General features: G+C 54.0%; 199 protein-coding genes, 6 tRNA genes, 3 pseudogenes and 1 riboswitch (2 of these 209 cut by a window edge). Of the genes and pseudogenes, 123 read left to right on the top strand and 85 right to left on the bottom strand.

Features of this window, described 5'->3' with window-relative positions:
* Positions 1–601, bottom strand: partial view of a small ribosomal subunit biogenesis GTPase RsgA gene (gene rsgA, locus J9880_RS09860; RefSeq protein ID WP_232770389.1) — the 5' portion only. The gene continues 437 nt to the left of window position 1, outside the view; the window shows 601 of its 1,038 coding nt (coding positions 1–601); its start codon is at positions 599–601; the stop codon falls past the left edge of the window.
* Positions 602–727: 126 nt separating this feature from the next.
* Here rsgA and orn point away from each other — a divergent pair, with 126 nt between their 5' ends.
* The 4 genes from orn to J9880_RS09880 all read left to right on the top strand — a co-directional run bounded on the left by orn (position 728) and on the right by J9880_RS09880 (position 1,826).
* Entirely contained in the window at positions 728–1,273 is a 546-nt protein-coding gene (orn, locus tag J9880_RS09865; protein WP_095923708.1) for an oligoribonuclease, read from the top strand.
* Between the two features lie 213 nt (positions 1,274–1,486).
* Positions 1,487–1,562: transfer RNA gene (locus tag J9880_RS09870), tRNA-Gly, on the top strand.
* Positions 1,563–1,619: 57 nt separating this feature from the next.
* Positions 1,620–1,695: transfer RNA gene (locus tag J9880_RS09875), tRNA-Gly, on the top strand.
* A gap of 55 nt (positions 1,696–1,750) precedes the next feature.
* Positions 1,751–1,826, top strand: a tRNA-Gly gene (locus tag J9880_RS09880).
* 314 nt (positions 1,827–2,140) lie between these two features.
* Here the strand turns inward: J9880_RS09880 and queG are convergent.
* Positions 2,141–3,295 (bottom strand): tRNA epoxyqueuosine(34) reductase QueG, encoded by a 1,155-nt coding sequence (queG, locus tag J9880_RS09885; protein ID WP_119823434.1) that lies wholly within the window; start codon positions 3,293–3,295, stop codon positions 2,141–2,143.
* Between queG and nnr the strand changes: the two genes are divergently transcribed.
* The 15 genes from nnr (at position 3,294) to J9880_RS09960 (ending at position 21,747) form a co-directional block, all read left to right on the top strand.
* Entirely contained in the window at positions 3,294–4,808 is a 1,515-nt protein-coding gene (gene nnr / locus J9880_RS09890; RefSeq protein WP_232770390.1) for a bifunctional ADP-dependent NAD(P)H-hydrate dehydratase/NAD(P)H-hydrate epimerase, read from the top strand. The two genes, queG and nnr, sit on opposite strands and share 2 nt — an antisense overlap.
* A gap of 10 nt (positions 4,809–4,818) precedes the next feature.
* Positions 4,819–5,286, top strand: coding sequence for a tRNA (adenosine(37)-N6)-threonylcarbamoyltransferase complex ATPase subunit type 1 TsaE (gene tsaE, locus J9880_RS09895; protein WP_119823430.1), 468 nt, complete (start codon positions 4,819–4,821; stop codon positions 5,284–5,286).
* A 7-nt stretch (positions 5,287–5,293) separates the two neighbouring features.
* A complete protein-coding gene (amiB, locus tag J9880_RS09900) occupies positions 5,294–7,060 on the top strand; it encodes an N-acetylmuramoyl-L-alanine amidase AmiB (protein ID WP_232770391.1) in 1,767 nt (588 codons plus the stop codon).
* A 34-nt stretch (positions 7,061–7,094) separates the two neighbouring features.
* Positions 7,095–8,996, top strand: coding sequence for a DNA mismatch repair endonuclease MutL (gene mutL / locus J9880_RS09905; RefSeq protein WP_119823425.1), 1,902 nt, complete (start codon positions 7,095–7,097; stop codon positions 8,994–8,996).
* Positions 8,989–9,930, top strand: coding sequence for a tRNA (adenosine(37)-N6)-dimethylallyltransferase MiaA (gene miaA / locus J9880_RS09910; protein WP_095923702.1), 942 nt, complete (start codon positions 8,989–8,991; stop codon positions 9,928–9,930). Before mutL ends, miaA begins: the two co-directional genes overlap by 8 nt.
* Before the next feature lie 114 nt (positions 9,931–10,044).
* Positions 10,045–10,353, top strand: a complete 309-nt coding sequence (hfq, locus tag J9880_RS09915; RefSeq protein WP_095923701.1) for an RNA chaperone Hfq — start codon at positions 10,045–10,047, stop codon at positions 10,351–10,353.
* Positions 10,354–10,451: 98 nt separating this feature from the next.
* Positions 10,452–11,756, top strand: a complete 1,305-nt coding sequence (gene hflX / locus J9880_RS09920; protein ID WP_095923700.1) for a ribosome rescue GTPase HflX — start codon at positions 10,452–10,454, stop codon at positions 11,754–11,756.
* Positions 11,757–11,789: 33 nt separating this feature from the next.
* Entirely contained in the window at positions 11,790–13,088 is a 1,299-nt protein-coding gene (hflK, locus tag J9880_RS09925; protein WP_095923699.1) for an FtsH protease activity modulator HflK, read from the top strand.
* A gap of 2 nt (positions 13,089–13,090) precedes the next feature.
* Positions 13,091–14,089 carry a protease modulator HflC gene (gene hflC, locus J9880_RS09930; protein WP_095923698.1) on the top strand — a complete coding sequence of 333 codons (999 nt, stop codon included), beginning with the start codon at positions 13,091–13,093 and terminating at the stop codon, positions 14,087–14,089.
* Between the two features lie 94 nt (positions 14,090–14,183).
* Positions 14,184–14,384, top strand: coding sequence for a DUF2065 domain-containing protein (locus tag J9880_RS09935; RefSeq protein ID WP_095923697.1), 201 nt, complete (start codon positions 14,184–14,186; stop codon positions 14,382–14,384).
* Between the two features lie 144 nt (positions 14,385–14,528).
* Positions 14,529–15,827 carry an adenylosuccinate synthase gene (locus tag J9880_RS09940; protein ID WP_095923696.1) on the top strand — a complete coding sequence of 433 codons (1,299 nt, stop codon included), beginning with the start codon at positions 14,529–14,531 and terminating at the stop codon, positions 15,825–15,827.
* 228 nt (positions 15,828–16,055) lie between these two features.
* The gene (nsrR, locus tag J9880_RS09945) at positions 16,056–16,481 is read left to right on the top strand and encodes a nitric oxide-sensing transcriptional repressor NsrR (protein WP_095923695.1); all 426 of its coding nucleotides are present in this window, start codon (positions 16,056–16,058) and stop codon (positions 16,479–16,481) included.
* A gap of 41 nt (positions 16,482–16,522) precedes the next feature.
* Positions 16,523–19,021 (top strand): ribonuclease R, encoded by a 2,499-nt coding sequence (gene rnr, locus J9880_RS09950; RefSeq protein WP_095923694.1) that lies wholly within the window; start codon positions 16,523–16,525, stop codon positions 19,019–19,021.
* 214 nt (positions 19,022–19,235) lie between these two features.
* Complete coding sequence (gene rlmB / locus J9880_RS09955) at positions 19,236–19,979, top strand: 23S rRNA (guanosine(2251)-2'-O)-methyltransferase RlmB (RefSeq protein ID WP_095923693.1); 744 nt, start codon at positions 19,236–19,238, stop codon at positions 19,977–19,979.
* A gap of 136 nt (positions 19,980–20,115) precedes the next feature.
* The gene (locus J9880_RS09960) at positions 20,116–21,747 is read left to right on the top strand and encodes an isovaleryl-CoA dehydrogenase (protein ID WP_119823421.1); all 1,632 of its coding nucleotides are present in this window, start codon (positions 20,116–20,118) and stop codon (positions 21,745–21,747) included.
* Between the two features lie 10 nt (positions 21,748–21,757).
* On the opposite strand, the gene bsmA is transcribed toward J9880_RS09960, so the two are convergent.
* Both bsmA and J9880_RS09970 read right to left on the bottom strand, forming a co-directional pair.
* Positions 21,758–22,069, bottom strand: a complete 312-nt coding sequence (bsmA, locus tag J9880_RS09965) for a biofilm peroxide resistance protein BsmA (RefSeq protein WP_095923691.1) — start codon at positions 22,067–22,069, stop codon at positions 21,758–21,760.
* A 95-nt stretch (positions 22,070–22,164) separates the two neighbouring features.
* On the bottom strand, positions 22,165–24,114 hold the full coding sequence (locus tag J9880_RS09970; RefSeq protein WP_232770392.1) for a methyl-accepting chemotaxis protein: 1,950 nt from the start codon (positions 24,112–24,114) through the stop codon (positions 22,165–22,167).
* A 279-nt stretch (positions 24,115–24,393) separates the two neighbouring features.
* On the opposite strand from J9880_RS09970, the gene yjfP reads away from it, so the two are divergent.
* The 5 genes from yjfP (at position 24,394) to rplI (ending at position 26,733) form a co-directional block, all read left to right on the top strand.
* Positions 24,394–25,143 (top strand): esterase, encoded by a 750-nt coding sequence (gene yjfP, locus J9880_RS09975; protein WP_232770393.1) that lies wholly within the window; start codon positions 24,394–24,396, stop codon positions 25,141–25,143.
* Positions 25,144–25,293: 150 nt separating this feature from the next.
* Positions 25,294–25,686: a 30S ribosomal protein S6 gene (gene rpsF, locus J9880_RS09980; RefSeq protein ID WP_013573776.1), complete on the top strand. Its 393-nt coding sequence runs from the start codon at positions 25,294–25,296 to the stop codon at positions 25,684–25,686.
* A 5-nt stretch (positions 25,687–25,691) separates the two neighbouring features.
* Positions 25,692–26,009 (top strand): primosomal replication protein N, encoded by a 318-nt coding sequence (gene priB, locus J9880_RS09985; protein ID WP_095923688.1) that lies wholly within the window; start codon positions 25,692–25,694, stop codon positions 26,007–26,009.
* 4 nt (positions 26,010–26,013) lie between these two features.
* Positions 26,014–26,241: a 30S ribosomal protein S18 gene (gene rpsR / locus J9880_RS09990; RefSeq protein WP_002210155.1), complete on the top strand. Its 228-nt coding sequence runs from the start codon at positions 26,014–26,016 to the stop codon at positions 26,239–26,241.
* A gap of 39 nt (positions 26,242–26,280) precedes the next feature.
* Positions 26,281–26,733, top strand: a complete 453-nt coding sequence (rplI, locus tag J9880_RS09995; RefSeq protein WP_013573778.1) for a 50S ribosomal protein L9 — start codon at positions 26,281–26,283, stop codon at positions 26,731–26,733.
* Positions 26,734–26,833: 100 nt separating this feature from the next.
* Here rplI and J9880_RS10000 read toward each other — a convergent pair whose 3' ends face one another.
* The gene (locus J9880_RS10000) at positions 26,834–27,544 is read right to left on the bottom strand and encodes a LysM-like peptidoglycan-binding domain-containing protein (protein WP_232770394.1); all 711 of its coding nucleotides are present in this window, start codon (positions 27,542–27,544) and stop codon (positions 26,834–26,836) included.
* Between the two features lie 254 nt (positions 27,545–27,798).
* On the opposite strand from J9880_RS10000, the gene fklB reads away from it, so the two are divergent.
* Positions 27,799–28,419: an FKBP-type peptidyl-prolyl cis-trans isomerase gene (fklB, locus tag J9880_RS10005; RefSeq protein WP_095923686.1), complete on the top strand. Its 621-nt coding sequence runs from the start codon at positions 27,799–27,801 to the stop codon at positions 28,417–28,419.
* Positions 28,420–28,484: 65 nt separating this feature from the next.
* On the opposite strand, the gene J9880_RS10010 is transcribed toward fklB, so the two are convergent.
* Positions 28,485–30,434 carry a bifunctional 2',3'-cyclic-nucleotide 2'-phosphodiesterase/3'-nucleotidase gene (locus J9880_RS10010; protein WP_232770395.1) on the bottom strand — a complete coding sequence of 650 codons (1,950 nt, stop codon included), beginning with the start codon at positions 30,432–30,434 and terminating at the stop codon, positions 28,485–28,487.
* A gap of 199 nt (positions 30,435–30,633) precedes the next feature.
* On the opposite strand from J9880_RS10010, the gene cysQ reads away from it, so the two are divergent.
* The gene (cysQ, locus tag J9880_RS10015) at positions 30,634–31,380 is read left to right on the top strand and encodes a 3'(2'),5'-bisphosphate nucleotidase CysQ (RefSeq protein ID WP_095923684.1); all 747 of its coding nucleotides are present in this window, start codon (positions 30,634–30,636) and stop codon (positions 31,378–31,380) included.
* Positions 31,381–31,416: 36 nt separating this feature from the next.
* Here the strand turns inward: cysQ and J9880_RS10020 are convergent, their stop codons facing one another.
* Complete coding sequence (locus tag J9880_RS10020; protein WP_095923683.1) at positions 31,417–31,974, bottom strand: YtfJ family protein; 558 nt, start codon at positions 31,972–31,974, stop codon at positions 31,417–31,419.
* 308 nt (positions 31,975–32,282) lie between these two features.
* Between J9880_RS10020 and J9880_RS10025 the strand changes: the two genes are divergently transcribed.
* Positions 32,283–32,489: a DUF1107 domain-containing protein gene (locus J9880_RS10025; protein WP_013573785.1), complete on the top strand. Its 207-nt coding sequence runs from the start codon at positions 32,283–32,285 to the stop codon at positions 32,487–32,489.
* A gap of 111 nt (positions 32,490–32,600) precedes the next feature.
* On the opposite strand, the gene J9880_RS10030 is transcribed toward J9880_RS10025, so the two are convergent.
* Positions 32,601–33,950, bottom strand: a complete 1,350-nt coding sequence (locus J9880_RS10030) for a hemolysin family protein (RefSeq protein ID WP_232770396.1) — start codon at positions 33,948–33,950, stop codon at positions 32,601–32,603.
* 230 nt (positions 33,951–34,180) lie between these two features.
* Positions 34,181–34,819, bottom strand: a complete 639-nt coding sequence (gene msrA, locus J9880_RS10035; RefSeq protein ID WP_165497996.1) for a peptide-methionine (S)-S-oxide reductase MsrA — start codon at positions 34,817–34,819, stop codon at positions 34,181–34,183.
* 269 nt (positions 34,820–35,088) lie between these two features.
* Here msrA and tamA point away from each other — a divergent pair, with 269 nt between their 5' ends.
* Genes tamA through J9880_RS10050 form a run of 3 tightly spaced genes read left to right on the top strand, consistent with a single transcriptional unit; the run spans position 35,089 to position 41,022 of the window.
* The gene (gene tamA / locus J9880_RS10040) at positions 35,089–36,825 is read left to right on the top strand and encodes an autotransporter assembly complex protein TamA (RefSeq protein WP_133823355.1); all 1,737 of its coding nucleotides are present in this window, start codon (positions 35,089–35,091) and stop codon (positions 36,823–36,825) included.
* The gene (gene tamB, locus J9880_RS10045; protein ID WP_095923680.1) at positions 36,822–40,637 is read left to right on the top strand and encodes an autotransporter assembly complex protein TamB; all 3,816 of its coding nucleotides are present in this window, start codon (positions 36,822–36,824) and stop codon (positions 40,635–40,637) included. Before tamA ends, tamB begins: the two co-directional genes overlap by 4 nt.
* A gap of 31 nt (positions 40,638–40,668) precedes the next feature.
* A complete protein-coding gene (locus J9880_RS10050; protein ID WP_095923679.1) occupies positions 40,669–41,022 on the top strand; it encodes a gamma-glutamylcyclotransferase family protein in 354 nt (117 codons plus the stop codon).
* Positions 41,023–41,123: 101 nt separating this feature from the next.
* Here the strand turns inward: J9880_RS10050 and ppa are convergent, their stop codons facing one another.
* Positions 41,124–41,654, bottom strand: a complete 531-nt coding sequence (gene ppa / locus J9880_RS10055) for an inorganic diphosphatase (protein WP_095923678.1) — start codon at positions 41,652–41,654, stop codon at positions 41,124–41,126.
* A gap of 316 nt (positions 41,655–41,970) precedes the next feature.
* On the opposite strand from ppa, the gene J9880_RS10060 reads away from it, so the two are divergent.
* Positions 41,971–43,542, top strand: coding sequence for a methyl-accepting chemotaxis protein (locus tag J9880_RS10060; RefSeq protein WP_232770397.1), 1,572 nt, complete (start codon positions 41,971–41,973; stop codon positions 43,540–43,542).
* A gap of 64 nt (positions 43,543–43,606) precedes the next feature.
* Here the strand turns inward: J9880_RS10060 and fbp are convergent, their stop codons facing one another.
* Complete coding sequence (gene fbp / locus J9880_RS10065; protein WP_013573794.1) at positions 43,607–44,611, bottom strand: class 1 fructose-bisphosphatase; 1,005 nt, start codon at positions 44,609–44,611, stop codon at positions 43,607–43,609.
* Between the two features lie 167 nt (positions 44,612–44,778).
* Between fbp and mpl the strand changes: the two genes are divergently transcribed.
* Positions 44,779–46,164: a UDP-N-acetylmuramate:L-alanyl-gamma-D-glutamyl-meso-diaminopimelate ligase gene (mpl, locus tag J9880_RS10070; RefSeq protein WP_131694438.1), complete on the top strand. Its 1,386-nt coding sequence runs from the start codon at positions 44,779–44,781 to the stop codon at positions 46,162–46,164.
* Positions 46,165–46,470: 306 nt separating this feature from the next.
* Here mpl and yhcN (J9880_RS10075) read toward each other — a convergent pair whose 3' ends face one another.
* From yhcN (J9880_RS10075) to argR, 3 genes are all read right to left on the bottom strand, one after another.
* Positions 46,471–46,734: a peroxide/acid stress response protein YhcN gene (yhcN, locus tag J9880_RS10075; RefSeq protein WP_095923675.1), complete on the bottom strand. Its 264-nt coding sequence runs from the start codon at positions 46,732–46,734 to the stop codon at positions 46,471–46,473.
* Positions 46,735–46,935: 201 nt separating this feature from the next.
* Positions 46,936–47,199: a peroxide/acid stress response protein YhcN gene (gene yhcN, locus J9880_RS10080; RefSeq protein WP_095923674.1), complete on the bottom strand. Its 264-nt coding sequence runs from the start codon at positions 47,197–47,199 to the stop codon at positions 46,936–46,938.
* Between the two features lie 441 nt (positions 47,200–47,640).
* Complete coding sequence (gene argR, locus J9880_RS10085; protein ID WP_095923673.1) at positions 47,641–48,111, bottom strand: transcriptional regulator ArgR; 471 nt, start codon at positions 48,109–48,111, stop codon at positions 47,641–47,643.
* A 468-nt stretch (positions 48,112–48,579) separates the two neighbouring features.
* Here argR and mdh point away from each other — a divergent pair, with 468 nt between their 5' ends.
* Positions 48,580–49,518: a malate dehydrogenase gene (gene mdh / locus J9880_RS10090; RefSeq protein WP_095923672.1), complete on the top strand. Its 939-nt coding sequence runs from the start codon at positions 48,580–48,582 to the stop codon at positions 49,516–49,518.
* A gap of 45 nt (positions 49,519–49,563) precedes the next feature.
* On the opposite strand, the gene J9880_RS10095 is transcribed toward mdh, so the two are convergent.
* The gene (locus tag J9880_RS10095; RefSeq protein ID WP_095923671.1) at positions 49,564–49,836 is read right to left on the bottom strand and encodes a helix-turn-helix domain-containing protein; all 273 of its coding nucleotides are present in this window, start codon (positions 49,834–49,836) and stop codon (positions 49,564–49,566) included.
* Positions 49,837–50,490: 654 nt separating this feature from the next.
* On the opposite strand from J9880_RS10095, the gene J9880_RS10100 reads away from it, so the two are divergent.
* Positions 50,491–50,850: a DNA-binding protein gene (locus tag J9880_RS10100; RefSeq protein WP_095923670.1), complete on the top strand. Its 360-nt coding sequence runs from the start codon at positions 50,491–50,493 to the stop codon at positions 50,848–50,850.
* 51 nt (positions 50,851–50,901) lie between these two features.
* On the opposite strand, the gene ispB is transcribed toward J9880_RS10100, so the two are convergent.
* Positions 50,902–51,873: an octaprenyl diphosphate synthase gene (gene ispB, locus J9880_RS10105; protein ID WP_095923669.1), complete on the bottom strand. Its 972-nt coding sequence runs from the start codon at positions 51,871–51,873 to the stop codon at positions 50,902–50,904.
* Positions 51,874–52,132: 259 nt separating this feature from the next.
* On the opposite strand from ispB, the gene rplU reads away from it, so the two are divergent.
* From rplU to cgtA, 4 genes are all read left to right on the top strand, one after another.
* Positions 52,133–52,444 carry a 50S ribosomal protein L21 gene (gene rplU, locus J9880_RS10110; protein ID WP_013573804.1) on the top strand — a complete coding sequence of 104 codons (312 nt, stop codon included), beginning with the start codon at positions 52,133–52,135 and terminating at the stop codon, positions 52,442–52,444.
* Positions 52,445–52,462: 18 nt separating this feature from the next.
* Positions 52,463–52,720 (top strand): 50S ribosomal protein L27, encoded by a 258-nt coding sequence (gene rpmA / locus J9880_RS10115; protein ID WP_013573805.1) that lies wholly within the window; start codon positions 52,463–52,465, stop codon positions 52,718–52,720.
* 85 nt (positions 52,721–52,805) lie between these two features.
* A complete protein-coding gene (locus J9880_RS10120; protein ID WP_232770398.1) occupies positions 52,806–53,762 on the top strand; it encodes a DMT family transporter in 957 nt (318 codons plus the stop codon).
* Between the two features lie 33 nt (positions 53,763–53,795).
* A complete protein-coding gene (gene cgtA / locus J9880_RS10125) occupies positions 53,796–54,968 on the top strand; it encodes an Obg family GTPase CgtA (RefSeq protein ID WP_095923667.1) in 1,173 nt (390 codons plus the stop codon).
* 72 nt (positions 54,969–55,040) lie between these two features.
* Here the strand turns inward: cgtA and pmrB are convergent, their stop codons facing one another.
* Genes pmrB through dacB form a run of 3 tightly spaced genes read right to left on the bottom strand, consistent with a single transcriptional unit; the run spans position 55,041 to position 58,245 of the window.
* A complete protein-coding gene (gene pmrB / locus J9880_RS10130; RefSeq protein WP_095923666.1) occupies positions 55,041–56,132 on the bottom strand; it encodes a two-component system sensor histidine kinase PmrB in 1,092 nt (363 codons plus the stop codon).
* A complete protein-coding gene (gene pmrA / locus J9880_RS10135; protein ID WP_232770399.1) occupies positions 56,129–56,791 on the bottom strand; it encodes a two-component system response regulator PmrA in 663 nt (220 codons plus the stop codon). Before pmrA ends, pmrB begins: the two co-directional genes overlap by 4 nt.
* A gap of 20 nt (positions 56,792–56,811) precedes the next feature.
* A complete protein-coding gene (dacB, locus tag J9880_RS10140) occupies positions 56,812–58,245 on the bottom strand; it encodes a serine-type D-Ala-D-Ala carboxypeptidase (protein ID WP_095923664.1) in 1,434 nt (477 codons plus the stop codon).
* Positions 58,246–58,526: 281 nt separating this feature from the next.
* Between dacB and greA the strand changes: the two genes are divergently transcribed.
* A complete protein-coding gene (greA, locus tag J9880_RS10145; RefSeq protein ID WP_095923663.1) occupies positions 58,527–59,003 on the top strand; it encodes a transcription elongation factor GreA in 477 nt (158 codons plus the stop codon).
* Positions 59,004–59,183: 180 nt separating this feature from the next.
* On the opposite strand, the gene yhbY is transcribed toward greA, so the two are convergent.
* A complete protein-coding gene (gene yhbY / locus J9880_RS10150) occupies positions 59,184–59,480 on the bottom strand; it encodes a ribosome assembly RNA-binding protein YhbY (protein ID WP_095923662.1) in 297 nt (98 codons plus the stop codon).
* Positions 59,481–59,662: 182 nt separating this feature from the next.
* On the opposite strand from yhbY, the gene rlmE reads away from it, so the two are divergent.
* The 17 genes from rlmE (at position 59,663) to J9880_RS10230 (ending at position 77,757) form a co-directional block, all read left to right on the top strand.
* Complete coding sequence (rlmE, locus tag J9880_RS10155) at positions 59,663–60,292, top strand: 23S rRNA (uridine(2552)-2'-O)-methyltransferase RlmE (protein WP_095923661.1); 630 nt, start codon at positions 59,663–59,665, stop codon at positions 60,290–60,292.
* Between the two features lie 56 nt (positions 60,293–60,348).
* On the top strand, positions 60,349–62,292 hold the full coding sequence (gene ftsH, locus J9880_RS10160) for an ATP-dependent zinc metalloprotease FtsH (protein ID WP_095923660.1): 1,944 nt from the start codon (positions 60,349–60,351) through the stop codon (positions 62,290–62,292).
* A 125-nt stretch (positions 62,293–62,417) separates the two neighbouring features.
* Positions 62,418–63,257, top strand: a complete 840-nt coding sequence (gene folP, locus J9880_RS10165) for a dihydropteroate synthase (RefSeq protein WP_232770460.1) — start codon at positions 62,418–62,420, stop codon at positions 63,255–63,257.
* Positions 63,258–63,259: 2 nt separating this feature from the next.
* Positions 63,260–64,600, top strand: coding sequence for a phosphoglucosamine mutase (gene glmM, locus J9880_RS10170; RefSeq protein ID WP_095923658.1), 1,341 nt, complete (start codon positions 63,260–63,262; stop codon positions 64,598–64,600).
* A 235-nt stretch (positions 64,601–64,835) separates the two neighbouring features.
* Positions 64,836–65,171, top strand: a complete 336-nt coding sequence (secG, locus tag J9880_RS10175) for a preprotein translocase subunit SecG (RefSeq protein WP_095923657.1) — start codon at positions 64,836–64,838, stop codon at positions 65,169–65,171.
* 84 nt (positions 65,172–65,255) lie between these two features.
* Positions 65,256–65,342, top strand: a tRNA-Leu gene (locus tag J9880_RS10180).
* 59 nt (positions 65,343–65,401) lie between these two features.
* Positions 65,402–65,478: transfer RNA gene (locus J9880_RS10185), tRNA-Met, on the top strand.
* Between the two features lie 228 nt (positions 65,479–65,706).
* The gene (gene rimP, locus J9880_RS10190; protein ID WP_147243271.1) at positions 65,707–66,159 is read left to right on the top strand and encodes a ribosome maturation factor RimP; all 453 of its coding nucleotides are present in this window, start codon (positions 65,707–65,709) and stop codon (positions 66,157–66,159) included.
* A gap of 23 nt (positions 66,160–66,182) precedes the next feature.
* Positions 66,183–67,691 carry a transcription termination factor NusA gene (nusA, locus tag J9880_RS10195; RefSeq protein ID WP_119823399.1) on the top strand — a complete coding sequence of 503 codons (1,509 nt, stop codon included), beginning with the start codon at positions 66,183–66,185 and terminating at the stop codon, positions 67,689–67,691.
* A 24-nt stretch (positions 67,692–67,715) separates the two neighbouring features.
* Positions 67,716–70,409 carry a translation initiation factor IF-2 gene (infB, locus tag J9880_RS10200; RefSeq protein WP_095923655.1) on the top strand — a complete coding sequence of 898 codons (2,694 nt, stop codon included), beginning with the start codon at positions 67,716–67,718 and terminating at the stop codon, positions 70,407–70,409.
* Positions 70,410–70,488: 79 nt separating this feature from the next.
* On the top strand, positions 70,489–70,902 hold the full coding sequence (gene rbfA, locus J9880_RS10205; RefSeq protein WP_095923654.1) for a 30S ribosome-binding factor RbfA: 414 nt from the start codon (positions 70,489–70,491) through the stop codon (positions 70,900–70,902).
* Positions 70,902–71,846 (top strand): tRNA pseudouridine(55) synthase TruB, encoded by a 945-nt coding sequence (gene truB / locus J9880_RS10210; protein ID WP_232770400.1) that lies wholly within the window; start codon positions 70,902–70,904, stop codon positions 71,844–71,846. The genes rbfA and truB overlap by 1 nt, the downstream gene beginning before the upstream one ends.
* 122 nt (positions 71,847–71,968) lie before the next feature.
* Entirely contained in the window at positions 71,969–72,238 is a 270-nt protein-coding gene (rpsO, locus tag J9880_RS10215) for a 30S ribosomal protein S15 (protein WP_014333706.1), read from the top strand.
* A gap of 273 nt (positions 72,239–72,511) precedes the next feature.
* Positions 72,512–74,635, top strand: coding sequence for a polyribonucleotide nucleotidyltransferase (gene pnp / locus J9880_RS10220; RefSeq protein WP_095923652.1), 2,124 nt, complete (start codon positions 72,512–72,514; stop codon positions 74,633–74,635).
* Positions 74,636–74,764: 129 nt separating this feature from the next.
* A complete protein-coding gene (gene nlpI / locus J9880_RS10225; protein ID WP_232770401.1) occupies positions 74,765–75,649 on the top strand; it encodes a lipoprotein NlpI in 885 nt (294 codons plus the stop codon).
* Positions 75,650–75,770: 121 nt separating this feature from the next.
* Positions 75,771–75,845, top strand: a complete 75-nt coding sequence (gene yrbN, locus J9880_RS25190; RefSeq protein WP_223499600.1) for a protein YrbN — start codon at positions 75,771–75,773, stop codon at positions 75,843–75,845.
* Entirely contained in the window at positions 75,835–77,757 is a 1,923-nt protein-coding gene (locus tag J9880_RS10230; RefSeq protein WP_095923651.1) for a DEAD/DEAH family ATP-dependent RNA helicase, read from the top strand. Before yrbN ends, J9880_RS10230 begins: the two co-directional genes overlap by 11 nt.
* Before the next feature lie 85 nt (positions 77,758–77,842).
* On the opposite strand, the gene J9880_RS10235 is transcribed toward J9880_RS10230, so the two are convergent.
* Positions 77,843–78,868, bottom strand: coding sequence for a luciferase-like monooxygenase (locus J9880_RS10235; protein ID WP_095923650.1), 1,026 nt, complete (start codon positions 78,866–78,868; stop codon positions 77,843–77,845).
* Positions 78,869–79,112: 244 nt separating this feature from the next.
* Between J9880_RS10235 and J9880_RS10240 the strand changes: the two genes are divergently transcribed.
* Genes J9880_RS10240 through J9880_RS10250 form a run of 3 tightly spaced genes read left to right on the top strand, consistent with a single transcriptional unit; the run spans position 79,113 to position 82,416 of the window.
* Positions 79,113–80,087 (top strand): HlyD family secretion protein, encoded by a 975-nt coding sequence (locus J9880_RS10240; RefSeq protein ID WP_232770402.1) that lies wholly within the window; start codon positions 79,113–79,115, stop codon positions 80,085–80,087.
* Positions 80,072–81,256: an ABC transporter permease gene (locus tag J9880_RS10245; RefSeq protein ID WP_195818098.1), complete on the top strand. Its 1,185-nt coding sequence runs from the start codon at positions 80,072–80,074 to the stop codon at positions 81,254–81,256. The genes J9880_RS10240 and J9880_RS10245 overlap by 16 nt, the downstream gene beginning before the upstream one ends.
* Positions 81,253–82,416, top strand: coding sequence for an ABC transporter permease (locus tag J9880_RS10250; RefSeq protein ID WP_095923649.1), 1,164 nt, complete (start codon positions 81,253–81,255; stop codon positions 82,414–82,416). Before J9880_RS10245 ends, J9880_RS10250 begins: the two co-directional genes overlap by 4 nt.
* Before the next feature lie 54 nt (positions 82,417–82,470).
* Here J9880_RS10250 and J9880_RS10255 read toward each other — a convergent pair whose 3' ends face one another.
* Both J9880_RS10255 and ubiU read right to left on the bottom strand, forming a co-directional pair.
* On the bottom strand, positions 82,471–83,349 hold the full coding sequence (locus J9880_RS10255; RefSeq protein WP_195818021.1) for a U32 family peptidase: 879 nt from the start codon (positions 83,347–83,349) through the stop codon (positions 82,471–82,473).
* Positions 83,350–83,362: 13 nt separating this feature from the next.
* On the bottom strand, positions 83,363–84,358 hold the full coding sequence (ubiU, locus tag J9880_RS10260; RefSeq protein ID WP_119823392.1) for a ubiquinone anaerobic biosynthesis protein UbiU: 996 nt from the start codon (positions 84,356–84,358) through the stop codon (positions 83,363–83,365).
* 315 nt (positions 84,359–84,673) lie between these two features.
* Between ubiU and ubiT the strand changes: the two genes are divergently transcribed.
* Positions 84,674–85,195, top strand: coding sequence for a ubiquinone anaerobic biosynthesis accessory factor UbiT (gene ubiT / locus J9880_RS10265; protein WP_095923646.1), 522 nt, complete (start codon positions 84,674–84,676; stop codon positions 85,193–85,195).
* On the top strand, positions 85,189–85,692 hold the full coding sequence (locus J9880_RS10270; RefSeq protein ID WP_195818022.1) for a GNAT family N-acetyltransferase: 504 nt from the start codon (positions 85,189–85,191) through the stop codon (positions 85,690–85,692). The genes ubiT and J9880_RS10270 overlap by 7 nt, the downstream gene beginning before the upstream one ends.
* A 40-nt stretch (positions 85,693–85,732) precedes the next feature.
* On the opposite strand, the gene J9880_RS10275 is transcribed toward J9880_RS10270, so the two are convergent.
* Entirely contained in the window at positions 85,733–86,035 is a 303-nt protein-coding gene (locus J9880_RS10275) for a GIY-YIG nuclease family protein (RefSeq protein WP_095923644.1), read from the bottom strand.
* A gap of 115 nt (positions 86,036–86,150) precedes the next feature.
* On the opposite strand from J9880_RS10275, the gene J9880_RS10280 reads away from it, so the two are divergent.
* A complete protein-coding gene (locus J9880_RS10280; protein ID WP_095923643.1) occupies positions 86,151–86,591 on the top strand; it encodes a YhbP family protein in 441 nt (146 codons plus the stop codon).
* A 28-nt stretch (positions 86,592–86,619) separates the two neighbouring features.
* On the opposite strand, the gene J9880_RS10285 is transcribed toward J9880_RS10280, so the two are convergent.
* Entirely contained in the window at positions 86,620–87,138 is a 519-nt protein-coding gene (locus tag J9880_RS10285; protein ID WP_232770403.1) for a type 1 glutamine amidotransferase domain-containing protein, read from the bottom strand.
* A gap of 186 nt (positions 87,139–87,324) precedes the next feature.
* On the opposite strand from J9880_RS10285, the gene J9880_RS10290 reads away from it, so the two are divergent.
* Complete coding sequence (locus J9880_RS10290) at positions 87,325–87,966, top strand: Rossmann-fold NAD(P)-binding domain-containing protein (protein WP_095923641.1); 642 nt, start codon at positions 87,325–87,327, stop codon at positions 87,964–87,966.
* A 75-nt stretch (positions 87,967–88,041) separates the two neighbouring features.
* Here J9880_RS10290 and J9880_RS10295 read toward each other — a convergent pair whose 3' ends face one another.
* The 16 genes from J9880_RS10295 to treR form a co-directional block, all read right to left on the bottom strand.
* Positions 88,042–88,680, bottom strand: a complete 639-nt coding sequence (locus J9880_RS10295; protein ID WP_095923640.1) for a DapH/DapD/GlmU-related protein — start codon at positions 88,678–88,680, stop codon at positions 88,042–88,044.
* 8 nt (positions 88,681–88,688) lie between these two features.
* Entirely contained in the window at positions 88,689–89,264 is a 576-nt protein-coding gene (gene phnN, locus J9880_RS10300; RefSeq protein WP_232770404.1) for a ribose 1,5-bisphosphokinase, read from the bottom strand.
* A gap of 383 nt (positions 89,265–89,647) precedes the next feature.
* Complete coding sequence (gene phnM, locus J9880_RS10305) at positions 89,648–90,784, bottom strand: alpha-D-ribose 1-methylphosphonate 5-triphosphate diphosphatase (protein WP_232770405.1); 1,137 nt, start codon at positions 90,782–90,784, stop codon at positions 89,648–89,650.
* Positions 90,781–91,488 (bottom strand): phosphonate C-P lyase system protein PhnL, encoded by a 708-nt coding sequence (phnL, locus tag J9880_RS10310; RefSeq protein WP_232770406.1) that lies wholly within the window; start codon positions 91,486–91,488, stop codon positions 90,781–90,783. The genes phnM and phnL overlap by 4 nt, the downstream gene beginning before the upstream one ends.
* 25 nt (positions 91,489–91,513) lie before the next feature.
* Complete coding sequence (phnK, locus tag J9880_RS10315; protein WP_232770407.1) at positions 91,514–92,305, bottom strand: phosphonate C-P lyase system protein PhnK; 792 nt, start codon at positions 92,303–92,305, stop codon at positions 91,514–91,516.
* Positions 92,305–93,180, bottom strand: a complete 876-nt coding sequence (locus tag J9880_RS10320; protein ID WP_232770408.1) for an alpha-D-ribose 1-methylphosphonate 5-phosphate C-P-lyase PhnJ — start codon at positions 93,178–93,180, stop codon at positions 92,305–92,307. The genes phnK and J9880_RS10320 overlap by 1 nt, the downstream gene beginning before the upstream one ends.
* Positions 93,170–94,252: a carbon-phosphorus lyase complex subunit PhnI gene (locus J9880_RS10325; RefSeq protein ID WP_232770409.1), complete on the bottom strand. Its 1,083-nt coding sequence runs from the start codon at positions 94,250–94,252 to the stop codon at positions 93,170–93,172. Before J9880_RS10325 ends, J9880_RS10320 begins: the two co-directional genes overlap by 11 nt.
* Entirely contained in the window at positions 94,252–94,833 is a 582-nt protein-coding gene (gene phnH, locus J9880_RS10330) for a phosphonate C-P lyase system protein PhnH (protein ID WP_095923633.1), read from the bottom strand. The genes J9880_RS10325 and phnH overlap by 1 nt, the downstream gene beginning before the upstream one ends.
* 3 nt (positions 94,834–94,836) lie before the next feature.
* Positions 94,837–95,280 (bottom strand): phosphonate C-P lyase system protein PhnG, encoded by a 444-nt coding sequence (gene phnG, locus J9880_RS10335; RefSeq protein WP_095923632.1) that lies wholly within the window; start codon positions 95,278–95,280, stop codon positions 94,837–94,839.
* On the bottom strand, positions 95,281–96,006 hold the full coding sequence (gene phnF / locus J9880_RS10340; protein WP_119823376.1) for a phosphonate metabolism transcriptional regulator PhnF: 726 nt from the start codon (positions 96,004–96,006) through the stop codon (positions 95,281–95,283). It abuts the gene before it with no gap.
* A 229-nt stretch (positions 96,007–96,235) separates the two neighbouring features.
* Positions 96,236–97,351 carry a glycosyltransferase family 9 protein gene (locus J9880_RS10345; RefSeq protein ID WP_119823374.1) on the bottom strand — a complete coding sequence of 372 codons (1,116 nt, stop codon included), beginning with the start codon at positions 97,349–97,351 and terminating at the stop codon, positions 96,236–96,238.
* A 129-nt stretch (positions 97,352–97,480) separates the two neighbouring features.
* On the bottom strand, positions 97,481–97,945 hold the full coding sequence (gene nrdG, locus J9880_RS10350) for an anaerobic ribonucleoside-triphosphate reductase-activating protein (RefSeq protein ID WP_232770410.1): 465 nt from the start codon (positions 97,943–97,945) through the stop codon (positions 97,481–97,483).
* Positions 97,946–97,949: 4 nt separating this feature from the next.
* Entirely contained in the window at positions 97,950–100,088 is a 2,139-nt protein-coding gene (gene nrdD / locus J9880_RS10355) for an anaerobic ribonucleoside-triphosphate reductase (protein WP_133823380.1), read from the bottom strand.
* Positions 100,089–100,431: 343 nt separating this feature from the next.
* On the bottom strand, positions 100,432–102,075 hold the full coding sequence (gene treC / locus J9880_RS10360; RefSeq protein ID WP_232770411.1) for an alpha,alpha-phosphotrehalase: 1,644 nt from the start codon (positions 102,073–102,075) through the stop codon (positions 100,432–100,434).
* 22 nt (positions 102,076–102,097) lie between these two features.
* Positions 102,098–103,516, bottom strand: a complete 1,419-nt coding sequence (gene treB / locus J9880_RS10365; RefSeq protein ID WP_232770412.1) for a PTS trehalose transporter subunit IIBC — start codon at positions 103,514–103,516, stop codon at positions 102,098–102,100.
* 151 nt (positions 103,517–103,667) lie between these two features.
* Positions 103,668–104,624 carry a trehalose operon repressor TreR gene (treR, locus tag J9880_RS10370; RefSeq protein WP_232770413.1) on the bottom strand — a complete coding sequence of 319 codons (957 nt, stop codon included), beginning with the start codon at positions 104,622–104,624 and terminating at the stop codon, positions 103,668–103,670.
* A gap of 343 nt (positions 104,625–104,967) precedes the next feature.
* Here treR and mgtA point away from each other — a divergent pair, with 343 nt between their 5' ends.
* Together mgtA and J9880_RS10380 are read left to right on the top strand one after the other, a co-directional pair.
* Positions 104,968–107,670, top strand: coding sequence for a magnesium-translocating P-type ATPase (mgtA, locus tag J9880_RS10375; RefSeq protein WP_232770414.1), 2,703 nt, complete (start codon positions 104,968–104,970; stop codon positions 107,668–107,670).
* Positions 107,671–107,802: 132 nt separating this feature from the next.
* Positions 107,803–110,199: a beta-N-acetylhexosaminidase gene (locus J9880_RS10380; RefSeq protein WP_232770415.1), complete on the top strand. Its 2,397-nt coding sequence runs from the start codon at positions 107,803–107,805 to the stop codon at positions 110,197–110,199.
* A 42-nt stretch (positions 110,200–110,241) separates the two neighbouring features.
* Here the strand turns inward: J9880_RS10380 and sstT are convergent, their stop codons facing one another.
* From sstT to J9880_RS10405, 5 genes are all read right to left on the bottom strand, one after another.
* Positions 110,242–111,453 (bottom strand): serine/threonine transporter SstT, encoded by a 1,212-nt coding sequence (sstT, locus tag J9880_RS10385; protein ID WP_095923622.1) that lies wholly within the window; start codon positions 111,451–111,453, stop codon positions 110,242–110,244.
* 135 nt (positions 111,454–111,588) lie between these two features.
* Positions 111,589–112,557 (bottom strand): TerC family protein, encoded by a 969-nt coding sequence (locus J9880_RS10390; protein WP_095925224.1) that lies wholly within the window; start codon positions 112,555–112,557, stop codon positions 111,589–111,591.
* Positions 112,558–112,858: 301 nt separating this feature from the next.
* Positions 112,859–113,605, bottom strand: coding sequence for a glutamine amidotransferase (locus J9880_RS10395; RefSeq protein ID WP_195818037.1), 747 nt, complete (start codon positions 113,603–113,605; stop codon positions 112,859–112,861).
* A gap of 23 nt (positions 113,606–113,628) precedes the next feature.
* The gene (locus J9880_RS10400) at positions 113,629–114,618 is read right to left on the bottom strand and encodes a Gfo/Idh/MocA family protein (protein WP_119823354.1); all 990 of its coding nucleotides are present in this window, start codon (positions 114,616–114,618) and stop codon (positions 113,629–113,631) included.
* A 22-nt stretch (positions 114,619–114,640) separates the two neighbouring features.
* Positions 114,641–115,147: a M48 metallopeptidase family protein gene (locus tag J9880_RS10405; RefSeq protein WP_013573860.1), complete on the bottom strand. Its 507-nt coding sequence runs from the start codon at positions 115,145–115,147 to the stop codon at positions 114,641–114,643.
* A gap of 170 nt (positions 115,148–115,317) precedes the next feature.
* On the opposite strand from J9880_RS10405, the gene rlmG reads away from it, so the two are divergent.
* The gene (gene rlmG, locus J9880_RS10410; RefSeq protein ID WP_095923619.1) at positions 115,318–116,469 is read left to right on the top strand and encodes a 23S rRNA (guanine(1835)-N(2))-methyltransferase RlmG; all 1,152 of its coding nucleotides are present in this window, start codon (positions 115,318–115,320) and stop codon (positions 116,467–116,469) included.
* Between the two features lie 72 nt (positions 116,470–116,541).
* On the opposite strand, the gene J9880_RS10415 is transcribed toward rlmG, so the two are convergent.
* Positions 116,542–118,578: an NADPH-dependent 2,4-dienoyl-CoA reductase gene (locus tag J9880_RS10415; RefSeq protein WP_269812099.1), complete on the bottom strand. Its 2,037-nt coding sequence runs from the start codon at positions 118,576–118,578 to the stop codon at positions 116,542–116,544.
* A gap of 396 nt (positions 118,579–118,974) precedes the next feature.
* Between J9880_RS10415 and J9880_RS10420 the strand changes: the two genes are divergently transcribed.
* On the top strand, positions 118,975–119,841 hold the full coding sequence (locus J9880_RS10420) for a crotonase/enoyl-CoA hydratase family protein (RefSeq protein ID WP_095923617.1): 867 nt from the start codon (positions 118,975–118,977) through the stop codon (positions 119,839–119,841).
* A gap of 29 nt (positions 119,842–119,870) precedes the next feature.
* Here J9880_RS10420 and pdeR read toward each other — a convergent pair whose 3' ends face one another.
* The 4 genes from pdeR to malT all read right to left on the bottom strand — a co-directional run bounded on the left by pdeR (position 119,871) and on the right by malT (position 128,110).
* Positions 119,871–121,889: a cyclic di-GMP phosphodiesterase gene (pdeR, locus tag J9880_RS10425; protein ID WP_095923616.1), complete on the bottom strand. Its 2,019-nt coding sequence runs from the start codon at positions 121,887–121,889 to the stop codon at positions 119,871–119,873.
* 281 nt (positions 121,890–122,170) lie between these two features.
* Positions 122,171–124,468, bottom strand: coding sequence for a beta-glucosidase BglX (bglX, locus tag J9880_RS10430; protein ID WP_131693293.1), 2,298 nt, complete (start codon positions 124,466–124,468; stop codon positions 122,171–122,173).
* Positions 124,469–124,847: 379 nt separating this feature from the next.
* Positions 124,848–125,132 carry a YjcB family protein gene (locus tag J9880_RS10435; RefSeq protein ID WP_095923614.1) on the bottom strand — a complete coding sequence of 95 codons (285 nt, stop codon included), beginning with the start codon at positions 125,130–125,132 and terminating at the stop codon, positions 124,848–124,850.
* Between the two features lie 251 nt (positions 125,133–125,383).
* Positions 125,384–128,110 carry an HTH-type transcriptional regulator MalT gene (gene malT, locus J9880_RS10440; RefSeq protein ID WP_232770416.1) on the bottom strand — a complete coding sequence of 909 codons (2,727 nt, stop codon included), beginning with the start codon at positions 128,108–128,110 and terminating at the stop codon, positions 125,384–125,386.
* Between the two features lie 322 nt (positions 128,111–128,432).
* Here malT and malP point away from each other — a divergent pair, with 322 nt between their 5' ends.
* From malP to J9880_RS10460, 4 genes are all read left to right on the top strand, one after another.
* Entirely contained in the window at positions 128,433–130,835 is a 2,403-nt protein-coding gene (gene malP, locus J9880_RS10445) for a maltodextrin phosphorylase (protein ID WP_232770417.1), read from the top strand.
* Positions 130,836–130,844: 9 nt separating this feature from the next.
* Positions 130,845–132,932 (top strand): 4-alpha-glucanotransferase, encoded by a 2,088-nt coding sequence (gene malQ, locus J9880_RS10450; RefSeq protein WP_232770418.1) that lies wholly within the window; start codon positions 130,845–130,847, stop codon positions 132,930–132,932.
* Between the two features lie 200 nt (positions 132,933–133,132).
* Complete coding sequence (locus tag J9880_RS10455) at positions 133,133–133,474, top strand: helix-turn-helix domain-containing protein (RefSeq protein ID WP_095923610.1); 342 nt, start codon at positions 133,133–133,135, stop codon at positions 133,472–133,474.
* A 45-nt stretch (positions 133,475–133,519) separates the two neighbouring features.
* Positions 133,520–134,056 (top strand): HipA domain-containing protein, encoded by a 537-nt coding sequence (locus tag J9880_RS10460; protein ID WP_232770419.1) that lies wholly within the window; start codon positions 133,520–133,522, stop codon positions 134,054–134,056.
* 121 nt (positions 134,057–134,177) lie between these two features.
* Here the strand turns inward: J9880_RS10460 and malG are convergent, their stop codons facing one another.
* The 3 genes from malG to malE form a co-directional block, all read right to left on the bottom strand.
* A complete protein-coding gene (gene malG, locus J9880_RS10465) occupies positions 134,178–135,068 on the bottom strand; it encodes a maltose ABC transporter permease MalG (protein ID WP_095923608.1) in 891 nt (296 codons plus the stop codon).
* A 13-nt stretch (positions 135,069–135,081) separates the two neighbouring features.
* On the bottom strand, positions 135,082–136,641 hold the full coding sequence (malF, locus tag J9880_RS10470) for a maltose ABC transporter permease MalF (protein WP_119823333.1): 1,560 nt from the start codon (positions 136,639–136,641) through the stop codon (positions 135,082–135,084).
* Positions 136,642–136,712: 71 nt separating this feature from the next.
* Positions 136,713–137,912: a maltose/maltodextrin ABC transporter substrate-binding protein MalE gene (gene malE, locus J9880_RS10475; protein ID WP_232770420.1), complete on the bottom strand. Its 1,200-nt coding sequence runs from the start codon at positions 137,910–137,912 to the stop codon at positions 136,713–136,715.
* Positions 137,913–138,290: 378 nt separating this feature from the next.
* Here malE and malK point away from each other — a divergent pair, with 378 nt between their 5' ends.
* From malK to malM, 3 genes are all read left to right on the top strand, one after another.
* Positions 138,291–139,400 (top strand): maltose/maltodextrin ABC transporter ATP-binding protein MalK, encoded by a 1,110-nt coding sequence (malK, locus tag J9880_RS10480; protein WP_095923605.1) that lies wholly within the window; start codon positions 138,291–138,293, stop codon positions 139,398–139,400.
* A gap of 26 nt (positions 139,401–139,426) precedes the next feature.
* The gene (locus J9880_RS10485) at positions 139,427–140,725 is read left to right on the top strand and encodes a maltoporin (RefSeq protein ID WP_162928584.1); all 1,299 of its coding nucleotides are present in this window, start codon (positions 139,427–139,429) and stop codon (positions 140,723–140,725) included.
* Between the two features lie 230 nt (positions 140,726–140,955).
* Positions 140,956–141,852 (top strand): maltose operon protein MalM, encoded by an 897-nt coding sequence (malM, locus tag J9880_RS10490; RefSeq protein ID WP_095923603.1) that lies wholly within the window; start codon positions 140,956–140,958, stop codon positions 141,850–141,852.
* A 183-nt stretch (positions 141,853–142,035) separates the two neighbouring features.
* On the opposite strand, the gene J9880_RS10495 is transcribed toward malM, so the two are convergent.
* Positions 142,036–142,293, bottom strand: coding sequence for a helix-turn-helix domain-containing protein (locus tag J9880_RS10495; RefSeq protein ID WP_119823331.1), 258 nt, complete (start codon positions 142,291–142,293; stop codon positions 142,036–142,038).
* 533 nt (positions 142,294–142,826) lie between these two features.
* On the opposite strand from J9880_RS10495, the pseudogene J9880_RS10500 reads away from it, so the two are divergent.
* The 5 genes and pseudogenes from J9880_RS10500 to gdhA all read left to right on the top strand — a co-directional run.
* Positions 142,827–143,024 (top strand): annotated as a pseudogene (locus J9880_RS10500) (AraC family ligand binding domain-containing protein); the annotation flags it as partial.
* 197 nt (positions 143,025–143,221) lie between these two features.
* Positions 143,222–144,061: an AraC family transcriptional regulator gene (locus J9880_RS10505; RefSeq protein ID WP_133823331.1), complete on the top strand. Its 840-nt coding sequence runs from the start codon at positions 143,222–143,224 to the stop codon at positions 144,059–144,061.
* A 51-nt stretch (positions 144,062–144,112) separates the two neighbouring features.
* Positions 144,113–144,550: a DUF2000 domain-containing protein gene (locus J9880_RS10510; RefSeq protein WP_119823325.1), complete on the top strand. Its 438-nt coding sequence runs from the start codon at positions 144,113–144,115 to the stop codon at positions 144,548–144,550.
* Positions 144,551–144,646: 96 nt separating this feature from the next.
* Positions 144,647–145,132 carry a methylated-DNA--[protein]-cysteine S-methyltransferase gene (locus J9880_RS10515; protein ID WP_095923599.1) on the top strand — a complete coding sequence of 162 codons (486 nt, stop codon included), beginning with the start codon at positions 144,647–144,649 and terminating at the stop codon, positions 145,130–145,132.
* 113 nt (positions 145,133–145,245) lie between these two features.
* Positions 145,246–146,589: an NADP-specific glutamate dehydrogenase gene (gene gdhA, locus J9880_RS10520; protein WP_095923598.1), complete on the top strand. Its 1,344-nt coding sequence runs from the start codon at positions 145,246–145,248 to the stop codon at positions 146,587–146,589.
* 67 nt (positions 146,590–146,656) lie between these two features.
* Here gdhA and J9880_RS10525 read toward each other — a convergent pair whose 3' ends face one another.
* Complete coding sequence (locus J9880_RS10525) at positions 146,657–148,927, bottom strand: TonB-dependent siderophore receptor (protein ID WP_095925221.1); 2,271 nt, start codon at positions 148,925–148,927, stop codon at positions 146,657–146,659.
* A 231-nt stretch (positions 148,928–149,158) separates the two neighbouring features.
* On the opposite strand from J9880_RS10525, the gene fes reads away from it, so the two are divergent.
* Positions 149,159–150,499 carry an enterochelin esterase gene (fes, locus tag J9880_RS10530; RefSeq protein ID WP_232770462.1) on the top strand — a complete coding sequence of 447 codons (1,341 nt, stop codon included), beginning with the start codon at positions 149,159–149,161 and terminating at the stop codon, positions 150,497–150,499.
* Here the strand turns inward: fes and J9880_RS10535 are convergent.
* The 4 genes from J9880_RS10535 to fepB are packed head-to-tail and all read right to left on the bottom strand — an operon-like array spanning position 150,473 to position 154,267.
* Entirely contained in the window at positions 150,473–151,270 is a 798-nt protein-coding gene (locus J9880_RS10535) for an ATP-binding cassette domain-containing protein (RefSeq protein ID WP_095923579.1), read from the bottom strand. The genes fes and J9880_RS10535 overlap by 27 nt on opposite strands.
* Complete coding sequence (gene fepG / locus J9880_RS10540; RefSeq protein WP_131693284.1) at positions 151,267–152,295, bottom strand: iron-enterobactin ABC transporter permease; 1,029 nt, start codon at positions 152,293–152,295, stop codon at positions 151,267–151,269. The genes J9880_RS10535 and fepG overlap by 4 nt, the downstream gene beginning before the upstream one ends.
* A 2-nt stretch (positions 152,296–152,297) precedes the next feature.
* The gene (gene fepD / locus J9880_RS10545; protein WP_232770421.1) at positions 152,298–153,299 is read right to left on the bottom strand and encodes a Fe(3+)-siderophore ABC transporter permease; all 1,002 of its coding nucleotides are present in this window, start codon (positions 153,297–153,299) and stop codon (positions 152,298–152,300) included.
* Complete coding sequence (gene fepB / locus J9880_RS10550) at positions 153,299–154,267, bottom strand: Fe2+-enterobactin ABC transporter substrate-binding protein (protein WP_095923576.1); 969 nt, start codon at positions 154,265–154,267, stop codon at positions 153,299–153,301. Before fepB ends, fepD begins: the two co-directional genes overlap by 1 nt.
* 305 nt (positions 154,268–154,572) lie before the next feature.
* Here fepB and J9880_RS10555 point away from each other — a divergent pair, with 305 nt between their 5' ends.
* Positions 154,573–154,872 (top strand): hypothetical protein, encoded by a 300-nt coding sequence (locus J9880_RS10555; protein WP_119823464.1) that lies wholly within the window; start codon positions 154,573–154,575, stop codon positions 154,870–154,872.
* A gap of 296 nt (positions 154,873–155,168) precedes the next feature.
* Here the strand turns inward: J9880_RS10555 and J9880_RS10560 are convergent, their stop codons facing one another.
* Together J9880_RS10560 and J9880_RS10565 are read right to left on the bottom strand one after the other, a co-directional pair.
* Positions 155,169–155,963: an HNH endonuclease signature motif containing protein gene (locus J9880_RS10560; protein ID WP_232770422.1), complete on the bottom strand. Its 795-nt coding sequence runs from the start codon at positions 155,961–155,963 to the stop codon at positions 155,169–155,171.
* Positions 155,960–156,342 (bottom strand): annotated as a pseudogene (locus J9880_RS10565) (tyrosine-type recombinase/integrase); the annotation flags it as partial. The gene J9880_RS10560 and the pseudogene J9880_RS10565, both read right to left, overlap by 4 nt.
* 339 nt (positions 156,343–156,681) lie before the next feature.
* Here J9880_RS10565 and tssD point away from each other — a divergent pair.
* The 3 genes from tssD to J9880_RS10580 are packed head-to-tail and all read left to right on the top strand — an operon-like array spanning position 156,682 to position 158,065.
* On the top strand, positions 156,682–157,188 hold the full coding sequence (gene tssD, locus J9880_RS10570; protein ID WP_232770423.1) for a type VI secretion system tube protein TssD: 507 nt from the start codon (positions 156,682–156,684) through the stop codon (positions 157,186–157,188).
* Positions 157,185–157,541 (top strand): tlde1 domain-containing protein, encoded by a 357-nt coding sequence (locus J9880_RS10575; protein ID WP_232770424.1) that lies wholly within the window; start codon positions 157,185–157,187, stop codon positions 157,539–157,541. The genes tssD and J9880_RS10575 overlap by 4 nt, the downstream gene beginning before the upstream one ends.
* An 11-nt stretch (positions 157,542–157,552) precedes the next feature.
* Positions 157,553–158,065 (top strand): hypothetical protein, encoded by a 513-nt coding sequence (locus J9880_RS10580; protein ID WP_232770425.1) that lies wholly within the window; start codon positions 157,553–157,555, stop codon positions 158,063–158,065.
* A gap of 80 nt (positions 158,066–158,145) precedes the next feature.
* Here the strand turns inward: J9880_RS10580 and J9880_RS10585 are convergent.
* Positions 158,146–158,222, bottom strand: a tRNA-Ile gene (locus J9880_RS10585).
* Positions 158,223–158,365: 143 nt separating this feature from the next.
* Between J9880_RS10585 and mug the strand changes: the two genes are divergently transcribed.
* The 4 genes from mug (at position 158,366) to J9880_RS10605 (ending at position 160,822) form a co-directional block, all read left to right on the top strand.
* Positions 158,366–158,869: a G/U mismatch-specific DNA glycosylase gene (mug, locus tag J9880_RS10590; RefSeq protein WP_095923573.1), complete on the top strand. Its 504-nt coding sequence runs from the start codon at positions 158,366–158,368 to the stop codon at positions 158,867–158,869.
* A gap of 277 nt (positions 158,870–159,146) precedes the next feature.
* Complete coding sequence (locus J9880_RS10595; protein ID WP_095923572.1) at positions 159,147–159,638, top strand: hypothetical protein; 492 nt, start codon at positions 159,147–159,149, stop codon at positions 159,636–159,638.
* Between the two features lie 80 nt (positions 159,639–159,718).
* Positions 159,719–160,321, top strand: coding sequence for a protein rhiA (locus tag J9880_RS10600; RefSeq protein WP_095923571.1), 603 nt, complete (start codon positions 159,719–159,721; stop codon positions 160,319–160,321).
* Between the two features lie 30 nt (positions 160,322–160,351).
* The gene (locus J9880_RS10605) at positions 160,352–160,822 is read left to right on the top strand and encodes a hypothetical protein (RefSeq protein WP_232770426.1); all 471 of its coding nucleotides are present in this window, start codon (positions 160,352–160,354) and stop codon (positions 160,820–160,822) included.
* A gap of 102 nt (positions 160,823–160,924) precedes the next feature.
* Here the strand turns inward: J9880_RS10605 and rpoD are convergent, their stop codons facing one another.
* From rpoD to rpsU, 3 genes are all read right to left on the bottom strand, one after another.
* Positions 160,925–162,763, bottom strand: coding sequence for an RNA polymerase sigma factor RpoD (rpoD, locus tag J9880_RS10610; protein WP_095923569.1), 1,839 nt, complete (start codon positions 162,761–162,763; stop codon positions 160,925–160,927).
* A 247-nt stretch (positions 162,764–163,010) separates the two neighbouring features.
* Entirely contained in the window at positions 163,011–164,759 is a 1,749-nt protein-coding gene (dnaG, locus tag J9880_RS10615; RefSeq protein WP_232770427.1) for a DNA primase, read from the bottom strand.
* Positions 164,760–164,894: 135 nt separating this feature from the next.
* Positions 164,895–165,110, bottom strand: coding sequence for a 30S ribosomal protein S21 (rpsU, locus tag J9880_RS10620; protein ID WP_001144069.1), 216 nt, complete (start codon positions 165,108–165,110; stop codon positions 164,895–164,897).
* Positions 165,111–165,426: 316 nt separating this feature from the next.
* Between rpsU and tsaD the strand changes: the two genes are divergently transcribed.
* Positions 165,427–166,440 carry a tRNA (adenosine(37)-N6)-threonylcarbamoyltransferase complex transferase subunit TsaD gene (gene tsaD, locus J9880_RS10625; protein WP_095923567.1) on the top strand — a complete coding sequence of 338 codons (1,014 nt, stop codon included), beginning with the start codon at positions 165,427–165,429 and terminating at the stop codon, positions 166,438–166,440.
* 202 nt (positions 166,441–166,642) lie between these two features.
* Here the strand turns inward: tsaD and plsY are convergent, their stop codons facing one another.
* Positions 166,643–167,272 carry a glycerol-3-phosphate 1-O-acyltransferase PlsY gene (gene plsY, locus J9880_RS10630; protein ID WP_112152105.1) on the bottom strand — a complete coding sequence of 210 codons (630 nt, stop codon included), beginning with the start codon at positions 167,270–167,272 and terminating at the stop codon, positions 166,643–166,645.
* A 107-nt stretch (positions 167,273–167,379) separates the two neighbouring features.
* On the opposite strand from plsY, the gene folB reads away from it, so the two are divergent.
* Positions 167,380–167,736 carry a bifunctional dihydroneopterin aldolase/7,8-dihydroneopterin epimerase gene (gene folB / locus J9880_RS10635; protein ID WP_095923565.1) on the top strand — a complete coding sequence of 119 codons (357 nt, stop codon included), beginning with the start codon at positions 167,380–167,382 and terminating at the stop codon, positions 167,734–167,736.
* A gap of 187 nt (positions 167,737–167,923) precedes the next feature.
* Entirely contained in the window at positions 167,924–168,748 is an 825-nt protein-coding gene (gene bacA, locus J9880_RS10640; RefSeq protein WP_119823462.1) for an undecaprenyl-diphosphate phosphatase, read from the top strand.
* A 79-nt stretch (positions 168,749–168,827) separates the two neighbouring features.
* Here bacA and J9880_RS10645 read toward each other — a convergent pair whose 3' ends face one another.
* Both J9880_RS10645 and J9880_RS10650 read right to left on the bottom strand, forming a co-directional pair.
* Positions 168,828–170,063: a multifunctional CCA addition/repair protein gene (locus tag J9880_RS10645; protein ID WP_131693276.1), complete on the bottom strand. Its 1,236-nt coding sequence runs from the start codon at positions 170,061–170,063 to the stop codon at positions 168,828–168,830.
* A gap of 129 nt (positions 170,064–170,192) precedes the next feature.
* The gene (locus J9880_RS10650) at positions 170,193–170,813 is read right to left on the bottom strand and encodes a TIGR04211 family SH3 domain-containing protein (RefSeq protein WP_095923563.1); all 621 of its coding nucleotides are present in this window, start codon (positions 170,811–170,813) and stop codon (positions 170,193–170,195) included.
* A 279-nt stretch (positions 170,814–171,092) separates the two neighbouring features.
* Between J9880_RS10650 and J9880_RS10655 the strand changes: the two genes are divergently transcribed.
* The 4 genes from J9880_RS10655 to yjeH all read left to right on the top strand — a co-directional run bounded on the left by J9880_RS10655 (position 171,093) and on the right by yjeH (position 178,164).
* Positions 171,093–172,400 carry a CYTH and CHAD domain-containing protein gene (locus tag J9880_RS10655; RefSeq protein WP_119823292.1) on the top strand — a complete coding sequence of 436 codons (1,308 nt, stop codon included), beginning with the start codon at positions 171,093–171,095 and terminating at the stop codon, positions 172,398–172,400.
* 57 nt (positions 172,401–172,457) lie between these two features.
* Positions 172,458–175,295, top strand: coding sequence for a bifunctional [glutamate--ammonia ligase]-adenylyl-L-tyrosine phosphorylase/[glutamate--ammonia-ligase] adenylyltransferase (gene glnE, locus J9880_RS10660; protein WP_232770428.1), 2,838 nt, complete (start codon positions 172,458–172,460; stop codon positions 175,293–175,295).
* 87 nt (positions 175,296–175,382) lie between these two features.
* Positions 175,383–176,810: a bifunctional D-glycero-beta-D-manno-heptose-7-phosphate kinase/D-glycero-beta-D-manno-heptose 1-phosphate adenylyltransferase HldE gene (hldE, locus tag J9880_RS10665; protein ID WP_095925217.1), complete on the top strand. Its 1,428-nt coding sequence runs from the start codon at positions 175,383–175,385 to the stop codon at positions 176,808–176,810.
* A 103-nt stretch (positions 176,811–176,913) separates the two neighbouring features.
* A complete protein-coding gene (gene yjeH / locus J9880_RS10670; RefSeq protein ID WP_232770429.1) occupies positions 176,914–178,164 on the top strand; it encodes an L-methionine/branched-chain amino acid transporter in 1,251 nt (416 codons plus the stop codon).
* A 77-nt stretch (positions 178,165–178,241) separates the two neighbouring features.
* Here the strand turns inward: yjeH and ubiK are convergent, their stop codons facing one another.
* Positions 178,242–178,514: a ubiquinone biosynthesis accessory factor UbiK gene (gene ubiK, locus J9880_RS10675; RefSeq protein WP_119823288.1), complete on the bottom strand. Its 273-nt coding sequence runs from the start codon at positions 178,512–178,514 to the stop codon at positions 178,242–178,244.
* Positions 178,515–178,646: 132 nt separating this feature from the next.
* A riboswitch (FMN riboswitch) is annotated at positions 178,647–178,822 on the top strand.
* A gap of 133 nt (positions 178,823–178,955) precedes the next feature.
* Between ubiK and ribB the strand changes: the two genes are divergently transcribed.
* On the top strand, positions 178,956–179,609 hold the full coding sequence (gene ribB, locus J9880_RS10680; protein ID WP_119823286.1) for a 3,4-dihydroxy-2-butanone-4-phosphate synthase: 654 nt from the start codon (positions 178,956–178,958) through the stop codon (positions 179,607–179,609).
* Positions 179,610–179,856: 247 nt separating this feature from the next.
* Positions 179,857–180,645 (top strand): 4,5-DOPA-extradiol-dioxygenase, encoded by a 789-nt coding sequence (ygiD, locus tag J9880_RS10685; protein ID WP_232770464.1) that lies wholly within the window; start codon positions 179,857–179,859, stop codon positions 180,643–180,645.
* 51 nt (positions 180,646–180,696) lie between these two features.
* Here ygiD and J9880_RS10690 read toward each other — a convergent pair whose 3' ends face one another.
* The 3 genes from J9880_RS10690 to tolC form a co-directional block, all read right to left on the bottom strand.
* On the bottom strand, positions 180,697–181,857 hold the full coding sequence (locus tag J9880_RS10690) for a glutathionylspermidine synthase family protein (protein WP_119823282.1): 1,161 nt from the start codon (positions 181,855–181,857) through the stop codon (positions 180,697–180,699).
* Between the two features lie 9 nt (positions 181,858–181,866).
* Positions 181,867–182,538 (bottom strand): DUF1190 family protein, encoded by a 672-nt coding sequence (locus tag J9880_RS10695; RefSeq protein ID WP_095923555.1) that lies wholly within the window; start codon positions 182,536–182,538, stop codon positions 181,867–181,869.
* Between the two features lie 184 nt (positions 182,539–182,722).
* Positions 182,723–184,210: an outer membrane channel protein TolC gene (gene tolC / locus J9880_RS10700; protein ID WP_131693271.1), complete on the bottom strand. Its 1,488-nt coding sequence runs from the start codon at positions 184,208–184,210 to the stop codon at positions 182,723–182,725.
* 230 nt (positions 184,211–184,440) lie between these two features.
* Here tolC and nudF point away from each other — a divergent pair, with 230 nt between their 5' ends.
* From nudF to parE, 5 genes are all read left to right on the top strand, one after another.
* Entirely contained in the window at positions 184,441–185,073 is a 633-nt protein-coding gene (gene nudF / locus J9880_RS10705) for an ADP-ribose diphosphatase (RefSeq protein ID WP_095923553.1), read from the top strand.
* Positions 185,073–185,498, top strand: a complete 426-nt coding sequence (locus J9880_RS10710; protein ID WP_095923552.1) for a DUF1249 family protein — start codon at positions 185,073–185,075, stop codon at positions 185,496–185,498. Before nudF ends, J9880_RS10710 begins: the two co-directional genes overlap by 1 nt.
* 27 nt (positions 185,499–185,525) lie before the next feature.
* Positions 185,526–186,356 (top strand): 3',5'-cyclic-AMP phosphodiesterase, encoded by an 831-nt coding sequence (gene cpdA, locus J9880_RS10715; protein WP_095923551.1) that lies wholly within the window; start codon positions 185,526–185,528, stop codon positions 186,354–186,356.
* Positions 186,353–186,934, top strand: coding sequence for an esterase YqiA (gene yqiA / locus J9880_RS10720; RefSeq protein ID WP_095923550.1), 582 nt, complete (start codon positions 186,353–186,355; stop codon positions 186,932–186,934). Before cpdA ends, yqiA begins: the two co-directional genes overlap by 4 nt.
* Positions 186,935–187,050: 116 nt before the next feature.
* A complete protein-coding gene (gene parE, locus J9880_RS10725; protein ID WP_095923549.1) occupies positions 187,051–188,946 on the top strand; it encodes a DNA topoisomerase IV subunit B in 1,896 nt (631 codons plus the stop codon).
* An 81-nt stretch (positions 188,947–189,027) separates the two neighbouring features.
* On the opposite strand, the gene J9880_RS10730 is transcribed toward parE, so the two are convergent.
* The gene (locus tag J9880_RS10730; protein WP_095923548.1) at positions 189,028–189,333 is read right to left on the bottom strand and encodes a putative quinol monooxygenase; all 306 of its coding nucleotides are present in this window, start codon (positions 189,331–189,333) and stop codon (positions 189,028–189,030) included.
* Positions 189,334–189,363: 30 nt separating this feature from the next.
* The gene (locus J9880_RS10735) at positions 189,364–189,951 is read right to left on the bottom strand and encodes an NAD(P)H-dependent oxidoreductase (RefSeq protein ID WP_232770430.1); all 588 of its coding nucleotides are present in this window, start codon (positions 189,949–189,951) and stop codon (positions 189,364–189,366) included.
* Between the two features lie 332 nt (positions 189,952–190,283).
* Here J9880_RS10735 and parC point away from each other — a divergent pair, with 332 nt between their 5' ends.
* The 3 genes from parC to ftsP all read left to right on the top strand — a co-directional run bounded on the left by parC (position 190,284) and on the right by ftsP (position 195,003).
* Positions 190,284–192,557: a DNA topoisomerase IV subunit A gene (gene parC, locus J9880_RS10740; protein WP_119823276.1), complete on the top strand. Its 2,274-nt coding sequence runs from the start codon at positions 190,284–190,286 to the stop codon at positions 192,555–192,557.
* A gap of 217 nt (positions 192,558–192,774) precedes the next feature.
* Positions 192,775–193,512, top strand: a complete 738-nt coding sequence (locus tag J9880_RS10745) for a 1-acylglycerol-3-phosphate O-acyltransferase (RefSeq protein WP_095923545.1) — start codon at positions 192,775–192,777, stop codon at positions 193,510–193,512.
* A 75-nt stretch (positions 193,513–193,587) separates the two neighbouring features.
* A complete protein-coding gene (gene ftsP, locus J9880_RS10750) occupies positions 193,588–195,003 on the top strand; it encodes a cell division protein FtsP (protein WP_095923544.1) in 1,416 nt (471 codons plus the stop codon).
* A 67-nt stretch (positions 195,004–195,070) separates the two neighbouring features.
* On the opposite strand, the gene dkgA is transcribed toward ftsP, so the two are convergent.
* Together dkgA and ahr are read right to left on the bottom strand one after the other, a co-directional pair.
* Entirely contained in the window at positions 195,071–195,895 is an 825-nt protein-coding gene (gene dkgA / locus J9880_RS10755) for a 2,5-didehydrogluconate reductase DkgA (RefSeq protein ID WP_232770431.1), read from the bottom strand.
* Positions 195,896–196,022: 127 nt separating this feature from the next.
* Complete coding sequence (gene ahr / locus J9880_RS10760; RefSeq protein WP_131693267.1) at positions 196,023–197,063, bottom strand: NADPH-dependent aldehyde reductase Ahr; 1,041 nt, start codon at positions 197,061–197,063, stop codon at positions 196,023–196,025.
* Positions 197,064–197,366: 303 nt separating this feature from the next.
* Between ahr and J9880_RS10765 the strand changes: the two genes are divergently transcribed.
* On the top strand, positions 197,367–198,302 hold the full coding sequence (locus J9880_RS10765) for an AraC family transcriptional regulator (RefSeq protein WP_095923541.1): 936 nt from the start codon (positions 197,367–197,369) through the stop codon (positions 198,300–198,302).
* A gap of 9 nt (positions 198,303–198,311) precedes the next feature.
* Here J9880_RS10765 and J9880_RS10770 read toward each other — a convergent pair whose 3' ends face one another.
* The 5 genes from J9880_RS10770 to J9880_RS10790 all read right to left on the bottom strand — a co-directional run bounded on the left by J9880_RS10770 (position 198,312) and on the right by J9880_RS10790 (position 203,408).
* Positions 198,312–198,971, bottom strand: coding sequence for a DedA family protein (locus tag J9880_RS10770; protein WP_119823274.1), 660 nt, complete (start codon positions 198,969–198,971; stop codon positions 198,312–198,314).
* A gap of 212 nt (positions 198,972–199,183) precedes the next feature.
* Positions 199,184–200,377, bottom strand: coding sequence for a cystathionine beta-lyase (gene metC / locus J9880_RS10775; protein WP_119823272.1), 1,194 nt, complete (start codon positions 200,375–200,377; stop codon positions 199,184–199,186).
* 179 nt (positions 200,378–200,556) lie between these two features.
* Positions 200,557–201,849, bottom strand: a complete 1,293-nt coding sequence (locus J9880_RS10780; RefSeq protein WP_232769305.1) for a TRAP transporter large permease — start codon at positions 201,847–201,849, stop codon at positions 200,557–200,559.
* 12 nt (positions 201,850–201,861) lie between these two features.
* Positions 201,862–202,374 (bottom strand): TRAP transporter small permease, encoded by a 513-nt coding sequence (locus J9880_RS10785; RefSeq protein WP_095923537.1) that lies wholly within the window; start codon positions 202,372–202,374, stop codon positions 201,862–201,864.
* Between the two features lie 56 nt (positions 202,375–202,430).
* Positions 202,431–203,408: a TRAP transporter substrate-binding protein gene (locus tag J9880_RS10790; protein WP_095923536.1), complete on the bottom strand. Its 978-nt coding sequence runs from the start codon at positions 203,406–203,408 to the stop codon at positions 202,431–202,433.
* Between the two features lie 525 nt (positions 203,409–203,933).
* Between J9880_RS10790 and exbB the strand changes: the two genes are divergently transcribed.
* The gene (exbB, locus tag J9880_RS10795) at positions 203,934–204,863 is read left to right on the top strand and encodes a tol-pal system-associated acyl-CoA thioesterase (protein WP_229921253.1); all 930 of its coding nucleotides are present in this window, start codon (positions 203,934–203,936) and stop codon (positions 204,861–204,863) included.
* Between the two features lie 9 nt (positions 204,864–204,872).
* Positions 204,873–205,307, top strand: coding sequence for a TonB system transport protein ExbD (gene exbD / locus J9880_RS10800; protein ID WP_232769306.1), 435 nt, complete (start codon positions 204,873–204,875; stop codon positions 205,305–205,307).
* Between the two features lie 71 nt (positions 205,308–205,378).
* On the opposite strand, the gene garD is transcribed toward exbD, so the two are convergent.
* Positions 205,379–206,950 carry a galactarate dehydratase gene (garD, locus tag J9880_RS10805; protein WP_095923533.1) on the bottom strand — a complete coding sequence of 524 codons (1,572 nt, stop codon included), beginning with the start codon at positions 206,948–206,950 and terminating at the stop codon, positions 205,379–205,381.
* 550 nt (positions 206,951–207,500) lie between these two features.
* On the opposite strand from garD, the gene J9880_RS10810 reads away from it, so the two are divergent.
* From J9880_RS10810 to J9880_RS10830, 5 genes and pseudogenes are all read left to right on the top strand, one after another.
* On the top strand, positions 207,501–208,847 hold the full coding sequence (locus J9880_RS10810) for an MFS transporter (RefSeq protein WP_095923532.1): 1,347 nt from the start codon (positions 207,501–207,503) through the stop codon (positions 208,845–208,847).
* 63 nt (positions 208,848–208,910) lie between these two features.
* On the top strand, positions 208,911–209,681 hold the full coding sequence (gene garL, locus J9880_RS10815; protein WP_095923531.1) for a 2-dehydro-3-deoxyglucarate aldolase: 771 nt from the start codon (positions 208,911–208,913) through the stop codon (positions 209,679–209,681).
* Positions 209,682–209,705: 24 nt separating this feature from the next.
* Positions 209,706–210,602: pseudogene (garR, locus tag J9880_RS10820) on the top strand (2-hydroxy-3-oxopropionate reductase); the annotation flags it as partial.
* 120 nt (positions 210,603–210,722) lie between these two features.
* Entirely contained in the window at positions 210,723–211,862 is a 1,140-nt protein-coding gene (locus J9880_RS10825; RefSeq protein WP_095923529.1) for a glycerate kinase, read from the top strand.
* Positions 211,863–211,978: 116 nt separating this feature from the next.
* Positions 211,979–213,286: an amino acid deaminase gene (locus J9880_RS10830; protein ID WP_232769308.1), complete on the top strand. Its 1,308-nt coding sequence runs from the start codon at positions 211,979–211,981 to the stop codon at positions 213,284–213,286.
* A 60-nt stretch (positions 213,287–213,346) separates the two neighbouring features.
* Here the strand turns inward: J9880_RS10830 and barA are convergent, their stop codons facing one another.
* Entirely contained in the window at positions 213,347–216,097 is a 2,751-nt protein-coding gene (gene barA, locus J9880_RS10835; RefSeq protein ID WP_232769309.1) for a two-component sensor histidine kinase BarA, read from the bottom strand.
* Between the two features lie 63 nt (positions 216,098–216,160).
* On the opposite strand from barA, the gene rlmD reads away from it, so the two are divergent.
* The 6 genes from rlmD to queE all read left to right on the top strand — a co-directional run bounded on the left by rlmD (position 216,161) and on the right by queE (position 224,856).
* Entirely contained in the window at positions 216,161–217,531 is a 1,371-nt protein-coding gene (gene rlmD, locus J9880_RS10840; protein ID WP_232769310.1) for a 23S rRNA (uracil(1939)-C(5))-methyltransferase RlmD, read from the top strand.
* 9 nt (positions 217,532–217,540) lie between these two features.
* Positions 217,541–219,778, top strand: coding sequence for a GTP diphosphokinase (gene relA, locus J9880_RS10845; RefSeq protein ID WP_015695888.1), 2,238 nt, complete (start codon positions 217,541–217,543; stop codon positions 219,776–219,778).
* Between the two features lie 78 nt (positions 219,779–219,856).
* Positions 219,857–220,660 (top strand): nucleoside triphosphate pyrophosphohydrolase, encoded by an 804-nt coding sequence (gene mazG / locus J9880_RS10850; protein WP_232769311.1) that lies wholly within the window; start codon positions 219,857–219,859, stop codon positions 220,658–220,660.
* Between the two features lie 349 nt (positions 220,661–221,009).
* On the top strand, positions 221,010–222,647 hold the full coding sequence (pyrG, locus tag J9880_RS10855; RefSeq protein ID WP_013573994.1) for a glutamine hydrolyzing CTP synthase: 1,638 nt from the start codon (positions 221,010–221,012) through the stop codon (positions 222,645–222,647).
* A 75-nt stretch (positions 222,648–222,722) separates the two neighbouring features.
* The gene (gene eno / locus J9880_RS10860) at positions 222,723–224,018 is read left to right on the top strand and encodes a phosphopyruvate hydratase (RefSeq protein ID WP_095923525.1); all 1,296 of its coding nucleotides are present in this window, start codon (positions 222,723–222,725) and stop codon (positions 224,016–224,018) included.
* Positions 224,019–224,184: 166 nt separating this feature from the next.
* The gene (queE, locus tag J9880_RS10865; RefSeq protein ID WP_232770465.1) at positions 224,185–224,856 is read left to right on the top strand and encodes a 7-carboxy-7-deazaguanine synthase QueE; all 672 of its coding nucleotides are present in this window, start codon (positions 224,185–224,187) and stop codon (positions 224,854–224,856) included.
* 130 nt (positions 224,857–224,986) lie between these two features.
* Here queE and queD read toward each other — a convergent pair whose 3' ends face one another.
* Entirely contained in the window at positions 224,987–225,346 is a 360-nt protein-coding gene (queD, locus tag J9880_RS10870) for a 6-carboxytetrahydropterin synthase QueD (RefSeq protein WP_013574001.1), read from the bottom strand.
* A 168-nt stretch (positions 225,347–225,514) separates the two neighbouring features.
* Here queD and J9880_RS10875 point away from each other — a divergent pair, with 168 nt between their 5' ends.
* The 4 genes from J9880_RS10875 to J9880_RS10890 form a co-directional block, all read left to right on the top strand.
* Entirely contained in the window at positions 225,515–226,474 is a 960-nt protein-coding gene (locus J9880_RS10875) for an alpha/beta hydrolase-fold protein (RefSeq protein WP_232769312.1), read from the top strand.
* A gap of 346 nt (positions 226,475–226,820) precedes the next feature.
* Entirely contained in the window at positions 226,821–228,623 is a 1,803-nt protein-coding gene (gene cysJ, locus J9880_RS10880; RefSeq protein ID WP_095923522.1) for an NADPH-dependent assimilatory sulfite reductase flavoprotein subunit, read from the top strand.
* A gap of 145 nt (positions 228,624–228,768) precedes the next feature.
* Positions 228,769–230,505, top strand: coding sequence for an assimilatory sulfite reductase (NADPH) hemoprotein subunit (gene cysI, locus J9880_RS10885; RefSeq protein ID WP_095925216.1), 1,737 nt, complete (start codon positions 228,769–228,771; stop codon positions 230,503–230,505).
* 24 nt (positions 230,506–230,529) lie between these two features.
* Positions 230,530–230,686 carry the 5' end (the start) of a phosphoadenylyl-sulfate reductase gene (locus J9880_RS10890; RefSeq protein ID WP_013574005.1) on the top strand. It continues 581 nt past the right edge of the window, so 157 of the gene's 738 nt are visible here — the first part of the coding sequence; its start codon is at positions 230,530–230,532; its stop codon lies off the right edge, out of view.

Here is a 230,686-nt window from a genome sequence, read left to right on the forward strand (position 1 = left end):
GCGCCGTTTCAAACGCTGGCATACCTTCACCGGTCTGGCTGGAGACTTCCAGCACGCGGTAATTGATATTGCGGTAAATATCCATCATGCCCTGAACGAATTTACGGCCTTCGTCATCAAGCAGATCGATTTTGTTGAGCACGATCAGCGGCTCAACTTCAACGGTTTCACACGCCACCAGATAACGGTCGATAATATTGAGCGACAGTTCCGGCAGAATGGCGGAAACAATGACAATCTGGTCAATGTTTGCCGCGATGGGTTTCACGCCATCATAGAAATCAGGGCGGGTGAGCACGGACGTGCGCTCGTGAACCGCCTCGACGATGCCTTTCACACTGGTATTTTCACCGGCGCGCCAGACGACGCGGTCTCCGGTGACCAGGGAACGGATGGTACGGCGGATATTGCAACGGTGCTGGCTGCCGTCGGCCGCTTCAACGTCCGCATGCATCCCGAAACGGCTGATGACGACGCCGTCCTGCGGTTCGCCATGCAGAGAATCGTCCAGCTCTTTCCGTTTGTCGGTCTGTGTCAGACGACGCTGGTGGTTAGTCTGAACGCGACGTTGTTGCCCTTTAGACAGTTTTGACTTAGTCACTGCGCCTCACTTAACTGGCTTTAATCGCTCGGTGCGACCAAAACGACTATGATACCAGCTATTTTATAGTAATTGCCCGAATGACGGAGAACTCCGTCAACTCTCTACTTTGTAACAGGACACATCATGGCTGCAAATGACTCGAACTTAATTTGGATCGACCTGGAAATGACCGGTCTGGATCCTGAACGTGACCGTATTATTGAGATTGCGACACTGGTGACCGATGCGCATCTGAACATTCTGGCCGAAGGGCCGGTGATGGCGGTACATCAGTCTGATGCACAACTGGCGCTGATGGATGACTGGAATGTGCGCACGCACACCGGCAGCGGTCTGGTGGATCGCGTCAAGGCCAGCCCGTTTGATGACAATGCCGCCCAGCAAAAAACCATCGAGTTCCTGCGCGAGTGGGTGCCCGCCGGTAAATCACCGATTTGCGGCAACAGCGTCGGGCAGGACAGGCGTTTCCTGTTTAAGTACATGCCGGAGCTGGAAACCTATTTCCACTACCGTTATCTGGACGTCAGCACACTGAAAGAACTGGCGCGTCGCTGGAAACCGGAAGTGCTGGCCGGGTTTAAAAAGCAAAATACCCATCAGGCACTGGATGATATCCGTGAATCGGTCGCCGAATTAGCCTATTACCGCGAACATTTCATTCAGCTTTAAGCTTTTTAAAGCTTTCATAAAATACCTGAAATCTTTTTTATTACGCCGCGGAACATGAAATCACTGTGTTTCGCTGATTAATTCACCGCTTTGATGGTTTAATCGGCACTTGAACGAAAAATTCATTTTTTTGCTTTCAGGGGCTTGCGGCAAAAAGGATTTCTCGTATAATGCGCACCCCGTACCGATGAAGAATTTCGTTGAGTGCGCAGAGCGGGAATAGCTCAGTTGGTAGAGCACGACCTTGCCAAGGTCGGGGTCGCGAGTTCGAGTCTCGTTTCCCGCTCCAAATTTTTAAGTGGTTAGATTTAAAGATTTAAGACGTAAAAATGCAGTGCCATGCGACGCGGGAATAGCTCAGTTGGTAGAGCACGACCTTGCCAAGGTCGGGGTCGCGAGTTCGAGTCTCGTTTCCCGCTCCAAAATGTAAAGTCTGTACATTTTTATGACGGTACAGCAAATGCCAGACCTCTCAATGCGGGAATAGCTCAGTTGGTAGAGCACGACCTTGCCAAGGTCGGGGTCGCGAGTTCGAGTCTCGTTTCCCGCTCCAATTTTCTTCTTCAGTTCAAAACCCTTTCTTTATGCTTTCAGCATGCATATTTCGTGCGTGAATGCGCTAATCGTTACACGATTTGTAGTAACTTTTTAAACAGACTTATCCACAGCTTTCGTTGTTTTTTTACACTGTCTGTTTTTTGCGCTGCCCATATTGCCAAATTTTAACTTATTGATTTCAATAAAAATGAATTTATAACGAAACGTTATGACGATCACTTGCTCTTTTTTTTGCAATTGATTGCCAAAGCATTTTTATTTTTATGCACAGAAAATATCGCCTGACTGATCACAGTCTTTTAGGAAAGGTTATGCATCCCTTGGCAAACCTTTTTCCACCGCCCGGATCAGCCGTTTCTGCTGAGAAGTTTGCACTTCCACACGATGTTCCTGCCTTCTTTCGACCTGCTGCGCGATTGCCCAACTGATATGTTCATCCAGCAGCGCATTTTCCCCTTCGCGTGACTGTAAGGCATTCAGCACGTCTTCGGCGTAAGGTGCGTTGCCAAGCGCCACCGCGATATTGCGCAACCAGCGCAGATGTCCGATACGTCGGATGGGCGAACCTTCCGTGATGCGTAAAAACTTTTCTTCCGTCCAGCCGAATAAGGCAATCAGTTCCGGCGCATGCAGCGCGGCGCGCGGGCTAAAATCTTCTTCATCCGTCAGTTGCGAATACCGGTTCCAGGGGCAGATCAGCTGACAGTCGTCACAGCCGTAGATGCGGTTGCCCATCAGCGGGCGGAATTCTTCGGGTATTGCGCCTTCCAGTTCGATGGTCAGATAAGAAATGCAGCGCCGGGCATCGACGGTATAAGGCGCGACAATGGCACCGGTCGGGCATGTGGTGATGCAGGCAACACATTTGCCGCATTTCTCTTCCTGCGGCTGATCGACGGGCAGGGGCAAATCAATCAGCAGCTCGCCGAGAAAGAACCACGAACCGGATTCACGGTTAAGAATAAGTGAGTGTTTACCAACCCAGCCGAGACCGGCTTTTGCCGCCAGCGGGCGTTCCATCACCGGTGCGGAATCCACAAACGGGCGGAACGTCACGGTCTGGTCCGCATGCTCCGTGCAATGCGCCTGGATCATATCGCCCAGTTTTTTCAGGCGCTGGCGCAGCACTTTATGATAGTCGCGTCCGAGGGCATAACGGCTGACATACCCGAGTTGAGGGTTGTTCAGGGTTTTGGCAAACGCGGCTTTGGCGGGCAAATAGTTCATGCGCACGCTGATCACCCGTAAGGTGCCGGGCAGAAGTTCATGCGGGCGGGCACGTAACATGCCGTGGCGCGCCATCCAGTCCATCTCGCCATGATATTGTTTATCAAGCCAGTCCTGGAGTTTGGGCTCTTCAACAGATAAGTCTGTATCGCAGATGCCAACCTGCTGGAAGCCTAGCGATTGGCCCCATTGCTTGATATGTTGAGCCAGTTGAACGAGATCGAGAGGGAGTGTCATGACGAACCAACGTGAAAAACGAAACGAGGTGAGTTTACCACATTCCGTGTTTTCTGCTGACTGGCTGCGACAGGCTGAACGTCAGGCGGCGCAGGAAACAGGGATTTCTCTGTTTACCCTGATGCAACGTGCGGCGAAGGCCGCCTTTTTACTGACTCAGCGCCAGTTTCCGCACGCGCGCCACTGGCTGATTCTGTGCGGCCACGGCAATAACGGTGGCGACGGGTTTGAGGTGGCAAGGTTAGCGAAAATCGCCGGTATCCGCGTGACGCTGCTGGCCGTGGAAGGCAGTAAGCCGCTGCCGGAAGAAGCGCAATCTGCGCGGCGGAGCTGGCTCACTAGCGGCGGCACGATCAATTCAGCGGATTCAGTATGGCCGCCGGACGCTGACCTGATTATCGACGGTTTGCTCGGCACCGGCTTGTCTTCTGCACCGCGCGCCCCTTACGACCGGCTGATTGACGCCATCAATTCGGCATCTTTACCGGTGATTTCTCTGGATATCCCTTCGGGGCTGGATGCAGAAACCGGTCAGAATGCCGGACAGGCGGTACATGCCACACAGACGATCAGTTTTATCGCCCTGAAACCCGGCCTGCTGACCGGGCAGGCGCGGGATTTTACCGGTGAATTACACTGCGATGCGCTGGGGCTGGAAAGCTGGCTGGGCGGACATATTGCGCTGTTACAGCGGCTGGACGCGACACTGTTAGGCACATGGCTGCACCCGCGCCGTCCCTGCTCACATAAAGGTGAACAGGGTCGTTTGCTGGTGGTCGGCGGCGATACCGGCTTTGCCGGGGCGATCCGCATGGCCTCGGAATCTGCGCTGCGTACCGGTGCCGGATTAGTGCGAGTACTTACTCACATTGAACATGCCGGTCCGTTACTGACCGCCAGACCTGAGCTGATGGTGCAGGAACTGACTGCCCAATCGCTTGATGAAGGGCTGGAATGGGCGGATGTGTTAGTTATCGGCCCCGGTTTAGGCCAGAAGGAATGGGGTAAACAGGCGGTCGATCGCGCTGCAAAATGGGATAAACCGGCCTTATGGGACGCTGATGCGCTTAACCTGCTGGCAATCAATCCCGGGAAACGGCAAAATCGCGTACTGACGCCACATCCGGGAGAAGCCGCCCGTTTACTTGGTTGCAGCGTGAAGGATATTGAGAGTGACCGCTTACTTTCAGCCAGGAAACTCACCGAACGTTACGGCGGCGTGGTGGTACTGAAAGGCGCGGGCAGTCTGATTGCCAGCGAAAGTGGCAAGATGGCCATTGCCGATGTCGGTAATGCCGGTATGGCATCCGGCGGGATGGGCGACGTGCTTTCTGGTATTATCGGCGGATTGCTGGCTCAAAAACTTGATGTATATGATGCGGCCTGCGCGGGCTCAGTAGTCCATGGCGCTGCCGCGGACGAAATCGCCCTCCGGCAGGGAACGCGCGGTATGCTGGCGACTGATCTTTTAGCGGTGATTGCCCCGTTAGTTAATCCAGACCTGAAGAAATAGATATCACTGAATGAATCAACTTAATATCTCTTTACCCGACGAAGCGGCAACGCTGCAATTAGGTGCTTCTCTGGCGAAAGCCTGCGAAGGCTCAGCGGTTATCCATCTCTATGGCGATCTGGGAGCCGGTAAAACAACCTTTAGCCGGGGATTTCTTCAGGCATTAGGTCATCAGGGCAATGTGAAAAGCCCGACCTACACGCTGGTGGAGCCGTATCAGCTGGAAAAGATTGCCGTCTATCATTTTGATTTATATCGCCTTGCTGATCCGGAAGAACTGGAATTTATGGGGATCCGCGATTATTTCGCACAGGACGCCATCTGTCTGGTGGAATGGCCGCAGCAGGGGGCAGGCGTATTGCCGGAACCGGATATTGAACTGACGCTGGATTATACCCCGACCGGACGCACCGCGACGCTGGTGGCGGTGTCTGAATCTGGCTTAAATTTGCTGCATCGTGTTCAACAGCAAGGATGATCACGCGATGAACTCACGTTTCACCACTCTCTTTACCTCAGCGGCGATACTGTTATCGACGCTGATGTTGTTTGCCGTGCTGGTCTCGCCGGTGTCTGCGGCGGGTATGAAAAACATCAACGTCTCAAACGGCCAGACGCAGTCGACGGTCACGATTACCTTTGATGGCTCGCCGGATTACTCGTTTTTCCCGCTGCATAATCCTGAACGCGTGGTGATGGATATCCGCCAGGACGGCGTGATGAAAGGACTGCCGCTGAATTTTAACGGTCAGAATCTGGTGACGCGTGTGCGGGCCAGTACACCGCCTAATGCGCAGAGTCAGCGTCTGGTGTTTGAACTGAATCAGAAAGTCAGAACCAACGCCACCAAACAAAAAGACGGCAGCCAGTACACGGTGGTGCTGACCATGAATGCGTCGGCACCGGCACGTCAGAGCGCCCCGGTGTCTGCCGCGACCCGCACCCCGTCGCCAAATGCGACCCGAACCGTCACGCCTGCCGCGAAATCAAACCCGTTCACCAATGACCAGACCAAAGTGGTTTCCACGACGGTGTCAGCGGATAACTCGCGCTCCTCAACCGTCTCGGTCAGTGACAGCAAAATCATTGTCGCCATTGATGCCGGACACGGCGGTCAGGATCCGGGCGCTATCGGCGGCGGCGGTCTGAAAGAAAAAAATGTCACCATTGCCATCGCCCGTAAATTACAGGCGATTCTGGATGCTGACCCGATGTTTAAACCGGTGCTGACCCGCGACGGCGATTACTTTATTTCGGTAATGGGCCGCTCGGACGTGGCGCGTAAGAAAAACGCCAACGTGCTGGTTTCCATTCACGCGGATGCTGCGCCAAGCCGCAGTGCCCGTGGTGCGTCGGTGTGGGTGTTGTCGAATCGCCGTGCGAACAGCGAAATGGGTAACTGGCTGGAGCAACACGAAAAGCAATCTGAACTGCTTGGCGGCGCAGGCGATGTGCTGGCAAATACCGCGTCGGATCCGTACCTGAGTCAGGCGGTGCTGGATTTGCAGTTCGGCCATTCGCAGCGCGTCGGTTATGACGTGGCGACCCGCGTGCTGCGTGAACTTCGCAGCGTAGGCTCTTTACACAAAGCGAAACCGGAGCACGCCAGTTTAGGCGTATTACGCTCACCGGATATTCCTTCCCTGCTGGTGGAAACCGGCTTTATCAGTAACTCAACCGAGGAGCGACTGCTGGGCAGCAGCGCGTACCAGGATAAAATTGCGCGAGCCATCCATATCGGCCTGCGTAATTATTTCCAGTCGCATCCGTTACAAAACGGCCCAAAGGTCGAAAACCGTCCGCTGCTGGCCTCATCAGCAGCGGCGGCAGAAAGTAGCGCATCGGGTAGTTCTTCGGTGAACCAGCCCGGCCCGATTGAAGCGACCGCCGCGTCAGCCGGGGCCACGCAAATCCATAAAGTGACGCGTGGCGAAACCCTGACCGGGATCGCGGCCAGTTATGGCACGACGACCGGCGCATTGCGTGACCTCAATAAACTGAAAAAAGATGGCGTCTGGGTAGGCCAGCGATTGAAAGTGCCTGCGGGCAGCCGCACATCTTCAACCGTGTCGGCTTCGTCTTCCACGGCAAGAGCGGCGAAGAAAGCGGCGAAACATACCGTGAAGCGCGGCGATACACTGTCGGCGATCGCCAGCAAATACGGTGTCAGCATGAATGACATCAAAACTGCCAATCACATGAAGTCTGGCGAGGTACAGCTCGGCCAAACCTTAACTATTCCACAGTCATAAAGGCGGTCACTGACCGTCTGCCACAGGAGCCGCTATGCCGATCAAGGTACTGCCGCCGCAACTTGCTAACCAGATAGCAGCGGGCGAAGTTGTCGAAAGACCGGCTTCCGTGGTGAAGGAACTGGTGGAAAACAGCCTTGATGCGGGCGCAACGCGCATTGATATTGATATCGATCGCGGCGGTGCCAAGCTTATCCGTATTCGCGATAATGGTTGTGGCATTGGCAAAGACGATCTGGCACTGGCACTGGCGCGACATGCGACCAGCAAAATCACCTGTCTTGATGATCTGGAAGCTATCCTCAGCCTCGGTTTTCGTGGTGAAGCGCTGGCGAGTATCAGTTCCGTCTCGCGTCTGATCCTGACCTCGCGCACCGCAGAACAGAATGAAGCCTGGCAGGCGTACGCCGAAGGGCGCGACATGGCGGTGACGGTCAAACCGGCGGCGCACCCGCAAGGCTCGACCGTGGAAGTGCTGGATTTGTTCTACAACACGCCCGCCCGCCGCAAATTCATGCGCACCGAAAAAACCGAATTCACCCATATCGACGAAGTCGTCCGGCGGATTGCGCTGGCGCGCTTTGACGTGTCCGTCAATCTCAGCCACAACGGCAAGCTTATCCGCCAGTATCGTGCGGTGAAAGACCCGTCGCAGTCTTCCCGCCGTCTGGCCAGTATTTGCAGCCCGACGTTTGTCGAGCACGCGCTGGAAGTGGAATGGAGTCACGGCGATCTGGGCATCCGTGGCTGGGTGGCCGATCCGGCAGGTTCGCGCAGCCTGACGGATATGCAGTATTGCTATGTGAACAACCGCATGATGAAAGATCGCCTGATTAATCATGCGATCCGCCAGGCGTATCAGGATCAGCTCAAAGACGATCAGCAGCCCGCGTATGTGCTGTATCTGGATGTCGATCCGCATCAGGTGGATGTCAATGTGCATCCGGCCAAACACGAAGTGCGTTTCCATCAGTCGCGGCTGGTGCATGATTTTATTTACCAGGCGGTGATGTCGGTATTGCAGCAGGCGGGCGCGCCCGTTCTGGATGAGCCACAGCTTCAGGAAGATACGCCGCGCTGGCAGCAGGAAAACCGGCAGGCTGCGGGCGGAAATCATTTCTCGCAACCGGCAGAAAGAAAAGCACCGCCATCCCGCGAAAACGTGTTTCCGGAAACCGCACGGGCCAGTCAGCCGCGTGAGCCTGCTTTTCGCAGCAACGAACCGGCGTACAATCCTTCTGAAAGCAAGGCGTATGGCCGTTTACTGCAATCTGCGCCGGAGTCATTTTCCTTGCAGGAACCGGCGCCCGCCGTGGCACAGCCCGCTAAGCCTGCCGTTTCTGTGGCCCGTACACTGACTGAACCGGCGCTGGAATCCCACAGCCAAAGTTTTGGCCGGGTACTGACGGTGTGTTCAGCGGAATATGCGTTGCTTGAGCGTGGCAAACAGCTGGTGTTGTTGTCATTGCCGGTGGCCGACCGCTGGCTGAAATGGGCGCAACTGACGCCGCCGGAAGACGGGTTGCGGCCGCAGCCGTTGCTCATTCCGCTGAAACTGACAATGAATAAAGAAGAGATCGCCGTCCTGACGCGCCATCAGGCGTTATTGCAGCATTTTGGTTTAGAAATGCTCAGCGAGTCACAGCGTGTGACGGTTCGCGCGGTACCTTTACCATTACGCCAACAAAATTTACAAAAGTTGATACCTGATCTGTTAGGTTACCTTGCTGTTCAGCAGGAGGTGACTTCTGATGCGGTAGCTATGTGGTTTGCCCGCCACTGCGGCTGCGAGCACGAGGTCTGGACGATTTCACAAGCCATACAATTACTCACGGATGTTGAGCGTCTTTGCCCGCACTTGGTGAAATCGCCCCCGTCCGGACTTCTGCAACCTCTTGATTTACAGCCCGCGCTGGCGGCTTTTAAGCATGACTGACTCTGAAAAAAACGCGCTTCCCCCGGCGATCTTTATTATGGGGCCGACCGCATCCGGCAAAACGGCACTGGCGATGTCGCTGATGAAGCACCTGCCTGTGGAGCTGATCAGCGTCGATTCCGCCCTGATCTATCGCGGGATGGATATCGGTACAGCGAAACCGACAGCAGAAGAACTGGCTGACGCCCCGCACCGGTTGATCGATATTCTTGACCCGACGGTGGCGTATTCGGCCGCAGACTTCCGGAAAGATGCTTTACGCGAAATGGCGGAAATAACCTCGCGCAATAAGATCCCGTTATTGGTAGGGGGGACTATGCTTTATTTCAAGGCATTGCTCGAAGGTCTTTCACCGTTACCTCCGGCAGATCCCGCAGTGCGCGAACGTATCGAAAAGCAGGCTGCAGAGCAGGGTTGGGAGGCGTTACACGATCAGTTGCGCGATATCGATCCGGTCTCGGCTATGCGAATTCATCCGAATGATCCACAGAGACTGTCCAGAGCACTGGAAGTTTTTTTTATTTCGGGTAAAACTTTAACGGAACTGACTAAAATTTCGGGTGAAACATTACCCTATCGCGTATATCAGTTTGCGATTGCGCCGACCCGCCGTGAATTATTACATACGCGGATCGAGGAACGTTTTAGTCAGATGTTGTCCAATGGTTTTGAAGACGAAGTCAGAACGCTGATAGCTCGCGGCGATTTGCACACGGATTTGCCTTCCATTCGTTGTGTGGGTTATCGCCAGATGTGGTCATATTTATCTGGTGAATTCGATTACGATGAAATGGTTTATCGTGGTGTTTGCGCGACACGACAGCTGGCCAAACGTCAGATGACCTGGTTGCGGGGTTGGGAGGGTGTCGAATGGCTCGATTCTGAGAAGCCAGAAGAGGCCTTAAACCGTGTAATTCAGGTTGTTAGTGCATAGGTTGGGTGATTGTGTACAATTGATGAGTACTCAGCGCGCAAATTTTTTATGTGATTTATTTTCGAGCCGATAGGCTCAAAGTTACAAACAACAAACTAATAAGGAAAAGATAGAATGGCTAAGGGGCAATCTTTGCAAGATCCGTTCCTGAACGCATTGCGTCGTGAACGTGTTCCGGTTTCTATTTACTTGGTGAATGGTATTAAGCTGCAAGGCCAGATTGAGTCTTTTGACCAGTTTGTCATTCTGTTAAAAAATACGGTTAGCCAGATGGTGTATAAACACGCTATCTCCACCGTAGTGCCTTCCCGCCCGGTGTCTCACCATAGCAATAATCCAGGTACGGGCAGCACCAACAATTATCACCATGGTAGCACTCCGTCTGCGCAACAGCCGCAGCAGGAAAACGATGACGCTGAATAAAGCGCAGCGTTGGTCAACCACGAAGGGGTTCATAAGTATTCCGATTATGCTTATGCACCCCCGGCTGGCGAATTTTTCCCAAATGAGAGGTCGCAAGCTTGTTTGACCGTTATGAAGCCGGTGAGCAGGCCGTACTGGTTCATATCTATTTCTCGCAAGACAAAGACACGGAAGACCTGAGCGAATTTGAATCGCTGGTATCTTCTGCAGGTGTAGAGGCGTTGCAAGTCGTCACCGGGAGCCGCAAGGCACCGCACCCAAAATACTTTGTCGGTGAAGGAAAGGCCCAAGAAATCGCAGATGCCGTCAAAGCAACGGGCGCCTCTGTCATCCTGTTTGATCACGCCTTGTCTCCCGGCCAGGAAAGAAACCTGGAAGCCTTATGCGAATGTCGCGTTGTCGACCGCACCGGATTGATATTAGATATTTTTGCCCAGCGGGCCCGAACACACGAAGGTAAGTTACAAGTAGAACTGGCGCAATTACGCCACATTGCTACCCGACTGGTTCGCGGCTGGACACACCTTGAGCGACAGGGCGGCGGCATTGGCGCGCGTGGCCCGGGTGAAACCCAGCTCGAAACTGACCGCCGTTTGTTGCGGGACAGAATCACCTTGATCCTCAGCCGTCTTGAAAAAGTGGCTAAGCAGCGTGAACAGGGGCGTCGTTCACGCGTTCGTGCGGATATTCCGACGGTGTCTTTGGTGGGGTATACCAACGCCGGGAAATCCACACTCTTTAACCGTATTACTCAGGCCGATGTTTATGTGGCCAATCAGTTGTTTGCTACGCTGGATCCTACGCTGCGCCGTATTATGGTGGCAGATGTCGGGGAGACGGTTTTGGCGGACACCGTAGGGTTTATTCGTCACCTGCCCCATGATTTGGTTGCGGCCTTTAAAGCAACGTTGCAGGAAACCCGACAGGCATCTCTGTTACTCCATGTGATTGATGCAGCGGACATCCGTGTTCAGGAAAATATTGACGCGGTGAATACGGTGCTGGCAGAGATCGAAGCAGATGAAATTCCTGCGCTGTTAGTGATGAACAAAATAGATATGCTGGACGATTTTGTCCCGCGTATCGACCGCAACGAGGAGAATTTGCCGGTCAGGGTTTGGCTTTCCGCCGTGACAGGTGAAGGTATTCCGTTGCTTTTCCAGGCATTAACGGAGCGACTCTCTGGCGAAATCGCGCAGCATGAATTGTGCTTACCGCCGGAAGCAGGCCGACTTCGTAGCCGTTTTTACCAGCTTCAGGCCATTGAAAAAGAATGGATTGAAGAGGATGGCAGTATTGGTCTGATGGTGCGAATGCCCATCGTTGACTGGCGTCGCCTCTGCAAACAAGAGCAGGAACTGGAAAGCTATGTCCGCAACCAGAGCCTGACTGATTTAGCCTGAAGAACACCAATCATAGAATAATGGAGCTATAACATGGCGTGGAATCAGCCCGGTAATAACGGACAGGACCGCGACCCCTGGGGCAGCAGCAATAATAATAGCGGCAACTCTGGTGGAAATTCTGGTGGGAATAACGACAACAAAGGCGGCCGCAATCAGGGGCCACCTGATCTGGATGATATCTTCCGTAAGCTCAGCAAAAAACTGGGGGGCTTCGGTGGAAAAGGTTCAGGCAACAACAATAACAGCAACAATGGCGCGCCAGCGGGTTCCGGTCATGGAATGAGTGGCGGCCGGATTGTCGGCATCGCAGTCGCTGCGGTGGTGGTGATCTGGGCAGCTACTGGTTTCTATACCATTAAAGAAGCCGAGCGTGGCGTTGTGACCCGTTTTGGTAAGTTCAGCCATCTGGTTGAGCCGGGCCTGAACTGGAAACCGACCTTCATCGATGATGTGCGCGCAGTGAACGTAGAATCGGTACGTGAACTGGCTGCGTCTGGCGTGATGCTGACCTCTGATGAAAACGTCGTGCGCGTTGAAATGAACGTGCAGTACCGCGTGACGGATCCTGAAGCTTATCTGTTCAGCGTCGCTAATCCTGACGACAGCCTGAGCCAGGCAACGGACAGCGCCTTGCGTGGCGTTATCGGCAAATACACGATGGACAAAATCCTGACTGAAGGCCGTACCACCGTGCGTAGCGATACCCAACGTGTACTGGAAGAAACCATTCGTCCGTACAAAATGGGTATCACCATTCAGGACGTCAACTTCCAGACCGCGCGTCCGCCGGAAGAAGTGAAAGCATCCTTCGATAACGCCATCGCCGCCCGTGAAAGAGAGCAACAATCTATTCGTGAAGCAGAAGCTTATGCGAACCAGATCCAGCCTCTGGCAAACGGTGAAGCCCAGCGTTTACTGGAAGATGCAAAAGCCTATAAAGACCGTACCGTTCTGGAAGCACAGGGTGAAGTGGCCCGTTTCTCCAAACTGTTGCCTGAATATAAAGCCGCGCCGGAAATTACCCGCGAGCGTCTGTATATCGAAACAATGGAAAAAGTCCTCAGCCATACCCGTAAGGTGCTGGTGAGTGACAAAGGCAATAACCTGATGGTTCTGCCGCTGGATCAAATGCTGCGCGGAAATAACGCCGCAGCCAACGACACCAGCAAGAATGATGACACAGGTTTACTGCCTTCCGTTCCGGGGTTGACCAGCAGTAACAGCAAAAGCAGTGCCGATAACAGCAGTTCCCGTTCGTCTGGCAGTGTCATGGACCAACGCCGTGCCAATGCACAGCGTGACGATACACTTCGTGTAGGGAGAGAATAACAATGCGTAAGTCATTTTTACTTATCGTCGTTGTGGTGCTGGTGGCGCTTTATGCTTCACTGTTTGTGGTTCAGGAAGGTCAGCGCGGTATCGTGCTGCGTTTCGGTAAAGTCCTGCGTGACGGCGATAACAAACCGCTGATCTATGCGCCGGGTCTGCATTTTAAAGTTCCATTCGTGGAATCCATTAAAATGCTCGATGCGCGTATCCAGACCATGGACAACCAGGCTGACCGCTTTGTAACCAGCGAGAAGAAAGACTTAATCGTCGATTCTTACCTGAAATGGCGTATCAGTGATTTCAGTCGCTACTACCTGGCAACGGGCGGTGGTGATGTGTCTCAGGCAGAAATTCTGCTGAAACGTAAATTCAGTGACCGTCTGCGTTCTGAAATTGGTCGTCTGGATGTGAAAGACATCGTGACCGATTCCCGTGGCCGCCTGACCCTGGACGTGCGTGATGCGCTGAACACCGGCAGCACAGGCGATGAGCCTGAAGCGACCACCGAAGCCGATGATGCGATTGCCTCAGCAGCCAAACGTGTTGAGCAGGAAACCAAAGGCAAACAGCCTGCGGTGAACCCGAACAGCATGGCAGCACTGGGTATCGAAGTGGTGGATGTGCGTCTCAAACAAATCAACTTGCCGGAAGAAGTGTCCAGCGCCATTTACGATCGTATGCGCGCTGAGCGTAATGCGGTGGCATTGCGTCACATCTCTCAGGGTAAAGAAGAAGCGACTAAGATTCAGGCAGCTGCGGATTACGAAAGAACCCGTACAGTGGCTGAAGCTGAGCGTACTGCCCGTATCACCCGGGGTGAAGGGGATGCCGAAGCGGCGAAACTGTTTGCTGATGCGTTCAGCCAGGATCCGGACTTCTATGCCTTCATCCGTAGCCTGCGTGCTTACGAGGCCAGCTTCAAGAGCGGTAACGACGTCATGGTGTTAAGCCCTGACAGCGATTTCTTCCGCTTCATGAAGTCACCTGAAAAAAATAAATAATTGCTTCTGCAATTTCCAAAAGGCCCTGAGGGGCCTTTTGTCTTTTCTGAAATCCTTCTCTTTTTTGGAAGGGATGCAATGAGACTGACTTACCATGAATTCGACAATCTGGCTGGCGCTGGCATTAGTTTTGGTGCTTGAAGGCCTGGGACCGATGCTTTATCCAAAAACCTGGAGAAAAATGATCCTCTCGCTGGCGAATCTTCCGGACACGGTTTTACGCCGTTTTGGCGGGGGTCTTGTGGTCGCCGGCTTCGTAATTTACTACATGTTGCGTAGTCGTCTGGGTGGGTGAGGTTTTGTTACATCCTGCGTGTCACGTCTCGCTGCGACCCGTAGCACGCAATTAAAATTTTTCCCGCAAACGTGTGCTAAAAGTGCTGGAAAGCACAGAATGAGATGTTAGAATCCTTTTTTAAGCAACCTGGTGATTCTTGAGATGGGTAAGAACGTCGTCGTACTCGGCACTCAATGGGGTGATGAAGGGAAAGGCAAGGTCGTAGACCTGCTTACTGAACGGGCTAAATATGTTGTGCGCTATCAGGGCGGTCACAACGCCGGTCACACTCTGGTTATCAACGGTGAAAAAACCGTTCTTCATTTAATTCCGTCTGGCATTTTGCGTGAAAACGTGACCAGCATCATCGGCAACGGTGTTGTTCTGGCTCCTGACGCCTTAATGAAAGAAATGGGCGAACTTGAAGCTCGTGGCATCCCTGTACGCGAACGTCTGTTACTGTCTGAAGCTTGCCCGCTGATCCTGCCTTATCATGTCGCGCTCGACATGGCGCGCGAAAAAGCGCGTGGCGATAAAGCGATTGGCACCACCGGTCGCGGCATTGGCCCGGCTTATGAAGATAAAGTTGCCCGTCGCGGTCTGCGCGTAGGTGATCTCTTCAACAAAGAAACTTTCGCTATCAAGCTGAAAGAAATCATCGAATACCACAACTTCCAGCTGGTTAACTACTACAAAGTAGACGCCGTTGATTACCAGAAAACCCTGGATGATGTCATGGCGATTGCCGACATTCTGACGGGCATGGTCGTTGATGTGTCTGAACTGCTGGATGGCGCGCGTAAGCGTGGCGATCTGATCATGTTCGAAGGCGCACAAGGTACGCTTCTGGACATCGACCACGGGACTTATCCGTACGTCACGTCTTCCAACACCACGGCTGGCGGCGTCGCTACCGGTTCGGGTATTGGTCCACGTTATGTCGATTACGTTTTGGGCATCGTCAAAGCCTACTCCACCCGTGTGGGTGCAGGTCCGTTCCCGACTGAACTGTTTGATGAAACTGGCGAGTTCCTGCGTAAGCAAGGTAACGAGTTTGGCGCGACCACCGGTCGTAGCCGTCGTTGCGGCTGGCTGGACATCGTGGCTGTTCGTCGTTCTGTGCAGATCAACTCCCTGTCTGGTTTCTGTCTGACCAAACTGGACGTGCTGGACGGTCTGAAAGAAGTGAAGCTGTGTATCGGTTACCGTATGCCTGATGGCCGCGAAATGACCACCACGCCGCTGGCAGCAGAAGGCTGGGAAGGTATCGAGCCAATCTACGAAATCATGCCAGGCTGGACCGAAACCACCTTTGGCGTGAAAGAAGTTGATAAATTGCCGCAGGCTGCGCTGAACTACATCAAGCGTATCGAAGAACTGACTGAAGTGCCGGTGGATATCATTTCAACAGGCCCGGATCGTAGCGAAACGATGATCCTGCGCGACCCGTTTGACGCCTGAAAGCCTGAGCTGATTGCGTAAAAACGTCATAACCGGGCAAAACTGCCCGGTTTATTTTTTTCTGAATCCCTTCACTTGTGTACTTTCCAGAAACCATCCACTATCTAAATGATTAGCTGCAAAGTTCGCGGCTGGTTTATCATCAAAGTGTCATAATAAACAATCATCTTCACCCTGTTGTCATTGCTGACGTGGAAAGACCGGGTAAATAGCTACCCAGAGGTATGTGTGCAGTTAACGAGTTTTACTGATTATGGTTTGAGAGCATTGATTTATATGGCGTCGTTGCCTGAAGATCAGATGACCAACATTTCGCAGGTCACCGACGTGTACGGTGTATCGCGCAACCACATGGTGAAAATCATTAATCAGTTGAGCCGTGCTGGCCTGGTGACTGCCGTTCGCGGAAAGAACGGGGGAATAAAACTGGGTAAGCCCGCGGAAACCATTCGCATTGGCGATGTGGTGCGCGAGCTGGAACCGCTTTCGCTGGTCAATTGCGCCAGCGACTTTTGTCATATCACGCCCGCATGCCGGCTAAAACAAGTCCTGCACACTGCTGTAGAACATTTTCTTGATGAGCTGAATCAGTACACTGTGGCCGATATGGTCAAAGATAACTCAACGCTCTACAAATTATTGCTTGTTGAATGAAAGACTTTCAACAAACTGCTGATGACAACGGAGGAACCGCTATGTCACAAGATCCATTCCTGGAACGAGAAGCAGAAAAATACGAATCACCTATTCCCAGCCGTGAATTCATTCTGGAACACCTCGCGAAACGTGAAACACCTGCCAGCCGAGAAGAAATCGGTAACGAACTGAACCTGTCCGGTGAAGAAGCACTGGAAGCGCTGCGCCGCCGTCTGCGCGCCATGGAACGCGACGGTCAGTTAGTGTTCACCCGCCGCCAGTGTTATGCGCTGCCGGAGCGTCTGGACTTACTGAAAGGCACGGTTATCGGCCATCGTGATGGCTACGGTTTCCTGCGCCTCGAAGGCGTCAAGAAAGACGATGTGTATCTTTCTGCTGAACAAATGAAAATGTGCATCCACGGTGACGTGGTACTGGCACAGCCGGTCGGTACCGACCGCAAAGGCCGCCGCGAAGCGCGCATTGTGCGTGTGCTGGTGCCGAAAACCAGCCAGATTGTTGGCCGTTACTTCACCGATGCCGGCGCCGGTTTTGTGGTGCCGGACGACAGCCGTCTGAGCTTTGACATCCTGATCCCCTCCGACGCCATTAACGGCGCGCGCATGGGCTATATGGTTGTCGTTGAACTGACCCAGCGCCCGACCCGCCGCACCAAAGCGGTCGGTAAAATCGTTGAAGTGCTCGGCGATAAAATGGGCACCAGCATGGCGGTAGATATCGCCCTGCGTACCCATGAAATCCCGCACGTCTGGCCGCCACAGGTGCTGAAGCAGGTCGAAGACCTGAGCGAGCAGGTGCCGGAAGAAGCGAAAAAAGGCCGTGTCGATTTACGCAGCCTGCCGCTGGTCACCATTGACGGTGAAGACGCCCGCGACTTCGATGACGCCGTGTATTGCGAGAAAAAACGCGGCGGTGGCTGGCGCCTGTGGGTGGCGATTGCCGACGTCAGTTATTACGTCCGTCACGGCACCGCGCTGGATGACGAAGCACGAAGCCGTGCAACGTCAGTTTACTTCCCGTCGCAGGTTGTCCCGATGCTGCCGGAAGTGCTGTCGAATGGTCTGTGTTCCCTGAACCCGCAGGTAGACCGCCTGTGTATGGTCTGTGAGATGACTATCTCTGCGCAGGGCAAGCTGACCAGCTCTAAATTCTACGAAGCCGTGATGAGCTCTCACGCGCGTCTGACGTACAACAAAGTCTGGCGCATCATCGAAGGCGATCCGGAACTGCGCGAGCAGTATTCCCCGCTGGTGAAGCATTTGCTTGAACTGCACACCATGTACAAAATGCTGGATCAGGCGCGTGCCGAACGTGGCGGTATCGCGTTCGAAACCGAAGAAGCGAAATTCATCTTCAACGCTGAACGCCGTATCGAACGTGTCGAACCGACGGTGCGTAACGATGCCCACAAACTGATTGAAGAGTGCATGATCCTGGCGAACATCGCGGCGGCACGTTTTGTTGAGAAACATAACGAACCGGCGCTGTTCCGCGTGCATGACCGTCCAAGCGATGACCACATCTCTGCGCTGAAAAGCGTGCTGGGTGAACTGGGTCTGGTGATGGGCGGCGGCATGAAGCCTGAGCCAAAAGATTATGCGCAGATCATGGATGAACTGGCCGATCGTCCTGACCGCGAAATGCTGCAAACGATGTTGCTGCGTTCGATGAAACAGGCGATTTACGATCCGGAAAACCGCGGCCACTTTGGTCTGGCGTTACCGTCGTACGGTCACTTCACTTCGCCAATCCGTCGTTATCCGGATCTGGCGCTGCACCGTGCGATCAAGTATCTGCTGGCGAAAGAGCACGGCACGCTGAAAGATCGCTGGACGCCAACCGGCGGCTGGCACAGTGATTACGAAGACATGTTGCAGCTCGGCGAGCATTGTTCGATGGCAGAACGCCGTGCGGATGAAGCCACCCGTAACGTCGCTGACTGGCTGAAGTGTGACTTCATGCAGGATCACGTGGGCGAAGTCTTTACCGGCATTATCGCCAGTGTTACCGGCTTTGGCTTCTTCGTGCGTCTCAACGATTTGTTCATCGACGGGCTGGTGCATGTGTCCTCGCTCGACAATGATTATTACCGTTACGACAATATCGGCCAGCGTCTGGTCGGTGAGTCCTCCGGTGCGGTGTACCGCCTGGGCGATACGGTAGAAATTCGTGTTGAAGCCGTGCACATGGACGAACGTAAAATCGATTTCGCGCTGGTGTCCAGCACCCGCAAAGCGCGTGGTGAAGGCAAAACCGCACGCGACCGCGCCAAAAAAGGTGGCGAGCGTTCCATGCGTTCAACGGCACCGGCCAACGCGGGTCGCCGTCGTACCGGTAAGAAAAACGTGAACTTCGAGCCGGACAGTGCCTTCCGCAAAGACGACGCGAAACCGGCTAAGCCGAAGAAAGAAAAAGCGGCTGGCGCAGTGGGTAAGGACGGCAAGCCGAAGAAAGCCAAAAAGCCTTCTGATAAAACAGCCAAAATTGCTGCGGCCACCAAAGCCAAACGTGCGAAGAAAAAGTCAGCCGAAAGCTAAGCCAGACGGGCTGGTATTCTACCCGAAAGCATTCAGGTTGCAGGAAGGCGGCAAACGAAGGAATCCCGATGAGCTTACTCAGGTAAGTGATTCGGGTGACTGAACGTAGCCAACGCATCTGCAGCGTGAATGATGAAGGGTATGATAGAATCGCCCGCAATCCCTGTTAAATTGCGGACAGCTTGCTGTACGCAAGTCTATTTTAAAGAGCATCATGAGCGAAATTATCTACGGTATTCATTCCGTTAAAGCCTTACTCGACAACGATCCGCAACGCTTTCTGGAAGTCTTCATCCTGAAAGGCCGCGACGATAAACGCCTGAAACCGCTGATCGACGAGCTGGAAGCCAGTGGTATCGTGATTCAGGTGGCGAGCCGCCAGTGGCTGGATGATAAATCCGAAGGCGCTGTGCATCAGGGCATTATTGCGCGTGTGCGTGAAGGCCGTCAGTATCAGGAAAATGATCTGCCTGCGCTGCTGGAAAGCCTTGATTGTCCTTTCCTGCTGGTGCTGGATGGCGTAACGGATCCGCATAATCTGGGTGCTTGTCTGCGTACAGCGGATGCCGCCGGTGTTCACGCGGTGATCGTGCCGCGCGACCGTTCTGCGAAACTGAACGCGACAGCGAAAAAAGTCGCCAGTGGCGCCGCTGAAAACGTGCCGTTGATCAACGTGACCAACCTGGCGCGTACCCTGCGCGTGTTGCAGGAACACAATGTCTGGATCGTCGGTACGGCGGGTGAAGCCGATCATGACCTGTTCCAGAGCAAAATGACCGGCCCGATGGCGCTGGTGATGGGCGCAGAAGGCGAAGGTATGCGCCGTCTGACCCGCGAACATTGCGACGAACTGATCAGCATTCCGATGGCGGGCAGCGTGTCTTCCCTGAACGTGTCCGTGGCAACCGGCGTTTGCCTGTTCGAAGCCGTACGCCAGCGTGGTCTGAAGAAAAGCTGATTTCGGCTTTCTCCGCTGCGGATTAAACGGGAGCCTTATGGCTCCCGTTTGCATTTCTGCCTTTGTGATCTGTCCGCCTGTTAATTCCCCGATTTTTACCATACTTACGCCATATCCTTCTGACAGGGAGCAGGCGATGGACTGGGAAACACACCGGGTTTTCAATCAACCCAAGCCACTGAGTAACAGCAATTTATTCCTCTCCGACACACCGCTACGCGAAGCGGTTTCCCGTCAGCAGGCGGGCTGGGATGCGGACGTGCTGGCGTCACTGGGCCAGCAATTAGGTTCTGCGGAGTCGCTGGAGCTTGGGCGGCTGGCGAATACCAATCCGCCCGATCTGCTGCGTTACGACACCACCGGTGAACGCCTCGATGACGTGCGCTTTCATCCTGCGTGGCATCTGCTGATGCAGGGGCTGATCGCCAACCGGGTGCATAATTTGCCCTGGCAGGAAGATGCACGCATCGGTTCGGCAGTGGCGCGTGCGGCGCGATTTATTCTTCACGGTCAGGTTGAAGCCGGCACGTTATGCCCGGTGACCATGACATTCGGCGCGATCCCGCTGCTGCAAAAGTACCTGCCGCCGGAATTCAGTGACTGGATGAAACCGCTGTTATCCGATCGTTATGATCCGCATCTGCAATCCGGCGACCAGAAGAAAGGCGTGCTGATCGGCATGGGCATGACGGAAAAGCAGGGCGGCTCGGATGTGCTGAGCAACACCACGCGGGCGACAGCGCAGGAAGGGCGCGGCAGCGGAAAACCTTATCATCTGATCGGCCATAAATGGTTTTTTTCCGTGCCGCAAAGTGACGCCCATCTGGTGCTGGCGCAGGCCGACGGCGGGCTGTCCTGTTTCTTTATGCCACGGGTATTACCCGACGGCACGCGCAATGCAATCCGCATCGAGCGTCTGAAAGACAAACTGGGTAACCGCTCGAACGCCAGCAGTGAAGTGGAGTTTCAGAATGCTACCGGCTGGTTGCTGGGTGAAGAAGGTGAGGGCATCCGGCACATCCTGAAAATGGGCGGCCACACGCGGTTTGACTGCGCGCTGGGCAGCCACGCCATGATGCGCCGGGCGTTGTCCGTGGCGCTGTACCACGCGTTCCAGCGGCAGGTGTTTGGCAAGCCGTTAATCGAACAGCCGATGATGCGCCAGACCCTCAGCCGGATGGCGTTACATCTTGAAGGGCAGACGATGCTGCTGATGCGTCTGGCTGCCGCGTCAGGCGCACAGGATAATCCGGCGGAAAACTTGCTGTGCCGTCTGCTGACGCCTGCCGCCAAGTTTGAAGTGTGCCGTCAGGGAATGCCGTTTGTGGCAGAAGCGATGGAAGTGCTGGGCGGTATGGGCTACTGCGAAGACAGCGAGTTACCGCGCCTGTACCGTGAAATGCCGGTCAACAGCATCTGGGAAGGATCGGGGAACGTGATGTGTCTTGATGTCCTGCGGACGCTGAAAAAGCTGCCTGCCAGTGCGGACATGGTACAGCAGATTTTGCATCAGGCGCGCGGGCAAAACCGGGTATTTGACCGGGCATCGCGCCAGTTTTTACAGCGGCTGCGTTCGCCGGAAGAAGCGCAGGGGAGATGGCTGACAGGTCAGATGTTCAACCTGCTGACAGCCACGCAAATGCTGGAATTTGCCTCGCCGCCGGTGGCGGACGCATGGTGCCGGATGGTGCTCGATCCGCGCGGAGAAACATTGCTGCCGGAACGGCTGTGCCAACTGTTAATCAACCGCGCTATCGGCGCGGAATAATCCAGGGCGGTCAGCGGTACAGCGTCGCCTGAGAGTACCAGCGACCCGGCACGATGGTTTCGCTGTTAAACATAATCACATAGTAACGGGCACCTGCGGCATCGGCTTTACGCTGAATTTCTGCTTCGGCATCCATCGGACTGCCAATGACATCAGCGGTGACGCTGCCGGTTTTGGTCAGGGTGGAGGTCTGTGCGCGGGTAATTTCCTGTGCTTTTTCTGTCGGTGCGGGGGGCGCAACCGGAGTGGTTTGCATCAGATTACTGCAACCGCTCAGTGATGCCAGCAACAGCAACAGCGCGGGGATTCGGAGGGATTTCATCGTGATATCCGGTAAAAGGGCGTTACCCTGAGTGTAGCCCTTTCACCGGTCTGCTGGCGAGTCTGCGCGGCGTTTATTGCCGCGCGAACCGCATTCTATCGTTCGGAAATTTTAAACACGCTGACCAGTTGCGAGAGATGGCGGCCCTGTTCGCTGAGCGCCGCTGCGGTTTGCTGCGAATTCTCCACCAGCGTGGCGTTCTCCTGCGTTGCCTTGCCGATCTGCATGATGGCGATATTCACCTGCGAGATACCGGAAGACTGCTCGTGCGACGCCACATCGATATCGCTCATCAGCACTTTGACCTGACGGATCCCCTGAAGGATGTCGCTCATGTTGGCCTGCGTTTTGGCCGCGCTCTGATGGCCGTCTTCGACTTTACTCAGGGAGTCGGCAACCAGCGTTTCAATCTCTTTCACCGCGTTGGAACTGCGTTGTGCCAGCGCCCGGACTTCCGAGGCGACGACGGCAAAGCCGCGACCGTGTTCACCCGCTCTGGCGGCTTCCACGGCCGCGTTCAGCGCCAGAATATTGGTCTGGAAGGCGATGCCTTCAATCACCGTCGTGATATCGGCGATACGCGTTGAGGCGTGCTTAATGGCCTCCATGCTCTCCACCGACTGATTTACCGCATCCGCGCCGACGGTGGCGGCTTTATCGGTCTGTTGCACCAGCTGAGTGGCCTGCGTGGCGTTGTCCGCCGTGTTCTGCACAGTCGCGGTGATCTGTTCCATGCTGGCCGAGGTTTCTTCCAGGCTGCTGGCCTGCGTACCGATTTGCTGATTGATCTGCTCGCTGTCGTGCGCCAGCCCCTGAGTATTCATCATGATTTCAGACGACACCTGCCGTACCTCACCCACGATTTTTTCCAGCCCGTGACCGATGCCGTCAATCGCATGCATCAGTGCGCCGATTTCATCCACACGCTGCGTTTCAGCCCGCGCGCGCAAATCGCCGCTGGCATACTGCTGGGCGATGCTCACCACGTCGCTCAGCGGACGGCTGACCAGTTTGCGCGTCAGCCAGATAAACAGTGCAGCGAAACAGGCCAGCGCCAGCAGGCTCACCATCAGGAAGTGGTTACGCGTGCTGTTGACCTGTTCCATCAGGCTGTCTTTGTCGGTGCTGCCGACCACCACCCAGTGCCATGCCGGTACGCTGGCGTACACCATAAATTGCTGATGCTGGCTGGTGACGTCTGTGTATTCGCGCTGGCCTTTGGGCTGTGACATGACCTGTTGTAACTCACCATCAGGCCACGCGGGTGTTTTGCCTTCATCGCTGGAATGGACCAGATATTTGCCCAGATCTTTGCCCGGTGCACTGTTCAGCACAAAGAAATAGCCTTGCTCACCAATCCGTTTTGAGAGAATTTTCTGGCGCATGTCGGCGTATTCTCTGGTGATATCCACCCCCACGAAGATAATGCCGATCACGCTGCCCTGTGCATCGCGCACCGGCTGATATTTGGTGATGTATTTCTTGCCGAACAAGGTCGCCAGTCCATTGAAGGATTGTCCGGCCATAATCTGTGCGTAAGCCGGGCTGGAATTGTCGAGCAGGGTGCCGATGGCGCGGGTGCCGTCCTGTTTTTTCAGAGAGGTGGTCACGCGGATGAAGTCATCACCACGACGGGCGAATATCGTGGAAATCGCTCCGGTGCGGGCCAGAAAATCATCGGGAATTTTGCTGTCGAGATTCAGCGGCGTGCCGCCCGCTTTAATCACCGGCGCAGACTGATCGCCGACACTCACCGGGTTGCTGGTATCAAGTTCAAAATCCGACGGCAGGAAATGGCTGAACAGGCGCGTATAGCTGTCCACTTCCGCATTCAGGCTGGCGTTGTACATTTCTATCATGTCCACCACGCCGGTCACCTGTTCGGAAATGGCGTTCACCGCCAGTTCATTGACCTGCTTTCCGGCGGAGTGCGTCAGTGACAAAGTGAAAATAATAAAGAGTGAGCCGACGAGCAGTGAGGCGATGCTGGCCAGTTTTGCGCCAATGCTCCAGCTGCGAAATGCGCGTTTTGATGCCGTTTTCATGGTTTTTTTCCGTTAGCTTCTGATAGCGCACTAACGGCGAAAAACGGCAAAGGATTAATGATCAAATGTAATCATTTATTTCAATAAAAATTGATCTGAATCAATGCAATAAAAGCGAATGTGTGAATTTGAATTAAGGTCAATCTGACCAAAACAGCCTGCCGGACATAACAGGTTATAAATCATACGAAAAAGGTTGTAGTCGCCATTTTTCAGACCCGTAGAATGGCGTGACACACAGAAGCCGATATTTTTGCCAAACGCGCAGGGGAAGACACGATGGTTGAGATGTATGAAGAAGATATTGACGGGATCCAGATCATCCACGCCGTGCCCGCCGGACAGTATCAGCAGCAACTGCCGACCATTTTTTTCTATCACGGTTTTCTGTCTTCAAAAGAGATTTACTCCTATTTCGGTTACACGCTGGCGAAGGCGGGTTTTCGCGTGATCCTGCCCGATGCATTAATGCACGGTGCGCGCGCAGAGAAAGACGAAGCACGATGTCTGGCGAATTTCTGGGGCATTTTGCAAAACAATGTCGATGAACTGGCGCTGCTGAAAGACACCTTCGTCGGACGAGGTCTGGCGGATCCGCAGCGTTTAGGCGTGGGCGGTGTGTCCATGGGCGGCATGACCACCATGGCGGCGCTGGTCAAATTTCCGTGGGTGAAAGTGGCGGCAAACCTGATGGGGTCCGGCTATTTCGCGCGATTATCGCACCATCTTTTTCCCGCTTACAATGCCGGTGACATCGTATCGCGCGACGTGTTTGAGCGCGAAGTCGGCCCTTTACTCAGTCTGGATATCGGCGGCAAAGCAGCGTTAATCGCCGATGTTCCGTTGTTTGTCTGGCATGGCGAAGAAGATGATGTGGTGCCGTTTGCCGAAAGCCAGCGGTTGCGGCAGGAACTGGCGGAAAGCGGCGCAGATGCGAATCTGACCTTTATTTCAGAGCCGGGCGCGAAGCATAAAGTGTCGGTGCATGCGCTGGCAGAAGCCACGGCTTTCTTCGCAGCGACGCTGTAGAGAAATTAATCTGCCTTTCTCCTTGAGTTTCCCACAGGCTGTACATATAATTGCGCGTCATTTTTTCGACCGCACACAAACACGTTCCTTGCTTCCATGGGCCGCGGTTGACCCTGACAGGAGGCTGAATAATCCGTAAGGAGCAATTCGATGCGTCATTACGAAATCGTTTTTATGGTTCACCCTGACCAAAGCGAACAGGTTCCGGGCATGATCGAGCGTTACAGTGCAGTAATCACTAACGCAGCTGGTCAGATTCACCGTCTGGAAGACTGGGGCCGCCGTCAACTGGCTTACCCGATCAACAAACTGCACAAAGCTCACTACGTTCTGCTGAACGTTGAAGCTCCGCAGGAAGCGATCGATGAGCTGGAAACTAACTTCCGCTTCAACGACGCCGTTATCCGTAGCATGGTTATGCGTACTAAACACGCGGTAACTGAAGCATCTCCAATGGTTAAAGCTAAAGACGAGCGCCGTGATCGTCGCGAAGATTTTGCTGAAGCTAACGATGATGCTGAAGCTGGGGATTCTGAAGAGTAATTGCCGTGACGGCGAATCGTCTGGTGTTGTCGGGCACTGTGTGCAAGACCCCCATTCGTAAAGTCAGTCCTTCGGGCATTCCACACTGCCAATTTGTGCTAGAACACAAATCCTCGCAGCAGGAAGCCGGATTTAACCGACAAGCATGGTGCAGAATGCCCGTGGTTGTCAGTGGACAAGCGTCACAAGCATTAACTCACAGTTTAACGGTCGGCACGCAACTCACTGTTACCGGATTCATTAGCTGCCATCAAGGGCGCAATGGACTGAATAAAGTGGTGTTACATGCCGAGCAGATTGATTTGATAGATACTGGAGACTAGCCTAATGGCACGTTATTTCCGTCGTCGCAAGTTCTGCCGTTTCACCGCGGAAGGCGTTGTAGAGATTGATTACAAAGACATCGCTACACTGAAAAACTACATTACCGAAAGCGGTAAAATTGTCCCGAGCCGTATTACCGGTACTCGTGCAAAATACCAGCGCCAGCTCGCTCGTTGCATCAAGCGCGCTCGCTACCTTTCATTGTTGCCATACACTGATCGTCATCAGTAATCGGCCACTGTCTATTAACGACTTTGAGAGGATAAAGTAATGCAAGTTATTCTGCTTGATAAAGTAGCAAACCTGGGCAGCCTGGGTGATCAAGTTAACGTTAAAGCGGGCTACGCTCGTAACTTCCTGGTACCACAGGGCAAAGCTGTTCCTGCTACCAAGAAAAACGTTGAGTTCTTCGAAGCACGTCGTGCAGAACTGGAAGCCAAACTGGCTGACGTTCTGAACGCTGCTGAAGCTCGCGCAACTAAAATCAACGAACTGGGTTCAGTCACCATCGCGTCTAAATCAGGCGACGAAGGTAAACTGTTCGGCTCTATCGGTACTCGCGATATCGCTGATGCAGTCACTGCTGCTGGCGTTGAAGTTGCTAAAAGCGAAGTTCGTTTGCCGAATGGCGTTCTGCGTACCACTGGTGAACACGAAGTTGAGTTCCAGGTACACAGCGACGTATTCGCTAAACTGAACGTAGTTGTGGTTGCTGAAGCGTAATAACGCGGCAGTTAACCTGTGAAACGCCGGCCATGTGCCGGCGTTTTGCTTTTCTGCGTTTGGGAAAGCGGAAAGGTAAGGTATCGCCTGAAAATCGGGATCAGTTACTGCGCTGGAAACTGCCGTCCGGCTGACGGGTAAATGTCACCGTAACATTCTGATCCATCGTCACTTGCAGGGCCGTGACCACACCCTGCGCATCGCGTTGAATCTTCACTTCCTGCCCGGTCTTCAGAGTACTCAGCGGCTTGTCGTCGCCTTCCACCCGTGCCATTGAGAACACATCATTGACCGCCATATTATTATCGCGGAACAACTGCGCCAGCGTCTGACCCGATTGCACCTGATAACTGCGCCATGTGCCGCTGTTATCCGTAGTGGCTGGCTGAACCGGCTCAGGTTGCGCCATTTGGGTGGTCCGCCCCTGATCGTTACGCAAATCGGCCTGCATCGGGATGCTGGTCGGCTGTTGCGGTTGCGACGGCGCATAGGTGTTTTCCGGCGTGTACGGCCACAGTAACGCCAGCAGGATGACCAGTACCGCCAGGATCATACCGCGACGATGTGCATACGGCAGTGGCGACATCCAGTGGAAATCGTCGCTCATATGCCAGATTTTGCTCAACAGCGTTTTGCCGCGTGTTGCAGCAGATGTTCCGGTTTCCGTTTCCGCAGAAGTGATTTCACTTTCGCTTTCACTTTGCGGTGCTGTCGTGTCTCGCATCGGCCTTTTCATAATGGCAATCCAGGATCTCAACATGGGTTGATAAATACGGATGGCTTTCCTTCTCCTGGGCGGGATTCTGCCCATGACGACCTCTCTTGTTAACTGTCGTAATATCGACTGCTTTTGCTGCCTAGTATAGCTGTTTAACTGCTTGATGCGGAAAGGGACAAAGCACAAATATCACCCAAACGATGTGCTGAGTGGCGTCAAATGCGAAAAATTTCCGGAAAAGGGAAAGGAACTGCGCCTGCCGTCATGTTGCCTCACAGAGGATTTTACCCAAAAGGCTTGCGCTGCTATGCTGCGCGTTCGACATTTTTAAGAGCTAAGGAAATTTCATGACTACCCCTTCATTTGACAGCGTAGAAGCGCAGGCAAGTTACGGTATCGGCCTGCAGGTCGGTCAACAGTTGCAGGAATCAGGTTTGCAGGGCTTAGAGCCTGACGCACTGCTGGCAGGCTTACGTGACGCGCTGGAAGGGAATACACCAGCCGTTCCTGTTGATGTGGTTCACCGCGCACTGCGTGAAGTCCACGAACGTGCTGATGCTGTTCGTCGTGAACGTCAGGAAGCACTGGCAGTTCAGGGTCAGGAATTCCTGGCGGCAAATGCACAGCGCGAAGGCGTGAGCAGCACCGAGTCCGGTCTGCAATTCTCTGTTATCACTCAGGGCGAAGGCACCATCCCGGGCCGTCAGGATCGCGTACGCGTTCATTACACCGGTAAACTGATCGACGGCACCGTGTTCGACAGCTCCGTACAACGTGGCGAGCCGGCTGAATTCCCGGTGAACGGCGTGATTGCAGGCTGGATCGAAGCATTGACCCTGATGCCAGTCGGTTCTAAGTGGGAACTGTACATCCCTCATAACCTCGCTTACGGCGAGCGTGGCGCGGGTGCTTCCATCCCTCCATACAGCGCACTGGTCTTCGAAGTTGAGCTGCTGGAAATTCTGTAACTCTTTTCAGAATACAGAAATGAAAAGGGCGCATATGCGCCCTTTTTTTACGTCTGCAGAAAGGCTTACTTTTGTAAATCGACCTGATAAATCTCAAAGCCGATGGCATCCGCGCCTTTGGCCGTCAGCGGGTATTGCGCGTGTGACTGGATAAAGGCCGCTGCTTTTTCGCCGGGAGAGGTTTCAAAACGGATATCCAGCGGTTGCGGTGCGGTGATCTTCGCCAGCTTCCAGTTGTTATCCGCCGTCGGGGTGACTGCGCCCGCTTTTTTGGTTTCGGCGCTGATATACGCCGCAACCACCGAGCGGTTTTCATCCGGCGAGGCGAACGCGATATGCTTATCACCGGTACCGGCGAATTTACCGCCGTAAGCGCGATAGTTGTTCGTCGCGACCAGGAAAGTGGCTTTCAGGTCGATCGGTTTTCCGTTGTAAGTGAGGTGCTTAATGCGTTCCGCATCTTTGTTAATCAGCGCACATTCGCCATCAAATTTCGCCGGCTGGCTGACATCAATCTCATATTTCACGCCATCGATGACGTCAAAATTATAGGTGCGGAAACCGTCCCAGTTAATCAGCGACTGCGGTTTGCTGCTGTGAATGTCGATCTGATTGAACTGTCCGGCGGAGCATTCCAGCCAGTCTTTGACTTCCTGACCGGTGACTTTCATCACCACCAGCGTGTTCGGATACAGATACAAATCCGCCGCGTTACGGAAAGTCAGTTCGCCTTTTTCCACTTCCACGAAGCTGGCCGGATCGTTTTTACGCCCGCCGACTTTAAACGGTGCGGCAGCAGAAAGTACCGGCAGATCGGCTAAATCCGGGTCACCCTGAATGAAATGTTCGGTATAGGCTTTCTGGGCATTATTGACGATTTGCACTGTCGGGTCGTCCTGCACCAGCGCCAGATAACTGTACATATTGTCGGTGGATTTACCGATCGGCTTGCTGACAAATTCGCGTGTGGCGTCATGGGAAGGGGCGAGCACTTTCACCAGATCCTGATCTTCCGCCGCCAGCGATTTCTTCTGTTCTTTGTCATAAATTGGCCGCGCCTCGGCTTTGGCTGTTTCGACTTTCCAGTGGCCGCCGTCGTTATTGAGCACCATATCGACTACGCCCAGATGATCGCCCCACATGCCCGGCATCACGGCAGGAACGCCATTCAGCGTGCCTTGTTTGATGTCCGCGCCTTTGATGCTGGCGAATTCTTCACTCGGGAAAACGGCGTGCGCATGGCCGAACATAATGGCGTCGATACCTTTTACCTGGCTCAGGTAATAGACCGAGTTTTCTGCCATGGTTTTGTACGGATCGCCTGACAGGCCGGAGTGCGGGATCGCGACAATGATGTCGGCACCTTGTTTACGCATTTCCGGGATCCACTTTTTGGCGGTTTCGGTGATATCCGCCACGGTGACTTTGCCTTGCAGATTGGCCTTGTCCCAGACCATGATTTGCGGTGGCACAAAACCGATATAGCCGATGCGCAGATTATGGGTTTTGCCTTCGCGGTCTTTCACTGCGTTGTCGGTGATGAGGAACGGCGTGAACAGCGGTTTCCCGGTTTTATCATCAATCACGTTGGCGTTCACGTAAGGGAATTTCGCCCCGGCCAGTGCTTTTTTCAGGTAATCCAGACCGTAGTTAAATTCGTGGTTGCCCAGGTTACCGACCGCGTAATTGAGCGTGTTCATCGCCAGATACACCGGATGGACGTCGCCCTGTTTCAGGCCTTTTGCCGCCATGTAATCGCCCAGCGGACTGCCCTGAATAATGTCGCCGTTATCGACTAACACTGAGTTGGTGACTTCGTTACGCGCCGCGTGGATCAGGCTGGCGGTGCGCACCAGACCAAATTTATCGGTCGGCTTATCTTTGTAGTAATCGAAGTCCATCATGTTGCTGTGCAGATCCGTGGTTTCCATGATGCGCAGATCCACCTGTGACGCCTGAACGGATGCTGCCGTCAGGATCGCCAGCAGGGATAACGTCAGATGACGCTTATTCATTGCCTTGCCTCCAGAGAAAGGGATGATGCCCGGAAAAGAAAAACCGGATATATATCTCAAAATTTGCTGAGAATGTAATCAGTTGTCATAGATAAATGTGAGATGTAACAACTTTATGACCTGTTCACATTACGTGATGGCTATTCGCGGCAAAAAAAACTAGGCTTGAGAAATGAGAATCAAAGCGTTGAGGTAAAAGATGTTAGAGCAAATTTGTCAGTTAGCGCGCGATGCGGGTGATGCGATCATGGCGGTATACGACGGTGAACAGCCGCTCGACGCGCGCCACAAAAAAGATGACTCACCGGTCACGGCGGCAGATATTGCGGCACACAATGTGATTAAAGCCGGTCTGAAACAACTGGATCCGCACACGCCGATGCTGTCAGAAGAAGATCCGCAAAGCTGGAGCGAGCGTCAGAACTGGACGCGCTACTGGCTGGTTGATCCGCTGGATGGCACCAAAGAATTCCTCAAGCGTAACGGCGAATTCACGGTGAATATTGCGCTGATTGAAGACGGGGTTCCGGTGCTGGGCGTGGTATACGTGCCGGTGACGCAGGTGATGTACAGCGCAGCAGAAGGCAAGGCCTGGAAAGAAGAGCAGGGTGAGCGGCAGCAGATTGAAGTGAAAGAAGCGCATCCGCCGCTGGTGGTGGTCAGCCGTTCACATTTCAGCAATGATCCTGAATTGCAGGATTATCTGGCGCAACTGGGCGAGCATCAGACGGTGGCGATCGGTTCTTCGCTGAAATTCTGTCTGGTGGCAGAAGGTGCAGCGCAGCTTTATCCGCGCTTCGGGCCAACCAACATCTGGGATACCGGTGCCGGACATGCGGTCGCGCTGGCGGCCGGTGCGCAAGTGCACGACTGGAAAGGTCAGACGCTGACCTATACGCCGCGCGAATCGTTTCTGAATCCGGGCTTCAGGGTGTCGTTATTCTGACGCCAAACCCCGGCTCACCACCGGGGTTTCACTTTTCTACCCTTTGACCAGTTGATCCACCAGCGTAATGACCTGCTGAACTTCCTGCGGCGTCAGTTCCCCGTCTTTGGCGAATTTAATCACCCCGTTTTTATCCAGCACGACCACCGCCGAGCTTTCCGGTTGCAGCTCCCACGCTTTTTTCACCACGCCGTTGCTGTCGACAATCACCTGTGACCACGGGAATTCCCGTTTGCCGCTTTCGATGCTTTTACGCACAAACATCCCGGTGCCGATAATGGCATCGTCAGTATTAACGATGGTGGTGGTCTGATAACGATCATGCGGCAGGTTTGCCGCCCTGATGGCGGTGATCAGCGGTTCGTTCAACGCCTTTGCGCTGCTTCTGCCTGCCATATGCTGCACGATACGCACTTTTCCCGGCAGTTTCGCGCTGTTCCATTTGCTGTAACTGAAGGTATCGTTAACATCATTCAGCTCGCCTTTGTCATCCACGCCGACCGGGGCCAGACGCTGGCCGACGGTAAAATTGTGGGCTGAGGCAAATAGCGAAAATGTCATAAAAGTGATCACAAACAGACTTCTTAAAAGCATAGATTCTCCGGGGCGCTAAAGAACAGTCACGGCAATCATAGGACGGCGTAAGTGGTCTGTCCTGTTGGAATGTTAAAATTGTGTTGCTGGTTACAAAATTGCCACATAAAGCAGGGTTATACTGTGTTTCAATGTCAGGGTCTAAGACAATACTGAAAAGCAATGTAAAAGCAGTTAAATCCACTGGCAATACCTGAGTGCCCTGCTATGTTATAGGTCTCTTCACTGCAAACACTTTTCTGTCCCGGTATCTGTCGCCTTGCGACGTGGCCGTTACATGCAGTGATTTAACGGAGAACAATAGAAAAATGAGAATCTTCCAGCGTTACAACCCGATGAAAGTCGCAAAGTACGTTAAGACACTGTTTCGTGGACGTTTGTATATCAAAGACGTCGGCGCTTTTGAGTTTGACCAAGGCAAGATCCTGTTGCCAAAGGTTCGTGATAAGCGCCACTTTAGCGTAATGTCTGAAGTTAACCGTCAGGTTACGCATTTGCAGGCGGAAATGGGCTAAGTCCCCGCGTGTTGTCGCTGCACTTTTGCAGCGTGCGCAAAAAAAACGGCTCCCTGAAAGGAGCCGTTCGTGTTTCTGGCGTCCGGATGCCGGATGCCTGAAAAAAGCGTCTTATGCCTGCGCTTTCTTCTCGTCTTTAAGTTCCTGCGGCGTTTTTGGCAGCAGCGGCGCCACCGGCTGATCGACAATGCGTGTGACCAGCAACTGATCAATCTTGTAGCTGTCGATATCCACCACTTCGAATTTATAGCCGGAGAATTTAACGAAATCGGTGCGTTTCGGGATTTTACGCAGCATGAACATCATGAAGCCGCCGATGGTTTCATAGTTGCCGGACTGCGGGAATTCTTCGATATGCAGCACGCGCATCACGTCTTCGATTGGCGTACCGCCTTCAATCAGCCAGGAATGCTCGTCACGGGCAACAATCTGTTCTTCCATACCCTGACCGACCAGGTCGCCCATCAGCGTCGTCATCACGTCATTGAGCGTGATAATACCGACCACCAGCGCATATTCATTGAGGATAACGGCAAAGTCTTCGCCCGCCGCCTTGAAGCTTTCCAGCGCTTCCGAGAGCGTCAGGGTATCCGGCACAATCAGCGCATTGCGGATTTGTACGCCGCTGCTCAGCATTAAACTCTGATTACCCAGCACGCGGTTCAGTAAATCTTTGGAATCGACGTAACCGACCACCTGATCGATATGACCGTCACAGACCAGGAATTTGGAGTGCGGATGCGTGGCGATTTTCTCTTTGATGCTTTCTTCACTTTCGCGCAGGTCAAAGAAAATCACGCTTTCACGCGAGGTCATGGAAGAAGGAACCGTACGGGATTCCAGCTCAAACACGTTTTCAATCAGCTCATGTTCCTGCTTACGCAAAACACCCGCCAGTGCGCCGGCTTCAAACACGGCATAAATATCGTCGGAGGTAATGTCGTCATTACGTACCATCGGCAGTTTGAAAATGCGGAAAATCATGTTCGCCATGCCGTTGAAAAACCACACCATCGGGCGGCAAATCATCAGACAGAAACGCATCGGGTTGACTATACGGACGGCAACCGACTCAGGTGAAATCATACCGATGCGCTTCGGTGTCAGGTCAGCAAACAGAATGAACAGACTGGTGACCAGCACGAAGGAACAGATAAAGCTGACTTGATCCGCCAGTTCAGGGGACATAAAGCGGATGAAGAATGACTGGAAAGCCGGGGAGAATGCAGCATCGCCCACGATACCCCCGAGGATAGCCACGGCATTCAGGCCAATCTGTACCACGGTAAAGAACAGGCCAGGGGTTTCCTGTAATTTCATTACGCGGGAGGCATTGACGTTTCCTTCGTCTGCCAACTGTTTAAGTTTTATCTTGCGGGAAGCGGCCAGCGATATCTCAGACAGCGAGAAAAAGGCACTGATCGCGATTAATAAGAGAATCAGTAAAATACTGTTTAACATAATCTATCCGTTTAACACCGGGCTAAACCGGCAGGGAAAGGCACTCATTATTTTTGCTGCTTAAAAGAACTTCTTTTTAAGAAAGACATTAAAAAGCGGTTCAGAAGAAAAAAGCGTTAAGGATGAAAAAACAAAGATAATTGCCATAAATCGTTTTAAAGGGCCACATTTGTGACCCGCATAGTATAGCAGCAGCACTGAGACTGCCGCCAGCGCTTAAAAATTCCGCATTATTGCGGCGGCAGACAGACGCCAATGCCGCCTAAACCGCAGTAGCCTTCCGGGTTTTTAAACAGATATTGCTGATGTTCGTCTTCAGCATAATAGAAAGGCAGGGCTTCGGTGATTTCGGTGGTGATGGTGCGCGAATCGTTCGCCTCGTCCATCGCCTGCTGGAAACTCGCCAGACTGGCCAGCGCCTGATCCTGCTGTTCTGCACTCAGTACATACAGCGCGGAACGGTATTGCGTGCCGATATCGCCGCCCTGACGCATTCCCTGTGCCGGATCGTGGTTTTCCCAGAAAATCTGCAACAGTTTGGCGTAACTGATGACCGCCGGGTCAAAGACCACACGCACCACTTCGGCATGGCCGGTCTGGCCGGTACACACTTCGCGGTAAGTCGGGTTCGGTGTGAAACCGCCGCTGTAACCGGCTGCTGTGCTGTACACCCCTTCCTGCTGCCAGAACAGGCGCTCGACGCCCCAGAAGCAGCCCATCGCGAAAATCGCGACATCCATATTGTCAGGGACATATGTCATTGAGTGTTCATTCACTGCATGAAGGGTCGCCACCGGCATAGGGGTTGTACGGCCAGGTAACGCATCTGCCTGATTTACAGACTGCGTTTTATCGGAAAGTTGCACCACGGGAAACTCCAGCTGTTGCTTTAATAAACAAGGTTTGTAACAAAAGGTCTTTACGAATAACCGTCATCAACAGGTCAGTGTTAGTTGTATCTGATTGCGTCTTTGCACACAATACGAAGGACGTTGCTTCGTCGTTGAACATTTTCAGGGGATTAGCACTAAACTGCTTTCATCAGACTTTATAAAGATGAATCTGCCAAAGACGAGCAGATATTCTCCGGCGAGCATCGGATATTTTAACAGGACAGTAAAATTTAGCAGGAGTGCGTGTGCCACGATATCGTGAACTGGGTTTGTTATTTGTACTGCTGGCCCCCTCACTTTCCATGGCAGCGAAGGTGCGTTTGCAGCTGGAAGGCCTGGATGGCGATTTGGAAAGGAACGTCCGCGTTCGTTTATCATCAATTCAAAGCGACGAAGTCGGGGCGAACGGACGGTTCCGCGCCCGCGTCAGCGCCGCCATTGAGCAGGGTCTGCGGCCACTGGGCTACTATTCGCCGACCATCGATTTTGACTACCGTGAAACCCCGCCACCTGGGCGTCCGGTGCTGATTGCCAAAGTGACCCCCGGCACACCGGTGAAAATTGCCGGCACGAATGTGGTGATTGAAGGGCAGGCTGATAAAGATAATGAATTCGAACAGCTGAAAAAGCGGGATGTGCCAGCGGTCGGCACCATTTTAAACCACGGAACCTACGACAATTTCAAAAGCTCGCTGACCGGTATTGCGCTGCGTAAAGGCTACTTTGATGCCAACATGCGCAAAAGTCAGCTGGGCGTCATCGAAGACGAACACAAGGCGTTCTGGGATATTCAGTTCGAAAGCGGTGAGCGTTACCGCTTCGGAAGCGTGCATTATCAGGGATCACAGATCCGTGATGAGTATCTGCAAAATCTGGTGCCATTCCATCAGGGGGATTATTACACCTCCGCGCAACTGGCTGAGCTTAACCGCCGTCTGTCTGCCACCGGCTGGTTTAACTCGGTTGTCGTGTCTCCAGATTTTACTGATGCCAAAGCCACCAAAACCTTGCCGCTGAATGCGGTGGTGTCGCCGCGTACCGAAAATACCATCGAAACCGGTGTCGGCTATTCCACGGACATTGGCCCGCGCGTGACGGCCAACTGGAAAAAACCGTGGGTGAACGATCGTGGCCATAGCTTCGAAACCTCCACCACGCTTTCCGGCCCTGAGCAGTCATTAGATCTCAGTTATAAAATCCCGCTGCTGAAGTCTCCGCTGGAGCAATATTATCTGGTGCAGGGTGGCTTCAAACGTGAGGATCTCAACGATACCAATTCGGATTCCACCACGGTCAATCTGGCGCGTTACTGGGATCTGTCCAGCGGCTGGCAACATGCCGTCAACTTGCGCTGGAGCCTCGACCACTTTACGCAGGGTAGCGTGACGAACACCACCATGCTGATTTATCCGGGGGTCAGTCTTAACCGTACGCGCCAGCGCGGCGGCCTGATGCCGACGTGGGGCGATTCCCAACGCTATTCCCTGGACGTGTCCAATACCACCTGGGGTTCTGACGTCGATTTCGCCGTGGTGCAGGCGCAAAACGTCTGGATCCGTACGCTGGCGGATAAACACCGCTTTGTGTTTCGCGGTAATCTCGGCTGGATTGAAACCAATGATTTCGATCGGGTTCCGCCTTCCCTGCGTTTCTTCGCCGGTGGCGACCGCAGTATTCGCGGCTACAAATACAAATCCATTTCTCCCCGTGATGATGAAGGCAAGCTGACCGGCGCCTCCTATCTGGGAACCGGTTCGGTGGAATATCAGTACAACGTGACCGGAAAGTGGTGGGGCGCCGTGTTCGTCGATTCCGGCGAAGCGGTGAACGACATTACACAAAATGATTTCAAAACCGGCGCCGGTGTGGGTGTGCGCTGGGCTTCACCGATCGGCCCGGTGAAATTAGATGTTGCCGCCCCTGTCGGCGACAAAGATGAGCATGGATTGCAGTTTTACATCGGTTTAGGTCCGGAATTATGAGTTTATTTAAAAAGATCTGCCTGGGATTTCTGATCTTCCTGGTGCTGTTAATCAGTCTGGTGGCCTTTCTGATCGGCACACAAACCGGTCTGCACCTGATGATCAACGGCGCAAACCGTTTTGTGCCGGGGCTGAATATCGCCAGCACTGAAGGCGGATGGCGTGACCTGACGCTGAAGGGCGTGCATTACGACATGCCGGGTGTGGACGTGAAGGCCGGGGAATTCCATCTTTCCCTCGATTTCTCATGCCTGAAAAACAGCGCGCTGTGCGTTAACGCCTTGCGGGTGAAAGACGTCAATGTGGTGGTCAACACCAAAGAAATGACGCCCGCCGCCGCGCAACCGGAGCCAGAAAACAGCGAGCCGCTGACCAATCTCAGCACGCCATATCCGATTACCCTGCGTTTGCTGACGCTCGACAATATCAATATTACGCTCGATGACCGCGCGATTTCTCTGGCGTCATTCCGTACCGGCGCGCACTGGGAAGGCCGTGCGATCCAGCTGATGCCGACGCGTATTGGCGGATTGCTGATCGCCTTGCCGAAAACGCCGGTCAACCCGTTACCGGAGGTGGTGCAGGCCGCGCAGGATAAAGCCGTCGAGAAAGCCACGGGCAAACCGGCCGAACCGCCGGTGGTGGTGCCGGAAAAACCGCTGGGCGAAACTTTGCAGGAGTTGTTCGCCAAACCGCTGTTGCCTGACTTACCGGATTTCCGACTGCCGGTTGATCTCGATATTCAGCAAATCCTCGCGGAAAACCTGCGGCTCACCGGTGACACTGATGTACTGATCACCCGTTTCGAGCTGAAAGCCAGTACGCAAAATCAGGTGGTAAAGCTGGATAAATTAATGGTCCGCTCGCCGCAAGGCTCGGTGGACGGCATCGGGCAGGCGACGCTGAATCAGAACTGGCCGGTGGATATGACCATCAATACCGCCGTGAATATCGATCCGCTGAAAGGGGAAAAGATCAAACTGCGGGTTGCCGGCGGGCTGCGCGATAAGCTGGATGTCGGCCTGAATATTTCCGGCCCGGTCCGCGCTGAGCTGGCGCTGCAAACCCGGCTGGCGGAGGCCGGACTGCCACTCAATCTGAAACTCAGCAGCGATGCCCTGCAATGGCCGCTGACCGGCACGCCGCAATATCAGGTCAAAGGCTTCAAATTTAATGTCAGCGGTAAAGCGACAGATTACGCGCTGTCGCTGCGTTCAGAATTCAAAGGCGATCAGATCCCGCCGGCGACATTGACGCTCGACGGTAAAGGCAACGTAGAGCAGTTCAGGCTTACGCTGCTGCGTCTTGCGGCGCTGGAGGGCAATACCGATCTGACCGGCGTGGTGGACTGGAGTAAAGCCATCAGCTGGAACAGCGAGCTGAAGCTGACCGGCATTAACACCGCCAAACAGTATCCGGACTGGCCTGCGAAGTTGCAGGGCAAAATCACCACGCGCGGCAGTCTGTACGGCGGCACATGGCAGATGCAGATCCCGGAGCTGGATCTGACCGGTAACGTGAAGCAAAACGCCGTCAAAGCCCAAGGTAACGTGCGCGGAAACAGTTACGGGCAGTGGGATATTCCGCAACTTCATCTGGAACTGGGCCGCAATAATCTGGATGTGAAAGGCCAGCTCAGCGATACCTGGAATCTGGATGCCAAAGTGGATGCCCCGCATCTCGACGGTGCCCTGCCGGGGCTGGGTGGCGTGGCAAAAGGGATGCTGCAACTGCGCGGTGACCTGAAAGCGCCGAAACTGCTGGCGGATCTGACCGCCACCGGCCTGAAATGGCAGGCGCTGACGGTGCGTCGCGTGGATGTGAAAGGCGACGTCAGTTCAACGGATCAGATCCAGGGCAACCTGATGGTTCGTGTTCAGCAGCTCCGGCAGGACGCGCTGGATATCACTGATATTCATCTCGAGGCCAAAGGTAACGAGAAACATCATGAACTGACGCTGAAAGTGGACGGCAAACCGGTTTCGGGCCGTCTGGCGCTGAGTGGCAGTTTTGACCGTGCGACCGAAGAATGGAAAGGCAATATCAGCAATACGCTGTTCGATACCCCGGTCGGGCAGTGGCGTCTGAACCGCACGATCGCGCTGGATTACTTCAATAAAGAGCAACGGATCACCGTCGGTCCGCATTGCTGGCAGAACCCGAATGCAGATCTGTGCGTGCCGCGCACCATTGATGCCGGTGCCAGCGGGCAGGCGAGCGTGGTGCTTAACCGCTTCGATCTGGCGATGATCAAACCTTTCCTGACCGATGATACGCAACTGAGTGGCGTGTTCAGCGGGAAAGCCGATGTGAGCTGGAAAGCGGAAGGCGGATTGCCGCAGGCCAGCGTTTCACTGGTGGGCAAGGGCGTGAAAGTGCAGCAACTGGTGCAGGGCAGTCCGCTGCCGGTGGCGTTTGATACGCTGAATCTGAACGCCGGTCTGAACAATGGCCGTGCCAGCCTCGACTGGCTGATCAAGATCACTAACAACGGTCAGCTTGATGGCAATATCCAAATCGCGGATCCGCAGGGAAAACGTAATCTCAGCGGTAACGTGAATATTGCCCGTATTTCCATGGCCTTGCTGCAACCGGCGCTGATGGATGGCGAGAAAGCGTCCGGCATTCTGAACGCGAATCTGCGGGTAGGCGGCAATGCGCAGAAACCGCTGGTGTTCGGCAAACTGGCGCTGACCGGCGTGGATTTCGACGCGCAATTTATGCCGTTTGATATCACCGATGCCAATGTCAGCATCAATTTCAACGGCATGTCGTCGATCATGGAAGGGGTGATCAAAACCGCGCAGGGTCAGCTGGAACTGAACGGTAACGCCGACTGGAGCGAAATTAACGCATGGCGTGCGCGGATTGCGGCGCGGGGCAATAAGGTCCGGGTTTCGGTGCCGCCGATGGTGCGTCTGGACGTGTCACCGGATTTAGTGTTTGATGCCACGCCGCAACTGTTCTCGCTCAACGGTACCGTGGATATTCCGTGGGCGCGCATTACGGTGCAGGAATTGCCGGAAAGCGCGGTGGGTGTGTCGTCGGATGAAGTGATGCTCAACGACCAGCGTCAGCCGATCGCACCGGCTTCGGCTTCGATTCCGATCAACAGCAACCTGATGGTGAACATTGGTAAAGACGTTCGCCTGGATGCCTTTGGGCTGAAAGCGCGGCTGGAAGGGGCGTTGAAAGTGGCGCAGGACAGCCGCGGTCTGGGTCTGAACGGGCAAATTAACATTCCGTCCGGACGCTTCCATGCCTACGGACAGGATCTGATTGTGCGTAAAGGGCTGCTGTTGTTCTCCGGCCCTGCGGACCAGCCGTTGCTGAATCTGGAAGCGATCCGTAACCCGGAAGCGACAGAAAATGATGTGATTGCGGGTCTGAGAGTTACAGGTGAGGCAGATGCGCCTAAACTTGAAATATTCTCGGATCCGGCGATGTCGCAGCAGGAAGCCTTGTCCTACCTGCTTCGCGGGCAGGGACTGGACAATTCCGGCGGTGACAGCGGCGCGATGACCTCAGCTCTTATCGGGTTAGGGGTTGCGCAAAGTGGTAAACTTGTGGGTAAAATCGGCGAGGCATTCGGTGTCAGTAATCTGGCGCTGGATACTCAGGGTGTGGGAGACAGCTCTCAGGTCGTGGTCAGTGGCTATGTCTTGCCGGGTTTACAGGTGAAATATGGTGTCGGGATATTCGACTCACTGGCAACGCTCACCCTGCGCTATCGGTTAATGCCCAAGCTTTACCTGCAGGCGGTATCGGGCATCGATCAGGCATTGGATTTGCTCTATCAGTTTGAGTTTTAATTCATGTGACTTTTACTATACGAATATAAACATGCGAATAATTGTTTACGGTAGCTTACGACGCAAGCAAGGCAACAGTCATTGGATGACGAATGCTCAATGGTTGGGTGACCATGAGCTGGAAGGGTATGCCCTGTATAATCTGGGCCACTATCCTGCTGTTATTCCAGGGGAAGGCAAAGTCTATTGCGAAGTTTACCGCATTACTTCGTCAATACTGGCGGAGTTGGATGAGCTTAAAAGTAACACCAAGGATTACCGTCGTGAGCTGATTTCGACACCTTATGGCAGCGCCTGGATCTACCTCTACATTCGCTCACTGGATGGTGTGCCGAGAATTGAGGGTGGAGACTGGGTTAAGCGTAACGAAGCAGTAAGCGAGTAGTCTGAGCAAGGTCGTCTCTAAAAATCGTTGTCTGACAACGCGTTATACATAAAAAAACACCGCCATCTGGCGGTGTTTTTTTTATTCAAACGGCAGAAAACTTATTTGTTTTTAGCACGTTCGAAAGAGGTCACGATTTCAGCTTTAGCTGCAGCAGCATCAGCCCAACCGTCAACTTTTACCCATTTGCCTTTTTCCAGCGCTTTGTATTGCTCGAAGAAGTGAGTGATCTGGCCGCGCAGCAGTTCTGGCAGGTCGTTCACATCTTTGATGTGATCGTATTCTTTGCTCAGTTTGGTGTGCGGAACCGCAACCAGTTTGGCATCTTCACCGGCTTCGTCGGTCATTTTCAGCATACCGACAGGGCGGCAGCGGATCACAGAACCGGCTTGCAGCGGGTACGGTGTTGGCACCAGAACGTCAACCGGGTCGCCATCCAGAGACAGCGTGTGGTTGATGTAACCGTAGTTACACGGATAGAACATTGCAGTAGACATGAAACGGTCTACAAACAGTGCGCCGGTATCTTTATCCACTTCGTACTTGATTGGATCTGCGTTTGCAGGGATTTCGATAACGACATAGATATCTTCTGGCAGTTCTTTGCCCGCCGGCACGTTCAGTAAGCTCATTGTTGGTTTCCTTCATTGAACCAGGAATAGAGTGTCGGACATTATAGCCAACTCTCCCGCGATTTCCCGCCCTTTTCGTCGGATCCTGACCGGGCATTTTCCGGTACGACATGCTGTTGCACCGGCGCAAAGTCTTCCCTGCTGGCAGTAAAATTTACTTACCCCTGACTTTTCCGCGTAACTGCCTGTTTTTGCTTTTCTTATCAAGATATTCCGTCTTTTGCCGATAACAGTATTCAAACAAAAAATCAGGATAAACCTGATCCCTACCCACCCGAAGTATCTCCTTTTCACCTGAATGGCTGGATAACACCGTATGTTGAATAAGTTGAGCGTAAAAGCCGGTCTGATTGGCCTGCTGGTATTTATGACGTTGATTCTCTTGCTGGTTAGCGTGCTTGGCGCCAATGCCATCCGGCAAGGTGCGACGTCCCTGCAACAGATTAACCAGCTTCAGGGCGATGAGCTGGGGTCGCTGGCCGACAGCTACAGTTTCTCGCTGCGTACGCGCGTCGCCAGCGGTGTCGCTGTGCGTCAGCTGGAAATCGGCATGATGGACGATGCCAAAAATACCTCTGACCGTATCGCCGGTTACATCAGACAGGCCGATGCCGATCTGGCGAAATTCATCAGCATCAAGGACGACACACAGCAGGGCAGGGATTTGTCCGACGCGGTGAAGAAAACCTACGATGCCTATAAAGCCAATGGCCTGATGCCGTTGCTTGCTGCCCTTCAGGCACAAAGTGCAGACAATTATTACGATGTGCTGGAAAACAAAATCACGCCTTACAGCAACGCTTACGACAAAGCACTGGCGGATTTCCGTGCCTATGCGGTCGATAACACCAATAAGCGCATCGATCAGGCGCGCGCCAATGCACGTATCCAGCTGACCGTGATTGCCGTGGGTTTCCTCGTCGCGCTGATTATTGCCGTGCTGGCCTGGTTCGCCTTGCAGAAAATCATTATGCATCCGCTGACCTTCTCCATTGCGCAGCTGGAATATATCGCCAAAGGCGATCTGACGCATGACATCGACGATTCCCGCAATAACGAAATGGGGCGCCTGCTGAAAGCAATGAAGCAAATGCAGGATTCGCTGGCGCTGTCTGTCGGGCGTGTGCGTGATGCAGGTAACCAGATTGATGTCGGTTCCCGCGAACTGGCCGCCGGTAACGTGCATCTGGCGCAACGGACGGAAGAATCCGCCGCGTCGCTGGAAGAAACTGCCGCGAGTATGGAGCAACTGACGTCCACCGTTCGCATGAATGCGGCAAACTCCGAGCAGGCCAATCAGCTGGCGCAAAGCGTGTCAGTGATTGCTGACAAGGGCAGCGAAGTGGTGCATCGGGTCATGGATAAAATGCAGGGCATTACGGACAGTTCGAAACGCATTGGTGACATTATTACCGTTATTGATGGCATCGCTTTCCAGACCAATATTCTGGCGCTGAATGCGGCGGTCGAAGCAGCGCGTGCCGGTGAGCAGGGACGTGGCTTTGCGGTGGTCGCGGGCGAAGTGCGCAGCCTGGCGCAACGCAGTGCACAATCAGCCAAAGAAATTAAAGAACTGATCGTCGATTCAGAAGCCCGCGTGTCCGAAGGTTCGGATATGGTGAAATCGGCGGCGGACACCATGCTGGAGATCTCCGGCGAAGTGACGCGCGTGACCAGCCTGATGCGCGAGATTTCCATCGCGACGACCGAGCAGACGCACGGTATCGAACAGGTGAATGTGGCCATTACGCAGATGGATCAGGTGGCGCAGCAAAATGCCGCATTGGTTGAACAGGCTACGGCGGCCACGCGTTCTCTGGAAGAGCAGGCGCAACTACTGGCGGAAAGTATGGCGGTGTTTAAACTCAACCGCGCTGACTCGTTCTGAAAAGGTCTGTCTGAGCTGTAAAATATGAAAAAAGGTGGCTCAGAAAGCCACCTTTTTCATTTATTTACTCGTCAGGGAATTGAGCAATAAAGCGTTCTGCATCTTCAACCATTGAACTGTTGCCCACAAAGAATGGCGCACGTTCATGCAGTTTCTGCGGAATGATGTCCAGAATACGGTTTTTCCCGTCGCTGGCTTTACCGCCAGCCTGCTCGGCGAGGAACGCCATCGGGTTGCATTCATACAGCAGACGCAGTTTACCGTTCGGATGACTGGCGGTGCTTGGATAGATATAAATGCCGCCTTTCAGCAGGTTACGGTGGAAATCTGCCACCAGTGAACCGATGTAACGGGAAGTGTAAGGACGTTGCGTGGCTTCATCCTGCTCCTGGCAATACTTAATGTATTTTTTCACGCCCAGCGGGAATTTGATGTAGTTGCCTTCGTTGATCGAGTACATGTTGCCCTTTTTAGGGAAGCAGACTTTTTCGTGAGAAAGGCAGAAGACGCCAAGGGAAGGATCGTAGGTAAAGGCATGAACGCCAGCACCGGTGGTGTAAACCAGCATGGTCGACGAACCGTACACCACATAACCTGCAGCTACCTGGCGGTTCCCCGGTTGCAGGAAGTCTGCTTCAGTGACCGGCTGGCCCAGCGGCGTGGTACGGCGGTAAATCGAGAAAATTGTTCCGACGGAGACGTTAACGTCGATGTTTGACGAGCCATCCAGCGGATCCATCAAAATCACGTATTTTGCATTTTCCGCACGTTCACCTTCGAAAATGACAATCTCATCTTCTTCTTCTGACGCGATACCGGCAATTTCCCCACGCGCCTTCATGGCGGCTTTTAGTTTTTCATTCGCGTACAGATCGAGTTTCATCTGCACTTCACCCTGCACATTTTCTGCGCCACTGGTGCCCAGAATATCGACCAGACCCGCTTTGTTGATGTCGCGGTGAATGATTTTAGCGCCGAGTTTTATTGCTGAAAGCAACGCTGTCAGTTCACCGGTTGCATGTGGAAAATCTTGCTGCTTCTCAACAATAAATTCGCCTAACGTTTTCATGACACTTTCCCTGAATCGAGGATAGATAACGGTACGTTAATAAAAATTTCACAAGAGCGTGAGCAGTTTAGCCCAAATATATGGACGAATCATAGGCAAATCCATTTCTTCTGGAGGATTCTGAGCGGTAGAATAGCGGCTGACTTACAGGCATTAATGGAAAATATATGCGCATTCATATTCTTGGGATTTGCGGCACGTTTATGGGCGGGCTGGCGATGCTGGCACGTGCACAAGGGCATCAGGTAACCGGTTCGGACGACAACGTTTATCCACCGATGAGTACGCTGCTGGAAAATCAGGGGATCGACCTGATCCAGGGTTACGATCCTGCCCAGTTAGATCCTCCCCCCGATCTGGTGATCATCGGTAACGCGATGACGCGCGGTAATCCCTGCGTCGAAGCCGTGCTGGAACAGGGGATCCCTTATGTCTCCGGCCCGCAGTGGCTGCATGATCATGTTCTGCCAGAGCGCTGGGTGATCGCCGTTGCGGGTACGCACGGTAAAACCACCACCGCCGGCATGGTGACGTGGATCCTCGAAGCCTGTGGTTATGAACCGGGTTACGTCATTGGCGGCGTGCCGGGCAATTTCGAGGTTTCTGCACGTCTGGGTAACAGCCCGTTTATGGTGCTGGAAGCCGATGAGTACGACTGTGCCTTCTTTGACAAGCGATCCAAATTCGTTCATTACAGCCCGCGCACCCTGATCCTCAATAACCTTGAGTTTGATCACGCGGATATCTTTGATGATCTGAAAGCGATCCAGAAACAGTTCCACCATCTGGTGCGTCTGGTGCCGGGTAAAGGCAAGATCATTCTGCCTGAGCATGACACGCCACTGAAACAAGTGATGGCAATGGGATGCTGGAGCGAGCAGGAATTTGCGGGTGAGGCGGAAAATTGTGCGTGGGATGCGAAGAAACTGACGCCGGACGCCAGCTCGTTCGAGGTTTATCTGCACGGTGAAGTTGTCGGGCAGGTGAACTGGAATCTGGTCGGCGAACACAACATGCATAACGGGCTGATGGCGATTGCCGCGGCACGTCATGTTGGCGTGAAGCCGGAAGATGCCTGCAAAGCGCTGGGTGATTTCATCAATGCCCGTCGCCGTCTCGAACTGCGCGGCGTGGAAAATGGTGTCAGCGTCTATGACGATTTTGCCCATCACCCGACGGCGATTCTGGCGACGCTTTCAGCCTTACGCAGCAAAGTCGGCGGCACCGCACGTATTCTGGCCGTGCTCGAACCGCGCTCCAATACCATGAAAATGGGCATGAGCAAAAATGAACTGGCGCCTTCGCTGGGGCGCGCCGATGAAGTCTTCCTGTTACAGCCGCAACACATTCCGTGGCAGGTGGCGGAAGTGGCGGAACACTGCATCCAGCCCGCACACTGGAGTGCAGACGTCGATTCACTGGTGGATATGGTGATTAAAGCGTCCCTGCCGGGCGACCATATTCTGGTGATGAGCAATGGTGGCTTCGGCGGTATTCATGGAAAACTGCTGGCGGCACTGGCAGCGAAAGCCGACGCGGCACAACAGATTTAAAACAGCATGCCATGAATGAGGAGCACAGCGCAGGCTGTGCTTTTTTTTTTGCGTTTCTGGCGGGATGGGTGAAATCTCAGGCAAAAAAAAGCCCTCAAAAATTGAGGGCCAAAGGGTGTCGTCGGACAGGACGACGAGGGTATCGTTAGCAAGAGAGTACGGCAGTGGCAGTGTCTGCTCTCTTTCCAGCCTCAACAGCGCCATTTATTTTCGCTGTTTCGTTTCTTCAATCAGTGGCTGTTGAAACCCGGTAACGCTAATTCAATGAATACTCAAACAGTGGCCCGGTTACGGGACTCGGAAATCTTACTGATAGATTTCTGCGGTTGCGTGATAGGCACCGTCGTTATGGGCCTCGATCACGCGGAATGATTTTGCACCTTTAGCATCGGCTTTATCAGACAGTTGCTGGCGGATATCGGTTGGCGCACCGTCAACACCGCTGACGCTGATCACGCCCATTGGTTGCAGGTTTTCTGCCTGTTGATTAGTGATCAGGTTGGCCGCTGAGGCGCCAAAAGACACAGCAGACAGCAGGCTAAGGGCAGCAATAGTTGTAATGATTTTCATGATAATTTCCTGAATTCGCAGACTTTGGTGCATTTTTTCAGAGAGCAACGTCGGTTGAGATTTGGATTCATCAGGACTGTGATATCGGGGTTCAGGCGCGCGTAAAGCGGGCGGGAACGTGATGAGGCAGCGACAAATCCGTCTTATTGCGCAATGCGCGGACCCGAGTCATTCAGGCCCTTCGCTTCGTTTACCTGAGACTTATTGGTAAATTTCCGCAGTAGCGTGGTAGTTACCTTCTTCACGTACTTCGATCACGCGGAAGGCTTTGGCACCCTGTGCATCGGCTTTATCAGACAGTGCCTGACGGATATCAGAAGGGGCACCGGCAACGCCGCTGACGCTGATCATACCGCGTGGTTGCATATTTGCTGCTTGTTCCTGACTAACAGGTTGTGCTGCAAAAGCGCCAAATGACAGTGCAGAGAGAATGCTTAATGTTGCGATTGTAGTTTTAACGTTCATGATTTTGACCTCGTCGATTTTATTATGTTGGTAATGTCCGGTGCTTCACACCACGGAAATGAGTATACATCTAGTCACTCGAAATATTAATAGTTTGCTAATAGTTATTTGGGTGGTTATGTGTGTCCTATTTGTATTTTTAATAACTAAAAGGAATAAAAAATGGCTATTAAGTGTTCTTTTTGTGTTAATTTTTCGTAAAATCAATAGATTGAGTGAATTTGACTATTTGTGCTCATTTTTGCAGTGAATCACATCGTTGAAATATTTATGTGACGGGAATGCGCGTGTTGTGAAGATCGTTAACAGTGGATCTGACGTGTCTGACGGCATTGAGGGACATAAAAGAACGGAAGGGCGGAAGAGGAATGAGGCCAGAAACGTGATTCTTCTGACCTCAGGCACAGAATGAAAGCGTGAGGACGGGCAAAATAACTGAGATTACAGTTCCTGCTCAAACAAACTCAGGATCGCATCATGAAGTTGTTTGACGCTAAAGCCGCGTGCAGGCGTGGTGAAGATCGTATCGTCACCGGCGATGGTGCCGAGGATCCCTTCGGATTTCCCCAAAGAATCGAGCAAACGCGCGATCAGCTGTGCGGCACCCGGACTGGTTCTGATCACCACAACGGCGTCGTTATAATCAATATCCAGAACCAGATTTTTCAGCGGACTGGTTGTTGTCGGCACACCAATTTCAGCCGGCAGACAGTACACCATTTCCATTTTGGCATTACGGGTTCTTACGGCACCGAACTTGGTCAGCATCCGTGAGACTTTTGACTGATTGATATTTTCGAAACCGTCATCCTGAAGTGCGACAACAATTTCGCCCTGAGAACTGAATTTCTCTTCCTTCAACAGCGCCTTGAAGGCTTTGATCAAATCTTCCTGTTTAGCAGGATTACGCATTTTGCACCCTGGTCTCTGTATCGTTGTTGGGTTGATTATGCAGATAATTGCATTTTTATGCAACACGGGTCAACGACGCAGATCGCGAATTCTGCATCCAGCAAGGAATGTCAGCGTCATGCTTTACAGCAGCAGGTAATGAATATGCCAAAATTGTGCATTGCCTGTTACTTCGGGTGCGCAACGGGCGGTTTGGCTGATGATCTCGATTCAGCTCTCACATTAGAGCGAATTTAACCATTTATTAACCTGGTGGGTTTTGTGGTGCTACTTTTAATGGTGTAGCTTCCCGACAAAAAGCCATAAAAGACAGTAAAAAGGTGACGTTAGAGAGTTTATTTACTTTCTAAACGACCCACCTCAGATTCTCTGCAAGTGAGCGATTGTTTTTAACAGCATAAGTGATTAAGGTCACACTAAAAATAAATCCACGACACTTATAAGTTAATGATAAAAAAGGAGTATAGGATGAAAGTTGCAGTTCTAGGTGCTGCGGGCGGTATCGGTCAGGCCCTCGCACTTCTGCTCAAGACCCAGCTACCTTCCGGTTCCGAACTCTCATTATATGATATCGCGCCGGTTACTCCGGGTGTCGCCGTCGATCTCAGTCATATCCCGACTGCGGTCAACATTAAAGGGTTCTGTGGTGAGGATGCCACCCCGGCGCTGGAAGGCGCTGATATCGTCCTGATTTCCGCAGGTGTGGCGCGTAAGCCGGGAATGGATCGCTCCGATCTTTTTAACGTAAACGCCGGGATCGTCCGCAATCTGATCCAACAGGTTGCCACGACGTGTCCAAAAGCCTGCATTGGTGTGATCACCAACCCGGTCAATACCACCGTGGCGATCGCGGCTGAAGTCCTGAAGAACGCGGGCGTATACGATAAAAACAAACTGTTTGGCGTCACCACGCTGGACGCCATTCGCTCAAATACTTTTGTGGCTGAACTTAAGGGTAAACAACCCGAAGCGATCGACGTGCCGGTGATTGGCGGCCATTCCGGCGTGACCATTCTGCCTTTATTGTCTCAGATCCCCGATGTGTCATTCAGTGAAAGCGAAATCGCTGCGCTGACCAAACGTATTCAGAACGCCGGAACGGAAGTGGTGGAAGCCAAAGCCGGTGGCGGTTCTGCGACCCTGTCGATGGGTCAGGCTGCGGCGCGTTTCGGTTTATCGCTGGTACGTGCCATGCAAGGCGAAAGCAATGTTGTGGAATGTGCCTATGTGGAAGGTAAAGGCGAATATGCGCGATTCTTCGCCCAGCCCGTCCTGTTAGGTAAAAATGGTATCGCAGAGCTCATCGATATTGGCAAGCTCAGCGCCTTTGAACAGCAGTCACTGGATTCAATGCTGGATATCCTGCGTAAAGATATCGAGCTGGGTGAACAGTTTATTAATCACTGATTTTTGCAATAAAGCCGCCGGATACCTGGCGGCTTTTGCTTTCTGCTAATCGTGTTTTTCTCCTGGTACGCGGCAACGGCGCTCAATAATCTGAAACGTCTTCGGGTCATAGTAACGGCTTGGCCAGATAAGCGAAGGGTGTATGCCCAGCGCGCCTGCAATCAGGATTTCGCCTTTCGGCCATGGTCGTGATAGCGCATTAGAAAGTGTGGAAGAACTCAGCCCCGCAGAGCGTGATACCGCTGCAAGCGTGGTGCCTTTTTTTCTCAGTGCGGCAATGATGTCCGCCTGATGCCAGTCCTCAGTCCTTATCGTCATGATGTCATCCTTATCAAAATGGGTTTCACTCGTTCATTTTTAAAATATCGGTTATGAGATCTTTTTCTCCATTTATATATATTCCATCAATGTTTCCTAAAAATCTTCATTTGCCTTATTTAGAAAATACCTTCTTCTTATAATTAAGACAAACAAGTAAATTAATTTTGATTTTTGTGATTCATGACTATGTATCATTATTTTTTTGAACAAAATTAAAATGAACCCTTTAATGGCATGCTGTTTTTTCGATCAAATGCATTTCCTATATCAATGAGTTATCTTTCATTGTGTTATTTCGATAATGTTTAACGACGCTGTTTTTTCTGATTTAAAGTGGGAATGCATGTTTCTCTTTGTTTTATAAGAATTTTTAATTTAATCTGCTTTTGAAATTTTTATTTCTTTCTGAATAATGGTTTTTAATGAACTCATCAGCGTGTTGATAAACATTATTCATGGAAGCTTTTAAATACAGCTGTAGACTCATTCCTGAAAATTGAATATCTTCTTTCTGTTAATAGACGTTTCTCTAACTGGCTCGTGTTAATCTCCTTTTTAAATAAATACGCATTTATAGAAAGTAGCGGGATTAACGACATAGATTTATAACAACGATCTTTCTTATGGGTATGTAAGAAAACAAGGAATGTTATGAAAAAAGAGTGGTTTGCAGCAAAGGAATTAATTGGAAAGCAAGGTCTCCCGACGTCTACACAAGGTGTGCATGGAATGGCTCGCAGGTTATGCTGGATTAAACGTCGCAGAAGAGGTGTACAAGGGCGCGCGGTGGAATATCACATCGACAGTTTGCCTGGAAATACCGCGGCGACGTTGGCGATGAATGAACATTCCGCGGAGTATGTGTATACGTCTCATCAGGATCCGCTGGCGATCTGGATCGAAAGTTATAAGCAGTTGAAGGAACCTGAACGGGAAACGATGATCTCGTTTATTGTGCGGGAAGGGGTATCGGAAATACTGAACAGGTTACGTAAGCCTGACGAGACCTAGCTGATGAAACCCTGTCGTGCCTGCGAATATCTGCAAGCACGACAGGAAGCATCAGAAATCGCGTTTTACAGCCATATGCGCCAGACCTTCCAGCGCAGCGCGATAATCTGATTCCGGCAGCACCTGAAGCGCCTGTATGGCTTTATCGGCTTCTTGCTCAGCACGCTGGCGGGTATAGGTCAGAGACCCCCACTGATGCATGGCGGCAAGGACCGGTTCAAGTAAATGACGACCATTACCTTCTTCGATAGCTTTACGGATCATGGCAGATTGCTCAGCATCACCATGCTGCATCGCATGCAACAGGGGCAACGTCGGTTTCCCTTCATCAAGGTCATCGCCGGTGTTTTTGCCTAAGGTTTCACCATCCGCGTCATAATCGAGTAAGTCATCAATCAGCTGGAACGCGGTGCCCAGATAACGGCCGTAATCCTGCAACGCGGCGATCTGCTCACTGTTCCCGCCAGCCAGCATGGCAGAGGCTTGCGATGCGGCTTCAAACAAACGCGCGGTTTTGCTGTAGATCACCTGCAAATAGCTTTCTTCGGTAATGTCCGGGTCATTGCAGTTAATTAATTGCTGCACTTCCCCTTCGGCGATCACATTCACCGCTTTGGCCATGAGGGCCAGAACAGGCAGTGATTCCAGATCCGTCATCATCTGGAAGGCGCGGGTGTAGATAAAGTCACCAACCAGCACGCTGGCAGCGTTGCCAAATGCAGCATTCGCTGTGGCTTTCCCACGGCGCATATCTGATTCGTCAACCACATCATCATGAAGCAGCGTCGCGGTATGAATAAACTCAATCAGCGCGGCGACTTTTATGTGTTTATCGCCTTCATAGGATAGTGCTTTGGCGGCCAGTACTGCTATCATCGGGCGGATACGTTTGCCGCCGCCACTGATGATGTAATATCCCAGTTGATTGATGAGAGAAACCTCTGAATTCAACTGTTCAAGGATGGATGCGTTGACTGCAGCCATATCGTCCTGGGTAAGATCAATAATCTGTTCTAGGTTCATTGTGTTTTTTCAGCTGTTGTTCTCTTCACCGCAATGAGGTCTGGCTCACATTGGCACATGGCGCTAACTGTAAAGGGGATTGTACTTGAAAAACAGTGTAGATAAATGACAACGGAAGAACTGCGCTTTTTTTCTTCTTTTGTGGTCATTGTGCTCTTGTCTTATGCTGATTTTTTGCGTAGAATTCGCGCCCTATTGTGAATATTTATAGCGCCCTCTGGACTATACAAAGTTGAGTGCGCGGAAAGCGGAGTTTTATATGTACGCGGTTTTCCAAAGTGGTGGTAAACAACACCGTGTCAGCGAAGGACAGACTATTCGTCTGGAGAAGCTGGACGTTGCAACTGGCGAAGCTATCGAATTCGATCAGGTTCTGATGATTGCAAACGGTGAAGAAATCAATATCGGCCTGCCTTTAGTGGCTGGCGGTGTAATCAAAGCAGAAGTCGTTGCTCACGGTCGTGGCGAAAAGGTCAAAATCGTTAAGTTTCGTCGTCGTAAACACTATCGTAAGCAGCAGGGCCACCGTCAGTGGTTCACTGACGTTAAAATCACCGGCATCAGCGCTTAAGATTAGGAGAGCGGAACAATGGCACACAAAAAGGCTGGCGGCTCCACACGTAACGGTCGCGATTCAGAAGCTAAACGTCTGGGCGTAAAACGCTTTGGCGGCGAAGCAGTACTGGCAGGCAGCATCATCGTTCGTCAGCGCGGCACTAAATTCCACGCTGGTATCAACGTGGGTTGCGGCAAGGACCACACTCTGTTTGCTTTGGCTGACGGTAAAGTCAAGTTCGAAGTTAAAGGCCCGAAAAACCGTAAGTACATCAGCATCGAAGCTGAATAAGTTTTTCGCGTCTTAGTAAATAGATGTAAGCCCCGCAATTCGTTGCGGGGCTTTTTACATTCTGGTTAGCCCATTCTGGCGGGATATGGACACGAAATCGCAGGCACCCATCGGTATTCTGTTAGCACTGATCACTGCGATGAGTTGGGGGTCTTTACCCATTGCCATGAAGCAAGTGCTGGTGGTGATGGATCCCTTTACCGTGGTTTGGTATCGGTTTTCAATGGCTGCGGTGGTGCTGGGGTGTATTCTGGCTGCGAAACGCAGACTGCCACCTAAAGCGATTTTTAACCGTCCGCGCTGGCTGATCTTAGTGCTGATTGCGACCTGTGGATTGCTGGGGAATTTTGTCCTTTTCAGCTCTTCCCTGCAATTTCTCAGCCCGACGGCGTCGCAGGTCATCGGCCAGCTGTCTCCTGTCGGTATGATGGTGGCCAGCGTGATCATCCTGAAAGAAAGGATGCGGGTTACGCAGGTCATTGGCGCCAGTATGTTATTTTTCGGGCTGATATTATTTTTCAATACCAGCCTGATTGAGATATTTACCCGACTGACGGATTACACCCTGGGTGTGATTTTTGGTGTCGGGGCAGCAACGGTTTGGGTGATTTACGGCGTGGCGCAAAAGGTTCTGCTCCGCCAACTGGCTTCACCGCAAATCCTGTTTTTGCTGTACACTTTATGTTCTATCGCATTGCTCCCGCTGGCCAGCCCGGCGGTGCTTTCACAGCTCAGCGGCTGGCAGTTTGCCTGTCTGTTGTTTTGCGGCGCGAATACCTTAGTAGGATATGGCGCCTTAGCGGAAGCGATGGCGAGATGGCAGGCGGCTCAGGTCAGTGCTTTAGTGACACTAACCCCGCTGTTTACCCTGCTATTTTCAGATTTATTGGCACTTGCCTGGCCTGACTTTTTTGCTGCACCAGTGCTTAATTTCATTGGTTATCTTGGGGCATTTGTGGTGGTGGCGGGTGCAATGTTTTCCGCAATTGGCCATCGATGGTGGCCACGTCGGACAGAGCAAAACCTGGTAGCTAAACTTTAGCTGCCCGGCGAATGATTTACGGAGACGGTACAAATGAAGTTTGTTGATGAAGCCACGATTCTGGTTGTGGCCGGTGATGGCGGTAACGGGTGCGTCAGCTTCCGCCGCGAAAAATACATTCCACGTGGCGGTCCTGACGGCGGTGACGGTGGCGATGGCGGCGATGTTTACCTGCTTGCTGATGAAAACCTCAATACGCTGATCGATTTCCGCTTTGTGAAATCTTATCGTGCTGAGCGCGGTACTAACGGTCAGAGCAGCGACTGTACCGGTAAACGCGGTAAAGATATCACCATTAAAGTGCCTGTCGGAACGCGTGTTCTTGACCAGAGCACCGGCGAAGTTCTGGCCGATATGACCCAAAACGGTCAGATTAATATGGTGGCTAAAGGCGGTTTCCACGGGCTGGGTAACACCCGCTTCAAATCATCCGTGAACCGTTCACCACGCCAGAAAACCATGGGCACCAAAGGTGAAGAGCGCGATATCGCTCTTGAACTGATGTTGTTAGCCGATGTGGGTATGCTGGGTCTGCCGAATGCCGGTAAATCGACGTTTATCCGTTCTGTCTCTGCGGCAAAACCAAAAGTCGCGGATTATCCGTTTACCACACTGGTGCCAAGCCTGGGTGTGGTGCGTATGGATCACGAGCAGAGCTTTGTGGTTGCTGACATCCCGGGTCTGATCGAAGGGGCTTCTGAAGGCGCGGGCCTCGGTATCCGCTTCCTGAAACACCTTGAGCGCTGCCGCGTTCTGTTGCACCTGATTGATATTGCTCCGATCGATGAATCTGATCCGATCGAAAACGCCAAAGTGATCATCAACGAGTTGCAACAATACAACGCCAAGCTGGCCGAAAAGCCGCGCTGGTTAGTGTTCAACAAAGTTGATTTGATTGAGAAAGAAGAAGCGGAAACACGTGCTAAAGCGATCGCTGAAGCTCTGGGCTGGGAAGGTAATTATTATCTGATCTCCGCAGCTAACCGTGAAGGCGTTAATGCCCTGTGCTGGGACGTGATGAAATTCATCAACGAAAACCCTAAACACATGGCGATTGAAGAAGCGGCACCAGAGAAAGTTGAGTTCATGTGGGATGACTATCACCGTGAACAACTGGCTGAAGTGGAAGCTGAAGCTGATGACGACTGGGATGATGACTGGGACGAAGATGATGACGAAGGTGTCGAAATCATCTACGAACGTTAATCCCTGACATTCGCGTTCCATCGCTAAACAAAAGGCTGCCTCTGGCAGCCTTTTTGCTTTCTGTGACCCGCGTTAACGGGTGTCGGGGGAAAGTGTCAGTGAGCTTTGCAGCGCGACATCCGGCAGCCAGCATTGTGCGCTAAGCCCCGTGTGACCACTGCGGTTACGCAATGTCAGCGTACCACCATGCAGATGGGCAATCCGCACCACAATATTCAGGCCCAGACCGCTGCCACCATAACGCTGGTCGACACGCTTGAAAGCCTGCGTCAGTTCACTGGCTTTGGTTTCATCAATACCCGGGCCAGCGTCGTCAATCTGGATGAGAAAACCCTTTTCCTGCGGCGCAATCGACAGGGTGATGTCGCTGTTTTCCGGACCATAGCGGTAAGCATTTTCCACCAGATTGCGCACCATCAGCCTCAGCAGCACCGCATCGCCCTGAATTTCAGCCCGGGGCGGCAGGTGTATTTGCAAGTTCTGGCCGCGTTCACTGAGCATTTCACCCAGTTCTTCTTTGAGCGGTTCAATGACGTTATTGACCAGGTCAACCTGCTGATATTCGCCTTTAGCAAAATTCTGTCCGGCACGGGCGAGCATGAGCAATTGCTCGATGGTATGCATGAGCGAATCGATGCGGCCAATCAGCGTATCGCTGCCTTCCACGCCTTTTTGTTGCATGATTTCCAGATGCAGCCGGACGCCAGCCAGCGGCGTACGCAATTCATGCGCGGCATCGGCGGTAAACAACCGTTCCTGTTGAATGGTGCTGGAGAGGCGCGAAAAAAGCTGATTGAGGGCGTTGGTGACGGCGACGACTTCCCTGATTTCGCTGTTCAGCGGCAGAGGCGAAAGATTGTCGGCCGAGCGGGTTTCCAGTCGTTTTTGTAACTGATTGAGAGGACGAATAATCCAGCTGATTGCCCAGAACGATAACACCAGCGTGATGCTCATCATCAGCAAAGAAGGGGCGATCAGCGAAGCAATGGCTTCAGCAATTTCCTTTTCAACATGCGCGTTGCGGACTTTGGCCGACAGTGTGTCATTCACCAGCAGGTTAATTTGCTCCTGACTTTCATGCCACAGCCAGAAAATACTGGTCAGTTGCGTCACGAACAGGATCAGGGCCAGCATAACCAGCAGGCGGCGACGCATACTGGTCATACGGGCATTTCCAGACGATAGCCGATGCCACGCACCGTCCTGATCACTTCTTTACCCAGTTTCTTGCGCAAATTATGGACATGCACTTCAAGCGTGTTAGATCCTAAATCATCCTGCCAGGTGTAGAGATCTTGCTGCAGCAACTCGCGGTTGACGGTCTGCCCGGCGCGCATCATCAGGCGTGATAAAATGGCGAATTCTTTTGGCGTGACTTCTACCGGCGCGTCGTCGAGATAGGCTTGTTGCGAGGAAAGATTGATTTTCAGGTTGCCGACGGCGATCAGATTGTCACTTTGTCCCTGATAGCGGCGGATGAGTGCACGAACCCGTGCCTGCAATTCAGCCAACGCGAAAGGTTTAATCAGGTAGTCATCGGCACCCGCGTCCAGTCCATCAACCCGGTCTTCAAGCGCATCACGGGCGGTCAGGATCAGCACGGGCAGGGAAACAGCCTGACGTCGCCACTGACGCAGCAAGGTTGCGCCATCTTTATCTGGCAATCCTAAATCAAGGATCACCAGACTGTACTGGCTGGTTTGGATTAGGCTTTGCGCCTCGGCCGCCGTCGCTGCGCAGTCGCAGGCATAATTGTCACTGGTAAGTGCCAGCATTAATCCCTGCCGTAAAAGTTCATCATCTTCAACTATCAGCAGTTTCATCGTCTGGCACTTCTCCGTGTTTAATTATTTTGGTAGATATCCCTGTAAAGACGGCTTTCAAAGCGTACCAGCGGTGCCCGCCGTGTACGTTGATCTTCAGGGGGAACGGCATAGCCTGAGAGGAACTGAACAAAGGCCATACGCTGTCCGCTGGCTGTGGTGATAAAACCGGCAAGGTTATAGACACCTGACAGTGAGCCGGTTTTCGCCGACACTTTGCCGTCAACACCTGCCTCATGAAGACCGCCGCGATACTGCAGGGTGCCATCATGACCCGCCAGTGGCAGCATCGAGATAAAATCTAACTCTTTATCATGCTGGGCGATGTACTGAAGCACCTGCATCATGGTGGCAGGAGATAACAAGTCATGGCGTGAAAGACCGGAGCCATCAACCTGAATCGAGTTACCTAAATCCACGCCTGCTTTCTGACGCAAAATCTGACGCACAGCATCTGAACCGGCACGCCATGTTCCCGGCACGCCAAAACGCTGATGACCGATGGTCCGGAAGACGGTATCGGCGATCATGTTGTCCGATTTCTTCAACATCTGATGAAGCAAATCATGCAGGGGCGCTGACTGTGTTTGTGCGAGAACGGTACCGGCCGGCGTCTGCTGTGTCTGGCGTTTCAGCGTGCCATCAATCTGAATATCTGCCTGCAACAGCTCGTCTTTCAAAATCGCACCGGCATAACTGGCGCCGTCCTGAATGGCGAAGGCTAAGGGTAAAGGCTCGCTGCGCTGGGTCAGGCAACCGGTGAGCGTATAGCGGTTGAATTCCCCGGGAACGACGTCCAGTTCACAGTATTGTGCATCCGGAGAGCCTTTTGCCAGCGTGCGTACTTCACTGAACATGTGCACCGGATAGTAAGACGCGACGCGGATAAAAGCATTTTCATCCGGTTTTGGCGCGCTATACAGAGATACTGAGAAACAGTTACGGTCAACAATGGCGGCGGCTGGCGGGGCGCTGAAACACTGGGTGATGTCATTCCACGGCCAGCCGGGGGCTTTATCATGGCTGGCGAACACCGAGGTGTTAATCACCACATCCCCCGTGATTTCCTTCACACCCTGCTTTTTCAGCATGGCAACCATATTGCGAATATTCTGGCGTTTCAGCGTCGGATCACCGGAAAAACGCGCCACCAGATCCCCTTTGAGCACACCATCAGAAACGGAGCCCGGGGTTTCAAGGGTCGTCGTGAACCGGAAATCAGGCCCCAACTGTAACAGGGCTGCCAGAGCGGTCAGAATCTTCATCGTACTCGCCGGCAGCGCCATCTGGGTGCCGTGGTAATCGATCGCAGGCGCAGGCGCGCCAATTTTCTGTACCAGCACAGCCAGATTCGTGCCGTCTGGCAGATATTCTGTGTAATTTTCGATCTGAGCCGCATTTGTATTCAGAACAAACGCGCATGCTAATCCACTGACAATTCGTAAAAAACGCATTATTTTGAGTAAAGGCTCTGGGTAACGGCAGGATAATGTGGTGCCATACTACGATGCTACGAACCCAGGCGCAACGTGGCTGAAAGTAAACGATGATCCTCAAGGAACTCTACGTTAAAATACGAATCAAATTGCAAAATGATTCCTGGCCTGGTGGCAACCCCGGGTGAGGTTTTTTTTGTTTTTCGCCAGAGAGTCGGTCAGAAGAGCTGGCTTAATTTCTTACCTGATTCAATCAGGACGGTGTTTACCGAAAGGACCAAGTTAGAGGTAATAAATATATGAAACCGATTCCGATGACATTGCGTGGCGCAGAAAGATTACGTGAAGAGCTGGACCATTTGAAAAGCGTCCGTCGCCCGAAAATCATTGCTGATATCGCGACCGCACGTGAACACGGCGATTTAAAAGAGAATGCTGAATACCATGCTGCGCGTGAACAGCAGGGTTTTTGTGAAGGTCGTATCCAGGAAATCGAAGCCAAGCTGTCGAACGCTCAGGTGATCGATGTGACTAAAATGCCTGCCACTGGCCGGGTCATTTTTGGCGCCACTGTGACCGTGATGAATCTGGACACTGACGAAGAACAGACTTACCGCATCGTGGGCGATGACGAAGCAGATTTTAAGCAAAATCTGATTTCTGTGAATTCCCCGATTGCACGTGGTTTGATCGGGAAAGAGCAGGATGACGTCGTGGTGATCAAAACGCCTGGCGGCGATGTCGAGTTTGAAGTATTAAAAGTCGAATACCTCTAAAATCTGCATTAAAAAGGGCGAAACGTGATGTTTCGCCCTGTAATTCGCACATTCATGCAGTGAATCACTTCACAGTAAATTGAAAACTAAAGTAAAAAGGCCTGTTCAGACCTTTCCATGAACGTGATTTCGTGGCACCTTTCCGAAAATCTACAGCGCTTTTCGTTAAACCTTAACGCATTAACGCGGTAAGATAATTTTGCGGTCTTCGGTGGAAGGGCGATAAAGTACCAGCATATTGCCGATGACTTGCACATTACACGCCTTGGTTTCACGCACGATTGCGTCTACGATCAAGGTCTTCGTTTCGCGTTCTTCTGCCGCGACTTTAACTTTGATCAGTTCGTGATGTTGCAGCGCCTGTTCAATTTCGGCCAGCACACCTTCAGTCAGGCCGTTGTTACCCAGCATGACAACCGGTTTCAGTGGATGTGCCAGACCTTTCAGGTACTGTTTTTGTTTATTGTTAAGATTCATCGTCTTTTTTGCTTAAGTTGGGATTGAAAACGGGTCATTCTACCGCCATCTCATGTATATCACCAACCCGGACTGCTTCGGGAAGGGATTTATACTGACTTAGCCATAGACGTCATGACGCTAACACCTTGTTCCAAAGGCTCTAACTCAGGGTAGTTGGAAAACTATATGGTTACTAAATAATGTCAAATAAGAAGCGTTCTGCAAGTTCCAGTCGCTGGTTGCAGGAACACTTTAGCGATAAATATGTGCTACAGGCACAGAAAAAAGGTCTGCGTTCCCGCGCCTGGTTTAAACTTGATGAAATACAGCAAAGCGATAAGCTGTTTAAACCGGGTATGACAGTCGTCGATTTAGGTGCGGCGCCGGGCGGTTGGTCACAGTTCGTGGCAACGCAAATCGGTAACAAGGGACGGATTATCGCCTGTGACCTTTTGCCTATGGATCCCATCGTTGGAGTCGATTTCCTTCAGGGGGATTTTCGTGATGAATTAGTTCTCAAAGCGCTGCTTGATCGCGTGGGAGAAAACAAAGTTCAGGTGGTCATGTCCGATATGGCCCCGAATATGAGCGGTACTCCGGCAGTCGATATTCCAAAATCGATGTATCTGGTTGAATTAGCGCTGGATATGTGTCGGGATGTATTAGCACCAGGCGGAAGTTTCCTGGTGAAGGTGTTTCAGGGAGATGGCTTTGATGAATACCTGCGGGAAATTCGCTCCCTGTTTACGAAGGTGAAGATTCGTAAGCCAGACGCTTCCCGAGCACGTTCGCGAGAAGTGTACATCGTAGCGACAGGGCGGAAACTGTAGTTCCCTAACGCTGTTTGTTAACACAGTTGTAATATGAGGTTAATCCCTTGAGTGACATGGCGAAGAACCTGATCCTCTGGTTGGTCATCGCAGTTGTATTGATGTCTGTATTTCAGAGTTTTGGGCCCAGCGAATCTAACGGCAGTAAAGTCGATTACACGACGTTTACGACCGAAGTGGCCCAAGACCAGGTTCGTGAAGTACGTATCAATGGACGTGCGATTGACGTTATCAAAAAAGACAGCAGCAAATACACAACCTATATCCCAGTCAATGACCCTAAATTGCTGGATACGCTGCTGAGTAAAAACGTGAAAGTTGTTGGAGAACCGCCTGAACAGCAGAGTTTCCTGGCGACTATCTTCATTTCCTGGTTCCCGATGCTGCTTCTGATTGGCGTCTGGATATTCTTTATGCGACAAATGCAGGGCGGCGGTGGCAAAGGGGCAATGTCCTTTGGTAAAAGCAAAGCCCGCATGTTGACGGAAGACCAAATCAAAACCACGTTTGCTGACGTTGCCGGGTGTGACGAAGCGAAGGAAGAGGTGAGCGAACTGGTAGATTACCTGCGCGAACCAAGCCGTTTCCAGAAACTGGGCGGTAAAATTCCTAAAGGCGTTCTGATGGTGGGTCCTCCGGGTACCGGTAAAACCTTGCTGGCGAAAGCCATTGCAGGTGAAGCGAAAGTACCATTCTTTACGATTTCCGGTTCTGACTTCGTAGAAATGTTCGTCGGTGTGGGCGCATCCCGTGTGCGTGACATGTTCGAACAGGCGAAGAAAGCTGCTCCATGTATCATCTTCATCGATGAAATTGACGCCGTTGGCCGTCAGCGTGGTGCGGGTTTAGGTGGCGGTCACGATGAACGTGAACAGACACTGAACCAGATGTTGGTTGAGATGGATGGCTTCGAAGGTAACGAAGGTATCATTGTGATTGCTGCAACTAACCGTCCGGATGTTCTGGACCCTGCATTGCTGCGTCCGGGCCGTTTCGACCGTCAGGTTGTGGTGGGCTTGCCAGATGTCCGTGGCCGTGAACAGATCCTGAAAGTTCACATGCGTCGCGTTCCGCTGGCTACCGATGTTGATGCTTCCGTGATCGCCCGTGGTACACCTGGCTTCTCAGGTGCTGATCTGGCTAACCTGGTCAACGAAGCGGCATTGTTCTCCGCACGCGGTAACAAACGTGTGGTGTCGATGGTTGAGTTCGAAAAAGCCAAAGACAAAATCATGATGGGTGCTGAACGTCGCTCCATGGTGATGACCGAATCGCAGAAAGAATCTACCGCGTATCACGAAGCGGGCCACGCCATTATTGGCCGCCTGGTTCCTGAACACGACCCTGTGCACAAAGTGACGATTATTCCTCGTGGCCGTGCATTAGGTGTGACCTTCTTCCTGCCTGAAGGCGATGCGATCAGTGCCAGCCGTCAGAAACTCGAAAGCCAGATCTCTACCCTTTATGGTGGTCGTCTTGCAGAAGAAATCATCTACGGTGTGGAAAAAGTCTCTACCGGTGCCTCGAATGACATCAAAGTGGCGACATCGATTGCGCGTAACATGGTGACGCAGTGGGGCTTCTCAGAGAAGTTAGGTCCGTTGCTGTATGCGGAAGAAGAAGGCGAAGTCTTCCTCGGCCGTTCAGTGGCGAAAGCCAAGCATATGTCTGATGAAACTGCCCGCATCATCGATCAGGAAGTGAAATCTCTGGTTGAACGTAACTATATTCGTGCGCGTACGCTGCTGATGGAAAACATGGATATCCTTCATTCGATGAAAGATGCCCTGATGAAGTATGAAACCATCGATGCTCCGCAAATTGATGACCTGATGAACCGTACAGAAGTTCGTCCGCCAGCTGGCTGGGATGATGCTAACGGTAAAAACGGTAACGGCAATTCTAACGACGGCGGTGCGCCAAAAGCGCCAACGCCTGTTGACGAACCTCGTACGCCGAACCCTGGCAACACGATGTTTGAGCAATTCAGCGGCAAATAAGCGGCTGACTGGAAAATAACGCTGTTAACACTCAACCCCGGGCTTGCCCGGGGTTTTTTATGCGTGCATTCTTTGCGCCAGAAACCGATACAGCCATGATTGATTCATCAGAAGGGACATGATTGATGCACCTTACAGCCAGAGAATTCACGCTCGACCTTACTTTCCCCCAGGTTATGGGGATCCTGAATGTGACCCCCGATTCATTTTCCGACGGCGGGCGACATAACACCTTAGATCTGGCGCTCAGACATGCGCAGGCGATGGTCGATGCCGGGGCAACCATTCTCGATATTGGCGGTGAATCAACGCGCCCCGGAGCTGCAGAAGTCAGCGAAGATGAGGAACTGGCCCGCGTGGTGCCGGTCGTGGAAGCTATCGCGCGTCGTTTTGATGTCTGGATCTCCGTCGATACGTCGAAGGCCTCCGTGATCCGCGAAGCGGCAAACGCAGGCATGCATCTGATCAACGATATCCGCTCTTTGCAGGAGCCCGGCGCCTTGCAGGCCGCCGCAGAAACCGGCTTGCCTGTTTGTCTGATGCATATGCAAGGCGATCCTAAAACGATGCAGCAATCCCCGCACTACGACAACGTCGTTGCGCAGGTGGATCAGTATTTTGTTGAGCAAATTGCGCGTTGTGTGAATGCCGGCATTCCGAAAAACAAATTGCTGCTCGACCCGGGCTTCGGTTTCGGTAAAAATTTAGAACATAACTATCAGTTACTCGCCCGGTTGGCTGAGTTCCATCATTTCGGCTTGCCGCTTCTGGTGGGAATGTCGAGGAAATCGATGGTGGGACAACTTCTGCATGTCTCCCCCGAGAAGCGGGTAACCGGCAGCGTTGCCTGCGCGGTCATTGCAGCCATGCAAGGTGCTCAGATAGTCCGTGTACATGATGTTAAAGAAACCGGTGAAGCGATGCGTATCGTGGAAGCGACACTTTCTGCAAGGGATAAAAATTAATTATGAGCAACCGTAAATACTTTGGGACAGATGGCATCCGCGGAAAAGTAGGCGATACGCCGATTACGCCTGATTTTGTTCTCAAACTGGGCTGGGCTGCGGGCAAAGTGTTAGCGCGCCACGGCTCAGGTAAAGTGATCATCGGCAAAGATACGCGTATCTCCGGCTACATGCTGGAATCGGCGCTGGAAGCGGGTCTTGCGGCTGCGGGGCTGTCGGCCTCTTTCACCGGGCCAATGCCGACACCGGCGGTGGCGTATCTGACCCGCACTTTCCGTGCGGAAGCGGGCATTGTCATTTCTGCCTCGCATAACCCTTTCTATGATAACGGCATCAAATTCTTCACCATCGATGGCACAAAATTGCCCGATGAAGTGGAAGAGGCCATTGAAGCCGAACTGGAAAAACCCCTGACCTGCGTGGAATCTTCCGAGCTGGGCAAAGCCAGCCGCATCGTCGATGCCGCGGGTCGTTACATCGAATTCTGCAAAGGCACGTTCCCGAGCGAACTCAGCCTGAATGGTCTGAAAATTGTCGTGGATTGCGCCAACGGGGCAACTTATCACATTGCGCCAAGCGTGCTGCGTGAACTGGGTGCCAAAGTCATCACCATCGGCTGTGAGCCTGACGGGATGAACATCAATGAAGAATGCGGCGCAACGGATGTCCGCCAGTTGCAGCAACGCGTTCTGGCAGAAAAAGCCCACGTCGGGCTGGCATTTGACGGTGACGGCGATCGCCTGATCATGGTCGATCACGAAGGCAATAAAGTGGATGGCGACCAGATCCTCTACATCATTGCCCGTGAAGGACTCCGTCAGGGGCAGCTGAAAGGCGGTGCTGTCGGTACACTGATGAGTAACATGGGGCTTGAACTGGCTCTGAAACAGCTGGGCATTCCCTTTACCCGTGCGAAAGTGGGCGACCGCTACGTACTGGAAAAAATGCAGGAAAAAGGCTGGCGGATCGGCGCTGAAAACTCCGGGCATATCATCCTGCTGGATAAAACGACCACGGGTGACGGTATTGTTGCCGGTTTGCAAGTGCTTACCGCGATGGTGCGTAACCATATGAGTCTGCACGACCTGTGCAGCGGCATGAAGTTACTTCCGCAGATCCTGATCAACGTCCGTTTTGCGGGGGAACATGATCCTCTGGAAGCAGAAGAAGTGAAGCAGGTGACGGCTGAGGTTGAAAAACAGCTGGCCGGACGGGGCCGCGTATTGCTGCGTAAGTCTGGCACCGAACCTCTGCTGAGGGTCATGGTGGAAGGGGAAGATGCGGAACTGGTGGAAAAACTGGCTAACCGCATTGCTGACGCCGTAAAAGCAGTGAAAGCGTAAGCTGATAAAAAACGGTAAATTTTCGGTGTATGCCTGGCGACTGAACATCCCTGTCGCCGGATTTATCCAGATTTGCCGTTTTTTTCCGCAAACAAACCGTTTGATGAAAATTGCCCTTGCACGGCAATACGGCTTTGGTTAGTATTCACACCCGCTTCAGTGGGTCCTTTGATGACCTGCTAAATGGTGAGAAGCAATTGGCATGCGGTGAACCCGCGAGGATACAGGTACTACTATGTACGACGCTCTTCTGGTGATTTTCCTTATCGTAGCAATCGGGCTTGTCGCTCTGGTTATGCTGCAGCAAGGTAAAGGCGCTGATATGGGAGCCTCTTTCGGAGCAGGTGCTTCTGGCACATTGTTCGGTTCGAGTGGTTCCGGTAACTTCATGACCCGTATGACCGGCATTTTGGCAGCATTGTTCTTTATCATTAGTTTGATTCTCGGGAACATGAGCACCAATAAAGGCCAAAAAGGCAGTGAGTGGGAAAATCTGAGTCAGCCAGTGAAAACTGAGCAGACAACTGCACCGGCAGCTCCAGCAGCGCCTAACAGTGATGTTCCTCACTAAGCAGTAAACTTCTTTTAGAAAGAAGACCAGTTTTCAAACAATGGCTTATGCTCGGACAGTATAAGCGATTGCGAAAAAAAGAGTGCCGAGGTGGTGGAATTGGTAGACACGCTACCTTGAGGTGGTAGTGCCCGAATGGGCTTACGGGTTCAAGTCCCGTCCTCGGTACCAATCTTTATGATAATTTGCTTTTTAGCGATTATCGGCGTAGTATTTGCCACGTTTTCGGACGCGGGGTGGAGCAGCCTGGTAGCTCGTCGGGCTCATAACCCGAAGGTCGTCGGTTCAAATCCGGCCCCCGCAACCACTTTCCCTAAGTGTTTATTTCAAATAGACTTTCGGTCTTCCTGTGATGTTCTGCAGTTCCCATTTGAAAGCTTCGATTTGAAATAAATACTTCGCGAAAGTTGTACCGAAGCCGCTTTGCGGCGAATAGGGTCCAGTTGCATAAAGCCCCGATTTATCGGGGTTTTTTGTTATTTGGCAACAGAATCACTGGGCTATTTAGCCCTTTTTTTATGTCTTGGGGGTGGGCTTGTCCACATTAGAACAAAAATTAACAGAGCTGATTACAGCACCAGTCGAGGCACTTGGCTTTGAGCTGGTGGGCATCGAGTTCGTTCGGGCTCGCCAATCGACGTTGCGCATCTATATTGATAGTGACGCCGGGATCAATGTTGATGATTGTGCTGATGTCAGCCACCAGGTGAGCGCTGTACTGGACGTTGAAGATCCAGTCACCGTCGCCTACAACCTGGAAGTTTCCTCTCCAGGCCTTGACCGTCCTATGTTCACCGCTGAACATTATCAACGTTTTCTCGGCGACGAAGTCAGCATTGTCCTGCGTATGGCCGTGCAGAACCGTCGTAAATGGCAGGGCATTATCAAAGCTGTCGAAGGCGAGATGATCACGGTGACGGTGGAAGGGAAAGATGAAGTGTTCGCACTGAGCAACATCCAGAAAGCGAACCTGGTACCCCACTTTTAAAGAGTTTGGAAGAGGCAACTAGGATGAACAAAGAGATTCTGGCTGTTGTAGAAGCAGTTTCTAATGAAAAATCCCTCCCGCGCGAGAAGATTTTTGAAGCGCTGGAAATTGCATTATCAACGGCGACCAAGAAAAAATACGAGCAGGAAATCGAAGTCCGCGTCAGCATTGACCGCAAAACCGGTGACTTTGATACCTTCCGTCGTTGGGTGGCAGTCGACGAAGTGACTCAGCCAACCCGCGAGATCACCCTTGAAGCTGCGCAATACGAAGATCCGTCAATCGAACTCGGCGGATATATCGAAGACCAAATCGAATCGGTCACTTTCGACCGTATTACCACACAGACCGCTAAACAAGTTATCGTACAAAAAGTACGTGAAGCTGAGCGCGCGATGGTGGTCGATCAGTTCCGTGAGCAGCAAGGTGAAATCGTCACTGGCGTCGTTAAGAAAGTTAACCGCGACAGCATCGCACTGGATTTAGGCAGCAATGCTGAAGCCGTTATCCTGCGTGAAGACATGCTCCCTCGTGAAAACTTCCGCTCCGGCGACCGTATTCGTGGCGTGTTGTATGATGTTCGCCCTGAAGCACGTGGTGCTCAGCTGTTCGTCAGCCGTTCACGTAACGAGATGCTGATTGAACTGTTCCGCATTGAAGTGCCAGAAATCGGCGAAGAGCTGATCGAAATTAAAGCGGCAGCCCGTGATCCTGGCTCCCGTGCAAAAATTGCCGTGAAAACTAACGACAAACGTATCGACCCCGTCGGTGCTTGTGTCGGCATGCGTGGTGCACGCGTTCAGGCTGTTTCCAGTGAACTGGGCGGCGAACGTATCGATATCATCCTTTGGGATGACAACCCTGCGCAATTCGTTATCAACGCCATGGCCCCGGCAGATGTCGCGTCCATAGTGGTTGATGAAGACAAGTGCACCATGGATATCGCCGTTGAAGCCAGCAATCTGGCACAGGCGATTGGCCGTAATGGCCAGAACGTGCGTTTAGCCTCCCAACTGTTGAAACAGCATCGTGGTGATGACAAGTGGGAACTGAACGTGATGACAGCAGACGACCTGCAAGCCAAACATCAGGCTGAGGCACACGCTGCGATTGATACCTTCACCAAATATCTGGCCATCGATGAAGATTTCGCCACGGTTCTGGTTGAAGAAGGTTTCTCTACGCTTGAAGAACTGGCTTACGTGCCAGTCAACGAACTGCTTGAAATCGACGGCCTGGATGAAGACACCGTGGATGCGCTGCGCGAACGTGCGAAAGAAGCGCTGACCACACTGGCTTTAGCTCAGGAAGAAAGTCTCGGTGACAAAAAGCCTGCTGACGATCTGCTTAACCTGGCGGGTCTGGAACGCAGCATGGCATTTAAACTGGCTGCACAAGGGGTTTGTACGCTGGAAGATCTTGCCGAGCAGGGTGTCGACGATCTGGCTGATATTGAAGGTCTTACTGACGAGCAGGCTGGTGAACTTATCATGGCCGCGCGCAATATCTGCTGGTTTGGCGACAACGCGTAATAAACTGTAGCAGGAAGGAACAGCATGACAGATGTAACTGTAAAATCGCTGGCGGCAGAGATTCAGACTCCGGTAGATCGCCTGGTACAGCAATTTGCTGATGCAGGGATCTCAAAGTCCGAAGCTGACTCTGTGACCCAGCAAGAAAAAGAAACTTTATTGGCGCACCTGAATGGCGGAAATGCCGGTGCGACAAACAAACTGACGTTACAACGCAAAACGCGTAGTACACTGAATATTCCGAGCACCGGCGGGAAGAGTAAATCGGTGCAAATCGAGGTCCGCAAGAAACGCACTTATGTTAAACGTGATATGACCGAGGCAGAAGTTGCCCAGGCCGAAGCGGAAGAGCAGGCGAAGCGTGACGCGGAAGAACAGGCACAGCGTGCAGCAGCAGAGCAAGCCCAGCGCGAAGCTCAGGAAAAAGCCAAACGCGCCGCCGAAGAGCAAGCTAAACGTGAGGCCGCTGATAAAGCTAAGCGTGATGCAGCGGAAAAAGATAAAGTGACCAACCAAAATACCGATGAAGTAACTAAACCAGCTCAGGCAGAGAAAGCACGCCGTGAAGCTGAAGCCGCAGAGCTTAAACGCAAAACGGAAGAAGAAGCCCAGCGTAAGATCGAAGAAAACGCTAAACGCATCGCAGAAGAGGCCCGTAAAATGGCTGACTCGGGTGTCTGGACTGAAGCTACCGCACCAAGCGAATCAGAATCTGCTGACTATCATGTCACCACTTCTACCCATGCTCGTGCCGCTGAAGACGAAAATGACGCCAAAGTTGAAGGCGAACGTCGCAGCCGTACCCGCGGTGGTAAAGCAACCAAACAGAAAAAAGGCAACAAGCTGTCCGAATCTAAAGCGGATCGCGAAGAAGCCCGTGCTGTCGGCCGTAACGGCAAAGGCAAGCGCAAGCCAAGTACGCTGCAGCAGAGCTTTAACAAGCCTGTTGTTGCCGTAAACCGCGATGTTGTCGTGGGCGAAACCATTACTGTTGCTGAGCTGGCCAATAAAATGGCAGTGAAAGGTTCTCAGGTCATCAAAACCATGATGAAACTGGGCGCTATGGCAACCATCAACCAAGTGATTGATCAGGAAACTGCTCAGCTGGTTGCAGAAGAAATGGGCCACAAAGTTATCCTGCGTCGTGAGAACGAACTGGAAGAAGCGCTGATGAGCGATCGTGACACTGGTGCTTCCGCAGCCGCTGAGCCTCGTGCTCCGGTTGTGACCATCATGGGCCACGTTGACCACGGTAAAACCTCATTGCTCGACTACATTCGTTCAACGAAAGTGGCAGCAGGCGAGGCCGGTGGTATTACTCAGCACATCGGTGCTTACCACGTAGAAACCGAAAACGGCATGATCACCTTCCTGGATACACCAGGACACGCCGCGTTTACCTCTATGCGTGCTCGTGGTGCTCAGGCAACGGACATCGTCGTTCTGGTGGTTTCCGCCGATGACGGCGTGATGCCGCAAACTATCGAAGCGGTTCAGCATGCGAAAGCGGCTGGCGTGCCAATCGTTGTTGCGGTAAACAAAATCGATAAACCAGATGCTGATCCAGACCGCGTTCGTACCGAACTGTCTCAGTACGGCGTTATGCCGGAAGAGTGGGGCGGCGAATCTCAGTTCATCCATGTTTCTGCGAAAGTCGGTACCGGTATCGACGATCTGTTGCAGGCTATCTTGCTGCAGGCCGAAGTTCTGGAACTGAAAGCTGTTCGCACTGGCATGGCAAGCGGTGTTGTGATCGAATCCTTCCTGGATAAAGGTCGTGGCCCGGTTGCTACCGTACTGGTTCAGGAAGGTACGCTGAACAAAGGCGACATCATTCTTTGCGGCTTCGAATACGGCCGTGTCCGTGCGATGCGTGACGAAATGGGTCGTGATATTACGTCTGCGGGTCCTTCTATCCCTGTCGAAGTACTGGGTCTGTCCAGTGTACCGGCTGCGGGTGATGAAGTTACCGTTGTACGTGATGAGAAAAAAGCACGTGAAGTGGCTCTGTATCGTCAGGGTAAATTCCGTGAAGTTAAACTGGCTCGCCAGCAGAAATCTAAACTGGAAAACATGTTCGCGAACATGACCGAAGGTGAAGTTTCTGAACTGAACATCGTTCTGAAGTCAGACGTTCAGGGTTCTTGTGAAGCGATTTCCGATGCATTGCAAAGCCTGTCTACTGACGAAGTTAAAGTTAAGATCGTCGGTATGGGTGTCGGTGGTATCACCGAAACTGATGCGACACTGGCTGCGGCTTCCAACGCGATCATTCTGGGCTTCAACGTCCGTGCAGATGCGTCTGCCCGCCGTGTTGTAGAAAGCGAAAGCCTGGATCTGCGTTACTACTCCGTTATCTATAACCTGATTGACGAAGTCAAACAGGCGATGAGCGGTATGTTGGCGCCAGAATACAAACAGCAAATCATCGGCCTGGCTGAAGTTCGTGACGTGTTCAAGTCACCGAAATTCGGCGCTATTGCAGGTTGTATGGTCACTGAGGGTATGATCAAGCGTAACAACCCAATCCGTGTACTGCGTGAAAACGTGGTGATCTACGAAGGCGAACTGGAATCCCTGCGTCGCTTCAAAGATGACGTTGCTGAAGTTCGTAACGGCATGGAATGTGGTATCGGCGTTAAGAACTACAACGATGTGCGTACTGGTGATGTGATCGAAGTCTTCGAAATCATCGAGATCAAACGTACTATCGCTTAACGTTTGCGAAGTAGCTGATATCCAGATGGGGGGCCTTGCGCCCCCTTATTTGTCTGGAGCAAGTGAGGAGAAAAGCATCATGGCAAAAGAATTTAGCCGTACTCAGCGTGTCTCTCAGGAGATGCAAAAAGAAATCGCCATCATCTTACAGCGCGAAGTCAAAGACCCGCGCGTAGGCATGGCGACAGTGTCAGGCGTTGAAGTTTCACGTGATCTGGCTTACGCCAAAGTGTTCGTGACCTTCCTGGACGTGCTGACGACTGACAACCACGATCCTGATCGTGTTAAAAATGGCATCAAAGCCTTGCAGGACGCGTCAGGTTTCATCCGTACGTTGATCGGCAAAGCGATGCGTTTACGTGTCGTGCCAGAACTGACTTTCGCTTACGACAACTCTTTGGTTGAAGGTATGCGTATGTCCAATCTGGTGACCAACGTCGTGAAAAACGATGCTGAACGCCGTTCAGCTGCAGGCGATGACGAGGACGCATAATGAGTCGCCCACGTCGCCGCGGCCGTGATATACACGGCGTTCTGCTACTGGACAAATCTTTAGGCTTGTCTTCTAACGATGCCCTGCAAAAGGTTAAACGCCTGTATAACGCTAACCGCGCAGGACATACCGGTGCGCTCGATCCTTTAGCGACCGGCATGTTGCCGCTGTGCTTAGGCGAGGCGACCAAGTTTTCCCGGTTCCTGCTCGATTCTGACAAACGCTATCGCGTGATTGCCCGCATGGGACAACGCACAGATACGTCAGATGCTGAAGGTGCCATCATTTCCGAACGTGAAATGACCTTCTCTCAGCAGCAACTGGATGACGCACTCGACAGTTTCCGTGGGGAAACCCGGCAAATTCCTTCCATGTATTCAGCACTGAAATATGAAGGGAAGAAATTGTATGAGTATGCCCGTCAGGGTATCGAAGTGCCGCGTGAATCGCGCAGCATTACCGTGTATGAACTGAAATTCATACGCTGGGAAGGCTTTGAAGTTGAGCTGGAAATCCATTGCTCAAAAGGCACTTACATCCGCACGATTGTGGATGATCTGGGCGAGAAGCTGGGCTGTGGCGCACACGTCACCTATCTGCGTCGTTTGCAGGTGGCAACGTATCCTTCAGAGCGGATGGTCACCATGGAAAAACTCCATGAACTGATCGCTCAGGCAGAAGAGCAGGGTATTGAACCGCGCTTACTGCTGGATCCATTGTTGTTGCCGATGGACAGCGCATGTGAAGACTTCCCGGAAGTGAATCTGCTGCCTGTGGTCGCCGGCTATGTCAAACAGGGTCAACCTGTGCAGGCATCGGGCGCGCCAGTCAGCGGCATGGTTCGCATCACCGAAGGCGAAGAACGTAAGTTTATTGGTGTAGGCGAAATCGATGATGATGGCCGCATTGCGCCGCGTCGTTTAGTGGTCGAATACACGGATTAAGCGCTTTCTGCTCACCTTGCGATCATATATAGCAAAGGGTAGAATAGCGCAGCTTATGCATTGGGTTGCTGAATTAGAGATCGGCACCCGTTTAATTATCTATAATATTTTGGAGTAAGATTATGTCTCTAAGCGTTGAAGCTAAGGCTCAGATCGTTTCCGACTTCGGTCGCGGCACTAACGACAGTGGTTCTACCGAAGTTCAGGTTGCTCTGCTGACTGCTCAAATTAACCATCTGCAAGGTCACTTTGCAGAGCACAAAAAAGATCACCACAGCCGTCGTGGTCTGCTGCGTATGGTTTCTCAGCGTCGTAAACTGCTGGACTACCTGAAGCGTAAAGATGTAGCACGTTACACCAGCCTGATCGAACGTCTGGGTCTGCGTCGCTAATCAAGCGAGTTTCAGTGTAAAGGGGCCAATAGGCCCCTTTATTCTAGGAAGCAAAGCCAAATCAGGGTACTGTATGGCTGCTGTTTCTACTGTTATTCTAAGAACATGAACTTCCGTTACAGATGTTTTCGCGCGGCTAATGAGAGACTTTATTGCCACTTTGTCAGGTAAATAAGGATTGTCATTAGTCGCGAGAATGTAGTGAGAAGCTCGGATATTTATCGGTGTGAACTGCTGTCATAACAGCTGCGCACCATACAAAAGGATATTACATTGCTTAATCCGACTATTCGTAAATTCCAATACGGCCAGCACACCGTTACGCTGGAAACCGGCATGATGGCTCGTCAGGCAACTGCCGCTGTTATGGTTAGCATGGACGACACCGCGGTATTCGTTACCGTTGTTGGCCAGAAAAAAGCCAAACCAGGTCAGAGCTTCTTCCCGCTGACGGTTAACTATCAGGAGCGTACTTACGCTGCTGGTCGTATCCCGGGTAGCTTCTTCCGTCGCGAAGGCCGTCCAAGCGAAGGCGAAACCCTGACTTCACGTCTGATTGACCGTCCGATTCGTCCTCTGTTCCCGGACTCCTTCCTGAATGAAGTTCAGGTTATCGCGACTGTGGTTTCCCTGAACCCACAAGTTAACCCTGACATCGTTGCGATGATCGGTGCGTCTGCTGCCCTGAGCCTGTCTGGTATTCCATTCAACGGCCCAATCGGTGCTGCACGCGTTGGTTACATCAACGACCAGTACGTTCTGAACCCAACCGCAGATGAGCTGAAAACAAGCCGTCTGGACCTGGTTGTTGCCGGTACTCAGGGCGCGGTTCTGATGGTTGAATCTGAAGCTGAAGTGCTGAGCGAAGATCAGATGCTGGGCGCGGTCGTATTCGGCCACGAACAACAACAAATCGTTATCGACAACATCAACTCACTGGTTGCTGAAGCCGGTAAGCCAAAATGGGACTGGCAGCCAGAAGTGGTTAACGCTGAGCTGCATGCCCGCGTTGCTGCACTGTCTGAATCCCGTCTGGGTGATGCGTATCTGATCACCGAGAAACAAGAGCGTTACAACCAGATCAACGTGATCAAGGCTGACGTTGTTCAGGCTCTGCAAGCTGAAGACGAATCCCTGGACGCTGGCGAAATCTCTGACATTCTGGGCAGCATCGAGAAAAACGTCGTGCGTAGCCGTGTGCTGCGTGGCGAGCCGCGTATCGATGGCCGTGAAAAAGACATGATCCGTGGTCTGGACGTGCGTACTGGTGTTCTGCCACGTACCCATGGTTCTGCTCTGTTCACCCGTGGTGAAACTCAGGCGCTGGTAACTGCAACACTGGGTACTGCCCGTGATGCACAGAACCTGGATGAGCTGATGGGCGAGAAAACTGACAGCTTCCTGTTCCACTACAATTTCCCTCCATACTCTGTAGGTGAAACCGGGATGGTGGGTTCGCCAAAACGTCGTGAGATTGGCCATGGCCGTCTTGCTAAACGTGGCGTGCTGGCGATGATGCCAAAACCAGAAGACTTCCCGTACACCGTACGTGTGGTTTCTGAGATCACTGAATCTAACGGTTCATCTTCAATGGCTTCTGTTTGTGGCGCATCTCTGGCCCTGATGGATGCAGGCGTGCCGATTAAAGCCGCTGTTGCGGGTATCGCAATGGGTCTGGTTAAAGAAGGCGAAAGCTTTATCGTTCTGTCCGACATTCTGGGTGACGAAGATCACCTGGGCGACATGGACTTTAAAGTGGCCGGTAGCCGCGACGGTATCACCGCGCTGCAGATGGACATTAAAATCGAAGGTATCACCCGCGAAATCATGCAGGTGGCTCTGAACCAGGCTAAGGGTGCGCGTCTGCACATTCTGGGCGTGATGGAACAGGCTATCAGCACCCCACGTGGCGATATCTCTCAGTTTGCTCCACGCATCCACACCATCAAGATCAGCCCGGACAAAATCAAGGACGTGATCGGTAAAGGTGGTTCTGTGATCCGTGCGCTGACTGAAGAAACAGGCACCACCATCGAAATCGAAGATGACGGTACTGTGAAAATCGCAGCAACCGACGGCGAGAAAGCAAAATACGCTATCCGTCGTATCGAAGAGATCACTGCTGAAATCGAAGTTGGCCGTATCTATCAGGGTAAAGTGACCCGTATCGTAGACTTTGGCGCATTTGTTGCCATCGGCGGCGGTAAAGAAGGTCTGGTTCACATCTCTCAGATCGCTGACAAGCGTGTTGAGAAAGTGACTGATTACCTGCAGATGGGTCAGGAAGTGCCGGTTAAAGTTCTCGAAGTTGACCGTCAGGGTCGTGTGCGTCTGAGCATCAAAGAAGCTACCGCACCTTCTCAGGACGAAACAACTGAGCAACCTGCAGCAGAATAATCCGTAACAGAAGTTTTACAGCTCCTTTCCATCTGGAAGGGAGCTGTTCGTCTCACGGACGCAGGACGCGTTTGTGTTAAGCAAGCGGATGACAGGATGTTCATCCAATGTTTGTCTCCGGGAGTAGAAATGAAGCCTTTCTTGCGCTGGTGTTATGTTGCGACAGCACTTATGTTGGCAGGATGCAGCAACCATGATTGGCGTAAAAATGAAGTTCTGGCGATTCCGTTGCAGCCGACGTTGCAGCAGGAAGTCATCCTGGCACGCATGGAACAAATACTTGCCAGTCGGTCATTAACCGATGATGAGAGAGCACAGCTATTATATGAGCGCGGTGTGCTGTATGATAGTCTCGGGCTAAGAGCACTGGCGCGAAATGATTTTTCACAAGCGCTGTCTATTCGTCCTGATATGCCAGAAGTTTTTAACTACCTGGGGATTTACCTAACGCAGGCAGGCAATTTCGATGCTGCCTATGAAGCGTTTGATTCTGTACTAGAGCTTGATCCAACTTACAACTACGCGCGTTTGAACCGAGGTATCGCCCTGTATTACGGTGGCCGATTCTCGTTAGCGCAGGATGATCTGCAGGCGTTTTATCGAGACGATCCAAATGATCCCTTCCGTTCGTTATGGCTTTATCTTGCGGAGCGAGAAATCAATCCGAAGAATGCCGACGTAGCGCTGCAACAGCGTTATGACAAAGCGGACAAAGGGCAATGGGGATGGAATATCGTCGAATTCTACCTGGGCAAAATCAGCGAATCTACGCTGATGGAACGCCTCAAGGCAGAAGCAACGGATAACACTTCGCTCGCTGAGCATCTCAGTGAAACTGACTTCTATTTAGGTAAGCATTACCTAAGTCTGGGGGACAAGAACAGCGCTGCGGCACTGTTCAAACTGACGGTAGCTAACAACGTTCATAACTTTGTTGAGCACCGCTATGCATTGTTGGAATTGGCGCTTTTGGGCCATGAGCAAGACGACCTATCAGAATCGGACCAGCAATAGCTGACGACACCAATCAGCCTGATTAATCATGGTTTTTACCATTTTTAAGCGCCTTAACGGGCGAGGGTTGCTTTGTTCGTTTTATAATCTAATTTGAGCCGGTTCACACTTTTCAATGAAAATGACTGAAAATTTTCTCGACGAGTTATGTAGACTGGCTGCCATTATTAATGAGGCACGTGTACATGACTACTGAGCTTGAAACCTCTTTTGCTGACCTGGGGCTGTCTGCTCCGATCATTTCTGCCCTGACTGATTTGGGCTACGAAAAACCTTCACCAATCCAGGCTGAGTGTATTCCTCACCTGTTAAATGGCCGCGACGTTCTGGGTATGGCTCAGACTGGTTCCGGTAAAACAGCTGCATTCTCCTTACCGCTGCTGCACAACATTGATGCTTCACTGAAAGCACCACAAATTCTTGTTCTGGCACCGACCCGCGAACTGGCGGTTCAGGTTGCTGAAGCAATGACTGATTTCTCTAAACACATGCATGGCGTGAATGTGGTTGCCCTTTACGGCGGCCAGCGCTATGACGTCCAGTTGCGCGCACTGCGTCAGGGACCACAAGTTGTTGTGGGTACACCGGGCCGTCTGCTGGACCACCTGAAACGCGGCACCCTGAACCTCTCTAACCTGAGCGGTCTGGTGCTGGACGAAGCCGATGAAATGCTGCGTATGGGCTTCATCGAAGACGTCGAAACTATCATGGCGCAGATCCCGGCTGAACATCAGACCGCGTTGTTCTCTGCAACCATGCCAGAAGCTATCCGTCGCATTACCCGTCGCTTCATGAAAGAGCCTCAGGAAGTGCGCATCCAGTCAAGCGTGACAACCCGTCCTGACATCAGCCAGAGCTACTGGTCTGTGTACGGCCTGCGTAAAAACGAAGCGCTGGTACGTTTCCTGGAAGCAGAAGATTTTGATGCGGCGATTATCTTCGTTCGTACCAAAAACGCGACCCTGGAAGTGGCTGAAGCCCTGGAACGTAGCGGCTACAGCAGCGCTGCACTGAACGGTGACATGAACCAGGCGCTGCGTGAGCAGACTCTGGAACGTCTGAAAGATGGCCGTCTGGACATTCTGATCGCAACCGACGTGGCAGCACGTGGTCTTGACGTAGAACGTATCAGCCTGGTTGTTAACTACGACATTCCGATGGACTCAGAATCTTACGTTCACCGTATCGGTCGTACCGGTCGTGCTGGCCGTGCAGGTCGCGCATTACTGTTCGTTGAGAACCGTGAACGTCGTCTGCTGCGTAACATTGAACGCACCATGAAGCTGACCATTCCGGAAGTTGAAATCCCAACTGCAGAAGTTCTGGGCGAACGTCGTCTGGCTAAGTTTGCAGCGAAAGTTCAGCAACAACTGGAAAGCAGTGATCTGGATCAGTACCGTGCGCTGCTGGCGAAACTGCAACCTGCAGAAGAGCTGGATGTGGAAACACTGGCTGCGGCACTGCTGAAAATGGCACAGGGCGAACGTCCTCTGATCGTTGCAGCGGATCCGGTCTTCAAAAGCCGTCCACCACGTCGTGAATTTGAAGACCGTGGCGACCGCGGTGATCGTGGCGATCGTCGTGACCGTCCGGCTCGCAGCAATGACCGTCCTGCACGTGATGGCGACAGCCCTCGTCGTGAGCGTCGTGACGCTGGCGAAATGGAACTGTATCGCATCGAAGTGGGTCGTGATGATGGTGTTGAAGTTCGTCACATCGTTGGCGCTATCGCTAACGAAGGCGACATCAGCAGCCGTTACATCGGTAACATCAAGCTGTTCGGTACGCACTCTACTATCGAACTGCCGAAAGGTATGCCGGGCGAGATCCTGTCTCACTTCACCCGTACGCGTATCCTGAACAAACCGATGAACATGCAGCTGATCGGTGATGCGGTGCCACAAGCTCCACGTCGTGATCGTCCGGCCGGTGCTGGGGGTGAGCGTCGTGGTAACGGTGCTCCGCGTCCATTCAACGGTGAACGTCGTGAAGGTGGCCGTGGTAACGGTGCTCCACGTTCTTTCAGCGGTGATCGTCGTGAAGGTTCTTCAGCTGCTGGCGACCGTCGTCCGCCAAGCCGCGCACCACGTCGTACTTCTGACGCATAATCTGCATTCAGTTCGCTGAACGTCAGATAATAAAAAACCAGCCTTCACCGGCTGGTTTTTTTTCGTCCTGAATTCAGGAAAGCGATTAGCTGATGCGCTGTTCTTTGACCAGTTCACCCTGCAACTGCGAAACGATTTCAAAGGAATGCAGACGTGCCTGATGATCAAAAATCTGGCCGTTGATCATCAGTTCATCGGCTTCGGTTTCGCGCAGAATGTTTTGCAGACCCTGACGCACCGTCTCCTGATTACCGACCACCGACATGCGCAACGCATTATCCACACCAAAGCGTTCCTGAGCTGACCACAAGCTTTCGATGTTATCGACCGGTGCAGGCAGTTTGCCCGGCATTCCGCGACGCAGATTAATGAACTGCTGCTGGTTGGAGGTAAACATGCGGCGCGCTTCTTCATCTGTATCCGCGGCGATAGCATTGATACAGACCATCGCATGCGGTTTCTCAAGCTGTGCTGAAGGCTGGAATTTGCTGCGATAAATCGCCAGTGCCTGATAAAGCATGTCCGGCGCGAAGTGCGAGGCGAAGGCAAACGGCAACCCAAGCGCCGCCGCCAGCTGGGCGCTGTACAGGCTTGAACCCAGTAACCATATTGGCACATGTAAACCTTGTCCCGGCACCGCCTGAACGGCCTGCTGCGGCTGAACGTCGCCGAAATACAGCTGCAATTCCTGTACATCCTGCGGGAAATTATCGACCTCACCGGAAAGATGGCGGCGCAGTGCAATCATCGTACGCTGATCGGTGCCCGGCGCGCGGCCCAGCCCCAGATCCACACGGTTCGGATACAGCGTGGCGAGCGTGCCGAACTGTTCAGCAATCACCAGCGGTGAGTGGTTGGGCAGCATCACGCCGCCGGAACCGACGCGGATGGTTTTCGTGCCGCCCGCAATATAGCCCAGCAGCACGGAAGTGGCCGCGCTGGCAATGCCGGTCATGTTGTGATGCTCAGCCATCCAGTAACGTTGATAGCCCCATTTTTCCGCGTTCTGCGCCAGTTCCAGTGAACACTGGAAGGCGCGGGCAGGATCGGCACCTTGCGGAACGGGAGCCAGGTCGAGCACGGAAAGGGGAACGGTATTTTTATCAGACATAATCGCGGCTCACTCTTGATGGAGGTGAGGGGAGAAGCATTCACTCCGCTCATAATTAGAACGAGTATTACCCAATAATGCCGTATTGAATACGGCATTTGTGCCCTTACATGCCGTTTAAACATCCTAAAAACAGACTGAAATAACTTAAACTATCATTTCGGCCAATATGTTGTTTTGTGTTAAAAACTCTCTGTTCACCCCGTTATTATTGAATCTGGCGAACAAAAAGGATGTCGCACCGATGAGTAAACGAATTTTACTGACCCTGCTGCTGGTTGCAGTCGCGGTTTCTCTGGCGGTGCTGTTTCGTGCGCACAATCAGGATCTGTTGTTACAGGGCGAAGTTGACGCGCCGGAAGTGATTGTGGCGTCGAAAGCCAAAGGCCGTGTGATTGAACGCCATGTGGAGCGCGGCGACGATGTTAAAGCCGGACAGCTGTTGATCACCCTCGACAGCCCTGAGCTGATGGCGCAGTTACGCGCCGCCGAAGCTGCCCGCGATCAGGCAAAAGCTCAGCTTGATCTCTCCGTTAACGGCACCCGCGAAGAAAGTATCCGTAACCTGAAGGCGACGCTGGCGCAGTCTCAGGCGGAATACATCAATGCCCGTGACCTCTACAACCGTAACGCCAAAGTGGCCGCGAAAGGGTTTATTTCGGCTTCTGATTTAGAAGATTCCCGCCGTGCCCGTGACAGTGCCTATCAGCAGGTATTAGTCGCCAAAGCCAATCTGGACGAAGGCGTGAACGGCGACCGTGTCGAACAGCGCGAAAGCTATGCCGCGCAGTTGCGGCAGGCGGAAGAAGATCTGCTGGAAGTGAAAGCGCAAACCGATGATTTACAGGTCAAAGCGCCGGTTGATGGCGAGGTCGGGCCGATCCCGGTGGAAGTGGGCGAGCTGCAAAGCGCTTCCAGCCCGTTGCTGACGTTAGTCCGTCTGCCGGATGCCTATTTCGTGTTTAACCTGCGGGAAGATATTCTGGCAGGCGTGCGAAAGGGCGACAAAGTGCAGATGCGCGTTCCCGCGCTGAATAACCAGATGATTGAAGCTGAAGTGCGCTACATTGCGCCACTCGGTGATTACGCCACCAAACGTGCCACGCGCGCGACCGGTGACTTCGATTTGAAAACCTTTGAAGTGCGTCTGTATCCCGCGAAGCCTGTGGCCGGCCTGCGTCAGGGCATGAGCGCGTTGTGGCAATGGAAGGCGAAGTGAAGCCGGTTAAAGCGCCGCGCAGCGAAAGGATAAAAGCCGCATGGCGCTGTTTCAGTCGTGCTTTTACCCGCGAGACCCGACATGCTTTCCGCAAGCCGGTGATCCACTGGCTGTGCTGGATTTTTCCTTTGCTGTTGTTCGGCCTGATCAGCAGTAACTTCTCTGAAGGCACCTTGCTGGATTTGCCGGTCTCGGTGGTGGATAACGATCACAGTTCGCTGTCGAAAACGCTGACCCGCAAACTGGATGCCGGATCACACGCGCATGTGCAGGCTTTTGCGGGCGGATTACCGGAGGCGGAATACCGTCTGCGTACCGCGCAGGATTACGCCCTGTTGTATATTCCTGATGATTTTGAAGCGGACGTGCTGGCGGGAAAACAACCCAGCGCCGTGCTCTATTACAACGCCTTATTTTACGGTGCCGGCCTGTATTCCACTCAGGATTTCAGCGGGCTGATCACCGAACTTAACACCAGCTACCGTTCTATAATAGCGACGAAAATTGGCAAAACGCTGCCGTCGCTGGCCAGCGTCGACGTCTCTTACGGCAGCCTGTTCAATGCCAGCGGCAGTTACATTTATTATCAGCAATTTGCGGCGACCATCCATCTGCTGCAACTGTTCACCGTGACCTGCATGATTTACGTGATGGCGCGCAGTCAGGCGTTACTCAGTGCGCCGTCTTTCACCCTGGCGCTGCTCGGCAAACTCGCCCCCTACACTTTGTGTTTCACCACCTTACTGATGGTAGAAATCGCCATGCTGGTGGGCTTTTTCGATGCGCGTGTCAGCGGTAATCCGTTGTATATGCTGGTGATTGGTTTCTTCTATGTCATCGCCGCGCAAAGTCTCGGTTTGCTGCTGTTCACTTTCACCAAAACCACCATCACGGCATACACCATGATGGGGATTTTCGTCAGTATCGCGCTGACGTTTTCCGGCATGGCGATCCCGGTCTTGTCGATGCCGCTGCCTGCGCGGATTATTTCGGGTATCGAACCGCTGAGTTACGCGCTGGCCGCCATGTTTGACGTCTTCCTGCGCGAAGTCTCGGTGCGCGGCATACTGATGGTGTGCTGCATACTGCTGATCTATCCGTTACTGACCAGCCTGCTGGTGCGCAAGCGCCTGTATATGCGGATGAAACAACAGGAGCCAGGCCAATGACCGGTCGCGAGTGGTGTAAAACCTGGTGGAAAACGTTCAGTAAAGTGCTGACCGGATTGCTCGATAAGCCGATGTGGATGATGCTGCTGCTTTCGCTGTGCGTGATGAGTCTGGTGTATGCCAACCGCACGGTGTGGGATTTGCCGGTGGCCGTGATCGACCAGGATCACAGCACGGCCAGCCGTATGCTGGCGCGCCAGCTCGATGCGGGATCGAAAATCGCCACGGTGGCTTACGACAATCTGGCTGAGGCGGAACACGATCTGGCGCTGCGGAAATTGTTCGCGGTGATTATTATGCCGGTCGATCTGGAGAAGAAGATCCTCGCCGGGCAAAACATCGTGATCCCGGTGTATGGCGATGCCACCAACCGGCTGGCGAACGGTCAGATCCAGCAGGACGTGCTGTCGGCGTATCAGTCGATCCTCACGCAGTACAACACCGATCTGCTGCTCAGCAACGGTTTCAGCGAGCGACAGGCCAGCGTGGTGCTTTCACCGATCCTCGGCCAGTCTCTTGATGTGTTTAACCCCGGCATCAGCTTTGCGGCGATTATTTTCCCCGGCTTGCTGGTGATGTTATTGCAGCACTCCTTGCTGATCGCCAGCGTACGCGTCAGCATTGTGCTCAACAGCGGCCCGTCTGGGAAACCGGCGATCCCGGCGTTTCTGGGCGGCATTTCGGCGCTAATCCCGGTCTGGCTGTTTCTGTCGATCGTGTTATTTGTGCTGTGGCCTTGGGTGCTGGGCTACCGGCAGACCGCCAGTATTCCGGAGATCCTGCTGCTGACCTTCCCGTTCCTGCTGGCGGTGCTGGGGCTTGGAAAGCTGGTGACAGAATGTCTGCGCAGCGTGGAGCTGATCTACCTGACGCTGGCGTTTCTGACCACGCCGGTGTTCTACATTTCCGGCACCATCTGGCCGTTACAGGCGATGCCTGCGTGGGTCAGGGCGATCTCTTCGATGCTGCCTTCAACGTGGGCGACCAAGGCGATTGCTGGCGTGAATCAGATGGGATTGCCGTTCAAAGACGTCGGCGGCGACATTCTGATGCTGCTGATCCTTTGTGGCTTTTACACCTTTATTGGCATTGCGGTGGGCATGCTGCGCGATGGCGTCCGGTTGCGGGCGATGTTCAGGCCGAAACCTCCGCACGCATAAAAAAAGGGAGATGACCGCCAGGCCATCTCCCTTTTTCATGTTGTCAGCGTGCGCTTACTGACGTAATTCCAGCCCGGCCACACGCTGCCAGTAGCCGTTACAGTCGGCTTTATCGGTGAGGGTGAGAGGCTGTAACCCGCGCTCGTTGTTGCGGAAGGCTTCCAGTGTGGCGAGCGTGTCCGGGGTTTCCGGCGACAGACGCACGATATCCACCAGTCCCTGCATCGACGTCAGTTCATTGCCGAGGTTATAGCAATAACCGCTCTGGGTCTGAATGCCGTTAAGCACAAACACCTGCTGATTTTCCTGTGACAGCATTTTCCGGCCCTGCGGATAATGGATGCAGCAGGTTTCGCATTCATCCTTCGCCCGGTTTTCAGAACGTGCGGTAAAACAGCGCGCCGAATAGGCCAGCGGCAGATGCCCGTATGACAATACTTCCACTTCAAACTTATCGCGGATGCCCAGATCCTGACACTGGTTCAGCAGATTCACCAGCCAGTCGCGGGAAAGCTCGACCGGCATACACCAGCGCACCATGCCTTGTTTATGCAGCAATTTCAGCGTGACCGCGTTATAGCAGTTCAGCGCATGGCCGACGACAAACGGCAGGTTACGTTCCGCCGCCATGTTTACCGCGCCGAAATCATTGGCTTCCAGCAAAAACTCGCCGTTTTCCACATAACGTTTCAGTTCGTTGAGTTCGGACGGTGCCTGCAACAATGCCAGCGTGGAAATGACCACCTGCTTGCCGGTCGCGGCCAGCTGGCGGGCGATCTCCAGCCAGTCATTCACCTTCATCTCACGGCGTTTGCTGCACACATTTTCGCCGAGATAAATCACATCCGCGCTGCTGGCGGCGGCGGCCTGATAAAAGTCTTCAACCTGCGCTTTCGGCCAGTAATACAGGATGGCACCCAAAGAATATTTCATCATCGTCTCTTTATTACTGCCACTTGCGGTGATAAGCACCGAGCGTCGTTTGTGTGCCCTCAGACATGGCACCCAGCGTCTTCATCCAGGCTTCATCGGTTTTGAAGTGCTGCGGATCGGCCATACAGCGGTCAATCGCCGCACGCCAGACGCGCGCCACCTGGCTGACATAGGCCGGGCTGCGCTGACGCCCTTCAATTTTCACCGAGGCAATATTGGCGGCAAACAGCTCCGGTAATAATTCCAGCGTATTCAGGCTGGTCGGCTCTTCCAGCGCATGATATTTCGCGCCATCCACCAGATAACGGCCTTTACACAGCGTCGGATAACCGGCGTTTTCGCCTTCGTCATAACGGTCGATCAGCACATCATTCAGGCGTGATTCCATGCCCTGCGCGGTTTGCTGCCAGCGCACGAACCGTGCCGGTGAACAGGCACCGACGGTATTCGGTGATTCGCCGGTCAGATAGGACGACAGATAACAGCGACCTTCGGCCATAATGCACAGGCTGCCGAAGGCGAACACTTCCAGCGGCACCACGGTGGTACGGGAAAGCTGACGCACCTGATGCATGGAAAGCACGCGCGGCAACACCACGCGGGCGACATCAAAGTTACGTTTATAGAAACGGATCGCCTCATCGTTAGTGGCAGACGCCTGCACCGACACATGGCGCTCAACGTGGGGATATTTATTCGCGGCATAATCAAGCATCGCCAGATCCGCCAGAATCAGGGCATCTGCGCCGAGCTGCGCGGCCATATCAATGGCGCGTTCCCAGCGCTGATAACCGTCGGGGTGCGCAAACGTATTAATGGCGATATGCAGTTTGCGGCGGTGACGGTGGACGTAACTGGCGGCTTCCTGCAGCTTTTTCTCCGTGAAATTCAGACCGGCGAAATGGCGGGCGTTGGTGTCATCTTTCAGACCGATATAAACCGCATCCGCGCCATTGTCGATCGCCGCTTTCAGCGCAGGTAAATTCCCTGCCGGGCAAAGTAGCTCCATTCTCGTTCCTTACTGCAACCGGCCAGCCAGAGCTGAAGGGTTGGGGGTGATGAAAAGCCAGTTGCCGACGTCATTCATTCATCAGTCAGGGCTTTGATTGGCGAACTATTTTAGAGAAGCTATGGATGCAATATTTTGATTTGAGGCAGTTTCTGCGGCGTTGAAAGGCATACCATTGTCGGGGAGGTTGTACGTGGCGTTTTTCTGTTGCAGTATTTATTGATGTAGACCGCTGAACAATACCGACGTTATGGCAAAATAGGCCGTATAACTGCCTTAAAACTTGCCGAAAAGTTACCGAAAGGAGTAGTGCCAGTGTTGCAAAAACTACGTGCACGTATGGTCCGTCAGGGGCCATCCCTGTTGAGTGTGCCCTTGAAATTCACGCCGTTTGCGTTGCAGCGACAGGTTTTGCAACAGGTGCTGAGCTGGCAGCTTCGTCAGGCGCTGGCGGATGGTGAACTGGATTTCCTCGAGGACCGCTGGTTAAAAATTGAGGTCAGCGATCTGAATCTGAGCTGGCTGATGTCAGTGGAAGAAGGCAAGCTGGTGATCGCCGAACAGGGCGACGCCGATGTCAGTTTCAGCGGCACGGCGAATGATCTGATCCTGATCGCCGCCCGTAAAGAAGACCCGGATACGCTGTTCTTCCAGCGCCGTCTGCACATTGAAGGCGACACTGAGCTGGGTCTGTATGTGAAAAACCTGATGGATTCTATCGATCTCGATACCATGCCGCTGTTGTTGAAAAACGGTCTGCTGCGTCTGGCCGATTTCGTCGAAGCGGGACTGCAAGAGGACCGCGAGCCGCAAGCTCCGGTAGCTGAGCCATGTTAATCCGTACTGAAATTCCGGTCGATGCCGCGGGCATAGACCGCCTGTTGCGTGCCTCATTCCCCACCGGCGCAGAAGCCGATCTGGTGCAGGAATTACGCGAAGATGGCCTGCTGACGCTGGGCGTGGTTGCCACGGATGATGAAGGCGGCGTGGTCGGTTATGTGGCGTTTTGTCCGGTGGACATTCAGGGCGAAGACCGCAACTGGGTGGCGCTGGCGCCGCTGGCGGTGGAACAATCCCTGCGCGGTCAGGGGCTGGGCGAAAAACTGGTGTATGAAGGGTTAGATTCCCTGAATGAATTCGGTTACGCCGCTGTCGTGGTGCTTGGCGACCCTGCGTATTACAACCGTTTCGGTTTCAAACCTGCTGCCGTTCACGGCCTGCGCTGCCGCTGGATCGGCACCGAAGCCGCTTTCCAGCTGTTTACCCTGTCGGACGATGCACTGACTGACGCCAGCGGTGAAGTGGTCTTTCCGTCAGCGTTCAATCGTTTCTGAATCTTTTCAGAGACAGCAAAGGCCGGATCCCCGGCCTTTTTCATTTTCCGTCTTCCGTCAATCCCAGATAGTTTTCCAGACATGCCGGTGCGTTGCGGACCAGCAATTCTTTCTGCGCCTTACTCAGCTTTTTAACTTTCAGCTCCAGTCTGGACGCCAGCGAACGGTCACCGGCCTGGCAATGGAACGCCAGCTGCAATTCCCCTTTTCCGCGCAATGCCTTCGCGCCTTTTCCGCACTGATGCTGGCCGAGACGCCGTGTTACGTCGGTGGTGATGCCGGTATAAAGCATACCGGTCGGGGTTCTCAGCATATATAAAAACCAGTGAGCGGTGGCGGACATAAGCGCGGGTACCGGAAAGAAAAGGTTATGTAAGTTTACCCGAAAGGCACAACAGAGTGAGGCAAAACATTGGCATACAGCGTTAAACTGTCAGAAATGACAATAAGGACCGGCGATGAATAACCCTGATGACCTGAAACATATCCTGACGTTTCTAAAAAAAAATCATGTGCTGGCGCTGTGTGCCGCCGCTGACGGTGAGATGTGGAGCGCCAATTGTTTTTACGTCACCGACGCAGACCGCATGACGCTGTATTTCATGACCGAGCTGAAAACCCTGCACGGCACGCTGATGTCCCGCTCACCACAGATTGTCGGCACCATTGCGCCGCACCCGAAAACCATCGCGCTGATCAAAGGCATTCAGTACCGCGGTGAAGCCACCGTGCTGGCGGGGGAAGAAGAACGTCATGCCCGCCATCTGTACTGCAAACATTTTCCGGTCGCCATCGCCATGAAAGCACCGGTCTGGGCGCTGAAACTCCGTCACATCAAAATGACCGATAACGCGCTGGGATTTGGCAAGAAACTGCTGTGGGATCGGGAAGGGGAATAGCCCCTCTGCGCGGAGAGGGGCGTCGGGACTACGCGGCCAGAATCCTCAGGGATTCACGGTTAAACGCAGGCAGATCATCCGGTGTGCGGCTGGTGACCAGCGTATCCTGATCGACCACCACTTCTTTATCGTAAAACTCGGCACCGGCATTTTTCACATCCACCACCACCGGTTTCACCGTGGTGAGTTTACGGCCGCGCACGACATCGGCGTTAATCAGTAACTGCGGGCCGTGGCAGATGGCAAATATAGGTTTGCCGCTTTCGGCGAACGCCCGGGTGAATGCGACAAAACGGTCGTCGCCGCGCAGGGTATCCGGCGAATGTCCGCCCGGCAGCAACAGGGCGTCAAAGTCTGACACTTTCACTTCATCGATCGATTTATCAATGGTGACGGACGCTTTGCCCTGTTTCCCTTTGACGACGTTACCCGCTTTGTTCTCGATAGTGACGATCTGATGCCCCGCCTTGCGGTAAGCCTCGGCGGGCGAGGTGAATTCTGCATCTTCAAATTCATCAGTGACGAGTACCGCTATTTTCTTGCTCATGGTTCCTCCTGCTGAGAATGTGTTTTTCATCATGCACTCTTAAGCCTAGGACTCCGCCGTGGTCAGATCAAACTGGATTCGTCCGAGTTCGGGCAGGTAACAGGAACTGTCTTATAGCGTGATATTCACATTCGGGTAACACTTCAATTCTCTGCGATTGTGTGCCGTTATTTAAAAGGAAGTGATATGGCAAAAGTTCTTCTGCTGGGCGGAAGTGGTCTGATTGGGCGCGAGCTTTTACGCCTGTTACAGCTTGATCCGCGGGTCAGCCGCATTGTGGCACCGAGCCGCCATCCGCTGCCGCCGGGCAATAAATTAATCAACCCGCTGGGCAATAATCTGACGTCGCTGGTGGTGGCGCTGGATGAACCTGTCGATTTGCTGTTCTGCTGTCTGGGTACCACGCGTAAACAGGCGGGCAGTGCGCAGGCCTTCCGGGCGGTGGATTACGATCTGGTGGTCGACTGCGCCAAGGCCGCGCGGGAGCTGGGTGCGCGCCATTGTCTGGCGGTCAGTGCGCACGGCGCGGATGCACGCTCGCGTTTTCTGTATAACCGTACCAAAGGCGAAATGGAACTGGCGCTGATGCAGCAGGGATGGCCGTTGCTGACGCTGGTCCGTCCCTCATTGCTGGTGGGCAAACGTCATCCGCCGCGCCTGCTCGAGCAACTCAGCGCGCCGTTATTTAAAATGCTGCCGGGTAAATGGAAAGCCATCGATTCAGACATTGTGGCGAAAGCCTTGCAGGAGCAGGCATTTAACGCCGGTCTGGGCGGCATTACCGTGCTGGAATCCGATCAGATTGCGGCCAGTATCGAAGATCTTTAATTCGCGGGATCCGCTCAGCCGGATCCGTGTGATAAGGTATCAGGCAAAAAACGCGAATTTTCTGCCTGTCGGTCCTCACAAATACTTTTCCGCAAACACGGCCAGATCCCTGAAGTCCGGCATCCTTTCTTTCAGCGTGTCATGATCCCAGTCCCACCACTGACTTTTCTCGATCCGGGCGATCATCGTGTCGTCAAAGCGCATGCCGATCTTTTTGGCGGCGACACCGGCGACGATGGCATACGGCTCGACGTCTTTGGTCACCACCGCTGAGGTGCCGATCACTGCGCCATTGCCGACGCTGACGCCGGGCATCAGCACCGCGTTATGGCCAATCCACACATCATTTCCCACCGTGACGTGATGCTCACGCCGCCAGTTGAAGAAATCCTGATCGTCCTCCCCCAGTCCGTAGGCTGAACTGCGATAAGTAAAATGGTGCTGCGCCACACGCTGATAAGTCGGATGATTGCCGGGATTGATCCGCACATACGTGGCGATCGATACAAATTTGCCGATCGTGGCATAGAAGATCTGATTGTTTCCGGCGGTGTAAGAATAATCGCCGATCTGCGTCTCTTCGATGATCGCGTTATCGGCAATATGCACGTACTGTCCGAGTTGCGAGCGGTTCAGTTCCACCTGCTGACCGATTTTAGCCCGTGCATAATCCTGATCATCTGCCGGTGAAAACGGAGAAATAATGTCGCTCATAATATCCTTCATGATGAAGTAACGGGATAAATGTAGGCATTCACCGGCAGCGAAAGGATCGCCAGTAAATGCTGTAACGTTTCCTGCAATGCGCCGTCGTTGTTCAGCAGATGACAGCCGGCAGGCAGCGCACTGGCATATTCTCTGGCGCGCTGAAGACGGCCGGCAACCTGCGCCGCGTCTTCGCGTCCGCGCCGCGTCAGACGTTCCACCAGCACGGTTTCAGACACCAGCAGACATACCGGCACCAGCCGCTGACCATAACGCTGACGGGCTTTTTCCAGATGCGCCCGCGAGCCGTTGATCACCACGTGACAGCCCAGTTGCATCCAGTGGTCGATTTCAATGCCGACGCCGTACCGGCACTGGTGCGCATACCAGTCCAGCGCGAACAATCCCTGCCGGTGACGCTGAATAAATTCGGCTTCGCTCAGGGCAATATGATTTTCAGAACCGGCATCGGCAGGGCGGGTGATATAACGATGCGCCACCGCGACATTGGCCGGTAAATGCTGGCGCAGGGCGTCGAGCAGACTGTCCTTTCCCGATCCCGAAGCGCCCATCAGATAAAGTAAACGACTCATTTTATCTCCTTACTGAGTAAGAATCCGGCCTGCTCCCACCCCTTGGGGTATTAATGGCACCTGAGTGATTTGCTAAACCCCCCTCCCAGCCTCCCCCTTCGCAGGGGGAGGAGCAGAAACTCAGGCACGGTTGCTGAGTAAGAATCCGGCCAGCTCCCTCCACTGCGAAGGGGAGGGCTGGAGTGGGGTATTAATGGCACCTGAGTGATTTGCTAAACCCCCTCCCGGCCTCCCCCTTCGCAGGGGGAGGAGCAGAAACTCACGCACGGTTGCTGAGCCAGAATCCGGCCAGCTCCCTCCCCTGCGAAGGGGAGGGTTGGGGTGGGGTATTAATGGCATCTGAGTGGTTTGCAACCCCCTCCCGGCGCAAAACTCTCCTCCCTTCAGAACACCTGAATGCCCTGACGCCAGACGTTTTGCACGTAGTGATGTTCGCCATGCGCCCGTGCCAGCACCAGATCCGCGCGTTTTCCTTCGGCAATTTCTCCGCGATCCTGCAACCCGAGCGCGTTAGCCGGATTGCGCGTCACCAGCTTCACCGCCTGCGGCAAACTGAACGCATTGCTCTCATCGGTGGCAATGCGGAACACCGCGTCGAGCAGGCTGGCGGGGTAATAATCGGAAGAGAGAATATCCAGCAGCCCCAGAGACGCCAGATGGTGCGCCGCGACGTTGCCGGAATGCGAGCCGCCGCGCACGATATTGGGAGCGCCCATTAGCACCTGCAAACCGTTGGCGTGAGAGGCGCGCGCGGCTTCTTCCGTTGTCGGGAATTCGGCGATCACGCTGCCGAGCGCCAGGGATTCTTCGACGTGCGCGGCGGTGGCATCGTCGTGGCTGGCCAGCGAAATAGTGCGCTCACGGCAGCGGGCGGCAATTGCTTCACGGTTTGGCTGTGCCCAGCGGCGCGACAGGGCGATCTGCTCTTCCTGATAGTCGTCCATCTGTTCGTCGTTGAGGTTGTACTTGCCCTGATAATATTCGCGGTACTTCTGCGGCGTGGCGAACTGGCGCTGACCCGGCGAGTGATCCATCAGCGACACCAGGGATAAAACCGGCGTATCCATCAGCTTCTCAAACAGCGGCAACGTGGTCTCATGCGGCAGCTCGCAGCGCAGATGCAGACGGTGCTCGGCGCGGTTCAGCCCGGCGTTCTGGCTGTTCACAATCGCGTCGATCATCTTTTGCAGATTTTCCAGACGATGGCCGCCGTCGCGCACGTCACCGACCGCCACGGCGTCCAGCACCGTGGTGATGCCGCTGGCGACCATCAGCGCATCGTGGCTGCTCATGGCGGAATGTGCAGGCCAGTCCACTTTCGGGCGGGGGGTGAAAAATTTATCCAGATTGTCGGTGTGCAGCTCGATTAAACCCGGCAGTAACCAGCCGCCCTGCGCATCCAGCGCCTGTGGCAACTGACTGCGGCTGTCAGCGAAGGCGCTGATCACGCCGTTTTTCATCTCCAGCGACCCTTCAACCACCTGATCGTCGAGCACCAGTTTTACGTTATTAATGATCATGCGGACATCTCCGGCGCGGTTTCATGGCTCATTTCATACAAACGATCGGCAACGCGTTCGCGGACATCTTCATCATGAAAAATCCCGACCACCGCCGCACCGCGCGCTTTGGCCTGTTCAATCAGCGTCACCACCGCCGCGCGATTGGTGGCATCCAGCGAGGCGGTCGGCTCATCGAGCAACAGCACCGGGTAATCCACCACAAAGCCTCGTGCGATATTCACGCGCTGCTGTTCGCCGCCGGAGAACGTCGACGGGGCAAGATGCCACAGACGTTCCGGCACGTTCAGATGGCGCAGCAGGGCGCTGGCGCGGGCTTCGCTCTGCGCTTTATCCACGCCCAGTTCCAGCAGCGGCTGCATCACCAGATTCAGGGCGCTGATACGCGGGATCACCCGCAGAAACTGGCTGACCCAGCCGACCGTATGTCGGCGCACCGCCAGAATCTCACGCGCTTCGGCGCTGACCATATCGATCTGCTGTCCCTGATGTTCCACCCAGATCTTGCCGCTGTCCGGCAGATAATTGCCGTAGAGAGAGCGCAATAACGTGGATTTCCCGCTGCCGGAATGGCCGTGCAACACCACGCATTCCCCGGCACTGACTGTCAGACTGGCGTTGCTGAACACCGGCAATCTGGCGCTGTTCTGGTTATGCAGGACAAAGGTTTTACTGAGATTTTCGACCCTGAGCTTCGTCGTCATTTTGGTCACTCATTGTGTAAAAGGGTTAGGAAAGGACAGAGGAGACTAAAAGCTGCGTATACGGATGATGGGGATCGTCGAGCACGCGGTCGGTTAATCCACTTTCCACCACCTGACCTTGTTTCATCACCAGCAAACGGTGCGCCAGCAGGCGGGCGACGCCCAGATCATGGGTGACAATCACCACCGCCAGCTGCATTTCCACCACCAGTGTGCGCAGTAAATCCAGCAGACGCGCCTGCACGGACACGTCCAGCCCGCCGGTCGGTTCATCCATAAACACCAGCCGCGGATGCGTCACCAGATTGCGGGCGATTTGCAGACGTTGCTGCATCCCGCCGGAAAACGTAGTCGGCAGGTCATCAATGCGGGAAACCGGAATTTCGACATCTTCCAGCCACTGACCGGCTTTTTTGCGGATATCGCCGTAATGACGTTCACCGACCGCCATCAGACGCTCGCCGATATTGCCCCCGGCCGAAACCTGGCGGCGTAAACCGTCCATCGGATGCTGATGCACCACGCCCCAGTCGGTGCGCAGCAAACGGCGGCGGTCACTTTCGGCCATCTCATACAACGACTGCGCGGGTGTCTGACCGTTGTTGTAAATCACATTGCCAAGCTGCGGTGCGAGACGGGCGGAAATTGACTGCAACAGCGTGGTTTTGCCCGAGCCGGATTCGCCGACAATACCCAGCACTTCGCCGGGATACAGACTGAACGACACATCGCTGAAGCCTTTGCCCGGCGCATAAAGATGGGTCAGGTTATTCACCGACAGCAGGGGTTCAGCGGCCAGATTTAACGGAGTGTTCATCAGCGGTTACCCTCGTTGGAAGCCTGTTGCTCAAGCTGCTGAGCGCAAAAATCGGTGTCGGAGCACACGAACATGCGGTTGCCCTGATCGTCGAGCACCACTTCATCGAGATAGCTGTGGTGTGAACCGCAGAGCGCGCAGGGTTCATCCCATTGCTGGACGGTGAAAGGATGATCGTCGAAATCCAGACTTTCGACTTTGGTGAACGGCGGCAGGGCGTAAATACGTTTTTCACGTCCGGCACCGAACAGCTGTAACGCGGGCATCATGTTCATTTTCAGGTTATCAAATTTCGGGATCGGCGACGGATCCATCACGTAGCGGTCATTCACTTTCACCGGATAGGCGTAAGTGGTGGCGATATGCCCGAAGCGCGCGATGTCTTCATACAGTTTCACCTGCATCACGCCGTACTCTTCCAGCGCGTGCATTTTGCGGGTTTCCGTTTCACGCGGTTCAATAAAGCGCAGCGGCTCAGGGATCGGCACCTGAAAAATCAGGATCTGATCTTCCTGCAACGGCGTTTCCGGAATGCGGTGGCGGGTCTGGATCAGGCTGGCTTCCACGGTTTTGCCGGTGGTTTTCACGCCGGCGACGCTCTGGAAGAATTTGCGGATCGACACGGCGTTGGTGGTGTCATCCGCACCCTGATCAATCACTTTCAGCACGTCGTTTTCGCCAATCACGCTGGCGGTCAGCTGGATCCCGCCGGTGCCCCAGCCGTAAGGCATCGGCATCTCGCGACCGGCGAACGGCACCTGATAACCGGGGATCGCCACCGCTTTGAGGATCGCACGGCGGATCATGCGTTTGGTCTGCTCGTCGAGATAACCGTGGTTGTAACCGGTGATCGTGTGGGCGGCATTATTGTTCATGGGCGGGATCCTGTTGTTTCGCGGCGCGCAGGCGTTTTAATAACTCCAGTTCGGCCTGAAAATCGACGTAATGCGGCAGCTTGAGGTGCGAGACAAAACCGGCGGCTTCGACGTTATCGGCGTGGGACAAGACGAATTCTTCATCCTGCGCCGGGCTGCTGATTTGTTCGTGGTATTCGCGGGTTTGCAGGGCGCGGTCAACCAGTGACATCGACATCGCCTTGCGCTCGGCGCGGCCAAACACCAGCCCGTAGCCCCGGGTGAAATGCGGTGGCTTGTCTTCCGGCGCGATAAAACCGTTCACCATTTCGCATTCGGTCAGCAGGATCTCGCCGATATCAATCGCAAAACCCAGTTCTTCCGGCACGATTTCCACGGTCAGCCAGCCGGTACGGATTTCACCGGCAAACGGATGGGTACGGCCATATCCGCGCTGGGTGGAATAACTCAGTGACAGCAGAAAACCTTCGTCGCCGCGCACCAGTTGTTGCAGACGCGCCGCGCGTGACGCCGGATACACCGGGGGCGTGCGGGTGATATCTTCCGGCTCACTGCCGTCGTCTTCCTCCTGCACCGCCAGTTGTTGTTGCGTCAGCAAATCAAACACATGGCCGCACTCTTCGGGCTGTGGCTCATCGGCCACCGGTGTGAAGGGCGCTTCGCCTTCCGCCAGCAGGGCAAAATCCAGCAGGCGGTGGGTGTAATCGTAGGTCGGGCCGAGTACCTGACCGCCGGGTAAATCTTTATAAATGGCGGAAATACGGCGTTCCAGACGCATCGACCGGGTGTTCAGCGGTTCGCTGGTCGCCAGACGCGGCAGGGTGGTGCGGTAAGCGCGCAGCAGGAAAATGGCTTCCACCAGATCACCGCCGGATTGCTTAATCGCCAGCGCCGCCAGTTCGCGGTCGTAAATTCCGCCTTCACTCATGACGCGATCTACCGCCAGACCCAGTTGCTGTTCGATCTGGTCACAGCCCAGTTCACTGACCCCGGTGTCGCCACGACGCTCGTGCGCCAGCAACTGATGAGCGGCGGCAATCGCCTTCTCACCTCCTTTCACGGCGACGTACATCAGCACACCTCCACGCGCGTGGTGCGCGGCACGGCAATCAGGTCTTCGCCGCAGGTGAACATAAAGTCCAGACCCAGCGGGAAACGGTGAGGGCGGTTGAGCAGATAATCGCGGACACAATCAGGCAACTGCGGGGAAATCATGCGGCTGCTTTCAATGCCCGGCCCGCGCAGACGCAGCGGTGTGCCGCCGGTCAGGCTTTCCAGCTGAACAATCACGCTGGTCGCCAGTTCCGGTGACATCTCATCGCCGCACGGGAAAGCCAGCAGGGTGGCGCTGTCGAGCGCCGGATCGGCCAGCGCAAAACTGACAGAGGACGGATCATCGGTGAGCAGCGCGCCGGTATGAAAGCGCAGGTTCTTACGCAGAATTTCATCGTTAAGCGATGCGCTCAGCCACAGCGGCGTGTCCTGATCGATAAGTGTCAGCAGCACGCAGGCGCTGGCGGAACCTAAGGCACCAAAACCGGGCATGGCAGGCAACGGCACGCTGACACCCGGCTCACTTAACGCCTTGAGAATACGACGGAAACTGTACTGTGCATCGGCAACCGGATGTTGAAAACTGGCAACTAGTGACATGCGTTATTCTCCGCGAACCAGGGTAAAGAAATCGACGCGGCTGGAAGCCACTTCACGGGCGCGTTGCTGGCGGCGTTCCTGTTGCAGCGCGGCCAGCGGGGCAATCACGCGTTTGTGCAGCAATTCGTCCATGCCCTGCATTTGCAGCAGCGCATCAATCACTGCACACAGTTCGGCGTGCGGTTTATGACGCCCGCTGACGTAGCTGTAGCCGTAGACGCCGCCGTCTAACTGAATGACGGCGCGGGTGACGGTCATATCGCCCATCACAAAACGTTTGCCGGTAGCGCCCATGCGGCCCTGAAGCTGAGTCAGTCCGGTTTCAGGGGCACGAATACGTTCGAATTGCGGTGATAAATTCAGCGGCTGCCAGTGCGCAAGCAGTTCATCGGGGCGGCTGTGAGCCAGCACCGACATCCAGCGCTGGCGGGTTTGCAGGTGATCCATTCAGTGCTCCATGGTCAGTTCGATCATGTCGGCGCGCGTCAGGCTGACGGAATATTCCGCCACCGCATCGCTGCCTTCACAGATGTTCAGGGTGCGGACACACAGCAGCGGTGCCTGCGGGACGATTTCGAGTAATTTGCTTTCTTTCGCCAGCGCGCGGCGGGCATTGATACGGGTGGTACGGCGGCTGAGCTTTTGCTTAATTTCCTCACGGATAAAATCGTGCAAGGAGCCGCTGTGGAAATTTTGCAGCGCAGGCCACCAGTCGAGATCCGGCAGGTAGTGATCAATCACGCAGACCGGCACGCCGTTGACGCGGCGCAGCGTGCGCAGGTGGATCACCGTATCGCCCTCCTGACGTGACAGCGCCGCGGCAACGTGATCGGTGGCCGGACGCAGTACCGCCAGCAGACGTTCGCTGGTCGGGTGACTGCCCTGATCCAGCAGGTTCTGGCTGAAACGTGCCTGCGAATGCAGCGGATAATCATAAGGCCGCATCAGCACCAGCGTGCCAATGCCCTGACGGCGTTGCAGCCAGCCGCGATCCACCAGTTCATCCACTGCACGGCGCAGCGTATGGCGGTTCACCTGAAAACGTTCGGCAAGCTGTTGTTCCGGCGGCAGATAATCGCCGCAGCGGTAACCGTTACGCAGCTCCTGTTCCAGTTCAGCAGCGATTTGCTGATATACCGTTGTATGACTGGTCGGATGTCTAGATAAGTTCATCACAATGAATACCTCGCACGGGATAAACGGGCAATGGCAGGGGAAAGTTGAAAACGTTCTGAAAGGGTCATGATGCAAACCTCAGTGTGGCGTTGGCATCATCTTGGCCGTGCTAAGTGACAATTGGGTGAAGGTCTGGTTGCAGGAAAATGAAGAGTTGGAAGGGAGTCAACGGTGTGGGCATTTTGAGGGTGAAAATCATAAATGCCCGATACAATTTACAGCGTGTTTAATGCGCAGATAATTCGTTTTTTTCTGAAAGTGATGACAAAATATTTTTGAATATAATTTCTGCTGGAATAAATTCGAGAGGTTTGGGAAAGGTTCTGTCAAACGCTAATTCGCTATAATCGGAAGCATAAATGACGTTATGCAGATGTGGATCTTGTTGAGGTTCACAACCGTTTTCTTTACGCGTAACAAATAAACTAACGGTTTTTATTTCCAGCGAAGTTGCGATATGCAAAGTCCCTGTGTCTGGCGTGATAAGGATATCAATCGCATTCAAGGTATGCGCTAAGCCTTGCAGTGTAGTTTTCCCAATGTGATTAACCACCTTGTGACTTGTCTCCTCCGTAAGGCCTTTGACAAAGGTATCACCCAATGGCTTTTCAGAAGGCGCTCCAAATAAATGAAACTCACACAATGGGGAATGGAGTGAGAGCATCTCTGTCAGTTGTTGCAGTGTTGTTTCTGGCAGATAACGATTAGGTTTTGATGCACCAAGCTGATAGCCGATGATCAATGGAGATGTACTGTCTTTCATGATTTTTGGCACTTCGGCAGGAAAAAACATTTTTTTCCCCTGGGTGTCACAACCCAACTTACTGATCAGTGCAAGATGATTGAGTACCGGTGGCGTACATGGATCTAAAACAAAATGATCGCATACATTGAAAAGTTTTTTTATATCATTATTAAAGTAGTGTTTGATAATGAAATTAGATCTGGAAAAAACAGAAAGTATTAAATCATAAGGTGTGCGGGAATGAAATATTACGGAAATCTCTGGTTTGAATTTTCTGATTTCAGGTAACGCTTTAAGGACATCTGTAAGCGTGCTATCCATATAAACGACCTTATTTATAAAGTTGTTCTCCCCAATAATGCCTTTATTTTTATGGCTGATAACAGCAAGTATCTCAGCGTGGGGGTATTTTTCCTTTAAAGCGCGGATAGCAGGCGTGCAAAATAAAAAATCACCCAATAATTTGTTTGAGATGATCATTATTCTTTTAAAGTTTTGATGTTCAAAAGAGAGGTTGTTGCTGTTTTTTTTAGTGAAGTGACGGTATTTTCTTAGCACGAAAGAAATAAACTTCATCCGAAGATCTGAATAAGACATTTTCAACCTCTTTTATATTATGGGGTTATCTTATCCCAGCGTAAAAGGATATTCAAATGTCAGATGTCAATATCTGGATTAAAAATTTGCAGTGATGCGATGTATCACTGCTATCTCATCCTCAGATCTCTATCTTAAATAATGAATCACCTGATTGCCGCTGCCGCGCCAGATAAGCGACGGGTCTTTCAGTTCCTGCACGAATTTCCCGTCGACCAGCACATTAATCAGCGCCACCACGTCCTGCTGTTCCGCCGTCAGTTCGCCCAGTGTATAACCGGTCCACATCCACACATCTTTGCCCGGACATTCCGCCTGTACGCGTAACAACAGCTGGCGCACCGCCGACAGATTTTGCGGATGCAGGGGATCGCCGCCGGACAGCGTCAGACCCTGACGCGGGATCACGGTATTTTGCAGATCGGCGATGATGCGGTCTTCGTCTGCCTGCGTAAATGGCTTGCCGGAATCCAGCCGCCAGGTGCTTTTGTTATAGCAGCCGCGGCATTCGTGGACGCAGCCGGAAACGAACAGTACGCAGCGTGTTCCCGGCCCGTTCACCACATCAATCGGGTAATACTGATGGAAGTTCAAAGCATTAACCCAGCTGGCCGTTACCCAGATGCTTAATCCGGCGTTTCACTTCTTCCTGCTTACCGGCATTAAACGGACGGGCATCCGGGCTGCCGAGATAACCGCACACGCGGCGGGTGACCGACACGCGGGAAGGTTCGTGATTGCCGCATTTCGGGCAGGTGAAACCTTTGCTGGTACACTCGAATTCGCCGGTATAACCGCAATCGTAGCACTCATCGATCGGCGTGTTGGTGCCGTAATAAGGCACACGGCTGTAGCTGTAATCCCACACATCTTCCAGCGCTTTCAGGTTGTGTTGCAGGTTCGGGTATTCGCCGTAACAGATGAAACCGCCATTGCTCAGCGGCGGATATGGCGCTTCGAAATCGAGTTTTTCATACGGATTGACCTTCTTCTCGACGTCCAGATGGAAGCTGTTGGTGTAATACCCTTTGTCGGTGACACCGGCCACCAGGCCGAATTCGGCTTTATCCAGACGGCAGAAACGGTCGCACAGGTTTTCGCTGGGTGTGCTGTACAGACTGAAGCCGTAGCCGGTTTCGTCTTTCCAGCTGTCGGTGGCGGCTTTCAGACGGGCAACAATCGCCTCGGCTTTTTCGCGCAACTGGCTGGCGTCGAACACGTGGGTCTGGTCGCCGAACAGCGCGTTGATGGTTTCATGCACGCCAATGTAACCCAGTGAAATCGAGGCGCGGCCATTTTTGAAGATGCCGGAAATATCGTCGTCGGCTTTCAGACGAACGCCGCAGGCACCTTCCATGTACAGGATCGGTGCGACGCGGGCCTTGATGCCTTCGAGGCGCGCAATTCGGGTCATCAGGGCTTTCTTCGCCAGCAATAAACGTTCGTCGAGCAGTGCCCAGAACGCCGCTTCATCGCGTTTCGCTTCCAGCGCGATGCGCGGCAGGTTCAGGCTGATCACGCCGATATTGTTGCGGCCTTCGTGGATCATCTCGCCGTTTTCTTCGTAAACGCCCAGGAAACTGCGGCAGCCCATCGGCGTTTTGAAGGAACCGGTGACTTTCACCACCTGATCGTAATTGAGAATGTCCGGGTACATGCGTTTGCTGGCGCATTCCAGTGCCAGTTGCTTGATGTCGTAATTGGCGTCACCGGCTTTATGATTCAGGCCGTCGCGGATGGCGAACACCAGTTTCGGGAACACCGCGGTTTTGCGGTTTTTGCCCAGTCCGGCAATGCGGTTACGCAGGATTGACTGCTGGATCAGACGGGATTCCCATGACGTGCCCAGACCGAAACCAAAGGTGACAAACGGCGTCTGGCCGTTGGCGGTGTGCAGCGTATTAACCTCATATTCCAGCGACTGGAAGGCGTCATAACACTCTTTTTCGGTACGGCTGTGAGCAAAGCCATCCGCATCTGCAATCTGCCACTCTTCGGCAGTCTGGCGATGTTTATTGAAGCTGGCGGTGACGAACGGCGCCAGTACTTCGTCGATGCGGTTAATGGTCGTGCCGCCGTAAATATGGCTGGCGACCTGCGCGATAATCTGCGCGGTGACGGCCGTTGCGGTGGAAATAGACTTTGGCGTGTCAATTTCCGCATTACCCATTTTGAAACCGTGATTCAACATGCCTTTAAGGTCGATCAGCATGCAGTTAAACATCGGGAAGAACGGGGAGTAATCAAGGTCATGATAATGGATTTCGCCACGCTCATGCGCCAGCACGACATCACGCGGTAAAATATGCTGTTTGGCGTAATGCTTGGCGACAATACCCGCCAGAAGGTCACGCTGGGTCGGGATCACTTTGCTGTCTTTGTTGGCATTCTCGTTGAGCAGCGCCATATTGCTTTGTTCAACCAGACCGCGGATTTCCTGATTCAGACGGCCACGCATTTCACGTTTCACATCGCGGTCATGGCGGTATTCGATATATGCGCGTGCCAGCTTTTTATGCGGACCTGCCATCAGCTGATTTTCGACCGCATCTTGAATATCGTGGATATCTACACGAGCCTGGTCTTGCAGACTTTCCGCCACCACGCGGGCAACCTGAGCGCAATAATCCACGCTGTCGATACCGGCAGCCGCCGCCGCGCGTTGCACGGCTTGTTTAATCAGAACTTCATCGAAAGGGACCTGACAACCATCCCGCTTAATCACGATGGGCTGCATTGTAGTGGATTTTGCGGGTAGGGTTTCCAGTCTGTCTGCCTTCACAATGACACTCCTTTTGGGCGGATCCCGCGCCGCACAAGGCTTACAGGCCGGTTGTGTAGCTGTTGCGGTAAACCGCTATATATTGGGTTGGGTGTGTACTATACACACTATATGTAGCATTCACGCGAGTGATAATTCTCGTTTTATTGACCTGAAACAAAGAATTTTTTTGGCGGAAGAATTGATGACCAAATGTAAATTCTGGCCTGAATTTTGCCTGTTGTTTTATAAGGGGATGCATAAAAAATAAACGGGTCAGCCACTGATGTGACCGACCCGACAGAAGGGAAAATTCAGATTATCCGGCGAGTTGCCACAGACATTCGTACGGACGCAGCGTGCCGGAAAGTGCCGGTGTCGCATAATTACTCAGCACCGTGCTGCCGGGGAATTCCGGCAAGGTGAACGCCTGATCCTGTGCGCTCAGGTTTGCCATCACCCGCAAGGTTTTTCCTGCCGCGTGACGGGTATAACTCCACAAGTGCAGATGTTCCGGCAGCAAATCCTGATAATCACCACCGGTCAGTACCGGCAATGTTTTGCGCAGGCGGATCAGTTGCTGATACAGATAAAACACCGAGTCTTTATCGGCCAGCGCCTGTTCGGTATTGATGTCTCTGGCATTGTGGCTGACGGAAATCCACGGCGTGCCGCGGGTGAATCCGGCCTGTTCCCCGGCGTCCCACTGCATCGGCGTACGCGCGTTGTCCCGCGATTTCTTCGCCAGAATGCGCAGCAGTTCTGCGGTGTCGCGGCCATCCGTTTTCAGTTCGGCAAACATGTTCAGGCTTTCCACATCGCGGTATTGCTCGAGATGTCTGAAGCCAGGATTGGTCATGCCGATTTCCTCGCCCTGATAAATGTACGGCGTGCCCTGCAGACCGTGCAGCACCATCGCCAGCATTTTAGCCGACGTGGTGCGCAGTGCGCCTTCATCACCAAAACGCGACACGATGCGCGGCTGATCGTGATTACACCAGAACAGCGCGTTCCAGGCGTGACCGTGCATGCCCTGCTGCCAGTCGCGGAAAATCTGCTTAAGCTGGATAAAATCCGGTGGCGCGTCAGTCCATTTTTCGCCGTTCGGATAATCCACTTTCAGGTGATGAAAGTTAAAGGTCATCGACAGTTCGCTGCCGTCGTTGGCGGCGTAACGGCGGCAGTGCTCCAGTTGGGTGGAAGACATTTCGCCGACGGTCATCAGCCCGAGGGGTTTGAACACGTCGCGGCTGAATTCCTGCAGGAACTCATGAATGCGCGGGCCGTCGGTGTAAAAACGGCGGCCATCCCCGGCGTCGTCAGACGGGAAATCCTGCTGCTTGGACACCAGATTGATCACGTCCAGACGCAGCCCGTCGACGCCTTTGTCCGCCCAGAACTGGCAGACTTTTTTCAGCGCCTCGCGCACCGGCGGGTATTCCCAGTTGAGATCGGCCTGCTCGGTGGCGAACAGATGCAGATAATACTGACCGCTGGTTTCATGCCACTGCCAGGCGCCGCCACCGAATTTTGAACGCCAGTTATTCGGCGGCCCGCCTCCGTCCGCGCCGTCACGCCAGATATAAAACGGACGGAACGGACTGCCCGGATCCTGCGACTGGCGGAACCATTCGTGATGCGTGGAAGAGTGATTAAACACCATGTCCATCACGATGCGGATCCCGCGCTGATGCGCCTCTGCGGTCAGCCGTTCGAAATCTTCCAGCGTGCCGTAAGCCGGGTCAATCTCGCAGTAATCCGCCACGTCGTAGCCATTATCAATCTGCGGCGACAGGTACATCGGCGTCAGCCACAGGGCATCGACGCCCAGCGTTTTCAGGTAATCCAGACGCTGCGTGATGCCGTTGATATCCCCGGTGCCGCTGCCCGTAGTGTCCTGAAAACTCTTTGGGTAAATCTGGTAAATCACGCCGTTTTTCCACCACGGCAATTCGCTGTTCATTCCATTTTCCTTCTTAAATTTCTTACACCACTGCCAGTTCGCCACGGCGGGCTTTGCGCTGATAAACCAGCACGGTCAGGATAATTGGCACCACAATCGCCACCAGCATGGCCAGTGCGTAGATGCTCCAGAACTGCGGTTTGATGGACAGAATGCCCGGTAATCCGCCGACGCCGATGCCGTTAGCCGTGACGTGGAACAGGCCGCAAATCAGGCCGGCAAACGCCGAGCCGATCATCGCGCACAGCATCGGGAAGCGGTATTTCAGGTTGATGCCGTACATCGCCGGTTCCGTTACGCCGAGGAAGGCTGAGATGGCGGCGGGCACGGAAATCTCACGTTCGTTGTGTTTACGGCTGACGATAATCACGCCGACGACCGCGGCTGCCTGCGCGATGTTTGAGAGGGCGATCAGCGGCCAGACCGGCGTTCCGCCAGTGCTTTGCACCATCTGCATATCGATGGCGAGCGTCGTCTGATGCACGCCGGTAATGACCAGCGGCGCATAGAGGAAACCAAACAATGCGGCACCGATCGGCGCGAGGCTGCCGGTCATGATGAATTTCACTGCGAAAGCCACGCCGTCGCCAATCATGCGGCCAAACGGCCCGATCAGCGTATGCGCCAGGAAGACGGCAATCAGCAGTGAGCTGACCGGCACAATCACCAGATACAGGTAATTGGGCACGATGCGTTTGAGGCCATTTTCAATCATCGCCAGCGCCATCCCGGCAAGTACGGAAGGAATGACCTGCGCCTGATAACCGACTTTTTCGATGGTGAACCAGCCGAAATTCCACACTTCGGGAATTTGCTGACCGAGGTTGTAGGAATTCATCAGCTGTGGCGACACCAGCGTGATACCCAGCACGATGCCGAGGATTTCGGTGCCGCCCATTTTTCTGACCGTTGACCAGCAGACCGCCACCGGCAGGAACATAAACACCGCTTCGCCGAGCAGCCACAGGAAGTCGTAAATCGACTGCCACAGCGGATGCATCTGCGCCAGCGTCTGGCCGTCGCCCATCGGGATTTCACCGATGACGTTGCGGAAACCGAGAATTAAACCGCCGCTGATCAGCGCCGGGAGCAGCGGGAAGAAGATTTCCGCAAAGTGCGAAATGCTGCGTTCAAACCAGCTCATATTCTGGCGGGCGGCGATTTTTGCCTGCTCTTTTCCCGCCTGGTTTTTACCGGTGCTGGCGAGCAAAACTTTATAGTAATCGTCCACTTCCGGCCCGATCACTACCTGAAATTGCCCGGCATTGGTGAAGCAGCCTTTGACCATTGGCAGGGCTTCGAGACCTTTCGGATCGGCTTTAGACGGATCATTGAGGACGAAACGAAGACGCGTAATGCAGTGAGTCACCATCGCGATATTGTCGCTGCCGCCGACAAGGGCGATCAGCTGATCAACATCCTGTTGCTTAACTTTGCTCATGGGAAGTGGCCTGTGATGTAGCGTGAGTGTGTAGGGTACGGTTTAAGCATAGCGAAGGCGGCGGGAACTTGTCCGGGAACGTTCCCGGTTTTGCCGGGACGATCACAAAGTTTCTGCTTTTAAGAAAGGTACAGGGCAGAAAGGCAGGGGATCAGAAAGCCAGCTTTCCGGGGATAATCAGCTGTTGCACGGGCGCAGAACCGCTGAGCTGCGTCAGCAATTGTCGGGCTGCCGCTTCGCCGCCTGCGCCATAACCGAGTTCCACCGAGTACGATTCCGGGAACAGGAAATGCAGCAGCGGGTTATTGCCGATACCGCAGACCTGAATGTCGCGGATTTGCTGCTGTTGCAGGTATTTCTGTGCGCCGATAGCAATGGTATCCGAGGCGCAAATCACCGCCTGAATGTCGTTTTCCAGCAAGCGCGGGATCAGGTCAAAACCGCTCTGATAGGTCAGTTCGCCAAGCGCGATGTGCGGCGTCAGCCCCTGCGCCTGACACAACGCCTGATAAGCTTCACTGCGTCGCTGACCGGTGGTGGTGTCCCGTGGCGAAACGCCGATAAAACCGATGCGGCGGATATCCTGCGCCAGCAACTTGTTCATCAGCAGTTGTACCGCACCGGCATCGTCATAACACACCGAAGACAACCCCGGCATATCGCGCGCCAGCATCACCAGTTTGTCCTGCCACGGCGTCAGCATTTGCGCCGATAAACCGGTAAAACCAAACAACACCACGCCGTCGATATTGCGCTGCTTCAGCACCTGTAAATGCTCTTTAACGCGTTCGGCGCTGAACTGGCTTTCCAGCACAATCGGGTCGTAACCCTGCTGATAAAACAGCGGCAGCATGGCGCGCACCGCCTGATTTTCTGACGGAGAATCCAGGCGCGACACAATGATCGCCACAATTTTATCGCTGAAGCCACGCATCGCCCGCGCGGATTTCGACGGGCTGAAATGTTGCTGTTCAATCACCTGTAACACCCGTTCGCGGGTTTGCGGGCTGACGTTGCCTTCGTTATTTAAAACGCGGGAAACCGTGGATTTTCCGACACCGCTCAGGCGGGCAATATCATTAATGGTCAGGCGATTTTGTAGGGTCATGTTTTCAGGTGAATGAGGGTCAGGTTTAAATTTGGTTGTAGTTAACCGGCGTATACTGCGCTCGCCGGAGATGCTGTGTGCGTCGTCCGTGCCGTTACCCTAACGGATTTTTATACCCGATGCGTATGAATTTCCCAACCGTTCCTTACCGGAGGTGAAAACCCATGGAACCCGACCCCAACTCTGTAGGTCCGTTGTGATCCGGTAAGCACCCGCATTTTTGCTGCTGCTTGCCGTGACGTTACCTGGTAAGCAGTGGCGATCGTCTTTTTCGTTCGCCCTGTTTTTATAACCCTTTTGCCATGCTCACGGCGGCTTTGCCGTGGGCGCAACAAAGGTGCGAATGATGTTCAAAAATTTCACTTCCCGGCTGCTCACTGCGCTCAGCCGTAACTTACCGCGTCGTTTAGTCCGCCGCGACCCGATGCTTGAAAACGTGCCAGCCCGTGCTGCGCAGGCGATCCCTGCCGCGATGTCGGCGCATTGTCAGGCCTGTGCCCGTGCCACGGAAGACCAGCTGTATCTGCAATTTGCCAGCCATCCTGAAGGGCTGACGGCGCACGAAGCCGACGCGATCCGCGAGGTGTCCGGCCTCAATCAGACCGGCGACCAGCAACCGGCACCGTGGTGGCTGCATTTATGGCACTGCTACCGCAATCCGTTCAACCTGCTGCTGACCGTGCTCGGGCTGGTGTCCTACGCCACCGACGATCTGACTGCCGCGCTGGTGATTGGCGCGATGGTGCTGATCTCCACGTTTATGCATTTTATTCAGGAAGCGCGCTCCAACAAAGCGGCGGATGCGCTGAAAGCCATGGTCAGCAATACCGCCACGGTGCTGCGCAGTGACGCTCAAACCGGGCGCAGCGAAACGGTGGAAATCCCGATCAGCCAGCTGGTGCCGGGTGATCTGATCAAACTGTCGGCGGGCGATATGATCCCGGCGGATCTGCGCATTCTGTCTGCCAAAGATCTGTTCATCAGCCAGGCGGCGCTGACCGGTGAATCCCTGCCGGTGGAAAAACATGCCTGCGAGAAAAAACCGGTGGCGGCGGATCCGCTTGAACTGACCACGCTGTGCTTTATGGGCACCAACGTGGTGAGCGGCACGGCGATCGCCATGGTGATTGCCACCGGCGGCAAAACCTGGTTCGGCCAGCTCGCCGAACGTGTGGTTCAGGAAGATACCCAGCCGAATGCCTTCCAGGCCGGGATCAGCAAAGTCAGCTGGCTGCTGATCCGCTTTATGATGGTGATGACGCCGGTCGTGCTGGTGATCAACGGCTACACCAAAGGCGACTGGTGGGAAGCGGCGCTGTTCGCGCTCTCCGTGGCGGTCGGGCTGACACCGGAAATGCTGCCGATGATTGTCACCTCGACGCTGGCGAAAGGCGCGGTCAAACTGTCCCGCCAGAAAGTGATCGTTAAACGTCTGGACGCCATCCAGAACTTCGGCGCGATGGACATCCTCTGCACCGATAAAACCGGCACGCTGACGCAGGATAAAATCGTGCTCGAGCGTCACACCGACGTGCTCGGTGAAACCAGCGACGATGTGCTGCATCTGGCGTGGCTGAACAGCCATTACCAGACCGGCCTGAAAAATCTGCTGGATGTCGCGGTGCTGGAATGCGGTGATGCCAGCAAGGCGCATCACTCGCTGAAAGTCGATGAAATTCCGTTCGATTTCGACCGCCGCCGTATGTCTGTGGTGGTGGCCGAAAATGATCAAAACCATCGTCTGATCTGCAAAGGCGCGCTGGAAGAAATGCTGTCGATTTGTACGCTGGTGCAGCTCAACGGTGAGATTGTGCCGCTGACCGATGTGTTGCTGGCGCGTATCCGCCGCATTACCGACGATCTCAATCAGCAGGGGCTGCGCGTGGTGGCAGTGGCGCATAAAGTGATGCCATCGCGCACGCAGGGTTATGGCGTGACCGATGAATCCAGCCTGATCCTTGCCGGTTACATCGCGTTTCTCGATCCGCCAAAAGAGAGCACTGCACCGGCGCTGGACGCGCTGCAACGCAAGGGTGTGACGGTGAAAATCCTCACCGGCGATAATCCGCTGGTGGCGCGCAAAGTTTGCAAAGATGTGGGATTACAGGCCGATAACGTGCTGATCGGCAGCGATATTGATGCCATGGATGACAGTCAGTTGCTGCGGGTCGCCCGCGACACCACGGTGTTCGCCAAACTCACGCCGATGCACAAAGAACGCATTGTGCGCGTGTTGCGTGGCGAAGGGCATGTGGTCGGGTTTATGGGCGACGGCATTAACGACGCCCCGGCGCTGCGTGCGGCAGACATTGGCATTTCGGTGGATTCGGCGGTGGATATCGCCAAAGAAGCGGCGGATATCATTCTGCTGGAAAAAAGCCTGATGGTGCTGGAGCAGGGCGTGACAGAAGGGCGCAGAACCTTCGCCAACATGCTGAAATACATCAAAATGACCGCCAGTTCTAACTTCGGTAACGTGTTCAGCGTGCTGGTCGCCAGCGCCTTCCTGCCGTTCCTGCCGATGTTGCCGCTGCATCTGCTGATTCAGAACCTGATTTATGATGTGTCTCAGGTGGCGATCCCGTTTGATAACGTGGATGAAGAGCAACTGGCAAAACCGCAGCGCTGGAACGCGGGTGACATTGGCCGCTTTATGGTGTTCTTCGGGCCGATCAGTTCCGTGTTCGATATCATGACCTTTGGCCTGATGTGGTGGGTATTCCAGGCCAATACGGTGGAGGCGCAGACGCTGTTCCAGTCCGGCTGGTTCATTGAAGGATTGCTGTCGCAGACGCTGATCGTGCACATGATCCGCACCCGCAAAGTGCCGTTTATTCAGAGCCGCGCCTCCTGGCCGCTGTGCATCATGACGCTGCTGGTGGTGGTGACCGGCATCTCCCTGATTTACTCGCCCGTTGCCAGTTTCCTGCAATTGCAGCCGCTGCCGCTGAGCTACTTCCCGTGGCTGGTGGCGATCCTGGCCGGTTACATGGTGCTGACGCAGTGCGTGAAAGGCTGGTTCGTGCGCCGTTACGGCTGGCAATAAGGGTTTCGCATTAATCATAAAGGCGGTGATTGTTAACTCAGTCACCGCCTTTATTTTATCCAGCGACTATAGTTATTCCTTTAGATTCAGCGGGCTAAGATGGCGCGCTTTTTACTCTGAGGAATTTCGCCGATGTTAATGCCTTTCCGTCGTACCCTTCTGGCTTCATCCCTGTTTCTCACCTTTTCCGCCTTTGCCGCGCCAGCCGGGAATTTACCGCTGATGCCGTGGCCGCAGCAGGTGGATGTCACTTCGCCTGCCGGTAAATTTGTCCTCAGTGAGGCGCTACAGATCCAGGTGAAAGGCGATGCGCTGATGCCTGAGGTTAACCGCTGGCGCGAACGTCTGGCGCAGCAAACCGGCTGGTATCTGTTGCCGCAAAATAGCGAAACGGTCAGCGGTCAGGCGGCGATCACGATCATCATTCAGAAGAAAGTCGCGGCGCAGCCGATGCCGGACAGTGATGAAAGCTACCGGCTGGAGGTCACGCCGCAAGGCGCAACGCTGACTGCCAGCAGCCGTTTCGGCGCGATGCGCGGCATGGAAACGTTGTTACAGCTGGTGCAGAACGACGGCGAAAACACCTTTATCCCGCTGGTCAGCATTCACGATCAGCCGCGTTTCGCGTGGCGCGGCGTGCTGCTCGATTCTGCCCGCCATTTTCTGCCGTTGCCGGATATCAAACGTCAGCTCGATGGCATGGCGGCGGCGAAACTCAACGTGCTGCACTGGCATCTCAGCGACGATCAGGGCTGGCGTTTCGAATCGCAGAAGTATCCCAAACTGCAGCAACTGGCGAGCGACGGGCAGTTTTACACCGTGGCGCAGATGAAAGAGGTGGTGGCCTACGCCACGGCGCGGGGGATCCGCGTGGTGCCGGAAATCGATATGCCGGGCCATGCCTCCGCGATTGCGGTCGCCTATCCCGAACTGCTCAGCGCGCCGGGGCCCTACAAAATGGAACGATCCTGGGGCGTACACGAACCGACGCTGGATCCGACCAGTGAACAAGTCTATGCCTTTGCGGATGCCATCGTCGGCGAACTGACGCAGATCTTCCCTGATCCGTATCTGCACATCGGCGGGGACGAAGTGGACGCCACACAGTGGAAAACCTCGAAACCGATCCAGGCGTTCATGAAAGAAAAGGGCATCGCTGACACTCACGCTTTGCAGGCCTTTTTCAACACCCGTTTGCAGACGATCCTGCAACAACACCAGCGCAAGATGGTCGGCTGGGACGAAATTTTCCACCCGGATCTGCCGCATGACATCGTGATCCAGTCTTGGCAGGGGCCGGATTCACTGGGTGCCAGCGCGCAGAAGGGCTATCAGGGCATTCTCTCCACCGGTTTCTATCTCGATCAGCCGCACAGCGCGGCCTATCACTATCGCAATGAGATTTTGCCGCAGCCGCCGGGTGTGGATCAGAACGTGGCCGAAGGGGAAAAAGCGCAAAGCTGGACGTTCAACATGCCGCGCCTGAAAGGCAAACCGGTGGACGGCAGCTTTACGCTGATAGAGGGCAAAGATGGCTGGCGCGGGTTTATTGATTTCACGGGCAAAACGCGACGCGCAGTGCGCGATATCGTCTGGCACCACGACGGTCGCGTCAGTTTCGCGGTTGATACCTGGATGGGCGACACGCGGCCGGTGCTGAGCCTGAAAGACGGCCAATTCGCGGGTTATTTCATTATCGGCAATGCGCGTTATCCGGTGACCGGCAGCCCGCTCAGCGCGGTGCCGGACGGTCTGCCGCCGGTGGTGCCGGATGCGGCGGGAATGAAAAATATCCTCGGTGGCGAAGCGGCGCTGTGGCAGGAAAATATCACCTCGCAAATTCTGGATCTGAAACTCTGGCCGCGCGGTTTTGTCGTCGCGGAGCGGCTGTGGTCGGCGCAGGACGTGAAAGACACCGGCAATATGTATCAGCGGCTGGCGAAAATCGACGCCTGGTCGGTGGTATCGGCCGGGCTGCAACAGCATGTGGAAACGGCGCGGTTGATGACGCGGCTGGCTAACAGCACGGATATTGCGCCGCTGCTCAGCTTCTCGACGGCGCTGGAACCGGCACAGTATTACACCCGCCAGCACCTCAAATTCCAGGCCGGACATTACACCCAGTCCGAGCCGCTGAACCGTCTGGCCGATGCGTTACCGGCAGAAAGCAACGCCGTACGTGAGTTTGCTGCGCAGATGAATACGCTGGTACAGGATCCGAAAAATGCGCAGGCGGCGCAATCTGTGCGTGAGCAACTGGAAAGCTGGCAGCGTAGCGCGGAGCAGGTGAAACCGGTGCTGGCGCAAAACTATGTGCTGAAACCGTTGCAGCCGGTGGCGGAACAGCTTGGCGGGTTATCTGCGTTAGGGCTGACGTGGCTGGATAAACTGCAAAAAGGCGGATCCCTGACAGCGCAGGAACGCCGGCAGGCGCAGGCTCAGCTGGATGATGCGGCGGCGATCCATGACGAACTGGTGATCGCGATGGTGTACCCGCTGGAGGTGTTGCTGAACGGCGTGAAGCCGTAAGGCAATGCACCGGGCGGCAGGGGCTGCCCGGTGCAGGAAGGATCAGTGTTTCTGACAGGCTGCGGCGGTAAACAACACATCGGTGGAAGAGTTCAGCGCAGTTTCCGCTGAATCCTGCAAAATACCGATGATGAAGCCGACAGCCACCACCTGCATGGCGATGTCATTGGGAATGCCAAACAGGCTGCATGCCATCGGGATCAGCAGCAGCGAACCGCCCGCCACCCCTGACGCGCCACAGGCGCATACTGCCGCCATCACGCTCAGCAACAGCGCCGTCAGAATATCCACTTCAATACCCAGCGTCGTGACCGCCGCCAGCGTCAGCACCGTAATGGTGATCGCCGCGCCCGCCATATTGATGGTGGCACCCAGCGGGATCGACACGGAATAGGTGTCTTCATCCAGCCCCAGTTTGCGGCAAAGGTTCATGTTGACCGGAATATTGGCGGCAGAACTGCGGGTGAAGAAGGCGGTGACGCCACTTTCACGCAGGCAGGCAAAGACCAGTGGGTAAGGATTGCGACGGGTTTTCACCAGCACGATCAGCGGGTTAAATACCAGCGCCACCAGCAACATACACCCGATCAGCACGGCAAGCAGATGGGCGTAATCGTAGAGTGCGCCAAATCCGCTGGTGGCCAGTGTTTCGGCGACCAGACCGAAAATCCCCAGTGGCGCAAAGCGGATCACCACACGGACAATTTTGGTGACGGCCACCGAGACATCCGTGACCAGATTTTTCGTCGTATCAGCAGCCTGACGCAGCGCCAGCCCAAGGCCAATCGCCCAGGCCAGAATGCCGATATAATTCGCATCGATCAGGGCGCGGAACGGGTTAGACACAATACTCATAATCAGCCCTTTCAGCACCTCCGCAATGCCTCCCGGCGGCGTGATTTCGACGTTAGCAACTTTCAGATCCAGCGTCGAAGGGAACATAAAACTGACCACGACGGCTATCAGCGCCGCTGAAAACGTCCCGAAGAGATACAGAAACAGGATCGGGCCGAGCGCGGTTTTCCTGCCTTTGGGATGATTAGTAATGGAGGCGGTCACCAGCACTAACACCAGCAACGGCGCGACGGCTTTCAGCGCGCCGACAAACAGGCTGCCGAGCAGACCCGCTGTTTTTGCCACTTCCGGCGCCAGTGCCGCGAGGATGATACCGGCGATTAAGCCGACCAGAATTTGCATCACCAGACTGCTGTCGGTGAAGCGTTTTACAAATGACGGAGAGGATGGTGTTTGCATGATTTTCCCTTTTTTATACGTTATCACCGTTCGTGTCCTGAACGGCGAAGCAGGAGACTAGCAGAATCTAGCTCAAAAAATAACGGGCGCTTGTTAGCGCCCGCCTGATGACAGTATTTTGCGATCGATGCCCGCTTATTTTTTGGATTTTGCGAGGTCAGCCCGACGGTTCACCCAGGTGTTAATCAGCAAGGTGATGATCAGTATCGACGCGATCACGCCCAGCGATATTCCCACCGGAATGTGGAACACATCGAGCAGCAGCATCTTGATACCGATGAAAATCAGGATCACCGCCAGACCGTATTTCAGCATCGAGAAACGCTCTGCCACGCCCGCCAGCAGGAAGTACATCGCACGCAGGCCGAGGATCGCAAACAGGTTAGACGTCAGCACGATGAACGGGTCGGTGGTCACCGCGAAAATAGCCGGGATACTGTCGACCGCGAAAATCACGTCACTCAGTTCGACCATGATCAGCACCAGCAGCAGCGGTGTGGCGAACAGAATACCGTTACGGCGCACGAAGAATTTCTCGCCCTGCAATTCGTCGGTCATACGCATTTTACTGCGCAGCCAGCGGATCATCGGCTTTTCGCCCACTTCGCCGTCATCTTCTTTCGCCAGCGCCATCTTGATACCGGTGAACAGCAGGAACGCGCCGAACACATACAAAATCCAGCTGAATTGCCCCACCAGCCAGCTGCCGGCGAAAATCATACCGGTACGCAAGACGATGGCACCGAGCACGCCGTACACCAGTACGCGGCGTTGCAGGTTGGCCGGAATGGAGAAGTAACTGAACAGGATCAGCCAGACGAAGACGTTATCCACCGCCAGCGCTTTTTCCAGCAAATAGCCGGTCAGGAACATGGTGGCCTTGGCATCGGCCACTTCACGGCCAAACTCGCCGTTGAGATACCACCAGAAGCCGAAGTTGAACAGCAACGACAGGCCTATCCACACCAGCGACCACATCGCGGCACTTTTCATACTCATGGTTTGCGCGCCTTTTCGGCCCTGCAACAGCAGGTCGAACGCGAGCATAATTATCACTACCACGGCAAAGGAGCCCCACAACATCGGGTTGCCTACGGAGTTCATCATTGCGATATCCTCGAAAAAACATCAAAAAAAAACGGCCAGCGTCGGAAGACGTTAGCCGCTCATTTTTTGAGCTGTGAGCAAACCTCGCCTTCCGGCAAGGTCTCACTTACAAAGATAAGTATTCATCTTATGAATGCTTATCTTTGCCCCGGTAACCGGGTGGCTGAGACGGCGCTGCGTGAGCGCGGGTCCAGACACCGTAATGACGATTATCCGACGAAGAAGTTACTCCCCTTTGCAGTTCGCAAATTAATGCAAAATGTGTCCGGTGTCAAACATTCAGAAACATTTTAGCGCATTAACCCGCCAGTGCCTGACGTTTGCCGAGTGCGCCGACAAAGGCCAGCAGCAGGCCGCGGCTGAGCGGTGTTTCGCTAAGTTGCTGAGCCTGTTGTGCAAAATCCACCGTATCGTCTTCGGCGAGGGATCCCAGCCACGAGAGATAAGTTTTCATCACCGCCAGACTGAATTCGGGATGGAACTGCGTGCTGATGGCATTCGGGCCGTAGCGCAGGATCTGATGCGGATCGTGCACTGTTTTCGCCAGCACCGTCGCGGTCGCAGGCGGCGTAATGACGGTTTGCAGGTGGATCAGATTGGCCGCGAACTGCGCCGGAAGTTGTGACACCAGCGGATCCAGATGCCCGGCTGGCGTCAGCGTGACCTCGTGCGTACCCACTTCAATGCCCTGGGGATGGTAATCCACTTCGCCGCCCAGCGCATACGCCATCAGCTGATGACCGTAGCAGGCACCGAACATCGGTAATTCCTGCAACATGCTCAGCCGTACCCAGTCCGCCGCGTCTTCGCTCCACGCCAGATGCTCGGTGACCATGCTGCGCGAACCGGTAATGATCGCCCCGCAATAATTTTCCGGCGGCAACGGGCGCTCACCCGCCTGTAAATCCACAATCACCACCTGCTGCGCATCGATATCGCCCTGACGGATAAACATCTGCGGAAAGTTATCGTGCGCCCGACGGATAGGTTCCGGCGCGTGGCCGGTCTGTAAAATCAACAGCGGTTTCTGGCTGGGTGCAATCATCTGTTACTCCCGAATGGAATGAATCATGAGGGCTGCTGGTCTGCCGGGAACACCACGCCGGTCTGACGGCGGATTTCCGTCAGCACTTTGGCGGTGATGCGCGAGACTTCCAGCCCCGGGTGCGCGACAAACTGGCTGTCGACCAGAATCGCAAAAGTTTCTGCTTCGTACAGCATGGTGTTGATGTGCTGAGGCTGGGTCAGATCCAGCTTCTGGCTGCCGCGTGGCGTCAGGCTGAGCGTCTGGCATTCAGACAGTTTTTCCATCTGCAGGGTGCCGTCCTCGCCCTGAATTTCACTGGGCAGCAGGGAGTCGCTGATTTTGGAGTGGTTGATCACCACTTCGAAATCACCGGCATACGACAAAATCACCGTCCCCTGACCATCAACGCCGCTTTCCAGCAAGGTCGCGGTGGCTTTGACCGACTCCGGTTCGCCAAACAGCGAAATGGCGCTGGCCAGACAGTAATAGCCGATATCCATGATTGAGCCGTTGGAAAACGCCGGATTAAAGGTGTTCGGGTTTTCACCGGCCAGATAGCGCGGATAACGTGAGGAATACTGGCAGTAATTCAGAATGGCTTTGCGCAATTTACCGATGCGGTTCAGCGCGCCTTTCATGTGCAGGAAATTCGGCAGATACGCGGTTTTGAAGGCTTCGAACAGCACAACGTTGTTCTCTTTCGCACAGGCGATCAGGCTTTCGGCTTCACGCAGGTTGGAGACCAGCGGCTTTTCGCAAATCACATGTTTTTTATGACGGAGGAACAACAGCGACTGCGGATAATGCAGGGAATTCGGGCTGGCAATATATACCGCATCAATCAGATCGGAGGCGGCCATCTCTTCGAGGGAATCAAAGTAATGCTCAACCGGATAATCCTCGCCGAGCTTTTTCGCGCCATCCAGCGTGCGGGAATAAATCGCGGTCAGCTTCATCTTACCGCTCTCGTGTGCGGCATCAATAAAACGCTGGGTGATCCAGTTAGTGCCGACGACTGCGAAGCGAATCATGTGAAATCCCTATAGTGAATTATTATTGGTACAACTTACCGAATATTTCCAGATGCGTCAGGTACATGCGCGTGTCGAATTCTAACTGATGATAGTCAGGCGTCATATGACAGCACAGGCTGTAGAAGGCTTTGTTGTGTTCTTTTTCTTTCAGGTGCGCGAGTTCATGCACCACGATCATTTTCAGAAACGCTTCCGGCGCGCTTTTAAACACCGTCGCCACGCGGATTTCCGCTTTGGCTTTCAGCTTGCCGCCCTGAATGCGGGATATCGCGGTATGCAGCCCCAGCGCGTGTTTCATCACGTGGATTTTATTGTCGTACGCCACTTTGCTTAACGGCGATGAACTGCGTAAAAACTGGTTTTTCAGGTCGAGCGTATACTGATAGAGCGACTTGTCGGTGGTCAGTTCGTGCGGCTCGGGATAGCGCGTCAGCAAGACTTTACCTAAACGTTCCTGGTCGATTAACTGTCGCACCTGAGCCTGAAGCGACTCCGGATAGCCTTGCAGATAGGTCAATTCAGGCATAACTGTTTGCTTTGTCTCTTATTGCCGGGGAAAAGATGCTGTACCGGTCAGCGCCATTTTTGTCACGATCGCGCGGATCCGGCAGATAAACCCCTTTTTAACTGAAAAAACGTTTTACTGATAGACCAAATTAAGGGATAAACAGCGCAAATTGAATATGAGGAGGGCCAATGAGCCAATTTGAAACCGAAACCGGTGGTCAGTTATTGCAACTGCGTCTGGAACGTTATCCGCTGGAAGAAGCGGCAACACAGTTGCAGGCATGGGAAGCGGCCGATGAATATCTGCTGCAAAACCTGAACACTGAGGCGCTCAACGGCCGTCCGCTGCTTATTTTCAACGATGCCTTTGGCACGCTGGCCTGCGCATTGCAGCCGCACAATCCGACCAGCATCAATGACTCCTTTATGAGTCAGCTGGCGATGCGCCATAACCTGCGCCTTAACGGGTTTGACGAAGACAGCGTGGCGGCGCAAAGCAGCCTGGTGCCGTTGCCAATCAATCCGGGTCTGGTGATCATCAAAGTGCCAAAAACGCTGGCGCTGCTGGAACAACAACTGCTGGCGCTGCGTGAAGTGGTGACGCCGGACACCCAGATTATCGCCGGCGCAAAAGCCCGTGATATTCATACCTCTACGCTGCAATTGTTCGAGAAAATCCTCGGGCCGACCAAAACCAGTCTGGCATGGAAAAAAGCCCGTCTGATCCATTGTGAAGCCACTTTGCCTGCGCAAACCGCCGGGCCGGTGATTGCAGAATGGGCGCTGGATGACAGTGAATTCCGTATCTCCAACCACGCCAACGTGTTCTCACGCGGCGGTCTGGACATCGGCGCTCGCTTCTTTATGCAGCATCTGCCGGAAGGTATCGAAGGGCGTATGGCGGATCTGGGCTGCGGTAACGGCGTGATCGGCATGACCGCGCTGGCGCTGAACCCGGATGCGGAAATGCTGTTCGTCGATGAATCGTATATGGCGGTAGAGTCGAGCCGTCTAAACGTCGAAAACAATTTGCCGCAGGATCTCAGCCGCTGTCATTTTGACGTGAACAATATGCTGGCCGGTGTTGAGCGCGAAACGCTGCACGCCGTGCTGTGTAACCCGCCGTTCCATCAGGGCACGGTGATCAGCGATGACACCGCGTGGCGCATGTTCTGCGACGCCAAACGTTGCCTGCAAACCGGCGGCGAACTGCGCATCGTCGGCAACCGCCATCTGGATTACTACCAGAAATTGCGTCGCCTGTTCGGCAACTGCACCACCATCGCCACCAACCAGAAATTCGTGATCCTGCGTGCCGTGAAAACCGCTGCGCATCACTGATCGCTGAATCGCTGACATGAAAAAGCCGCTTATCGCGGCTTTTTTTTCGGCTGGGGTTTCTGATGCCGTTTTCTAAATCTTCAGCGCCAGCCGGGTGCCCTGGTCGATAGCACGACGCGCATCCAGTTCGACGGCCACGTCGGCGCCGCCGATCAGATGCACGTTTTTTCCGGCTTCCTGCAATGGCTGATACAGCGCACGCTGCGGTTCCTGTCCGGCGCAGATAATCACGTTATCCACTGCCAGACACACCGGTTCGCCGTTCATGATCAGATGCAGACCCGCGTCATCGATACGTTCGTAACTGACGCCGCTTTGCATTTTCACACCACGCTGCAACAGGCTGGCGCGGTGGATCCAGCCGGTGGTTTTCCCCAGCCCTGCGCCGACTTTGGTGGTTTTGCGTTGCAGCAGCACGATGTCCCGTGCGGCGGGTTCAGGCTGTGGCCCGGTGGGCGCCAGACCGCCGCGATGCGTCAGGCTCTGGTCAATCCCCCATTCCTGACTGAAAGCCTGCGTGCTGAGGCTCGATGACGGGCCGTTGTGGATCAGGTATTCGGCGGTATCGAAACCGATGCCGCCCGCGCCGATAATCGCCACGCGCTGGCCGACCGGTTTTTTCTCGCGCAGCACCTCGAGATAGGTCAGCACGCACGGATGATCAATGCCCGCAATATCCGGCAGGCGCGGCGAAATACCACAGGCGAGGATCACGTCGTCATAGCCCGTTAACTGACTGGCGTTGACGGCTTCGCCCAGACGCAGCGTCACGCCCAGCAAAGTCAGCTGACGCGAGTAATAACGCAGCGTCTGATAAAACTCTTCTTTACCGGGGATCTGTTTGGCGACATTAAATTGCCCGCCGATTTCATTGTGTGCATCGAACAGTGTGACGTGATGTCCGCGGCTGGCGGCCGTGGTGGCAAAGGCCAGTCCGGCCGGGCCAGCGCCGACCACCGCCAGACGTTTGGTGATGTCCGCGCGGGTCACCGGTAACTGCGTTTCCCGGCAGGCGCGCGGGTTCACCAGACAGGAAGTGACTTCACCGGCAAATATCTGATCCAGACAGGCCTGATTACAGCCGATGCAGGTATTGATCTCATCAGCACGCCCCTGCGCGGCTTTTTCGACAAAGGCCGGATCGGCAAGGAACGGGCGCGCCATTGACACCATATCCGCACAGCCTTCGGCGAGGATTTTCTCCGCCACGTCAGGATCGTTAATGCGGTTGGTGGTGATCAGCGGAATGCCGACTTTGCCCATCAGTTTTTGCGTCACCCAGCTGAAGGCGGCGCGGGGCACCATGGTGGCGATGGTCGGAATGCGCGCTTCATGCCAGCCAATCCCGGTGTTGATAATGTTCGCCCCCGCCTGTTCGATGCGTTGCGCCAGAATTTCGACTTCCTGCCAGTCCGAGCCTTCTTCGACCAGATCCAGCATGGATAAACGATAAATGATGATGAATTCCCGGCCACAGGTTTCACGTACGCGGCGTACGGCCTCGGTGGCGAAGCGCATGCGGTTATCCGCTGAACCGCCCCAGCGGTCGGTGCGCTGGTTGGTGCGTGCGGTGAGAAACTGGTTAATCAGATAACCTTCGGAACCCATGATTTCCACGCCGTCGTAATCCGACTCTTTGGCAAGCTGCGCGCAGCGGGCGAAATCCGCCAGTGTGGAGTCGATTTCCTCTTCAGTCAGCGCGTGTGGCGTAAAACGGTTGATCGGTGCCTGCAGGGCAGAGGGCGCGACGGGGTGGGGCTGATAGCTGTAACGCCCTGCGTGAAGGATCTGCAAGGCGATTTTGCCGCCCGCGGCATGTACCGCGTCAGTCACCACGCGATGATGAGTGATGTGCTCCTGTTCGGCGAGGATTGACCCGCCCTGATACACCACGCCCTGCGCGTTCGGTGAAATGCCTCCCGTGACAATCAGCCCGACGCCCGCAGCGGCGCGTTCGGCATAGAAGGCCGCCAGACGTTCAGGCCCGTCCTCGCGTTCCTCAAGACCGGTGTGCATTGATCCCATCAGCACGCGGTTTTTCAGTTGGGTAAAACCTAAATCCAGCGGCGCCAGCAGGTGCGGATAAAACAGCGAAGCGCGATCAGTCATGGAATTCTCTTAAGTGGTCGGAGGAGATGAATTCAATTTAGCCGCTGGCAGGACAATTGGAAAGTCAGCGTGCAATGACTGTGATATGTATCACTCCGCGCCGATCGCTGAGGGTTAATTAACTATTCCGCATATTATTAATCAGAGTTATTTAATTAAATCGGGTTATTTTTGCGAGGTTCAAACGGCACAACATAGCAGATAAAAACATTATTTCTTTGTTTTTACACAATATTGATTGTTCGCAGGTTGTTTATTTTTAACAATTTTTTACCGGACAGTGCCGGTTAGGATTATTTTTATAAAAGCATATCGAATCGATTCAGTTCGGGTTAGAGCTGGACTAGGCTGGAGCTGCTTCACCCTAAAAATTCATTCCTAACCTGGATATATACTATGAATCTTATTGACCATACAGCCTGCCGCCCGTTTACCGAAGCCGGGCATTTGTCCCAAATTGCAGCCTATTATGAAGAAGGGCGTAATGTCATGTGGATGATGCTCAGGTCTTATCCACGTCCGTGTTTCAATCAGGAACTTATCGAAGACATTATGACGCTGACCTATGCCGCCAAAGCATCGGGATTGCGTTTTGACTTTTGGGTCACCGGCTCCCTGGTGCCCAATATGTACAATGTCGGCGGGGATTTGAGTTTCTTCGTGGACTCTATCGTCAACAACAAACGCGAGGCGTTACGTGCTTACGCCCGATCCTGTGTGGACTGCGTTCACGCCGCCGCACGCGGGTTTGATGTGGGCGCGATCAGTTTGTCGATGATTGAAGGTACGGCGCTCGGTGGCGGGTTTGAGGCGGCTCTGGCGCACCATTATGTGCTGGCGCAGAACACCGCGCGGATGGGTTTCCCTGAAATCGCCTTTAACCTGTTCCCCGGTATGGGCGGGTATTCGCTGGTTTCCCGCAAGGCGGGCATGAAGCTGGCGGAGGAACTGATCTCTACCGGCGAGTCACACACGGCGGAATGGTTTGAAAGCCGCGGGCTGGTGGATGTGCTGTTCCAGCCGGGGGAAGCGTTCAACGCGACCCGTACCTTTATGGATGTCCTGCGGCCCAAACTCAACGGCATACGGGCGATGATCCGCGCACGTCAGCGTGTGCTGCAACTGTCACGTTCAGAACTGATGGATATTACGGAGGACTGGGTGGATGCGGCGTTTACGCTGGAGGAGAAAGATCTGAGTTATATGGAGCGTCTGGTCATGCTGCAAAACCGGCATACGGCATCATTGCGTAAAACCGGCTAGCAGCAGGCAGAAACAGCCCGTCACTGGCGCTATTTCTGTTTTGCTTTATGTTTAAACACATTGGGTGAAGCAACACTTTTTTCCTCAAGCCAGTGCTCCAGCTCAGCCGCGGGCATTGGCTTGGCGTAAAGAAATCCCTGTTTGCTGTCCACACCAATTTCGTCAATCAGTTTCTCTTCTTCCGCCGTTTCCACCCCTTCCGCCACCACGGTCAGTTGCAGGGTTTTTGCCACGGCCACGATCGCCCGCACCAGCGCCTGAGACACCGGATTGTCATTGATGCCGCGAATAAAACTTTGATCCAGCTTGATGCAGTCGAGGGGGATGCGCGCCAGTTGCGACAACGAGGAATAACCGGTGCCGAAATCATCCAGATGCACCTGCGCGCCAAGTTTATGCAGCTGATTGATCATGCTGACTGCGGAACCTTCATCTTCCACCAGACAACTTTCCGTCAGCTCAAAATCCAGCAGACAGCCTTTCATACCGGCTTTTTTCATCGCTTCCGACAGCGTGGTGATAAAGGATCCGTTATTGAGCTGCCGCCCGGAAAGATTCACTGCAACACGCAGGTTCAGCCCTTTCTTCTGCCATTCCGTTGCCTGACGGGTGGCGGTTTCAATCACCCATTTGCCGATCGGCGTGATCAGACCGGATTCTTCCGCATAGGGAATAAAACTTTGTGGCTGAATGAGGCCGCGTTCCGGCGAATTCCAGCGCAGCAATGCTTCGACACTTTGCACTGTGCCGTACAGCGAGACTTTCGGCTGATAGTGCAACACCAGCTGATCTTTCTCCACCAGCGCCTTACGCAGATGGGTATCTAACCACATGTATTCCGAGGCTTTCTCGTTCATGCCCGGCGAAAAAACGCAGTGGGCGTTTTTGCCTTTTTCCTTTGCCACATACATGGCGGTATCGGCATTCTGCAACAGCGTATCGCCGTCGGTGCCGTGTTCCGGGCAAATGGCGATACCGCCGGAACAGCCGGTATAGACTTCAATCAGTCCGATACGAAACGGCAGGCTCAGCCTGCGCAGCACCCGCCGGCTGAGTTCTTCCAGCGTGCTGAGATCAGCGTGGAGGCTAAGAATAATGAATTCATCGCCGCCCAGTCGCGCCAGTTTATCGTTCGGCGACAGACAATCCTGAATGGCATCGGAGACCGCGCGCAGCAGGTGATCGCCAAACATATGGCCGTAGGCGTCGTTCACCTTTTTGAAGTTATCCAGATCGAGATAGATCAGGCCGACCTTGCTTTCGCCGCGTTCAAGTAAGGCTTTCGCCAGCGATTCCTGTAAGGCATTACGGTTAGCAAAACCGGTGACCAGATCGGTGTTCGCCAGTACGCGTAAACGTTCCTGCGCCTTGCGCTCGTCGGTAATATCAGAACCCGAGCAGATCAGGTATTTTTGCTGTTTTCCGCTGCCGCTGTGCACGAATTTATTGCGAAACAGAAACAGCCGCTGGCCTTTGACGGTGTTGATCCAACGCTCAACTTCATAAGATTGCTGATGCTGAAAAAAACCATTGATGTTCTGACGCGAGGCCAGCCCTTCTTCCATCGACATGAATAAGTCATAGGCGCTGCGCCCGATGACATCTTCTTCACGCAGGCCGGTATATTCTTCGCTCAGGCGGTTAAAACGGTGGATTTTGCCCTCCTGATCGATAATCACGATCACGGAATTGGCTTCGGAAACTACCTGTTCCGCGAAGGTCAGGCCGACTTCAAGATCGTGCGCGACCGATTCCGTATCCTGATACGCAGATGCGGTACCCGCCCAGGCTTTGCTGTCGATTTTTCGCCCGACAAGGTACAGGCGAACGGGAGAACCGAATAAGGTGATATCCAGGGTAAAACTGGAGGTAATGCCGGTCAGTTGGCGGATTTTCCCGGCCTGCCACTGCGTCAGGGGGATAGCAACATTGACGACGCCTTTCTCTGCGGATAACTCCAGGGCATTGCTGTCTGAACCCAGTCGCCAATAAGGGCGGGGTGTACCAAAATGCAGGTACAAGATGGAGGCATCTTGAGAGTCGACCATGAATGTTTCTCCGCAAAGAACGCTATACGCCGCCAGTGTGGCGACATGGCGACAGTCAGCACAGACGGAGCTTACTCTGTTCAGCACACCCGCACCGCTCCGCAAGCGCGGATCAGGTCAGGAGGGCGTAACACATTGAATTTAAGGTTAGCAACTGTCGGTTATATATCCAGTCGCCAGACAGAAATTACTGCTCAGAACAGGCGGGCACCGTTGCCGGATGTCCGCCTGTGAGAGAAGGTTTGTGACTGTGTTCCGGGCCTGATTTCAGGCCCGGTGTATTATTTCAGCAGGAAGCTGCTTTGTTTCACATCCTGAGAATCTAACCCTACGAATACATTGAACTTTCCAGGTTCAGACGCCCATTTCAACTTGTCGTTGTAGAAACGTAAATCTTTTTCATTGATCGCAAATGTAACGATTTTCTCTTCGCCCGGTTGCAGATTGATTTTTTCGAAGTTCTTCAGCTCTTTCACCGGACGACTGATCGAAGCGGTCACATCCTGCAGGTACATCTGCACAATGGTCGCGCCGCTGACTTTACCGGTGTTTTTCACCGTTACGCTGGCGGTCAGCGGATGTTTCGCATCCATGGTGGAAGAGGACACACTCACGTCAGAGACGCTGAAGCTGGTGTAGCTCAGGCCATAGCCAAACGGGAACAGCGGACCGTTAGTGATATCGAAATAACGGGTGGTGTATTTATCCGGATGCTGCGCATTAAACGGACGACCGGTATTGAGCACGCTGTTATACAGCGGGATTTGCCCGACAGAGCGCGGGAAGGTCATTGGCAATTTGCCGGACGGGTTGTAATCGCCAAACAGGACATCGGCAATGGCATGGCCGCCTTCGGTGCCGCTGAACCAGGTTTCCAGCATGGCGTCAGAGATCTCATTCTCCCATGTCAGCGTCAGCGGACGGCCATTCATCAGCACGATCACCAGCGGTTTACCGGTGGCTTTCAGGGCTTTCAGCAGGTCACGCTGGCTCTGCGGAATGTTGATGTCAGAACGGCTGGAGGCTTCGTGTGCCATGCCCTGCGCTTCGCCCACTACCGCGACCACGACGTCAGATTTCTCCGCCGTTTTCACCGCTTCGTCGATCATTTCCTGCGGTTTACGCGGATCGTTGATCACTTGTTTGTCGTAAGAGTTGAGGAAATCCACCATTCCCTGATCGTTGGTGACGTTCGCGCCACGCGCATACAAGATAGTGCCCTGATCGCCGAGCACGTCTTTCATGCCCTGCAACACGGTCACGGCCTGTGCCGCTTTACCGGCTGCTGACCAGCTCCCCATCACGTCGCGTTTGCTGTCTGCAAGCGCGCCGATCACGGCAATGGTGCCTTTTTTCTGTAACGGCAATGTCTGGTTGCTATTTTTCAGCAGCACCAGCGAGGTCCGCGCCACTTCGCGGGCTTCCTGACGATGCAGACGGCTTTCAGCGTTGGTGTCTGCCGGGTCACTCGACTGCGGGCCTAAATGGCGATATTCATCGACAAACAGCCCCATGTCCCATTTCGCGGCCAGGACGTCACGCACGGCGCGGTCAATGTCTTGCTGGCTGACCAGACCGTCGGCGAGTAAACCTTTCAGGTACTTACCGTACATATTGTCGGCCATGTCCATATCGACACCGGCTTTCAGCGCCATGGCGGCCGCCTGACGATCGTCTTCGGCCACGCCGTGTTTGACCAGCCCGCCGATGGCGCCGTGGTCGCTGACGGTGAGGCCCTTGAACTGCCAGTCGTCGCGCAGGATATCTTTCAGCAGCCAGGTGTTTGAGGTGGCAGGAATGCCGTTCACGCTGTTCAGCGCCACCATCACCCCACCGGCACCGGCATCGACTGCTGCTTTATAAGGCGGCATGTAATCGTTGAACATGCGGGTCAGGCTCATGTCCACGGTGTTGTATTCGCGGCCACCTTCGACGGCACCGTACAGCGCATAGTGTTTGACGTTAGCCATCACGGCGTCCGGCGCAGACGGGTCTTTGCCCTGATAACCGGTAACCATTTCATGAGCGAGACGCGAGGTCAGGTAGGTATCTTCGCCAAAGCCTTCGGACACACGGCCCCAGCGCGGATCACGGGTGATATCCACCATCGGCGAGAAGGTCATGTTCAGACCATCAGCGGCGGTTTCCAGCGCAGAAATACGGGCGCTGGTGGCGACGGCTTGCATATCCCAGCTGGCGGCAAGGCCAAGGCTGATCGGGAAAATCGTGCGCTGGCCGTGGACCACGTCATAGGCATAGAAAGGAGGAATTTTCAGGCGGCTGTATTTCACTTCGTCCTGAAGACGACGTATATCGGGTTTGGTCACCGTGTTAAACACACCGCCGACTTTACCGGCGCGGATATCGGCCATGATGGCTTCTTTCGGATAATCCGTCCCCACAGTCACCAGATTCAGCTGACCGATTTTTTCATCGAGGGTCATTTTTTTCATCAGGTCGGCAATGAACGCATTGCGCTCTTTTACCTGATCCTGAGGGATACCCGTTGTTTCAACGGCAAATGTAGAAGCAGAACTTACCAGTAACACGAACGCGCCAAGCATGTGATGCGTATTCATCGGAATTCCTTCAGCCATAAGCAGGGGAGCCAAATCAGAGAAAATTCAGCAGCCTGAAGCAAACAAAGCAATGATCATTCTAAGAAAAACATAATGTGAGAATCTAATACGACCGTTCAACTATTAGCAATGAATAGTTTATGGCCTGCGCACAATATCTTTTTATCCTTCGGGACAGTCTGCAATTTACAGGTAATCCGCATGACAGATACAAGAAGACAGTCGATATGCCACGCAAATTTTTAAATTTAGGATTAGGTGATATACCGCTGAACAAATAAACATCAATGCGGCGGCAGGGAAAAGGACAGGCAATAAAAAAGGCAGAACGCATTGTTCTGCCCGGGCATAATTCGCAATAACCGTTCAGGTCATCGGATTAATAGTAGTAAGACATATCGGTCGGGGTTTTGCTCATCACGTCAAAGAAGACGTCTTTGGTGTTTGCCCAGAATTGCGCCACGGCGGCGGCATCGTAGCTCATGCCCATCAGGCTCATGACGAAGAAGCAGGTCACGGTCAGACCGACACCACTGCAAACGAAAGCCATGGTATTCCGGCTGGACTGGCGACACACAATATTCAGCTGGCTGGTGCAGAACATCAAAAAGGCGCTCAGCAGTTCCCAGCGCATCATTAAAATCCCGGCAGTTAATGTACCCATCGATAAAATCCTTACTCACTACAGCCGCTTGCGCGAAGCCACAATCAGCCGGAAGGCTGCGACAACGGGTTGGCACCGGGCTTTACTGAAGAAATGGTGAATTACAAAAATGTGATGATGGTCACATTATATCACCGGATTTTATTTTTGAGCGAAAAATGTTCGCTAATGAAAAATAGGCATAACACATCAACTTATTTCGCTGATGTGTTATGAAAAGTAGAAATATCACCGGGATTGTTGAAGGGAATTTACGCGCCGTACCCCATGACCTGTAACAGATGCTGCGCCTGCTGCACCGCTTCCTGACGGTGTGCGACGCCCAGTTTCTGATACAGATTTCGGATGTGCGTTTTGATGGTGGTGGAGGCCACGTCCAGCTCACCGGCAATCTGGTCATTGCTGTAACCGGAGTAGATCAGCCCCAGAACCTGCCATTCGCGCTGAGTCAGCGGGCTGGTGCGGATCAGTTCCGGCACCTGCGGATGGGTCAGCAGTTTGTTCACGAAGCCTTCGTCGAAATGGGCAAACTTATGGCGATGATGTTGGTTAATTTCGCGCAGAATTTGCTGGGCGCGACGCTGTTCCAGTTCCGGCAGCAGATTGAGCTGGATCAGCTGACGCAGCTGTTGCGCCATCATTTCGCCTTCAATGACGAAATGGCTGACAAAACCGGTGCGGTTCGCCAGCGTCAGGGCTTCAATCAGCACCCGCTGGGCATCACTTTTACGGCCGGTATGCCAGTACAGCAAATTGCTCAGCAGCAGGTTACGGTTGAGATCACTGGTCAGGCGCAACTGGCGGGCGTTCTGATTCAGTTCATCAAGCACCACTTCGGCTTCATCAAACTTCTCCAGCAAAATCTGCACGCGGGCAATATTGCGCCACTGGCCTTGCTGGAAATGGTTGTCGGCCATGTCGGGTTTGCGCGCCTGTTGCAGCCACTGCCGCGCCGCGGTTTTATCGCCGATCATCTGCCAGTAAATCACCCGCGGCTTGTCGGTATTGGTCAGCCAGTCGATATGATATTGACCGGTTTTCAGCAGCGTTTCGCAGCGTTGGAGATGATGATGGGCATTGTCGAGCTGACCCCGCGCCAGCGAGCATTTCGCCAGCATCGCCAGACACTGCAACTGCTGTTGCGGCTGGAAGTTAGTCAGCACGCTCAGCCCCTGACGGGCGGCTTCTTCGGCGTCATCAAGGCGCGACCACGACCACAGCAGTTGTGAACGCAGACGCAGTAAAAATTCGTGCATCGGCAACTGCTCAAGATGCTGTTCGCGCACCAGTTCAAAGGCGCGATCCTGCATCTCGAACGCGGCCTGCAAAAAGCCCTGTGCAATCAGGATTTCACTCTGCTGCAACAGCGCCCAGAGGGCGTAATGATAGGCCTCGTAGCGGCGGGCAATCTGTTCGGTTTGCTGCATCAGCGGCAGGGCGCGGGTCAGATCGCCTTTGCAGTGCTGGATTTCGCCGGTGACCGACGTCGCCACAATGCGGCTGTAATAACTTTCATACGGCAGATAACGCAGGGCGTCGGCGGCCAGTTTTTCCGCCTCATCCTGACGGCCATCGTTGATCGCCACCTGCGCGCGCAGGGCATCAAATTCTGCCGCCAGTTCCTGTTCCATGACGATATTGCGCTGCTGCATTTCGCTTTCCGCGCGCACCAGCAAGGCTTCCACTTCGGCATAACGGTGCTGACTTTGCGCCAGCCACGCCTGTAACAACACCAGTTTCGGGTTCTGGATCAGCCGGTCGTAAGGCAGCGCCGCCAGACACTCTTCCAGCAACGCCAGTTCGCTCTGATTGAACAACGACCAGGCATGTTGCAGCAGAATATCGCGCAGCATATTGGTGTCTTCCGCCCCCAGCGCGTGATGAATGGCTTCGGCCGGGAAGCCTTGCGCCAGCCAGCCTTCTGCCGCCGCGCGGTGAATGGCGGGCAGTTCGGTCGCCAGTTCCCACTGACAACGCTGGCGCAGGAAAGTGGCAAACAGCGGGTGGAAGTTAAACCATTCGCCGCTGTCATCCATCCGGTTGATGAATAATCCCTGACGCTCCAGTTCTTCCAGACGCTGCTGACCATTTTCGCTGCCGGTCAGGCGCACGATCAGCGCATCATTCATTGAGCGCAGCAGCGAGCAGCGCAGTAAAAAGTCACGGGTCGGCGCGTCAACGCGATTCAGCACTTCATCCACCAGATATTCCGACAGATGACTGGCATTGAGTCCGGCCAGTTTGCGCGCGGATTGCTGGGTCGAATGCTGTGAAGAGTGGGAGGACTGGCGTGCCGACAGGGCGATCAGCTGGAGCGCGGTGGCCCAGCCTGCGACTTCATCACAAAGGCGTCCGCTGTCTGCCTGATCAATCGGGTCTTTCAGCCGGTTATCGAAAAACTGCTGGGTTTCGGGATGGGTAAACGCCAGATGCGAGGCGTTGAGTTCCAGCAGTTGATCCCGCACACGCATATTGGCGATGCCCAGCGGCGGCAGGGTGCGCGAGAGCACCACCAGCGACAGGTTCTCCGGCTGGTGACGCAGGAAAAAACGCATGCCTTCATGAATGGCGTCATTGGAAATCAGATGATAATCGTCAATGACCAGCAACAGCGGGCTATGCCAGTCGGAAAGCTCGACAAAAAGCTGGGCAAACAGCGCCGGTAAACTGGCGTACTGATGCTTGAGGCTCAGCGCCTCGCTTTTCACGCAATGTCCGCCGCACGCCTGCTGTACCGCCGCAATCAGATAGCTGGCAAACCGCTCCGGCTGGTTGTCGCTTTCATCGAGAGAATACCAGCCGAGATCGCTTTTACCTGCTGCCCAGTGCGCCACCAGCGTCGTTTTGCCATAGCCTGCCGGACTGGCAACCAGGGTCAGACGATAATTGGGCGCAGTCGAGAGCTTCGCCAGAAGACGCTCGCGAACCACTGTATTTTGCTGCCGCACCGGGCGGCTCAATTTTGACGGGATCAGCATTTTTTTCGATTCTTTTGACAGAAAGACAGAAGGGGCGTTATTTATTTCACAGCGTGTAATTAATCACTTTTTCTAAAGTCCTCCTTTGAAACATTGATTGCAAGAATGTTACGTTTTTACATGCCGTTAAGTTGCTCTGCATCACACTTCTTAATACAAATTTTCAGGCATTCGCCCTGATGCCCCGTCTCCTCCGGCTACGCCCCGTTTCTCCTCCCTGCCTAATCTTTGGCGGGATGATGCTGCTCACCGACACACGCGTCAGCATAGTGATAATCAACATCAGACTTTCCCAACAAATTTTCGGATAAAGAGGCATGTGATGCAGGTGACTTTGGATAAGACACAGTTTTTAGCCGCGCTGAAACGCCAGTGGCAGGGGTTCGGTTTGCAACAGGCACAGGATATGACTCCGCATCAGTGGTGGCAGGCCACCAGTGCCGCATTATCCGAACAACTGAGCGCCCAGCCCGCGCCAGAAGCCACGAAACAGCCGCAGCGCCACGTTAACTACATTTCGATGGAATTCCTGATCGGGCGCCTGACCGCGAATAACCTGATTAATCTCGGCTGGTATGACACGGTCAGTCAGGCGCTGAAAGAACAGGGCGTCGAGCTGGCTGACGTGCTGGAGCAGGAAACCGATCCGGCGCTGGGGAATGGCGGATTAGGCCGTCTGGCGGCCTGTTTCCTCGATTCGATGGCCACCGTCGGGCAACCGGCGACCGGCTACGGCCTGAATTATCAGTACGGTTTATTCCGTCAGTCCTTCAGCGAAGGCAAACAGCAGGAAGCGCCGGATAACTGGCACCGCGAAAGCTATCCGTGGTTCCGCCACAACAGCGCGCTGTCCGTCGATGTCGCCTTTGGCGGCAAGCTGACGAAAAACGAAAAGGGCGAAGAACAGTGGCATCCGGCGTTCACCCTGCGCGGTGAAGCCTGGGATCTGCCGGTGGTCGGTTACCAAAACGGAGTCACCCAGCCGCTGCGTCTGTGGCAGGCCACCGACGTGCATCCGTTTGACCTGACGCTGTTTAACGACGGCGAATTCCTCAAAGCGGAGCAGAAAGGCATTGATGCCGCGAAGCTCACCAAAGTGCTGTATCCGAACGACAATCATGACGCCGGTAAACGCCTGCGCCTGATGCAGCAGTATTTCCAGTGCGCCTGTTCCGTCGGCGATATCCTGCGCCGTCATCATTTCCTCGGCCGCAAAATTGAAGATTTACCGAAATTCGAAGTCATCCAGCTCAACGACACGCACCCGACCATCGCCATTCCTGAACTGCTGCGTATTTTGCTCGACGAACACCAGCTGGAATGGGACGCCGCCTGGGCGATCACCAGCCAGACGTTTGCCTACACCAACCACACGCTGATGCCGGAAGCGCTGGAGTGCTGGGATGAAAAACTGGTGCGCAGCCTGCTGCCGCGCCATTTCTCGCTGATCAAAGCCATCAACGCCCGCTTCAAAAAAGTGGTCGACAAACAGTGGCCGGGCGACAAAGCAGTGTGGGAGAAACTGTCAGTTCACCAGAACAAACAGGTACGCATGGCCAATCTGTGCGTGGTCAGCGGTTTTGCGGTGAACGGTGTCGCGGCGCTGCATTCCGAGCTGGTGGTGAAGGATCTGTTCCCGGAATATCACCAGTTGTGGCCGAACAAATTCCATAACGTCACCAACGGCATTACGCCACGCCGCTGGCTGAAACAGTGCAACCCGGCGTTGTCTTCGCTGATTGACGACACGCTGAAAACCGAATGGGTGAACAATCTCGATGCGCTGAAAGGGCTGGAAAGTTCTGCGGAGAATAAAAAATTCCGTCAGCGTTATCAGGCGATTAAGCGCCAGAACAAAATCAAACTGGCCGGTTACGTCAAAAACGTCATGGGGCTGACGCTCAACCCGGACGCGATTTTCGACGTGCAGATCAAACGCCTGCACGAATACAAACGTCAGCATCTCAACCTGCTGCACATTTTGTCGCTGTACCGCCAGTTGCGCGATAACCCGGACATGGACATGGTGCCGCGCGTCTTCCTGTTCGGCGCGAAAGCCGCACCGGGTTATTACCTGGCGAAAAACATCATTTACGCCATCAACAAAGTGGCGGAAAAAGTGAATAACGATCCGCGGGTCCGCGACCGCATCAAAGTGGTGTTTATCCCGGATTACCGCGTGTCCGTGGCCGAACTGATGATCCCGGCGGCTGACGTGTCCGAGCAGATTTCGACTGCCGGTAAAGAAGCGTCCGGCACCGGCAACATGAAGCTGGCGCTGAACGGCGCGCTGACCGTCGGCACGCTCGACGGAGCGAACGTCGAGATCGCCGAAGAGGTCGGGGAAGACAACATCTTCATCTTCGGCAATACCGTCGATCAGGTAAAAGCCTTGCAGGCTAAAGGTTACGATCCGCTGAAAATCCGTAAGAAAGACAAGCATCTGGATAAGATCCTTAAAGAACTGGAAAACGGCTTCTTCAGCGATGGCGACAAGCAGGCGTTCAGCCTGATGCTCGACAGCCTGCTGGGCGGCGGCGATCCGTATCTGGTGCTGGCGGACTTTGCGGATTACTGCGCGGCGCAGCAGAAAGTGGACGTGCTGTATCGCGATCAGGATGAGTGGACGCGTAAAACAATCCTCAACACGGCCCGCGTAGGGATGTTCAGTTCCGACCGTTCGATCCGCGATTATCAGCAGCGGATCTGGCAGGCGAAGCGATAAGGAGTCCGCATGGAGAACAAAGCACTGGAACAGGCGGCCAGAGAGGCGGGGATTGCCTCAGGCTTCATTAACGCGCATGGCAAGCAGCAGGCGATTGCCCCTGAAACCAAGCGTGAACTGTTGTCGGCGATGGGCTGGGTGGCCGGTAAACGCCCGGCGGCCACGCCGGTCCCGGCGGTCAAAGTGTTCGTCACCGGCAGCCGTCTGGCATTGCCGGTCGGCGGGGAAGGCGAGTATGCCTGGACACTGAAACTGGAAAGCGGCACCACGCAGAGCGGGCGCATCAGCGGCAAAATGACGCTGGCGCTGCCGGGCAAAATCCCAACCGGTTATCACCAGCTGACGCTGAAGCAGGATGCACAGCAGTGGGATTGCCGGGTGATTGTCGCGCCGAAACGCTGTTACGAACCGGACGCCCTGCTGGCCGGTAAAAAACTGTGGGGCGCCTGCGTGCAGCTTTATACGCTGCGCTCGGAGAACAACTGGGGCATCGGCGATTTCGGCGATCTGAATCTGATGCTGAAAAACGTCGCCGAACGCGGTGGCGCGTTTGTCGGGCTGAACCCGATCCACGCGCTGTATCCGGCCAATCCGGTGGCGGCCAGCCCGTACAGTCCGTCGTCCCGCCGCTGGCTGAACGTGATTTATATCGACGTCAGCGCGGTGGAGGATTTTCGTCTCAGCGACGCGGCGCAACAGTGGTGGCATCAGCCGGTGACGCAACAGCGTTTGCAGGCCGTCCGCGCCAACGACTGGGTGGATTACGCCAGCGTCATGCCGCTGAAATTAGAAGGTCTGCGTCTGGCTTACGCGCATTTCCAGAGCCGTAAGGCGCAGGATCCGCAGGTGAAATCCCTGCGCCATTTCGTCAAACAGGGCGGTGAAAGTCTGTATTTACAGGCGGCGTTTGATGCGCTGTACGAGCATCTGGCGCAGGAGAGCGATGTGGCGCTGGGCTGGAACCGCTGGCCGGAAAAATACCATGATGCCCGCGGCCCGGCCGTGCGCGCTTTCTGCGAACAACATGCGCAGGACGTGGAGTTTTACCTGTGGCTGCAATGGCTGGCGGAAACCCAGTTTACGCAGTGCTATCACACCAGCCAGCAACACGAGATGCCGATGGGGCTGTATCGTGATCTGGCGGTTGGCGTGGTGCAGGGCGGGTCTGAAACCTGGGGCGACGGCGAACTCTATTGCCTGAAAGCCTCCGTTGGCGCACCGCCGGACATTCTCGGTCCGCTCGGCCAGAACTGGGATCTGCGTCCGATGGATCCGCACGTGATGGTCAGACGCGGCTATCAGCCGTTTATCGATCTTCTGCGTTCCAACATGACCAGTTGCGGGGCGTTGCGTATCGATCATGTGATGACCCTGCTGCGCCTGTGGTGGATCCCGGCCGGTGAAACGGCGGATAAAGGCGCCTATGTGCAATATCCGGTGGACGATCTGCTGGCGATCCTGGCGCTGGAAAGTCAGCGTCACCGCTGCATGGTGATCGGCGAGGATCTGGGCACCGTGCCGGTGGAAATCGTCAGTAAGCTGCGCGAAGGCGGCGTGTATTCCTATAAGGTGCTGTATTTCGAGCGCGATGAGGAAAACAACTTTCGTGCGCCGCAGTCGTATCCGGTGCAGGCGATGGCAACCATCACCACGCATGACCTGCCGACGCTGCGCGGTTACTGGCAAAGCGACGATCTGGCGCTGGGTAAAACGCTCGGTTTATACCGTGACGAAGCCGTTTTGCAGGAGCTGTACGCCGACCGCGCCCGTGCGCGTCAGGGGCTGCTCGACGGTTTACATCATTACGACTGCATCCCGAAGAAAACCGGACGCAAAGCGGCACTGATGGAAATGACCCCGGTACTGAACCGTGGCCTGCAACGTTACGTCGCCGACAGCGCCTGTGCCTTGCTCGGCCTGCAACCGGAAGACTGGCTGGACATGGACGCACCGGTCAACTTGCCCGGCACCAGCGACGAATACCCGAACTGGCGCCGTAAGTTGTCCCACACGCTCGAAGAGATGTTCGCTGACGAGCAGGTGAATAAGCTGATTAAAGACCTCGATAAACGCCGCCGGAAAGTGTCGGTAAGCTGAGGTTTAAAACAGAAGTGAAAAAGGGAGTGCTGCCGTGAGGGAGTGCTCCTTTTTTATTTGTGCTTATAAATCAACCAATAACAAAACCCGGATAAAGACTGCGGTCAGGCTTTCCGCAGCACTCCAAACTTTATCTTGCTTAGTTTTCATTGCACCTTAAAGTAATCACTAATGACATAATGTTTATTTTAAGGTGCAATATGAAACGTTCTCAATCTTTGCTGGTATCGGAAAATCTTTTGCAGCAACTCCGCGAAATGGGACGCTTGCTCGCTGAAAGCCGGATTGCACGAAAGATGACGCAATCCGAAGCAGCGGTGCGAGCCAACCTTGGCAGAAATACTGTCAGCAGGATTGAGAATGGAGATACAAGTGTCGCAATAGGACAAATTCTGCGTTATCTCGATGCCATTCGTCCGGGAGTAACTTTGGCCGACCTCTTATCAGGGGAAGACAACGTCGTACAGTCGATGAATGAGAAAATCAGACCTCAGCGCGCCCGTGCATTATCCGAGAGGGAACTTAAAGATTATGACTTCTGAAAGCACTTTTTTAATTCCGCGCTGACATTCATGGACTTGCATGAGATGGACTCACCGAAAAGCAGTTATGCGGATATGGCTGATGCCATGAGAATGCATCTGAACGCAAAGTTTCTTCAGCAGGATTTAACTGAGCTGTTTAAACGAATGATATTTAATATTTTAATTAACAACGACGATGATCATTTAAGAAATCATGGTTTTATTCTGATGGATGATCCCGCTCAGTTGGCAGTTTCTGAGTGTCAGGAACCCCCGCAATCTGTTTCTCTGGCATGGCGTCTCAGCCCTTTATATGACGTTGTTCCGCGCCCAAGTGGCACTTATTCTCGTCTTCTGCATTTAGGTGTGGGCCAGTTTGGCCGGGAAGCAACATTGATTAATGCGGTTTCCTGGTCTGAGCGTTTTGGCCTCAGCCGCCAGCTGGCGATCAATGAAATTGATTCAGTGTGGAAAGCGGTTCGCGAATGGCGTAATTGTTTCGAGGAATTTGCGGTAGGCGGGCAGGATATTGATTCGGTAAAAAGTGCCTTCAGGCATATTCGTGAAATCGGAGGAAAAGAGCTTGGGCTTTGCGATTAAGTCTTATAAATGATTGAGTTCATTATTAGAATTCAGAGGATGTAATAAAAAAAGGCGGCTTATTCAGCCGCCCAAGACACAGGGAATTGATCAAGTATTACAAAGCGCATTAGCCTTACCGTTAACCTTTCACACCGCCTGCCGTTAAGCCGCCGACCAGCCATCGTTGAGCAATCAGGAACACTGCCGTAATCGGGATAGCGGACAATATGGCGGCTGCCGCGAAATCGCCCCACAGGTAGTTTTGCGGGTTCAGATATTGCTGCATACCCACTGCCAGGGTGTAGCTGTTCACATCACGCAGCAGTAAAGACGCCACCGGCACTTCGGTGATGGCCGCGATAAACGACAGAATAAATACCACCGCCAGAATCGGCACGGACAGCGGCAGCAGCACCAGCCGGAACGCCTGCCACGGGCTGGCACCGTCCAGCGCGGCGGCTTCTTCCAGCGAACCGTCGATGGTTTCGAAATAGCCTTTGATGGTCCAGACGTGCAGGGCGATGCCGCCCATATAGGCGAAGATCACGCCGCCGTGGGTGTTCAGCCCGAGGAACGGCACGTACATGCCGAGGCGGTCGAACAGGGCGTATAACGCCACCAGCGACAGCACCGCCGGGAACATCTGGAAGATCAGCATCCCCTTGAGCAGCGAACTTTTGCCACGGAATTTCATGCGGGCAAAGGCGTAGGCGCAGGTGGTGGACAGCGCCACGATACCAACCGCAGTGATCCCGGCGATCTTGATCGAGTTCCACAGCCACAACATGACCGGGAACGGCGGCGGCGTGATGCTGCCGTCGCTGTTGGTGACCGCGATGCCGAGCGCCAGTTTCCAGTGATCCCACGACACCTGATCGGGGATCAGGCTGCCGGTGGCGAAGTTACCGGGGCGCAGCGAGATGGCGAAGACCATCAGCAGCGGGAACAGGATCAGCGCCAGAAAACACAGCAGTAAAAGATGCGTGACCAGCAATCTGACTTTCTGCGACTTAGGTTTAACCATGGGCATTGTCTGTTTCTCCTTAGTCGAATTTCATGCGTGAGGCTTTCAGGTTCACGACAGCCAGCGCACCTACCAGCAGGAAGATCAGCGTGGCAATCGCCGCCGCCAGCCCGAAGTCCTGTCCGCCGCCGCCTTCGAAGGCGATGCGGTAGGTGTAGCTGACCAGCAAATCGGTATGACCCGCAGGCGTGGTGGTGCCGAGCATGTCCGGGCCGCCGTTGGTCAGCAGCTGGATCAGCACGAAGTTATTAAAGTTAAACGCAAAGCTGGCGATCATCAGCGGGGTCAGCGGTTTGATCAATAGCGGCAGCGTGATGCGGAAGAAGTTCTGCATCGGCGTCGCGCCGTCCATGGCTGACGCTTCGTAAAGGTCGTCAGGAATGGCTTTCAGCAGGCCCATGCACAGGATCATCATGTACGGATAACCGAGCCAGGTGTTGACGATGATGATCATGCTTTTGGCAGTCCACGGGTCGCTGAACCACGCCGGTTTGATGCCAAACAGGGCGCTGAGCATCAGGTTGATCTCACCAAAGCTCTGGTTGAATAACCCTTTGAAAATCAGAATCGAAATGAACGCGGGAACGGCATACGGCAGGATCAGCAGGATGCGGTACGCCGCCTTGCCTTTCAGCTCCTCCCACTGCACGACGCAGGCCAGCACCATGCCGACGGCGACGGTGAGCACCACGGTCAGCAGCGCAAACACCACGGTCCAGACGAAAATCGACAGGAAGGGTTTCTGGATCCCTTCGTCATGCAATACGCGCAGGAAGTTGCCCCAGCCGATGCCGACGGTAAAGCCGGGGCTGAGTTTTTCAGCCTGCCATTCGCCCTGCGCATTTACGGCCTGATAAAAACCGCTGTCCATGTTCGGGCGGTAAAGGGTGCCGGTTTGTACGTTGGTCAGCTGTTTTTCATCTTCGCCGAGTTTGTACAGTGGCTGGGTGCCGGAGAACTGGCGCAGGGAACTCATGCGCAACGTTTCACCGTCGGGTAATTTTGCAGAGATCTGACCGAGCGCCAGACGGTTTTGTGTCACCACCCGCAGCCCGGCTTTTTCAGCCGACGGCGCGGTTTGCGGCAGCATCTCCAGCGTTTGCGGTGTCTGAGCATCGAAAGCAAAAGGCGGAGAAACCAGCGTTTCGCTGTTATCCGGCGACGTCAGCGCCAGTTGCCATTTATCACCGGCAGACTTTTCACCAGCAGGGAAGAGCGCAAAATTCAGCGCCTTGCCGCCCTGGAATTCACGCCCCATCAGGACCGACTGTGCGCGCTCGAAAGTCAGCTGGTTGGTGCTGCTGTAATTAGTAAAGGCAATCGCGATGGTGCAGACCAACGGGAACAGCACAAACAACGACATCCCGGCCAGACCGGGGTAGACGTAGCGCCACGAATAGGCGCGGCGGTTGCCATAAATGTATAAGCCGACGCCGGAAAGGATCAGGGTCAGAACGGCAAAGAGGTATTCACCCTGCGCATACATCAGCACGATCAGATAACCGGTCAGGCAGGCGAGCAGGGCGATGATCAGCCACTTAAACGCATTGCTGAACGGCCGTTTTTTGGCTACTGGCATAGGGACAATCCTTGTAGTGGCGGTACGGAGCAGGTCGGCTCCGTACCGTTCATTGAGCTAAAACGCTGGCATTACTTGGTAATGCGGGTTTCTACATCTTTCAGCGCCTGCGGCACCGTCTGACGGCCATTCACTGCGTTGATGATGGCGCTGCGTTCTGCGTACCAGAAGGCGCTCATCTGCGGGATGTTTGGCATGATTTCGCCGTTTTTCGAGTTCGCCATGGTTGCAGCGATACGCGGATCTTTTTCCAGCTGTTCCTGATAGGTTTTCAGCGCCACGGCACCCAGTGGTTTGTCCTTATTCACCACCTCCAGACCTTCGTCGGTGATCAGGTAGTTTTCCAGGAACTCTTTCGCCAGTTCTTTGTTCGGGCTGGCGGCGTTGATCCCGGCAGTCAGGACGCCGACGAACGGTTTAGACGGCTTGCCGTGGAAGCTTGGCAGCAGCGTTACGCCATAGTTGATTTTGCTCTTGTCGAGGTTTGACCACGCCCACGGACCGTCGATGGTCATGGCGGTCTGGCCTTTGTTGAAGGCGGCTTCGGCGATGGAATAATCGGTGTCGGCGTTAATGTGTTTGTTTTTCACCAGATCGATGATGAATTGCAGGCCAGCCTGTGAACCTGCGTTATTGACGCCGGTGTCTTTGATGTTGTATTTGCCGTTTTCATATTTGAAGGCATAACCGCCGTCAGCGGCAATGATTGGCCAGGTGAAGTACGGTTCCTGCAAGTTCCACATGATGGCGCTCTTGCCTTTGGCGCGCAGCTCTTTGTCCAGCGCCGGGATTTCTTCCCAGGTTTTTGGCGCTTCTTTAATGATGTCTTTGTTGTAAATCAGTGACAGCGCCTCAACCGCGACCGGATAGCCGATCAGCTTGCCGTTGAAGGTGACCGCATCCCAGGTGAACGGGAACAGTTTGTCTTTGAAAGTCTGATCCGGGCTGATTTCAGCCAGCAGGCCGGATTGTGCGTAGCCGCCAAAACGGTCATGCGCCCAGAAGATAATGTCAGGGCCGCCGCCGGTGGCTGCCACTTGCGGGTATTTTTCTTCCAGCTTGTCCGGATGTTCTACCGTGACTTTAATGCCGGTGTCTTTTTCGAATTTCTTACCGACTTCCGCCAGGCCGTTGTAGCCTTTGTCACCGTTGATCCAGATGACCAGCTTTCCTTCTTCTATTTTGGCGAACGCGGAAGATGACAGCACCAGCGTAGCCAGCGCTGAGAGTGCCAGTGTTTGTTTAACAATCTTTTTAATGCTGAGAGTCATAATCCAATCCTTTTTATTTCCTGTGAAGAGTCGGTTTTCTGTCGTCTGAGACGGGAAAAGACAGGGTACGACGCCAGTGTGGATTCAACCCGACAACGCTTCATCATCCCCCCCTCTACGCCCCCGCCTCTCAGAATGTGATCCCGCCGACACTCTCTGGCGTTATGTGGTTCATCACTCAAAAATATGCGTCGTTTTTTGCCATTCAGATCACGAATTTGATTTTTGCTGTGAACTTTCATCCGGTTGCGCGAATCCGTCATCCTCCCTGCTCCTCCCCCATGAAAAACTTTGTTACGGATGATTACGCTTAGCGGCTATTCCTTCACTCTTCGTTGCATTGAGTTTTCTCGCTGGCAGCAAGTACAGGAGTTCAGGATGGCGAGCGTTTCCCTTAACAGCGTGTACAAAGCCTTTGGCGATACGGTGATTTCCAGCGACATCAATCTGGAAATAGAAGAAGGCGAGTTTGTGGTGTTTGTCGGTCCGTCCGGCTGCGGTAAATCAACCCTGCTGCGCATGATTGCCGGTCTGGAAGACATCACTTCCGGCGAACTGAAGATTGGTGATAAACGCATGAACGAAGTGCCACCGGCTGATCGCGGCATCGGCATGGTGTTCCAGTCTTATGCGCTGTATCCGCATCTTTCTGTCGCAGAAAACATGTCGTTTGGCCTGAAGCTGGCCGGGGCGAAAAAAGCTGAAATCAGCCAGCGGGTCAATCAGGTTTCCGAAGTGCTGCAACTGGCGCACCTGCTCGACCGACGCCCGAAAGCCCTGTCCGGCGGACAACGTCAGCGCGTGGCGATTGGCCGTACGCTGGTGGCCGAACCGACGGTGTTCCTGCTCGATGAACCGCTTTCTAACTTAGATGCCGCGCTGCGTGTGCAGATGCGCATTGAGATTTCACGCCTGCATAAGCGCCTGAAACGCACCATGATTTACGTGACCCACGATCAGGTCGAAGCGATGACGCTGGCCGATAAAATCGTGGTGCTCGATGCCGGACATATCGCCCAGGTCGGGAAGCCGCTCGAGCTGTATCACTATCCTGCCAACCGTTTTGTCGCCGGGTTTATCGGCTCACCAAAAATGAATTTCCTGCCGGTGAAAGTCACCGGTGCTGAACCTGCGCGTGTGCAGGTCGAGTTGCCAAACCGCCAGCAAGTCTGGCTGCCGGTGGAAGGTACTGACGTGAAAGTCGGCAGCAACCTGTCACTGGGTATTCGCCCTGAACACCTTCTGCCCAGCGACGTCGCGGAAGTGACGCTGTCCGGTGAAGTGCAGGTCGTCGAGCAACTGGGTAACGAAACACAGATCCACATCCAAATTCCGGCAATTCGTCAGAACCTGGTGTACCGCCAGAACGACGTGGTGCTGGTAGAAGAAGGTGCAACATTCGCCATCGGTTTGCCGCCACACCGCTGCCATCTGTTCCGTGAAGACGGAACCGCATGTCGCCGGTTACACCCCGAACCTGGTGTTTGAAAGCACGCGATCCCCTACAGGAGAAAATGATGATCACAATGCGTAGTTCTTCCCTGGCGCTGGCAGTGGCTGCTGGCATCCTTTCTACACAAGCAATGGCGGTGGATTTCACAGGTTATGCCCGTTCGGGTATTGGCTGGACCGGCAGCGGCGGCGAACAGCAATGTTTCAAAGCAACGGGCGCAGACAGCAAATACCGTCTCGGTAACGAATGTGAGACCTATGCAGAGTTGAAACTGGGTCAGGAAGTGTGGAAAGAAGGGGATAAGAGCTTCTACTTCGACACCAACGTGGCGTATTCCGTCTCACAACAGAACGACTGGGAGTCAACCGATCCGGCTTTCCGCGAAGCAAACGTGAAGGGTAAAAACCTGATCGAATGGCTGCCGGGTTCCACCATCTGGGCCGGTAAGCGTTTCTACCAACGTCATGACGTTCACATGATCGACTTCTACTACTGGGATATTTCAGGTCCTGGTGCCGGTCTGGAAGATATCGATCTGGGCTTCGGTAAGCTGTCTCTGGCGGCAACCCGTAACACCGAAAGTGGCGGTTCATACGGTTACATCGCCGATCAGCGTGACGAAGTGCCAACCTCCAATGACGTGTTCGACGTGCGTCTGGCAGGTCTGCAAACGAACCCGGGCGGCGTGCTGGAGTTAGGTGTGGATTACGGTCGTGCCAATGCGCGTGACGGTTACACACTGGCTGACGACGCGACCAAAGACGGTTTCCTGGTCACCGCAGAACATACGCAAAGCATCTATAACGGCTACAACAAATTCGTACTGCAATACGCGTCTGATTCCATGACCGATCCGGGTCAGGGCGCGGCGAACGGCCACTCCAACGGTGCAGCCATCAACAACAACGGCAGCATGGTTCGTGTGCTCGACCACGGTGCGATCGACTTCAACGACACCTGGAGCCTGATGTACGTGGCGATGTATCAGGACGTTGACCGCGATAACAACAATGGCACCACCTGGTACACCGTCGGTGTCCGTCCGATGTACAAATGGACCCCGATCATGAGCACCTTGCTGGAAGTCGGTTACGACAACGTGAAATCCCAGCGTACCGGCGACAAAAACGGACAGTACAAAGTCACCCTGGCGCAACAATGGCAGGCGGGCGACAGCATCTGGTCACGTCCGGCCATCCGTGTGTTCGCAACCTATGCGAACTGGGATGAGAAATGGGGCTACGACACTGACAGCGGCGCAAGCAATGGCTTAGCAATGAATGACACCAGCACCCGTACCTTCAGCCGTGGTAATGACGATGAAGTAACCTTCGGCGCCCAGATGGAAATCTGGTGGTAATTTTTTCCTTCCTCCTTCGCGCTGCCGATGCGTTGGCTGCGCGTCCTCGCCCCGGTCACGTAGTTGTCTACGCTCCCGGGGACTTGGACGCTTGCCGCCTTCCGGCAACCCGAAAGAGTTTGGAAAAATGGCAATGTAAGCTTTAAAAAAACGCAGTAAAGAAGATGTGCTGGCTGGCGGATTATCGCTGATGACCGCCAGCCTTCATGGTGATTTCAAAGGAAACAATAATGAAAAAGAATCTGCTGTCACTGTGTCTGTCGCTGAGCCTGTTGGCTGCTGCCCCTGCGGTGGTGAATGCTGCGCAAAATGATGCGAATACGGCACCGGCTATTTCCAGCCAGACCTTACGCAACCTTTCATGGACGCCGCTGGTTCCGCCAGTGACGCAGGATGTGACGCTGGGGACGTCCAGTGTTGAAATCAATCAGGGTGAGATTCAGGGCGCCGTCGGGGCTTTCGCGTTGCCAGCCGACCGGGGTTCGCTTGAAATTACACTGACCAGTATCGCGACCGGTAAAACCGTGTATGCGCCAAATGTTCTGGTGCTGGATGAGCAGATGCGTCCGGCTGCGTTTTACCCTTCCAGCTATTTCCCGTATCAGAAACCGGGCATCGTCTCGAGCGACCGTCTGGAAGGCACACTGAAACTGACACCGGCACTGGGTCAGAAACAAATTTATCTGCTGGTGTACACCACCCGTCAGGATCTGGCAGAAACCACGCAGATGGTCAACCCGGCGAAAGCTTTCGCTGCGGGCGTGGGTAACGCCGTACCGGATATCCCGGATCCGATTGCCCGTCATACCCCGACCGGCACGCTGAGCCTGAAAGTCACAGCCGAGCAGAAAACCGGTAACGTGATGATTGGTCAGATCTTCCCGTCTTCCGCACCAGCCGCCGCTGCACCGGTCGTCGTCGGCAGCACACAAGCGCCTGCGCCTGCCGCAGCACCGGCAAAACCGAGCGAGCCAATGCTCAGCGATTCAGAAACCTACTTCAATGACGCGATTAAGAAAGCAGTGAAAGCAGGGGACGTCGATAAGGCCCTGAAACTGCTGGACGAAGCCGAACGTCTGGGTTCCAAAACCGCCCGTAAAACCTTTATCGAAAGCGTGAAGCACTAACTTCCTACCCTGCAAGTGCAGGAGATAAAGCAGACGGTTTTTAGCTCCTCCCCCTGCGAAGGGGGAGGCAGGGAGGGGGTTTTAATGACTAACACCTTGTTAAATCACACTTTAACTTCTTGATTTTGACCTTAATACCCCACCCCAGCCCTCCCCTTCGCAGGGGAGGGAGCCGCCCGAGTTTTATTTTCCCCGTACCCTGATTTTTCGCTCAATAAACGTCATCGTTTCCTGATCAAAATACCGGCTCGGCCAGATAAGCGAAGGTTGTACACCAATGGCCTGAGCAATCAGCATTTCGCCTTTTGGCCATGGGCGGGAAAGGGCATTCGAAAGCGTCGATGAACTCAGGCCAGCCGCACGTGAGACGGCTGCCAGCGTGGTGCCCTTCTTGCGCAATGCAGCAATAATGTCGGCCGGATGCCAGTCGTGACTAGTCATAATTGAATGCTCCTGATAAAGACTGAACAGGAACGAGATAGGGCAGGAAAGTAGGGTTGTGTGGCAGTTTCATTGATACATCTCCTTGTAGTCGTGACGACTATCACCGGAGGTGCAAATCTCATGGTGATAGCTCAGACAGGGTTTGCACTACCGGCCTACAAGGACACCGGCCTGACCGAAGTCAGCCCTGCCTGAGCCACCATTGATATTGTGAGTACAGTATTTATACTGCGCAAACAATAGGTGTGCACAAGCATTGACACTCAATGCATATCATCAAGTGCGCCCTTATAGTTTCCGGGGTGCAAATCCCGGCCACGGATTTTTCCGCAGCGGCGCGACTATAGCGTAAATAGGCGTCTTAAACCAACCAGCTAAGTGGCGTATTGGGAGTTGCTTTCCAGAGAAATTTTAGTTGTTGCAGTGAGTTGCAGTGTATCTCTCTCCCCTTCGCAGGTGAGGGAGCCGCCCGAGTTTTATTCACTCCGCCTATTTGTTACCCTGTTGTTAATTCATTCAACGGGGGATGTATGGCGTCTGCAAACTGGGTCGACTTATCGAAAGATAAAGACAGCGGGATCGAAATGATCCACGCCCATTTCGAAGGCCATGCGTACGATCCTCACTGGCATGACAGCTATCTGGTCGGCGTTACCCAGTACGGTTTGCAGCAGTTCAGTTGCCGCCGCCAGAAGCACCAGAGTTTGCCGGGCAAAGTCTTTGTAGTCGGTTTTTAGCTCCTCCCCCTGCGAAGGGGGAGGCAGGGAGGGGGTTTAGCAAACCATAAAATAGTCGATGTTTACGCATTGCGATCTGACCTTAATACCCCACCCCAGCCCTCCCCTTCGCAGGGGAGGGAGCCGCCCGAGTTTTATTCACTCCGCCTATTTGTTACCCTGTTGTTAATTCATTCAGCGGGGGATGTATGGCGTCTGCAAACTGGGTCGACTTATCGAAAGATAAAGACAGCGGGATCGAAACGATCCACGCCCATTTCGAAGGCCATGCGTACGATCCTCACTGGCATGACAGCTATCTGGTCGGCGTTACCCAGTACGGTTTGCAGCAGTTCAGTTGCCGCCGCCAGAAGCACCAGAGTTTGCCGGGCAAAGTCTTTATGCTCGAGCCGGGTGAAATTCATGACGGCGATGCCGTGCAGCCTGGCGGTTTTACCTATCACATGCTGTATCTCGATCCGCAGTGGCTGAGCCGTGAACTGGCGGCGCGGCGCGATTCGCTGTCTTCTGCCGGTGACCCGAGTTTCGAAAATACCTTAGCGCAGGATCCGCAACTGGCGCAGGCGACCTCGCGGGCGTTTCAGGCGCTGCACGGTAAAGAGCTGCGCATTGTGCGCCAGACTGCGCTCGACGGCTTGCTCAGTGCGCTGGGCGGGCATCTCACCTGGCAACCGCCGCGGCTTCTGGGGGATGCGCCCTGGTCGCGGGTGGCGCATCAGGCGCGGGAATATCTGCATGCGCATCTGCATGAAGACGTCGGCCTCGAACAACTGGCGGCGGCAACCGGTGAAAGCCGTTTTGTGGTCAGCCGTGCGTTTAAAGCCGAATTCGGATTGCCGCCGCACGCCTATCTTATTCAGCTGAAACTGACCCGCGCCCGCGAAGGGCTGGCGCTCGGGCGTACGCCGGCTGCCGTGGCCGCCGATTTAGGGTTTGCCGATCAGAGCCATCTCGGGCGCTGGTTCCGCCGTGCGTATCAGCTCACGCCAGCGCATTACCGGCGTCTGTGCACAAATCTTCCAGATTAAGAAAAAGTGACGGGTTAAGCTCAGATTTCAACTGAACCGGAGCCTGTCATCATGAATACCCCTGCAACCCTTCTTCCCTCATCCCCTGAACGCTGCGTGATTGTGATCAATCAGCAACTTGCCGCAGGACATGCCGCCAATGCCGCCGCCGTACTGGCGCTGACGCTCGGACAGCGCCATCCCGCACTGGTGGGCGAGCCGCTGATTGATGCCGATAACCGCGCCCATCCGGGGCTGATCCCGATTGGTATCAGCGTTCTGGTTGCCGACAGCGAACAACTCACGCAACTTCATCAGCACCTGCTTAATGATGAGGAAATGGACGGCATTATTTTCCCGGTCGAAGGCCAGCAAACCACCGATTACGCCGCTTTTCGCGAGGCCGTGTCGGTTGTGCCGACGGACAATCTGCAACTGCTGGGCATCGCGCTGGCGGGCAAAAAGAAAGTGGTGCGCAAACTGACCGGTAAGCTGGGATTGCTGGGCTGATGACTGTCATTTAACCCGATAAGCCTGAAATAATTTTCGTCGGTTCCTGCCTTTCCGGTAAAGTGTGGAGCGTAAAACTCGCAGAGGAAGGGACTGATGGAATACAGATTCAAGCGCATGGCATCACCGGTGGGGCTGCTGACACTGGCAGCGAAAGGCGACAAACTGACGGCGATTTTGTGGGAATGTGAAATCGACGGTCGTGTGCCGTTAGGCGAGATGCTTGAAGACCCGGCGTTTCCAATCCTGCTGAAAACCGAGCAACAGCTGAACGAATATTTTGCGGGCGAACGTACCTGTTTTGAACTGGAACTCGATTTCACCGGCACCGCATTCCAGAAGGAAGTCTGGGCGGCGTTGCTGGAAATTCCTTTTGGTGAAACGCGCAGTTATAGCGATATCGCCCGCCGGATCGGCCGCCCGAAAGCCGTTCGCGCAGTCGGTGCCGCCAATGGCCGTAACCCGATTTCCATTGTCGCACCGTGTCACCGTGTGATTGGCGCTTCCGGTAAGTTAACCGGCTTTGCCGGGGGGCTGGATAACAAGGCATTGCTGCTGAAGCTGGAAGGTCGCAAATCGTAGGGTCTTTATTGAGGAAATAAATTTCTTGATGTCCGCTTGTCAGTCGATGCATAGTCAAAAAATAAGCAGTAAATAAAAAAGACAACATCACTTACAGACGGAGTTTTACCTTAATGGATCAGATTCAATCCCTCGAACAGTTCTTATCCTCAGTGCAACAACGCGACCCGCATCAGGTCGAATTCTCTCAGGCCGTACGTGAAGTTATGACCACGCTATGGCCTTTCCTCGAACAACATCCGCAATACCGCCGTTCTGCGTTACTCGAGCGTCTGGTGGAGCCGGAGCGTGTCATTCAGTTCCGCATCGCGTGGGTGGATGACAAAAATCAGGTGCAGGTGAACCGTGGCTGGCGCGTGCAGTTCAGCTCGGCCATCGGCCCGTATAAAGGCGGGATGCGTTTCCATCCGTCGGTCAATTTATCGATTCTTAAATTCCTCGGTTTCGAACAAACCTTCAAAAATGCGCTGACCACGTTGCCGATGGGCGGCGGGAAGGGCGGCAGTGATTTCAATCCGAAGGGCAAAAGCGAAGGCGAGATCATGCGTTTCTGTCAGGCGCTGATGCTGGAACTTTATCGCCATCTCGGGCCGGATACCGATGTGCCTGCGGGCGATATCGGTGTCGGCGGGCGTGAAGTCGGCTATATGGCGGGGATGATGAAAAAGCTCTCCAACAACACCGCCAGCGTATTCACCGGCAAAGGGCTGTCGTTCGGCGGCAGCCTGATCCGCCCGGAAGCCACCGGTTACGGCCTGATCTATTTCACTGAATCGATGCTGAAACGTCATGGTCTGGATTTCGAAGGCATGCGCGTGGCGGTTTCCGGATCCGGTAACGTCGCGCAATACGCGATTGAAAAAGCCATGTCACTGGGCGCACGGGTCATTACTGCCTCAGATTCCAATGGCACCGTGGTGGATGAAGCCGGTTTTACGACAGAAAAACTGGCGCTGCTGACCGAAATCAAAGCCAGCCGCGATGGCCGCGTAGCCGATTATGCCCAAAAACTCGGCCTGACCTATCTCGAAGGCCAGCAGCCGTGGAACGTGCCGGTTGATATCGCGCTGCCCTGTGCGACACAAAATGAACTGGATGCCTCTGCGGCACGCGTGCTGATCGCCAACGGTGTGAAAGCGGTGGCGGAAGGCGCAAACATGCCGACCACGATTGAAGCAACCGATCTGTTTACCGACGCAGGCGTGTTGTTCGCGCCGGGTAAAGCGGCGAATGCCGGTGGCGTGGCCACGTCCGGCCTGGAGATGGCGCAGAACGCTGCACGTCTGAGCTGGAAAGCCGACGAAGTGGATGCGCGTCTGCGTCACATCATGCTGGATATCCACCATTCCTGCGTGGAGTTCGGGGGTGAAGGCAAACAGACCCAGTATGTGCGCGGGGCCAATATCGCCGGTTTCGTGAAAGTCGCCGATGCCATGCTGGCGCAGGGCGTGTTGTAATCCGGATTCAGGTTTCAGAAACAACAAAGCCACCTTTGCAGGTGGCTTTTTTATGCGATCAGCATACTCAGAAGTGCGTATTCAGGCTCATGTAGAACGTGCGGCCCGGTTCGTTGTAGGTGGCTGCGCCTGCGCCATACATATAGGCGCCGGTGGTGGCGTTACCCACAGTCTGGGCGTTACCTGCACGGAACTGGCGTTTGTCGAAGACGTTATCGATACCCGCCGTGACGCTGACATTTTTGGTCGCGGTGTAGGTGCCGCTCATGCCGACCACGGAATACGGGCTGACTTCATTCTTCTCGCTGCCGGTAACGGCTTCACCCTTGTAGTTGTATTTCTTCGGCTTCTGACGGCCATACCAGGTCAGGGTGGATTGCAGGGAGAGATCTTCCGTTGCCTGCCAGCTCAGCGTTGAGTTGATGGTAAATTCAGGGATGATCGACAGGTAATCGCCGGTCTCTTTGTTTTTACTTTCAATCATGTAGGTGCCGTTGTTATTCCAGGAAACGGTGCTGCTGACCGGAATGTTGAGCGTGCCTTCCAGGCCCTGTACCACGGCTTTCGGCACGTTTTCCCATTTATACACGTCGGTGGTGCCGGTGGAAGAAGTGCCGGCCGGCAGGTAGCCGGATTCGATTTTGTTACGGTAATCGTTGCGGAAATAGGTCACGCCCGCCTGATAACCGTTACGGTGGAATTCCAGCCCGATCTCCTTGTTGATGCTGGTTTCGGCATCCAGATCTTTATTCCCCACCAGATAGCAGCCGCCGCCGCTGGCCGCACAACCCTGACCTTTACTGTACAGCACGTAGTTCGGGTTGGTCTGATACAGGCTCGGCGCTTTATAGGCGCGGGCGATGCCCATTTTCAGGGTGAAATCGTCACCCAGTTCCTGCGACAGGTTGAGGGACGGACTCCAGTTATTGCCGACAATGGAGTGGTGATCGAAACGCAGTCCCGGCACCAGCATGGTGCTGTCGGTCAGCTCAATGTTGTCTTCAGCAAACAGCGAGAAAATCTCCGCCTGCGAATACGGGCTGCGGTCGGTGCTGTCGATACCGTCAATCGCGCCGCCGAGCATGGCCTGCGTATTAGAAGACGGATCTTTCATCTTCTGCTGGTTCCATTCGGTACCGAATGTGGCGGTTTGCGGCACGCCGAGTTCGAACGGTACGCTGACTTCGCTGTGCGCGAGAATATCGCCCAGCGCGATGGTGTTGAAGTCTTCGTCTGAGAAGATGCCTTCGGTACCGCCCGCCAGCCCTTCATCCATGCGCGAGTTACGGGTTTTCTCATACTGCACATAGTTGTTGGTGGTCACGCCGTTATCCCACGCGCCTTTGTAGGTCACCGAGTAAGACTGGCGGTAAATGCGGTTGGTTTCCTTGCCGTACATGCTTTTCACCAGCGCACTGGTGTTGGTGTTTTGCGTGTCGCCCGCATACAGGTTGCCCTGACGGCTGTTGGACACTTCAAATTCCAGTGACTGCATTCGGGCGAAATCCCAGTGCAGCAGGGCATCGATGTTTTTATCGATCACACCTTCACGGCCTGCCGGCACGGTGTCGGCATAGGTGCCGGTGCGTTCGGACTGATGACCGTCGTTGATGTACTGCGCGTCGGCCTGCGTTTTGCTGTAGCCACCGAACAGACGGAAACTGAACTGATCGTTGAGCGGGCCGGAGAGGCTGAAGTCGGTACGTTTGGTCGAGCCTTCGTCTTTATGCTGCGGTGCGTTCAGGTAGGTATTCCAGGAACCGTGCCACTCCTGCGTGTCTTTTTTGGTGATGATGTTCACCACGCCACCTGCAGCGCCGTTGCCGTAACGGGCGGCTGCCGGGCCACGGATCACTTCGATGCGCTCGATCATATCCGGCGGAACCCAGCTGGTGTCGCCACGGGTATCGCGCTCGCCACGCCAGCCCTGACGCACCGAGTTGCGGCTGTTGACCGGTTTACCGTCGATCAACACCAGGGTGTTTTCCGGGCCCATGCCACGGATGTCGATCTGGCGGTTATTACCGCGCTGGCCGCTGGTGGAGTTGCCGGTCAGGTTGACGCCGGGCATGGTGCGGATCAGTTCGTTGATGTCGCGTGCCGGAGGGCGTTTCTGGATTTCGTCGGAAGTGATGGTCGATACACCGGGAGCCTGAAGGTTTTGTTGTGCGGCGGTGATTACCAGCGTATCGCCGGTGTCTTTCGTGGCGTCTTCGGTGGTCTGGCTGGCTTCTGCTGTGCCGGTTGCGGAAGTTTCAGCTGCGCTGGCGGGTAAAGTGAGCGCCGATCCCAGCCCGATTAAGGTTGCCAGAGAATAGTGTGGTAGCCTGCTTTTCATATTGGATTCTGCCCTGAAATCCATCCTTTCCTGCAATATCGTCTTAATGAACAGGAGGATGGCCTGTTGTATGTGTATTTTTATCGTCCCGTTTTACGGGCGGTTACACACTATTGCAATTGAAAATAATTATCAATACGATTCCCATTCCTTATTTGTTGGGATTGTGTAAAGGCTCCGACAGGGAGTGTCTGTTCTTCACGATGTAAAAGGCGGCAAAGCGAAAAAATGATGAAATCCTCGTCTGCGGAAAAACCGACCGCACAGACCCTGTTATCCGCCGGTGATGCGGGCAGCGCGGCGTGGTGGAATGAAATTAACACGCAGGGATCGCCGTGGATCGAACGGCCGGTCGATGGCCTGTGCAACGTGACGTTCTTCTGGCGGGATCCGCAAGGCAGTGAGGCGACATCGGATTTCCAGCGTGTGTGGATCAACATCAACGGCATCACCGATCATCATCAGCCGAAGCCGCCGCAGAGTTTGCAACGGCTGGCGGGCACAGACGTCTGGTTCCTGCATATCGCATTGCGTTCCGGCTGGCGCGGCAGCTACAGCCTGATCCCACGGACGGAAACGGGGGGCGAGTTCCCGCAGGATCCTGATGCGTATACCGCTATGCTGGCGGCACGCGACTGGTGGAAGGATATGTTCGCCCATGCGATCCACGATCCGCTCAATCTGAATCATCCGTGGCCGGGAGCAAAATCTCACGCGCTGTCGCCTTTGCATATGCCCGACGCCATGCCGCAACCGGCCTGGCGCGAGTTCGATCTGCACGGCGCTCAACCGCCGCAGGCACCGGCAAAACTGCAAATCTATCAGTGGAACAGCGCGCGTCTGGGAAACCGGCGCAAGGTCTGGATTTACACCACCGGTGACAGTCAGGATCTGGCGTCGCGCCCGCTGGCATTACTTCTCGACGGCCAGTTCTGGGCGCAGCAGATGCCGGTCTGGCAGCCGCTGATGCAACTGACGCAGGAAGGCAGCCTGCCGCAGGCGGTCTACGTGCTGATCGACGTGATTGATACGCAAACCCGCAGTCGCGAACTGACCTGTAATGCGAATTTCTGGCAGGCGATACAGGAGGAATTATTGCCCGCCGTGGCCGCGCTCGCGCCGCACAGTGACAGCGCGGACAAAACGGTGGTGGCAGGGCAGAGTTTCGGCGGGCTTTCGTCGCTGTATGCCGGTTTACACTGGCCGCAGCGGTTCGGTTGCGTGCTCAGTCAGTCCGGCTCTTTCTGGTGGCCGCGACGCAATAAAGCGCAGCAGGGGGAATATCCTGACGACGCCGATCTGTTATTGCGTGAGGTGAGCAACGGGCTGGGCGCGGCCAGCCATCTGAAGATTTTCATGGAAGCGGGCAGCAATGAGCGGCTGATTTATCAGGTGAATAACCAGATGGATGAGCTGCTGGGCCGCACCGGAAACAGCGTGCGTTATCGGGTGGTGGATGCCGGTCACGACGCGCTCAGCTGGCGCGGCGGTTTACTCGATGGCCTTCAATGTCTGTGGAATGAAGCGCCATCGGGCGCCGGAGTTTCAGCCGTTACCCAGCGGGATGATTAACGGCGTATGCGAAACCGGGCAGTCGATAATGGCGCAGCGCAGCCCGAAAACCTGTTCGATCAGCGCCGGTGTGACGATATCCGCCGGTGCGCCCTCCGCCAGTATTTTGCCATCGCGCATTGCAATCAGGTGCCCGGCGTAACGGCACGCCTGATTCAGGTCGTGTAACACCACCACCAGCGTGCGGCCATTTTCCTGATTCAGACGACACATCAGTTCCATCAAATCAATCTGATGAGCAATATCCAGCCAGGTCGTCGGCTCATCCAGCAGCAGCAGCGGCGTTTGTTGTGCCAGCACCATGGCGATCCACACCCGCTGGCGCTGGCCGCCGGAAAGCGAGTTAACGGTGCTTTCCGCCAGTTCAGCGACGCCGGTGGCGCGCATGGCCTCGCTGACCGCCAGCGTATCCTGTGCCGTCCAGCGGCGGAACAGGCTCTGATGCGGGTAACGCCCGCGAGCCACCAGATCCGCCACGCTGATATCGCCCGGTGCCGTTGAGCTTTGCGGCAGCAGGCCGAGGCGTTTCGCCACGTCCCGGGTGCCGTAATCGCCAATCAGCTTACCGTCGAGAAATACCGCGCCGGATTGCGGCTGCATCAGGCGGCTGAGCGTGCGTAATAGCGTGGATTTTCCGCAGGCATTCGGCCCGATAATCACCGTCAGCTTGCCCTGCGGAATGGACACAGAGAGGTCGCGGGCGACGATTTTTTTATCGTAGCCCAGCGTCAGATCTTCCGCGTACAACGGTGAAGCGTGTTCAGTATTCATGAGCGTCGTGACTCCCGGATGAGCAACCCAATCAGATAAATGCCGCCGAGACTGACGGTCAGCACGCCCACAGGTAACTGATAGGGCAGGAACAGCCGTTGTGCGGTGACATCGGCGGCCAGCAACAGCAGGGCGCCGGTCAGTGCGGCGAAGAACAACGCATGTTGCTGGCTGGCGCACAGGCGGCGTGAAATCTGCGGTGAGACCAGCGCAATAAAGGAGATCGGCCCGGCCAGCGCGGTGGCAGCGGCGGTCAGCGCCACGCCCGCCAGCATCAGCAGCAGGCGGGAACGCTCAACCGGAACGCCCAGCGCACAGGCGGCATCATCGCCCATTTCCAGCAGCCGCATCGGCGCGGATAAGCAACGCGCCAGAATGCAGGCGGCGACGATCATCCCCGCCACCGGCAGGCTTTTCTCCCATGTGATGCCGTTAAGCGAACCGGCATTCCACAAGCCAGCCGTCAGTGCCGACTCCAGCGAGGCGTGAATAATCAGCCAGGTATTGGCTGCAATCAGCAACGCGCGTACGCCGATACCGACAATAATCAGGCGGAAGGTTTCGACGCCCTGACGCCATGCCAGCGCGTAAACCACCAGCGCGGTCAGTACGCCACCCGCCATCGCGCCGGACACGGTTTCGCCTGCGCCGCCGTTAAACAACACGATGACCAGCAGAACACCGGTATACGCGCCGGTGTTAAAACCGATAACGTCCGGGCTGCCCAGCGGATTGCGCAGCAGCGACTGGAAAATCGCGCCGCTGACACCGAGCGCGGCACCGAGCACCATCGCCATCACCACGCGTGGCAGACGCCATTGGGTGACAATAATGCTCAGGTTTTTCGGCCCGTCGCCGAGCAGGGCAGAGATTACCTGCGACGGGGTCAGCGCGAGTGTGCCGCTCCCCAGCGCGTAAATCGCCAGTAAAATCAGGCACAACACCAGCCCGCAGGCGGTCAGAAACGGGCGCGACAACAGCACAGGTTTTTTCAGCGGGCGAGGTGTTGTCAGGATCTGGCTCATGATTAACCTCTGCGTAATCCGCCGGGACGGCGTACAAGGAAAATAAGCACCGGCGCGCCGATAAAGGCCACCACCACGGAAACCCGTAATTCGCCGGTCACCAGAAAACGTCCGGCGATATCCGCCGCCAGCAGCAATGTCGGCGTTAACACCAGCGTCCACAGCAGCATCCAGCGTGGATCCGCGCGACAGATCCAGCGCGCTATGTGCGGCACCATCAGGCCGACAAAGGCGATCGGCCCCACGGCGGCCGTCGCACTGCTGCACAATAGGGTAATCGCCAGTAATCCCAGCAACTGCGTGGTGGCGATTTTGGTACCCAGCGCCGTCGCCAGTTCGCTGCCCATCGACAGATTATTCAGCGCGCGGGTCATCAGTAAGCTCAGAACAACAGCAAAAATCACCGGCGGCGTGACGGTGTTAATCACCGCGATGTTACGGATATCCAGCGAGCCGGCCTGCCAGAATCGCAACTGGTCGTAGACGGTCGGGTTGAGCAGGGAAATCCCTGAAGACATGCCTTCCAGCACCGCGCCGAGCGCGACGCCCGCGAGGGTCAGGCGTACCGGATCCAGTTTTCCGCGCCCCAGCGCCCCGATCATGGCGACCAGTAATGTCGCCAGCAGGGCACCGGCAAAAGCGAACCACAGATAATGGCTGACATCTGTTGCGCCAAAGAAGGCTATCCCGATAACCACCGCGAAGGCGGCACCGGCGTTGACGCCGAGAATGCCGGGATCGGCCAGCGGATTGCGGGTGAGGATCTGCATCAGCGCGCCCGATAGTCCGAGCGCCATGCCGGCCAGTAAACCGGCCAGCGTGCGCGGTACACGGGCATCCGTGACGATCATGCAATCCGCGCCCGTACACTGACCGTGCAGCGCGGAGATGACGGTGCTGAGCGGCAGTGATTTTTCACCCAGCACCAGACTCAGCGCGATCATCAGGCAGAGCAGCAACAGCGCAAAACACAGCGTCGTAAGATTTTTTATTGAGCGGGGCATCAGTGCGTAACGAACAATTTTTCAAGCTGATTCAGCATATTGCTGGCGCTGTAATAATCGAGCCGGAAGGTGTCATCGCCCATCGCATACACCCGCCCCGCCTGCACGGCGGGTAACGTCGCCAGAAAGGGATTGGTCAGCAGACGCTGTGCATCGGCCTGATTCGCGGAGAATAACAGCAGCGTCTGGCCGTTCATTGCATCCGGCATTTTTTCACCGGCAAGCTGGATGATGTCATGGCGTTTACCCTGACTGTAGCTGGCGGCAAGATTCAGCGGAACCGGCGCAAGGGTAAACCCCAGTTGCTGGAGGAGCTGACCTTGTGGCGAAACCGGCGTCCAGAGATTGGCACTTTTACCATCAGATCCGTATACCAGCGCGGAGACCGGCTGCGGCGGCAGCGTTATGGCCTTTTTCACCTGCGCTTCACGTTGTGAAAACTGTGCAATGACGCTGGCGGCATCGGCTTCTTTACCTGTCGCCTGACCTAATTCGGTGGCGAGTTCCTGCCAGCTTTTATCGTCGTAATTGACCACCATGACCGGCGCAATGGCCGACAGCTGATCATAGAGTTTCAGGGCTGAATCGCCGCCGGTGGCCGCGATAATAATGAGATCCGGTGCCTCACCGGCAATGGCTTCGGCATTGGGTTCACCGATATAGAGCCGCTGCACGCCGCGCTGTTTCGCAATATCCCCCCACTGGCGGAAAAAGCCCTGCGCGTCGGAAACATGATTATTTGGCGCGGTGGCTCCGCTGGCGATGACCGGCGCATGAATCGCCAGCAATGTCCCTGTGACGGTCACGCTGGTTGAGACAATACGCTGAGGCGGTTGTTGTAACGTGATGCTGCCCTTCGGGGTCATGATCGTACGCGGCCAGCCATCTGCGAAAACCTGCGTGGTGAACATCAGTGATAAAAGCAGTGCCACTGTCCCTGAAAAACGACGAAAACCGGCCCTTGTCATTGGATCCATTCCTGAATTTTTAATGTTAATGGTTATCATTATTATATCTGGCGGGGGTAAGGTCAATCGCAGAGGGACGGCAAAACGTTGCCCGGACACTGGCCGGGCAACGTTTTGCGGGATCAGAAACTGTAATTGAAGGTGGCGGACTATGCCGCCTGGTGCGAAGCGATGATCGACGGGGTCAGGCATTTGCAGAGGGGGTAAAATGAAAGCTGGAGAAACTGACTGATTTTTAATCCATATCAATCGATGCGGCTAATGAAACAATGATACTTAATTTTTCATTGGCGAGACAAATACCTATGTTTACCGCGGCAAGATCCTCCGTCTGTCTTCTGGCATTGATCCTCTCTTTATTTACTTTTCCGTCTGCTGCAAAAAGCGGAAAACTCTCTGATGACGCTGTTAAGCAACTCATCATTCAGGAGTCTATTGATTCCTATTCGGGCAACTGCGCCTGTCCTTTCAACTCAGCCCGAAATGGCAGCAGTTGTGGAAGACGCAGCGCATGGAGTCGGGCCGGTGGCTACGCCCCGATTTGCTATAAAGATGAAGTGACAAAAGATATGGTTCAGGAATGGCGGGGAAGTCATGCAAGTTGAAGAGGGGAATTGATTCACGATGGGGGTAATACCTCTATATCAGGCATATCGCGAATAAAAAAAGGACTCAGATAATCACTTATCTAAATCCTTGAATTTTGGTGGCCCTTGCTGGACTTGAACCAGCCACCAAGCGATTATTAGTTCCTATCTAAACAACCGAGAATCAATGGTTTACTTTATTTATCATTGACATAGATTGCCAGTGTTTGCCATTGTTTACCCATTTTAGGCCACCTCTATCGCCACTTTATCGCCATAATCATGGTGTCAAAGTTTCTGGATGTTAAGGGTTTTCAATAAACATAAAAATATGCGAATGACTTAGGAGGTTGTAGTAGTGGGTGCTTCCTTGAGTTAAGGAGCCCCCATCCACTCATCCCGTAACTCGCATTACGCGCATTTACGGCTACCCTAATTCCGTCAATGATATTGAACATGTTTTCGCTCTCGACAACCAGGCCATCCAAATTATTGTCAAGAAACATTCCCTTTAAAACTTCAACTTTTCTATCAGATAAATTGAAATCGAGAATTATTTTTCTAAGTGACGTTCTAATTTTTATGTTATTTCCTTCATACACATAATCCCATGCTGCTGTGTAAACAATGAGTTCCCCTCTTTCGATATAAAGAAGAGTATTTCCTACATCATCTGTGATTACTATAGACACTGAAAGCCATCCATTTTCACTGTGTATAGTGAAAAAACTTTTACCATTTATCCATATGAGATCATAATCAACATTTATGTTTGGGTTCCAACCGGACAATAAGTTGCTACCGAGTAGAATTGTTAGTTGTTTTGCAGGTTCGATTTTGTAGACAGTTGTACGGGCTTTCCCTTTATTGAAAGGATGCAATTTTGCCTCTCTAATTCGCTCTTTAGAGAGTTTTTTTGTGGTTTTGGAAGAGTGATGGTTAGGGCAAAGCAGAATTAAATTATCTGCCGTGTGCTCTTTTACCCCGGCATATTCTTCAATGTGGTCATATTCAAAAAAAGGCATTCCACATATTGCACATCCAAAACCACATTGCCGTCTTACTTCCCTTTTTATATGTGCCGGGATATCAGGTCTAGATTCTTTCATACAGTTGCCCTTGTATTAAATGCAGACGATAGGGGATTCAATTTTACCGCGTCTTCTAAATGATCAGGTGCAAAATGCGAATAACGCATAGTCATTTTAATATCAGTGTGACCTAGTACACGTTTTAAAACTAGGGTGTTACCACCATTCATCATAAAGTGAGATGCAAAAGTATGGTGCAGAACGTGTTTTAGCTGCCCAGCGGGTAATTCAATGTTAGTTCATTCAAGTTCGGTACGGAGGGCTCCAGAGCAACCTTTGAAGAACATGCCTTTTTTCACTTATGGAAGTGGGTTGTAAATCTCTTCACTTATGGGAATAGTTCGGCTTTTAGTCTTTATGGGGTGATTTTATATTTTGCGCCCTGAATTTCATTTAATTTCTATATGCCTGAGTTGAAGTTAGTTAAGCAAAAGACCAAATGCTCTTGTTATTCGGTGGCAGTCTGGTTATTCCATGTCACGTAACTCTGCGAAATTATTTTTTCATGTTAAATGAACTGTTAAAGCAAAAAGATATATAAATGCTGTTTGAAAAACTTATTTTTTATTCGTTACCATGATTTTTTTCACAAGCTCAGCGCTAATGGAGGGGTTCTGAATAGTGAAAGTAATAATTTTCTGAAAATTAGCTTTTTTTGATCAAGTCGGCACAAGAGTGATGTTTTTCAAGCGTATTATCTTTACGGATATGAAATAAACCACAGGAGGTGTTAAAGATGGCTATCCCCGTTTACTTATGGCTTAAGGACGATGGCGGCGCAGATATAAAAGGTTCAGTAGATGTCACAGGACGCGAGTGCAGTATAGAGGTGTTGGCGATTAATCATAGTGTTTCGCTACCCACAGATAATAATACAGGAAAAATAGCAGGTAAGAGGATCCATAGCTCATTTGGGTTTGATAAAGAAATCGATTCTTCTTCCCCCTATTTGTACAAAGCTATATGCACCGGTCAGACACTAGATTCCGCAGAGTTCAGATATTACCGAATTAATGATTCCGGGCAGGAAGAACTTTATTTTACCGCCACCCTTGAAGCGGTGAAGGTGGTGAGTGTAATGCCGCTGATGTATGACATTAAATCTGCATACGGTGAAGCGCGTAACCATTTGGAAGCCATTGAGCTGCGTTATGAAAAAATTACGTGGCGCTATCTTGATGGCAATATTTCTCATTCAGACGCATGGAACGAGCGCGCCACTGTTAAGGAGCAACATAAATGACGTGGACATACCATCAGAGTACGGGAAATCTCTATAAAGATGGAGAGTTAATTGAGAGCGGTTATTCCGGTGTTTTTACCAATAAAAATAACCCGGATCGTGAACATGTTAAGGGGATGGGGCCGATTCCAAGGGGAACTTATCGAATCAATGGCTATACAGATCATAAAGGGCCATTCACGATAAATCTGGAACCTCAGGGAACCACGCATGGCCGTGATAGTTTCCGTATACACGGGGAACGGGTAAATAAGCCAGCTGGCTTTGCTTCAGCGGGTTGCATCATCATGAGTAATCAAACTCGCAGGATGGTGGCACGGTCTGTTGATAATCAATTAGAGGTGGTGCGTTGAGGTGCTATCTGATGATTATCCCACTGGCGTTTTTAGCCTTTGGCATATTGGCATCACCACTCACACCGGAATCACTTCACTCATCCATTGTTAAAGCAGGTGCTGACGCTACTCTTCACACAATGAGCAATAGTGATTGGGATCGTTTTTACGACGCAGTGAAAGACGGTAAGCCGGAATGGATAAAGCTGATACCTGAGGTGACACCGGGAACGGATGCGGGAAGAGCTGAGGATTTAGCACCAATGCTGGCGCTGGGATTATCCAAAGCACCTGTAGCGGTTCTTAGTGTGTTGAATGACCGTGTGTATTCGCATCTTACTGGTTCAGAGGTGGTTTGCTCGATGCCGTTCATCGAGCCTACCCGCGATTCGATTTATCGCTATTACAAGCGCACACGCACGGCTCTGGTAAAAGTAGGGGTAACGGGTACAAAGTGTCTGGCTATTCTGGATGCCTCCATGCAGTCGATAAAAAAGAATGATAGTCAGGGCAAAATTGAATGGGGTGAAGGCGAATATTGATCCCATTCTGTCGCTGACTGACCAACAAAAAAGCCACTTCTTGCGAAGTGGCTTAATCGTTTGAATTTCAAGCTAAAATTTGGTGGCCCTTGCTGGACTTGAACCAGCGACCAAGCGATTATGAGTCGCGTGCTCTAACCAACTGAGCTAAAGGGCCGAGGTGCGGGATTATACGGTAAACCCGGCTTACAGGTCTATATGTGTTCGGTTTGTATGCGCGTTTTGTGCACAGTTGTAGTCTGTTGTGTTCGCAGCATTTTTTTACCGATAAGTCCGGTAAATACATCTCAGGATAGAATAATGATTACAGATATTATTGCCGACGATCTTTTAGTTGTGTTCTGCGGCATCAATCCCGGTCTTTCGTCAGCCCACAAGGGCTATCCTTTTGCCAATGGCAGCAACCGTTTCTGGAAGGTTATCCATCAGGCTGGATTTACCGGACGTCAGTTAATGCCGGAACAGTGGCAGCAGTTAAAGGATTTTGGTTGCGGTATCACTGCGCTGGTGGCGCGTCCGACGGTGGCAGCCAGTGAGTTAATGCGCGATGAATTGCGCGAAGGCGGCGAAGTGTTAAAAGAGAAGATCCTGCGCCATCAGCCACGGGCGTTAGCCATTTTAGGTAAGCAGGCATTCAGCCAGGCTTTTGGTATCAGCAAAGTGAGCTGGGGCCGTCAGCCGCTGAAAATGGGTCGCACTGAGGTCTGGGTGCTGCCGAATACCAGCGGACTGAACCGGGCGACACTGGATGAGCTGGTATCGGCATACCGTGAGCTATGCTTATCATTACAACGCGATTCATAATCCCGCTATGTCGTCCTGATGTTGGTTTAGATATAAAATCCTCACAAAGCGATCCTTTTCAAAGGATCGTTTTGCTTTTATGGGGTGAGTCAATTCATTCCACTTTTAAATTCGCTCCTCAGCCCCTGAAATCCCCACCCATACATTTGTATATTTAATGTAAGAGGAATGCTTCCCCCGTGTGAATGCCTCCAACTGAGCTAAAACTTATTCCATCACTTCATTCGGGGTGAGCAGCAGAGCAGTCGGGCAATGTGATTCTTCAGGAGCAGGAGATATGGCTAATGTTGAAACAGAAGAAAGGCAGGAGAATCTGGAGGAATGGTTCGAATTATTTTCAGGGCTACCGCTCCGGCATTCGGAAAGAGAAACAAGGTTAATCAGCTTTTGTGAAAAAAACCGTGTCAGCATTATGTCGGTGATGCCCTGGATCGCATCAGAGTTTGCTGAACACGGAGGGTTCTCCGGATTATTTCATTTTATTCATCTCCACGGAGGGCGAAAAATATACATGCCCAAAGAGGCAGAGAAGTTTTATCAGATTTACGGGATTAATATTCCACAAAATAAATATAACAGGATTTATAAAAAAATTGATTCTTCAGGATATCTGGATACGCCATCCAACTGGGGTGTGTTTATCGCCATTCGCCGCGCAGCAATGCAAGTGGCGATGAAAGAAGATATTCCGGCAAAGCTACTCACACAAACTTTTGGTATCACGATGAGAAGTATCCGGCTTATTAAATCACGCAACGCGTGTCTGTAAAGGAGGTAGAGGAAGTTAAGAGAAGGCAAAGACTACACACAATTATTTTCTCATTCATTTAAATATAAAAGGTAAATATTATGACTCAATATTCTGTCACTGTAGCAAACAACTCTGTAAATACCGGCGCAATCTGTATTTATCAAACGTCTCCGGATATCAGCGATCCTCGGGTGATGTCGCTGGCATGGTTCTCCAAAGTGGCGCACCCAAAAACCAAAGTGCAGTTTGACTGGGGCATTGATTACAGTTTTGTTTGGGATGAAACCGGTGTGCTGATCCCCGGTGTGACATTCGATGCCTCTCAGACCCTTCCTGCCAGCCTGACGAGCAATAATCAGGTGACGCTGAGCTATTCCGCGGGGGCGTTCGAGTTCGAACAACAGACCACCGGCGGTAAGAACGGCACGTTGTATATCACCAATGACAGCAGTCTGCCGCTCAATCAGGCATCGGTCGGGGTCGGTATGTCGGGTGCCGGTACCTTTGTGGTACAGGCGCAGCCGAACATCAACCTGACCTTTACACCGCATCCAACGTACTGGATCACTTTTGGTAACTATACGCCGGGCCAGGTGCTGGATGTTGGGCAGATCACCAATAAGCAACAGCTTGAGTTTGCGCCGAACACTTACAGCCTGAACGTTCAGCTGAAAAGTGATAATACCTGGAGCGTTGGCTGAGCCATTAATTTCATTTAAAGATGGGGTAGAATGATGATACTTATCGTATGTACTGATGATCCGGAACTGGAACATGTAGCGAGAGAAACATTGCGTCGTTATCCTGGTATCTATGGCGCAACCTATAAGATATTTCACTCTCAGCTAAGGGAACTGAGAAAAGATGAGGATTTATTTATTATTTCTCATGGTGCATTCCAGGGGGATAATGACCGGCCAGTGATCGGTGATAAAGAAAAAGCATTTTATTTAAATGGTGATGCACTTTATCTGAACATCAAAGAGATTATTCCTGAGAATTATAAAGGGAATGTTTATATTGATGCCTGTGAGTCCGCAGACAGTACTGAAGACCTGCTTAGCTTCGCCGAAACATTTTATCTGGATTTTCATGCTGATCATCAGGCATCGAAAGTTCTGGGTATTACCGGCGTGAGTAATGGGCTTATTCCATTACCTGACGACTCGAAATGGATTAATGTCGATCTGGAAAACAGCTAGCAGCAAATAGCAGCCATGATGGACTGTGACAGTTACCTGTAATAAAAAAGCCCCGGCGTTTCTGCCGGGGCTTTCTGTTTGCGACTGGCAATCTGAAAACGATTAATCGTCCAGGAAGCTGCGCAGTACTTCGGAGCGGCTCGGGTGGCGCAGTTTACGCAACGCTTTCGCTTCGATCTGACGGATACGCTCACGGGTCACGTCGAACTGTTTGCCCACTTCTTCCAGCGTGTGGTCAGTGTTCATATCGATACCGAAACGCATACGCAGAACTTTCGCTTCACGTGCAGTCAGGCCAGCCAGAACGTCATGCGTTGCAGAACGCAGGCTTTCAGACGTCGCAGAATCCAGTGGCAGCTCGAGGGTGGTATCCTCGATGAAATCGCCCAGATGCGAATCTTCATCGTCGCCGATTGGCGTTTCCATGGAGATTGGCTCTTTGGCAATTTTCAGCACTTTGCGGATTTTGTCTTCCGGCATCAACATACGCTCAGCCAGCTCTTCCGGTGTCGGTTCGCGGCCCATCTCTTGCAGCATCTGACGGGAGATACGGTTGAGTTTGTTGATCGTCTCAATCATATGTACCGGGATACGGATGGTACGCGCCTGGTCGGCGATGGAGCGGGTGATAGCCTGACGGATCCACCAGGTCGCATAAGTTGAGAACTTATAACCACGGCGATATTCAAACTTATCAACGGCTTTCATCAGGCCGATGTTACCTTCCTGGATCAGGTCAAGGAACTGCAGACCACGGTTGGTGTATTTCTTGGCGATAGAAATAACCAGACGTAAGTTTGCTTCAACCATCTCTTTCTTCGCGCGACGGGCTTTCGCTTCGCCGATCGACATGCGACGGTTGATGTCTTTAACCTGTTCGATAGTCAGGCCGGTTTCTTCTTCGATCTGACGCAGTTTCATCAGGCCGCGTTGCACGTCTTCGGTGACTTCTTTCAGCTTCTCAGACCATGGTTTACCCATTGCCAGAGCGGCATCAAACCAGGTATCGCTGGTTTCGTTACCGGCGAACAGATTGACGAAGTTTTTCTTCGGCATTTTGCACTGTTCAACGCACACTTTCATGATCAGACGTTCCTGAGCACGAACGCGATCCATCATGGAACGCATGCTGTTAACCAGGAAATCGAACTGTTTTGGCACCAGACGGAACTGTTTGAACACATCGGACAGCTTCAGGATTTCTTCTGCTGCGCTCTTGTGACTACGGCCGTTTTTCTTGATGACCAGACGCGTCGCTTCATGCTGTTCACGCAGTTCGGTGAACTTCTGGCGAGCCAGTTCCGGATCGATGCTGTTGTCGTCTTCAGCGTCGTCGTCTTCATCTTCGTCTTCGTCGTCATCATTCTGCTCTTCAGTGGTCAGTTCAGAACCCACGTGAGTCGCAGTTGGTGCGATTTCTTCTTCGGCATTCGGGTCAACAAAACCGGTGATCAGGTCAGACAGACGTACTTCGCCTGCTTCCACACGGTCATATTGCTCTAACAAATAAGTGATAGCTTCAGGATATTCAGCAACGGAGCACTGGACCTGATTGATACCGTCTTCGATACGTTTGGCGATGTCGATTTCGCCTTCACGGGTCAGCAACTCAACGGTACCCATCTCGCGCATATACATACGCACAGGGTCGGTGGTACGGCCAATTTCGGATTCAACGCTGGAAAGCACCTGCGCCGCGGCTTCTGCAGCGTCTTCATCGGTATCAGGGCGGTTTTCGGCCAGCATCAAATCATCGGCGTCCGGTGCTTCTTCAAGTACCTGGATGCCCATGTCGTTAATCATCTGGATGATGTCTTCGATCTGGTCGGAATCGACGATATCTTCCGGCAGATGGTCATTGACCTCAGCATAGGTCAGATAGCCTTGCTCCTTACCACGGGTGACAAGTAGCTTAAGCTGTGACTGCGGGTTTTGCTCCATAAGACGGTATCCACACTTCAGAGTATTTGGGTTGGTGTCGGTCGGGTAACATCGCCAACAATAACGTTAGGGGCGTTTATTGTGCCGCGGCCCACCAGGGCGGCTCTGCGCAGGGCCGTGCCCCGCTTTTTATCGGCACTTAAGCCGTGTTTTCTGTTTTACCCGTCATACTTCGAGCCGTAGATGCGTTGGCCGCCTTCCTGCAACTCGAATCATTTGGGATAAATTATGTTCTTGTTATGAAATTTTAACTTTTTCTCGCTAACACCTGATTCAGGGAACTGACTTCGGTTCGTTCCTCGGGACTCAGGCCGTGCGTCCTGGCTTTGGCAATCAAGGTTTCTAGCCGCTGCTCTAAAATAGAGTCATACAGGCTGGCTAACGTGGCACGAAATTCCTCTTCGACCATGTCCTCTACGATCATGTGGTTCCATGTCGCCAGAGTTTCAAGCTGTTGGTAGAACTTATTGTCGCGATACAGCTCCAGTAACTGGCCTGTGGTCAGCCCCGGCTGGGCTAAGCAAGTGGTCACTAACTCGCTGAACAGATCCAATCCTGGTTGCTTCGCTTGCTCCAAACCTTGCAGCGAGGGTATAAGTGTAGCCAGTTGTGGATTTTGCACCAGTAACCCTATAAGTATACGCATGGTTGTGCGTTTTAGCTGGGGCGCCTGATAGACATTGCTACTTTCTGCCTGTTTAGGCATCAGCTTTTCCAACTGGCTGTCATCTAAAATGCCGAGCTTATTCCCTAACTGTTGACGCAAATACATCCGTAACGTTTCACCGGGAACCTGGCGGATCAGCGGCAATGCCAGCATGCTCAATTTGGTGCGCCCGTCAGGGCTGCTCAAATCAACCTGCGGCATCAGCGAATCAAACAGGAAAGTGGACAGCGGCATCGCCTGTTCCATCCGTTGTTCGAATGCTTCTTTGCCTTCTTTACGTACCAGCGTGTCCGGATCTTCGCCGTCGGGTAAAAACATAAATCGCAGCTGACGGCCATCATTGAGATACGGCAAGGCCGTTTCCAGTGCGCGCCATGCGGCTTCACGTCCCGCGCGGTCGCCGTCGTAACAACACACGACGTTATCCGTACTGCGGAACATCAGCTGAATATGATCGGCTGTCGTGGACGTGCCCAGTGAGGCAACGGCGTAATCAATGCCGAACTGCGCCAGAGCGACAACATCCATATACCCTTCAACCACCAGCAAACGCGCCGGTGTCGGGTGCTTTAACTGTGCTTCATACAGGCCATACAACTGGCGGCCTTTATGGAAAATTTCGGTTTCCGGTGAGTTGAGGTATTTCGGCATACCGTCACCCAACACCCTGCCGCCAAAGGCAATTACGCGGCCACGTTTATCGCGGATCGGGAACATTACCCGTTCGCGGAAACGATCGTAGCTGCGGCCATTGTCATTGGTGACCAACATACCGGCATCGATCAGGGACGCTTTATCATCGGCATTTTTACCGAAACGCTTTAATGCGTTGTCCCAACCCGGTGGGGCGAAACCGATAGCGAAGTGATTGATGACGTCTTCACTCAAACCACGCCGGGCAAGATATTCCCGTGCGGGGGCACCTGCAGGCTGTTTAAGTGATTGCTGATAGAACTCGCTAAGCGGTGCCATCAACTGGTAGAGGCTTTGACGCTGATGACGCTCCATCTGGCTTGGACCGGTGCCTGCTTCGTACGGCACTTCCAAACCCTGCATTGTCGCCAGTTCCTCAATGCTTTCGACAAACTCAAGCCTGTCATAGTTCATCAGGAAATCGACGGCATTGCCGTGGGCACCACAGCCGAAACAGTGATAAAACTGCTTATCGCCATTTACGGTAAATGAGGGTGTTTTCTCATGGTGGAAAGGGCAGCACGCGTGATAATTTTTACCCTGTTTCTTGAGCTTTACCCGGGCGTCGATCAAATCGACGATATCGATGCGAGCCAGCAAGTCATTGATAAATACGCGCGGAATTCTCCCAGCCATAAGCCCCTTACTCACTAGCCTATAAACGAGAACAAGCCGCGCATTCCTTTCGGAAAGCACGGCCTTCGTATGCTACTACGCAGTCTGCGCGTTCTTAATATTGCAAATCACGCGATTTGGGGTTGCCCCCGAAGATTAATACAGACGAGTGCGGCGTGCGTTTTCGCGAGCCAGTTTCTTGGCGTGGCGTTTTACTGCAGATGCTTTAGCGCGTTTACGTTCGGTAGTCGGTTTTTCATAGAATTCACGACGACGAACTTCTGCCAGAACACCTGCTTTTTCGCAGGAACGCTTGAAGCGACGCAGAGCTACGTCGAACGGCTCGTTTTCACGTACTTTAATTACAGGCATGTGCCTCTCACCTCGATAAAATCGGTTTGTTTGCTGATGTTGTACCAGCACATTTCAAAATGGTGCGGAATTTTACTCCAATTCGCGTCGTCTTGTAAAGCATAACGGCAAATTGAAACAGGCGCTATCTGCAACCCTTCTGCAACATTGTGCGCTCGCTTTTGCGTCGGGCGGCGATTATATACCAATCAATCGAAATTGCTCGACATTAATTGGCCCGGGAAGCAAGGAATTCCCACTCCGGTGCAGCACGCGCCGAGGCTTGTGTGCTAAACTGCGCGCCGCGAGTTAGCGCGAAAACATGATGGATAGAGTGATGCGAGTACTGGGTATTGAAACGTCCTGCGATGAAACCGGAATTGCAGTTTATGACAGCGAAGCCGGTTTATTAGCCAACCAACTGTATAGTCAGGTAAAACTGCATGCAGATTACGGCGGTGTGGTGCCTGAACTGGCATCGCGTGATCACGTGCGTAAAACAGTACCCTTGATTCAGGCCGCGCTGAAAGAAGCCGGGCTGACCGCTCAGGATATCGATGGCGTGGCGTATACCGCCGGTCCTGGTCTGGTTGGCGCATTGCTGGTGGGCGCAACCATCGGCCGGTCGTTAGCTTTTGCCTGGGATGTGCCTGCGGTGCCGGTGCATCATATGGAAGGCCATTTACTGGCTCCGATGCTGGAAGATAATCCGCCAGATTTCCCGTTTGTCGCGCTGCTGGTCTCCGGTGGGCATACGCAGTTAATCAGCGTTACCGGCATTGGTGAATACACCTTGCTGGGAGAGTCGATTGATGACGCCGCCGGTGAAGCCTTTGATAAGACAGCGAAATTATTGGGTCTCGATTATCCCGGTGGTCCGTTGCTGTCAAAAATGGCCGCTCAGGGCGTAGCAGGACGTTTTACCTTCCCGCGTCCGATGACAGACCGTCCGGGGCTGGATTTTAGTTTCTCCGGCCTTAAAACGTTTGCAGCCAATACCATTCGTGGCAATGACAGCGACCCGCAGACGCATGCCGACATTGCCCGCGCTTTTGAAGATGCGGTGGTGGATACGCTGGCGATTAAATGCAAACGCGCACTGGATCAGACGGGTTTTAAACAGCTGGTGATGGCCGGTGGCGTCAGCGCCAATCGCACATTACGCGCCAAACTGGCGGAAGTGATGGCGAAACGCGGCGGTCAGGTATTTTATGCGCGTCCTGAATTTTGTACCGATAACGGCGCGATGATCGCCTATGCGGGCATGGTGCGGTTGAAAAGTGGTGGCACCCCTGAACTGGGTGTGACAGTACGTCCGCGCTGGCCTCTGGCTGAGCTTCCGCCAGTTTGAGTCAGGCTTCCGCCAGTCTGAACGGGGCTGCGACTGCGTTGCTGCGTCGACCCGAAATGCTCACATACTTGAGTATGCTGCGCTTTCAGGTCTCCTGACGCCTTGTCTCGCTCCCGCTCAGTCAGGCTGGATGAGTTAAAAAACCAATAAAAAACGACCCACCTGAGGTCGTTTTTTTATGTCTGAAATCTGACGTTATCCGTTATTCGGTCTTATCTTCTTTCGCCGCTTTACGTTTCTTCTTCAGTTTGTCCCAGATTTTTCCTTCCTGCCCACGCCACAGACGCTGAATATTGTCGTGATGGCGTAACAGTATCAGACAGGAAAGCATGGCGACCGGGAAGGTGAACTCCGGTTTGAACCACCAGACATAAAATGGCGCAATCAGCGCGCTGACAATCGCGCCCAGCGAAGAGTAACCGCTGAGCAGCACGGTCAGCAGCCATGTACCGGTCATCAGGCCGGTTAAGTCCCAGCCGATAGGGGCGATGGCACCGAAGGCTGTGGCAACGCCTTTGCCGCCTTTAAAGCGGAAAAAGACCGGATAGATGTGACCGAGACACGCCGCGATGGCTGTCAGGCCAAGGTACATCGGCGGGATGTTCAGGCGATACGCCAGCCAGACCGGCAGCATACCTTTGAGCACATCGAAAATCAGAACGGCCGCTGCGGCCAGCCGGCCACCCAGACGCAAAACGTTAGTGGCACCAGGGTTACCGGACCCCGCGGTGCGCGGATCAGGTAAGCGGGCTACCCGGCAGACCAGAATCGCACTGGAAATCGAGCCGCAAAGGTAGGCGAAAATAATCATTCCAAGCGCGGTAGCACTCATAAAGCCGTTCCGTCTAATAAGGGTCGTTTTAATCGCAACATCCATGGATAATACGCATTTTCTGCTGGAAGTGGTATCCGGCTGGGCCAAAAACAGAGAATCGCGTGATGGATATCGTATTTATTGAGCAACTAAATGTAATCACCACCATTGGCGCTTACGAGTGGGAACAGACCATTAAACAGAAACTGGTATTCGATATCGAAATGGCCTGGGATAACCGTAAGTCCGCTGCCAGCGACGATGTGAATGACTGTTTAAGTTATGCTGACGTCAGTGATGCAGTGATTGAACACGTCGCCTCACAGAACTTCGCGCTGGTGGAACGAGTCGCTGAAGAGGTCGCCACGCTGCTTCTGAGCCGCTTTAATTCGCCATGGGTACGCATCAAACTCAGCAAACCGGGCGCTGTGGCGCAGGCGGCGAATGTGGGTGTGATCATCGAGCGTGGAAAACGTTTTTAATCCTGTGATGGATACAATTTAGAAAATGCTTGTCTATTTAATGTCATAAAGAAGCGTTAAAAAGGAAAGTCCGGATTTTCGGCCTTTCTTTAACGGAGCGGCTATGTGTGATGCCGCTTTTTTGTTGTCTTTATTTTGAGCATGTTTTCCCATCAGCGGATATTTAACAGGGTAGGGTGCGGTAATGATTGTTGAAAGTCATTCTTTACTTGTTGCGGCTATTTTAGGGGTGGTTGAGGGGCTGACAGAGTTTTTGCCAGTCTCTTCTACGGGGCATCTGATCATTGCGGGTAATCTCCTGGGCTTCACCGGAGATACCTCAAAATCATTTGAAGTGGTCATTCAGTTAGGATCGATTCTGGCTGTGGTGGTGATGTTCTGGCGTCGTCTGTTCAGCATGATTGGCCTGCATTTTGGCAAGCCGCCGGTGCATGAAGGAACAGGTTCCCGCCGGTTGAATTTACTGCATATTATTCTGGGAATGATCCCGGCCACCGTCATCGGCTTGCTGTTTCATTCGCAAATTAAGTCGTTGTTTGAACCAAAGTTTGTGATGTATTCGCTGGTGGTCGGCGGGGTGTTACTGATTGCCGCTGAGCTGCTGAAGCCGAAGAAACCGCGTGCCGAGGGGCTGGATGATATCAGCTACCTGCAGGCGTTTATGATCGGTGTGTTCCAGTGTCTGGCGCTCTGGCCGGGATTTTCCCGTTCAGGTGCCACCATCAGTGGCGGGATGTTAATGGGGATCAGCCGTTTTGCCGCGTCTGAATTCTCCTTCCTGCTGGCCGTGCCGATGATGATGGGTGCCACAGCGCTGGACTTATACAAGAGCTACAGCTTCCTGACGCTGGCTGATTTGCCGATGTTCGCCACCGGTTTTATCTCCGCGTTTATTGTCGCGCTGATTGCCATTAAAACCTTCCTGGCGGTGATTAAACGCATTTCGTTTATCCCGTTTGCGATTTACCGCTTCTTCGTGGCGATCGCCGTCTATATGGTGTTTATCGCCTGACAGGTGTTTCCTGATGCGATAAAAAAGCCCCGCCGGTGAATGACCGTGCGGGGCTTTTTTGATCAGGCAAACGTCAGCGTTAAATCGCCACGTCCTGTTTCTGTTTCCAGTCGGCGAGTGCCTGAATACGGCGTTTCTTCAGTTCATCGCGGATAGCGATGCCCTGGAAACCGTCATCCAGCACTTCTTTATTGCCGATGCTGTTCGCCACCTCAAAGGCTTCCCGCAGATAATCGCCCTGCGGATAGGGATTATTTTCAAAGGTGGTGCGCCCGCGCGCATCGGCTTCGCTGGTCATGATCATCTGTTCAAGGCGCTGCGGTTTACGCCAGACATCAATGGTATCAAACAGCTTTAACAGGGTTTCTGGGCGCAGTTTATTGACGGTGTGGATCAGGTCATGGAACTCCGCCACCAGTTTCGCTAAATCGCGGATATGCGTCGGTACTTTCAGACGCTGGCAGATATTTTCCACCAGTTTCACGCCCGCCGGGCCGTGGCCGTGATGGGCAGGCCAGAATTGCGGCGGCGTCAGCGCCTTACCCAAATCATGACAAAGCGCCGAAAAACGCACATCCACATCGGGCGTCAGCGTACTGGCAATTTTCAGCGTCATCAGCGTATGGACACCGGTATCAATTTCCGGGTGCCATTTCTCCGGCGCAGGCACGCCAAATAATGCATCGATTTCAGGGAACAAGACTTTCAGGGCACCGCAGTCGCGCAGCACCTGGAAAAAGACCTGAGGATCCTGCGTCTGCAACGCCTTCTCGGTTTCTTTCCATACGCGCTCCGGCGTCAGGGCTTCGAGTTCACCGCTTTCCGCCATCTGCTGCATCAGCGTCCGGGTTTCCGGCGCGACCGTGAAACCTAAATGTGCGAAGCGGGCAGCAAAACGGGCAACGCGCAGCACGCGCAAGGGATCTTCGCCGAACGCATCGGAAACGTGACGTAACAGGCGTTGTTCGATATCGCGCTGTCCGTGATACGGGTCGACAAGTTCGCCGTCTTTGCTGCGGGCGATGGCATTGATGGTCAGATCACGGCGCATCAGATCTTGTTCCAGCGTGACATCCGGCGCGGCGTAACAGGTAAAACCGTTGTAACCGGAACCTGATTTGCGCTCGGTACGCGCCAGGGCATATTCATCGCGGGTACGGGGATGCAGGAAAACCGGGAAATCTTTGCCGACCTGCTGATAGCCGTTTTCCAGCATGTATTCAGGCGTCGCGCCCACCACCACCCAATCGTGTTCAGACACAGGCAGGTTTAATAAACTGTCTCGGACTGCGCCGCCGACCAGGTAAATCTCCACGCGATAACTCCTGAAATTAGCCAAGGGACTCTGTTTTCATCATAGCAAAGTTGCGCTGAAGATTTCCCGATTGATGGAAACACGAAAAGGCACCGAAGTGCCTTAGGGTATGATTCAGGAGGGTGAACTTCAGCTCATCCAGCGATCTTTTTTCCTGCGACGCGGAACCAGATGTGGCAATAGCAGACCCAGAACCAGACCGACGCCTGCCACACCGCCACCATACATAAACCATTGCAAAATAATGGTTCTTTGCTTGTCATCAAGCTGAACGTTCACGGCGTCGACTTTCTTTTTGGCAACGATCAGCTGGTTTTTCAGGTCCTGATTTTCTTTTTTCAGGCCGTTGATGATGCCGTCACTGGAAGAGACTTTGCCCTGCATTTCTGCCGTGCGCTGGTTCCAGCTGGAATCGATATTGGTCAGCTTGTCGGTCAGCGTTTTCACCTGTTGTTCCAGATCCGGAACGCGGGTACGCAGGCTCGGCACATTGCTTAACTGATCAAGCGGGATCCAGGCGGTTTTCCCTTTTGAGTCAATGATTTCACCGTATTTCGTGCTGTCGTTAACACTGCGCAGGGTCACTTCTTCACCGGCATTCAGGGTGCCAACAATACGATACTGATTACCCGGACCGCTGTGGATATAGGTGATCAAATCGTCGGAGATATAGCGCTTCTCATCAGCGTGAGCGCCCCATGTGATGCTTAAACCAAGCAAAGCGAAACCAATTAGGCGTAATTTCTGCATTATTTCATCGTTTCTTTGTGAATGAGGGAACGTGAAGTGTGGATCCGTTTTATCAGGATACGTCTTCTGGCAACCGCCTCTGTCCGGCCATTGCACTCATATAGGTACTAAAAGTTCGGAGACCGATAGTAAGGGCAACAGTGTGACGACGCAATGTATAAACCGGAATGAGAACTATCTTACAATCCCGCAACATGCGGCTTGCGCGCTGTGCTTATGATAGAATTGCAGCGACGCGTTAATCCCTTTTGGCAGCAAAGAATCGGTGTGAAGACTCATATGACCGTAGAAATAGAATTAAAATTTATCGCCACCCCGGCGGCAATCGCCGAATTACCTTCGCAACTCGCTGGATTTAACAGCGAGCACACCGCGCCTTCGAAACTGACCAACATCTATTTTGAGACTGCGGATAACTATTTACGTTCCCACGACATCGGTCTGCGTATCCGTGGTTTTGACGATCAATATGAAATGACCATCAAAACCGGCGGCAAAGTGGTGGGTGGCCTGCATCAGCGTCCGGAATATAACGTTGAGCTGAAAAAGCCGGTGCTGAAACTCAGCGCGTTCCCGAAAGATATCTGGCCGGAAGGCTGTAAGCCTGCCGCGTTACAGAAAGAACTCGCACCGCTGTTCCGCACGGATTTCACCCGCGAGAAGTGGGTGATCACTTACGGTGAAAGCGAGATTGAACTGGGGTTAGATCAGGGCGAAGTGGTAGCCGGTGAACTGACCGAAGCGCTGGCCGAAATTGAGCTTGAGCTGAAAAAAGGCAACACCACCGATTTGCTGGCGCTGGCGGCTGAAATAGGTGCTCATGGTGGTTTGCGCCAGGGCGGATTCAGCAAAGCGGCCCGCGGCTATCATCTGGCGAAGGGCAATCCTGCGCGCGAAATCAAACCGTTGCCGGTGTTTAAAGCGCAGCCGAAAGCCACGGTTGAACAGGCTATGTCTGCGATGTTCGAACTGGCATTGGATCACTGGCAATATCACGAAGAATTGTGGGTGCGCGGCGATAAAACGGCGCGTCTGACGGTGTTGCAGGCGGTAGAAACCGTGCGTCAGGTTCTGGTGCTGTTCGGCGGACTGGTGCCGCGTAAAGCGTCTTCTGAACTGCGTACCTTGCTGACCGATCTGGTGCCGGTGCTGGAACAGAAATCTGCGGATGCGCAGGAAATTTGTTACAGCGCGGCGTATCTGAAATGCAAGTTAGTGCTTACTTCATGGCTGGCAACGTCAGGCTGGACGCCGTTCATTGACGACAAATCGGCGAAAAAACTGGAAGGTTCCTTCAAGCGTTTCGCTGACATCATGCTGGGCCGTACTGCCGCTGATCTGAAAGATGCCTTCGCGCAGCCGCTGACCGAAGAAGGTTATCGTGACCAACTGGCACGCCTGAAACGTCAGATCATTACCTTCCATCTGCTGGCCGGTGCTTATCCGGACAAAGATGTCGCGACCTATATCGCGGGCTGGGTCGATCTGCAGCAGGCTATCGTCCAGCAGCAGCACGCCTGGGAGGATTCGGCCCGTTCTCACGCCGTGATGATGGACGCCTTCTGGTTAAACGGACAACCTCGTTAATTGACTGATAAGCCTGGGCAAATTGCCCGGGCTTTTTTTTGCAAGGAATCTGACTTCATGTTGCCACTTTCTCCTGTTTTGCAAAGCCATGCGCAGAGTTTGCCTGAACGCTGGCGTGAACATCCTGAAAACCTGCCCCTGCCCGACGACAGCCAACTGGCGGTGCTGAGCAGCAGTGAATTCGTGACGGACAGTGTGCTGGCGTTCCCGCAGTGGTGGCATGAAATCGACCAAAATCCTCCTCAGGCGCAGGAGTGGCAACTTTACCGTCAGTGGCTGGATGAATCGCTGTCACAAGTGACCGACGAAGCCGGGCTGATGAAGGCGCTGCGTCTGTTCCGCCGCCGTATTCTGACCCGCATTGCCTGGTCGCAGTCGGCGCAAACCAGCGAAGCCAAAGACACCTTGCACCAGCTGAGTGAACTGGCGGAATTGCTGATCGTCAGCGCCCGCGACTGGCTGTATGCCGCCTGCTGTCGCGAGTTCGGTACGCCGGTGAATGCGGCGGGCGAAGAGCAGAGAATGCTGATCCTCGGGATGGGCAAACTCGGCGGCGGTGAACTGAATTTCTCTTCCGATATCGACCTGATTTTTGCCTATCCGGAAAATGGCCAGACCCGAGGCGGGCGTCGTGAACTCGACAATGCCCAGTTTTTCACCCGTCTTGGCCAGCGGCTGATCAAAGCACTGGATCAGCCGACCATTGACGGATTTGTCTATCGCGTGGACATGCGTTTGCGTCCGTTTGGCGACAGCGGTCCGCTGGTGATGAGTTTCCCGGCGCTGGAAGATTATTATCAGGAGCAGGGACGCGACTGGGAGCGTTACGCGATGGTGAAGGCGCGGCTGATGGGCGGCGCGGAAGATCCCGCCAGTCAGGAACTGCGCAAAATGCTCAAGCCTTTTGTTTTCCGTCGCTATATCGATTTCAGCGTGATCCAGTCCCTGCGCAACATGAAAGGCATGATCGCCCGTGAGGTGCGCCGCCGTGGTCTGAAGGACAACATCAAACTCGGCGCGGGCGGTATCCGCGAAATCGAATTTATCGTGCAGGTATTCCAGCTGATCCGGGGTGGCCGTGAACCGGCATTGCAGCAACGCGCTTTATTGCCGACGTTGCAGGCGCTGGAAAATCTGGGGTTGTTGCCGGTTGAACAGGTGTTGCAGCTGCGCACCAGTTATCTGTTCCTGCGTCGTCTGGAAAATCTGTTGCAGGCCATTGCAGATGAACAAACCCAAACCTTGCCCTCGGATGAACTCAATCAGGCGCGGCTGGCGTGGGGAATGAATTATGACGACTGGCCGCAACTGCTGGATGCCGTCAATGCGCATATGCAGGCGGTGCGTGCGGTGTTTAACGATCTGATTGGTGATGACACGCCGGACGCCGAAGACGATGTGCAGCTTTCCCAGTTCAGCAGTCTCTGGATTGATGCGCTGGAACCAGCCGAGCTGGCACCGCTGGTGCCGCAACTGGATGAAAATGCGCTGCGGCATGTTTTACAGCAGATTGCCGATTTCCGTCGTGATGTGGATAAACGCACTATCGGGCCGCGTGGCCGCGAGCAGCTGGATTTGCTGATGCCGCGGTTGCTGGCGCAGGTCTGCACCTATAAAAATGCCGACGTCACGTTGCAGCGTCTGATGCAGTTGCTGCTGAATATCGTCACGCGCACCACCTATATCGAGCTGCTGGTGGAATATCCCGGCGCGCTCAAACAGCTCATTCGCCTCTGTGCGGCCTCGCCGATGGTCGCCAGTCAGCTTGCCCGGCATCCTTTATTGCTGGATGAATTACTGGATCCGCGCACGCTTTATCAGCCGGTTGAACTGACCGCCTACCGCGACGAACTGCGTCAGTATCTGATGCGGGTGCCGACGGAAGACGAAGAGCAGCAGCTGGAGGCCGTGCGTCAGTTCAAACAGGCGCAGCATCTGCGTATCGCCGCCGGGGATATTTCCGGGGCGCTGCCGGTGATGAAAGTCAGCGACCATTTAACCTATCTCGCGGAGGCCATTCTTGACGTGGTGGTACAGCAGGCGTGGGAACAGATGGTCGCGAAATACGGCCAGCCGACGCATCTTCAGCAGCGTGAAGGGCGGGGTTTTGCGGTGATTGGTTACGGCAAGCTCGGTGGCTGGGAACTGGGTTACAGTTCCGATCTGGATCTGGTGTTCCTGCTCGACTGTGCGCCGGAAGTCATGACCGACGGCGAGCGCGTCATCGACGGGCGTCAGTTCTACCTGCGGCTGGCGCAGCGCATTATGCATTTATTCAGCACCCGTACCGCGTCAGGCATTCTTTATGAAGTCGATCCGCGTCTGCGGCCTTCCGGTGCTTCCGGCATGCTGGTCAGCACCATCGAAGCCTTTGCCGATTATCAGGCCAATGAAGCCTGGACCTGGGAACATCAGGCGCTGGTGCGCGCGCGCGTGGTCTACGGCGATCCGCAACTGACGCAGCAATTTAACGCCACGCGGCGGGATATTCTCTGCCGCCAGCGCGACGGTGACGGGTTGCGTAAGGAAGTCCGCGAAATGCGCGAAAAAATGTATGCGCATCTGGGCAGTAAAAAAGCCGACGAGTTTGACCTGAAAGCCGATCCCGGTGGCATCACCGATATTGAATTCATTGCACAATATCTGGTCTTACGCTTCGCGCACGACGAGCCTAAGCTGACACGCTGGTCGGATAACGTGCGGATTTTCGAGCTGATGGCGCAATACGATATTATGCCGGAAGAGGAAGCACGCCATCTGACGCAGGCTTACGTGACGCTGCGCGATGAGATCCATCATCTGGCGTTGCAGGAACACAGCGGCAAAGTGGCCGCCGACAGTTTTGCCACCGAGCGTGCGCAAATCCGCGCCAGCTGGGCCAACTGGCTGGGCTGAGGGTTTTTATTCGGGTAACAGGCGCTTGTGATATCATCCGGCGCAATGTATTTACCCGATTTGATTGATCTGTTTTGGAGTCTTGGGATGAAAGTGACTTTGCCTGATTTTCACCGCGCCGGTGTGCTGGTGGTGGGTGACGTAATGTTAGACCGCTACTGGTATGGCCCGACCAACCGCATTTCGCCGGAAGCGCCGGTGCCGGTCGTGAAGGTCAACACCATCGAGGAACGTCCCGGCGGTGCCGCTAACGTGGCGATGAACATTTCGTCTCTCGGTGCTTCTTCGCGTCTGATCGGTCTGACCGGTGTGGACGATGCCGCCCGCGCCCTGAGCGAGCGTCTGGCGGAAGTGAAAGTAAACTGCGATTTCGTGGCCTTATCCACGCATCCAACCATCACCAAACTGCGTATTTTGTCCCGCAACCAGCAACTGATCCGCCTCGACTTTGAAGAAGGTTTTGAAGGCGTCGATCTCCAGCCGATGCTGACTAAAATCGAGCAGGCGTTGCCGCAAAGTGGCGCGCTGGTGCTGTCTGACTACGCCAAAGGCGCGCTGACAGAAGTACAGAAAATGATCCAGCTGGCGAGAAAAGCCGGTGTGCCGGTGCTGGTCGATCCGAAAGGCTCGGATTTCGAACGTTATCGTGGTGCGACCTTACTGACGCCGAACCTGTCCGAATTTGAAGCCGTTGTGGGCCGTTGCAAAAACGAAGAAGAAATCGTGACGCGCGGTATGCAGCTGATTGCTGATTTTGAGCTTTCCGCCTTGCTGGTGACCCGTTCCGAACACGGTATGACCTTGTTGCAGCCGGGCAAAGCGCCATTCCATATGCCGACGCAGGCGCAGGAAGTGTATGACGTCACCGGGGCCGGTGACACCGTGATCGGTACGCTGGCCGCCGCGCTGGCTGCCGGTAATACGCTGGAAGAGTCTTGTTTCCTGGCCAACGCCGCCGCCGGTGTGGTGGTCGGTAAACTCGGGACTTCTACCGTTTCTCCGGTTGAACTGGAAAATGCCATCGGCGGGCGTTCAGACGTCGGTTTTGGCGTGATGAATGAAGAACAGCTGAAAGCCGCTGTGGCGATGGCGCGTCAGCGCGGCGAGAAAGTCGTGATGACCAACGGCATCTTCGACATTTTGCATGCCGGACACGTCTCGTATCTGGCGAATGCGCGCAAACTCGGCGACCGTCTGATCGTGGCCGTTAACAGCGATGCGTCAACCAAACGTCTGAAAGGCGAAACCCGCCCGGTGAATGCGCTGCAAAACCGCATGATCGTGCTGGGCGCGCTGGGCGCGGTCGACTGGGTGGTCTCCTTTGAAGAAGATACCCCGCAGCGTCTGATCGCCGGGATCTTGCCGGATCTGCTGGTGAAAGGCGGCGACTACAAGCCTGAACAGATTGCCGGTTGTCAGGAAGTCTGGGCGAATGGCGGCGAAGTGCGTGTGCTGAATTTTGAAGATGGCTTATCCACCACCAAAATCATCAATCAGATTAAATCGCAGGACTGATTTCCTCCGGGTGAATCATGTCATTTGTACCGAAGGGCTTATCTGATAAGCCCTTTTCTTTTTGATTTTTCTAACATTAACGCTAAATGGACGTGACGCCCTCGTGAGCGGATTAAAACAGGAACTGAGTCTGGCGCAGGGCGTCGGGCTGCTTTCAACCTCATTACTGGGGACCGGTGTTTTCGCGGTGCCTGCACTGGCGGCGCAACTGGCGCAAAACGACAGTCTGTGGGCGTGGCCGGTGCTGATCCTGCTGGTGTTTCCTATCGCCATCGGTTTTGCCGCGCTTGGACGGCACTTCCCGAGTGCGGGCGGTGCGGCGCATTTCGTGGGTAAAGCGTTCGGGCCGCATATGGCGCGGGTCACCGGCTGGTTATTTCTGTCGGTGATCCCGGTCGGCTTGCCCGCCGCGTTGCATATCGCTGCCGGTTTCTGGCAGGCGGCTTTCGGCTGGAGCAGTGAAAACCTGCTGCTGGTGCAACTCGGTACGTTGTTTGTCATCTGGTTCCTTGGCACGCGCAGTGCCGGTTCCAGCGCCAATATTCAGACAGTCATTGCCTTGCTGGTGGTCGCGCTGGTGGTGGCGATCTGGTGGAAAGGCGATATTTCTCTGCCGGAAATTCCGCTGCCTGCCGTGCGTGACGTTTCGCCCTCGAACCTGTTTGACGCACTGGCGGTGATGTTCTGGTGTTTTGTCGGGCTGGAAGCCTTTGCGCATCTGGCGACAGAATTCCGTAATCCGGAACGTGATTTTCCGCGTGCCTTGCTGATCGGCATGCTGGTGGCGGGGGCGGTGTACTGGGGCTGTACCGTGGCGGTGCTGAAATTCCACGCGTGGGGAGAAGGGCGCGAAGCCGGGGCGTCACTGCCGGGGATCGTCGTGCAGCTTTTCGGGCAAAAAGCACTGTGGGTTGCCTGCATCATTGGTTATCTGGCGTGTTTTGCCAGCGTCAATATTTACACCCAGAGTTTCGCCCGCCTGGTGTGGTCGCAGGCTCAGTTGAAACCAAAAAGTAAACTGGCGCAACTTTCGGCCCAGCAGGTGCCGGTGGCGGCGCTGAATCTGGTGGTGGGGTGCTGTGCCTTGTTTACGTTGCTGATTTACTGGCTGCATTTACCGCTCGGTGCATTGATCACTTACGCCAACGGCATTTTCATTCTGATCTACCTGCTGTGCATGCTGGCAGGGACGAGGATCCTGACGGGACGGGCAAAATGGATGGCAATACTGGGCGCAGTCTTGTGCTGTGGATTGCTGGCCATGGTCGGCTGGAAGGCTATGTACGCGGTGCTGGTGTTTGCCGGATTGTGGCTGTTACTGCCGCGCACCAGAACGGTACTGCGCGCGCAATAACGCGGGCCGTATACAGGATCACAGACAGCAAAAAGGCCTGTTGAGCAGGCCTTTTCTGAATCCGCTGCCAGGAGAACTCAGGCCGGATCTTGCGGTTTTTCCGCGTCAGCCGGTTTGGCTTCCAGCGCGGCCAGACGTTGTTCCAGCACAGCCAGTTTTTCACGGGTACGCAGTAAAACCTGGGTCTGAACGTCAAACTCTTCGCGATTGACTAAATCCATACGGCTGAACTGCGCCTGCAATACCTGACGGATTTTCTTTTCGGCATCTTCACCAAACTCACGGATCCCTTTAGGCATAGACTCGTGAACCTGGCGGGCAATTTGTTCAATTTTTTTCGGGTCAATCATGTTATTTCCTTTTCTCGAAGAAGGTGCTTTTCCTTAGTGTAATCGCTGACGCGCTTTCTATAAACCTTCAGGGGCACTAATTGGCCAAACCACAGGATTGCTCTGCTCATTTATTGGCGCTATAGTTGCTTTGCTTATTCTCAGGGCGGGGTGAAAGTCCCCACCGGCGGTAAACCACGGAATATCGGAAGGATCACAATCCCTTCTATGTGGAAGCCCGCGAGCGCTCAATCCTTCGGGGTTAGAGGTCAGCAGATCCGGTGTAATTCCGGGGCCGACGGTTAAAGTCCGGATGGGAGAGAGTAACGATTCAAGCCGGGCATAGATTGCCCGCTGCGTTATTTTTTATAACTGTAGCACGCCGTCTGGCTGCCGCAGCTAGCCTCCTCAAGACGCCCTGATTCTGGTAATCCACATACAGAACATGAGGTTATTTTTACCATGAATCAGACCCTACTTTCCGAATTCGGTACATCTGCTGAACGTGTTGAGCGTGCGCTTGACGCCATGCGTAACGGCGTGGGTGTGTTGGTGCTGGATGACGAAGATCGTGAAAACGAAGGCGATTTAATCTTTGCCGCAGAAAACATGACCGTTGAGCAAATGGCGCTGACCATTCGCCACGGCAGCGGCATTGTGTGCCTGACCATGAACGAAGACAGCCGTAAACAGCTGGACCTGCCGATGATGGTAGAGAACAACTCCAGCCCGTTCCAGACGCCATTCACCGTGACCATTGAAGCGGTAGAAGGCGTGACCACCGGCGTGTCTGCCGCTGATCGTATCACCACCATCCGCGCGGCAATCAAAGAGGGCGCAAAACCTTCCGATCTGAACCGTCCGGGGCATATTTTCCCGCTGCGTGCGCAGGCCGGTGGCGTGCTGACCCGTGGCGGTCACACAGAAGCTTCCGTCGATCTGGCAACACTGGCGGGCCTGCGGCCTTTCGGTGTGCTGTGCGAACTGACCAATGACGATGGCACAATGGCACATGCGCCGGAAGTGGTCGTTTTTGCCCGCGAGCATAAGATGCCGGTCGTGACCATCGCCGATCTGGTGGCATACCGTCAGGCGCAAACCCGTCAGGCTAGCTGAATGACCGGTTGGGCATAACAGAAAGGTCGCTGATGCGGCCTTTTTGCTTTTTATCGCCTGTTATTGCCGGAATTTGTCTTTGCAAAAAACCTCTCCCGCCTTCATTGATTTGCTTCATCAAATTTACTGAACATCTCCTTCACGGTTATCCGGCTGTCACCGCCCGTCAAAAAGAGTACCGTAATCACATCACGCGGCAGGTGGTTCACCGGCACGCTCACCTTTATTTTGCGGTAAGGAATTCATGATGACGACTCAACGTATGCCCGCACTTTTCTTAGGCCACGGCAGCCCGATGAACGTGCTGGAAGACAATATTTACACCCGTGCCTGGCATACGCTGGGCGAAACATTGCCACGGCCAAAAGCGATTCTGGCGGTATCCGCGCACTGGTTTACCCGCGGTACGGCGGTCACGGCGATGGAAAATCCGCGCACCATTCATGACTTTGGTGGCTTCCCGCAGGCGCTGTTTGATAAACGTTATCCGGCACCGGGTTCCCCGGCTCTGGCCAAACGGGTTCAGGAATTGCTCAGCCCGGTGAATGTGATGGCTGACACCAGCGAGTGGGGTTTTGATCACGGGACCTGGGGTGTGTTGATCAAGATGTATCCGGATGCCGATATCCCGGTGATCCAGCTGAGTATTGATGGCACACAGCCGCCGGAATATCACTATGAATTAGGCCGGAAACTCGCCGCCCTGCGTGACGAAGGCGTGATGATTGTCGCCAGCGGTAACGTGGTGCACAACCTGCGTATGGTGAAATGGGGCGGCGACGCGGATGCTTATCCGTGGGCGACATCTTTCGAGACATTTGTGAAAGAGAATCTGACCTGGAAGGGTGAGGCGAAAGACCATCCGCTGGTGAAATTCATGGAACATGACGGCGGCGCGTTATCGAATCCGTCGCCGGATCACTATCTGCCCTTGTTGTATGTTTTAGGTGCGTGGGATGGTGCCGAGCCGGTCATACAGCCAACGGACGGGATCGTGATGGGATCGCTTTCGATGCTGTCGGTTCAGGTAGGGTAATCCGGAAATAAAAAGGATAATGAAAGCTCTCATTATCCTTTTTTAGTTTTTTTATCCGACAATAGTATGCGGATAGAAACGTGACAGATCCTGCGTGATCAGCGCCTTATCTTCACGGATGCCGATGCCGCAAGGCTGATCGTTGACCAGCCAGCTGCCGATCAGGGTGTAACTGCCTTCAAACACCGGCAGCGGGTGGAACTGCTGCACGATCATGCCTTCCGCGCCATACGGGCCATCCACACGGGCCACTTCCTGACCTTTTTCGATGACCTTAATGTTCGCGCCTTCGCGTGAGAACAACGGCTTCACGACGTAGTGATCCAGCTCCGGATGCGGATCTTCGGCGAAATATGCCGGTAACAGATTCGGATGATCCGGGAACATTTCCCACAACAGCGGCAGCAAGGCTTTGTTCGACAGAATGGCTTTCCAGGCTGGTTCCAGCCAGCGAACACCGGCATCTTCCAGCTTGGTGGCGAACACTTCGCGGAACATGAATTCCCACGGATAGAGTTTGAACAGATTCGAAATCACCTGATCCTGCGTATCGGTGAATTGTCCGCGCTCGCCCAGCCCGATTTCCTCGATAAACAGGAATTCGCTGGCCAGTTCCGCTTCCAGGGCGCAGTCCTGCAAATATTGCACGGTACCGCGATCTTCTTCGGTGTCCTGACAGCAGGCGATATGCAGTAACGAGAAACCGTGCTGATTTTTCAGTTCAGCAAAACGCTCGATCAGTTTTTCCTGCAGACTGTTGTACTGATCCGCATCCTGAGGCAAATTGCCCGCCGCGATTTGATCTTCCAGCCACAGCCACTGGAAGAAAGCGGCTTCGTACAAGGACGTCGGCGTATCGGCGTTATTTTCCAGCAACTTAGGCGGGTTAACCCCGTCATAGGCCAGATCCAGACGCGAATACAGGGAAGGCTGTTGCGTGCGCCATGAACTGCGGACAAATTCCCAGACGTGTTTCGGGATCTGGAATTTCGCCATCAGTTTGTCGTCATTCACCACACGTTCCACGACCTTCAGGCACATCTGATGAATATCCGCTGTCGCGTCTTCAATCTCTTCAATCTGCGCCAGCGTGAACTGGTAATGCGCATCTTCACACCAGTAAGGTTCGCCATACATGGTGTGAAAATTGAAGCCAAACTCCGTGGCTTTTTCGCGCCAGTCCGGGCGCTCATTAATGGCTAAACGTTTCATCGGTGTCTCTTAGCCACCCATGCTGCGGCCAGGGCTGCGGGTAGCCGCTGACGAGGTGCGTTGCATTGAGGTTTGTTTTGCCACGCTGTCGCCAAAGCCGCCACGGGTGATGGTGTTGGTCACAGCCGGTTTCGGGGCCATCGCGGTTTTCGGCACGTTCATGGTGCGGCCGCCCGCGGTTGCCGGACCGTAGTTTTTACCGGTCGCATCGACAAATTTACCGTTCGCCGGGCTGGCTGGATTTTTTGAGCTGAACAACGGCTGTTGCGCGTAAGCACCGCCGCTCATCATACGGCCCATCATGTAACCTGCCATCAGCGGCATCCACATGCTGCCACCGCTGCTCTGGTTTTCGGCCGTCGCAACGCCTGACTGAGCAGGAGCCTGCGTACACTGACCTTCGCCGAATTCTGCGACACAGTCTTCGCGGCTGGCATATTTAGGCGCGGTTTTCGCCGCTTCCTGTTTCGCTGCATCATAGGCGGCGACACATTGTGCGCTGCCGGAAGGGTTGGCTTTTGAGCAATCATCCGCATTCTGATACAGAGAAACGGTTTCGTCGGTTTTCTCGCAGCCCGCCAGCATAAAGACGGCGCTGACGGCCAGAGCGACAGGAGTAATTCGAGAGCTACGCCATGATTTACGGAAGGTAGCTAAGTTAACGTGTTGTGTCCGTTTCATCGTTCTTATCCCATGTGTAGGGCTTTTTTGCCCTTTCCCAGTAGGGCCTAAGAATAGGGGAAAGTGGGTGATTGTTAAAGCAGCGACGGGCAATTGTTACGAGACTTTACAGTGGGGCGTGACGGAGGCAAAAAAAAGCAGCCTTTGCAGGCTGCCTTCTAGGAAATACGGGGACTTTTCAGGATCAGTTCTGGAAAGGATTGCCGTTTTTCCGGGGGGTTGTGGTCGTTGCACTGGCTTGTTGCGCGCGTGGTGCCGGCGCTGCTGCCGTTTTGTTGCCGTAACCGTCTGCTGCTGCATCCTGATCCGGCGTTTCTGGCGCGACCTGATCCGGTGCGGTTGGCACAGGTTTACCCAGTGCACCGTTCAGAGCCAGCAGATCACTTTCGTTCAGTGTCCCCAGCGCTGATTTGATGTTCAGCTGGTTAATCAGGTAGGTGTAACGTGCGCTGGAAAGCTGTTGTTTGGCGTTATACAGCGTGGTGGTCGCATCCAGCACATCAACGATGGTACGGGTACCCACCTGATAACCGGCTTCCATGGCATCTAAAGAACTCTGAGCAGAAACAACGGCTTGTTTGTAAGCGTTGATGCTGCTGATAGAGGCAGAGATGTTATTGAAGGAAGAACGCACGGTTTGCACGACGCTGCGGTGCGCGCTTTCAAGCTGTTCGCTGGAACCGACAAAGTTGTACTGCGCCTGTTTCACCTGTGAGGTGACAGAACCGCCGCTGTACAGTGGCAGTGAGAAGCTCAGCCCCACTTTGTTCTGACCGGCGTCAGCATCCTGATAGCTTGACGCACCGCCGGTTTTGTCGCCGTGGTATTTGGTGTTGCTGATGCCGGTAGAGGCGGTCAGATCCACGGTTGGCATATGGCCGGTTTCCGCATAACGGATTTGCTCACGGGCCAGATCCTGTGACAGGCGGGCAGACAGCAAGCTCAGGTTGCGGCTTTCAGCTTCTTTCAGCAAGGTCGCCACAGGCTGCGGACGCGTGGTGTTGAAGTTATCAACGTTCAGGGAAGAGAGCTGCGGATAATAAACACCGGTCACCTGACGCAGGGATTCCAGCGCGTTATCCAGATTGTTACGGGCAGTCACTTCGTTAGCCAATACGGTGTCGTATTGTGAACGGGCGTTCTGCACATCGGTAATGGCAACCAGACCGACATTAAAACGCTGAGTGGTTTGATCTAACTGACGGTAAATGGCCTGTTTTTGCGCTTCGGTATAAGAGAGTGAATCGATCGCACTCAAAACGTTGAAATAAGCCGTCGCGGAATTCAGGATTAACGCCTGCTGATCGGTCTGATAAGACACATCCTGAATACCGGCAGTTTTTTCCTGCAATGTGAGGGCGCGCCATTTTGACATATCAAAGATGGTCTGCGTTAATTGCAGGCTGGCGCTGCCAACATCGCTGTTAACGCCGTTCGCATCACGGTAGCCATTGGTATAATTGTAGTCCGCACCCAATCCGAGTTGCGGTAATAAAGGACTGCGGCTTTCGTTGATTTTTTCGAATGCGGCATCCCGGTCAGCAGCAGATTTGCGCAGGTCCGGGTTACTTGTCCTGGCTTGCTGATAGACCTGCATCAGGTTTTCGGCCTGGCTTATCGTACTAAAGCCGCCCAGGCTGAGTCCGATGAGAAGGGGGAGCAGTTTCTTCATTTGCATTCCTTGTTGTGCAGCAATGTTGTTATGTATGGTGGCGCAGTCAAATTAACCAATAGACGCGGATTCTAGCAGAGTCAGGCTAACGGGGCGGTTGGCTTAACGTGCCTTACCGATGGAATGAGCCTAAATCTATCACAAACAACCTTGATTATTATTAACGCATTTTCATCAAATTGACCTCAAAGGGCGATAAATTACCTTTATGAGGGATAAGGAAACATTCCATGTCTTCATTTAAACGGTCACCGGTTACTTTCGGCAAAGATGATGTAGAAATTATTGCACGTGAGACACGATATAAAGGTTTTTTTTCTATTATTGCATATCGGTTTCGCCATCGGCTGTTTAATGGAGAAATGAGCGCAGAAGTGGTGCGTGAGGTTTTTGAGCGCGGCCATGCTGCCGTCCTGCTACCTTATGATCCGTTACGGGATGAAGTGGTGCTGATCGAACAGATCCGCATCCCGGCATTGGATTCCAGTGATACCCCTTGGCTTCTGGAGATGGTCGCCGGTATCATTGAAGAGGGCGAAACGGTCGAAGAGGTCGCCCGCCGCGAAGCACTCGAAGAAGCGAACATTGTGGTGAAACGCTGCAAACCGGTGGTGAATTATCTGGCCAGTCCGGGTGGCACCAGCGAGCGTCTTTCTATTATGGTCGGTGAAGTCGATGCCACGACGGCAGAAGGAATTCACGGTCTGGAAGCAGAGAATGAAGACATCCGGGTACATGTGGTCAGCCGCGAACAGGCTTACCGCTGGGTGGAAGAAGGAGCGATAGACAATGCGGCGTCAGTGATTGCCTTGCAATGGCTGCAGCTGCACCATGAATCCCTGAGAAAAGAGTGGGCTAACTAATGATTAAGCGCTATACCCCTGATTTCCCTGAAATGATGAGATTGTGCGAAACCAATTTCGCCCAATTGCGCCGTTTGATGCCACGCACCGATGAGCCTGGTGAAACCGTGACATATCAGGTGAGTAGCGCGACGTATTGCCTGACAATTCTCGAATCAACGCGTTATACCTCCCTGGTAGAAATCAAACAGACCGCACCGGCCGTCAGTTACTGGAGTCTGCCTTCACTCACCGTCCGCCTGTATCACGACGCGATGGTGGCTGAAGTGTGTGCGAGTCAGCAGATATTTCGTTTCAAAGCACGCTATGATTACCCGAATAAAAAGTTGCATCAGCGTGATGAAAAGCATCAAATTAACCAGTTCCTTGCGGATTGGCTGCGTTATTGCCTTGCGCACGGAGCGATGGCAATTCCGGTTTGTTAGACAGACTTCAACAACAAAGGAAACGATTTGGAAAGCCTGTTTACACTGCCTTTGGTGAATGGGGCCAAAGTCAGGATTCTACAGATAACTGATACCCATCTTTTTGCCGGTGAAGATGAAACGTTGTTAGGCGTGAATACGTTTAGCAGCTATCGCGCAGTGCTGGACGCCATAAAAGCGCAGCAGCGCGACGTCGATATTATCGCGGCAACAGGTGATCTGGCTCAGGATCAGTCGGTGGAAGCCTACCATCAGTTTGCCCGCGGCATCGGCGAACTGACTGCGCCTTGTGTCTGGCTGCCCGGTAATCATGATTTCCAGCCTGCGATGGTCAATGCCTTGCAGGACGCGGGTATCAGCCCTTCCAAGCACGTTCTTCTCGGTGATCACTGGCAGATTATTCTGCTGGATACGCAGGTGTTTGGCGTGCCGCATGGTGAGCTGAGCGAGTATCAGCTGGAATGGATGGAACGCTGCCTGAATGCGTATCCCGATCGTTTCACCTTGCTGATGCTGCATCATCATCCGCTGCCTTCCGGCTGTACGTGGCTCGATCAGCACAGCCTGCGCAACGCCCATATGCTGGCGAACACCTTGGTGAATTACCCGAAAGTGAACACGCTGTTGTGCGGGCATATTCATCAGGAACTGGATCTCGACTGGTATGGCCGTCGTCTTTACGCCACGCCATCGACCTGCGTGCAGTTCAAACCCCATTGCACCAATTTCACCATTGATACCGTTGCGCCGGGCTGGCGCTACCTCGATTTGTATCCGGATGGCCGCGTGGAGACGGAAGTCTTCCGTCTGGAAACCAGCGAGTTTCATCCTGACACGGAGTCGGACGGCTACGAATGAACACCTTACTTTACCTGCATGGATTCAACAGTTCGCCGAATTCAGCAAAAGCCACTTTGTTAAAAAACTGGCTGGCCGTGAATCATCCTCATATTGATATGGTTGTCCCCCAGTTGCCGCCTTATCCGGCCGATGCGGCGGAAGAACTCGAAAGTCTGGTGATCAGTCATGCAGGTAAAAAACTGGGCATTGTCGGTTCCTCGCTCGGCGGCTATTACGCCACCTGGCTGTCGCAATGTTTCTCGGTCCCGGCTGTGGTGGTGAACCCCGCCGTGAAGCCTTACGAGCTGCTGATTGACTTCCTCGGGCAAAACGAGAACCCCTACACCGGCCAGCAATATGTGTTAGAGTCACGCCACGTTTACGATCTGAAAGTCATGCAGGTCGAACCGCTGGAGTCGCCGGATTTACTCTGGTTACTGCAGCAAACGGGCGATGAAATTCTCGATTACCGTCAGGCTGTGGCGTATTACACCACCTGTCGCCAGACGGTCGAACCCGAGGGAAATCATGCATTTGTCGGCTTTGAACGCTATTTTTCGCCGATTGTCGATTTCCTGGAACTGGCCGCAGACTAACATCGTCAGGGTGACGTTTTCCCCCGGATTTATAACGTCTGCTTGCTGCCAGTGCTTCCACCCGCCCACATACTGTATCGTTAGCCCACAAACCTATGAGCCACGAATAATCAACGATGAGCCAATCAACTTATAACGCGGATTCCATAGAGGTCCTCAGCGGACTCGAACCGGTGCGCCGCCGTCCGGGCATGTACACCGATACCACCCGTCCAAACCATCTCGGTCAGGAAGTCATCGATAACAGCGTGGATGAGGCATTAGCCGGTCACGCCAAACGTATCGAAGTGATCCTGCACGAAGACCAGTCCCTCGAAGTCATCGATGACGGTCGCGGCATGCCGGTGGATATCCACGCGGAAGAAGGCGTTCCGGCAGTTGAACTGATCTTTTGCCGTCTGCATGCGGGCGGTAAATTCTCCAACAAAAACTACCAGTTCTCCGGCGGCCTGCACGGCGTGGGGATTTCGGTAGTGAACGCCTTGTCCAAACGTGTCGAAGTGGCGGTAAAACGCGGCGGCGAAGTGTATGAAATGGCGTTTGAAAACGGCGATAAAGTGCAGGATTTGCACGTGACCGGAACGTGCGGCAAACGCAACACCGGGACCAGCGTGCATTTCTGGCCCGATGGCAGCTTCTTCGACAGCCCGCGTTTTTCAGTCAGCCGCCTCAGCCATTTGCTGAAAGCCAAAGCGGTACTCTGTCCGGGCGTGGAAATCCTGTTCAAAGATAAAGTGAATAACACCGAGCAACGCTGGTGTTATGAAGACGGCCTGACCGATTACCTGATGGAAGCGGTTAACGGCCTGATCACCTTGCCGGAGAAAGCCTTTGTCGGTGCCTTTGCCGGGGATACCGAAGCGGTAGACTGGGCGCTGTTGTGGCTGCCGGAAGGTGGCGAACTGCTGACTGAAAGCTACGTCAACCTGATCCCGACCATGCAGGGCGGTACGCACGTTAACGGACTGCGTCAGGGTCTGCTCGATGCCATGCGTGAGTTCTGTGAATTCCGCAATATCCTGCCGCGCGGCGTGAAGCTGTCTGCGGAAGATATCTGGGAACGCTGCGCCTATGTGCTGTCGGTAAAAATGCAGGATCCGCAATTCGCCGGTCAGACGAAAGAACGTCTGTCTTCGCGTCAGTGCGCGGCATTTGTCTCCGGCGTGGTGAAAGATGCCTTCAGCCTGTGGCTGAACCAGAACGTTCAGGCGGCAGAACAGCTGGCTGAATTGTGCATTTCCAGCGCCCAGCGTCGGCTGCGCGCGGCCAAAAAAGTCGTCCGTAAGAAACTGACCAGCGGCCCTGCGCTGCCGGGCAAACTGGCGGATTGTACGTCTCAGGATCTGAACATGACGGAACTGTTCCTGGTGGAAGGGGATTCCGCAGGCGGTTCTGCCAAACAGGCGCGCGATCGTGAATATCAGGCGATCATGCCGCTCAAAGGTAAGATCCTCAATACCTGGGAAGTCTCTTCCGACGAAGTGCTGGCCTCGCAGGAAGTGCATGACATTTCCGTGGCGATCGGTATCGATCCGGACAGCGAAGATCTGACCCAGCTGCGTTACGGCAAAATCTGTATCCTCGCGGATGCGGACTCCGACGGCTTACACATTGCCACGCTGTTGTGCGCGTTGTTTGTCCGTCATTTCCGGTCGCTGGTGCGGGGCGGTCATGTGTATGTGGCGATGCCGCCGTTATACCGTATCGACCTGGGCAAGGAAGTGTTCTATGCGCTGGACGAGCAGGAAAAAGAAGGCGTGCTGGAGCAACTGAAACGCAAGAAAGGCAAACCGAACGTACAGCGCTTTAAAGGGCTGGGTGAAATGAACCCGCTGCAACTGCGCGAAACCACGCTGGATCCGAATACCCGTCGTCTGGTGCAGCTGACCATCGACGAAGACGATATCGATCAGACATTGCGTATGATGGATATGTTGCTGGCGAAGAAACGTTCTGAAGATCGCCGTAACTGGTTGCAGGAAAAAGGCGACACTGCCGAACTGGACGTCTGATCCTTTCGCCGTCGCCATAAAAAATGCCGGACGCTTTGCAGCGCCGGCATTTTTGTTTTCTGATCCGCGCAGACCTTACGGTTACGCTTTCTCAATAATATGGATCACCACATCCAGCACGTCGGCTTTGATGTTTTCGCGGTGCTTATCCATATGTTCCGCCTGCTGATGCGCTTCGAGATGCGCGAGGCTTTCCCAGTCTTCCAGCATGAAAATGGAATCAGGCACCGTTTTGCGCCACGGGATCTGACCGTTGAAATCCACGTATGGCTCATAACGGTGACACCCTTTCTCCGCGAGAACGCTCGGCAGCAGTGCTGTAATTTTTTCCATGACCGAATCGCGACGGCCTGGTTTTACTTTGATTTCAGCAATAACAGTGATCATAAAAACCTCTTTCCCGGGTGACCTTCAACCTTAGGCCTGACCGAATACATTTTCAAGGTGAGCGCGGTAGCGGGCGAAATCCCCTTCCACATCAGGTTGTTTGATCACGTCGTTACACATAAAGGTTGGCAGCGTATCAAGGCCGATAAACTGGTTGGCTTTGTGCTGTGCCATATAAACGCCGTCGACGCCGACGCCGTGGAAGAACTGTTCTTTGTCTTCAAACGCTTCTAAAGGCGCGTTCCAGGTGACGGACAACATGTAGCATTTACCCTGCAACAGGCCGCCGGAACCGTATTTTTTCGTGTCATCGGAACGGGTACGGCCATCGCTGGCGTACAGTTTGCCGTGGCCTTCGGTGAACACTTCATCGATGTATTTTTTCAGCGTCCATGGCATACCCATCCACCAGCCCGGTTGCTGATAAATGATGGCATCGGCCCACAGATAGCTTTCGATTTCGGTCTGCACGTCATAACCGTCTTCCAGCACGGTCACGCGCACGTCGTGGCCTTTGTCGCGCAGGAAACTGGTCGCGACCCCGGTCAGGCTGTTATTCAGCGCGCCTTTGGAATGGGCAAAGGTCTTACCGGCATTGATAATCAGGATGTTACTCATGGTTTTTTTCCTTATCTGGAATTCTCAAATTCTGGGGGTCAGACTGTTACACGTAGTGTACTCAACTCTGCCGCACAGAAAAATGTGAGTTTGCGCACAAGACTATTGACTCAGATGCAATAATTGCAGAAACAGAGCAGCAAATTAACCATTCAGACGATGAATAACTGTTTAAAAATAAGGCAGAAACACAGCAACTGTGACAGTCATACGGCAGATGATGTACTATCGCGAACATCATTGCCTCGTGTAAGCCGCCTTAATGCGCCAGCGGGTGCAAGCTTCCTAAATTTCCAAAACGATAACGCCACGGGTCTGAGGATTAAACATCAATGAGCGAAATGACTCATGACGGAACAGAGCGTTTAGCTCTGCATACGTTTACTGAGAACGCCTATCTCAACTATTCCATGTACGTCATCATGGACCGCGCGCTGCCGTTTATCGGTGACGGGCTCAAACCGGTGCAGCGCCGTATTATTTATGCGATGTCCGAGCTGGGCCTGAGTAATAACGCCAAATTCAAAAAATCCGCGCGTACCGTCGGTGACGTGCTGGGTAAATACCATCCGCACGGCGACAGCGCCTGCTACGAAGCCATGGTACTGATGGCACAGCCCTTCTCATACCGTTATCCGCTGGTTGACGGGCAGGGGAACTGGGGTGCGCCGGATGATCCGAAATCCTTCGCCGCGATGCGTTATACCGAATCGCGTCTGTCAAAATATGCCGAAGTGCTGTTACGCGAATTAGGTCAGGGAACGGTGGATTACGTGCCGAACTTTGACGGCACCATGCAGGAGCCGAAAATGCTGCCTGCGCGTCTGCCGAATATTCTGCTCAACGGCACCACCGGTATCGCCGTCGGTATGGCGACGGATATTCCGCCGCATAACGTCCGCGAAGTGGCTGCCGCTGCGGTCGCCTTGCTGGAGAAGCCAAACAGCTCGCTCGAAGATTTGCTGGAATTCGTTCAGGGGCCGGATTTCCCGACGGAAGCCGAGATCATCACGCCGCGCCACGAAATCCGCAAAATGTACGAATCGGGCAAAGGCTCGGTGCGCATGCGTGCGGTGTGGCATAAAGAAGACGGCAGTGCGGTGATCACCGCCTTACCGCATCAGGTGTCCGGCGCGAAAGTGCTGGAGCAAATCGCCAGCCAGATGCGTGCCAAAAAGCTGCCGATGGTCGAAGACCTGCGCGACGAATCCGATCACGAAAACCCGACCCGTCTGGTGGTGGTGCCGCGATCTAACCGTATCGATCTGGATCAGGTGATGAACCACCTGTTCGCGACCACCGATCTGGAACGCAGCTACCGTATCAACATGAACATGATTGGGCTCGACCACCGTCCGCAGGTTAAAGGACTGGTGGAGATCCTGAAAGAATGGCTGGATTACCGTCGCGAAACGGTACGCCGCCGTCTGAACTACCGTCTCGATAAAGTCCTGAAACGCCTGCATATCCTCGAAGGTTTGCTGACCGCGTTCCTCAATATCGACGAAGTGATCCACATCATCCGTACCGAAGATGAGCCGAAGCCGGTACTGATGCAGCGTTTCGAACTGTCGGACACGCAGGCGGAAGCGATCCTCGAGTTGAAATTACGTCATTTGGCGAAACTCGAAGAAACCAAAATCCGCGGCGAGCAGGATGAACTGGCAAAAGAGCGCGATCAGTTGCAGGCGCTGCTGGCGTCAGAACGCAAACTCAGCACGCTGATCCGCAAAGAAATTCAGGCTGACGCGGAAGCCTTTGGTGACGATCGCCGTTCGCCGATCACTGAACGCGAAGAAGCCAAAGCGATGAGCGAGCACGACTTCATTCCGTCCGAGCCGGTCACGATTGTGCTGTCAGAATCGGGCTGGGTGCGCAGCGCCAAAGGCCACGACATTGATGCCTCCGGCCTGAGCTACAAAGCGGGCGACAGCTTCCGTGCGGCGGCGAAAGGCAAGAGCAATCAGCCTGTGGTGTTTATGGACTCCACCGGCCGCAGCTATGCGCTTGATCCGACCACGTTACCGTCGGCGCGCGGTCAGGGTGAACCGCTGACCGGTAAACTGACACCGCCGCCGGGCGCGACCATTGAACATGTGCTGATGGCGGCAGACGACCAGAAACTGCTGATGGCCTCCGATGCGGGTTATGGCTTTGTTTGTACCTTCAATGATTTAGTGGCGCGTAACCGTGCCGGTAAAGCGATGATCACCTTGCCGGAGAATGCGAAAGCCTTCCCGCCAATGGAGCTGCATGGCGATGATGACATGCTGCTGTCGATCACTGCCGCAGGCCGTATGCTGATGTTCCCGGTCGCCGATCTGCCGCAGTTGTCGAAAGGCAAAGGTAATAAAATTGTTTCAATTCCGTCTGCACAGGCGGCCAGCGGCGAAGATAAACTGCAATGGCTGCTGGTGCTGCCACCGCAAACGTCGATCACTTTGCATGTCGGTAAACGTAAACTGGTTCTCCGTCCGGAAGACCTGCAGAAATTCCGCGCCGAACGTGGCCGTAAAGGAACCCTTCTGCCACGCGGTCTGCAACGTATCGATCGTGTTGAAGTCGATGCGCCTGTCCGCACCGGTGGCGGTGACAGCGAAGAATAAGACCGCTGTTAACCGGTAAAAGTCAGGGCACATTTGTGCCCTGAACTCTTTTCAGGGAATTCAGTGGCCTGAGACTGTTGTGCAGTGCAAAGATTTTACATTTGTAGTAATAAAACCGTTGTGCCGTGTTGAATGAGGCTTGAGAATAGTTCACCGCACAGGGAGCGAAACTGCACAGGTTTCTTACCGGCTTCGGCTGTAGTTTTAAGAGGATGTTATGTTATTTATTTTGCGTCTGATTATCGTGGTGGTTTACTCGATTCTGGTCAGTGTTTTTGGTTGCATCTATTGTCTTTTCAGTCCGCGAAACCCGAAACATGTGTCGACTTTCGGTAAGCTGTTTGGTCGTCTGGCACCGGTATTTGGCCTTCGCGTCGAAAAACGTATTCCGGCAGAAGCCGTGAATAACGGCAACTGTATTTATATTGCCAACCATCAGAACAATTACGACATGGTGACGGCCTCTTCCGTCGTCATGCCCGGAACAGTGACGGTGGGTAAAAAAAGCCTGGCCTGGATCCCGTTCTTTGGTCAGCTGTACTGGTTAACCGGTAACCTGCTGATTGACCGTGATAACCGCGCCAAAGCGCACGGTACTATCGCGCAGGTGGTCAGCCAGATTAAGAAAAAGAATTTGTCGATCTGGATGTTCCCGGAAGGCACCCGCAGTCGTGGCCGCGGTCTGATGCCGTTCAAAACCGGGGCGTTCCATGCGGCGATTGCCGCCGGCGTGCCGATCGTGCCGATTTGCGTGTCGAACACCAGCAATAAGGTGAAGCTGAACCGCTGGTCAAACGGGCTGGTGATTGTCGAAATGCTGCCCCCGATCGACACCAGCGGATACACCAAAGAGCGCCTGCGTGAATTGTCGGAGCATTGTCGTCAGATCATGGCGGATAAAATCGCTGAGCTGGATGCCGAAGTCGCACAACGCGAAGCTGCCGCCAAAAAATAAAAGTTATCACACGTCATTTAATGCCCGTTGCCATTGATGGCGACGGGTCATCACTTTTGTTTTCATGGAGAAGATATGTCACTCAGTCGTCGCTCGTTCCTGCAAGCCTCCGGCGTGGCTCTTGCCGCAGGTGCTCTGCCTTTAAAAGCAGAAGCGAGTGGTTCGCAACCGGCATTACCTGTTCCCCCGCTGCTGGAATCCCGTCGCGGGCAACCGCTGTTTCTGACGTTGCAGGCCGCGCACTGGTCATTCCTCGGCGGCGCGAAAGCACCGGTCTGGGGCATCAACGGCATGTACCTCGGCCCGACCGTCAAAGTACACAGCGGTGATGACGTAAAACTGATCTACAGCAACCGTCTGGCTGAACCGGTTTCCATGACCGTCAGTGGTTTGCTCGAGCCTGGCACCCTGACCGGCGGCGGCGCGCGCATGATGCAGCCGGGTGTCGACTGGTCGCCGGTGTTGCCTATCCGTCAGGCTGCCGCCACCTGCTGGTACCACGCGAACACGCCGAACCGCATGGCACCGCACGTCTATAACGGGCTGGCGGGTATGTGGATCGTGGAAGATGAAGTCAGCAAGAATCTGCCGTTACCGAATCACTACGGCGTGGATGACTTCCCGATCATCATTCAGGACAAGCGTCTGGACGGTTTCGGTGTACCGCAATATGACACGCCCGCGTCCGGCGGTTTCTTTGGCGACACCATGCTGGTCAACGGCGTACAAAGCCCGTTTGTTGAGGTTTCACGCGGCTGGGTGCGCCTGCGTTTACTGAATGCGTCGAATGCCCGTCGTTACGAACTGAGCATGACCGACAACCGCGCGTTCCACGTCGTGGCCTCTGATCTCGGTTTCCTGCCTGCGCCGATGACGGTAAAACGTCTGTCGCTCGGGCCGGGTGAACGCCGTGAAGTGCTGGTGGATATGTCGCAGGGCGAAGAAGTGTCGATTACTGCCGGTGAAGCCGCAGGCGTGATGGACAGACTGCGCGGCCTGTTTGAGCCGTCGAGTATTTTGGTGTCGACCATTGTGCTGACCCTGAAACCGACCGGCCTGTTGCCGCTGGTGACCGACAATCTGCCGATGCGTTTGCTGGCCGATCAGATCCTCTCCGGCAATGTTGTCCGCACCCGTGACATCCGTTTAGGCGACAGTGATCCGGGGATTAACGGCGCGCTGTGGGACATCAACCGCATTGACCTGACCGCGCAGCAGGGCACCTGGGAACGCTGGACGATCCACGCGGATATGCCGCAGACCTTCCATGCCGAAGGCGTGTCCTTCCTGGTGAAAAGCGTCAACGGCGCCGCGCCACTGGTGGAAGATGCCGGATTCAAAGACACGGTCTGGGTCGATGGTGATGTCGAACTGCTGGTGTATTTCAATCAGCCGTCATACGACCATTTCCCGTTTGTCTATCGCAGCGGCGCGCTGGAACTGGCCGACCGTGGTTCTGCGGCGAACATGCTGGTTCAGCCGTCGATGTAAGCCCAAAGTCCCCATAAAAAACCCGCTCCGGCGGGTTTTTGTTTTATGGCTTACCGTGCGTAAAAGCTTACAGGCCTTTTTCCGGATCCGGCCCCAGACGGTGCTCTTTGTCCAGTTTGGTGACTTCCGCCAGTTCTTCCTTCTCCAGTTTAAAATCAAACACGTCGAAGTTTTCACGGATGCGTTTTGGCGTCACCGATTTCGGGATCACGATCAGCCCGTTATCTAAATGCCAGCGGATGACAATCTGTGCAGGCGTTTTGTCGTATTTCTCCGCCAGTTTCTGGATCAGCGGCTGATCAAATACACCTTCGCCGCCCTGTGCCAGCGGGCTCCAGGATTCGGTGGCGATGGTGTGCGTGGCATTCCAGGCATGAAGCTGGCGCTGCTGCATCAGCGGGTGTAACTCAATCTGATTCACGACAGGGAAAATGCCGGTCTCATCTTTCAGCTTCTGCAAATGCTGCAGCGGGAAATTACACACGCCGACACTTTTCGCCAAACCTTGCTCTTTCAGCTTCAGCAGGGCTTTCCAGGCATCGACATAATGGCCCAGCGCCGGTTGCGGCCAGTGGATCAGGTACAGATCGACATAATCGGTCCGCAGCTTTTTCAGGCTGGTTTCCAGCGCCTGTGGGGCATTCAGCTGATCGTCATTCCACAGTTTGGTGGTGATAAACAGCTCTTCGCGTGGCACGAGGTTAGCGGCAATGGCTTCGCCGACGCCTTCCTCATTTTTGTAGATGGCGGCGGTATCAATATGGCGATAACCGGTTTCAATCGCCGTTTTTACCGCGCTGGTGGCTTCCTGATTACTGGCTTTCCATACGCCAAGTCCTAACTGAGGCATCAGATTGCCATCGTGAAGTTTAATGATGGGTTGCGTTGCCATGAGTTTCTCCTTTCAGGGCAGAGTGCCCGCCGGAATGCACGGGCGCTATGTTGGGATTGACGTTAAGTCTAGTTAACGAAACGGCATCTTGCTGAGCAGGCTACGTATTTATAGACCCGGAAGATCCTTATGCGTTCATATCGAGTATCACGCGATAGCGCGCTTTGCCGTCGTGCAGGTGTTCTACCGCCTCGTTGATTTTGCTCAGCGGGAAGTGCTCCACCTGCGGCGCAATCTGATGACGGGCGCAGAACGCCAGCATGTCGGCCAGACGTGAAGGGGAACCGGTAGGTGAACCGGACACCTGAGCCTGTTTGCTGATCAGCGCCATCACATGCAGCGGCACGGCTTCCGGCACCACGCCGACAAAGTGCAGGCGGCCTTTCGGTGCCAGCGTGGCGATGAAGGCGTCCCAGTCCAGCGATGCATTGGCGGTGACCATGATGAAATCCAGCTCACCAGCAATGTCCTTCAGCGCCTCACTGTCACGGGTGGCGACCACGCGGTGCGCGCCCAGTGACAAGGCTTCATCACGTTTCGCCAGTGAGGAGGTAAACGCGGTGACCTCGCAGCCCCACGCATTCAGAAAGCGCAGCGCCATGTGGCCTAAACCGCCGATACCGACCACGCCGACGCGGTGCGTGGGCAGTACGCCGAATTGCAGCAGCGGGTTGAAGACGGTGATGCCGCCACAGAACAGCGGACCGGCGCTGGTGATATCCACGCCTTCCGGCAGCGGGATCGCCCACGCCCAGTGGCTGCGGATGCGGTCAGCGAAACCGCCGTGATGACCGATAATGGTGGCTTCCACATCGTGGCACAGATGCTGATCGCCGGACATACAAGGGTGACAGTGCATACAACTGCCACGGTTCCAGCCCACGCCGACAATCTGGCCGACCTTCAGCCCTTTGTTTTGCGCGTGATGACCGATTTTGACGATTTTACCCACCACTTCATGGCCCGGTACAAACGGATATTGCGTGATGCCCCAGTCGTTATTGAGCATCGACAGATCCGAATGGCAGACGCCGCAGTAATCAATGGCCACTTCGATTTCTTCATCACCGATCGGACCGGCATCAAACGGGAAAGCTTCCAGCGGCTGTTTCGGGCCGGCAGCGGCCCAGGCATTAAACGTATTTTCAGCAGCAACGGGTGCGGACATACAATCCTCCAGATTGGGATGTGAGGCGAAACATGAATTGAAATAAGGCGTTATCGGGAAATTGAATCGTTGACCGAAGCACGGTCAGGATCTGCGAATGAAAGTGCGTTCATACAGACTAGCAGTTCATCGCATTTATGCAGGTGTGTCCCCCTGCGGAAGGCAACACCACTGTAAGAGAAAACGGACAGCAGGATGATGCACAATTCTGCCTGAGTCTTGCCTGATTCTGCTTGTCTCTGTAGGAAAGTACGGGGTTATGGCAGAATCAGTGCCAGTTTATTGAATGTGTGGAGCGGAATGATGGAAAACGTGAACAGCCTGTGCGCCCGCATGGCAAACCGGGTCGCGCAACTCAGCGGAGATAAAAACCTCACGCCGTCGGCGGTGCCGCAGGTCACGCTGATGTACACCACGCGCTATCATCCGCGTCAGCCGGTTTTGTACAATCCCGGCGTGGTCATCCTCTTTCAGGGGCGCAAAGTGGGTTATCTGGGCAAGAAAACCTTCTCCTATGATCCGCATAATTATCTGATGCTGACCGTGCCGCTGCCGTTTGAATGTGAGACGTTCAGCAGCCCGGAAGAGCCGCTGGCCGGTATCCAGATCAGCATTGATAACCTGATGTTGCAGGATCTGCTGATGGATATGGGGGATGAAAGTGTGGTGCGTCAGAAAGAGCCGTCAACCGGCATCAACTCCGGCGTGCTGGACGGCGATATTCTCTGTGCCACCGAGCGCCTGCTGGATGTGATGGATAAGCCGCTGCATGCCCGTATTCTGGGGCCGAAAATTATCCGCGAGATCCTGTTCTTTATTCTCACCAGTGAGAACGGCGGGGCGTTGCAGGCGCTGGTAAACCGTCATACCCATTTCAGCCAGATTGCCAAATCCCTGCGCCGCATTGAAGCGCAGTACGCCGACAACCTCAGCGTGGAAGCGCTGGCCAGCGAAGTGAACATGAGCATTTCGGCGTTTCACCATAATTTCAAAGCAGTGACCAGCACCTCGCCGTTGCAGTACCTGAAAACTTACCGTCTGCACCGGGCGCGGACACTGATGATTTTTGACGGCGTGAAAGCCAGCGTGGCGGCATTACAGGTCGGCTACGAAAGCGCGTCACAATTCAGCCGTGAATTTAAACGCTATTTTGGCGTGACGCCGAGTGATGAGATGGCGCGTCTGCGCGAAGGGAGTTCCGGTGTGCTGGCGCTGGCGGATGTGGCGTTTAAAGCCTGAGTCCGCGGCTCAGAAGCGGCATTTGCGTTTCTTCCAGATCACCACCAACCCGCCAGCCAGACCGATGACCAGCAGCAGAACCGGTAAAATCATCAGCCCCGCCATGACCTGATCTTCATGGCGTTTGACCAGCGGAATGTGGCTCAGCGCGAAACCGATGGAGATCACCACGCCAACCCACAGGATGGCGCTCAGCCAGTTAAAGAACTGGAAGCGGGCGTTGTTCAACCCGGAGATGCCTGCCATGGTCGGCAACAGGGTGCGGATAAAGGCCAGAAAACGGCCAACCAGCAGCGCCATCAGTCCGTGTTGGGTAAACATATGATGCGCCCGCTGATGATAATGCGCCGGTAGCTGTAACAGCCAGCCTTTGACCAGACGGGTATGGCCGAGCCATCGCCCCTGAATATAACTCAGCCAGCAGCCGAGGCTGGCGGCGGTAACCAGAATAATCAGGGTCGGGACGAAGCTCATCACGCCTTTGGCGATAAGCGCGCCGGTCAGCAGCAGCAGGCTGTCACCGGGCAGGAAAGAGGCGGGAAGCAACCCGTTTTCGAGAAACAGCGTGGCAAACAGGACGGCGTAAATCACCCAGAGAAGTTTCGGGTCGGCGAGCATACTGAAATCATGCTGCCAGAGCGCATGAAAAATGTCGCAAATAACTGCCATATTCTGTCCTGTTTCTGTTCATGAAAAACTGTCACTGAGCAGTGTACCGCGATTTGCGTCTGAAGACGTTGATCTGAGGCTACTGCGAAAAAGACAGAGTGCCCCGGCAACAATCACCGGAGCTATAGATAGCTTACAGATTATTCTCATTCTGCGGATGAAAATCCGACAGATACCTTACCGATCTGCGCGGCGTGTCGCAATCTCAGCGGTCAGGAGGCGGCGATCCGTTCAAATGCCGTTGAAAGATCGGCAATCAGGTCGTCACAGTTTTCCAGCCCGATGTGTAACCGCACCAGCGTGCCGGTGAAATCGACGGTTTCTGCCGGGCGTATAGCCTGGATCTCTTCCGGCTGATTGGCCAGAACCAGTGATTCAAAGCCGCCCCAGGAATAGGCCATGCTGAAATGTTCAAAATGGTCGAGGTAGTCGGAAAGCTGTTGTTTGTTCAGACGCTGTTTCAGCACGAAAGAGAACAGACCGCAGCTGCCGGTGAAATCGCGTTTCCAGAATTCATGGCCCTTGCTGCCGGGTAATGCCGGATGATTGACCACTGCGACTTCCGGGCGCTCTGCCAGCCACTGTGCGATGCGGATACTGCTTTCTGCATGCTGTTTCAGCCGTACGCCCATGGTGCGTAATCCCCGGCTTGCCACGTAAGCGGTGTCGGCGTCGACCATTTGCCCCATCAGATACGAGTGTTCCCGCAGTTGCGGCCAGCAACGGGCGTTAGAGACGGCGGTGCCAATCATGGCGTCCGAATGGCCGACGATATATTTGGTGCCCGCCTGAATCGAAATATCGATATCGAATTCCAGCGCTTTGAACAAAATGCCCGCCGCCCAGGTGTTGTCGATCATGATAACGACATCAGGATTGACCGCACGCACGGCGCTCACCATCGCCGGAATATCCGGGACTTCCATGGTGATGGAACCCGGCGATTCGAGGAAGACCACTTTGGTATTGGGCTGCATCAGCGCACCCAGTTCCGCGCCGAGGTGGGCCGGGAAATAGGTGGTGGAGACACCGAGTTTTTTCAGCACTTTTTCGCAGAAATCCTGCGTCGGTTCGTAGGCTGAACCGGCCACCAGAATATGATCGCCGCTGCTGACAAACGACAGCACCGCATTACTGACCGCCGCTGCGCCGCAAGGGTACAGCGCGCAACCCGCGCCGCCTTCCAGCTCGACCATCGCTTCCTGCAAAGAGAAGTGCGTCAACGTGCCGCGACGTCCGTAAAATAACTCGCCGTTGGCGCGGTTGGCGGTGGCGTGTTTTTTATCTGCCACGGTTTCAAACACCAGCGATGAGGCGCGCTGGATCACGGCATTCACTGAACCCTGGGTGAATTTCTTATTCCGCCCGGCGCTGACCAGCGCGGTCTCAATTTTCTTCGACGACATAATCCGTATTTCATCCTGTTATGTGGCGCGGCACGCTCTGGCATCCGCTGATATGTCATTAACTTAACATGATGAATTTCAGGGATCAGGCTTTTGGCCGGTGGATGAGAAAATTTCAGCAGCCCGGCCAAAAAAAAGCCCGTCCTGACGACGGGCAAGGGAGAAATGCTTTACCGGTGTCAGCCGGTGTAGACGCCGAACAGTTTGGGCAGGAACAGTGAAATCGTCGGGATATACGTCACCAGCATCAGCACCACGAACAGCACGCAGTAAAACGGCATCATGGCTTTGACGACATTTTCGATGCTCTGTTTACTCACCGCACTGGCGACAAACAGCACCGAGCCGACCGGCGGCGTGATCAGGCCGATCCCCAGATTCACCAGCATGATCATGCCGAAATGCACCGGATCGATGCCCAGCGACAACACCACCGGCAGCAGCACCGGCGTCAGGATCAGAATGATCGGCGCCATGTCCATCAGCGTGCCGATCATCAGCAACATGATGTTGATCCACATGAGGATCACGTACTTGTTGTCCGAGATCGAGGTGAAGAATTCCGTGATGCGCATCGGCAACTGCATGTAGGTCATCACCGCGCCAAAGCTGGCGGCAAAGCCGATCAGAATCATCACGATACTGACGGTTTTCACCGTGCGGTACATCAGTTTCGGCAGCTCGCTCCATTTGTAATCGCGGTAGATAAACATGGTGACGAAGAATGACCACAGACAGGCAATCGCCGCCGATTCCGTGGCGGTAAATATTCCGCTGAGAATACCGCCCATGATGATGACGACGGTCATCAGCCCCCACAGCGTGTCGATGAAAATCTTCAGCGCCTGGCGGAACGGCACGCGTTCACCTTTCGGGTATCCGCGTTTGTGCGCGAACATCACACACATCACCATCAGCGTCAGGCTGAGCAGCAGGCCGGGCAGAATACCGGCGATGAACAGCGCGGCGATCGACACCGTGCCGCCGGTTGCCAGCGAATAAATGACCGAGTTATGGCTGGGCGGTGTGAGGATCGCCTGTACCGAGCCGCTGGCGGTGACTGCCGCAGCAAAGTCACGCGGGTAACCTTTTTTCTCCATTTCCGGGATCATCACCGAACCGATCGACGCCGTGTCGGCCACCGAGGATCCGGAAATCGCGCCAAAAAAGGTGGAGGCCACGATATTCACCAGCGACAGGCCGCCGCGGATAAACCCGACAAAGATGTAGGCAAAACTGACCAGCCGGCGGGCGATCCCTCCTTCGGCCATGATGGCACCCGCCAGAATAAAGAACGGGATCGCCAGCAGTGAAAATTTGTTCACGCCGTTGGTCAGCTGGATCATCAGCGCTTCAAACGGCAAATCAATCCACCAGGCTCCTGCCAGCGCACTCAGCCCGACGGCATAGGCGACCGGCACGCCAATCGCCAGCATCACCGCCAGTGTTAACAACAAGATTAATGCATCCATAACAGGCTCCGGTCAGGCGTCAGAATTGCCCAGTATCACCACAGGCCGCTGATGTTGCGGGCCGGCAATGATCTGCTCGATGATGAATAACAGCGTCAGCGCAGAACCTACAGGCAGCGGCAGATAGGTTTGTCCGGCGGTCAGCAGCGGGAATTCCGCCACCGGCTGTTGCCAGAGCTCGCTGCACAATTGCAGGCTGTACCAGAAAATAAACACGCTGATCGCCAGCATCATCAGGTCAGCCAGCAGGGCGGAGAATTTTTTCAGCGCAGGCGGCAGACGGTCGGTAACCATGGCGACGACAATGTGCGACCCGGCGCGGTAACTGACGGCAGCGCCGATAAAGGTGAACGTCACCATACACATGATCGCGATCGGTTCCGGCCACGACAGGGCGCTGTTCATGACGTAGCGGGCAAAAATGCCGATCGGGATCACCGCCACCATCAGCAGCAGAGCGATCCCGGCCAGCCACATCGCGCAGCGGTAAAGAATGTCCATCAGGGTGTGATAACTCGAAACCATAAATCCCCCGGCGAAAGATCAAAAAGAGGCAGCCCGCAGGCTGCCGGTATCAGGCGTTATTTGACGTCAGCGATTTGCTGCATCAGTTCCTGATGGTCTTTGCCGAATTCATCGCGCACGGATTGCGTGGCTTTGACGTAAGTCGCCGGGTCGATTTCATAGAATTTCACGCCGCCCGCTTTCATGGTGGCGAGGGCTTTCTCGTTATAGGCTTTCCACAGTTCGCGCTGCTCGTCCTGCGCTTCTTTTGCCAGTTTGAGGATCAGTTGCTGGTCTTCCGGTTTCAGCTTGTCCCATTTCACTTTTGAGTACAGGAACAGCTCAGGAATGATGAAGTGACGGCTGTAGGTGTAGTTTTTCACCACCGGCAGATAGTTATGGGCGACGAAGGTTGGCGGATTGTTTTCGGTGCCGTCGATAACCCCGGTCTGCATGCCGCTGAACACTTCACTGACGCCCATCGCCACCGGGTTTGCGCCCATGGCTTTCAGCGTCGCCAGGGCGATCGGGCTGCCCTGCACACGGATTTTCATGCCGTGCAGATCTTCCGGTTTCACCACCGGCTGTTTGGTGATCAGGTTACGCGTGCCGCCATCCATCCAGCCGAGGAACACCAGACGGGAATTCGGGTTGTTAGTAATTTTGTCGCCGATTTCTTTACCGATCTGACCGTCCAACACTTTGTGCATGTGGTCTTCATCGCGGAAAATATAGGGCAGGGTGAAGACGTTAATTTCCGGCAAAATCGACGCCACTGGCGTCATCGAGACACGGATGATGTCCAGCGCACCGAGCTGCGCCTGTTCAATTTCCTGTTTTTCATCACCCAGCACGCCGCCGGGGAAGGTTTTGATTTCCAGTCTTCCGTCAGTTTGTTTTTGCAGTTTTTCGCCCATGTGCTGAACGGCGACCACATTCGGATAACCTTGCGGATGGACATCCGCGGCTTTCAGTGTCTGCGCCGACAGGCCATGGGTGAATAAAAGGGTCGCGGAACTCAGGCAAAGGCTGAGAAGTGCTTTTTGCATTTTCATCAGTTTGTCTCCAGGGTACTCGGTAAGGGAACGGAAAAATGACACCAAAAAATGAACCGTGCTGATGCGCAGGGCATCGGGTGCATGTAGTTATATCGGGCGAATTAACCTTTTAAATGAAATGGATAACAGACATGCCTTTGTAGGGTCTCCGCCTGTGAACTGCACTTTATCCTATTTATATCTGCGCGGTATTTGAGCATTATCACAAACTTATAACAGATGTAAAATGGTGTTACTTTTTATTTAAAATGTTGTTTTAACTTTAGTAATTGGGATTAGCTGATTGATTTACCGCCATATTTTTTAGAAAAGTGTGACGGGGATTAAATTGTTCACGCCGTGTTCAATCAGGAAAAACCTTGTCATCCGTCAACGACACACCGGCCTTCAGGTTGCACAATGTAAATAATAATGAGAACGACTATCAATTAGGGCTTTTTCTTTGATATCATTCGGCGTTATTCATTCCTTCTACACACTGATTCTGGCTGGAGGCGACGCGTGAAAACGGCTCGCAATAAGATGAAAGAGGCGACCTCATTACTGATGTCGTTAATGTTGGTTGCTGGCTTAAGCGGCAACGCGATGGCGGCACCTGCGACGCCGGCAGCACAAGCGGTCACGTCTGCGGCAACGCAACCGGCCCCGGCGGCAGAGACTCCGGCTCCGGCGACAGCCGATGCCACCCCAGCCCCGGTGATGCAACCTGCTCCGACGGAAGCGACCCCAGTGATCCCTACCGATTTGTCTGTGTTGGGCATGTACCATCACGCTGATGTGGTGGTGAAAACGGTGATGATCGGTTTGCTGCTGGCCTCTGTCGTCACCTGGGCATTGTTGTTCAGTAAAGGTGCAGAAGTGTTCACCGGCAAACGCCGCATGCGCCGCGAGTTTGATGCGCTGTCTTCCGTCCGCACGCTGGACGAAGCCGCTGAGCAGGCTGAAAGCTTCGCCGCCAGCAGCATCAGCGCCCAGATGATCCGCGATGCGCAGAACGAACTTGAATTGTCTGCCGGTTCGACCGACAACAACGGCATTAAAGAACGTACCGGTTTCCGCCTTGAGCGTCGCGTCAGCGCCGCAGGCCGTTACATGGGACGTGGCAACGGTATTCTGGCGACCATCGGGGCCATCTCGCCATTCGTCGGTCTGTTCGGTACGGTATGGGGCATCATGAACAGCTTCATCGGTATCGCCCAGACACAAACCACTAACCTGGCGGTTGTGGCACCGGGTATCGCCGAAGCCTTGCTGGCGACGGCAGTAGGTCTGGTGGCAGCCATCCCTGCGGTGGTGATCTACAACATTTTCGCCCGTACCATTACTTCTTACCGTCATCAGGTAGGCGATGTGGCGGCGCAGATTATCCTGTTACAGGGCCGTGATTTGGATCTGGCTGCCAGCGAAGGCGATGCGCCACGCGGTCAGACAGGTCAGTTACGCGTAGGGTAAGAACAGATTATGGCTATTCGGTTAAACGACGATATCGACGAAAGCGGTGAAATGCATGACATCAACGTCACGCCTTTTATCGACGTCATGCTGGTGTTGCTGATCATCTTCATGGTGGCGGCACCGCTGGCTACTGTGGATGTGCGGGTGGATTTACCGGCTTCGACGGCGAAACAGCAGCCGCGTCCGGAGAAACCGATCTTCCTGTCGGTGAAAGCGGACAAGCAACTGTTCCTCGGCGATACGCCGGTCAACAGCAGCAGCCTGACCGCCATGCTGGATCAGCGTACTCAGGGCAATAAACAGAGTACGATTTTCTTCCGCGCGGATAAGAGTGTCGACTACGAAACGCTGATGAGCGTGATGGATAACCTGCGGAAAGCCGGTTACCTGAAAGTTGGGCTGGTTGGTGCAGAACAAACCGGTGCCGCTGCGGCGCAGTAAGTTCTCCCTCAAATCCGAAATACCAAAAAGGCCAGCAATGCTGGCCTTTCGTTTATCGGCAAAACGGTCACTCAGGTCACCGGTGCCGGGTTAAACACCGCCAGCGCATTGTGGATGCCCCATGTGTCTGACCAGGTTTTCTTGCGGCCGCTGGCGATGTCCAGAATGAAGTGGAACAACTCCCAGCCCACATCCTCGATGGTCGCATCCCCGGTTGCAATCGTCCCGGCGTTGATGTCCATCAGATCGTGCCAGCGGTTTGCCAGCGTGGTGCGGGTCGCCATTTTAATCACCGGTACTGCCAGCAGGCCGTACGGCGTGCCGCGACCGGTGGTGAATACCTGTACGGTGATCCCGGAAGCCAGTTGCTGGGTTCCGCAGACAAAATCGCTGGCAGGCGTGGCGGCGTAAATCAGCCCTTTTTTCGTCGGGCGCTGGCCCGGAGACAACACTTCGGAAATCGCGCTGGTGCCGGATTTGGCAATCGAACCCAGTGCCTTTTCAACCACGTTAGCCAGACCGCCTTTTTTGTTGCCCGGCGACGGATTGGCGCTGCGGTCGGTTTGTCCCATCGACAGATAATCATCGTACCAGGCCATTTCTTCCAGCAGACGTTTGCCCACTTCGACATCCGCGGCGCGCGGGGTCAGCAGATGGATGGCATCGCGGACTTCCGTCACTTCAGAGAACATCACGGTGGCACCGCAGCGCACCAGCAAATCAGAGGCGTAACCGACTGCCGGATTGGCCGTGACGCCGGAGAAGGCATCGCTGCCGCCACACTGCGTACCGACCACCAGATCGGAAGCCGGGCAGGTTTCGCGCTGGCGACGGTTCAGGCGCTCAAGATGGAATTGTGCGACGGTCAGGATATCGTCCACCATCGACTGGAAGCCGACATGCTGCTCATCCTGCAAACGCACAATGTGCGTGTCATCGAGCGAAATCGCCTGCACATCCGGCGTGCCTTCCAGCAGGCGCTCCGGTTGTAATTTCTCACAACCCAGGCCGACCACCATCACCTCGCCGCCAAAGTTCGGGTTCAGCGCCAGATTGTGGATGGTGCGGATCGGCACGATCGCCGCCGGGGCGTTAATCGCCACACCGCAGCCGTACAGGTGATTCAGCGCCACGACGCCATCGACATTGGGGAATTTGGGCAGTAAATCACGTTCAATGATTTTCACCACGTAATCCACCACGCCCGCCACACAGTGCACGCTGGTGGTGATCCCCAGCAGATTTTTAGTGCCGACGCTGCCGTCGGCATTGCGGTAACCTTCGAAGGTATAACCTTCCAGCGGGGGTAATTCTGGCGGTACGCGGGTCGCCAGCGGCAGGCTGTTCAGCTCAGGCGCAACCGGTAATTCCACCAGCGATTCGTCAATCCAGCCGCCCTGCGCGATATCCCTTACGGCATAACCAATCACTTCACCATAACGAATAATATCGCCGCCTTTGGCAATTGGATCTAAAGCGACTTTATGGCCTTGCGGAATATGCTCAATTAATTCCAGACCATTGGCAAATCGGGTGCCGGCTTTTAAGCCGTTGTCATTCACAATAATGGCCACGTTATCGCTTTCATGCACTTTAATAAAAAGAGCTTCGGTGGCGTGTTCTTTATCTTTATTACGTGACATAACTGTCTCCGCGTTTATTAAACATCCCGGAAAAAATTCCGGTTAATTCTCTGAAGTTGACGCTCAATAATGCTCTTGTCAAACATGCTCTGGTGATACAGGGTATGGCGTCCATTATAAGGCAGTCTTCCAGGAACCTCATTGTGCAACTGACCAGCTTTTTGCCTGATGAACGTCATTCTGTGTGGCAGGTGACAGAATAAATGTGATGCAAATCACCCTTTGATTTACGCGGTTATCGCCACCGCACAATCTGTGATTCTCCTCCCACAGCGATGTGTGGATGCAAAAGAATAGTCCTCATCCGTGGGACGATTCTTGGGCGAATGCACAGTGTTATTTCGGGACCTCTTTTTTATACTGTATTGGCCCTCTGAAGGTGACGTTAAAAGTAATACAGGTAAATTTCAGGCAATCATAAACAGAGTGTTAATTGCCTGCTTCGTATAAAGGAACTGAACGGTGAATAACCACAGGTGAATAAAACAACGTTATTTCGCCAGCGGTAAGTTCCCTGAAAAAGTTTCGTATTATGACAATGAGGGTCACCATGAACATTCAATCCGAGTCACGGGCAATCGCGCAAAGTAAGGTGCGGACCCATATCCGTTACTATATTTTGCTGATTATCTTTCTCATCACGGCGGTGAATTACGCCGACCGTGCAACGCTTTCTATCGCTGGTACCGAGGTCGCGCGTGAGCTGGGCCTGGATGCTGCCGACATGGGACAAATTTTTGCCGCGTTCGGCTGGGCTTATCTGATTATGCAGCTGCCCGGCGGCTGGTTACTGGACCGGTTTGGTTCCAAAAAAGTGTACACCTACAGTCTGTTCTTCTGGTCGCTGTTCACCCTGTTACAGGGCTTTGTCGGCTGGTTCCCGCTGGCATACGGCGCTTTGACGCTGTTTATGCTGCGCTTTATGCTCGGCTTCTCTGAAGCGCCTTCTTTCCCTGCCAACGCCCGTATCGTGGCGGCCTGGTTTCCGACCACGGAGCGCGGCACGGCTTCGGCAATATTTAACTCCGCGCAGTATTTCTCGCTGGCGCTGTTCTCACCGTTGCTCGGCTGGCTGACCTACGCCTGGGGCTGGGAACATGTCTTTATCGTCATGGGCGTGATTGGCTTTGTGCTGACGCTGGTGTGGATCAAATTCATCCATAACCCGCCGGAGCATCCGAATATCTCCAAAAGCGAACTGGAATTCCTGAAAGACGGCGGCGCGGTGGTTGATATCGACCACAAGAAAACGGACACGGCGAAAAGTGGCCCGAAATGGAGTTACGTTCGCCAGATGTTGAGCAGCCGCATGATGCTGGGGATCTTCTTCGGGCAGTATTTCATCAACAGTATTACGTGGTTCTTCCTGACCTGGTTCCCGATTTATCTGGTTCAGGAAAAGGGCATGTCTATTCTTAAAGTCGGGATGATTGCGGCTATCCCGGCACTGTGTGGTTTTGCCGGTGGCGTACTGGGCGGCGTGTTCTCAGATTACCTGATCCGACGCGGTTACTCGCTGACCGTGGCACGTAAAATTCCTATCGTGCTGGGCATGTTGTTAGCCACCAGCATCATCTTGTGTAACTACACCGACAACAACGCCCTGGTGGTGACCCTGATGGCGCTGGCGTTCTTCGGTAAAGGCTTCGGGGCGCTGGGCTGGCCGGTGATTGCCGATACCGCGCCGAAAGAAGTCATCGGCCTGTGCGGCGGCATTTTCAACGTGTTCGGCAACGTGGCTTCTATCGTCACGCCACTGGTGATCGGCTACATGGTGAAAGGCCTGCATTCATTCAACATGGCATTAATTTTTGTTGGCTGTTCAGCACTGATGGCGATGCTTTGCTATCTGCTGGTGGTCGGCGATATCAAACGTCTGGAACTTAAGAAACAGTAAATTGTGATGCGGGGCATTCCGGGCTTCCGGCTCTGCCCCCTTTGATGAGGTCAGATATCAGATATGAGTAATCAAATGATTCCCAACCGTTTTCGCCAGGATTTGTTGCAAGGGAAAACCCTGATTGGTTGCTGGTCAGCATTGTGCAGCCCGATTACCACTGAAGTGCTGGGCGTGGCGGGTTTTGACTGGCTGCTGCTCGATGGCGAACATGCGCCGAATGATGTCACGACGTTTGTGCCGCAACTGATGGCGCTGAAAGGCAGCCGCAGCGCGCCGGTCGTTCGTCCGCAATTCAATGATCCGGTGGTGATTAAGCGTCTGCTGGATATCGGTTTCTACAACTTCCTGATCCCGTTTGTCGAAACGCAGCAACAGGCTGAACTGGCCGTGGCATCAACGCGCTATCCGCCAGCAGGCATCCGTGGTGTCTCCGTTTCGCATCGCAGCAACATGTTCGGCACCGTGCCGGATTACTTCAACAGCATTAACGACAACATCGCGGTGATGGTGCAAATCGAAAGCCAGCAGGGCGTCGATAATCTGGATGCGATTGCTGCCGTTGACGGCATCGACGGCATTTTTGTTGGCCCGAGCGATCTGGCTGCGGGCATGGGGCATCTCGGCAACGCCGGGCACCCTGACGTGCAGGCCGCCATCCGTCACATCTTCGCGCGTGCAAAAGCACACGGCAAAGCCAGCGGCATTCTGGCACCGGTGGAAGCCGATGCGCGCCGTTATCTGGAATGGGGCGCGACCTTCGTGGCGGTCGGCAGTGATTTAGGCGTTTTCCGCGCCGGGACTCAGGCGCTGTGCGATCGCTTCACCCAGTGATCCGCTCTCAAACATCAATATAAAGAGGATACCCGAATGAAAATTGGCTTTATTGGTTTAGGCATCATGGGCAAGCCTATGAGCAAAAATCTGCTGAAAGCAGGTTACGAGCTGGTGGTGATGGACCGCAATCTGGATACCGTGGGCGAAATTGTAAAACTCGGCGCGACCGCCGCAGACACGCCAAAAGCGGTAGCCGCCGTCTCTGACGTGATCATCACTATGTTGCCGAACTCGCCGCAGGTGAAAGAGGTGGCGCTGGGCGAAAACGGCATGATCGAAGGTGCGCGTCCGGGCACCATTTTCATCGACATGAGTTCCATTGCTCCGCTGGCAAGCCGTGAAATCAGCGAAGCGCTGGCCGCTAAACAAATCGCCATGCTCGATGCGCCGGTTTCCGGCGGCGAACCGAAAGCCATCGACGGCACCATGTCAGTGATGGTCGGCGGCGACAAAGCGGTGTTCGATAAATGCTATGAAATCATGAAATCCATGGCGGGTTCGGTGGTGCATACCGGTGATATCGGCGCAGGCAACGTCACCAAACTGGCGAATCAGGTCATTGTGGCGCTGAACATTGCCGCGATGTCAGAAGCGCTGGTGCTGGCGACCAAAGCAGGCGTCGATCCTGATTTAGTTTTCCAGGCTATTCGCGGCGGTCTGGCGGGCAGCACCGTACTGGAAGCGAAAGCGCCAATGGTGATGGATCGCAATTTCAAACCGGGCTTCCGTATTGATCTGCACATCAAAGACTTAGCGAACGCGCTGGACACCTCACACGGCGTCGGTGCACAACTGCCTCTGACCTCGCTGGTCATGGAAATGATGCAGGCTCTGAAAGCGGATGGTCACGGGCAATCTGACCATAGCGCCATTGCACGCTATTATGAAACCTTAGCGAAGGTTGAAGTTACCCGTTAGTCTGCGGCGGCAACGTGGCCCTGAGTTGAGACTCGTTTCGCGTTGCCCTTCAGGCAGGATGCAAAACTGACAGGACGCTTTTCCACATCGGCGCGTGCAGTTTATGAAGGTAATGACTTTATGAAAATAGTGATCGCACCGGATTCATACAAAGAAAGTTTGTCTGCTTTGGATGTGGCAAAAGCCATCGAAAGTGGTTTCCGTGAGATTTTCCCCGAGGCGGAGTACGTCAAGCTGCCGGTTGCCGATGGCGGCGAAGGCACGGTTGAAGCGATGGTGGCGGCGACCGGCGGACGTGTGGTGAAGGTGAACGTCACCGGCCCGCTGGGCACGCCGCTGGAGGCTTTCTTCGGGCTTTCCGGCGATGAGAAAATCGCGTTCATCGAGATGGCGGCGGCCAGCGGACTGGAAAGCGTCCCGGTGGCGCAACGTAATCCGCTGAAAACCACGTCCTACGGCACGGGTGAGCTGATCCATTCGGCCCTCGATCATGGCGTGAAACACTGCATCATCGGGATTGGCGGCAGCGCCACCAACGATGGCGGCGCAGGCATGATGCAGGCACTGGGCGCGAAACTGCTGACCAAACAAGGCGAGTCGATTGGTCAGGGTGGCGGCGAACTGGAAAAACTGCATCACATTGATATCAGCGGGCTGGATCCGAGGATCAAAAAATGCCGTTTTGAAGTGGCCTGTGACGTGACAAATCCGCTGACCGGTAAGGACGGCGCGTCTGCCATCTTCGGCCCGCAAAAAGGCGCAACGCCGGAGATGATCGAACAGCTTGACGGGTATCTGCATCATTACGCCCGGGTGATCAAACAGGATCTGGGCATTGACGTGGAGAATGTTCCCGGCGCCGGTGCGGCCGGTGGCATGGGCGCGGCGCTTTACGGCTTCTGTCATGCTGAACTGCGTCAGGGGATTGAGATTGTCACCGACGCGCTGGGGCTGGATGCACTGGTGAAAGACGCGACGCTGGTGATCACCGGTGAAGGGCGGATTGACAGCCAGAGCATCAACGGCAAAGTGCCGATTGGTGTGGCGCGGGTGGCCAAGCGTTACAACAAGCCGGTGATTGGCATTGCAGGCAGTCTGACAAAAGATGTTGATGTCGTTTACGACCACGGTCTGGACGCCGTTTTCAGTGTGCTTTACAGCATTTGTACGCTGGACGATGCCCTGAAAAACGCTGCGGACAACCTGCGTAAATCAGCACGAAATATTGCCGCGACCATTAAGTTATCGCAAAAACTTTAACCACAGCAGTCAGGATAAAAAACCGGTGTTCAGGCCCAGCCTGCGCCGGTTTTTGTATTTTATTTGTGGCGGTTTTACGTTAGGTTTTAAAGACCTTCGCCAATGAGAATCCCCGTATGTCAGAGACAGATTTTTCACAGCAACCGGTTAACACACACACCAAAGGGCTGGGGCCGCTGAGCGCCGGTGCGCGCATGGGCGATATCCGTGAACAGGGCTGGAATATTCTGCGTGAAGACGTGAGCCTGCCGGTTGCCGTGCTGCTCGAAGAGCGAATCGAACACAATCTTTCCTGGATGCGTGAGTTTATCCAGCGGTATCAGCTGAAACTGGCCCCGCACGGCAAAACCACCATGAGCCCCGAGCTGTATCAGATGCAGCTGGAATTCGGCGCATGGGGCATTACGCTGGCTACCGCGCCGCAGGTCAACGCCGCGTTTGCGCATGGCGTGCGTAAAGTGATCATGGCGAATCAGCTGATCGGCAAAGGCAATATGGCGATCATTGCCGGGCTGCTGCGCGAAGACCCGACGTTTGATTTCACCTGTATCGTGGATTCCGCTGAGAACGCCGATGCGCTCGGCCATTACTTCGCCAGCCAGCAACTGAAACTGCGCGTGATGTTTGAATACGGCATGGCGGGCGGGCGTACCGGCATTCGTACGGACCAGCAGGAAGCCGATGTGCTGGCCGCAGTGAAACGCTGGCCGCAGTCACTGGCGCTGGTCGGCGTCGAGCTGTATGAAGGCGTGAGTAACGATGAAGCGGTGATCCGCCGTTTCCTGCGTCATGTGATGGCGCGCACCGAAGCGCTGGCGCAGGCACGGGAGTTTGCCGAGCCACGGGTGATATTAACCGGTGCCGGTTCCGCCTGGTTTGATGTGGTGGCCGAGGAACTGGCGCGGGAAGAAACCCATCTCGACCCGGAAAAACGCTACGTGCTGGATATCATTTTGCGCTCAGGGTGTTACGTCACGCATGACGTGGGTGCGTATCAGGCGGCGCTGGAGCGGATGCAAACCTGCAATCCGGTGGCACGGGAAATGAACAGCAGCTTACAGCCGGCGTTGCAGGTGTGGGCGGCGGTGCAGTCGTTGCCGGAGCCGGGCAGGGCGATCATTGCCTTCGGCAAACGCGATGCCGGTTATGACGCCGGATACCCGAAAGCCGCCGGACATTTTCGTCCGCGCAGTGCGACACAGGCGGGCTACACCACCGTGGTGCCCGCGCCGGAAGACTGGAAAGTGTTCTCGATGATGGATCAGCATGCGTTTATGTCGATTCCGGAAGAGGCGGATCTGCAAGTCGGCGACATGCTGGTGTTTGATATTTGCCATCCGTGCCTGACGTTCGACAAATGGCGGCAGTTGTTGCTGGTGAATGAACAGTGGGATGTGACCGGTGCAGTGACGACCTGGTTCTGACAGAAAAAAACGCCCGGCGGATACCGGGCGTTACTCTTTTGGTATGACCCCCGTCAGGGATCACCTTGGTAAATAAGCCACGGCCGCCCGTTTCACGTTGTCGATTTCATCGAGTAACTCAAACCATTCAGGTTCCAGCGTGTCGGCGTTGACACCCTGACGCAACTGCTGCTCGATGTAGAAACACAGCTGTTTCAGGCGCGGCACGCCACTGTAGCTGCAACTGCCATGAAGTTTGTGGATCAGCGCCAGAATATCGTCATCCGGCTCGCCGCGCGTGACCGCTTCCACCCGCTCCGCCACCTGCGGCAGGAATTCCACCAGCATTTGCAGTAAATCCTGCGCCAGTGCGACTTTATTGGCCGACTGACTCAGCGCCAGTTGCCAGTCGAGCGTACTGATTGGCGCGAGCGCCTCGCTGCCCTGTAACGGCGAATCCAGTTGCGTCTGGTGCTGATGATGTCGTGACAGCACATTTTTCAGCATGCTTTCATCAATCGGTTTTGACAGATAATCATCCATGCCCAGTTTCAGTAACTGTTCGCGCTCGCCGCTCAGTGAGTGGGCGGTGACCGCCACCACCGGCGTTTTGGCATGACGCGCCATCTGATGAATGATTTCGCTGGCGCGGATGCCGTCGATATCCGGCATCTGAATATCCATCAGGATAATGTCGAGATCGGTGTGACGGGCGACCTCGATGGCTTCCTCGCCGCTGTGACACAGCACGGTGGTTTCCACCAGCTCTTCCAGCAAGGCACCAATCAGTTTGAGGTTAGCCGGGTTGTCATCCACCGCCATGGCGGTCAGCGGCAGGCGCGAGGTTTTGTCGTCGTTATTGCCGATCACCCGGACGTACGCCTGTTGTTCCTGTAATAACAACGGCAGCAGACGGATGCTCGACATCGGTTTAATCAGACAGGCCTGCACGCCGCGTTTTTTCAGCTCTTCGGCATCCACCTGGAACTGACTCGGCAGCGCCAGCAGCAGGTGCCGCGTCATGCCCAGCACTTTCTGCAATTTACCGTCGTACTCGGAGAGGATCTGATCCGGTTTTACCGGAATGCTGCACAGCATGATGTCGTACCACGGGTCTGGCAGCGCGGCCAGCGTGGTGCGGTGAGTGACATCCAGCGGGGTGGCCTGCAGGATTTCCATCGTGGCTTTCGCCGCCGCCGGGTTCGCTTCGACATACGCCAGTCGCTTGCCTTCCAGATGGCTCATGGACACCGGCGTGACGTGGCGGTTTTCATTCAGCTCCAGCGTGACGTGGAACCAGAAGGTGGAGCCGCGGTTAATCTGGCTGTAGAAGCTGATGTCGCCGCCCATTTCCTTCACCAGACGCTGGGTGATCACCAGTCCCAGACCGGTGCCGCCATGACGGCGTGAAATGCTGGCGTCTGCCTGACGGAACGCCTGGAACAACTGCGACTGCTGGCGCTCAGAAATACCGATGCCGGTATCGTGGATCTGCACTTCCAGTTCGACCTGCAAGTTGTTCTGCGAACGCAGTTCGACATTGATATCGATATTGCCCGCTTCGGTGAACTTAATCGCATTTCCCAGCAAGTTAGTGACAACTTGCTGCATACGCATCGGATCGCCTAACACGTTTTCCGGCACGTTGTTGTGGACGTTCAGCGTCAGTTCCAGACCCTTGTCATGCGCGGTATGCGCCAGCAGGATCACCACTTCATCGAGCATTTCACGCAGCGAGAACGGAATATGTTCCAGCACCAGTTTGCCCGCTTCCAGCTTGGAGAAGTCCAGCACGTCGTTAATGATGGTTAGCAGATGATTGGCGGAACGTTCAATGGTTTGCAGATAGTCGGCCTGCGTCGGCGACAGCGGGGTTTTCAGCGTCTGGCGGGTAAAGCCAATCACACCATTGAGCGGCGTACGCAGCTCGTGGGACATGTTCGCCAGGAATTCAGACTTGATACGTGCTGCTTCCTGCGCGCGTTTTTTCGCCAGATCCAGTTCAACGTTCTGGATTTCCATCTGCTCCAGCGTTTCGCGCAGGTCTGAGGTGGCCTGATCGATATTCTGCTGCACTTCTTCGTGATAGGCCGTCAGCGACATCGCCATTGAGTTGATGCCGTTTTTCAACATGCTCAGTTCGCCCGGCATATTGCCTTCCACACGGCTGTCGAGCTGCCCGCGACGGATGCGGTCAACAGTATTGACCATATTGCGGATTGGCCCCGTCACGTCGCGCATCAGGCGGTAAGCGAACAAGGTGGCAATCCCCAGACACAGCAACAACAGCATAGTGGAAACAAAGGCTTCCTGATATTGCGCCAGTTTGACCGAGCGTAAATCCAGCTCGATGGCGATATACCCCAGCCTGTTGTCCGGCGATGCACTGAACGTTTCATCATCCGCTTCTGTATGGTTTTCGGCCTGGATCGGCGTGCGCAGGATTAATACATCACCGGAACGGATTTTAGTCAGCTCACGGGGAATGTCTTCGACACGTTTGACCTGCAACGGACTGCCGTCATGCTGGCTGGTGGAACTGGCGAACAGTTTATTGTCGCCATCAAAGACGCTGATGCTGCGCACAATGTCAGAGTGATTGCGGTGCAGGCGGCTGATCAGCCGTTTCACCGGTTCGCGTTCACGGAACGTCATGCCATATTCGCTCGCGACCGCCAGAGGCTCGATAATACTGGCTCCGGCTTCTGTCAGCTGATTCTGCAACTCGTTGTAGCGGTGCACCACAAAGAAGGTGCTGAGCAGCAAACCGATCATTAATGTCGGTGCCAGAATCAGGATCATCATCCGTGCGCGAAGGCTATATTTGGTCATGAGGTTCCAATGTGGGAGAATTGACTAAAGTAAGCTTAATAAACCAGCGTGTAATCGACAATAATGGCTCAATTCTACTCTCCGAACCGTCGCGTGACGACCCGGCAAACGATAACTGTGACCGCCACCGACCTGGATGCTTTCGGGCAGGGCGTGGCGCGCCATAACGGCAAAGCCGTATTTGTCAGTGGCTTACTGCCCGGCGAACAGGCAGACGTCACTTTAACAGAAGATAAAAGCAAGTACGCCAAAGGCCGTCTGAAACGTTTGCTGACCACCAGCGACGATCGCGTCAAACCGGCGTGTCCGCATTATTCCACCTGCGGCGGATGTCAGCAGCAACACGCCAGCGAGGCTCTGCAACAGCGCAGTAAATCGGCGGCATTATTACGACTGATTTCGCGCGAAACCGGCGTGCAGGCGGATCCTCAGCCGGTGATTGCCGGGCCGCAATATGGCTATCGCCGTCGCGCGCGTCTGGGGCTGCAAATCGCGGGCGTTAAACCGGGGCGTAAAACCGGGACGGCGAACGGTCCGCTGGTGATGGGATTCCGTCAGGAAGGCTCGAACGATCTGGTGGCGATTACCCGCTGTCCGGTACTGCGACCTGAGCTGGAGCAACTGCTGGTGCCGGTGCAGAAATGCCTGTCCTCCCTGTCTGCGGTGAAGCGCCTCGGGCATCTGGAACTGGTGCTGGCGGATAACGGTCCGCTGCTGGTGCTGCGCCATCTGGATCCGCTCAGCGAGGCCGACCGGGCGCGTCTGACGGCGTTTGCGGCGCAACATCAGTTAACGATTTACCTGGCCCCTGACAGCGAGACGCTGGAGCCTTTGTGCGGCGAAACCCCTTATTATCAGATAGAGGGACTGAATCTGAAATTTGGTCCGCGCGACTTTATTCAGGTCAACGACGCCGTTAACCAGCAAATGGTGGCGCAGGCGCTGGAATGGCTGGAACTGACGCCGGAAGATCGCGTGCTGGATCTGTTCTGCGGAATGGGGAATTTCACCCTGCCGCTGGCAAAAAGAGCTAAGCAGGTTGTCGGCGTCGAAGGTGTTGCTACACTGGTGGCGAATGGGCAAGATAATGCCCGCAATAATGGATTAGATAATGTGTCCTTCTACCATGAGAATCTGGAGGACGACGTCAGTAAACAACCCTGGGCGGCGCAAGGTTTCAATAAAATCTTGCTGGATCCGGCCCGGGGCGGCGCTGCTGGCGTGATGGCGCATATCGTTAAACTTGCCCCGGCGCGTGTGGTGTATGTCTCATGCAACCCCACAACCTTAGCGCGGGACAGTAAAATTTTGTTGGAGGCGGGTTATCGTTTGGCTCAGGTACGTATGCTGGATATGTTCCCGCACACCGGGCACCTTGAATCGATGGCTCTGTTTATCAACCCGTCTGACACAGGCGTTGTGTCAGAAACGTAGGGAGAGGGTATGGTTGCGGTAAGAAGTGCACATCTGAACACGGCTGGCGAGTTCGCGCTCGACGACTGGATCAACAGCTTAGGACTGTCCAGCCAGCAATCATGTGAGCGTTTAGCCGAAACCTGGCGCTACTGCGAGCAACAAACGCAGGGCCATCCTGACGCCTCGCTGCTTCTGTGGCGCGGTCTGGAGATGGTTGAAATCCTCTCGACCCTCAGCATGGATAACGACAGTATGCGCGCCGCGCTGCTGTTCCCGCTGGTTGATGACGGCATTATCGACGAAGACACGCTGACGCAGCAGTTCGGTAAAGGCATTACCGATCTGGTGCATGGCGTGCGTGATATGGATGCCATCCGCCAGCTGAAAGCCACGCAAAACGATTCCATGGCTTCCGAGCAGGTGGACAACGTCCGCCGTATGCTGCTGGCGATGGTGGAAGATTTCCGCTGCGTGGTGCTGAAACTGGCCGAACGTATCGCTCACCTGCGCGAAGTGAAAGACGCGCCGGAAGAAGAGCGCGTTCTGGCGGCGAAAGAATGTACCAATATTTATGCGCCGCTGGCTAACCGTCTGGGTATCGGTCAGCTGAAATGGGAGCTGGAAGATTTCTGCTTCCGTTATCTGCATCCTGACGAATACAAGCGTATTGCCAAACTGCTGCATGAGCGTCGTATCGACCGTGAGCAGTACATCGATGATTTTGTGTCGACCGTAAAAAATGCGATGGCCGAAGAGGGCATCAAAGTCGATGTTTACGGCCGTCCCAAACATATCTACAGCATCTGGCGCAAGATGCAGAAAAAATCCCTGTCCTTTGACGAACTCTTCGACGTGCGCGCCGTGCGTATCGTGGTGGAGCGTTTACAGGATTGCTACGCCGCGTTAGGGATTGTACACACCCATTTCCGTCATCTGCCGGACGAATTCGACGATTACGTCGCCAACCCGAAACCGAACGGTTATCAGTCGATTCACACCGTGGTGTTAGGGCCGCGCGGAAAAACGCTGGAAGTGCAGATCCGTACCCGCCAGATGCACGAAGATGCCGAGCTGGGCGTGGCCGCGCACTGGAAATACAAAGAAGGCACGGCAGTGGTCGGTGGCCGCAGCGGTGGCTACGAAGGGCGTATCGCCTGGCTGCGTAAACTTATCGCGTGGCAGGAAGAGATGGCCGATTCGGGCGAAATGCTCGACGAAGTGCGCAGCCAGGTCTTCGACGATCGCGTCTACGTGTTTACGCCAAAAGGCGATGTGATCGACCTGCCGATGGGCTCCACGCCGCTCGACTTTGCGTATCACATCCACAGCGATGTCGGTCACCGCTGTATCGGCGCGAAAATCGGCGGGCGCATCGTGCCGTTTACCTATCAGCTGCAAATGGGCGATCAGATTGAAATCATCACCCAGAAGCATGCGAACCCAAGCCGCGACTGGCTGAACCCAAGCCTCGGTTACGTCACAACCAGCCGTGGCCGCTCGAAAATTCAAAACTGGTTCCGTAAACAGGATCGCGATAAGAACATTATTGCCGGTAAGCAAATCCTCGATGACGAGCTGGACAGACTGGATATCAGCATCAAAGATGCCGAAAAACTGCTGCTGCCACGCTATAACGTCAACTCGCTGGATGAAGTGCTGGCCGCCATCGGTAACGGCGATATTCGTCTGAATCAGATGGTGAACTTCCTGCAATCGCAGCTGAAAAAGCCGAGTGCGGAAGAGCTGGATAAAGAAGCGCTGCGCCAGCTGACGCAGAAAACCACGCCGCCACCGACCCGCACCAAAGACAATGGTCGCGTCGTCGTCGAAGGCGTCGGTAATCTGATGCACCACATTGCGCGTTGCTGCCAGCCGATCCCGGGCGACGAAATCGTCGGCTACATCACTCAGGGGCGTGGGATCTCCATCCACCGTGCCGACTGTGATCAGCTGGAAGATTTACGCTCGAATGCGCCGGAACGTGTGGTCGATGCCGTGTGGGGCGAAAGCTATTCCAGCGGGTATTCACTGGTGGTGCGTGTGGTGGCCAACGACCGCAGCGGCCTGCTGCGTGATATCACCACCATCCTTGCCAACGAAAAAGTGAACGTGCTCGGCGTCGCCAGCCGCAGCGACACAAGGCAGCAACTGGCAACCATCGACATGGATATCGAAATCTACAACCCGCAGGTGCTGGGGCGCGTGATTGCCAAACTGAATCAGTTGCCGGATGTGATTGAAGCCAAGCGACTTCACGGCAGTTGATCACACGCTTATAAGGCCCGCCAGTCGGGCCTTTTCTTTTATGTTTTTGACTCCTCTATTTTAAAACGGACAGATCCTATGACCGATTCTTCTTTGCAACGCCTGCTCACCATCATGAAAACCCTGCGTGATCCGCAAGCCGGTTGCCCGTGGGATAAAGAGCAAACTTTCGAGACCATCGCTCCGTACACGCTGGAAGAAACCTACGAAGTGCTGGATGCCATCACCCGTAAAGATTACGACGATGTACGCGACGAGCTGGGCGATCTGCTGTTTCAGGTGGTGTTTTACGCCCAGATGGGCAGCGAGCAGGGGCTGTTTGAGTTTGACGATATCTGCAATGCCATCTCCGACAAGTTAGAGCGCCGCCATCCGCAAATCTTTGGTCAGGAAGCGACCTGGTCGAAAGACGCCAGCAGTAAAGACGTGCTGGTCAAATGGGAAGCGCGTAAGGCGCAGGAGCGCGCGGAAAAATCCCTGCACTCGGCGCTGGATGATATTCCTTCCGCACTGCCTGCGCTGATGAAAGCGCACAAAATTCAGAAACGTTGTTCAAATGTCGGCTTCGACTGGACGACGCTCGGACCGGTGCTTGACAAGGTGTACGAAGAAATTGACGAAGTGATGTTTGAGGCGCGTCAGGCGGTCATTGACGAAGAAAAACTCGGCGAGGAAATCGGCGACCTGTTGTTCGCGACCGTTAATTTGTCCCGCCATTTAGGCCACAAAGCGGAAGATGCGTTGCAGGCGGCCAACCGCAAGTTTGAACGCCGTTTCAGGCAGGTCGAGGAAATTATCCGTGCGAAGGGCCTAAACATGGAAGATGCTACACTTGAGCAAATGGAAGACGCCTGGCAGCAGGTGAAAAAGCAGGAAGGCTGAGATCCGCGATGCGACTTTGATCGGAAACAAGATCTGCCGATGCTGAAACGGTTAAGCTCAGTGTCATTCAGTGCTTAACCGGCTGATCTGAGAGCAGTAAAGTCCAACAAATTGAAATCTAAGATGTTTTAGAGTGTCATGCGAACAACTCAGCACTTTTTATATGCTAACTGGTTGTTTTTGAAAGAATGAAAGAATAGGGCTGGCAGGGTTAACCCTTCTGAACTGACGGTAAGGAAAACGATGATGGACAGCAAAACGTTTATTTGTGGCGCACACAAGGTTCCGGTATACTGTTTTCCCGTCTTGGTTACTCCATCATCTTTAAACCTAACCTCTCAGGTTCAGCATGACAACTAATTATATTTTTGTGACCGGCGGGGTCGTATCCTCTCTGGGTAAAGGCATTGCCGCAGCCTCTCTGGCGGCTATTCTCGAAGCCCGTGGCCTCAACGTGACCATCATGAAACTGGACCCGTATATCAACGTGGATCCGGGTACGATGAGCCCGACTCAACACGGCGAAGTCTTCGTGACCGAAGATGGCGCTGAAACCGATCTCGATCTGGGCCACTACGAGCGTTTCATCCGCACCAAGATGACTCGCCGCAACAACTTCACCACCGGCCGTATTTATTCCGACGTGCTGCGCAAAGAGCGCCGTGGCGATTATCTCGGTGCCACCATTCAGGTTATCCCGCACATCACCAACAACATCAAAGAACGCATCATTGAAGGCGGCGAAGGCCACGATGTCGTGCTGGTGGAAATTGGCGGTACGGTCGGTGATATCGAATCCCTGCCGTTCCTGGAAGCAATTCGTCAGATGGCCGTTGAAGTGGGCCGCGAACACACGCTGTATATGCACCTGACGCTGGTGCCTTACATGGCGGCTGCCGGTGAAGTGAAAACCAAACCGACTCAGCACTCCGTGAAAGAACTGCTGTCTATCGGTATCCAGCCAGACGTGCTGATCTGCCGTTCTGACCGCGCCGTACCGGCTAACGAACGTGCGAAAATCGCCTTGTTCTGTAACGTGCCGGAAAAAGCAGTTATCTCCCTTAAAGACGTTGATTCTATTTATAAAATCCCGGCCCTATTGAAATCTCAGGGGCTGGACGATTATATTTGTAAACGTTTCAGCATCAACGCGCCGGAAGCCAACTTGTCCGAATGGGAACAGGTTGTGTATGAAGAAGCCAATCCGGGCGGTGAAGTCACCATCGGTATGGTCGGTAAGTACATTGAGCTGCCAGATGCGTATAAATCTGTGATTGAAGCGCTCAAACACGGCGGCCTGAAAAATCGTCTGACCGTGAACATTAAACTTATCGATTCACAGGATGTCGAAACCCGTGGCGTGGAAGTGCTGAAAGGTCTGGATGCTATCCTGATCCCGGGCGGCTTCGGCTACCGTGGTGTGGAAGGCAAAGTGGCCACGGCGCGTTATGCACGTGAAAACAACATCCCTTATCTGGGCATTTGTCTGGGTATGCAGGTTGCACTGATTGAATTCGCCCGTAACGTGGCGGGTATGGAGAACGCCAACTCCACAGAATTTGTGCCAGACTGTAAGTTCCCGGTGGTTGCACTCATCACCGAATGGCGCGATGAAGAAGGTAACGTCGAAGTCCGTTCCGAAGACAGTGATTTAGGCGGCACCATGCGTGTGGGCGGACAGCAATGTCACCTGAACGACGGTAGCCTGGTTCGTGAGATGTACGGCGAGCCAACAATAGTTGAACGCCATCGTCACCGTTACGAAGTGAACAACATGCTGCTCAAACAAATCGAAGCCGCAGGTTTACGCGTAGCCGGTCGCTCTGGCGATAAGCAACTGGTGGAAATCATCGAGCTGCCTAACCATCCGTGGTTTGTGGCTTGCCAGTTCCATCCAGAATTTACGTCAACGCCGCGTGATGGTCATCCGTTGTTTGCAGGCTTCGTGAAGGCTGCCGGTGAGTATCAGAAGCGTCAGGTAAAATAAAATACCGGCGAAACGACGTGTTTCAGACACGTCGTTTAACCGAAGCTTTAGTTAACTTGTACTGAGGAAATCCTAATGTCCAAAATCGTTAAAGTCATCGGTCGTGAAATCATCGACTCCCGTGGTAACCCGACCGTAGAAGCTGAAGTTCATCTGGAAGGCGGTTTTGTAGGTCTGGCTGCTGCGCCATCTGGTGCTTCTACCGGTTCCCGCGAAGCGCTGGAACTGCGTGACGGTGACAAATCCCGTTACCTGGGCAAAGGCGTCACCAAAGCCGTTGCTGCTGTAAATGGTCCAATCGCTCAGGCTGTAACCGGTAAAGACGCGAAAGATCAGGCTAACATCGACAAGATCATGATCGATCTGGACGGTACTGAGAACAAATCTAAGTTCGGTGCTAACGCGATTCTGGCTGTTTCCCTGGCTGCTGCTAAAGCGGCTGCTGCTTCTAAAGGTCTGCCACTGTACGCACACATCGCAGAACTGAACGGCACCCCGGGCAAATACTCTATGCCACTGCCTATGATGAACATCATCAACGGCGGCGAACACGCGGATAACAACGTTGATATCCAGGAATTCATGATCCAGCCTGTTGGCGCGAAAACGCTGAAAGAAGCGATTCGTATGGGTTCTGAAGTGTTCCATACTCTGGCTAAAGTGCTGAAATCTAAAGGCATGGGTACTGCTGTTGGTGACGAAGGTGGCTATGCGCCAAACCTGGGTTCTAACGCAGAAGCACTGGCTGTTATCGCTGAAGCGGTAAAACAAGCAGGTTACGAGCTGGGTAAAGACATTACTCTGGCGATGGACTGTGCAGCCTCTGAATTCTACAAAGACGGTAAATACGTTCTGGCTGGCGAAGGCAACAAAGCCTTCACCTCTGAAGAATTCACTCACTTCCTGGAAGACCTGACCAAACAGTATCCAATCGTTTCTATCGAAGACGGTCTGGACGAATCTGACTGGGATGGTTTCGCGTACCAGACTAAAGTTCTGGGCGACAAAATCCAGCTGGTTGGCGACGATCTGTTCGTTACCAACACCAAGATCCTGAAAGAAGGTATCGAAAAAGGTATCGCTAACTCCATCCTGATCAAATTCAACCAGATCGGTTCTCTGACCGAAACCCTGGCTGCGATCAAAATGGCGAAAGATGCTGGCTACACTGCCGTTATCTCTCACCGTTCAGGCGAAACTGAAGATGCTACCATTGCTGACCTGGCGGTCGGTACTGCTGCAGGCCAGATCAAAACCGGTTCTATGAGCCGTTCTGACCGTGTTGCTAAATACAACCAGCTGATTCGTATCGAAGAAGCGCTGGGTGATGCAGCACCGTTCAACGGTCTGAAAGAAGTGAAAGGTCAGTAATTACTGCCCCGTCATACTTTCTTAAAAACCCGCTCCGGCGGGTTTTTTTATGCCCTGATTTTGCTCACAGAGAAATCTGCCATACTCATTTACAGCACAAGTTTGGTCTCAACGGCCATATCTGTGATAATGCGCGCTGATTTTTTTAGAGATGACTGAGAAACCGATGCAGTACCCGATTAATGAGATGTTCGAAACCCTGCAAGGGGAAGGCTATTTTACCGGCGTGCCGGCGATTTTCATTCGCCTGCAAGGCTGTCCTGTGGGTTGCAGCTGGTGCGATACCAAACACACCTGGGATAAAATTGCCGATCGGGAAGTCGATATGCAGCGCATTCTGGTCAAAACCGAAGAAAGTGACGCCTGGGGCAATGCCACGTCAGAACAACTGCTCGAGGTGATCGCGCAGCAAGGTTACACCGCCCGTCATGTGGTGATCACCGGCGGCGAGCCGTGCATTTATGATCTGACCGTACTGACCTCATTGCTGGAAAAGAACGGCTTCAGTTGCCAGATTGAAACCAGCGGTACGCATGAAGTGCGTTGCTCGGTGAATACCTGGGTGACCGTTTCCCCGAAAGTGAATATGCGTGGCGGATACGACATTCTGCCGCAGGCACTGAAACGTGCTGATGAAGTGAAGCATCCGGTGGCGCGTCAGCGTGATATCGACGCGCTGGATGTTCTGCTGGAAACACTGACGGACAGCAAAGCGCGAATTATCGCCCTGCAGCCCATCAGCCAAAAAGAAGAAGCCACCAGACTGTGCATTGCGACCTGCATTGCAAGGAACTGGCGGCTTTCAATGCAGACACATAAGTATCTCAACATTGCATAATACCCTGCATCCTTCGTGCTGTCTCTGCGTTGGCTGCTTTCATTCACCCCAGTCACTGACTATTGTCAGCTCCGGGGGATTCATTCAATTGCCGCCTGGATAAAGCACGAATGATTTTGGGTATTTTGCGTTAACCTTTATACACGCAACCCGCTGTGCAGGTTTCTTTGACGCGCACGGCGCTGAGCAGTGGCAGCTTAGGTTTCATCTCGTTCCAGATCCACGCGGCCAGCACTTCGCTGGTCGGGTTTTCTAAACCCGGAATATCGTTCAGATTATAGTGGTCGAGACGATCTAAAGTCGGATTGAACGCGGCTTTCAGTTCGGCGAAATCCATCACCCAGCCGGTATGCGGATCCACTTCACCGGTGATTTCTAAGCGGACGGTGAAAGAGTGGCCGTGCAACCGGCCGCATTTATGCCCGGCAGGCACATGCGGTAAATGGTGGGCGGCTTCGAACTGAAAATCTTTAAATAATGTGGTGGTCATGAGGCAGTCTCGTTGCTCGAAAAAACGCGGCATAGTACCGGAATACGGACTTTCGTGCCATGACTTCGCTGCGCTTTTCTTCACCAAATCCTGACTTTTCCTCTCTTTACTCCGCCTGCATTGCTGGCTTACAGTGAGCCGGTAGAAACTAACCTGTTGAGATAGTGAATGATTACTGTGCTTCGTTGCGCTGTTCTGGCGCTGTTGTTCTCTGCCAGCGCGCAGGCAGAAACGGCATCTCTCGCGAAAGAACCTGCGCCCGCTCAGGCGAAAGCCGCCAAAACTGCACTGGTTTTTCCGGCGGGATCCGGCGTAATGCATATCGCGCTGGCAGCGGGTAAAAAGCCGCTGGACGTTTTCACTTATCAACCCGTTGGCGCGGATGCGACCACCCCGGTGGTCATGGTAATGACCGGTGTTGACCGTAACGCGATGACTTACCGTAATGACTGGATGACCGTCGCCGATCAATACCATTTGCGGGTGATCGTCCCGCATTTCAGTGAGCAGGATTTCCCCGGTGCGGCAGGGTATAACCTCGGCAACCTGACGGACAGCAAAACCCATCACCGCCTGCCGAAATCGCAGTGGGCATTCAGCATCGTCGACACCCTGTTTACCACCTTGCAGAAGCAGGGCGTGACCAGCCAGAAACAATACTATTTATTCGGCAACAGCGCGGGCTGCCAGTTTGTCCACCGTATGCTGACGTTGTTGCCGGAGCCGAACGTCAAAGCTGCGGTGTGTGCGGCGGCGGGCTGGTGGACATTGCCGGATACCGACCAACGCTGGCCCTACGGATTGCGGGAAGCGCCGGTGGCGGTCAGTCAGCAGCAACTGAATGATTACTTCGCCAAACCGGTGCTGATTGCCGTCGGCGCGCAGGATGATGATCCGGAAAACCGTTTGCTGCGTAAGTCCAAACAGGCGATGGCCCAGGGGACAAACCGTCTGGAGCGCGCGGAAAGCTATTTCACCACGTCCCAGCAGCGCGCCGAGCAGAACAACACGCCGTTTAACTGGCACTTTATGGATCTGTCGGACGTCGGTCACAGCGGCAGTAAAATGTCGGTGTTTGCCGCCGGACAATTCGCCTGGTTCGAGCAGCACAACGCTTTTCATCTCTGAAAGTGTCAGCGTAAAACTCAATCCTGAAAAAAATTCATTACCCCGCTCCGGCGGGGTTTTTCTTTATCTATCCGGCACTTTGCAGAGAGCCTGCTGACAGTGAGGGAAATTTTTTAGCGATTTCAGTACGATAAAAATCATCCCTTACCACTTTTTCAGATAGACCTTACCTCTAAATCCTCTTAGTCATTTTGGTTATTTATTATTTCCATCACTTCTTTAATTGTTATTATCCGGCTCGTTAACCTACATCCTCTGAAAGGTCTTTCCCGCGCGCGAATCTTTGTGAAAAAGCGCCGGAGGCCGGATTGATGACTTGCTTTTGCATAAGGGAATTCGTACCGCGATGACGACTCAGGCTCCTCCAACTTCACTGCTCCCGCTGACCCCCGAGCAAATGGCCCGCCTTCAATCGGCGATTGGTGATTACTCACCGACTCAGATGGCCTGGCTGTCCGGGTATTTCTGGGGAAGGGTTAACCAGCAACCGGGTGAGGTCGCTGCCCCCGCGCCGGTGCAGGCCGCCGCATCGGTGACCCTGATTTCTGCGTCGCAAACCGGTAACGCCCGTCGTGTCGCCGAGCAACTGCGTGATGACCTGATCGCCGCGAAAATTAACGTCAATCTGGTGAATGCCGGTGACTACAAATTCAAGCAAATTGGTCAGGAAAAGCTGCTGCTGATCGTGGCCTCCACACAGGGCGAAGGCGAGCAGGCGGAAGAAGCCGTCGCATTGCACAAATTCCTGCAATCCAAAAAAGCGCCGAACATGAAAGACACCGCTTTTGCGGTGTTTGCGCTGGGTGATACCTCTTACGAATTCTTCTGTCAGGCGGGTAAAGACTTCGATACCCGTCTGGGCGAACTGGGCGCAGAACGTCTCTTAGACCGCGTGGATGCGGACGTTGAATATAAAGAAGCCGCTGAAAGCTGGCGTAAGCGCATCGTGGATGTGCTGAAACAGCGCGTGCCAGCTGATACCGGTGCGCAGGCTGCGCCGACGCTGGCGGGCAGTGTCAATCAGGTCGACAGCAGCCCGTACAGTAAAGAAGCGCCGCTGACCGCGACACTTTCTGTTAACCAGAAAATCACCGGCCGCGATTCTGACAAAGACGTGCGTCATCTGGAAATCGAACTCGGCGATTCCGGCCTGCGTTACCAGCCGGGCGATGCACTGGGGATCTGGTTCGAAAACGATCCGCAACTGGTGCAGGAAATCGTGGAGCTGTTGTGGCTCAAAGGCGATGAAATCGTCGAAGTGAATGATAAAAAACTCTCGCTTTCAGAAGCCCTGCAACATCACATCGAACTGACTCAGAACACCACGCCGATCATCGAGAAATACGCCGCGCTGTGCCGCGACGAACACCTGACCGGCCTGCTGGCAGATAAACCGGCATTGCAACAATATGCGCAGACCGTGCCGTTCGCTGACATGGTACGCCGCGCGCCGACGGAGCTGGATGCCCAGCAACTGGTAGATTTACTGCGACCGCTGACACCACGCCTGTATTCGATTGCCTCCTCACAGGCGGAAACCGAAACAGAAGTGCATATCACCGTCGGCGTGGTGCGTTACGACATCGACGGGCGTCCGCGTTCCGGTGGCGCCTCCGGCTTCCTGGCCGATCGTCTGGAAGAAGACGGCGAGGTGAAAGTCTTCATCGAGCATAACGACAATTTCCGCCTGCCAGCCAGTCCGGAAACGCCGGTCATTATGATCGGACCTGGCACCGGCATCGCGCCGTTCCGCGCCTTTATTCAGCAGCGTGATAACGACGGCGCCACCGGCAAAAACTGGCTGTTCTTCGGCAACCCGCACTTTACCGATGATTTCCTGTATCAGGTCGAATGGCAGCGTTACGTGAAAGACGGCCTGCTGACGAATATCTCCCTGGCATGGTCACGGGATCAGGCTGAAAAAGTGTATGTACAGGACAAACTGCGCGAGCAGGGTGCTGAAGTCTGGCAATGGTTGCAGGAAGGCGCACATGTCTATGTCTGCGGCGATGCCAACCGTATGGCGAAAGACGTAGAGCAGGCGTTACTGGAAATCATCGCCAAATACGGCGTGATGGATCTGGAAACTGCCGACGAATATCTCAGTGAATTACGTCTTGATCGCCGTTACCAGCGCGACGTCTACTAATGCCCTGCATCCTTCTAATTGCAGGGGCGTTGGCTTCCTTCAGTCACCCGAATCACTGACTTGAGTCAGCTCATCGGGATTCCTTCAGTTGCCGCCTGCCTGCAACTCGAATGATTTTGGGCATAAAGTTATGAGTGAAAAAATTATGAGCAATAAGTTGTGGAGTGAACTCAATCCCGGTCCGGGCCCGCTGATCGTCGATGCCCCGCTGGCTGACGCCGAACGCCTGAAGAAGGAAAGCAATTTCCTGCGCGGCACCATCACAGAAGATTTAAAAGACGGCCTGACCGGCGGCTTCAACGGTGACAACTTCCTGTTGATCCGCTTCCACGGCATGTATCAGCAGGACGACCGTGATATCCGTGCTGAACGTGCGGAACAAAAGCTGGAGCCGCGTCACGCCATGATGCTGCGCTGCCGTTTGCCGGGCGGGGTGATGACACCTGCGCAGTGGCTGGGCATCGACAAATTTGCCGAAGACAGCACCCTGTACGGCAGCATCCGTATTACTAACCGTCAGACATTCCAGTTCCACGGCATTCTGAAACCGAACGTGAAACCGGTGCATCAGTTGCTGAATAAACTCGGTCTGGATGCGCTGGCGACCGCCAACGACGTTAACCGTAACGTGTTGTGTACCTCGAATCCGGTGGAATCAGAGCTGCATCAGGAAGCCTATCAGTGGGCGAAAAAAATCTCCGAGCACCTGCTGCCGCGCACCCGCGCTTACGCTGAAGTCTGGCTGGATCAGGAAAAAGTCGAAACCACCGACGAAGAGCCGATTCTGGGCGCGACCTATCTGCCGCGTAAATTCAAAACGACGGTGGTTATTCCTCCGCAAAACGATGTGGATCTGCACGCCAACGACCTGAACTTCGTGGCGATTGCCGATAATGGCAAACTCGTCGGCTTCAACGTGCTGGTCGGCGGCGGGCTTTCTATCGCACACGGCGATAAAGCCACCTACGCACGTACTGCCAGCGAGCTGGGTTTTATTCCGCTGGAGAACACGCTGGCGGTGGCGGAAGCCGTGGTGACCACCCAGCGCGACTGGGGTAACCGTACCAACCGTAAAAACGCCAAAACCAAATACACGCTGGAACGCGTCGGTGTGCCGGTATTCAAAGCCGAAGTTGAAAAACGCGCAGGCATTCAGTTTGGCGATGTGCGTCCTTACGAATTCACCGGTCGCGGCGATCGCATCGGCTGGGTAAAAGGCATCGACAAACAATGGCACCTGACGCTGTTTATCGAAAATGGCCGTATTCTTGATTATCCGGGCAAGCCGCTGAAAACCGGTCTGGCAGAAATTGCTAAGATCCATAAAGGCGATTTCAGGCTTACTGCTAACCAGAACCTGATCGTGGCCGGAGTCTCAGAAAAAGACAAAGACGCGATCGAAACCCTGGCGCGTAATCACGGCCTGATCGACGACGGCGTCACCGAGCAACGTAAAAACTCGATGGCCTGCGTGTCTTATCCGACCTGCCCGCTGGCGATGGCGGAAGCGGAACGTTTCCTGCCTGAGTTTGTGACCAAAGTGGAAGGCATCATGCACAGCCACGGCGTGGGCGATGAACATATCGTTCTGCGTGTGACCGGTTGTCCGAACGGCTGCGGCCGTGCGTTGCTGGCTGAAATTGGTCTGGTGGGTAAAGCGATGAACCGCTACAACCTGCACCTCGGCGGTAACCGCGCCGGAACACGTATTCCGCGCATGTACCGCGAAAATATTTCTGATGCTGAGATCCTGAGCATCATTGACGAACTGGTCGGACGCTGGTCAAAAGAGCGCGAAACCGGTGAAGGCTTTGGTGACTTCGTGATCCGCGCCGGGATCATCAGGCCGGTGCTGGATCCCGCACGCGACTTTTATGATTAAACGCGATAACCGACTGGAGGCAATATGAGTTTGCTGAATCTGACTCTGGCTGAACTGAATGAGCTGCCGAAGTCCGGACAATCTATGGCGCTGGCGGAAATTAACGTCAGCCTCGAAAAACTGTCCGCGCAGGAGCGTGTGCAATGGGCGCTGGAAAATATGCCCGGCGAATTCGCGTTGT

It is taken from the genome of Rahnella victoriana, from assembly GCF_021276285.1.
GTDB lineage: Bacteria > Pseudomonadota > Gammaproteobacteria > Enterobacterales > Enterobacteriaceae > Rahnella > Rahnella victoriana.

Bases quoted from the DNA above. Each gene is read 5' to 3' on its own strand.
- orn (WP_095923708.1), top strand. From the start codon at position 728: ATGGCTGCAAATGACTCGAACTTAATTTGGATCGACCTGGAAATGACC.
- nnr (WP_232770390.1), top strand. From the start codon at position 3,294: ATGACGAACCAACGTGAAAAACGAAACGAGGTGAGTTTACCACATTCC.
- queG (WP_119823434.1), bottom strand. From the start codon at position 3,295: ATGACACTCCCTCTCGATCTCGTTCAACTGGCTCAACATATCAAGCAA.
- tsaE (WP_119823430.1), top strand. From the start codon at position 4,819: ATGAATCAACTTAATATCTCTTTACCCGACGAAGCGGCAACGCTGCAA.
- amiB (WP_232770391.1), top strand. From the start codon at position 5,294: ATGAACTCACGTTTCACCACTCTCTTTACCTCAGCGGCGATACTGTTA.
- mutL (WP_119823425.1), top strand. From the start codon at position 7,095: ATGCCGATCAAGGTACTGCCGCCGCAACTTGCTAACCAGATAGCAGCG.
- miaA (WP_095923702.1), top strand. From the start codon at position 8,989: ATGACTGACTCTGAAAAAAACGCGCTTCCCCCGGCGATCTTTATTATG.
- hfq (WP_095923701.1), top strand. From the start codon at position 10,045: ATGGCTAAGGGGCAATCTTTGCAAGATCCGTTCCTGAACGCATTGCGT.
- hflK (WP_095923699.1), top strand. From the start codon at position 11,790: ATGGCGTGGAATCAGCCCGGTAATAACGGACAGGACCGCGACCCCTGG.
- hflC (WP_095923698.1), top strand. From the start codon at position 13,091: ATGCGTAAGTCATTTTTACTTATCGTCGTTGTGGTGCTGGTGGCGCTT.
- J9880_RS09935 (WP_095923697.1), top strand. From the start codon at position 14,184: ATGAATTCGACAATCTGGCTGGCGCTGGCATTAGTTTTGGTGCTTGAA.
- J9880_RS09940 (WP_095923696.1), top strand. From the start codon at position 14,529: ATGGGTAAGAACGTCGTCGTACTCGGCACTCAATGGGGTGATGAAGGG.
- rnr (WP_095923694.1), top strand. From the start codon at position 16,523: ATGTCACAAGATCCATTCCTGGAACGAGAAGCAGAAAAATACGAATCA.
- rlmB (WP_095923693.1), top strand. From the start codon at position 19,236: ATGAGCGAAATTATCTACGGTATTCATTCCGTTAAAGCCTTACTCGAC.
- J9880_RS09960 (WP_119823421.1), top strand. From the start codon at position 20,116: ATGGACTGGGAAACACACCGGGTTTTCAATCAACCCAAGCCACTGAGT.
- bsmA (WP_095923691.1), bottom strand. From the start codon at position 22,069: ATGAAATCCCTCCGAATCCCCGCGCTGTTGCTGTTGCTGGCATCACTG.
- J9880_RS09970 (WP_232770392.1), bottom strand. From the start codon at position 24,114: ATGAAAACGGCATCAAAACGCGCATTTCGCAGCTGGAGCATTGGCGCA.
- yjfP (WP_232770393.1), top strand. From the start codon at position 24,394: ATGGTTGAGATGTATGAAGAAGATATTGACGGGATCCAGATCATCCAC.
- rpsF (WP_013573776.1), top strand. From the start codon at position 25,294: ATGCGTCATTACGAAATCGTTTTTATGGTTCACCCTGACCAAAGCGAA.
- rpsR (WP_002210155.1), top strand. From the start codon at position 26,014: ATGGCACGTTATTTCCGTCGTCGCAAGTTCTGCCGTTTCACCGCGGAA.
- rplI (WP_013573778.1), top strand. From the start codon at position 26,281: ATGCAAGTTATTCTGCTTGATAAAGTAGCAAACCTGGGCAGCCTGGGT.
- J9880_RS10000 (WP_232770394.1), bottom strand. From the start codon at position 27,544: ATGGGCAGAATCCCGCCCAGGAGAAGGAAAGCCATCCGTATTTATCAA.
- fklB (WP_095923686.1), top strand. From the start codon at position 27,799: ATGACTACCCCTTCATTTGACAGCGTAGAAGCGCAGGCAAGTTACGGT.
- J9880_RS10010 (WP_232770395.1), bottom strand. From the start codon at position 30,434: ATGAATAAGCGTCATCTGACGTTATCCCTGCTGGCGATCCTGACGGCA.
- cysQ (WP_095923684.1), top strand. From the start codon at position 30,634: ATGTTAGAGCAAATTTGTCAGTTAGCGCGCGATGCGGGTGATGCGATC.
- J9880_RS10020 (WP_095923683.1), bottom strand. From the start codon at position 31,974: ATGCTTTTAAGAAGTCTGTTTGTGATCACTTTTATGACATTTTCGCTA.
- J9880_RS10025 (WP_013573785.1), top strand. From the start codon at position 32,283: ATGAGAATCTTCCAGCGTTACAACCCGATGAAAGTCGCAAAGTACGTT.
- J9880_RS10030 (WP_232770396.1), bottom strand. From the start codon at position 33,950: ATGTTAAACAGTATTTTACTGATTCTCTTATTAATCGCGATCAGTGCC.
- tamB (WP_095923680.1), top strand. From the start codon at position 36,822: ATGAGTTTATTTAAAAAGATCTGCCTGGGATTTCTGATCTTCCTGGTG.
- J9880_RS10050 (WP_095923679.1), top strand. From the start codon at position 40,669: ATGCGAATAATTGTTTACGGTAGCTTACGACGCAAGCAAGGCAACAGT.
- ppa (WP_095923678.1), bottom strand. From the start codon at position 41,654: ATGAGCTTACTGAACGTGCCGGCGGGCAAAGAACTGCCAGAAGATATC.
- J9880_RS10060 (WP_232770397.1), top strand. From the start codon at position 41,971: ATGTTGAATAAGTTGAGCGTAAAAGCCGGTCTGATTGGCCTGCTGGTA.
- fbp (WP_013573794.1), bottom strand. From the start codon at position 44,611: ATGAAAACGTTAGGCGAATTTATTGTTGAGAAGCAGCAAGATTTTCCA.
- mpl (WP_131694438.1), top strand. From the start codon at position 44,779: ATGCGCATTCATATTCTTGGGATTTGCGGCACGTTTATGGGCGGGCTG.
- yhcN (WP_095923675.1), bottom strand. From the start codon at position 46,734: ATGAAAATCATTACAACTATTGCTGCCCTTAGCCTGCTGTCTGCTGTG.
- yhcN (WP_095923674.1), bottom strand. From the start codon at position 47,199: ATGAACGTTAAAACTACAATCGCAACATTAAGCATTCTCTCTGCACTG.
- argR (WP_095923673.1), bottom strand. From the start codon at position 48,111: ATGCGTAATCCTGCTAAACAGGAAGATTTGATCAAAGCCTTCAAGGCG.
- mdh (WP_095923672.1), top strand. From the start codon at position 48,580: ATGAAAGTTGCAGTTCTAGGTGCTGCGGGCGGTATCGGTCAGGCCCTC.
- J9880_RS10095 (WP_095923671.1), bottom strand. From the start codon at position 49,836: ATGACGATAAGGACTGAGGACTGGCATCAGGCGGACATCATTGCCGCA.
- J9880_RS10100 (WP_095923670.1), top strand. From the start codon at position 50,491: ATGAAAAAAGAGTGGTTTGCAGCAAAGGAATTAATTGGAAAGCAAGGT.
- ispB (WP_095923669.1), bottom strand. From the start codon at position 51,873: ATGAACCTAGAACAGATTATTGATCTTACCCAGGACGATATGGCTGCA.
- rplU (WP_013573804.1), top strand. From the start codon at position 52,133: ATGTACGCGGTTTTCCAAAGTGGTGGTAAACAACACCGTGTCAGCGAA.
- rpmA (WP_013573805.1), top strand. From the start codon at position 52,463: ATGGCACACAAAAAGGCTGGCGGCTCCACACGTAACGGTCGCGATTCA.
- J9880_RS10120 (WP_232770398.1), top strand. From the start codon at position 52,806: ATGGACACGAAATCGCAGGCACCCATCGGTATTCTGTTAGCACTGATC.
- cgtA (WP_095923667.1), top strand. From the start codon at position 53,796: ATGAAGTTTGTTGATGAAGCCACGATTCTGGTTGTGGCCGGTGATGGC.
- pmrB (WP_095923666.1), bottom strand. From the start codon at position 56,132: ATGACCAGTATGCGTCGCCGCCTGCTGGTTATGCTGGCCCTGATCCTG.
- pmrA (WP_232770399.1), bottom strand. From the start codon at position 56,791: ATGAAACTGCTGATAGTTGAAGATGATGAACTTTTACGGCAGGGATTA.
- dacB (WP_095923664.1), bottom strand. From the start codon at position 58,245: ATGCGTTTTTTACGAATTGTCAGTGGATTAGCATGCGCGTTTGTTCTG.
- greA (WP_095923663.1), top strand. From the start codon at position 58,527: ATGAAACCGATTCCGATGACATTGCGTGGCGCAGAAAGATTACGTGAA.
- yhbY (WP_095923662.1), bottom strand. From the start codon at position 59,480: ATGAATCTTAACAATAAACAAAAACAGTACCTGAAAGGTCTGGCACAT.
- rlmE (WP_095923661.1), top strand. From the start codon at position 59,663: ATGTCAAATAAGAAGCGTTCTGCAAGTTCCAGTCGCTGGTTGCAGGAA.
- ftsH (WP_095923660.1), top strand. From the start codon at position 60,349: ATGGCGAAGAACCTGATCCTCTGGTTGGTCATCGCAGTTGTATTGATG.
- folP (WP_232770460.1), top strand. From the start codon at position 62,418: ATGCACCTTACAGCCAGAGAATTCACGCTCGACCTTACTTTCCCCCAG.
- glmM (WP_095923658.1), top strand. From the start codon at position 63,260: ATGAGCAACCGTAAATACTTTGGGACAGATGGCATCCGCGGAAAAGTA.
- secG (WP_095923657.1), top strand. From the start codon at position 64,836: ATGTACGACGCTCTTCTGGTGATTTTCCTTATCGTAGCAATCGGGCTT.
- nusA (WP_119823399.1), top strand. From the start codon at position 66,183: ATGAACAAAGAGATTCTGGCTGTTGTAGAAGCAGTTTCTAATGAAAAA.
- infB (WP_095923655.1), top strand. From the start codon at position 67,716: ATGACAGATGTAACTGTAAAATCGCTGGCGGCAGAGATTCAGACTCCG.
- rbfA (WP_095923654.1), top strand. From the start codon at position 70,489: ATGGCAAAAGAATTTAGCCGTACTCAGCGTGTCTCTCAGGAGATGCAA.
- truB (WP_232770400.1), top strand. From the start codon at position 70,902: ATGAGTCGCCCACGTCGCCGCGGCCGTGATATACACGGCGTTCTGCTA.
- rpsO (WP_014333706.1), top strand. From the start codon at position 71,969: ATGTCTCTAAGCGTTGAAGCTAAGGCTCAGATCGTTTCCGACTTCGGT.
- nlpI (WP_232770401.1), top strand. From the start codon at position 74,765: ATGAAGCCTTTCTTGCGCTGGTGTTATGTTGCGACAGCACTTATGTTG.
- J9880_RS10230 (WP_095923651.1), top strand. From the start codon at position 75,835: ATGACTACTGAGCTTGAAACCTCTTTTGCTGACCTGGGGCTGTCTGCT.
- J9880_RS10235 (WP_095923650.1), bottom strand. From the start codon at position 78,868: ATGTCTGATAAAAATACCGTTCCCCTTTCCGTGCTCGACCTGGCTCCC.
- J9880_RS10240 (WP_232770402.1), top strand. From the start codon at position 79,113: ATGAGTAAACGAATTTTACTGACCCTGCTGCTGGTTGCAGTCGCGGTT.
- J9880_RS10245 (WP_195818098.1), top strand. From the start codon at position 80,072: ATGGAAGGCGAAGTGAAGCCGGTTAAAGCGCCGCGCAGCGAAAGGATA.
- J9880_RS10250 (WP_095923649.1), top strand. From the start codon at position 81,253: ATGACCGGTCGCGAGTGGTGTAAAACCTGGTGGAAAACGTTCAGTAAA.
- J9880_RS10255 (WP_195818021.1), bottom strand. From the start codon at position 83,349: ATGAAATATTCTTTGGGTGCCATCCTGTATTACTGGCCGAAAGCGCAG.
- ubiU (WP_119823392.1), bottom strand. From the start codon at position 84,358: ATGGAGCTACTTTGCCCGGCAGGGAATTTACCTGCGCTGAAAGCGGCG.
- J9880_RS10270 (WP_195818022.1), top strand. From the start codon at position 85,189: ATGTTAATCCGTACTGAAATTCCGGTCGATGCCGCGGGCATAGACCGC.
- J9880_RS10275 (WP_095923644.1), bottom strand. From the start codon at position 86,035: ATGTCCGCCACCGCTCACTGGTTTTTATATATGCTGAGAACCCCGACC.
- J9880_RS10280 (WP_095923643.1), top strand. From the start codon at position 86,151: ATGAATAACCCTGATGACCTGAAACATATCCTGACGTTTCTAAAAAAA.
- J9880_RS10285 (WP_232770403.1), bottom strand. From the start codon at position 87,138: ATGAGCAAGAAAATAGCGGTACTCGTCACTGATGAATTTGAAGATGCA.
- J9880_RS10290 (WP_095923641.1), top strand. From the start codon at position 87,325: ATGGCAAAAGTTCTTCTGCTGGGCGGAAGTGGTCTGATTGGGCGCGAG.
- J9880_RS10295 (WP_095923640.1), bottom strand. From the start codon at position 88,680: ATGAGCGACATTATTTCTCCGTTTTCACCGGCAGATGATCAGGATTAT.
- phnN (WP_232770404.1), bottom strand. From the start codon at position 89,264: ATGAGTCGTTTACTTTATCTGATGGGCGCTTCGGGATCGGGAAAGGAC.
- phnM (WP_232770405.1), bottom strand. From the start codon at position 90,784: ATGATCATTAATAACGTAAAACTGGTGCTCGACGATCAGGTGGTTGAA.
- phnL (WP_232770406.1), bottom strand. From the start codon at position 91,488: ATGACGACGAAGCTCAGGGTCGAAAATCTCAGTAAAACCTTTGTCCTG.
- phnK (WP_232770407.1), bottom strand. From the start codon at position 92,305: ATGAACACTCCGTTAAATCTGGCCGCTGAACCCCTGCTGTCGGTGAAT.
- J9880_RS10320 (WP_232770408.1), bottom strand. From the start codon at position 93,180: ATGAACAATAATGCCGCCCACACGATCACCGGTTACAACCACGGTTAT.
- J9880_RS10325 (WP_232770409.1), bottom strand. From the start codon at position 94,252: ATGTACGTCGCCGTGAAAGGAGGTGAGAAGGCGATTGCCGCCGCTCAT.
- phnH (WP_095923633.1), bottom strand. From the start codon at position 94,833: ATGTCACTAGTTGCCAGTTTTCAACATCCGGTTGCCGATGCACAGTAC.
- phnG (WP_095923632.1), bottom strand. From the start codon at position 95,280: ATGGATCACCTGCAAACCCGCCAGCGCTGGATGTCGGTGCTGGCTCAC.
- phnF (WP_119823376.1), bottom strand. From the start codon at position 96,006: ATGAACTTATCTAGACATCCGACCAGTCATACAACGGTATATCAGCAA.
- J9880_RS10345 (WP_119823374.1), bottom strand. From the start codon at position 97,351: ATGTCTTATTCAGATCTTCGGATGAAGTTTATTTCTTTCGTGCTAAGA.
- nrdD (WP_133823380.1), bottom strand. From the start codon at position 100,088: ATGCAGCCCATCGTGATTAAGCGGGATGGTTGTCAGGTCCCTTTCGAT.
- treC (WP_232770411.1), bottom strand. From the start codon at position 102,075: ATGAACAGCGAATTGCCGTGGTGGAAAAACGGCGTGATTTACCAGATT.
- treB (WP_232770412.1), bottom strand. From the start codon at position 103,516: ATGAGCAAAGTTAAGCAACAGGATGTTGATCAGCTGATCGCCCTTGTC.
- treR (WP_232770413.1), bottom strand. From the start codon at position 104,624: ATGACCCTACAAAATCGCCTGACCATTAATGATATTGCCCGCCTGAGC.
- mgtA (WP_232770414.1), top strand. From the start codon at position 104,968: ATGATGTTCAAAAATTTCACTTCCCGGCTGCTCACTGCGCTCAGCCGT.
- J9880_RS10380 (WP_232770415.1), top strand. From the start codon at position 107,803: ATGTTAATGCCTTTCCGTCGTACCCTTCTGGCTTCATCCCTGTTTCTC.
- sstT (WP_095923622.1), bottom strand. From the start codon at position 111,453: ATGCAAACACCATCCTCTCCGTCATTTGTAAAACGCTTCACCGACAGC.
- J9880_RS10390 (WP_095925224.1), bottom strand. From the start codon at position 112,557: ATGAACTCCGTAGGCAACCCGATGTTGTGGGGCTCCTTTGCCGTGGTA.
- J9880_RS10395 (WP_195818037.1), bottom strand. From the start codon at position 113,605: ATGATTGCACCCAGCCAGAAACCGCTGTTGATTTTACAGACCGGCCAC.
- J9880_RS10400 (WP_119823354.1), bottom strand. From the start codon at position 114,618: ATGATTCGCTTCGCAGTCGTCGGCACTAACTGGATCACCCAGCGTTTT.
- J9880_RS10405 (WP_013573860.1), bottom strand. From the start codon at position 115,147: ATGCCTGAATTGACCTATCTGCAAGGCTATCCGGAGTCGCTTCAGGCT.
- rlmG (WP_095923619.1), top strand. From the start codon at position 115,318: ATGAGCCAATTTGAAACCGAAACCGGTGGTCAGTTATTGCAACTGCGT.
- J9880_RS10415 (WP_269812099.1), bottom strand. From the start codon at position 118,578: ATGACTGATCGCGCTTCGCTGTTTTATCCGCACCTGCTGGCGCCGCTG.
- J9880_RS10420 (WP_095923617.1), top strand. From the start codon at position 118,975: ATGAATCTTATTGACCATACAGCCTGCCGCCCGTTTACCGAAGCCGGG.
- pdeR (WP_095923616.1), bottom strand. From the start codon at position 121,889: ATGGTCGACTCTCAAGATGCCTCCATCTTGTACCTGCATTTTGGTACA.
- bglX (WP_131693293.1), bottom strand. From the start codon at position 124,468: ATGAATACGCATCACATGCTTGGCGCGTTCGTGTTACTGGTAAGTTCT.
- J9880_RS10435 (WP_095923614.1), bottom strand. From the start codon at position 125,132: ATGGGTACATTAACTGCCGGGATTTTAATGATGCGCTGGGAACTGCTG.
- malT (WP_232770416.1), bottom strand. From the start codon at position 128,110: ATGCTGATCCCGTCAAAATTGAGCCGCCCGGTGCGGCAGCAAAATACA.
- malP (WP_232770417.1), top strand. From the start codon at position 128,433: ATGCAGGTGACTTTGGATAAGACACAGTTTTTAGCCGCGCTGAAACGC.
- malQ (WP_232770418.1), top strand. From the start codon at position 130,845: ATGGAGAACAAAGCACTGGAACAGGCGGCCAGAGAGGCGGGGATTGCC.
- J9880_RS10455 (WP_095923610.1), top strand. From the start codon at position 133,133: ATGAAACGTTCTCAATCTTTGCTGGTATCGGAAAATCTTTTGCAGCAA.
- J9880_RS10460 (WP_232770419.1), top strand. From the start codon at position 133,520: ATGGACTCACCGAAAAGCAGTTATGCGGATATGGCTGATGCCATGAGA.
- malG (WP_095923608.1), bottom strand. From the start codon at position 135,068: ATGCCCATGGTTAAACCTAAGTCGCAGAAAGTCAGATTGCTGGTCACG.
- malF (WP_119823333.1), bottom strand. From the start codon at position 136,641: ATGCCAGTAGCCAAAAAACGGCCGTTCAGCAATGCGTTTAAGTGGCTG.
- malE (WP_232770420.1), bottom strand. From the start codon at position 137,912: ATGACTCTCAGCATTAAAAAGATTGTTAAACAAACACTGGCACTCTCA.
- malK (WP_095923605.1), top strand. From the start codon at position 138,291: ATGGCGAGCGTTTCCCTTAACAGCGTGTACAAAGCCTTTGGCGATACG.
- J9880_RS10485 (WP_162928584.1), top strand. From the start codon at position 139,427: ATGATGATCACAATGCGTAGTTCTTCCCTGGCGCTGGCAGTGGCTGCT.
- malM (WP_095923603.1), top strand. From the start codon at position 140,956: ATGAAAAAGAATCTGCTGTCACTGTGTCTGTCGCTGAGCCTGTTGGCT.
- J9880_RS10495 (WP_119823331.1), bottom strand. From the start codon at position 142,293: ATGACTAGTCACGACTGGCATCCGGCCGACATTATTGCTGCATTGCGC.
- J9880_RS10505 (WP_133823331.1), top strand. From the start codon at position 143,222: ATGGCGTCTGCAAACTGGGTCGACTTATCGAAAGATAAAGACAGCGGG.
- J9880_RS10510 (WP_119823325.1), top strand. From the start codon at position 144,113: ATGAATACCCCTGCAACCCTTCTTCCCTCATCCCCTGAACGCTGCGTG.
- J9880_RS10515 (WP_095923599.1), top strand. From the start codon at position 144,647: ATGGAATACAGATTCAAGCGCATGGCATCACCGGTGGGGCTGCTGACA.
- gdhA (WP_095923598.1), top strand. From the start codon at position 145,246: ATGGATCAGATTCAATCCCTCGAACAGTTCTTATCCTCAGTGCAACAA.
- J9880_RS10525 (WP_095925221.1), bottom strand. From the start codon at position 148,927: ATGAAAAGCAGGCTACCACACTATTCTCTGGCAACCTTAATCGGGCTG.
- fes (WP_232770462.1), top strand. From the start codon at position 149,159: ATGAAATCCTCGTCTGCGGAAAAACCGACCGCACAGACCCTGTTATCC.
- J9880_RS10535 (WP_095923579.1), bottom strand. From the start codon at position 151,270: ATGAATACTGAACACGCTTCACCGTTGTACGCGGAAGATCTGACGCTG.
- fepG (WP_131693284.1), bottom strand. From the start codon at position 152,295: ATGAGCCAGATCCTGACAACACCTCGCCCGCTGAAAAAACCTGTGCTG.
- fepD (WP_232770421.1), bottom strand. From the start codon at position 153,299: ATGCCCCGCTCAATAAAAAATCTTACGACGCTGTGTTTTGCGCTGTTG.
- fepB (WP_095923576.1), bottom strand. From the start codon at position 154,267: ATGACAAGGGCCGGTTTTCGTCGTTTTTCAGGGACAGTGGCACTGCTT.
- J9880_RS10555 (WP_119823464.1), top strand. From the start codon at position 154,573: ATGTTTACCGCGGCAAGATCCTCCGTCTGTCTTCTGGCATTGATCCTC.
- J9880_RS10560 (WP_232770422.1), bottom strand. From the start codon at position 155,963: ATGAAAGAATCTAGACCTGATATCCCGGCACATATAAAAAGGGAAGTA.
- tssD (WP_232770423.1), top strand. From the start codon at position 156,682: ATGGCTATCCCCGTTTACTTATGGCTTAAGGACGATGGCGGCGCAGAT.
- J9880_RS10575 (WP_232770424.1), top strand. From the start codon at position 157,185: ATGACGTGGACATACCATCAGAGTACGGGAAATCTCTATAAAGATGGA.
- J9880_RS10580 (WP_232770425.1), top strand. From the start codon at position 157,553: ATGATTATCCCACTGGCGTTTTTAGCCTTTGGCATATTGGCATCACCA.
- mug (WP_095923573.1), top strand. From the start codon at position 158,366: ATGATTACAGATATTATTGCCGACGATCTTTTAGTTGTGTTCTGCGGC.
- J9880_RS10595 (WP_095923572.1), top strand. From the start codon at position 159,147: ATGGCTAATGTTGAAACAGAAGAAAGGCAGGAGAATCTGGAGGAATGG.
- J9880_RS10600 (WP_095923571.1), top strand. From the start codon at position 159,719: ATGACTCAATATTCTGTCACTGTAGCAAACAACTCTGTAAATACCGGC.
- J9880_RS10605 (WP_232770426.1), top strand. From the start codon at position 160,352: ATGATGATACTTATCGTATGTACTGATGATCCGGAACTGGAACATGTA.
- rpoD (WP_095923569.1), bottom strand. From the start codon at position 162,763: ATGGAGCAAAACCCGCAGTCACAGCTTAAGCTACTTGTCACCCGTGGT.
- dnaG (WP_232770427.1), bottom strand. From the start codon at position 164,759: ATGGCTGGGAGAATTCCGCGCGTATTTATCAATGACTTGCTGGCTCGC.
- rpsU (WP_001144069.1), bottom strand. From the start codon at position 165,110: ATGCCTGTAATTAAAGTACGTGAAAACGAGCCGTTCGACGTAGCTCTG.
- tsaD (WP_095923567.1), top strand. From the start codon at position 165,427: ATGCGAGTACTGGGTATTGAAACGTCCTGCGATGAAACCGGAATTGCA.
- plsY (WP_112152105.1), bottom strand. From the start codon at position 167,272: ATGAGTGCTACCGCGCTTGGAATGATTATTTTCGCCTACCTTTGCGGC.
- folB (WP_095923565.1), top strand. From the start codon at position 167,380: ATGGATATCGTATTTATTGAGCAACTAAATGTAATCACCACCATTGGC.
- J9880_RS10650 (WP_095923563.1), bottom strand. From the start codon at position 170,813: ATGCAGAAATTACGCCTAATTGGTTTCGCTTTGCTTGGTTTAAGCATC.
- J9880_RS10655 (WP_119823292.1), top strand. From the start codon at position 171,093: ATGACCGTAGAAATAGAATTAAAATTTATCGCCACCCCGGCGGCAATC.
- glnE (WP_232770428.1), top strand. From the start codon at position 172,458: ATGTTGCCACTTTCTCCTGTTTTGCAAAGCCATGCGCAGAGTTTGCCT.
- hldE (WP_095925217.1), top strand. From the start codon at position 175,383: ATGAAAGTGACTTTGCCTGATTTTCACCGCGCCGGTGTGCTGGTGGTG.
- ubiK (WP_119823288.1), bottom strand. From the start codon at position 178,514: ATGATTGACCCGAAAAAAATTGAACAAATTGCCCGCCAGGTTCACGAG.
- ribB (WP_119823286.1), top strand. From the start codon at position 178,956: ATGAATCAGACCCTACTTTCCGAATTCGGTACATCTGCTGAACGTGTT.
- ygiD (WP_232770464.1), top strand. From the start codon at position 179,857: ATGACGACTCAACGTATGCCCGCACTTTTCTTAGGCCACGGCAGCCCG.
- J9880_RS10690 (WP_119823282.1), bottom strand. From the start codon at position 181,857: ATGAAACGTTTAGCCATTAATGAGCGCCCGGACTGGCGCGAAAAAGCC.
- J9880_RS10695 (WP_095923555.1), bottom strand. From the start codon at position 182,538: ATGAAACGGACACAACACGTTAACTTAGCTACCTTCCGTAAATCATGG.
- tolC (WP_131693271.1), bottom strand. From the start codon at position 184,210: ATGAAGAAACTGCTCCCCCTTCTCATCGGACTCAGCCTGGGCGGCTTT.
- nudF (WP_095923553.1), top strand. From the start codon at position 184,441: ATGTCTTCATTTAAACGGTCACCGGTTACTTTCGGCAAAGATGATGTA.
- J9880_RS10710 (WP_095923552.1), top strand. From the start codon at position 185,073: ATGATTAAGCGCTATACCCCTGATTTCCCTGAAATGATGAGATTGTGC.
- yqiA (WP_095923550.1), top strand. From the start codon at position 186,353: ATGAACACCTTACTTTACCTGCATGGATTCAACAGTTCGCCGAATTCA.
- parE (WP_095923549.1), top strand. From the start codon at position 187,051: ATGAGCCAATCAACTTATAACGCGGATTCCATAGAGGTCCTCAGCGGA.
- J9880_RS10730 (WP_095923548.1), bottom strand. From the start codon at position 189,333: ATGATCACTGTTATTGCTGAAATCAAAGTAAAACCAGGCCGTCGCGAT.
- J9880_RS10735 (WP_232770430.1), bottom strand. From the start codon at position 189,951: ATGAGTAACATCCTGATTATCAATGCCGGTAAGACCTTTGCCCATTCC.
- parC (WP_119823276.1), top strand. From the start codon at position 190,284: ATGAGCGAAATGACTCATGACGGAACAGAGCGTTTAGCTCTGCATACG.
- J9880_RS10745 (WP_095923545.1), top strand. From the start codon at position 192,775: ATGTTATTTATTTTGCGTCTGATTATCGTGGTGGTTTACTCGATTCTG.
- ftsP (WP_095923544.1), top strand. From the start codon at position 193,588: ATGTCACTCAGTCGTCGCTCGTTCCTGCAAGCCTCCGGCGTGGCTCTT.
- dkgA (WP_232770431.1), bottom strand. From the start codon at position 195,895: ATGGCAACGCAACCCATCATTAAACTTCACGATGGCAATCTGATGCCT.
- ahr (WP_131693267.1), bottom strand. From the start codon at position 197,063: ATGTCCGCACCCGTTGCTGCTGAAAATACGTTTAATGCCTGGGCCGCT.
- J9880_RS10765 (WP_095923541.1), top strand. From the start codon at position 197,367: ATGGAAAACGTGAACAGCCTGTGCGCCCGCATGGCAAACCGGGTCGCG.
- J9880_RS10770 (WP_119823274.1), bottom strand. From the start codon at position 198,971: ATGGCAGTTATTTGCGACATTTTTCATGCGCTCTGGCAGCATGATTTC.
- metC (WP_119823272.1), bottom strand. From the start codon at position 200,377: ATGTCGTCGAAGAAAATTGAGACCGCGCTGGTCAGCGCCGGGCGGAAT.
- J9880_RS10780 (WP_232769305.1), bottom strand. From the start codon at position 201,849: ATGGATGCATTAATCTTGTTGTTAACACTGGCGGTGATGCTGGCGATT.
- J9880_RS10785 (WP_095923537.1), bottom strand. From the start codon at position 202,374: ATGGTTTCGAGTTATCACACCCTGATGGACATTCTTTACCGCTGCGCG.
- J9880_RS10790 (WP_095923536.1), bottom strand. From the start codon at position 203,408: ATGAAAATGCAAAAAGCACTTCTCAGCCTTTGCCTGAGTTCCGCGACC.
- exbB (WP_229921253.1), top strand. From the start codon at position 203,934: ATGAAAGAGGCGACCTCATTACTGATGTCGTTAATGTTGGTTGCTGGC.
- exbD (WP_232769306.1), top strand. From the start codon at position 204,873: ATGGCTATTCGGTTAAACGACGATATCGACGAAAGCGGTGAAATGCAT.
- garD (WP_095923533.1), bottom strand. From the start codon at position 206,950: ATGTCACGTAATAAAGATAAAGAACACGCCACCGAAGCTCTTTTTATT.
- J9880_RS10810 (WP_095923532.1), top strand. From the start codon at position 207,501: ATGAACATTCAATCCGAGTCACGGGCAATCGCGCAAAGTAAGGTGCGG.
- garL (WP_095923531.1), top strand. From the start codon at position 208,911: ATGAGTAATCAAATGATTCCCAACCGTTTTCGCCAGGATTTGTTGCAA.
- J9880_RS10825 (WP_095923529.1), top strand. From the start codon at position 210,723: ATGAAAATAGTGATCGCACCGGATTCATACAAAGAAAGTTTGTCTGCT.
- J9880_RS10830 (WP_232769308.1), top strand. From the start codon at position 211,979: ATGTCAGAGACAGATTTTTCACAGCAACCGGTTAACACACACACCAAA.
- barA (WP_232769309.1), bottom strand. From the start codon at position 216,097: ATGACCAAATATAGCCTTCGCGCACGGATGATGATCCTGATTCTGGCA.
- rlmD (WP_232769310.1), top strand. From the start codon at position 216,161: ATGGCTCAATTCTACTCTCCGAACCGTCGCGTGACGACCCGGCAAACG.
- relA (WP_015695888.1), top strand. From the start codon at position 217,541: ATGGTTGCGGTAAGAAGTGCACATCTGAACACGGCTGGCGAGTTCGCG.
- mazG (WP_232769311.1), top strand. From the start codon at position 219,857: ATGACCGATTCTTCTTTGCAACGCCTGCTCACCATCATGAAAACCCTG.
- pyrG (WP_013573994.1), top strand. From the start codon at position 221,010: ATGACAACTAATTATATTTTTGTGACCGGCGGGGTCGTATCCTCTCTG.
- eno (WP_095923525.1), top strand. From the start codon at position 222,723: ATGTCCAAAATCGTTAAAGTCATCGGTCGTGAAATCATCGACTCCCGT.
- queE (WP_232770465.1), top strand. From the start codon at position 224,185: ATGCAGTACCCGATTAATGAGATGTTCGAAACCCTGCAAGGGGAAGGC.
- queD (WP_013574001.1), bottom strand. From the start codon at position 225,346: ATGACCACCACATTATTTAAAGATTTTCAGTTCGAAGCCGCCCACCAT.
- J9880_RS10875 (WP_232769312.1), top strand. From the start codon at position 225,515: ATGATTACTGTGCTTCGTTGCGCTGTTCTGGCGCTGTTGTTCTCTGCC.
- cysJ (WP_095923522.1), top strand. From the start codon at position 226,821: ATGACGACTCAGGCTCCTCCAACTTCACTGCTCCCGCTGACCCCCGAG.
- cysI (WP_095925216.1), top strand. From the start codon at position 228,769: ATGAGCAATAAGTTGTGGAGTGAACTCAATCCCGGTCCGGGCCCGCTG.